We start from the raw sequence: 230,686 nt of genomic DNA, 5'->3' as shown, positions 1-230,686 counted from the left end.
CAAGTGATAGGGAAATGTCCTAAAAAACCCCGAATACAGGCAAGGAGAGCTAAAAACTTGATCTATGACACAGCCTGCAAGGCATAAAACTGTAAAAATCGGCGGCAACTTTGTTACTTATTTCTGTAACAAACGTGTTAAACCACACAAAAACCATGAAAAATGGATAAGAACTTAGGTTCGAGGGAGCACAAAACATGAAAAAGACATTCATCTCTGCATCAGTTGCATCAGTATTAGCGCTGGCTTCATTCGGTGCGCTAGCCGAAGGCCCAAGCTTCTACGGTCGTTTAGAGCTTGCAACAACCTATACCGATACTGGTGCAACTCTACAAACTGGCACTAACGGTGTTGACTTAGGTGAAAGCGGCACTTACTTAGAAAACAACTTCTCTCTATTAGGTGTTAAAGGTACTGAGAAGATTGCTGATGGCTATGACGTTGTTTATCAAATGGAATTCCAAGTTGAAAACACATCTAGCAAAGGTGATGTGTTCAAAGCTCGTAACACTTACTTAGGTTTAAAAACCAATGCTGGTACTGTATTAGTGGGTCGTAATGACACAGTATTTAAGCAAGCTGAAGGTAACGTAGATATTTTCGGTAACACCAACGCGGATATCGACCGTTTAGTTAGCGCTCAAACTCGTAGCGCTGACGGTGTTTGGTACTACTCTCCAAAAATCGCTAACTTATTAACGTTAAACGCGACTTACCTGTTCGACGATAACGACACTACTGCTAAAACTAACGAAAGCTTATACGCTCTGAGTGCAACTCTGGGTGATAGCAAGTTTAAAGAGCAAAACTACTATGTTGCAGTTGCTTACAACAAAGGTATCGACACAGTTGATGCATTCCGTGGTGTAGCTCAAGTTAAATTAGGCCAGTTCAAAGTCGGTGGTTTATTCCAAAATTCAGAAAGTACTTTCAATAGCGCAATTGACGGTAACACTTACTTCGTGAACGTATCTTATGATCTGAACGGTGTGAACCTGAAAGCTGAATATGGTGTTGATGAAGCAGGTTATGGCTCTTACTTCAAGAACCTTTCAGGCTATGACTTTAGAGACAACACTAAGGCAGCTACTCTAGCTGTGACTGATACAGATATCAGCGTGCAAAACTTTAACATCGGTGCTGACTATCGTTTATCTAAATCAACTATGGTTTATGGCCAATATGCTATGTACAAAGGTGATTTCGACTTAAATGGCGCAGGTAAAGTTGACCTGAAAGATGACAATGTTGTCTCTGTAGGTGTACGTTACGACTTCTAATATCCTTACGGATATTCGCTAATAAAAACCTACCGCAAGCGGTAGGTTTTTTTATGCCTTGTATTTAAGAAAAGTGACTCTGTAGCGCATAACTCTGATAATAAAAAAGCCACTCCAGTGAAACTTGAGTGGCTTTGATTAACGGTTTTGATAACTTGTGCTGGCAAGCTCAAATTAACAGTTAAATGCTAGGCAAGACCTCTGCACCTTCGCCTAATTCCACACTATCAACACGCTGTAATCCACGTGGTAATTTTGCCCCACGGCGTCCGCGCTCACCGCGATAATGCTCTAAATCACTTGGTTTAAGTGTCAGTTTGCGCTTACCCGCCCACAAGGTAACTGGAGTATCTGCTGGCACAAGTTGTAAATGTGTCATTAACTCTTCACGGTTTTTAGCGCGCTCGCTTGGAATACCGATAATCTTATTACCTTTACCCTTGGATAATTGCGGCAATGCTTCCAATGAAAACAGTAGCATACGACCTTCATTGGTGATGGCAAGAATCGACATCTCGCGATTGCGGTCAATCGGTCTCGGCGGCAAAGACTTGGCATTCGTCGGTAAGCTTAACAGGGCTTTACCCGCCTTGTTACGTGACACCATATCGTTGTAAGTACAGATAAAACCGTAACCTGCATCGGTGGCGAGCAGGAAACATTGCTCGTCTTCACCCAAAATCACATGCTGCATGGTTTCACCTGGCGCCATATTAAAGCGCGTGGTGATGGGCTCGCCTTGGCTTCTCGCCGATGGCAGGCTGTGACTGTCGGTGGCAAAGGCGCGTCCCGATGAATCAATAAATACCGCCGCTTGGTTACTGCGCCCCATCGCACTGCATAGATATTGATCGCCAGCCTTATAGGACAAGGACTCGGCGTCGATATCATGGCCCTTAGCGCAACGCACCCAGCCTTTTTCAGATAACACCACAGTCACTGGCTCGCTCGGCGTCAGCTCCTGCTCGGTTAAGGCGCGGGACTCATGGCGCTCAACAATCGGTGAGCGGCGATCGTCGCCATAGGTTTCGCCATCTTGAATTAATTCTTTCTTGATCAAGGTTTTTAAGCGGCGATCTGAGCTTAATAACTGCTCTAACTTCTCACGCTCGGCCTCAAGCTCATCCTGCTCGGCCTTGATTTTAAACTCTTCTAACTTGGCTAAATGACGTAATTTTAACTCGAGGATGGCTTCGGCTTGCCTATCCGTCAGGTTAAAGCGCGCCATTAGCTCGGCCTTTGGCTCATCGTGGAAACGAATGATTTCAATTACTTCATCGATATTGAGGAAGGCAATCATCAAGGCTTCGAGGATATGTAAACGCGCTAGCACTTTATCGAGACGATATTCGAGGCGACGTCTTACAGTATCGACACGGAACTCTAACCATTCGGTTAACAGGTCTTTAAGTCCCTTCACCCGTGGACGACCATCGAGCCCCAATACGTTCAGGTTTACCCTAAAGCTTTTCTCAAGATCTGTGGTCGCAAACAAGTGTGCCATGAGTTGATCGCAATCGACGCGATTGGAACGCGGCACCACCACCAATCGTACAGGGTTTTCATGGTCAGATTCATCACGTAAGTCAGCCACCATAGGCAATTTTTTCGCCTGCATCTGCGCGGCGATCTGCTCTAAAATTTTACCGCTGCTGGCTTGATGTGGTAGTGCAGTGATCACTATCTCACCGGCTTCGACGCTATACACGGCGCGGGCTTTTAAGGAACCGCGACCCGTTTCATAGATTTTGGCAATGTCGGCAGACGGGGTGATGATCTCAGCTTCAGTCGGATAATCAGGCCCTGGCACGTAGCCCATCAACTGCTCCAGCTCCAGTTTAGGATCATCAAGCAAGGCCACGCAGGCATTGACTAGCTCTCTGGCGTTATGGGGTGGAATATCCGTCGCCATACCCACCGCAATCCCGGTGATGCCATTGAGTAAAATATGCGGCAAACGTGCGGGCAGCACTTTAGGTTCTTTCAAGGTGCCATCGAAGTTAGCGCCCCACTCGACCGTACCTTGCCCCAGCTCAGACAATAATACTTCGGAGAACTTAGACAGGCGCGCCTCGGTATAACGCATTGCGGCGAAGGACTTAGGATCGTCTGGCGCCCCCCAGTTACCTTGACCATCTACGAGTGGATAACGATAGGAAAATGGCTGCGCCATCAGCACCATCGCCTCATAACAGGCACTATCGCCATGGGGATGGTACTTACCTAATACGTCACCCACTGTACGAGCTGATTTTTTATGCTTTGATTGAGCCGATAAACCAAGCTCGCTCATAGCATAAATAATCCGTCGTTGTACGGGTTTAAGGCCATCACCAATATGGGGTAAGGCTCGGTCCATAATGACGTACATGGAATAATTCAGATAAGCTTCTTCGGTAAAGCGCCGCAATGGCATCTGCTCTACGCCATCCAAGCTTAACTTGATTGCGTCACTCATTTTCTTCTAGTTCCTGTGGTTCTTCAGTATTATCGCCATCCCTATAGAACAGTCGATACAGGTTACCTTTCAAATCATCCGAGATGTACATGGCCCCATCTTCACCGGACAATAATCCATAGGGGCGGGCGACAGGAAACTCACCGTCGAGAAAACTCACTACGGTTTCGCGACTGACCACCTGTTGATTCTCAAGCTTCAACATGACGATTTGATAACCGACTTTGCTTGAACGGTTCCAAGAACCATTTTCAGCAACAAACAATTGGTTATGATAGATTTCTGGGAATTGCTTACCACGGTAAAATGCCAGTCCCGTTGGTGCAACGTGTGCAGGCAGTTCGTATATCGGTACAGAAATTTTTAAATTTTTTGGCTTTTCATAGGCAGGTTCGACCACGGATGATGCGTGTAAATACGGAAAGCCATAATGGCTGCCCGCCACATCGATGCGGTTAATCTCATCGGGGGGTAAGTTATCGCCCATCCAATCGCGTCCTTGATCGGCAAACCACAATTTGCCGTCTTGAGGAGACCAGTCAAAACCTGTCACATCGCGAATACCTGACGCAATTTGCTCACTGGCGCCGGTATCCACATTAATCGCAATAATACTGCTATAGGGTGCGCTCGCTTCACACACGTTACAAGGTGCACCGATAGAGACATAGAGCCTGCCATCAGGACCAAAATTCATCGCTCGTGCACTTTTCTTATCTGACTCTGGTAAATCGCTATAAATCTCTTTAGGACGACTTGGACGGCGTAAGCGCTGCTCGATATCAATAAAGCGGACAATTCGGTTTTCAGTTGCCACAAACAGATCACCATTATGGAAGGCGATCGCATCGGGAGACTCTAACCCCTTGGCGATGACATAACGCTTGTCTACACGACCATCTTGATTACTATCAACAAGCGCATGCACTGTGCCACTCTTATTGGAGCCGACAAATAAGGTGCCATTTGCCCCCATCGCAAGCTGTTTGGCATCCCCAAGATCGGAAGCATAGAGCGATAAACCAAACCCCTTTGAGACGGTAATCATGATCGACTGAGACCCTGCAATAGCGCTCTGGAATGGTAACAAAGCCAGACTCACCAGTAGGGTCCAATAGGCAGAGAACACCTTTAAACATTTATAATTATTCGTTTTAATATACAACATGGTAATTTTCTTTATGCCTAAGTGTTATTGTTATCGGCAATAGTGCACAACATTAAAGTACCGCCATGTCACCCTTATCTTCGAGCCAGTTTTTACGATCGGGTGAACGCTTCTTAGCTAACAGCATATCCATAAGAGAATCAGTTTCTTCCGCATCATCAATAGTTAACTGCACTAAACGGCGAGTATTAGGGTCCATTGTCGTTTCACGCAATTGTAGTGGATTCATTTCACCCAGACCTTTAAAGCGTGTTACTTGAACTTTACCTTTTTTATTCTCAGCGCTGATACGATCGAGAATACCTTCTTTTTCAGCCTCATCTAAAGCGTAATAAACATCTTTACCTATATCGATACGGAACAGTGGCGGCATGGCGATATAAACATGCCCCTGCTCAACCAACACTCGGTAATGTTTCAGAAACAGTGCACAGAGTAAAGTCGCAATATGCAATCCATCGGAATCGGCGTCGGCGAGGATGCAGATTTTGCCATACCTTAACTCAGAAATATCATTGCTATCGGGATCACAACCAATTGCCACCGAAATATCATGTACTTCCTGCGACGCTAATACCTGAGATGCATCCACTTCCCACGTATTTAAGATTTTACCACGTAGCGGCATAATAGCTTGAAACTCACGGTCTCTAGCCTGTTTAGCACTGCCTCCCGCAGAATCCCCTTCCACAAGGAAGAGTTCGCCGCGCATTGGATCTTGGCCACTACAATCGGTCAATTTACCCGGTAATGCAGGACCTGATGTGACTTTTTTACGGGCGACTTTTTTGGCTGCTTTTAAGCGTTTTTGCGCGTTATTAATACACATTTCAGCCAATGACTCGGCTAATTCGGTATTCGAATTTAACCAAAGCGAAAATGCATCACGCACGATACCTGAAACAAAGGCTGAGCTTTGACGGCTCGAAAGCTTCTCTTTTGTCTGTCCCGCAAACTGCGGGTCTTGCATTTTCACTGACAGAATGAAGGCTGCGCGATCCCAAATATCCTCAGGAGAGAGCTTAATCCCGCGGGGGATGAGATTACGAAACTCACAAAACTCGCGCATCGACTCCAACAAACCTTGGCGAAAGCCATTCACATGGGTGCCACCCAATGGCGTTGGGATCAAGTTGACATAACTTTCGTTGATCGACTCCCCGCCCTCTGGCAACCAGGTAATAGCCCAATCTGCCGCCTCAATTTGCCCCTTAAAACTACCGATAAAAGGCTCTTCCGGCAGCATGATATTATCGCCTACCGCCGTCTTAAGATAATCGGTTAAGCCACTCTCGTAGTACCACTCATGCACTTCGTTAGTGTGCTTATTAGTGAATTTAATTCTAAGGCCAGGGCACAATACCGCCTTGGCACGCAGTAAATAAATAAGTTTGGAATTGGAGAAATTCGCCGAATCAAAATAACTCGCATCAGGCCAAAAATGTACTCGAGTACCGGTATTGCGCCGACCGCAGGTACCACTGACTCGTAGATCTTCGACTTTAAAGCCATTTTCGAAAGCCATATCATACACTTGGCCATCTCGGCGCACAGTGACTTCAACTCTGCGAGACAGGGCGTTAACGACTGAAATCCCTACACCATGCAAACCACCAGAGAATTGATAATTTTTATTTGAAAATTTACCGCCGGCATGCAGTTTAGTCAGGATCAGCTCGACCCCAGGAATACCTTCTTCGGGATGAATATCCACTGGCATACCACGACCATCGTCAGTGACTTCCAGCGAGTTATCTGTGTGGAGCACTACTTCAATTTTAGTGGCATGGCCAGCTAAGGCTTCATCGACACTGTTATCTATGACCTCTTGGCCTAAATGGTTAGGTCGGCTGGTATCGGTATACATACCTGGACGGCGTTTAACTGGGTCGAGTCCGTTAAGAACTTCAATGGCGTCAGAGGTGTATTGATTAGTCATAGTGTACGCTATAGGTTGTTATATCCGGCCATGTTGCGGCTGTGGATGACGATTTGTCAAGGTAAGTGTAAAAATTGGCTTACAGTTTGCAGATATCGCTCATAACCCACAAAACTGTGATCACCACCGGATTCAATCCGTAATTGGCAATGATGATATTTATGTAGCGCTTCGCGATAATCCAGCACTTCATCGCCCGTTTGCAATAGTACCAAAAAACGATCGGGATTGCGGATAACAGCCGTATTAAATTCAGCCACTTCCTGCTTATGCTCTGGTAATACCTGATAATGCTCTTCGGTATAAGGGTTAAATTGCGGCCCCATAAATTCATCAAACAGTTCAAAGGGTTTTACTGCCGGATTCACCAACACGGCTCGGCCACCATAATGCTCAGCCAAATAACTGGCAAAATAACCCCCTAAGGACGAGCCAATATAGTTAAGCGGCTCACCCGATTGCAAAGCCTCTTCAACATAGCGCTGTAGTAAGGCCATCGCTGCTTTGGGTGTATTGGGTAACTGTGGCTGATGAAAAGTGAGGTACGGGTGATTCTCGGCCATATATTGTACCGTCATCACCGCTTTATCAGAGAAAGGAGAGCTGTTGAATCCGTGAATATAGAGCAGCATAGTTCCTCAAGCTGCGGTCACTCGCGTTAATAACCGCTGGAATCTTTATCGGGGGAAAACAGATTTCCCGGTACGCGATACACATTAGTGCTGATGCTACCATCGGCCTTGAGCTCCAGCAAACGATAACCGGGTTGCAGTCCATCGAGGGCAAAATAAGGCGATTGCGGTTTAAACTGGATACAAGTAGAAGGTGTCGCCATTAATTGCAACGCACCATGTGGACCATCGTAAAGGCTATCCAATTGTTGATGCACATGGCCCCACAGCAAAGCTTTGACCTGCGGGTATTGAGCGACGCACTTTAAAAATTCCGTCCCATTATCCATGCAGTGTTGGTCTAACCAAGCACAATTAACCAAAATAGGATTATGATGCATCACCAGTAAGGTATGGCGGTCTGGATGTGCGGCTATAGCCTGTTCAATGAGTTCGAATTGACTCGCGGCCATATGACCACCAGGTTTTCCTCTCACGGTGGAATCCAGCATCAAAATTTGCCATTTACCAACTAAGATACGTTGCTGGCCAAAAATCCGCTCGCCCTGCATATGCAAAAACATGATCCGCGGATCATCATGATTACCCGGAAGATAATGGCAAGGTAAATTGAGCGGGGCGACCGCTGACACAAATTGGCGATAGGACTCAGGGGAATAATCTTGACTTAAATCACCTGTGGCAAGCATAAGATGCGCAGGGTAATTGACGGCACGGATGGTATTGAGTACCGCGGCCAAACTTTTGCTGGTATTAACACCAAGTAGCTGAGCTTCAGGATCGGCAAAGAGGTGCGGGTCGGTGACTTGCACTATGCGCACACTTTCATCAGCTACAGAGTAAGAGATAGCCTCTTTCAGCACATTGAATACCCAATTCTAAGACTGGCAAACCAAACGTTGTTGGCCACCAATCTTCAATAATTCTCCCAGGAATGCATTTACCTGGTACTTCTCATCACTATGATACATACGTAAATTGGGATAATCATACACTGGGCGCAGTTGGTAAATCTGTTGACCAGTTAACACTTCTGCTAATTTAGCATCATGATAAATTCTCACTAACACCTTGGGAATATTAACAAACTCCACTATTTGTAGTGGGCGTGAGATTTCAACTAATTGAGTATATTTGGTATTTTCTAAAATACGGATAACTAATACACCAAATTCACCTTCAAGTTGCCAAGATTGACCGACAGCAATATCCAGTGGCAACCACTTTTGCATGTAGCCATAGTTACGCCCGCATAGCGCTAAAAAGTCGCTCACGTTGGGTTGATAACGCGGTTTTTGATGTGATGTTGAATGCGCCAAACCTTTTCCAACCTAAACCAGTTGCTGATAGTTTAATTGCAACCACTGCAATCCAATAACGGTCGATGCATTGTCTATTTCGCCATTAACGACACCGTGATAGGCAACCTCACGGTCTACAACATGCAATCGAATATCTTCGTGTTCGTCAGCTAATCCATGCAAACCTTGGGCTTGTGATGAATCCACCTCAGCCCAATAAAAATAGAAACGTTCAGTACTGCCACCAGGGCTTGCAAGATAACTGCTCACAAAATGGATGTGGCGAGCGGTCAAACCAGTTTCTTCTAACAACTCGCGGTGCGCGACATCCTCTGGCGTTTCGTCGGGCGCAATCATACCCGCGACTAACTCCATAAGCCAAGGAGATTTAGTGGTTGCTAATGCAGGAAACCTAACTTGCTCAATCAACACAACCTTATCGCACTTAGGATCATAGGGCAGCACAACGACTGCATGGCCACGTTCAAAGACCTCACGGGTGACAGGCTGACTCCAGCCTCCAGCAAATAGCTTATGTTTGAAGGTAAATTGCTCTAAGGCAAAAAAGCCTTGATATAGCGATTTTTTTTCGAGGATTTCAATATCTGTTTGCGAAAAAACCTGAGGCTTCATATCTTATCCTTAACAGTTAAATTTTCGCCTATTATCAAGGCAATTTGGCTCATTTTTAAATAAAATCTGTTACACTTCGCAGTTGACTTGAACGTGTGGGAGTTTTTAGACTCTACGTCATTAAGTTTTAGCTGTATCGGGAAGCGTCGGGAAGCGCAAACCGCCTTGGTAAAGGCATTACTTAGTCTAAACGAAGTTATATATTTCTCCTTTTGGAGATTTTGTCTAATAAGGACAGCAAATGAAATTTAAGATCCGTTCTCTATGCGTAGCATTAACTCTAGCCGCTTCCGCTCCTGCGGTTCAAGCAGATGATTTACTGCAAATTTATCAACAGGCACTGACAAGTGACCCACTCGTGTTGCAAGCGCAAGCGCAACGTAACGCTTTGTTTGAAAAGATTGAACAAAATCGTGCGCCACTGTTACCGACTATCAGTGCAAACGTGGGCTATGACAAGGCATGGAATGATCCTCGAGATGATAGCAGCGGCCTGACTGGCAACCTAAAGCTCAATCAAGTCATCTATGACCATAGTGCTTGGGTAGGTTTAAGCCTTGCGGAGAAAGCCGCTTCTCAAGCTGACTCAACCTATGCATCGGCACTGCAAAATTTGATCACTCGCGTGACTAAAGCCTACTTTGATGTATTAACGGCCAAAGATAACTACGAGTTCCAAGGTGCAGAAAAACGCGCGATTGAGCGTCAACTTGAGCAAACTAAACAACGTTTTGCCGTTGGTTTAACTGCGATTACTGACGTTCATGAAGCTCAAGCACAATATGACTTAGCCTCAGCCTCTGAAATTTTGGCAGAAAATACCCTTGCCAATAGTTATGAAGCACTGCGCGAAATCACGGGTATCGATCACAAAGCCTTAAACGTACTCGACACTAACCGCTTCTCAGCAGTCACACCAGCACCGAGTTCATCTAGTGATTGGTTAAAAATTGCCGAGACCAATAGCGTCGATCTAATGACTCAACGTATTGGCAAAGATATCGCTCAAGAGACCATTAGCCTCTATAAAGCAGGCCATATGCCATCACTAAGCTTAAATGCTGGTTATAGCAAAGGTTTAGAGCAAAAATTAGGTAATTCGAATGAACCTGATTTTGACAACATGAGCGCAGGCATTAACTTAAGTATTCCGATTTTTGAAGGCTTTAAAGTCTCATCACAAGTCAAAGAAGCGCAGTTCCAATATGTTGAGGCAAGCGAGAAGTTGGAACAAACCTACCGTAGCGTAGTGAAAAACGTTCGTAATAACTACAACAACGTGGGGGCGTCAATCAGCTCTATCCGTGCTTACGAACAGTCTGTAATTTCATCTGAAAGTGCATTAAAGGCTACGCAAGCAGGCTTCGAAGTTGGTACTCGTACTATTGTTGACGTATTGAACCGTACACGCGATCTGTACGACTCAAAACGTAAATTATCGGATGCGCGTTACAGCTACATCAACTCGATTGTTGCACTGAAACAAGCAGCGGGTACATTAAACGAAGATGATGTTATTGCTATTAACAACGGCCTAAAAGCTGAATAAGTTAAGCAATAGTGTCCAATAAAAAAACCGCCAAGATTGGCGGTTTTTTATTGTCAGAATTACGACTTAGAAGTCAATTTCGACGCCAGCGAAATAGCCATCAAACTTTGAGTCAGCACTAATGCCAGAGAAATTATTCACATCAAAGGCAAACTCACGATAGCCAACGCGCACACGGGTATCCACCGCAACACCATCAAACTGCCAGCCTAAACCGACCGCATAATCGTGTACATTCGACTCATTCACCCCAAGCATTAAATCTGCAAAGCCAAATAAGCCTAAACCCGGCATGCTCACATGGGTACTGGCGTACCCCATAACAATTCCGCTATCTACGTCTTTCTCTTCTGGATGACCTGCATCTTGGACACGCAGAGAGCCATTCATCAACTTATAAGCTGCGCCCAAATCAAAAGATAAAATATCGTTATCCAGCAGTTCGTAATACAACACAAAATCGGTGTTGCTCAGATCGGTATAACTGGTCACATTACCTTTAAAATCATGACCATTAAAGCTGAAATCAGCGTTCGCCAAGCTACCTTTTTGATCAAGGCTGTTTTCACGAATTTTCAGATTTGGCACAAAAGGCAGTGGGTGTTCAACGGCAAACCAATAGCTACCCTGCGCTGATGAGCTGTAGTCAAAACCTTGTTGTGGCTGACCTTTATCGGAAAAAGTACCGCTAGTATCGGCGCGCCAATAATCGCCACCTATTTTAAAACCAACCACAGTGGCCGCGTGAGCTGATGTAGCCATTATGCAGCCTAATACTGCACTGGCCAGGAGTATTTTTTTCATAATTAACCTTGAGATAGCAAGTTCGTTAAATCAATCACCGCGGCATTTGCACGGGATACATAGTTAGCCATAACCAATGAATGATTAGCGACTAGACCGAAACCACTGCCATTAAGCACAACAGGGCTCCAAACCGTTTGCTGAGTTGCCTCTAGTTCACGAATGATCTGTTTTAGGCTCACTTCAGCATTTTTCTTTTTCAGCACGTCAGCAAAATCGACTTCAACTGCACGCATAAAATTCAGTAATGCCCATGAGGCGCCTCGGCTCTCATAAAACACATCATCAATTTTCCACCAGCTGGTTTTCACCTGATGGCTGGCTAAATTAGGGGTTGATTGACGCGCAGCATTATCCCCCGCTAAATCGGTGTTAAGACGTTCTTGACCTACACTTGCAGATAACCGTTGCGACATACTGCCTAAACGTTTTTGCACTTCTTTGAGCCACTCATTAAGGTTATCTGCGCGGGCATAAAACTGTGCATCTTGATTATTCGGATCCATCATTCGCGCCCGGTACAACTTAAGTAGCTTAATACCATCACGGTATTCGCTTTCAGCACTAGGCACTAACCAACTGGTATGGTCGATATTTAACTTAGCCTGCGCTTCACTCAAATCTTTATCAGCGGTAGATTGCGACTGTGAACGGCTAAACTCTTTACGCATAATCAGCGCCAAATCACGCGCTTGCTCTAAAGCGCCATACTCAAAGGCGGGCATGTTATCCATAAAGATTGAGGGTGGCATAACATCATTCGATAGCCAACCACCTTGCTTATCCAGCAGCGTTTCAACGGTCATAATCAAAGAGGTTGTGGTCGCATAACCAACAACATTCTTTTCTGTGGCAGTAAGCTGTTGTGGCGTCAGCGGATCAGGTTCAATACTCCACCAGACACTCACAACATAACCAATTAAAACAACGCATAAACTAACTCCAGTGACCTTCTTCCATGTGATTTGCATCAAGCGACTCCTTAATGATGGTGATGATGCTCGGGTTCAGCAGCATTCTCGGCCTGCTTAGCGACAGGCAATGTAATCGTCATTTTTTCGCCATCGTTAAACTCTAATTGCAGCTTAACTTGCTGATCTAACACTAATGGAGCCTTAAGCCCAATTAGCATGACATGCTCCCCCGATGGCATCAGGGTTAATTTTCCATGGGATGGAATATCAAAGCCTTCAACATGGCGCATTTTTACCATACCTTGCTCTTCAATAATGGTATGCAATTGCGCTTCGTTCGCTACGTCGGTTGTCACGCCAATCAAGCGTACGGCTTTATCGTTGTGATTTTCGAGCGTAAAGTAAGCGGCAGTATTTGGAACGGTATCAGGCATTGCACGTACATGACCTTCAGTCATCACTACGTTGGCGAAAACAGAAAATGAGGCACAGGATAAGGCAACACAATTAAACATCTGTTTGAATATCGGTTTCAATGTCTTAAACTCCATGTCTACCCAATGTCGTCGTAAAGGAAAACAACCCATGAGTCATATACAGGTTCGGGATGATCAGGGCGTTCGTGTTATCAGCTTTAATCGCCCAGATAAACGCAATGCACTTGATCTTAATATGTATAAACAACTGACAGAATACCTGATCGAAGGTGAAGCAGACAACGACATTCGTGCCTTTATGCTCCATGGTGAAGATAATTGTTTCACCTCGGGCAATGATGTTGCAGACTTTTTGAAAAATAGTGACTTAGGGCCAAACCATCCTGCGGTACGCTTCTTATTTTGTTTATTAGAGCTCAAAAAACCACTGGTCGCTGCCGTTTCTGGTGCGGCTGTTGGTATTGGTACCACTGTGCTACTGCATTGCGATTTAGTTTACGCAGACAATACAGCTAAGTTTCAACTGCCCTTTGTTAATTTAGCCTTGGTCCCTGAAGCGGGCGCGAGTTTACTCCTACCCGAATTAGTGGGTTATCAAAAAGCAGCTGAATTATTGCTGCTCGGAGAAAGTTTTGATGCTGATACCGCCCACAGACTGAACATCATTAACGATGTGATCGCCCAAGAAGAGTTATTGGTTTATGCCTTTAACCAAGCGAAAAAACTAGCCAATCAACCTCCGCAGGCGCTGCAAATTACCCGTCAGTTGATGCGACCACATAAAAACCGTGTGCAACACCAAATGCATCAAGAATTAGAACAATTTAGTGCAAGACTTAAAAGTGATGAAGCAAAAGCCAGATTCCAGGCTTTTCTTAAAAAGTGATACTCACTTAGCAAGTGCTCATTATTGGCATGAGGGTCAATGTGCCCTCTTGTTGATAGCATCTCGCTAACGATTGTGGCCATAAACGTGTATAGGCTGTCCCATTAATGTCCCACAATCTAGAGTACAAAAACTTGGCTTAAATCGGTCTTTTCCATTGTTCTACAAGCAAAGCCAACACAAAATACACCAGTAGACTCACGCCTGGCATAAACAGAATTGCCCCCGCCCATACCACTCGCGTCCAAAAACAGGACCAACCAAATTGCCACGCCATACCTGATGCAACACCACAGACCAAACGTTGTGAATTGTTCATTCGTATTTGCGCTCGTTTCATTTTGAACTCCAAAATTTTATGAGTTACTTATCGCTGACACTATGCCACTGAAACCAGCAGATAATGCCTGAAAACAACGCGAGGCTAATCACTGGTAGCAGTAGCAAAGTCATTAGAGGTGCTACAAACCACATAGGCAGATCCTTACTTATTCGCGCTCAATTCACCTGTGGTTGCCGAATCAGTTTGGGTATCCGCGCTCAGTGTTAGTTGACTATTAAAGTCATAGATACTTTCAGCCAGTTGCGTTTGCAGCGATAACACCAATTCACGCTTTGTATTCACTAACAACTCCTGCGCTTGGGTGCTAAGAGTTTGCTCAATGGCGCTCATAACATCAGATACAGGAGCCGCTTCAGCATGTGCTGTAACACTCGCCATTAATGCACCGAATAACACACTCACTTGAACTGATTTTTTAACATTTGAAGTAAACATGATGTCGTCCCTTTCGATTGATTAACTTGACATAGGGACTATTACAAAGGGCGTGCCAACTTATCAAATAAAACCTAACACACTAATTTAATTAGATTTAAAAATTTATTTTAAGCTAGAACGAGATAAGCGAGATATTTAGGAAAGGTAAAGTGGTGAAAAATACTACAACGTTTAGTGAATCTCACCACTTTTTAAATCGAATGATTATTGAGCAATTATTTCTGTTTGAATACTCAAATAAGCCTGCTTTACCACCTCTATGCCCGCACCGTTTTTATGGGCGTTTTCGCTTAAATAACGACGCCACGCACGGGCACCAGGCAAACCTTGGAATAAGCCAATCATATGGCGAGTGATATGATTTAGGCGTCCGCCCGCCTGCAAGTGAGCCTCGATATAGGGCACCATCGCTTCAATCACAGCCTCACGGCTAATCACCGCCTTCTGGCTGCCACAGAGCAGTTGGTCAACCTGCGACAACATATAAGGATTCTGGTAAGCCTCACGTCCTACCATCACACCATCTAAGTGCTGCAAGTGGGTTTGGGCCTGTTCAAGGCTAGTGATGCCACCGTTAATGCTGATATTAAGCGTCGGATAATCACGTTTGAGCTGATACACACGTTCGTAGTCTAAGGGCGGGATCTCGCGATTCTCTTTCGGGCTTAAGCCTTGCAGCCAAGCCTTACGCGCATGGATAATAAACTCACCACAGCCCTTAGCCATGACAGTATCAATAAAGTGAGTCAAAAACTCATAGCTATCCTGCTCATCGATCCCGATGCGCGTTTTTACCGTCACAGGAATATCAACCACTTGCTTCATGGCATCGACACACTCAGCCACCAGCTCAGGTTCAGCCATCAAACAGGCTCCAAAGCGACCATTTTGCACCCGATCCGAAGGACAGCCCACATTGAGATTCACTTCATCATAACCGCGCTCGGCGGCAAGTTTGGCGCAGCGAGCAAGTTCAGCAGGATTCGAGCCACCCAATTGTAATGCCAGAGGATGTTCCTCTTGGTTATAGGCAAGATAATCGCCACGGCCATGCAAAATCGCGCCGGTGGTCACCATCTCGGTATACAGCAAAGCATTAGCCGACATTAAGCGCGCAAAATAACGGTAATGACGGTCTGTTAGATCCAACATAGGCGCAATGGAAAAGGTTCTATCTATTGATTTTAGCATAAATTCTTTTATTTCAAGGTGCTTAGCTAATGTAGCTTTATTACAGCTAAAAAATATATTTACTAATTTTTGCACATTTTTAGCTATTTTCCACTTGTAGGGGAACCAATAGGGAACCACAATACATTGGACTTTAGGATTCGGGGAACCAAAAAAATGGCGTCATACAGTATTCAAAAACGAGAAAAAGCAGATGGAACTATTCGCCATCGCTGCCTTATTCGAGTCAAAGAAAATGGCAAAGTATTATACACGGAGCAGCGAACCTTTACCAAACACGCGGCTGCTGATGCGTGGGGTAAGCAGCGGGTGGCAGAGATTGAAACCAACGGTTTTGAAGATACCACGACTGATGCAATTACGATTGGTGAGGTAATAGTAAAGGCGCTTGGCGATCCTAACATTGATGCCAGCATTGGTCGAGCTAAGCGATATTGTCTTAATTTGCTTGCTGACTGCGATGTTGCAAAAGTACCTATATATGAGTTAAAGCCTCATCATATTATTGAGCACTGCAAATTACGCCGTAGTTCTGGCACAGGGCCTTCAACAGTATCGAGTGATGTTAGCGTGATCCGCTGGATACTAAGAATCGCTAAATCTAACTTTGGTTTTGAAGTGTCCCAAGGGGCGGTGACTGATGCATATGATGCACTATATACCCAAGGCTTGATTGCAAAATCAGGTAAGCGTTCTCGCCGGCCAACAGCGATAGAAATAGAAAAGCTTAAGGTAGGTCTAGAGGCGCGTTCTAAACAGAGAGCGGCGCATATCCCATTTGTAGACTTGCTCGATTTCTCGATACTGAGTTGCATGAGGATTGGTGAGATTTGCCGCATCACTTGGGCCGATGTGGATGAGGCTCAAAAAGCGGTGATTGTGCGAGACCGCAAGGACCCGCGCAAAAAGACTGGCAACCATATGTTAGTACCGCTATTGGGTGGAGCGTGGGAGATACTGCAAAAGCAGCCACGGTATGATGAACGGGTATTCCCGTATAACTCCACCTCTGTTAGCGCAGGGTTTCAGCGTGTGAGGGATGAATTGGGGATTAAAGATTTGCGCTATCACGACCTAAGGCGAGAAGGCGCAAGCCGGCTATTTGAGAAGGGCTACTCGATTGATGAGGTGGCACAGGTTACAGGGCATAGGAATATCAATACACTCTGGCAGGTGTATACCGAGTTATTCCCTAAGAGGTTGCATGATAAGGATATTTTAAAATAGTTAAAAATATTCTTAATTTTTTGCATTAGCCCAGTCTGCGATATATGCATCCATAGTGTCGTAAAATCCCTCGCGACACTGTGGCGCTATGATTTCTAAAATTTTTGCTATTACATGCAGCTGAATGCCGCAGTCGTGATTCCCCTGCCTGAATGAAATATACCGCTCAGCAAACTGCATCCCCTGCTCATAGCACTGGCACTCTATCCGATCTAAATTGACATCCGTCATAGCCATTACCCCGCGATTGAATTGGGGTAAAAATAAAAAATTTATTTATATTAGTCAAATAAACAAAAAATAAAAAACAATAAAATTAGCCAGTTACATACAAATATAGTGTATTAAAAGTATAAAAACTAGATGCACAAATTTTGATAAGCTGTTAGGAACTAATTTGATAACGAGGCTCAACAACCTATTTTTAAATGGGATTCTCGAACGATCAGCATCATGAATGGGATAAAAATATGTGTAAAAAATTTAAACGTAAAACAATGTAACAAAATGTAATTAACTAAACATCTATCTCCACAAATGGCAAATCGGGTGCAGTCCCTAGCACCCTACCATCTTGCACATAGATATTGTCGCCAACGGTAGCGGTGCCAATGGCGCGGATGGTGTGGCCGCTGGCGCTGCTGGCGGTGACAGTGCCATCGGCATTAACGGCAGAAACGAGCATGATCTGCCGTGGCAATACCAACGCTGACTGAAGTTGTTTAAGCAAAATAGTGCCCCTTAGTCGAGTGGACAGATCAATGTAATGCTTTGCTCGATATCGATATCGCCGCGATCGCTTACAGTCGCGCGGAGAGTCCAGCTATCGCACACGCCTTTGAAAACTTCGCTGTTGATGGTGACACCAACCAACATGCCAGGCGTTGCGGGTGGTAAATCGGCCATCACTGGCATCGACAAATTCACAGTTAACTTATCGCCCGTTTCTGCCAGTGCGTTGGTGCCGGCTACGCGGGCGGCTTGGTTGTCAACAATCAACTGAGCACTGATATCAGCCGCGGGGATATTGCCCGCACTGCCTGTACGTTTGACTTTTGCGCTAATGCCATGCTGTTCGCCACGCAGCCACACCACGTTACACAATGGATTGCGGCTAACCGAGTCGCTATAGCTAGTGATCACCGCATCGTGCAATGCCAGATCAGGCACTGCGGTAGCCATTGCCCACGGCGCAGTAGGCCAACGCGGTACTATAGTCAGCTTTTTAGCAGCATCATCGGTTAAGATCATGCAGCCCAATTGCCCTACCGCCTCAGCTACTGCTTCGATAGGCGTTTTATTGCCGACGCTAAAGGCACCCGCTGGAATAGTAAAATCAGTGATGCCGTTAAGCTCGACCGTCCAGTCAGTATTTTGCAGTAAGTCGCCCAACAAACCTGCAAAGCTGCGGGCGCTAGCGTTGGTGTAACTGATTGGCAACTTATACGGCGCAGACAACTCAGCCACACGGGATCGGCCAGTGCTGTTATAAGTGGCACTGCCAAACACCTTACTTACGCTTGGCTGTTCCGCAATCGCGTAAAACTCATAGCCGTTGATGCTGATCAGCAATAGCTCATTGTGTGCGCGCTCGGCATCGATACGGCTTGAGAACTCCAAGCTTACCGCGCGGGCCCACTGTCCACGGCTATGGCTAATGCTCACGCTGCTGATCACAATCACTGTGCCGTCTGAAACTCGGGTGCATGTCACCGTTGGCTGCATTAAGTAGTACCTGCGGATTTGGGGTTCGATGGGGATTTTAAAATCGAGTGGTGGTAATACGGGATTGCCGTCAATCAAGCCGCCGCCATCATCCCAGTAACAATAATTAGGTGATGCGGTAAAGCGCAGCACAACGGGATTAGGATCATCAGCTAGCGGCTCATTAAAGCGCAGTGTGACTTTTCCCACTGGCGGACGGTATTTACTCGAGCAAACCCAGCGCGGCGCATGTGGCCCCCACGTAATAGTTTGCTCAGTATCAACTACAATCCCGAGATAACTGATAACGTGCGCGATCTCAGCTTGTGGGCCATCAATCCAAGTGACAGTTACCTCACGATCCACGGCGGTAAAGTTCACCCACGGCAATACAGTCAACGTCACATGGTCCTTTGGCGTTAGCCACACAATCTCAAGGCCAGTTTGATGATCATCCGGTGTTATCCAGTTAATCGCCAAATCACTGCGAACCTCGTCACCCACAGCCCATGCAAACTGCGTATGTATGCCCGTTGATTGCGGGTTAAGCCATTGGATATCGGTATTGAGTTGGGTGCCGTTGTCGTTATCCCACGCGCCAGTGCATTGCGATTCATGCTCGATTGATGCCTCAGCCAGTAATAACGCTTGCTGCACTGGGTTTAAATCCGCCCAACTAAAGCCAAGCTCGATACCAAAGGAATTATCGACAATAACAGGCGCATCATTAAAGCGGATTTTTACAGGCGAGACAGCGTTTAACCAAGGTTTATTGAAACGGATTTCAGTGGCTGTCATGGGCGAATATTCACAGTGTTACCATCAATCAACTCGGCTTTAACACCGTCCACAATAGCGGCACGATAAGTACGATCTCTATCGAAAATGACTACAAACAGATCGTTTGATGTAGTGAACTTCTTCGGTACAATGAATTTGTTTGTAAACCCATCACGCACTAACTGTGTAAAGTTAAACTCGCGCAAATGAATTGACGCGACTGTGACAAGCTCTGCATCCACATCACAGTCAATCTCAACCAATCCTTGATAGTATGGTACATCTACTAATCCACCTCTTATTTCCGTGCCTTTATACATACCATTCCCCACTACACTGAATAACGCATGAGATATTCATTGGTGATGCAGGGAAGTAGTATTTGTCACCACCGAGAGTACGTATAATTGGTAATTCAATTTTAAAGAAGGCGCGAATGTGCGTTACAAATAATCCGGGAATGAACCCCCTACACAGTGGTAGTGATGCGGTTGGTGTACCTTCGTTAAGTAATGGAGCCCTTTGTAAATCAATAGGTGTATTAGTTACAGCAGGGTCAAACTCGGTACTGGGTGCAAAATACAACCAGTCGCTTGAATAATCACAGGACATTCTATAACCAGCACTGTCGGTAGCACCGTCAGTTGCGAACAACTGCACAGCAGATTTAGATCCTCCACAAAAAAATGTAGCATTGCTGTAATCATTAATAAAAGCATCCCCAACGGATTGATGCCCTGTTGCAATTGAAAATATACCAGGGTCATTAGGTATATATGATTCAATATCACCAATAAATATGACAGCGGCATAACCATTTGTGTCGAAATTTTCTTGTAATTTGGTTTCTGGCGACTCAACTATAATGTAAAAAGATCGTGCTGTGGCGATGACCGTCCACCCTTTTGAGGGTTTACCACTAGATGAAAAGTTGGTAGTGAATCCACGAAAACCACATTTATTAATATATGAATCTAACGCTGTAATCTGGTTTGCAGCAGTAAACCGCACTGTGGCACCAACTGCATTACTACCACTGTGCGGTTCAACTTGCACTGCACCACCACTGCCACCTGCCACTAACGAGTTGCTAAATACAGCCTTGTTAGCACTTGCATCCTCAAAAACCAAATTCCAACCAGCCCCGACCATGGTGCCATAACCATTGACAAGACACGCTTTCAAGATGTCGATCACATCAGACGGTTTAGTTATCCGTTGGACTGGCGCACCTGCATCGGTAGAACGATAAACGGTTACTGGTAATCCCATATAAACTCCTGAATAAAATTTGCTAGGTTCTAGAACCTATAAGCGCAGCGCCCTAGCGCCTGCTGTTAAGACTCATTGCCGCGGAATGCGAGTACGGCGCGGTCCGTTGTTATTTGTGAGTGACCGCTTTGCACTGTGCGCAGTAGCATGACTGGCTTACTGGCGGCATAGGTTTTAAAGCGGATGGCTTCGCCTGCATTCCAACCGCCACCAAAGGCTGCAGCGCGGATGATAAAGTAAGGCGCTTGCGTTAGCGGGTTAACGGGGGCAAAGTCGTTTAAGGTGTCACCCGAGGCAATTTGACCAATGCGGCGACCCACGCAGCGGAACGCCGTTTGGCTAGTGAATATCAGCACCCAATCTTCATTTATCGCCGTGTCGTTACGCACTTCAATTGGATAATCGACATTGTTCAAATTGCCTGTGGCGGGTTCGCCGTCTAAATCCCAATTGTTTGACCACGCCGTCATATCGCGCACGGGCCCAACACGGGCTTGCAAGTCACCGAGGTTTTGCACACTCGATACCGTGGCGCCAATGGGGTATTGGCGGCTGAGTTCGGAGGCAAGCACTAACGAGTTTTTGCGCACCTCAGTCACTAGCGCTACCTCACCAATGGTATCGGTGAGGATAAATGGCGCAGTAAAGCCGCTAAAATCACTGTTGATAGTGACAACGCCCGTTTCTTTAACCCATGTGTAATGGGTGTTTGCCACCGTCCACAGGCTTTTGCCTTCGGCATCGGTGATATCAACAAAGCGCGCATTTGCCCGAGCATTGTAGGTTTGCGCGGGCGCAGGGCTGCTTAGCACTTGCACGGCAGTATCTTGAATAGAGACTGAGTTCCACGCAGTGAAGGCGTTAACAATGCCGCCGTTTTTAATCCGCAGCGGATTAAGACCGTAGAGCTCTGGCGGTGGTGATAGCGACACGGTTTCGCTAATGTCGTAACGCAGCGATTTTAAATCTACGTTTTGGGCAAAGCTTAATGAAACGTTGGTACCCGTGATCGTGCCGGTAATGCCTGATCCAGTGATCACCCCTGCCGCATCGCTTGATGCCGATAGCAAGGTATCGCCAGCAACGTTACTCACTTGCACATAAAAAGTGTCAAGCACAGGCGCATCGGTCACTAATGCAAAGTTGGCGATATTGTCCGAGGTCAGTTGCGGCTCAACTAAGCAGTTATAAGTGATGGTAAAATCGCCACGGCTATCTAAAAACTTAGTGGCCACGCCAGTCTCATAATCCAATTGCACTAAGCGCACGCTGTTAGCTGCATCAACAAAGTTACCCTCTGAGGTTTCGGTTAATACTGCGCTGCCTTGGGATGTATTGGTAAACACCACCCGCATTTGGGTTGAGCCAAGAGTGATTTTTTTGTTTGCAGGAAACGCCGAACCATAGCTATACACCGCATATTTAGCGGCTGAAATATACTCAATGGTAATGGCTTCGATATCGTAATAGCTAAGACTTGTTTTGGCTGTAAAAGTAGCAGTAGTGCCAACAATAGAACTATTCCAAATAGATGGCATATTAACTACTTTTGGAGCCAAGCGCAGGCCGTTATTAACGTAATCATCACTCAGTAAATCAGGCAGTTCAAAGATGTACGTTTGCTGTCCTGCGATATAGGGCGTACTGGCGGTTTTAGGGATAATGCCGCTTCCATCATCACCAGAGGTAATCGTATTGCCAGACAATGGATTAAGGGTTTTAACCTTGGGCAACAATTCGGTAATCGTTGACTCAAGCATAAGCTCATTGCCTGTAGATGCCGCAGTTAACTTGCTTACGCCGTGGTACTTAATGCCATCGTTTTCACTCACGTAGCGCATTTTAGTGCAACCGGCTTCGCCATTGATGGTGATATCGTAGTTTGGCGTATTAAAAGGGATCGCGGGTTTAAATTGCACATTGCCAGTTGGTCCACCTGTGACGGTTTCTTGGATCTCGCAAAAGTGCTCAAAGCGCGGATACTGGGCATTTTCAGCGCCTGGATACTCCACGCTAATCACAATCTTTTGGCCTTTTAACAGGGTGACGTTGGCCCAATACTCGGTACCATTAAAAAGGTAACTCGATTGCAAATAGGCACGGGGGAAGGTGTCTTGACCTGCGAGCAAGCCGATCAAGCGGTTGCGGATTAACTGACCAGCGCGTACCGAGGATTCAAGGATTTCAACCATATCCGTCATACGGTCGGCATCGTCTAGCGTATCCGCCTCGGCAATCAACATGCTTACTAGCGGATCTGTCGGCTTTTGGCTAATAAACACATGGACGTCGAGCAGCAACTCACGGCCAGCGGTATCTAATGCCGGATAGCATTTAACGATATCCACCGCGCTCATCGCGTGGTCAATATCCGAGATCGCCGGAAACAACTCATTAAGCTTGCCGGATTGCACAACCAGCTTAGTACGCTGGCCGCCTGCGTCATCACTTGAGCCCAGTTGTTCTGGCTTAAATACTTTTAAATCGGCACGGGTGATAGTCATAAAGTGCTCACATCGTTAAAAACTTAAGGGTGACGTTAGTCAGTTGCGCAAAGCCTTGCACCTCATCAAACACATCTTCGCCGCTGATCGGCGCGCCTTGGGTGTTATCCCAAATCACGTTGTAATCGGTACCCTCATAGCTAAGGGTAAAGGCGGTTAAGGTACTGGCGGCATGGGCCTGCAATTGCTCAAATTCGCTGCGCGCAAGCCATCCGTCTTTAGTGCCAAGTTCCATGGCATGGCCTACTGGGATAATGGTTTGCTGCACCTGCGGCGCGCCATTTAAGGCGCGCTTGGTATTGGCTGCAACCCGCACTTGATTGTTGCGATTCAGCCACAGCAGATCGGCACTAATCGCGATGGTATCAATGGTTGTCATGGGAATCCTTAAAGAAGGCCCTAGGAACAGCGAGGCCCTAGGGACTAAAAGCTAGAACCTAGAACCTAGAACCTAGAACCTTTGTTACCCGCCTATCGATTGCAAACGCTTGATTTCCGCTACTAACTCAGTCACCAAGCTGCGCTTCATGCTGGCATCAAAGGTGTTGTTACCCACTTGCAACTTAAGCACAACCGTATCCGCGCTATTGCCCACAGGGGCATTCTCGCTAGAGGTTGTGGTGGTTGTGGTTTGGGTAACCGCTTTGGTACTCGCATTGGCGGCAGCGGTTTGCTGCTTGGCCTCGGCTTCGCTTTTGGCCTTGGCGGCTTTATCGGCTTCTTGCTGGGCTTTCACTTCTGCGGTGCGGAACTCATACACCTGATTGAGTGTGCGCTCGGCTTCTTGCAAGTCAGCAATGAGCTGTTTATCGCCCGTGCGTTCGGCGGCGGCAAGTTGCTGCTTGAGATCGGCAATCTGCTCTTGATAACGGCGCTTTTCGATTTCATCTTGACGGCCTAGATATCCGTCAAGTTCATCCTGCAGTGACTTAAGTGTGGACTCAGCGCTATCGCGCAAAGAGTCCATGTGCTGCTTGGCGCTGGACAGTGCCGAGTTAAGCAAGGACATATCTTGATCATTGACCAAATCCAACGCTTTGGTGGCACGTTCAGCACTCGAAATAATGCTAAGATTGGCAGAATCGGCATTATCCAGCGCTTCAACCAATTGCAGCAGTTCAAGCTTTTGCCGATAGTAGGCGCGCTCGGCAATCTTGCCCGCCTTTTCAGTTTCCAATGCCCAAGTGCGCAGGCCAACAAAGTCGATGGTTTTAGCAAGGGTATTATCTAACTCGTAGATCACCCCGGTTAAACGCTCGATTTCGTTTTCTACTTCGCCCAGTTCGCCAAATTCCTTTTTGACATTCTGCACACCGTAAACGATGGTGTTAAAGTATCTTGCAGCGCCATCACTTAAGGATTGCACCTTAGTGAGTACCGCCGCCCCTATATCAGCAAAGTATTGGGCGATATCGCCTAGGCCTGTACCCGCATCCTCGGCAGATTTAACTATCGTATCGAGGGTATTAACCACCGAATCGCCCATGTTGCTCACGTCATTATCGACTTGATTAAAGGCGGTGTTACTGTTTTGAGCAAAATTGGTTTGCGCTGAATTGACCTTGCCATATTGATCAATGAGCTTGCCGAGCTGATCGGTTAACCCCATCGCTGCCGCTTGCTGCTTGAGCGAGGCTGCCACAGTACCGTCACTAGACTGGCCGTATTTTAGCGATGCCTGTTCGGCCTTTAGCGCGCTTTCGGCATAGGTTAAAAACGCTTGGTTTAAATCGTATGTCGAGGCGGCACCATCCTTGGCACCTTGTTTAACTTGCTCAAAGGTCTTTTTGGCTTCTGCGGCTTGATCCTGCAATACCTTGGTAGTGGTAATGCCTGCTTTAGCCATCACTAACTCATAGTCAGTTGCGGCTTGCGCGGTTTTGTTAACCTCAGTAGTGAGTTGGCCTTGCGCCTTTGCCAGCTCTGCCGCGGCCTTTTTGGCGTTATCTTGGGCGGCTTTATAGTCATCAACCGAGGCTTGGCCAGCGATAAACGCATCGCGAACTTTACTTAGTTGATCTTGCGCTAGCTGGTTTTGCTCATTGCGCAAATTAACTGTGGCATTGGCTAAGGCTGTATTGCCGTTGGCTAACTGCTGTTGACTATCCGCCTGACTCAGTTGCACATCACCTAGGCGCAGTGTGGCATTTTCAAGCGCAATCTGTGCCGCTTCAAGCTCGGCCATGCTGGCGGTGCCTGAATTTTTAAGGGCGGTGTAATGCTCCTTAGCGGCCTGTTCGCGCGCCTTCCATGCTGCCACCTCTTTGGCGGCAGATTCATTGGCCTTTTCAGCGGCGGCAACGGCCTGTTGGCTAGCCTCAATCTGCTGCTCAAGTTGACTTTTAACCGCCGCTTTTACCTTCTCGGCATTATTAACTTGGGTCTGAGTGGTGCCATCGGAATCAAGGCGAATATCCACGCCCATTTGTTTTAGCGCGGCGGTGGCATCGCGGGCGTCTTGTTCGACTTGATCAAGATAGGCTTTCGATACTGCCTTTAACGCATTGGCCTGTGTCTCTAGCGTTCTGGCTAACTCATCACCGCCGAGAGTACCAACAACCGTGGCCCAACCTTGCAGGATCAAGGCGAACACACCGCTAAGCGTTGCGCCGAATGTAGCCACCACCGAGCTGAACACATTGAATATCAGCCGCACCGACCCCGCGACAACATTTAACCCAGTGGTAAAGGCGTTGATGTTATCGAGTGTCGCTTTGAGGCTTTCGCCGCCATCGCGTACAAGGTTGCGGAAAAAGTCGCTGATATCCTGCGAAGCCGCTTTTATGCTGCCGCTTTTGTTGAGTTCGTCAAACTGCGCATTGAGATCTTTGAGCAAATCAACCGCGACTTGGTACGCACCAGAGTCAGCGATGATTTGTAAAAACTGCTCCCATTTATTGGAGATTAAATTAATCTGCCCACCAAGACGCTCAAGACTTAGCGCAGCTTGACCATTTGCCTGTTTGCCCATTTCGTCAAACAGCTGCTGCATCACCTCGTGGCCAAGCTTACCCTGCTCACTCATTTTACTGAGTTCTAGGGTATTTTTACCTGTGACCTTTGCCAACAAATCCCAAACGGGCACACCGCGTTCAACCAACTGGAGAATTTCTTCGCCTTGGAATTTTTGCTTAGCCCATGCCTGACCTACCGCTAAGATGATCCCCTCTAAATCCTCTTGGCTAGCCCCAATCTTAGCGTTGTAATCGACCATGGCTTGCAGTGAGCCATTCATAGGGTCGATACCAAAAGTCTTTAATGAGGCAAAGGCTTGCTTAGCGCCTTCTAACTCGGTGCCAGTACGGTTGGCAAAATCATTAATCCATGCGGTGGCTTGCTCACCTGCGGCGATTGAGCCCATCATCGCCGTCATTTGGGCGCTAAAGGCTTGGGCTTTATCGCCTGCGGTGAGGATTGACTTTAGGCTTTCCCATAGGCGATCAACGCCAACATACGCGCTCGCCATGGCGATAAGCGAGCCTGTGGCCGCTTTAATGCTGCCACCAAAATCACTCGCCTCTTTTTGCGATTCATTGAGTAATTTATTGTGGCGCTCAAGCCGAGTGTTAACGCCTTTTAAAGCAACTTCGGCGGCGGCTTGTTGAGTCTTTAACTCTTTGCTGGCATCGGCCAGCTTGTTCATATCAATGCCGGCTTTATTGAGCACGACTTGTTGTTTATCGAGTTCGGCCTTGTTGCGACCAAGGCTGGTGCCAAGTTGATTTAACTCGGTGCGGGCGCTTTTAACCTTAAGCGCGTACTCGGCATTTTGTTGCCCAGCTTTATCAACTTCGCTACCGAGTTGCTTTAACTCGGTTGATTGCTTTTCGAGTTCGTCAGCCAACGCCTTGGCGCTGGTTTCGGTATTCTTTTGGGCAGACTCAAGTTGCTTTAAATCATCTTTGGCTTGAGAGAGCGCTTGCGCCTGTGCCTTGCTAGCCTGTGCGCCTTCGCCTTGAGTGGCGGTTAAGCGCTCAACCTCGGCACGGGCTGCGGCAAGCTGCTGATCGTACTTAGCCAGTTCGGCAACGGTTTGGCTGTATTCAGTTTCAAGCTTAGCGGTTGAGTTAGCCGCCTCTTTTTGTGCGGTTTCAAGCTGCTTGGCTTGGGTGGCTGCTTGCTTTTGCTGTTTAACTAACTCATCGAGCGCGCGGGCGCTATCAACGTATTTACGTTCACCTTTGCTAATGGCAGTGGTGAGATCGTCAATGGCAGCAATGGCGGCTTGTTGATTTTTTAAATCATCCAGGCGCTGATTTAAGACTTCACTTTGGTTTGCTAACTCTTGTAATGCCTTTTCAGATTTAGCCGCCTCGCTCGAAAACAGGTCTTTACCTTGAATAATCAAGTTGACGATTTGATCTTTAAAGCTCATGGCATCACCAATGGAATAAACAAACCAAAATAAAAAGCCCACAGCATTGAATAAATGCTGTGGGCCTTTCGTTTAACTGAACTATCCGGAATGTCCGGATAGTTGCACCAACATTATGCGGCGCTACGTTTAAAGAACTTAGACTTGCCAGTGGCAACGATAGAACTATCGGCCAGCACACCGCCTTCGATATCAAAGCTACCGAAGTCATCGCCGATCAAGTCCAAGCCAGCAGTTGGGCTTGGGCTCCATTTGTAGAAGTCCAACACCCAAGGCTTACCTGTGGCATCGTTAACACCATCAATTACCACAGGAACTGTAGTACCTGATTCAGTGAGGGCTTGCAGTACGTTACCGGCTTTTTTGGTGTAGCTGACTTTAAGCGCTTGGCCTGCGGTAATCGCTCCGCCTGTTAAGGCGCGGATACCGCCAGCACTAACCACATAGTCAGTATCTTTGACATACGTTACCGCGCCAGCTTCGTTTTTAACAACTGGAGCAACAGTGGTGTCGATCATAAATGCTGTTCTGGCTAAACCATCCAATACTGCAACTAACGGTTCGTCAGTTACCGCACCAGCAGCAACAACTTCAACTACACCGCGCAGGGCTAACGCCATGTTAGCGTTGCTAAAGTCGTTCATGGTGAATGACAATTTAACCGATTTTACCTTGGTGATTTCGGCCGCATTGCCGCCACCGCCACGGTAGTTAGGTTGGGTTTTGGTTTCTTGCTCGATGGCAATTTTTACGGCTGAGGCGTTGCCAACGTCGCGGCCAGCAACGTAAACGATGCCAGAGCCGATGTAACTCTCGACTACGGTTTCACTCATAGTGATTCTCCAAATTTAACGGTATTAACAAGGGATAGGGTGAGCACCGCTAACCCGTGTTTTTCATGGGCTTCGGGCATGATGTACTTACAGGCTTCTAACTCTTTAAAGGTGATCACCGATGGCAACCAGCTAACTTTCTCCACCGTGCGCTCATCTTTGTAAAACGCGGTGCGAATAGCGCGAACGAGGTTAATGAGATCGGCCGTTGGCGTTTGGGTTTTATCAACGGCAATACCCGCCACCACTTGCAGTACCAGATCATCACGATAGGCATCAACGCCATTTCTAGCGCCAAAGGCATCGGTAAACGGCTGCAAAAAGATAAACATCTTTTCCTTAGCCACGCCTTGGGCATAAAAGCCTTCGCGCACGGTCGCGCCGTCAACCGTTTTTAAACGGTCGATAATTGCTTGGATCATGGGAGTCCTTAACAAAGGAATGAGGCGCTAGGACCTAGGACCTAGTACCTAGTTACTATCTATCCGCGTACTGGCCGTATTTATTTTGCAGATACGCAATAATCGGCGGCTCAATATCGTCGCGGATTTTGCGGAAACTGCCTGCCACTGAAGGGCCGTACATGGCTTTTTGCCCCTTAAGCTTGCGCCAACTGTTATCGCCTTTAGTTCGCTCAAACATGATTTGATTGCCGTTTTTACCAATAACGGTAAAGGTGCCTTTAAACCAAGTTGGCTGATTACGCAGTGCGCTAATCATATGGCCGTCAGTTCTTGAGCGGCCGTTTTTGCCTGTGCGGGTTAATGGTCTGGCAAAGCGGGTTAAGGTACTGGCACGATAACGGGCAGTGATCACCCCTTTTAAGTTGCGCGGGTCCACACTCACAGAGAGATGTTGCTCAATATAACTGCGGGATTTAAAGCCATAGCGGTTAAAGATGGCATCGACAGCCGCCTTTTGCCCAAACTTTACCGTGTCATCAATGGCGCGGTTTATCGCTGGCGCTTGGGCGGCACGGATGCGGTTCAGTTCCTTTGTTACCGCCTCCATTCCTTCAATCTTTATCCGCGCCATGGGCTATTCCTCAATGGTGATATAGATAAATGCCACGCAAACACTATCCATGCTCACGCGCTGAGTCAGTCTGCCCTGTTGGCCATTGGGGATAAAAGCTCCATTTTCGTCAACACTGCCTAGGGCAAAGATATCACCGGCATTGACCGCACCCTCACTCAGTAAGAACTCGGCGCGGCTGATTAGCTCAGGCACATACTCATTGGCTGATGCGGCAATTTCGGCGCCGTTATCATCAAGGCTCACTAAGCGCGTAAATGACTCTGTGCCATCGCTTGGGGTAAATTGGCACGGGTCAGCCAAACGCTTAAACACCCGTGCCATTTTACCGTTCACACGGTCGGCAAAGTTTCTGCCCACGTTAGGCATTAATCTTCACCCAAACAGTGGCTTTTCCATTACCAGCAGCATCCCACGCCTTACCGACCAACGTATTGCCTGAGGCGGTAACCGTTAGGCGTTTGTTAGTGTTATCCCAGTACAGCGCCGCGCCTTGGGCGACAACATCGGTACTGAGTTTAGGTAGTTCAAACACGCCTTCGGTCACGCCTTCGCCTGATGTATTGGCAGCAATAGCGCCGATGGCGACAACTAACAAAATACCTAAAAGCACGGCTTCACCACTGGCGACAGCGGCGGTGGGTGTAAAGCTGATGGTCTTGCCATCTTGAATGTAATTTTTCATCTTGGTTTCCTAATGGAGTAAAGAAGTGACCAGACTCTAGAATCTAGAATCTATAAGGGCGCAGCCCGTTCTAGCAGCGAAGCGCCCTGCTTTATTAATTACACGCCTGTTGATTTCACCAAGCCACGATAATCAAGTGGAGCGACACCAGCATCGATACGCACTTTGGTGGCTACGCCGTCGATAGTGAAGCCTTGTTGCTGTTCGATATAAGGCGTGTCAATACCATCAAGGTAAGCTACCTCAATGGTGTCACGTCCTTGGCCTGCGGCAAGGAACCACGCCGCCGCACTGCTATCATCCAAACGAGCCTCGGCGATCACTTCGGCAAAGTTTTGGATAGGGTTAGCAACACCCGCGTTAATATCCGCACCTTTTACTGAACTAGACTTGATGATCTGGTTAAAGGTGGTTTCTAATGCCACTGGGCATAGCACAAACTCAGGACGAATATTGAGTGGGCGATTACCCGATTTTTGCTTACGCATTAACATGCGCGCCGCATCAAGGCTGGCCACACTTGGGGCGCCACTGCCTAAGTTGCCGTGTTCTGCATGGAATAAAGTTTTACCGTCAGCCATTGCGGGGTTTTTGGTTAATACTGCATACACTAAGTCACCAATGGTTCCCTTGGCAGCAAAGCCCATTTTCATTGGGATATCAGTCAACATGCTCATATCATCGTTGATGATCGCTTGACGGGTAATACTGAATAGCTCGCCATAGGTTGCCAGCGCGATTTGTTGCGCATGGTCGCCAACGGTTACGTACTTATATTCAGCCCCTTCGCGCACTTGACGCAGACTATTAAAGTCGCCAAGGCCGATACGTTTAGCGATATTAAAGTTGCCGAGTTGACCTTTTTTAGTCCAGCGCTCGAAGGTTTCTTCGGCTGTTTCCCAGCCCATAAGCACTGACTTATTAGCCACATCTAACAGAATATTGCCAAAGTCGCTTGAGCTATGAGTAAACGCTAGACCCACCATCTCCATTTTATTGAGTCCTGCGCAGCCAATACCACGGTCCAGCAGTGATGCACGGGCCAGTTCAAGCATGCTGTAACTTGAATAGTGGTTGCTAGCTTCTGCTGTCGCGTGACCTGAACGCGTCATTAACTGGGCGCGAATTGAGTCACCAACGATATTGCCGTTGCCAGAGTGGATAATCACCCGATTCGGCATGGTCGCGGCTGGCGTGGTGTTTTCACCAAGCTTAGCCAAGATCATGTCTTTGGCTTTATCGGCATCAATGGACGCGTCAGCGATACACTGATTCTTTAACTCGGCCAGCTGCGGGAATGCCGCAAACGCCGTGTTAATGCCATTCATGCGCGCGGTATTTAACGCAATCGCAGCCGCTTGAATAGCAGCAGGATCGGGCTGTGCAACTGGTGCAGTATATGGTGCAGGTGCTGGAACCTGAGCATTAATGACAGGTGCGGCCGCTGGAGCGGGTTGTTGGGCAGTTGCTGGTGCAGGAGTATTGATATTACCCTGCATTGCAAATGAAGCTTTCAGTTTTTCAGGCATGTTTTCATACTCCTGGAGTCGTTTTGGATCAATGGATGCAGCTAGCTGCAACGGTTCAATAATTTGGTCAGCTAACCCAAGCGCCACGGCTTCTTGAGCACTTAACCAAGTGTCTGATTTAAAGAATTGAGCTAGCTGTTCTTCACTCAATTTTCCCTTGGCTTTGTCTTGATAAGCCTTACCCATGCTAGCGCGCCATTTGTCTAGCAAATCGGCGTATTCGCGTAAGTCCTCTGCTGTTCCAACTGCGCCGCCCCAGTTGCTATGGATCATCAAGTAGGCATTGGATGGCATGATCACTATGTCAAAGGCCATGCAAATAACGCTGGCCATTGATGCGGCGATGGACTCAATGCAAATTGATTTTTGGCAAGGCCAGCGGGCGAGGATGTTATAAATAGCCATGCCATCAATCACATCACCGCCACCAGATTGGATATAGGCTTTGAGCTGGGTTATTTTTCCCATAGCCCGTAAATCGGTTGCGATTTGTTTGGCGGTAAAGTCCCAACCAACATCACCATATAAAATTAATTCTGCTACGCCGCCAGCAGCGGCTTTCATGCTGTAGAAGCCGCGCTTTTCATTACTCGCGGTCTGACTGTTGCCTTGCGGAGCGATCAGCGTTCCGTTTGGCAGCATTGCGCTTAGCGTTGCTACCGCTACTGCTATTGGGGTCTTTTTCACTATTTGGATCTCCTAGCGATGGGTCGGGGTCGTTGGCGGTCACCATGTGGTTTTCACGGTTGTATTCCACCTCGCGTTTACGCTGGCGCTTCACTTCGGTTGGGTTGCGGCCTCTGGCGCGTGTCCAATCGGCCTCAGTAGCCACGTTGGCTGCAATCATCATTTCCCAACCTTCGGCCTCTTTGCGTGGGTCAATCCACGGCATAGTGGGGCCGTAGTACACAGCATCGAACAAGGTGCGCGGGTCGAGATCGGGCGGTAGCACTAATGGGTCTTGCTTGTTGAGCAATTCCATTTTTAAGAAGTTACGAAACACAGGGCGAGACCAACCGGCACAAAACCATTGCTGCATAATGCGGTTGGATTCGTCTTGCTCAACTAACTCTTGCCGCTGGCTTGAATAACTGCCTTTGTAGTCGCGCGATATGCTCGAGTAACTGCCACGGCTACCCGCTGCGACGGCTTTCATCTGGCCGTTGCGAAATTCCACTAAATGGACGTTGGGGCGATTTGACTCAATCATCCCCACATCTTCACCGGGCTTTAAATCGTCAAACGTCATGCCTGGTGCAATGGGGATTTCGCGATTGCTGGCTTGGTCATCCATGATGTACATCGAGGCATCACCGCGCTTGATATAAAACGCCAGCGCAGCGGCAATCCGTGCGGCCACGCGCTCGGATTCTTCGTAGTCTTTAATGTCGGCTAAGCGGGTTAAAATGCCGTGGAATATCGACACGCCGCGCAGCTGGTGCAGGCGCTTGAATAAACCGAGGTGCATCATGTTTGATGCGGCTACGGCTTTGGTCTTGTAACGAAAACCGACTTGATCAGCGGGGTGATCAAGCAGCACATGATAGTTAACTACTTGGCCCCAGCTGTTAACCTCAAGCCCTTGGCGTACCCGCTTTGCGGGTTCGTTTAACTCGTAGGGGATAAAGTCGGCCTCAAGCGCCTCGATGCTGTATTGAGTGCCCTGCTCGTTCGGATGACCAAACTTGCTAACGCGCCCCATCACATGCTGACCGAATACATCGCCATCACGCAGCGCACTACGCAGCACTAAGCGCTCAAGCTCTGGGCGACTAAAGCGGCCTGTAACATCGCACTTAAGCGACCAAGTGGCGAAACGGCGCTGAATATCGTTGGCGAGTTCGTCCAAGATTTCGCCGCTCATACTGCGCGGCTGCGGCTCAACCACAATCCCTTGGGCACCGATCACCCGTTCTTCAAAGCGGTCTAAGATACCAATGCTTAAGTCGTGGTTTTCATCTAACCAGCGTGCTTGCTCGCGCAGGCTTTTACCCGCCGCAAATACCGCTTGGTTGGCACCACGGCTTTCTTTTTTTGCGCGGTGAGTGCGGCTTGGGTTTGCCGCCTCATAGCCTTTTAAATTGCGGTAGCTCATTGCAGCGGCTTGACGCTGCAAAGCTAAACGCGGGGCAAATATCGCCAGCGCATCGTTGATAATGCTCATAATAATCCTTAAAAAAGGCGCTAGGTTCTAGGGCCTAGGGTCTGCTTTCCCTAGTACCTTTTAACTAAAGCTTGCGAATTTAACCCCGCCTTGTGGGCGGCTATAAGCAGCTAAGCGGCGTTCCCATTCGAGGCGACCTTTGCGGATTTCGCCAAGATCTTCGGTACTCATGGTTTTGCCGTTGATGGTGGTTTGTTTGCCTGCCAATACATCAAGCTCGGCTGCGATATACGCATCGATCATCTGTTGGCATTGTTGTTTGCTCATGGCGTTACCTGTATATCCTGTGGTTTACAGCCAGCCGCCGCTTGCACCGCCGCCGCCACCGTTTAGCCAGCTATTGGCGCTTGGCTTGGGTTTGGTTACGGGTTTAGGTTCTGCGGCGGGTTGTTCGCTATTGGTGGCGATGGGTTTAACGGGCGACAACTTGTCGAGATTGATGCCAAATTTTTCGATGGCGATATACAACGCGGCCAAGGCGTAGACAAAACAGTCCAGCGCCTCGTTACGGCGCTTACCTGCATCCCAGCGGTAAACTATGCGGCCATTTTCCCGTTTAGGAATTTTGCGTTCGGCAGTGAGCTGTTGCAGCTCAATGTCGTCACACACGGATTCATTTAGCGGGAAATGAATAGCCCCAGGCTTACGCACATCCACATCAGGGTCGATGCGCAGCATCGCCATGATCAACTCTTTGGCGTTGTCGGTACCGACTTCGGTTAAGTACACGCCCTTGGCGGTGCGCTTACGCGGAAAGTTAGCGATCGGCTTGCCGTAGACGTTGGCGCCCCTCAGTGGGATCACCCGCATCACGCCAAGCTTTTTACTCATAGCATAAACATCGTCGGTGTAGTGACCACCAGAGTCCCAGCCCGCTACGCCAATATTGAGGATCACCCCATCGGCACGGGCGTAACTTTGGCCGATACGCTCGGCAACTTTGTCTTTTAAGACTTGGCTTGATGGATCGCCATACAGGATAAAGCGGTCGATAAGCGCAGCCTCTTTACCCGCGCCCCAGCCCCACACACGGCCTTCATATCGATCGTCTTGGGTGTCGATACCGCAGGTGAGATACACCACCCAATCAGGTACACAGCCTTTGGGGTACATTTCGCGGCGGCGTTTTAAATCTTCCCACTCAACGCGCTCGCCCGTGTCGTTATCCCACGGCAAGCCCAGCTTGGTGTTGACGAAAGTTTGCAGCTTTTCTTTATCGCCTTTGGCCTTTAAAAACTCGGTGACTAATTTTGCCCAGCTGTTGAGCGAGTTATACGCCGACCAGATATGGATTGAGATATTGGGCGGCGTGGTGATGTCGTTACCTTCGGCATCATAAAAATCAATAAAGTCTGGGGTACGAATGCCAGTGTTTTCGCAAATCCAAATCGCGCTTTGGTGTAGCTCAATTTCATCCAGCAGATTGTTTTCAATGCAGCAACCGCAGTGCTCACACAGATAGTAAGCGGTGCTTAGGTCGTGCTCGCCTTTATCATTTTTGCGCCACTTAATGCCGAATGATTCTTCGGCACCGCCCCATTTAAGTGATTGCAGTTCGCTGCAATGCGGGCACGGTAAATTGAATTTAAAAAAGTGTGGCGATTCACTGCATGCCTTTTCCATTTGGCATGTGCCGAGCACTTTTGGCGTTGATCCCCTAATTGATTTGGGGAACATCGACAGTTCGATACGGGTATCACCTAATGAGGTGGCGTTACCTTCGTGCTCGATGGATTCATCAAAACCCGCTAGCTCGTCGTAGATCACATCATCAGTGGATATTTCGCGGTAGTTGGCCGCAGCCGTACCACCTCGCACCATGAGCGTTTTGCCGTTGCTGAAGATTTTATCTTCTAGGGTGCTGTCTTTATGTTTGCGCCCCATCCACGGAGCCAGCGCACGCCAAACGGGGATATCGCGGATCGCCGTTTCAACGTGCTTTTTCATAAAGGTTTTGGCTTGACCATCACGCGGCTGATAGATCAACACGTTGCGCTTTTTGTGCTCAATCTTATAAGCCGCGTTAGCCATGAGCATTTTGGTGTAACCGACCCGCGCTGACTTCATAATGTTCAGCGTGGTGATTTGGTCGTTACCCATGGCATTAAGAATGCCGATTTGAAACGGTAAGCTCTCCCACTTGCCCTCGGTGTAGCTTGACTCCGACGACATATAAAAATGCTCATCGGCGTACTCTGAGCAAGTGAGCATGGGCGGGCGATAGAATCCACGCAGCCCAGCAGCAACGGCAGCTTTCAGATTTTTAATCTGTGCTGCCGATATACTCATCTAGAAGGTCCTCGATACCCGCTGCGAGTTCGGCAACGGTGTTTTGACTTTTAATCACCTCCGCTCTAAAAGCGTCGATTATGCGTTCTGGAATGTCTGGATATTTGCGCTTCATACGAATGTGGGTTTGATCCAACACTGGGGCGATTTGCGCGGCGATACGATTAAGCACAAAGACACAAAAGCCGACCTCGACCACCTCTTTGCGCTCTTTTTCGTTTTTGATTTCTTGGCCGTCTGCTTGTGCCTTGGTTAAGCGCCAGCGCTCATAGTCGAGATCTGGCTTTTCTGGATCATCCTCGTCGGGTTTGCTGAGGTGTTTTTTACGCTCGTTGGCGACGCGATTGGCCACCACATCGGCCATGGTATACAAGCACTCACGGCCCTTTTTGCTGTGAACTGGCACATCCCATTTATCAAACGCTTGAGTACTCAACCCTAAGCTTTTGCAAAGGTCGGTTTTATTCAGCAGTACAGGCGCTGTCTCTTGGGGTTGAATGCGGGCCATTATGTTGTTCTACCTGTTTTAACTGTGCCTTTAGCACTTGCGTTTGCAACTCATGCCGCTCCGCGTCGCGCCTATCTTTAAACGCTTGATATATCCAGTTAACAAGAAATGTAAGCACTGTTAAAAATATCCCTATCCACAGCGCTAAATTATTCACTGTAAATACTCCTCCGGCTGCTGTTGTAGCGGATGCACTATAAGACGCAGCGGCGAGCATTTTTTGCGTGCCAACTTCGCGGATTGATTCAGTTGAGTTCATTTAATTTGGCCTCACGCCATGTTTCGATATTCTGCAAACCGGTATCGCATTTGCGGATCACAGCTAAGAGTTGAATGATGCAATCTGGCAGATCGGCATTAGCGTCCGAACTACATTCGGCGGGTAAGCACTGGCTGATCAACTCTTTCGGCGGCAGCACATACTGGGTCTGCTTGGTGATTACGGTGCGCACAATAGGCGGCGTGTTTGAGCAACCGCTGAACATCATCAGGCACAGGAGTATTAGCCCAACTGCGAGTTTGTTCATTTGATGATGTCCTTAGTTTTTTAATGGCATCGCGCTGATCGGCAAGCTGCTTGTCAATCTCGGCCTTGGCTTTTGCGGCTTGTTGATTGAGTGCTAAGGCAAAGGCGTAATCCTTAGCGAGTCGGTCACGTTCTTTAGCCTGCGCTTGCAGCTCATCGCTAACGGTCGTGAGGTCATCCTGCAACATGCGCTGGTTAATGACGGCAGACTCTAGCTGTGCTTTTTTAAGCGCTAGATCGGTTTTAGTGGCGGTGAGGCTGATACCCAGTAATGCAATCACCAGTATCAGCGCGCCGATAATGTACACGTGCAAGGTGCCTGTGGCGTTAATCAGTTTTTGGAACATAGAGATCCTTAAGGCATATCGCCTGTTCTTTTTGGCGCCGTACTTCTAAACCAGGCAATTTGACGTTATTGGCATAAACGAAACCATTGCAGCCATGTTTGCCGCAGGCCTCAGTGAGTTGGCGGCAAGCCGCCACCCGTTCTCCACGCTTTAACAGCTTTAGCAAGGTGGAGGATTGAAAGTTGCCCGCACCAAAGTTGTAAATGAGACTGAGGTAAGCGGCGTGCTCACCTTCGGTTAACTGCACCGGATGCGTAAGGCGGCGCAGCTGGCGATCAGCTTTGCCTAAATCCTCGGCGAACATTTCAATGCATTGTTGTTCGCTAAAAAACTGGTTGAGTTCAAGCTCGGGGCCTGTATGCCCAAAGCAAGCCGTAAGGATTTGCACCGGATCAAGGTAGGTGTGCAAAATCGGCTCACCGCTTGGGGCTTCGGCTGGGGCAATTAAATTCGCCCCTGCCAATGCAACAGCGGAGGACAGCCCAAGTGCCATGAGTTTTTGCTTTAATGACATGGGCAAGACTCCTGTAAGTTGGTTAGCCTTAGCGCGGCCAACGGTTAGATCAACGGTGAAGGTGGCCGCCTCTAACAGCTGATGTTTTTAGTGTTTTTCAACGTCCGTAGTTAGCATGTTTAAACCACGGCAACACATACCCACCACGGCCACCATTGCGGCGGCCGCTTTTGTTCAGCTGGGTTTGGCTACACATAATCTTTTTGCGCTACTGATGCATTAACGGGGCGCGAACCCGAACTACGTCATGCCGTTACCATTCCTAAAAATGGCTCGACCACCTTTCGCTGACTGCGTTGCTATTGCTTAGAGCAATGCGAACTCTCTTTTGGATTACACCTGTGAGAAATCAGGCGGCGGTTATTGATCTGCCAGCAAACCGAGTAGCGTTATTTCATGATCCACCCCATCTTGAAAAACAATCTCCAAGCCAAGTTTGGTCGCTAACGCATATTCCGCTTTGGCACCTTTTGAACTCGCCCAGTTATCCAGCAGATAAATCCGATCGCAGCACATCAACATCGGCAAGCAAATTGCCATGTACTCGGGTTCGGTTAATCCGTCCGGTAGCGTTGCAGGGTTAAGCACAATATGGCCAAGCTCGCGCTGAACATCGGCCGCCAAATGAAACTCGGGGCGATTGCAATCAATCAACCCAGTCATAGGGCCAGCGATATAGACTTTTTTGCGGAGCGAGACACGAGCCATAAAAGCACCAAATAAAAAAGGCTCCACGAGGGAGCCTTTGAGCGGGAGATAGCGCAACTTTGAAACGAAGCTTTAGCAAGCGTATATAAATCTACCCGATTTTAAGGGGCTTGAAAGCGGCAGATCTGCCGCATAATGCGGCAAATGTGCCGTTTCCAAATTTGTAAATATGTGATATGTGAAAATTTAATCACATAACTTTTTTCGTTTTACTTATCACTTAACTGATTTTGCACGGAAAGACAGAACCATTTAGCCAGCTTTGGCAAAATGGTCACATGACAAAACGCGATGGTGTTTTGATTGAATGATCAAACGATCAAAAAAGATCTGACAAAGTTGCTATTTAACCTGCCAGCGAAAACCTAAAAAACCACACAAAGCTGAAAGTTAAAAACTTAGTTTAAAATCAATTAATTATTTAGATATTGCGGTTTGAGCTTTCGGAGGTTAAAGCCGCTGCTCCATAAAACAACAACTCAACCCCAGAAAATTTTCGTATGTAGTGAACCTCTGCGCGTCACCGCCCCCGCAGTGAAGGCGGCCGGAAGGACCCGTGATGATAACGTGTCGCATCTAGCCTAGATGATAAACATTCTCACTTTAGGTTTGACGATTCGAATCGATTCACAATGCAACAGCTTCCACACCAAATAACTCGTCTCGATAGTATTTAAGTTCTTCTATCGACTCACGAATATCAGCTAATGCCTCATGTTTATATTGCTTAGCATCAACAGCATTACGCTCAATATCAGGCGCCCAAGCTCTAGCTGCGAGCCCTAGTGCTGATATGTCTAGCTGCCTGTAATGCATATACTCATGAAGCTCAGGCATTTGGCACATGATAAACGAACGGTCAAACATGATTGAGTTACCCGCAAACACCACACCAGTCTTAGCTTTGCGGTCATGCTTAGGTATGCCCAGTGCTTTAAGGTGTTTGAGTACCATCTGCTCAGCCTGGGCTAACGATACTGATGAGGCACGAACAGCATCTAGCAACCCACTCTTGGTATGCACATCTAGCGCCCACTCATGTGACCTTGCAATCATATCTTCGTCTTGATGCACAACAATATGCAGCGCTTCACCCACTTGGTTTAACTCACTATCTGTCACGATAAAAGCCAGCTCAAAGATAGGGTAATACTCCATACCCAACTGACCATTATCTAAGCGGCCGTTAAGCCCACCCGTCTCTAAATCGCCAAACAAAAAGAATTGTTCCATCACTCACCTCACTTTACTAATTGCATTTCGGCTCGTCTGAGCCAGTAGATATAAGACTTCTTACTATCAAAGCCCATCAAGGCCCATTGGCCTTTACATACATAATGGGCACGGATAGCGCGCTTGCAGTTGATTGATAGGCGATCAATCAACAGGTCGTATTGAGCCACATGCTTAGGCACATTCAACTCATGGACCACAGCACCACCACGCGACACAGGGTCGCCCAACTTATCGCAGGCGCTACGATTGCCATAGTTGCGACCGAGTTCTTGGAACGCCCAATAGCGTCCCCAGGTAGTTAGGCCAACACGCAACGCGGCCATATTGGTAAAATCCTCGCGCAAATCCCTGCGCTTAGCCCACTCCTTAAACTGGCGATTACATGGCTCCATTCGCTACCCCCGCGATTTGCTCAATCGATAACTGAAATACATCATCCAAGATGGCAAGAAAGTGATTGCTAGGCACAACACACTCACCGCTTTCCCAACGCTGATATGTTCGGCGGTCAACCCCGTAAATCTCAGCCACCTCATGCTGACTAAACCCACGGATCGAGCGTCCAGTTTTTAGAATTATTGCTGACCGATTGCTCATAAAATCACCTCAATTTGTGCCATTGCATACTCCATAGGGGTTGATGCAACGATCATCACAGCCACCCGCTAGCCATCTTGGTTTTGTCATGCTGATGATCTACGTTTGATCTAGGGATTATCTCGGGCGCAACCTCGTTAAAACCGCGCAAAATTAAATGAGCATGATAAGCATCAAGTGCACTCAACATGCCCTTATCCAAGGTCGAGTGAACATAGGTACGCAAAAGCACAGGCAAGGCATGATTAAGCAGCCGCTCACCCACCATCGTATCAACACCCATGTCGGCAATAATGGTGCGACAAAGCTTTCTAAGCGCATGAGAAGTAAAAGATTTAAACCTAATAGATTCACTCCAATACTGAGCCGTGCGAATGCTAATAGCCCCAACATCACCCGGGAATAAAAACGCCCGCTTACCCACATGCTTAACCTGCCACTGCAAGTAATGCGTCAACAACGCCTTAGCCGTTGGCGTTAATGGCAACCTATGCTCTTGGCGGTTCTTCGCATTCGATGCAGGAATTAACCACCAATCACCAGCAAAATGTTCCCAACGCGCCAAGCGAGTCTCGTTAATGCGGGTACCAAACATCAGCATCAACATAAACAACATCGCCACAGGCCAAATCGCATCACGCAGCGCAGTAAACAACGGCCCTAAGTCAGACTCCATCAACTGCGTACCCACACACGGGCCCATCTTCAAACTCATTTCCACCCGATACCCCGCCAACGCATTAACCTCCACCAACCGCAAATCAGCCGCAGCACTAATCGCCCGCTTAAAAATCTTCACCGCACTTTTGATGTAGTTAGTCGAATAACCCTCAGCCAACATCGGCTTAACCAAGCGGGTATCGACCGCCACAAACGAAAGATCAGCCAGCGGCAAGTCAGCAAACATCCCCAACAAATGCTTACTCACCACTGATTTACAATTCGCCCGCCAACTTGGGCTAAACGAGCGATTACCCTCGATATGCGCCAAAAACCACTTAAGCAGATCAACCACAGTCACAAACTCACCGCGCAACACCTCAGCCCCCGCACTACGCTTAGCCATCAACACAGGTAACTGCTCTAAAAACGTCTTAATACACATGTCTGGCCACACACCTTGCTTTTGCCAAACCGTCTTACCGCCTTCATTAACCACCAAAAATAACGAGGCCTTTTTACGATCAGCCGTCGCCCGCAAACGCAACTGCGGATATTCAGGATCACGATAATCCCGCGTCACCCCGCCACGCAGCCAGCGGCGCATAGGCGCATCTTTCAGCTTGCCAACTTCAACACCAGTCGTTGCTTTAATATTTTCCATTGACTAAGCCTCCAAAATACCAATGACAAAATTCATGCTGCCTCCGCATTACCATCGCAATACTTAGTAAACGCATCAGCATAAAATTCATCATCTTGTTCGATTCCGATGTAATTTCTGCCAGTGTTCATGCTTGCTATTCCGCTTGAGCAACTACCAAAGCAAAAATCAAGGACGGTATCTCCATGATTGCTGTATGTGTTGATAACCCATTCGCAAAGAGCTACTGGTTTGCGAGTTGGGTTAATTTTTTCTCCCTTCCTTTTTTGCTTATCAGATGAGAAAAACTGAACAGAACGAGGGTAACGGCTAGTGCTGTCGTATGTGGTTTCGACTTTGCTAGGATTGTAAACATCACTGTGATGAGGTTTTTTTACTGCAGCTTTGCGCTTATGTCCGTGTGTCATCTGTGGATTGTAAGTACCAATACCATCACAAAAAATTAATATATGTTCGTGAGCGCGAAGTGGCTGCTTTTTGGCATTGTAAAAACCTGTGGCGTTACCCTTTTCCCACACGATTTCATATTTGAACATCCCAAGGTTGGAGCATGTTAAAACAGAGGTAAATGGCTGAGCGGCATGCATTGCAATAACACCATTAGGCTTAATAATTCGTTTAAGCTGCTCCCACATTGGCATTAAAGGAATAATTTCATCCCATGCGCAACGAGTGGTTCCGTAAGGAACATCTGCATAAATCAAATCAATGCTGTTATCAGGGATTTCTTTCATCAGCTCGAGGCAATCTCCATGTAATAATTTGAAGTACATACGGCTAAACTCCTCTAAACTGACTCGCTAACCCATGCAAATAATGGTTAGCAAACAAGCGGCCCTTTCGACCACCAATCCCAAATAACGACTCATACGTCATCGAAACCTCATGCTTTAACGCATCCGGTATCACCCGCATACAACGCTGCACAAACCGCAAATCACTCTCACCACCACGGCAATGCCACATCAGCGGATAAATCCGCTTAACCAGCGTGTCAGCAAAGCACACCTCAGCCTTAATCCGTTCAACCTCAAGCCGCACTTGCTCGGCAACATCATCAAGCAGCGCATCATTAACCGCCTCTTGGACAACAGGCCGCGCCGCCGTATTGCTCACCAAAGCCGAATAAAAATCGGGCGCATCATCGGGTAATTGCTTAAGTGCTGCCATGCTCACCCCCGCTTACCGCGATAACTCGGCCAATTGAACGTCACCGCCACCGTGGCCGCATCGCGCAACCGCTCATAAGCACGCTCACCCAACATCTTTTGCAGCGACTCAATATCCAAATTGGTGATAAACCCAGTCGATTTAAGCCCGTACAAACGCTTATCGATAATCCGCGTTAACCACAGCATTTCGTCAACACTGCCGCGTTGCAGCCCAATCTCATCGATAATCAACAACTCAGGCCGCATAAACTCGGCAATCAAGCGTTCCTCAGTTAGCGAACGGTCGTTATAGCTCTCACGCACCCGGGCAAACAGGTCCATCACACTCAGCAACACCACAGAGTGATGCTTAGCCATCAACGCATTCGCAATCGCCGCAGCTAAATGGTTTTTACCCGTGCCTGGCGTACCGATAAACAAAAAACCCTTACCGAGTGCCGACAGCTCCGCAAACTTCTCCACGTAACGCTTGGCCGTTTCTAATGCCTTGCGCTGATCTGCCCGTTCAACCTGATAATTTTCAAACGAACAACGTAAAAAATGGGCATTCAAACCACTCTTACCAAACAGCGCGTTATTTACTCGAGTGCGATGCTCAATCGACTTTTCCAACTCATCACGGCGTTGCAACTCACGAAACTTTTGGCGATAAACCTCAGGCGAATCCGGCTTGATATGCTCAGGGCAACCAAGGCGTTTCAGCAACTTGTTAACCTCTTGGCTCATATCCATCATCGTCAAAGCTCCGTATTAAAATCACTGCTCACCGAGTCAAACCGCGCAGCCGACTCGTGATAAACCGCAATATCCAAATGCGCGTTTTGCAAAGCAGGCTTAGGCAACGGCGTTAACCAATGTCGTTCGCGGATAAAACGAGTGATACCCAGCGCGTACTGCCCATTGGCATGAGTTTGCCAACTGGCATCCGCAGCAGCGGCTTGAGTTAACCAGAGGATTGCAGCTTCACAATCGGCCTCGGTCAGCTTTTCAGCTTTCCAGACCTTCCACGAATGGGCATCATTACCGCCTTTGCGATGCGCGGGATAGATTTTGAAAAAGGCATTAAACGCAGATTTCGGACAAATATTATTTATATTGTCTTTTGTAATATTGTCTTTCTTTTGTATCTCTCGGTTTCGACAATCTGAGCTGTCGATTTCGACAATCGCGTTGTCAATTCCGACAATTTGATTGTCAGTTTCGACAACGGTTTTTTTGCTGTTTTCAGGCTGAGTTAACTTAGCACTCCACTCCGAAACAACCGTATTTACCCCTAACTTACGACCATCTTTTATCAAAATATTACGCTGGGTGAGTGAGCGAATAGCATGGCAAATATTGCTAGTAGAAATCCCCGTCATCTCTGCCAATTGCTCTAAACAAACCCAATCAGTAGCCTTACCGTAGCCGTAGGTTCTGCGCATCACAGCAAATACCACACGACTCTCACGATCGCTCAATTTGGTGCAGCACAACGCATCAACCAGCGTGTTTGACAGCCTCAAATAACCATCATCAAGATCTGCCTTCACCACATCACCCCGCTTAGCACTGTGATCTGTAAGTGGACGCAAATGCACCACATTGCTATTGCCAGCGTCAAAATTGACGCAATTACTTGTTTCAAGTACCATGATTTTGCCTCTCGGTATTGAGCCCGCATCCGTCGCCAAACATCAGCGGGCTTTCTTATTTCAAACACACAGCCGAACTATCAAACCGATAACCCGCCTCAAACAACCGTGTTGCAATACCCTCAGCGCTATGAGTGCGTACCGTACTGCGGATCACATTCGCCATTAATGCAATTTCATGATTGCGTTCAATGCGAGCGAACTCAGACAATTGTTGATTGCGTTCAAGCAGTTCAAATGCCTCATCTTCCTCAGGTGTATAGGGGATATCTGCGTAACTCTCGCCAACGCCAATCGCCTGATTTAAAGCTGGCCAATGGCGATAACGATTCTTAGGCACAACCATAGGACTACCAGTATCAGGAGGAATAAAAGCAGGCTCAAAAACAGTGCACTTATCACTTAACTGATTTAATGCAACCTTTTTCAAAACCTCATCCGCATCGTCATAACTCATCGTTTCACTCTCCCTTTTAACGCCGCATCGCGCTCAAAATCATCACGGCAATCGGCATCACAAAAAATCCGTGGCGACTCAACAGGTTCACAGCACCAATAACAACAGCCAGTAAACGGCCGCATCACTGGGCGTTGTCTGCAGGTCATCGCCGCCAGCAGTTGCAACTCAACTAATGCATCCGCATCATCCGCTTTATCCGACATCAGCCACTCTCTCGTTCTTGCGCAGCGCCACCGCTTCTGACTTATCAGCACAACCAGAACGCGCTAAAAATGGGTGAGCCAACTCGAGTGCAGTAATGCTGCCTTGAGTAGTCGCCGCAGACTCTTTCAGCTCACGGTGAGCCTTCAATAAATCCTCTCGATTGGGATTTGTGGATAAATGAATCACCGCAATTTGCGCCTCAGCGTTCTCTTTAGTCAGCTGCGCCGCCATATCGGCAACATGCAACACATGGCCGTCAGTCATACGATCGGCAATCACCGTCACCCCAGTGCAACCAAATACATCGTTGAGGTACTGCACTCGCAGAGGTTCAGGCAATGCCGCAATAAGGGCTTGCTCAACGTAAAACAGCCGTTCAACCTGCGCATGTTGGCCTTCATACTGCCCAAGCCAACGGAACAGCTTTTGCGCATTTACCCTGGCGTTGTTATGCACATCATCGGTACGCGCAAAATTAATCCCCTCAGCGGCCAACACCTCACCAAATCCAAGGCGATCAACCGCAGCAACAAAATCCATTGCCAGACCAAAACGGCTCATCTTCGGCAACTCAAGTACCCGATGGATGGTTTTCATCAATAAATTCAAACGTGATTGTGGTTTCATGCTAAAAATCCTCTCTCTGCTAATGTTTAATCAGAAGGGTTAAGCCGCTGACGAGTTGTTAGAAAGCTGAGGAACCCCCGCTTTTAACTTACCCTTTGTAAGCAGCTCAATTTGATAAGCGCGAAGCTCTGGAACATCATCAGGCCATTTAGATATCGCCGCTTGTGATACCCCAATAGCGGCCGCTAACTTAACCTGAGACCCAAAGTGAGCTATGGCTGCGACTTTTTTCATAATGACTCCAAAGTTAATAAAACAAGGCAAGAATATAACCACAGTTAATCGCCGTCAATAACTTTGGTTAGTTGTTATATATAACCTAGGTAATATAATTAACTAATGAAAACACTTGCCCAAAACATACGTGACAGAATGGAAGCCATCGGCATGACTCAAAAAGAGTTAGCTGAGCGCGCAAACATCTCTCAAGTCATGGTTCACAAACTGGTTTCTGGTAAAACCACGACCACTTCTAAGTTGCTTGATTTAGCAAAGGCACTCGGCTGTTCGGCTGAAGAACTGCAATATGGAACTGACCAAATTAGTCAAAATCAGGCCGTAAAAGTTGAATCAAACGCTGAATGGGTAGGCGGTTTTGAAACGTGGGATAGAAATAGCCCACTCGGTGACGACGAAGTGGAGATACCGTTTTACATGGAAGTAGAACTCGCAGCGGGCGCAGGTGTAACGGATATTCGTGAATACTACGGCCCCAAACTTCGCTTTGCTAAATCCACCCTGAGGCGTCAAGGTGTCAGCGCTGCCGATGCGGTATGCGTAAAAGTCAACGGCAACAGCATGGAACCCGTATTACCCCACGGATCAACCGTCGGCGTGGATACATCACACAACGATATTGTGGACGGTAAAATGTACGCCATTAATCACGATGGCATGTTGCGAGTAAAAATGCTCTACAAACTCCCAGGTGGCGGCATTCGCCTACGCAGCTACAACATAGACGAATGGCCAGATGAACATATCAGCTATGATCAGCTAAAACACATCAAGATCATCGGCAAAGTATTTTGGTATTCGGTATTGATATAAATAATTTATTTATGATGCCACCAAATTCTAAATCTGTTTATCACATACCAAACTAAACCAATTAACATGAACATACCAGGCCATGCAGTAGGCTCATAATTTGGATCGCTTACTCTAGAAATGCTCATAGAAAGACCAATAATAAACAATGTTATAGCGGCTATCTGTTGCAGCTTAAACTTTTTGCTAGTTCCTTGAATCGTCTGTATGTTAACTCCAGCTGAAATAGTTTCATTAGCCGATAAAATTGGGGCTCCACACTTTGGACATGATGCCGCTTTGTCTGAAACCTGATTAGAACACTCACCACATTTAATTAAAGCCATAAAATCTCCTTATTTTAATCTTGCCAATTAACTACTTTTCCATCACGCACATACGCATAGCGCTGGCCGTACATACCATCCCTAAAAACCCATTGTTCAGGACCATAAGCTGAGCGATTGATATTTTTAGGGCTTCCCCAACTTTGTTGAAGCGCTTCAACACTCATGCCCACCTCAACCTTACCAGCCTTGATCAGCTTATTTTCCCAATCACTAAACTGGCTCTCATCATAAGCGAAGGGATCAACCTTTTTGTGGTCATTCTGAATCACCACATCAACAGTCGATTGGGCAACACCATCAGGGCAAGGCGTATCTTGCATCACTAACTTACCGCCCACCTCGCACTTAAAAATTTCGGCCACGGCCAAGGGACTATTCACCGTAAAAACAGCCGCAATTTGAAAAATAATTAATCGACCTAAAAAGCCCATAAACCCTCCTTAGTTCAAAGCCTTATTTATATCACCAACGCTTAACAAATTCACCAAAGCAAAAAATAACCAAAAATAATTAACCATGGTTATTGACCGGTTAATTAACTGTGGTTATATTTTGCCTGTACCCACTACCGAGGACAGGGAAATGATCTTAACCAGAGTTCAAACATCAGCAAAACAGCGTACCGAGTTCCGTCTACTGGTCGCCATCCGCTTTGCATGCTTAATGGCAATCGCCAAAGGCCACCAAAACCCAATGGACTGCCCACGGGTACAAGCGCGTTGTAGCGATCTCACCAAACACTTTGCCTACAACCACCCAAGCCCCGCATTTCACAGCCAATACATAGGCCGCATTGGCGAGCTCGGCAACAGCTTTGGCCTGCGCTTTAACGAACCCAAGCAAGGCTTGTTTGGCACCGTCACCGTATGGCGCAACGACCAAGCGCCAACCAACGTGCATCAACTCGCATAAGGCACAGCTATGAGCGCAACCCATGTGAGTGCCTTGGCCGATTACTGCGATAAACAAATCGCCGAAACCCAAAAGCTAATAGCCGATTACCAGCACGAACGGGCAGCACTTGAAAGAGTAATTAAAGGCTGGCGCGCCGCAAAACGCCGCCACCTAGCCCTGATAAATAACATTCAACCAAAGGATCCAGTATGAACACCGCCTTTTTACTCATGGCCCAGTTCAACAAAGCCATCGTACCGCTGGACGAAATCAGCGAGGAATACTTCGCACTCGCCCCGCGAACGGCGCAGAACTACGCCAAAGCAGGCCGCTTGCCCGTCCCCGCCTTTCGCGGCGGTGAAGGCAATAAAGCGCCGTGGCTGGTCAACATCAACGACCTAGCCGCCTACCTCGATAAACAGCGCGACGCAGCCGCAAAAGACCAGGTTAGCAACCAAAGCCGCGCAGCGTAGCAGTTAAACATTAGTCAGCTTAGCAAGCAAAAGAGAACACCATGAAAACCAAATTCAACATTCAATACCTGCCAATGCTGGCAGCGTTCGCCGCAAAACAGGATGTTCGTTACTATCTAAACGGCTTTCACGTAAAGCCACACCCCGAAAAAGGCGTGATCCTAACTGCCACTGATGGCCATTGCCTCGTCACCATCCACGATGAGGACGGCTTTACCGATGGCGACTACATTTACCCAATCAGCAAAGAGTTGCTAAAAGCCGCCAACAAAAAGCATTTACCGTCTATTCAAAACATCTTTATTAACGATGGCGTAGCCATGCTCACATCGATTTACGACATCCTTGATACCTTCACCACCTTTGAAGCGTTGGACACTCAGGAACGTAAGCTTATTACTCACATTGAGTTTATTAACCCAATCGATGCACGTTACCCAAATGTAGGCAAACTCTTTAAATCACGGCTAAGTGATGAAAACTTAAAGCCAGCATCAACGATTGGTATGAATGTAAACCTGCTCAGCCGCCTATCAAAATTGAATTACTGCAAGATTAACGGTGCTGTTTTGCACCTAGCAGAAAATAATTCGCTGATTGCAGTCATGGGCTTAAAAAAAGAAATCGTCGCAATGATCATGCCGATGACCTTGGACGAATCAGAGCGAGCTCATCCAGCAGAGTTTGTTTACTTTGCAGGCCATCAGCGAGTCGAGCCAGCGCCAGAATCAACCACTCAAACCACCTCACCCGAGCCTGAACAGTCAAGCGCCGCTTGATAGTTGCCGCCATTCACGAAAGAAGGAATAGATCATGAGCTACTTCAAAATCAGCAACCAAACCGCAGTGCAAGCATTTAAAGACTTTAACGCAGCAAAAGCGGCCTTAATTGAGCAAGCCACAGTGCTAGCTAACCACTTTGGCGGTGAACCCATTTTTAGCAACCGAATTGATCAAGTGTCGTTTGCGGGTATCAACTTCCACAACTTTAACCAGCTAGAAAACAACCACTTATGGTTTAAGCCAAAAGCGACTAACTGCTTTGCTTCAGAACCAAAATACGGCAAACCAAAAGCCGCAGATCGTGAAGCGCTAGAAGCAATTAAAGCCACCTACAACGCCATGAAGCCTGAGCCAGTTTCACGCGAACCTTTGCTAGCAGCGCTGGGCGTAAGTTATGGGGATTGCCTATTTAGTCGGCTGGATATGTTCGTGCACAACGATGTGATTTACCTCGACACCAGCCTAACCCTTATCGATGCCACTGAAATATTCGGCAGCGAATACGCATACGCAAAAAACGAGTATACCGCAGGCAAAAAGGCATCCAAGCAACCAGCACAAGCCAGCGCCGCTTGATAGTTGCCATTCACGAAAGAAGGAATAGGTCATGAACACTAAACCGCTCAAAGCCTACGAAGTGCAAGAACGTCAAGAGGGTTGCAGCACCATAGTTTTTGCCACCAACTCAGCAACAGCGCGCAGAGAAGGCGCTGCTGAATTAGGTATTGATTGGGAAGATGTTGATTTTTGCCGCCGCTTGCCATGGGCTGACGAATACGCAGGCGTTAAAGGTGGAGTGCCGCCACTGGTTTGCATTGATCACGGTTGGTGGTTTAGGTGTATGCATTGCAATTGCAAAATCGACTGTGATCTTGAAGGTGAGGATGAGCAAGGCAACTACATCAAGTTAGAGCCTGTAGAAGATGGTAGCGCAATCTTCTGCTCTCAATCCTGCAAAGACAAACGCGACAACGAAAAAGCTAACAGAAATTTAGCGTTCGAAGCATTCAAAAAGTCAGTCCAAGAAAAACGCCCTGATCTTACATTTACGGAATTTACTGGCGGATGGGCTTGGATAACTATGACTGCCAGATTCACTTTCCCGGGATCTAAATACGGCGGCAGTGCAACAGACCAAAACGGTGACGGCAATATCCAATGGTTTATTGCCAATGGTGATAAAGCCGCTTGGGATGAATACGAAGCCAAACGTGAAGGCGGTGCAGCATGCTAACTCACCACAAACCCCAACACAGCGATATCAAAATCGGCCTCGGCCATATCGTCGCAGATAAAGACGGTTGGATGTTGCCAGGTGGCAAGTTCACCACTAACCGCGCCGTTGCTATCCGTGCCGCCAAAGGCCTGCACCGTTTCTTGGTTAAAAGATAAGGACGTCACATGAGCCAACAAATCGAGATCCCTGCATTCTTGCTTGAAATGTCACAGCAAATGCACCAGCAGCATAACCGCTGCACCGCCGAACCCATTTGGCAAGTTCGCTGCAAGCGCTATTTGCCTACCGAAGAAGGCTATGACGAACATCACTGGGAGATTGTTGATACCGATGGTGATGCCACCGCGCTGTATCGCTCTGATAAATGCGATAAGAAAGCACTAGCTGAATGGTTAGCTGAAAACGACCATCAATGGTGTAGCAATTGGCTGTTTGATAACGACATTGATGAAGTTTGTCACGATGTTACTCATGCATTTGATGAAGTGTTTATCAACGCATTTATCGATGAGTTTAATGTTGAGTCAGATTACGACCAGCTGCCTGATCCGCTTAAAAAGTTCCACCTTCAAGAAACGGAAGAAGTCATTAAAACCTGTTTTACCGAAGCCGATGCATGGGCATTTATCGCCCGTAAACAGCACGACTACCCAAAGCTTTACACCTACGTCGAATCAATGGTGTTTTGCCCACAGATGATTCAATTACGCCATTGGATCATGTCACTCACCTCGGCAGAGGTGAAAGCATGAATCCAAGACACGACTTCTACGCCAAGCAATACCCTTGGCTCAATGCAGATCAACGTGAGTGCTTTGATTTTCTTTGTGACATTCACAATGGCGGTAATCACATGTTTGGCAAAATCCAAGCCTGTGGCGAGCATGGCTTAGTGATCAACAGCAAAGCCTCTCACTACATGTCAACGTTCGACTATAGCAACCTGACAAAAGCAGTTGTGATCGCACATGACCGCATGATCCGCTTTCAAATCGAACCCTCAGGACCGCGCATGTTGAAGTTTATCGCTTACAAGCGCCATACCCGCGAAGGTGATTACTGTGAACGTCATCCGACGATGGAAGAAGCAATTGCCACGGTAAGAGAACAGTTTCCATATGACGAGGTGAAAGCATGAAACAGCGCCCTATTATCTTCAACACCGAAATGGTGCGCGCCATTCTTGATGGGCGCAAAACGCAAACGCGCAGGCCAATGAATCCACAACCAAAGCCTGACACTGAAACATCAAAGGGCGGTAATTGGTTTCCTTGTGCTGCATTTCAGTCAATGGTGCATGTAGAGGATTTTAAAGATCCACTCTGGCGCGGCATGGCGAGTGATGCTTGCCCAATTTGCTCAGTCGGCGATCAGCTTTATGTCCGTGAAACTTGGTATCAAAAAGGATGTTACTGCATGCCTATGTGGGATGGTGCTGATGCTGAGGATGCCTTCTGGAGTGGAACAAATCAGGCAAAGTATTTTGCTTCTGATCGGATAGAAAAAGTATCACATAAATTTGGTGAATATTTTTGGAGAAAGCGTCCATCTATCCATATGCCACGTTGGGCAGCTCGCATCATCCTCGAAGTAACAGATATTCGTGTAGAGCGGTTAAACGATATTAGCGAGCAAGATGCAATTAAAGAAGGCTGCAACGCTATAGAAGGATGCAAATGGCACACCTTTGAAGAAGCCGATCGTGGAATACCAATGCATGACCACACAGCTAAAGATGCTTTTTGGGCTAAGTGGGAATCAATCTACGGCTACCAATCTTGGCAATCAAATCCTTGGGTTTGGGTGATTGATTTCAAGGTGATCAGCACCACAGGCGGTGAAGCATGAGCCAATTTGACTACATCAAACAGCATTACGGTGTACCTGCCGAAATTGGTCGATTAGTAAAAGTGAATGGCCGTGCTGGCATCATCGTAAAAGATTGCGGCCATCACCTTGGCGTTAATTTTGACGACGATAAGCCGGGCGTTGTTCGTCATTGCCACCCCACTTGGGAAGTTGAATACGGCGGTATTGGCCGCATTCGCAAGCAGACAAAATCGCAGGCGCGTTATCAACGCTATTTAGAGTACGGCGACGGCTTTAAAAACTTTATCGAGTTTTGCTATTGGGACGCAAGCCATGAGCACGAGTGGAACAGAGGTGCAGCATGAATCTTTTAATACCTGGCTTTGAAGCGCCAAAGCGCATCGAGCTAATGCTGTCACTGACCAAAATCAACTCAGAAAACCTAATCAACGCATTGATGCTGCATTACACCGTTACATATCTAGAGAGCGCCCCATGGCGAGCAGCGATTAGGCACAATGTTCAGCTCTCTAACTTTGTGCGCGGCCAAGAACGCCTCGAAGAAGTAGCGGCAATTATCGAAGCCATCAAAGAACTCGACTGGGAAAAGCATCTTGCCAAGTTAGCCGCAGCCAACGCGCGGATAGCAGAGCTTGAAAAACAATTAGCCAGTTATCAGTTAACTGATTCAAAGGAGCATGCAGCATGAGCAAGAAATATCAGCTGATATACGCGGATCCGCCATGGGCATTTAGCAATCAAAACACGGGCGGCTCGATGAAATCCAGCGCCCAAGCCAAGTACACAGTCACTAGCACCGAGGACTTAAAACGCCTCGATGTGGGCAGCATTGCCGACGACAACTGTGTACTGGTGATGTGGTATGTGGGCGCAATGCCGCAGGATGCCATTGATCTGGTTAAAAGCTGGGGCTTCACCCTTAAAAACATGAATGGCTTTGTCTGGAACAAGCTAACGGTCAACAACAACCCATTTTTTGGCATGGGCTTTTGGACCCGCGCAGGTAGCGAGTCGGCCATTATCGCCATCAAAGGCAAACCTACCCCAGCTTGCCGCAGCGTTCGCGCCGTGGGCAACTACGATCCACAAAGCCTTGATGAAGTGCTCGCCCACCTCTGCTACGTGGGCACCTATCAAAACATTCGCCATAGCCAAAAGCCAGATGAGTTTCGCGATAAATGCGTCGAGCTCATGGGTGACGTCCCGCGACTTGAAATGTTCGCCAGAACCAGAACCAAAGGCTGGGATGTGTTTGGGAATGAAGTTAAAGGCTCGATAGATATCCCATTAAAGCCAGAACAAACAACCATTGAGTTGGCGCCATCGCAACAGCTCGATATCGAAGATCAAATAGCGCGGGAGAATGCAGCATGAAAACACTTATTCAGCAGTTTAAAAATGCGATGGCAATTATCCGCCAAATGAAAGCCGGAGAATGGGAGTTTGAAGGCCACTATGAATATGAACATAAGGCTAAGTTCGTTTGTTATACAGCAAAAAGAAAAGGCGTTGAATTGTGGGTGGGTGATTACCCAAGCTTGGTAGAAATCTGGAACAAGCCTTGGGAACTTGGGCCATTTGGCTGGCTAGTTTGGTATGGCGGTGCAGGAAAAAGAAAGCCCTAGAAAAAAAGATGCACCGTAAACCCTCAGACTTAACAACATAAGGAGGCAACATGAAGCAATCAACCGCAATCCGCGAAGCGCTTAACAAGTGGTACGCCCTGCCACGCAAACAAGCATGCAGCTGCCAACAGTTTATGAAAAAAATTGCAGAAGAATTAAAGAAGGATGGTAAGTAATGACTTTCGAAATGACTCATAAGAATCTATGCGATATCGCTGTGCGCTGGCTGAAAAAAACGAATAGTAATGGTGGGCCTTGTTGTCATGTCGCTGTGTCTGAAATACAAGGTGGTTGGAGTGGCGAGATACCTGATGCAATTGGCTTTAGGGCGGCAGGTTATAACGACGGCGCAATCATCGTTGAAGTAAAGGTGTCGCGTAGTGACTTTCTTGCTGATCGAAATAAACCACACCGCAACGGTGAAACATTGGGTATGGGTAAGTGGCGGTTTTACCTTTGCCCAGAGGGTTTGATTAAGCCTGAAGAAGTGCCTGAAAAGTGGGGCTTAGTATACGTAACCAAGCGCGGAGGCACCAAATGCGTGAAGGGATTTTGTAGCGAAGCAAGGATGAGCAATCGCAATGATGCTCTCGAAAACGACGCATTCGAATCAGACCGAGATAGAGAAATGTTCTTGCTTGTTAAGCTGTTATCTCGTCTAGGAGATATTGAGCAATTTAATCAGAAATTGCGTGAAATGTATCGAATTGAAACGCAGCAACAAAAACGCATTAACGAATTAAAAGACAGGCTTGATAACTCTGTGTCAGTAGATCGCAAACATAGACGGAAAGTTCTCAATTTTATTGGTGAACTGCAAAAGCAAGACTGGGAAAGTGAGAGAGGTGCAGCATGACCAGACGCAGAGTGTTATTAGACGGCAACGGCTCAACCAAAATCAATGTTGAAGGCCTTGTGGTTTACGTTCCTGCCATTGAGCACGATCACCTTAAGCAAAAGCTGAGTGCCGAAATTCAGCAATTGAAAGACCAGTGCAACGCGATGCAAGTTGATCTTGAAATTGCAGTTAAAACAGCAGAAACGCTTAAGACCGTCACCGCAGAGCGTGACCAGTTGGCGGCACAGGTTGAGGCTCTTAAACACGGCGTTTATCACTTCAACCGTAGTCATGGCGATCTTAATCCATTACTTAAAGCTGTAGCAGAATCACCAAAGCAATGCCTTTCCGATATCCGCGCCAAAGCTATCCGAGATTTTGCAAAAGAATCGGCTGAAGGTTTCGAAATGCCATTTATAGAGGACCTTGCAGAAGAATGGATAACAAGGCAAGTCGCTAAGGATGGTTCAGCATGAAAACCACCCTAACCGCAGTGCTTACCTGCTTTGTTGTATCGCTACTAATTACTCTGACTGTTGTCGTAGTAGTTAACTTTTACACAAAGCGCGGAATACAAAAAACATTTAACAATGGATATAAGCATTGGCAATTTTGGATAAGAGTTTTGTTTAGTCCATTAATGCTATTTTTCATCGTTATTGAGTGGGTTGGAAATAAAGGTTATTACCAACTTTATTCACGATTGCCATCAATCCCACAAGGCAATGAGGTGCATGATGACTCTAAATGATCGCATGAATTTGCTTACCGAAGAAAACCAGCAGCTTAAAGCCAAAGTTGCAGAACTTAAGAATCAAGTGGCAATCCTCAGCCAGCGCCCTAAATACGATTTATCGACAACGCAAGGCAGAGAACAAGCGGTGATTGAAAGTGTTAAATCAAGGGGGCTGTGATGGATAAAATCGAGCAACTTTATCTATCAGGTTTAACTATTGAAGAAGTGGCTGCTGAAACTGGGTTATCTATTTGGACAGTAAGAAGCAGAGTTCGCAAACTCGGCATTAGTCGCCCGCGCAAAGTAGCGATAAAACTATCAAAGCGTAAGCCGAACCGAGAAACGCGCAACGATGGCTATCTAGATAAGCTAGAAAAGAAAGAAGCCGCGCTATACATCAAAGCAAACCAGCTATTTAAACCCATCGCGACAAACTAACTAAAGGGCCAAACGGCCCTTTATTTTTTCTCGCTTTTGAGTTGTTCAATTTGCCGATCAATTGACGCTACCTGCGTATCGGCTTGCTGAGCCACTGCTGCCATTTCCTGCGCCAAGCTTTGCTGCCAAGTTGCCCCGGCTAAGTTGTTGTTGGCATAGCGCCTGCCGTTCTGCAAGTCACGCATACGCTGATCACGGCGCTCAATCACCCGCTTTCTATCGCTCTCTAACTTTGTTATCTCACGGCTGATCCGCTGATTATCAATGTAAGCGCTTATCTCCTGCCTCTTACCATAATCCACCCCGCCAGCCGTAGAGCCGCTGGCAACAACACTACCAACATTACTCAAGTCAACGGGTTTGCTTGTTTCATCACAGGGATCCGCCTGGTATTTACCATCAGCGCATTTATAGACTGCGGCCACGGCCGAAAAAGAAGGGATGCCCATCGCTACACAGGCCAGCAATACAAAAGATTTTCTATCCATAGATCACCTCAAAGTTGATAAATCTATCATATCATCAGCGGGGAACCATAAAACAAATATTTAAAATCGGGGAACCAATAGGGAACCACAAATTTTTAGCATCTAGCAAAATCAATTAGTTAAATTTAAATCTTACCAATCCAACATAGGCGCAATGGAAAATGTGCGGTCGAGCTGTAGATGTAGACCATCATTAAGATTATTTTTCAACACGTGACTATCGACTCAAGTAATTAAAATTTGCCAGTAAGTTCAAGCTTTGAGGGATAAAACGCCTTAACTTAAGCCGCAGATGAGCCATGCAGCGCCAGCGTAAAAATACAAAAACAGTAAACGAGTTAACGTTTACTGTTTTATTGCCCCTCAGAGCAAGCGGGATTATACCCTAAACCGCCTGCTTTGTGGAGATTAAGCAGGGATAGAAGCCTAGCTCGATATCACTACAACTCGCTCCAACGCCTGAGCAAGTTATGATAAACACCCGTTAGATTAAACAGCTCTTGTTCAGGCGCGGCCTGCGACGTCAAAGATTGAATCGATTGATCGAGTTGAAATAACAAGCGACGCTGCCCTTCATCGCGCACCATGCTCTGTAGCCACATAAAAGCGGCGGTTCGCTCACCTGATGTGACAGGCGTAACCTGATGTAAACTTGTTGACGGATATAACACCAAAGATCCCGCTGCCAGCTTAATGCTTTGCTGGCCATAAGTATCTTGGATGACCAGCTCACCACCTTGATAAGTGTCTGGTTCGCTTAAAAATAAGGTGGCAGACAGATCGGTACGCACCATACCGTCACTCGTCGAGCGAATTGCATTGTCGATATGATAGCCAAAGGTTTCTCCACCTTGATAACGATTAAACAAGGGCGGATAAAACTGTAATGGAAGTGCTGCCGAGACAAATAAAGGATGAGCTAACAAGCGCTCCATAATCAACTCACCGATGCCAATCGCAACAGGATCGTCTTTATCCAACTGCTGATTGCGCTTACGGGTACTCGCCATAACGCCAGAGGTTTGATTGCCATCAATCCAAGTGCGAGCATCGAGTTGTTCACGTAACTGATTGACTTCTTGTTTTGAAAAAACATGAGGAATTTCAATAAGCATCTTCAAACCTTAAGGAAAGCATAAACATCAAAGGCAGCCCTAGGGCTGCCATTCAAATCGTCATTCACTGATATTAAAAGTGCATATCAGCACTTAACATCACCAAACGTCCAGGCGCCATATTCGCAAAGTGTGCAGTATAAGCCTTATCGTAATAACGCTCATCCGTTAGATTTTGAACGTTCAGGCGTAAGGTCAAGAATTCGCTCATCTTATAGGATGAGGTCAAATCAAAACGCCAGTAAGACGGAATTGACAGCGTATTAGCCGTATTGCCATACACTTTGTCCATATAATAGGCACCCGTGCCGACCGTTAACTGCTCGGTAATATCGTAAGTTGTGAATAAGCTAAGGCTATTTTTGGCTGTATTAGGGAAGCGATTACCATTAAGCGCAGCGTTGTAACCATTGCTTTCGAGGGTAGCGTCCAAATACGTATAACCACCAAAACCATGCCAATCTTTAGTAAAGTCACCGGAAAAGCCGATTTCAAAGCCTTTGACTTTTTGCTCGCCGACGTTTTCCTGCGGTGCATTACGATCGCCAGAAGTCGCAACGCGGGCATTGTTTTTCTCGATTTGGAATACAGAGCCATTCAGAGATAAACGCCCCTCCCAAAGATCCCATTTAGTGCCTAACTCGTAGCTTTCGGTGTCTTCTGGTTCTAAATCGGCATTAGTGCTGCCAAGACGATCTGCCCCATCTCCGTTAGACGTGCCAGGTGGATTAGAGGAAGTGCCCCACGCAGCGTAGATACTGCCATTTTCTGCGGGCTTATATAGCACCGACAATTGGTAGTTGAAGAAATCAGCATCATTGCTGAATCGAGAGGTTGAGTTCTCAGCACTGGTGGTATAGTCATCCCAGCGGATACCTGCGTTAACCATCCATGCTTCAGTTAACTCAATGGTATTAAAGGCATAGATAGAGCGAGTATCAGTTTCAGTCACTGTCGCATCGGTACCGAGTGTAATCGTACCAACCCAAGGATCGTGGGGATTCGGATTATCCAGCAACGTACAGTTGTAGTTATCCAGCATTGCCTGATTACAACCCGCGTTGCGACCATTGCCCGTATCGACGGTGTAACTCAAATTGCTAGTACGTTCGTTACTGAGTTCAGTCCCGACTGCAAAACGGTTAGTCATTCCTGCAAGTTTTGCTTCACCCGAGAGTTGCAATTGAGTCGCTAGGGTCTTTGTCACCGAATGGCGCGACTTAGTGTTTCGCCAAACATAACCATTAGCCACGTTGCCAGTGGTGTCGTCTGGGTTAGTCACAATATAGTCATTGCTGTTACGGCTATAGATAGACGTCGAAGTGAACTGCATGTCGTTGTTAAAATCATGGCTGATCAACACCGAAGCCGTATCATCCATCGTATCGCGAAAATCCCGCGATAATAAGCCATAGAAATTGTCGGGATCGACATCGGCAGGTTTGCCTGTCGCCTGATCGTAGGGAATACCATAATCAGGAATATCATGGTTTTCAAAATGATAATATTCAAGGGTCACTTTAGTTGGTGTCGTTAACCCAAAAGTAACAGACGGTGCAACGCCCCAACGATTACCTGTGACTTCATCACGCCCAGGAGTGTCAGCATCGTGAGCCATCATGTTGACACGAACCGCAGCTTCATCGGTAATCACATGGTTAATATCAACATTGGCACGTTTGAGGGCATCAGTCCCCACGGCAACATCGGCGTTAATAAAATCTTCAGCCTGAGCTTTTTTGGTCACAATGTTAATGCTACCGCCAACCGCGCCACGGCCGTTATAGACAGAGCTTGGGCCTTTCAGGACTTCAATTTGTTCAATGTTAAAGGTTTCACGGCTTTGTGAACCCACATTACGCATACCATTGATAAAAGTGGAGGATTGAGCATCGTATCCACGAATAAACGGCCTATCACCGTAGGGGTTTCCCCCTTCGCCAGTACCCAAGGTAATACCAGGCGTCGCTCGTAGCGCATCAGTAAAACTCTGCGCGCCCATATCTTTGATCAGATCTTGATTGATGACTGTTACAGTTTTCGCAGTATTGAGCAGGTCTTCGGTAAATTTACCCGATTGTACTTTGCGGGTGTTATAACCCAAGTACTCACCATTGACCTCAATATGTTCAACTTTTTTATCTGCGACTTGTGCCTGCTCCGCGGCCATAGCAGGGATAGCAGAAACCGCCATCCCTATGGTTAACGAACCTAAAACATGGGCACCAAGCGTGACTCGACCATTGCGACGTTTTGCAAATTTCATTTAAAGCATTCCTGTTGCGGACTAAACCCTGTAACAGATGTCCCCCACCTGTTAATCGCCCGCTAATATATGTAAAATTATTTTTGTGATCAATAATTATTATCATTTACATTATAATTTAATGTAAATCACAGTTTAAGCCGTTTATAGTTGTTAGGCACAGCAAAACGACTGTAGCTACATTGGTAGGGTTAAAGATACGCCTATGATAGAAATGAAAATTTCCTTCAAAAATCTTTCGCATACATTCAAGCTATCGCACTCATAGCCTAACGGCATGCTCATTCGAATCATCAACCTTTCGGTGGAAACGTGCCTTTGGACTCATTGAGGGGACATGTAGAATACGCGACTCTTTTACCGCTTGTAGCGTGGCTTTTGGTAAAAAGACTTTTACGATAAATAACAAGAAAATCGTGAAATTAACCTCACATTTCCATTTGTGTCATCTAAGCTGATAGAGTGTGATTAAGATTGCTGTGGTCAAGCCACTTTTCGACTACCCTTAATTACGTGGTGACCATAAGGCTTAAGTTCATAAGAGGACACACTGAAGCATGAACGTCAATTTTATTAATCCTTTTTTGCAGTCGCTGCTCAATGTTATTTCGACCATGGCCAGCCTAGAGCTCACGCCAGGTAAACCCCAAATCAAAACTGACAACTTAGCCAAAGGCGATGTATCAGGTTTGATTGGTATGGTTGGGCCACAAACCAAAGGCTCACTTTCAATTACGTTTGAGCAAAAACTGGTACTGCAAATCATGCAAAATATGCTGGGCGAAAACCCCGGCAAAATAAATGAAGAAGTAACCGATCTGGTGGGTGAAATCACTAATATGGTTACGGGGGGCGCAAAAAATCTTTTAGGACAAAAGGGTTACGAATTCGAAATGGCAACACCAATGGTCGTTTCAGGTCAAGGGCATACAATTTCCCATAAAGCCAACGGCACCAAAATTATCATGCCATTTACCAGTTCTTACGGAACTGCATTTATCGAAGTTTGCTTCGAAAATTAATTAAATATCATAAGTTTGTAGGAAAACATTGGATGTTTGGTTGGCTGTAACGGGTACGCTTTGCTCCACTAGAGCAAACCTGATAGCCAATCAGTAAATCGATTAACTGTATGCTAGATAAAGAAAAACGGCGCATTAGCGCCGTTTTGTCATTCTAATTTGAGTAAACTATGCTAAGCAAACAGCTACTCTTGGAGTCAGTTTAGTCACTAACTCATAGGCGATGGTACCAATGTGCTCGGCCACCTCCTCTACGGGTAAAGCCTGCCCCCAAAGTAGCACATCATCACCGACTTGATCCGCCGCATCTTGGCCTAAATCTACGGTTAACATATCCATAGATACCCGGCCAACAATCGGCACTCTGCGACCATTTATCCATACAGGCGTGCCTTCGGGCGCATTCCGTGGATAGCCATCACCATAACCAATCGCGACAACCCCAAGGCGAGTATCTTGTTTGGCTGTCCAGTAACAACCATAACCTACGGGTTGATTCGCTTTGTGCTCGCGCACCGCGATCAAACGTGAGACTAAGTTCATCGCGGGGATCAAACCATGGTTCGCACCGCAATCTCCTGTGACAGGAGATACGCCATAGAGCGCAATGCCTGGACGGATCCAATCCCCTTGGCTTTTAGGCCAATAAAGCGCCCCCGCCGAGTTGGCTAAGGTTCTAAACCCAGGTAAATCCGCAGTTAACTGGTTAAAGGTTTGCATTTGTACTTGAGTGTAATGATTATCTGGCTCATCAGCACAGGCAAAGTGGGTCATCAAATGAATAGGTTTGGCAACATTTTCGCAAGCTGCCAAACGCGCATAAACAGTAGTGAATTGTTCAGGTGTGACCCCTAAACGATGCATCCCCGAATCGACTTTTAGCCACACTGTGACAGGTTTCGTTAAGTGTGCCTGTTCTAACATCTCGATTTGCGATTCGTGGTGCACCACAGTATCGATATCGTGCTCCACCAGCAAAGGTAAGTCGGTACTGCGAAAAAAGCCCTCAAGCAATAATAAACGCGCCTTAATACCACCTTCGCGCAGTTCTAATGCCTCTTCCAAACGGGCTAAGCCGAAGCCATCGGCAGTATGTAAACAATGAGCGACATTTAATAATCCATGACCATAACCATTGGCTTTCACCACCGCCATCACTTGGCTGCTGCTCGCCTGTTGGCGTAAAACGGCGAGGTTGTTTTGCAGTGCAGTACTGCTAATTTCTGCTCGAGGAAAAGGTTTCAAAATTTGCCTTGTCTATTTGGAAAAGTCTGGAAATAAAAAGAATACATAAGCTTTGCTTATCTTCTAACACCGGGAATTAATCTTCTTCAAACTGAGGACCAGCATAGTTATCAAAACGGGAAAACTGGCCTTGGAAGGTCAAGCGCACACGTCCAATGGGGCCGTTACGCTGTTTACCGATAATGATTTCCGCCGTGCCCTTATCGGGAGAGTCGTTGTTATACACCTCATCACGGTAAATAAACATGATGAGATCCGCATCCTGCTCAATAGAACCTGATTCACGTAAGTCCGAGTTCACAGGGCGTTTATCGGCACGTTGTTCGAGCGAGCGGTTAAGCTGAGAAAGTGCAATAACGGGGATTTCTAATTCTTTAGCTAATGCCTTAAGAGAACGAGAGATTTCAGCAATTTCAAGGGTACGATTGTCCGATAATGCCGGCACTTGCATCAGCTGCAAGTAGTCGACCATGATCATCGATAATCCGCCATGCTCGCGGGCAATACGGCGGGCACGGCTGCGCACTTCGGTCGGCGTTAAGCCTGAACCATCATCGATATACATCTTGCCTTGCTCAAGCATAATTCCCATGGTCGAGGATACCCGCGCCCAATCCTCATCATCGAGTTGTCCGGTACGGATTTTGGTTTGGTCAACGCGCCCTAAAGAGGCCAACATACGCATCATGATCTGCTCTGAGGGCATCTCGAGGCTGAAAATAAGCACGGGCTTGTCTTCATTCATCGCCGCCTGTTCGCACAGGTTCATCGCAAAGGTCGTTTTCCCCATCGACGGACGCGCCGCCACGATGATCAAGTCGCCGGATTGAAAGCCTGCTGTCATTTTATCGAGATCAGTAAAGCCACTCGATACCCCGGTCACACCGTTGTGTGGGTTGTTGTAGAGCTGCTCAATCTTATCAACGGTTTTTTCCAGAATGGTTTTGATGCCTTCAGGGCCTTCGTTAGCATTGGTACGCTGCTCAGCAATTTTAAAGACTTTGCTCTCAGCTAAATCGAGTAGAGCGCTGGAATCGCGGCCTTCAGGGTTATAACCCGCATCGGCAATCTCATGGGCAACGCGGATCATCTCGCGTACGACTGCGCGCTCACGGACAATTTCAGCATAAGAAACAATGTTGCCCGCACTCGGGGTATTTTTGGCAATCTCACCCAAGTAGGCAAAGCCGCCCGCTTCTTCAAGTTGGTTTTCAAGCTCAAGCTGTTCAGAAACCGTAATTAAGTCGATAGGTTGGCCTGTTTCGACTAAACGGTGCATGGCGGCGAAAATCATCCGGTGCGAGCGAGAATAAAAATCCTCTTTCACTACGGTTTCAGCCACTTTATCCCAAGCGTCGGCGTCTAACATGAGGCCGCCTAATACCGATTGTTCAGCCTCAATTGAATGCGGCGGTAGCTTGAGGCTATCGACCTGCAAATCCCTTGGCTTACTCTTAGGCTTAAAAGCACCTTGTTGTGACATTAACACTCCCGATTTCCAACAACTTAACAAAATATGATATAAAACCCCGTCAAGCAAACAGGTGGTTTACACTGGCCTGTTATCTCACCCAACGGATACTCAAACTAAAAATAAGGAAAGAACATGCGTATTGCATTGGTTGCAGCCTTAGTACTGACCTCTGGCATTGCAACAGCCGATGAAGGGCAATGGCAACCTTATCAAATGCCTTCTATTGCAGACAAACTCAGCGCGCGTGGAATCGATATTCCCGCAGACAAGCTGGCCGATCTCACCAGTTATCCAATGAACGCCGTTGTCGGGCTGGGCTATTGTACCGCCAGTTTTGTCTCGCCCCAAGGGCTAGTTGTGACAAACCATCATTGTGCCTACAAGGCGATACAATATAACACTAAGAAAGAGCATAACTATCTCGAACAAGGCTTTTTAGCCAGCTCAATGGATAAAGAACCGTCGGCCGGTCCCAATGAGCGTTTATACATCACCGAAGCCGTGACCAATGTCACCGCTGAGATCACCAAAGACTTAAGCCAAGATCCACTAAAACGCTACGAAGAGATTGAAAATCACAGTAAAGCCTTAATCAAAAGCTGTGAAGCCGATGATAACTACCGCTGTAACGTTCGCAGCTTCCACAATGGCTTGGAATATTACCTCATCAAGCAATTGATGATCCGCGATGTGCGCCTAGTGTATGCACCACCTGAAAGTGTTGGTGGTTACGGTGGTGATATTGATAACTATGAGTATCCACGCCACTCGGGTGATTTTGCCTTCCTACGGGCTTATGTGGGTAAAGACGGAAAACCTGCGGCTTTCAGCGAAGATAACATTCCTTATACGCCCAAAAGCTATTTAAAAGTGAACGCCGATGGCGTGAAAGCTGGCGATGGCGTGTTTGTGGCAGGCTATCCTGGCACGACCAACCGTTACAATCTCACTAGCGAGCTTAAATTTGCCAGTGATTGGTTGTATCCAACTCAGGCAAAACGCTATCAATTACAGATTGATACTATCGAAGCCATGGGTCAGGAAGATGCCGACATCGCGATTAAATATGCGGGCAATATGGCGTCTATGGCGAACCGGATGAAAAAGCTCAACGGTCTGCTGGCTGGCTTTAAAGCCACGGATATCGTCGGCATTAAGCAGCAACGTGAAGATGACTTTCTGGCTTGGTTAACCAAAAACCCAAACCTTAATCAAAATCTTATCAGCGAACTAGAAGTGTTACTGGCCGAGCAGCAACTGCAAACCCAAACCAATTATTACTTCACCAACGCCCAATCGAGCACACTGCTCACTGCGGCCAACAACCTCTACCGCTTAGCGAAAGAAAAGCAAAAGAGCGATGCCGAGCGTGAAATCGGTTACCAAGAGCGCGACTTAGCCATGTTCAGCTCGCGCTTAAAACGTATCGACTCTAGTTTTGATGTTAAAGTCGATAAAACCCTCTGGTTACAAGATTTAAATGCTTATTTATCGCAGCCAAACCGTGTTGCGGCCTTAGACAATATGCTGAATTTGGACGATAAAAACGTCAGTCTAGAGGCTAAACTTGATGGCCTGTATTCGCTGACCACTCTGACAGACCAAGCGCAACGTTTGGCTTGGATGGACGCCGATGCCAAGGCCTTCGAAACCAGCAGCGATCCGTTTATCCGCCTTGCTGTCGCGCTGTATGACACCAATATGGCCCAGGAAAAAGCAGAAAAAATCCTTGCAGGTAAATTATCTACCGCTCGCCCAGCCTACATGGCAGCCGTTATCGACTACTACAAAGCCAACAATTGGCCAGTGTATCCCGATGCTAACGGTACGCTACGCATCAGCTACGGTATGGTCGATGGTTATCAATCCCGCGATGCGCTGTACAAACAGCCATTTACACGTCTTGATGGGATAGTAGCTAAGCACACTGGCGTTGAGCCCTATAACGCACCGAAAAAACTGCTCGATGCAATCCATGAGCAGCGTTTTGGCGATCACTTAGTGAAATCTGTCTATCAAGATCCCCGTGGCTGGATTTGCCGTCTGTTTTCTTGCTTAGACAAGCCAGAAGAATTCAACTCAGTACCAGTTAACTTCTTATCGAGCGTAGATACCACAGGTGGCAACTCAGGCTCACCCGTATTTAACGGCAAAGGGGAACTTGTAGGACTTAACTTCGACTCCACCTACGAAGCAATTACTAAGGATTGGTTCTTCAATCCCACCATCACCCGTGCCGTGCACGTGGATATTCGTTATATCCTATGGATGATGGATGAAGTTGACCATGCCGATAATCTGATTAAAGAACTGGATTTAGTAAGAAACTAATTATTATTAATCTGTCATGATTAATGATAATGGAATTAACTAATATGAACCGTTTAATTTAATCAATATAAATTAAGCATCTTTAAAAACCGTCCAAGAAATATTCCTTGGACGGTTTTTATTTTATGTAATTTATCAATTTGTGATCTACCGCATTATCAATTCACCAAAAACTCAATCAAAGCGTCTTAATTAGTATTATTTAAAGCAAGACTACACATGGACAATTTGTCCAACCTAAAAATAAAATCTAGTGATAAAAGCCACATTAACCAACAAATTTCAATCTAAGCCTTTAAAACATCACAAATAGTGGTAGGCAAACACAAAAAGAAAAATAACACACTGTATTTAAATAAAAAAATATAAAAATCACCACTATAAAATTAACCAAGATTGTTATTTTTATTTCTCAAAAAAACTCAAAACACGCAAATAAAACCATTAAAAACACCTGTTTTATCAAAAACCATAAAACTTGATCACCATCATGTTTTTCATAGGTTCAATTTCCTATCATCCAGCCGCCTAAAATTTCACAAATTAAATGTAACCGTCAACATAAGCACTTAACAAACACATTAAATAACACTGAAAATATAATTCAGGTTGAAAATGAGGAACGCAAAATTCTATGACAGCGACAACTTATCAACCAGGAGAAATCCAAGGGCTGATCAAGATTAATGCATCCAAATGCAAAGGATGTGATGCTTGCAAACAGTTCTGCCCAACCCACGCCATTAATGGTGCCTCGGGTGCAGCGCACTCTATCGATGAAGATAAATGTTTAAGTTGCGGACAGTGTTTAATCAACTGCCCCTTTAGCGCCATTGAAGAAACCCACAGCGCCCTTGAAACCGTGATTAAAAAACTCGCCGATAAGAATACCACCGTCGTTGGCATTATCGCCCCTGCGGTACGGGTGGCGATTGGTGAAGAATTTGGCTTAGGCACGGGCGAACTGGTGACAGGTAAACTCTATGGCGCCATGAATCAGGCGGGCTTTAAGATTTTTGATTGTAACTTTGCCGCCGATCTCACCATTATGGAAGAAGGCAGTGAGTTTATTCATCGCCTCCATGCCAATGTGAAAGGTGAAGAAAATGCAGGTGCATTGCCGCAGTTCACCTCCTGCTGCCCGGGCTGGGTACGCTACCTCGAAACCCGCTACCCTGCACTTTTACCCAACCTGTCAACCGCCAAATCGCCCCAGCAAATGGCCGGAACGGTTGCCAAAACTTACGGCGCCAAGGTGTATCAAATGCAGCCGGAGAATATTTTCACCGTCTCTGTGATGCCTTGTACCTCGAAAAAACTCGAAGCCTCACGCCCCGAATTTAACTCGGCTTGGCAATATCATCAGGAACACGGAGCTAACACGCCTTCGTACCAAGATATTGATGCCGTGCTCACCACAAGGGAAATGGCACAGTTACTCAAACTGCTTGATATCAATCTCGCTAATACCGCGGAATATCAAGGTGATAGTTTGTTCTCTGAATACACAGGCGCGGGCACTATTTTTGGTACAACCGGCGGGGTGATGGAAGCGGCACTGCGTACCGCCCATAAAGTGCTGACTGGCGCTGAAATGGCTAAGTTGGAATTTGAACCCGTACGTGGATTAAAAGGGGTGAAATCAGCCTCTGTCAGCCTGTTTGATACCCAGCTTAAACAAAATGTGACCGTCAATGTCGCCGTAGTGCATGACATGGGCAACAACATCGAACCCGTGCTACGCGATGTGATGGCAGGCACCTCTCCCTACCACTTTATTGAAGTGATGAACTGCGCAGGTGGTTGCGTTAACGGTGGAGGTCAACCTATTGAGGGTAAAGGCTCTTCATGGCTTGGTAACATTTAACGGGAAACAGAAATGAACAAGAAAAAACACCTATTTGCCGAGGACAGTTTCTTTCTGTCACGCCGTAAATTTATGGCCGTTGGCGCCGCGTTTGTGGCTGCGCTCGCGATCCCTATCGGCTGGTTTACCAGCAAACTTGAGCGCCGGAATGAATACATTAAGGCCAGAAGCCAAGGGTTATATAAGGACGATAGCCTAGCGAAAAAACGTGTCAGCCACGCCAACCCCGCCGTTGAAAAGTACTACAAAGAGTTCGGTGGCGAGCCATTAGGACATATGTCCCACGAGCTGCTACACACCCACTTTGTCGATCGCACCAAATTAAGCTCTTGATTGGAGATGAGAAATGCATCAAGAACATGATATGAGACCCATTTTAAAACATCCGCTAAACGTCAGGATCTTCCACTACATCCTGCTGCTCAGCTTTTTGCCATTAGCCGCAACGGGTTTGCTATTGTTTTTTAAACCGCTTTCCCAAGAAGGTATGCAGCTAACCTATGATGTGCACATTATTGCAGGGATTGTTATGGCCCTCGATGCTGTGGCATTTACCATCATGGCATTCGATCGAGTGGTACTGTTTATCGCCCGTGTGTTTAGTTTCTCAGGGCGCGATGTGAAATGGTTTATGGTGTTAGGCGGCTACCCACAGAAATTCTTACTGGGTAAAAAAGTGCCTATTCCACCGATGAACAAATACAACTCAGGCCAAAAACTCTTTGGTGCCTGCGTACTGATTGGCGGCACACTATTAATCCTCTCCGGTTTAGTGCTGTGGCTCATTCCCCATGCTGCGCCGCGGGATATAGTGTGGTTTTTAGGTCAAGCCCATTTAGTCTCTGGCCTAGTGTTAACCGCCTTCTTACCCGTGCATTTATTCCTCGCGGTGTACCGCTTCGATGACTTCAAAGCCATGATGATCCACGGCAATGTGCCCTACCATGATGCCGCTGAGTACACCCCTCTGTGGGTTAAAAATGAAATTGCCCCCGTCGCCACTAACGGTGAACAGCTGACAAGCAAATAGCTAAGTCTCCAGCGGCAGTTGCACACAACTGCCGCATTTTCACATTCATACTCAAGGGCATAGATAACCATGAGCACACACGAGCATCATTCCATTACCGTCACTGACTATAATCCCAACGTCAGCTTTATCGACGATAAAGCGATTTGGCAGACCATTGAAGACGCCAGTAATCCAAGTCGCGAGCAAGTCCTCGCCATTCTCGACAAGGCGCGCCAGTGTGAAGGCTTAAGCATTAGCGAGACCGCCATTTTGCTGCAAAACCAAGATAAGGCCTTGGATGAAGCACTCTTTACCGTCGCCCGTGAGATTAAAAACACCATTTACGGCAATCGTATAGTGATGTTTGCACCGCTATATGTGTCGAATCATTGCGCCAATAGTTGTAGTTATTGCGGCTTTAACGCCGATAACCATGAGCTCAAACGTAAAACCTTAAAACAGGATGAGATCCGCCAAGAGGTTACGATCCTTGAAGAAATGGGTCACAAACGGATCCTTGCCGTTTATGGCGAGCATCCACGCAACAATGTGCAAGCCATTGTTGAAAGTATTCAAACCATGTACAGCGTTAAGCAAGGCAAGGGCGGAGAAATTCGTCGTATCAACGTCAACTGCGCGCCAATGAGTGTGGAGGACTTTAAGCAACTTAAAACCGCGGCGATAGGCACTTATCAATGCTTTCAAGAAACCTATCATCAAGACACCTACAGCCAAGTCCATCTTAAAGGGAAAAAAACCGACTTTTTATACCGCCTCTACGCCATGCACAGGGCGATGGAAGCAGGAATCGACGATGTCGGTATCGGCGCGCTCTTTGGCCTGTATGACCATAGATTTGAGCTGCTCGCCATGCTCACACATGTTCAGCAACTCGAAAAAGACTGTGGCGTTGGCCCACATACCATCTCCTTTCCGCGGATTGAACCTGCCCATGGTTCGGCTATCAGTGAAAAACCGCCCTATGAGGTCGATGATGACTGCTTTAAGCGCATTGTAGCCATCACTCGCCTTGCCGTGCCTTATACCGGGCTGATTATGAGCACGCGGGAAAGTGCGGCGCTGCGCAAAGAACTGTTAGAACTCGGGGTTTCACAAATCAGCGCAGGCTCGCGTACCGCACCGGGTGGTTATCAAGACAGCAAACAAAATCAACATGATGCCGAGCAATTCAGCCTTGGTGATCAACGAGAGATGGACGATATTATTTATGAGCTAGTGACTGATTCAGATGCTATTCCCTCTTTCTGCACGGGTTGTTACCGCAAAGGACGAACTGGCGATCACTTTATGGGATTAGCCAAACAGCAGTTTATTGGCAAATTCTGCCAGCCCAATGCCTTGATCACCTTTAAGGAATATTTGAACGATTACGCCAGTGAAAAGACTCGCGAGGCTGGCAATGCGCTGATAGAGCGAGAACTGGCTAAAATGAGCCCGTCACGGGCGCGCAATGTGCGCGGCTGCTTGCAAAAAACCGATGCGGGTGAACGGGATATCTATCTATAAATGGCATCTTATCTATTCTCAGATCTCGGCGTGCAGTTGCATTTCGGCCTTAACACTAGCGCCTTACTGAATGCGATAGAACGCGCTGATGAAATCGTGCTACACGCGGCCATTTACAGTAATTTTGCCGATAATGCCGTAGGGCAGTTGTTATTGCAGCGGCTACAAAACGCCAGCTTAAAGCAACTCACCCTCATTAAACTTGAGCCCACTCGTCTATGGCGGGATGAGTTTGCCACCATCCTAAGGCCCGAGATGCCGCTGCAAGAGGTTGAGCAGCTGTATGATATTTCCCGCCACTGGTGCGCTGAGCTTAAAACGCAGTTTCCTGAGGCCATCAATTTAGTTTCGACCCAAGCGCTACCACTGCAACCTATATTGCTGATTGGCGATAGACTCTTTGTCGGCCACTACGCCCATAGCCATACCACTTCAGCTCAGGGGCTTTGGCTGGAGTTTGATGCTATTGCTTTAGGTCTTGCGCCAAACAGCTTAATCGATTGGTTTGATACAGGCATCCCCAGTGAGCAAAACTCAGCGGTAGAAGTAGCCCTAGGCCGTTATGTTGATGAATGCCGCCGCGCAGTGGGCGATCTTTGGTATCAGAGCTTGATTGAGCTAGATAAAGGGCGTAACTAATGATCACTCGCCCTAGCCAGCCAGTGCCAGTGACTCAGTCAACGTCCGTTAAACCGACCTTGCTTAAGCCCACAGTGTTTTCCTATGCCGAAATCCTTTCGCTACTTCAGGGGCAAGACGATGAATGGTTATTTAGTCGCGCCCAGCTCGCCACTGAATTGCAATTTAATCAACAGGTGTATTTACGCGGCATTGTCGAGTTTTCGAATCACTGTCGTAACCACTGCCATTACTGTGGTTTACGCACCGAAAATCGGCAGGTAACACGCTATCGACTCTCGAACGAAGAAATCCTTAACGCAGTGGATAGCATTGCCGAGCTGGGACTAGGTACTGTGGTGCTGCAATCGGGGGATGACTTTAACTACAGCGGCAATCGTATCAGTACCCTTATCAGTGAAATTAAGCAGCGCCATAACCTAGCAATCACCCTCTCCCTCGGTGATCGCAAACATCATGAGTTGGAAAGCTGGCGAGAGGCGGGTGCCGATCGCTATTTACTCAAGATGGAAACCTTCGACCGCGCCCTCTTTGCTCGGTGTCGCCCTAAAGCCAATTTTGACGAGCGCATTGCAAGGCTCAATTATCTTAAGTCTCTGGGATATCAAACTGGCTCAGGGATTATTGTCGATTTACCGGGAATGACGGATGCGATTTTAGCGTGTGATATTCAGCATTTATCGGAGTTGCAGCTCGATATGCTGGCCTGCGGCCCCTTTATTGCCCATCACCAAACACCGTTTACGACTTCACCCAATGGCAGCGCCCTTAAGAGTCATAGGATTAGCGCTATTTTGCGACTGATGAATCCGGGGGCGAATATTCCTGCCACCAGTTCCCTCGACGCCCTCGAAAAAGGCGCAAGGGAACTGGCACTCAAACGCGGATGTAATGTGCTTATGCCCTCCTTCACCCCAGCACAAGTCAGTGGCGATTACAGCATCTATCCGGGAAAAAACCAGCAAAAAAACCCAGCAGCAGAGCGACTTAACCAAGTCTGCCAGCAAATTCAACGCCACGGGCTAATCCCCTCCTTTAGCCGCGGTGATTCAAAAAGGACCCAATATGTGTCAAGGCATTAATCCACAAGAGCATAGCCAAACCCAATCGGCACCAAGAGGAATGCGCTACCATATCGCCTTGGTCGGTCGGCGTAATTCGGGGAAATCCTCCCTACTTAATATGATCGCAGGGCAACAGATCTCGATAGTATCCGATATTAAAGGCACAACCACAGATGCCGTGGCCAAGGCCTATGAGTTACAACCCTTAGGGCCGGTGACCTTTTACGATACCGCTGGCATAGACGATGAAGGGACATTAGGAATGATGCGAGTGAGCGCCACTCGCAGAGTGTTGTTTCGCTCCGATATGGCACTCTTAGTCGTTGATGAGCACGGGCTGTGCCCCTCAGACATGGCATTAATCGATGAAATACAGCAATTAGAAATGCCAATACTCGTAGTATTCAATAAAGCCGATATCTGCCTCCCCAAAGCAGAGGATATTACCTTTTGCCAGACTCAATCCTTACCCTTTATTGTCGTTTCTGCCGCCACAGGTCTTGCAGGTAAACAGCTTAAGCAGTTGATGGTCGAATTAGCACCTGCGGAGTATAAGCAGGAACCGCTCCTAGCGGGCGACCTCTATCAAGCGGGGGATGTCATTCTCTGCGTCGTCCCTATCGATATGGCCGCACCTAAGGGACGATTGATCCTGCCACAGGTGCAGATACTGCGTGAGGCGCTTGATCGCAGCGCCATCGCAATGATCGTCAAAGAAACAGAACTAACGCAGGCATTATCAGTGGTTACGCCTAAGCTGGTGATTTCTGATGCTCAAGCGATTAAGCAAGTCGCCGCCACAGTGCCAGACGCTGTCCCTCTCACCACCTTCTCAACCTTATTTGCCCGATTTAAAGGCGATTTAGCCGTTCTCGCTGCGGGAGCTGATGCTTTAGATAAATTGCAAGATGGCAATAAAGTGCTCATCGCCGAAGCCTGTAGTCACAATGTGCAGGAGGACGATATTGGCCGAGTTAAACTTCCCCGCTGGATAAATAGCTACACCGGCAAACAACTCGAGTTTGTAGTTACATCTGGGCACGACTTTCCCGATGATTTAGAACAATATGCCCTCGTCATCCACTGCGGCGCTTGTATGTTTAACCGCAATGAAATGCTCCGTCGCATCCGCGAATGTCAACGGCGGCAGGTGCCTATCACTAACTATGGGGTAGCAATTTCTAAATTGCAGGGCGTACTACCGCGAGTGCTTGCGCCTTTTAACAACAGTCCGCAGCAATAACATATTGAGCCTTAGTGCCAGGCTTAGCTGCGATGAAGTAGCTAAGCCTGTTTATCCTTGATGCTTGACAAACAACCACTTACACAACAATACGAACTAAATCGCGCCCATAAAAAAACACCGCCTAAGCGGTGTTTTTTTAGTTTAAAGCAGTATGTAATTAAGCTTCTGCAACGATAGAAACTTTAACAACAGCTTTAACTTCAGTGTGTAACTGAACTTCAACTTCGAAGTCGCCAGTAGTACGCAGAGCGCCTAATGGTAAACGAACTTCTGATTTAGCCAGTTCAACGCCAGCAGCAGTTACTGCATCAGCGATGTCACGGTTGCCAACTGAACCAAACAGTTTGCCTTCATCACCCGCTTTAGAAGCAATAACAACAGCTTCCAGAGCAGCGATTTTCTCAGCACGTTGGTTAGCAGCAGCCAGATCAGCAGCGATTTTAGCTTCTAATTCAGCGCGACGAGCTTCAAATACTTTAACGTTGCTTTCGTTAGCAACAACAGCTTTACCTTGTGGCAGCAGGTAGTTACGAGCGTAACCAGCTTTAACTGCAACTTGGTCACCCAGGTTACCCAGGTTAGCGATTTTATCAAGCAGAATAACGTTCATTATCAAATCCTCTATATTCGATTAGGAATACTGCAATTACTGATGTAAATCAGTGTATGGCAGTAGAGAAAGATAACGAGCACGCTTGATAGCGCGAGCTAGTTGACGCTGATATTTAGCACTAGTACCAGTGATACGGCTTGGAACGATTTTGCCGCTTTCAGTGATGTAGTTCTTTAAAGTAACGATATCTTTGTAATCAATTTCTGCAACACCTTCAGCGGTGAAACGGCAGAACTTGCGACGACGGAAATAACGTGCCATTTGACAGTCTCCTAAGTTTTCAATTCGACATTTTCGGCATGGATGACTAAGCGATTTTGGCCATTTCGCCCCTGTTGAAGCGTCATAAAACCTTGTACTTGTACTTCCACACCTGCTTTCAGATTATCTGCCACGCTTTCAAAACGTGGTCCACTCAATATCACTTGTATTTGAACGTAGACATTGCGGAGCATATCTGCTTCATAACGCTGCGATTTGTGTTCTAGCATGATCACACTATGTGCAATGCCTGCCGGGCTTTTAAAGCGTCTGGAACGGGTTATGGTTCCTGACAACACCAAGTTATTGGTGGTCACAGAAAAACTTACTCAGCGATTTCTTCAGCGTTAGCTTCATCATATGAGCGGTCGCCAGCTGGGCCACGACGTGAATCGCGCTCATCTTTAGCTTTCGCCATTGGAGATGCTTCAGTAACGGCAACTTTAGTACGCATTACCATGTTACGCAGAACTGCGTCGTTGAAACGGAAAGCAGTTTCTAGCTCTTCAATCGTCTCTGCTGGTGCTTCAACGTTCATCAGAACATAGTGAGCTTTATGCAGATCTTGGATTGGGTAAGCCAGTTGACGACGGCCCCAATCTTCTAAACGGTGGATTTTGCCGTTAGCTTCGGTGATAACACCGGTGTAACGCTCAATCATACCTGGTACTTGTTCACTTTGATCTGGGTGAACCATAAATACGATTTCGTAATGACGCATTTATTGCTCCTTACGGTTATATAGCCTCGTTATTGGCTCAGTCAAACCAAATAGAGGCAAGGAACGAAAATAGTGACTGATTTGAGCGCGAGATAGTACAGAAAGCAGACGCGAAACTCAAGCAATAACTTTGCCTCAACACCCAATACAGGTATGATGACGCCTCACCCCTATTCGGATATCAGACACCGGCCACTCAAGAACCCATACTAATGTTACGAGCAATGCTAAAAGTTATCGCCCCTTTGAGTTTTTTTTGCCTATCTTTTCCTGCACTTGCGCTTGTTCCTCCCGATTATCAGGAGCCACCAAGTGATTTGACTGCAGAAGTCGAAGCCGGCTTACAATTGAACACAGGCAATACCGAATCGAGCAGTTTTAATGGTCGAACCCAACTGATTTACGATACTAAACAAACTAAGCAGGAAGCGACGCTAAAAGCGTATTTTGCTTCTGAAAAAAATCAAACCACCTCAGAAAAGTACGAACTCCAACTTCAAAGCAACTATAAACTCAACAAAGGTTATATCTTCGGCCGTGGCGACTTCACTTGGGATCAGTTTGGTAGTTATACCCAAATCTCAACTCTTTCTTCGGGTTATGGTTTTAACGCAATTAGTAGCTACAAGACCAAACTCAGTCTCGAAATCGGCCCTGGTTATCGATACAACTTGCCTGCCGAGTCAGTCGCAGAGCCAGACCCCGCTCCCGAAAAGGATGTGATCCTACGTACTGCGGCAAAGTTTTCTCAAAAATTACAGGAATACACCAGTATCAATGCCGATCTCACCGCCGAGGTGGGCGAAAATAACAACACCCTGACTCTCGATATGAACTACAAAAATTTAGTATTTCAGGATTGGGCCTTTAAAATCGGCATGAACATCAAGTTCACCGAAGTGGTTCCTGAGGGCAGCCAGCAGACGGATACCATCACCACCTTTAACTTGCTGTATACCTTTAGATAAACAAGCAATAAAACGATTTGGCTGGCACAACAATTCCCCACTCAGCCAAATCCCATTTCAGCACAATTTAGTGACCCACACATAAAAACGATAAATTAGTCGATAAATTCCAACATTTTGCAACACGGAATAAACACCGACTGCTGATATACTCTCCCTGGCAATCATACAAGGAGCAGTTAATGACAAACCCGCTACGTACTTTCGCCTCTTTATATAGCACGACGTTATTAACAGTGCTGGCTGGCGGTTTACTCACCACATATTTAGGCCTTAGGCTCTCGGTGATGCATGTTCCGCAGTTGTGGATAGGTAGCATGATGTCGGCCTACTATGTCGGCCTTGTCGCAGGATCTAAGATTGGCCACCGGCTAATCGCCCAAGTCGGACATATCCGTGCCTTTGTCGCTAGTGCTGGGATCGTTGCCGCCTCCGCACTGGGTCATGCACTCGTAGATGAGTTGGCGATTTGGATCCTGCTAAGACTTATCGTCGGTATGGGGATGATGTGCCAATACATGGTGCTCGAAAGTTGGCTCAATGAACAGGCTGAAAGCAGCCAACGCGGCACTGTGTTTGCCAGCTACATGATAGTCTCGTACTTCGGTTTGATCTTGGGCCAAGGTGCCATCAGCCTCTATCCTGAACTCGGTCTAGAGCCGCTGTTACTGATCGCCATCTGCTTTGCCCTGTGTATTGTCCCGATTTCTTTAACGCGGCGTATTCACCCAGCACCACTGGTGCCCGCCCCCTTAAAAATTGCTCACTATTGGCGCAAAGCGCCGCAGGCACTCACGACCATTGCCATTGGCAGCATGATTGTCGGCTCCTTTTACGGTTTGGCGCCTGCTTATGCGAGTAACTTAGGTTTACCGCCCGAGAAGGTGGCCACCTATATGACGGCCACCATTCTCGCGGGTCTGCTCGCCCAATGGCCAATGGGAAAATTATCTGACATTATGTCCCGCAGTCGCCTTATCCGCATCAACTGTATACTGCTTGGGATCTTAGCATTAGCTATCGCCCTCACACCCTATCATCCGACACTCTCACTGGTGATGACGTTTCTGTTCGGCATTCTTGGCTTTACCTTCTATCCCTTGGCAACCGCACTGGCTAATTCCCGTGTCGAGCAAAGTGAAAGGGTAGGACTATCGGCAACCATTTTGCTCACCTTTGGCATGGGCGCCAGCATCGGCCCATTAATCGCCTCAACTCTTATGCAATGGTTTGGCAACAGCATGCTCTATGGTTTTATGTCGGCCTGTACTTTAATCCTATTTTTACGGCTACGTTATGTTCACTCACAGCAAAAAACCGAAACCAGTGTCACCCAAGACTACATCATGGCGACCGGTGACTTAGTCTCATCACCACTGGCTGCGGCGCTTGACCCGAGGGTGGATGTTGAATCGGTGCAGGAACACATGACACCAACACAGCAGGAAGATGAAGAAGATTTAGGTGCCGATGCCCTTGTTGAAGATTCAGATCATGATAACGAGCAACAGCTAACATTCGAGTTTGAATTTCACCCAGCGCCCAGCTTTATCCACGATGAGACAAACGAGGTGGACGAATCCAACCTCGATGCTATTAAAACCAATTAAGGGTTGATTTAGGCAGTAAAGAATCCACCTTCTGAAGAAGGTGGCTTTGTTTTAACCCCCTAAAAAGGGGCCTTTATTCAAGAGCAAGTTGACCCTGCTCTTGCCGCTCTACTTTCTCTTGATGCCTAACGTATCTACGGATTATTTCCTCGTTAATTCCAATCGAATCGACGAAGTATCCTCTCTGCCAAAAATGATTTCCCCAAAGTTTATTCTTACGTAGGTAAGGAAATTTACTGAATATTTTCAAAGCTATCTTACCTTTTAACGCCCCCATTAAATTCGATATAGATATCTTCGGAGGTACCTTCACCACTAAATGAACATGGTCAACTTGAACATTTAGCTCCATGACTATGCATCCCATTTGATGGCAATAAACCTGAATGCATCGATAAACCTCTTTTCCGACATTACCTTTCAATATCCGAAAGCGGTACTTTGGTGTCCAGACTATATGATATTGACATCGCCAGAACACATGCGATGCTTGCTCGTATCTACTCATGTTATTTGCCTCTTTTGACTTCGCTAAAAATCAAAGATGCATTTAACATGGGTAGGTATACAGGCAAAGCCTCAAATGATGATAACCACCTACTGAAGTAGGTGGTTTTGGGCTAAAAGTAAAGAATCCGCCTTCTTAGAAGGCGGCTTTGATTTGCCCCTGGAAGGGGCTATTTCCTTACACCTACTTCATCTGTAGCGACAATTGAGCATCATGCTCTAGATCTTGCTTATCTTGATGGCGAACATAGCGTCTTATGATTTCCTCATTTACGCCTACCGTATCAACAAAATAACCCCTCGCCCAAAAGCTATTTCCCCATAACTTCTTGCGAACATGAGGGAATTTGTTAAAAAGCCTTATTGCGCTCCTACCCTTCAATATCCCCATTAATGTGGATACTGACAACTTTGGGGGAATTATCACGACTAGATGCACATGATCTATCTGGACGTTTAATTCTAAGACCTCACAACTTTTCATATTGCATAGAATATAAATCGACCTGTAGAGCTCTTTACCAAGGTTACCTTTTAGAATTTTGAATCTGTACTTAGGCGTCCAAACGATATGATATTTACAACGCCAGTAAACATGTGATGAACTTCTGTAATCGCCCATGTTTCTCGTTTCCTCTTACTTGTGGTGAATAAGAAGGTCTCTTTTAACATGGGCGTTATTCAGGCTATAGCCTTAAGGGACAATCACCACCGCCAGAGGCGGTGGTTTTGGGATGACAATAAAAAAAGACGGGCTCGCCCGTCTTTTTTATTGATATATATCAATTAGCTACGGCGTTGACGCACGGCTTCGAATAGGCAAATACCCGTGGCGACCGACACGTTTAAGCTAGAGACGCTTCCCGACATCGGAATCGAAACTAAAGTATCGCAACATTCACGACTTAAGCGGCGTAAACCTTTGCCTTCGGCGCCCATCGCAATCGCCAGCGGCCCTTTAAGATCGGCTTGATAAAGCTCGCAATCCGCTTCACCCGCCGTGCCGACAATCCACACGCCCTTTTCCTGCAGATGGCGCATAGTGCGCGCGAGGTTAGTCACTTGGAATAACGGCACGGTTTCAGCTGCGCCGCAAGCGACCTTACTAACCACAGCCGTTAAGCCAACGGAGTTATCCTTTGGCACAATAATGCCCTGCACGCCCGCCGCATCGGCGTTACGTAAGCAAGCACCTAGGTTATGCGGATCGGTAACGCCATCTAAAATCAAAAAAAACGGTAAGTCGGTCTTAGCTAACAGCTCATCTAAGTCATGCTCACCAAGGATTTTAGCCGCTTTCACACGGGCAATAATACCTTGGTGCTGAGTACTTTCGGCTTTCTCGTCCAACACTTTGCGTGAAGTCACTTGAATGCTCGTACCAAAGGCTTTCGCTTGACGGATCAGCGGGGTTAAACGCTCATCCTCACGGCCCTGCAACAACCAAAGTTCAATAATGCGCTCAGGGCTGTGTTTTAGCAGCGCTTCAACCGCGTGGATCCCAAAAATAATATCTTGTTTTTTCATTTACTTCTTTCTCGTGCTTCGCTTCGCGGCCTTTGGCTTTTTCGCCGTATCTTTTACGCTTTTCTTAGGCTTAGTGCCCGCTTTAGACTTACTCGCCGCTTTGTCTGAACCTGCTTTCGCTTTAACGCCAGTCGATTTAGCCGTTTTCGCCATTTTCGCGCCTTCGCGGTTTACCCGCTCACGGGCTGTCATGGGTTTTTCTCGACTAGGTGCCGCCTTGCGGCGACCGCCTTTACCACTGTCGCCAATCATGACTAAGTCAATCTGTCTATCATCCAAGTTTACCGCGGCCACTTTTACCGTAACGGGGTCACCCACTTGATAGATTTGACCTGTGTGCTCACCAATCAAACGCTGACGCATAGGATCGAACTGGTAATAATCGCTGCCCAGACTAGAAATATGCACTAAGCCATCGATAAATAAGTCATTTAAGCGAACGAATAAACCAAAGTTAGTGACAGAGGCAATCACGGCCTCGAAGGTGTCACCCACATGGTCCTGCATAAATTCACATTTAAGCCAGTCGCTTACATCACGTGTTGCTTCATCGGCGCGGCGTTCAGTCGTAGAACATTCTTCGCCTAATTTATCTAATTCATCGAGTTGATAGTGGTAGCCACCATCGGGAGTCCATTTCTCATTGGCTTCACCTTTTTCTTTCGCCAACAAATAGCGGATCACTCGGTGCAGCACTAAGTCAGGATAACGACGAATAGGCGAGGTAAAATGCGCGTATTCTTCCAGTGCCAAACCAAAATGGCCTTCGTTATCAGGCGTGTATATAGCTTGGCGCATAGAGCGCAGCAACATCACTTGAATAAGTTCAGCATCGGGACGGTCGGCAATCTGCAACATCACATTTTGATAATCTGCAGGCGTTGGCTCAAGCCCACCGCCCATGCTCAAACCACGCTCAGCTAAAAACTCTTTAAAGTTTGCCAGTTTCTGCTCAGAGGGCGACTCGTGCACTCGATAGAGGATTTCACCCTTATGCTTTTTCACAAACTTAGCGGCAGACACGTTCGCCAAAATCATACATTCTTCAATGATTTTATGAGCTTGATTACGCGCTCTTGGCACAATCTTATCGATCTTGCGCTGTTCGTTAAAAATAAACTGCGTTTCTATCGTCTCAAATGCTATCGCACCGCGCTCTGCGCGCTGTTCATCAAGCGCTAAATAAAGCGACTGTAAGCATTGAAGATGTGGAAAGAGTGCTTCATGCTCAGGCGCAATCGGCCCACCTTCGAGCATGGCTGCCACTTGGGTGTAAGTGAAACGCGCATGTGAATGCATCACCGCGGGATAAAACTTATAACCCGATAGCTTACCGCGGGCTGAAACCGTCATCTCTGCAACCATACACAGGCGGTCAACATGAGGATTGAGTGAACACAAGCCGTTAGAGATTTTCTCCGGTAACATTGGGATCACTTGCGATGGGAAGTACACCGAGTTACCACGGGCACGGGCTTCAGTATCTAAGGCCGAATCGGTGCGCACATAATAGCTTACATCTGCAATCGCCACCCACAGACGCCAACCACCACTGGGTTTAGCTTCGGCATAAACAGCATCGTCAAAGTCGCGGGCATCTTCACCATCGATGGTCACTAAGGGTAGATCACGCAGATCGACACGACCCACTTTATCAGACTCAGTCACTTCATCGGGAATACGGCGCAGTTTCTTTTCAATGGCGGCCGACCACGTATGGGGAAGATCGTAATTGCGTAGGGCTATTTCGATTTCCATTCCCGGTGCCATTTGCTTGCCAAGCACTTCGGTCACTTTGCCTGCGGCTTTAACAAATCGACCGGGACGACGGGTTAATTCTACCACCACCACATCGCCTTGACGGGCGCCATTGCGATCTTCACTAGCGATTAAAATTTCTTGGGTAATGCGCTTATCATCGGCAATCACAAATGCCATGCCACTGTCGACATGGAATCGACCAACAATCGCAGCACTACGGGGCTGGATCAAACGGACAATACGGGCTTCACGACGACCTTTACGATCCATACCGGCTTTTTGTGCCAGCACTTTATCGCCATGGAAATACATCAGCATGTCGCGATTTGAGATAAATAAATCGTCGCCACCTTCGTCAGGTTTAAAGAAGCCGTAGCCTTCTCGGTGCCCAAGAACAATGCCGGGGATCAGATCCATTTTTTCAGGTAAGCCGTAGCTTTGACCGCGGGTAAATACCAATTCACCGTCGCGCTCCATCGCCCGTAAACGGCGGCGCAGGGCTTCTAATTGCTCTTCATCATGGATCTGTAGTGCAGCAGCGATGCTGTCACGGGTAATAGGTGATTTTTGAGAACGTAAGTACTCGATAATATACTCACGACTTGGGATAGGGTTTTCGTACTTATCCTGTTCACGCTCGAAATGAGGGTCTTTGATCATTCAATATCCAATATTTTTGTCTCAATCAGTAGAGACAACTCAACGGGTTCGCAAGTGCTCTTGCTGGGCCCGCGCCACTGCACTGGCGGGCATTTTAGCGGCTAACACCTGCAGTAATGACAAGGCTTTTTTCTTAGTCGCCTCATCGGTAAATACATTGTTGTATAACCAGTTATAGGCCATTTCATAGTCTCTTGGACTACCATAACCTTCACCGTATAAACGGACCAGCATCATCCGCGCAGCTAAACTACCGCTCGCTGCCGCTGGCAATAAATAATTGACCGCACGGTCTTTATTACGAATAACAAACTTACCATTTTGATAATATTCGGCAAGTTTCACCATGGCCTCGGGGCTGCCCTGCTCAGCTGCATCACGCAATAACCCCATCCCTTTGACCGCATTGGCTTTTACACAGGTTCCGTGGTTGAGCATTTCTCCCCACAAAAACTGATACAGGGGCTGCTTTAAGACTTCTGCGCGCGCTTCGATGTCTTGCACTAGCTGACAGTCATCTTGTTTGACTCTTGCCAAATACTTTTCACCGCGGATCATTTCAAGCAATTGATCTTGAGAATAAATATCCACCGCCTGTGTTTCAGCAAAGCACATTGAAGATACTAAGGGCAGCAGCGCAACTAATGCAGTACGTAGCATAACGACTCTCAATGACAATAAGGTGAATACTTGCATCGGCAGTATAACCTATTTCTTGAGCTCGAGCCGAATTTCTAACCACGAAAGCAAACAGGAAGGAACAGCAGAGGAAGAAAAGGCCGTGAAACACGGCCTCTACGATTTTAGTGAAACGGGCTAACTAAAATCATCGTCTCATTACGGTCTGGACCGGTAGAAATGATGTCGATCGGCGTTTCTAACAACTCTTCAATACGCTTGATGTAGTTGATAGCTGCTTGCGGTAACTGCTCTAAAGAGGTCGCACCGAAAGTCGACTCGCTCCAGCCTGGCATAGTTTCATAAACAGGCGTGACCTGCTCATAACCTTCAGCTGCTAATGGCGTAACTTTGGAGATAGTGCCATCTGGATGTTGATAACCCACACAGATCTTCACTTCTTTCAGGCCATCAAGTACGTCTAACTTAGTTAAGCAGAAGCCGCTTACGCTGTTGATTTGTACTGCGCGGCGCATTGCCACTGCATCTAACCAACCTGGACGACGTTTACGACCAGTAGTCGCACCAAATTCATGACCTTTAGTCCCTAAATGATCACCCACTTCACATAAGAGTTCAGTTGGGAAAGGACCAGCACCAACGCGAGTGGTGTATGCCTTCATGATACCTAAGACATAGTCTAAATGACGTGGACCAAAGCCGCTGCCTGTCGCCACACCACCTGCGGTCGTATTTGACGAAGTCACAAACGGATAAGTACCGTGGTCAATGTCTAACAGTGTACCTTGTGCGCCTTCGAACAGGATTGGCTCACCCGCTTTACGCGCGTTATCCAAAAGTTCAGTCACGTCAACACACATGCTCTTCAGATAGTCAGCTAAGGCTAACGCATCGCTAAGTGTTTGCTCGTAATCTACGGCGTCAACTTTGTAGTACTCTGTCAGCATAAAGTTATGATATGCCATAACTTCTTTCAGCTTTTCAGCAAATAGTTCAGCATTGAACAGATCGCCCACACGCAGACCGCGACGGGAAATCTTATCTTCATACGCAGGACCAATACCACGACCCGTAGTTCCAATAGCTTTGTTACCGCGCGCTTTTTCGCGAGCGATGTCTAAGGCACAGTGGAATGGTAGGATCAGCGGACATGCTTCAGAAATCAGCAGACGTTCCTCAACAGGAATGCCACGCTCTTTGAGCATGTTGATTTCTTTCATCAGTGCGTCGGGTGCAAGCACCACACCATTACCGATAATGCATTTAACATTGTCGCGTAGGATGCCTGATGGGATCAGATGAAGTACGGTTTTATCGCCATTGATCACTAAAGTGTGACCTGCGTTATGACCGCCCTGGTAGCGAACTACATATTTTGCCTGTTCTGTTAGAAGGTCGACAATCTTACCTTTTCCTTCGTCACCCCATTGAGTGCCGAGAACAACTACGTTTTTGCCCATTGTTTGCTGCAAGGTTGTGGTTAAAAAAGAATTCTAACAGATTTTAAACCGCAAGTGGTAAGGCATTTATGAAAAAATAATCAAAATGACCACACCAGCAGTGACCAATGAGCCACCGATTCGACGCAAAACTTGCTGATTTTGATTGGAAAGTTCATTTAAATATCGGCGCCATTTATTGGGGAATAACAATGGTCCCACACCTTCCAAAATCAGCACCAGTGCAATGGCTAGCATAAATAACTGTAAGCTCATCTTCCTCTCTCTTAGCTTTTTCTACCCTAAAAATCGGTGATTAATACGAGGATAACCAATTTTAGGCAATAAAAAACCCAGCATAAGCTGGGTTTTTTGAGATTCCAAAACGTATTAACGCTTAGAGAATTGTGGCTTACGACGTGCTTTACGTAGACCCACTTTCTTACGCTCAACTTTACGAGCGTCACGGGTAACGAAACCAGCAGAACGTAATGATGGACGCAGAGCTTCATCTAATTGCATCAGGGCACGAGTGATACCGTGACGGATTGCACCTGCTTGGCCAGTGATACCACCGCCTTTAACAGTTACATAGATGTCCAGCTTGTCAGTCATTTCAACTAACTCTAATGGTTGACGAACAACCATACGAGCAGTTTCACGACCAAAGTATTGGTCCAAAGGACGTTGATTTACAACGATGTTGCCACTACCAGCTTTAGCGAATACGCGTGCTGTAGAGGTTTTGCGACGGCCAGTGCCGTAGTACTGAGTTGCAGCCATTTGCTTAATCCCGTTTAGATATCAAGAACTTGAGGTTGTTGTGCAGCGTGGTTATGTTCTGCGCCAGCGTAAACTTTCAGTTTACGGAACATGGCACGGCCCAGTGGACCTTTTGGTAACATACCCTTAACTGCTTTCTCGATGATCATTTCTGGCTTATGAGCTTGCAGCTTTTCAAAGCTGATTTGCTTAATGCCACCAGGGAAGCCTGAGTGCGAGTAGTACGTCTTGCCTTGCGCTTTGTTACCAGTAACAGTAACTTTCTCAGCGTTGATAACGATGATGTAATCACCAGTGTCAACGTGAGGAGTGTATTCAGGCTTGTGCTTACCGCGTAAACGCAGAGCGATTTCGGTAGCGATACGACCTAAAGTTTTGCCGTCTGCATCAACGACGAACCAGTCACGAGTTACAGTTTCTGGTGTAGCAGTAAAAGTCTTCATTATTACAAAAACCCAAAGTTAATTTTCTGTCTCACATGTTGCTTGCAATGACAAACAACACAAAATTGCCTTTCAGTACCCCTTCGAGTACTTAACTCGGCGTACAACTTCCACCTAGTTTGGCGGAGTAACGTGGGCAGGTGGCGGATTATAGACAAACGTGAGTTAAAAATCACCTGATATTTTGACAAAAATCATAAAAATTCGATCGATGTGGCTCATTACTACGCTAAGGAATGAGCCACTGAAGAATTGTCGAGAAAAACCCCGCAAAGCACGCTCTGCAATAGTCTAAGACTTAGGGTAAATGCTCTGATTTTAAGTAATCGTGGGATTGCATTTCAATCAAACGGGAACGACAACGTCTGAATTCAAAACTCAATAAGCCGTCGGCATAAATGTCTTCTAACGGCACCTGCGCGGACACGATCAATTTGACGTTGCGCTCGTAAAACTCATCCACCATGGCCAAAAAGCGTCTGGCGATATCATCACCCGTTAAAAATGCGCCCATTTGCTCAATGCCACTCACCAGCACGGTATGATAAATCCGCGCCAGTTCCATATAATCCCGCTGACTACGGGGGCCATCACATAAGGCTCTAAAATCAGCAAGCAACACACCTTGCGCCTGTTGGCGAATGGATATTTCACGGCCTTCGATTTCAATCGCGTCAGTTGAAATCTCGGCCTCAGGCGCTAACTGACGGAAATAACGCAGTAAGTTAGTATCGGCCTGCTCATCAAGTGGATAGTGGTAAATTTCCGCCTGCTCTAACGTCCGTAGACGGTAGTCGATCCCCGAATCCACATTTAATACTTCACAATGCTGATTGATCAGCGCGATCGCAGGAAGAAATCGCGCCCGTTGCAACCCATTTTTATATAGGTCATCGGGGATGATATTTGAAGTCGCCACTAAGACCACGCCTTCTTTAAAGAGCGCTTGGAATAAGGTGCCAAGCAACATGGCGTCGGTGATATCTGACACGAAAAACTCATCAAAACAAATGACTTTATATTTTGCCGCCATTTGTTTGGCAATCACTAATAATGGATCGCGCGTACCTTTAAGGGTGTCTAAATCTAAATGCAGTTGATGCATAAAACGATGAAAGTGCGCCCTTAACTTTTGATTGCCAGGTAATGCATCAAAGAAGGTGTCCATCAAATAGGTTTTACCGCGGCCTACGCCTCCCCAAAGATAAAGCCCTTTTGTAGGCGCGGGTGCCGACTTTAAGCCAAAAGAAGTCAATAGCTTACCAAATAAAGAGTTAGGCTCTTCGGCTACGGTGAGATCCTCATAAACGCGTTGCAGCGCCTTTACCGCCATTTCCTGCGCCGGATCATGGGAAAAACCATCACGAGTAAGATCTTTTTGATAATGCTGCCAAGGGCTTAACTGGGGCACGTTATTATTCTCTTTTATCCTTTGGAAAAACTGCGTCGATATTAACACGGCCAAGATGACGCAGCATATATTTATACCCTATCAACTTGGATCTGTAGTGAGCTTGCGGAGAGGACTAGCACAACGCTTAATATGATAAAACTGATTAGGAAAAACTATGCTGTTAGCTGATTAAACTCAATGATTGGAAGTTATTAGGACTTGAAAAATACCTTAAAAGCCCACAGGTTTCACTTCAGTTACAGTCAATAAAATGTTGATAAAATAACCGTTAAGAAATTAACCTTTGTTAATATTGATGAACTTTTTCAATGAGGTGCGTGTCCGAATGGTTACCTAGGCAAATAGCCGGTAACGATACAGATTCGATCTGGTGCGGACACAAACTGACGACGCATTACATCCAGATCCTTGATCCCTTATTTGGAGTTATGAATAGATGAAAACGAAATTATCTGTACTTTCAGCCGCAATGTTAGCCGCAACCCTGACAATGATGCCTGCGGTTTCACAGGCCGCTATTCCGCAATCTGTTGAGGGACAACCCATTCCCAGCCTTGCCCCTATGCTAGAGCGCACGACGCCCGCCGTGGTTTCTGTCGCGGTGTCCGGCACACACGTGTCCAAACAACGTGTACCCGATGTGTTCCGTTATTTCTTCGGCCCCAATGCACCACAAGAGCAAGTGCAAGAGCGTCCTTTTAGAGGCTTAGGCTCTGGTGTGATTATCGATGCTGACAAAGGCTATATTGTCACCAATAACCATGTGATTGACGGTGCCGATGATATCCAAGTTGGCTTACATGACGGCCGTGAAGTCAAAGCCAAATTGATTGGTACCGACTCAGAGTCCGACATTGCTTTGCTGCAAATCGAAGCGAAAAATTTAGTCGCAATTAAAACCTCCGACTCAGATGAACTGCGGGTTGGTGACTTTGCCGTCGCCATCGGTAACCCCTTTGGTTTAGGTCAAACGGTCACCTCGGGGATTGTTAGTGCTTTAGGCCGAAGCGGCTTAGGCATTGAAATGCTTGAAAACTTTATTCAAACCGATGCGGCGATTAACAGCGGTAACTCGGGCGGCGCGCTGGTTAACCTTAAAGGTGAACTGATCGGTATTAACACGGCTATCGTCGCACCAAACGGTGGTAACGTCGGTATCGGTTTTGCGATTCCCGCCAACATGGTGAAAAACCTCGTGGCTCAAATTGCCGAACACGGTGAAGTTCGCCGTGGCGTGCTGGGGATTTCAGGCCGTGATTTAGATAGCCAACTTGCCCAAGGCTTTGGGTTAGACACTCAGCACGGGGGCTTTGTGAATGAAGTCACTGCGGGCAGTGCTGCCGAAAAAGCAGGTATTAAAGCGGGCGATATTATTGTCAGCGTGGATGGACGAGCAATTAAGTCGTTCCAAGAACTGCGGGCGAAAGTCGCGACTATGGGCGCGGGAGCCAAGGTTGAACTGGGACTTATCCGCGATGGCGATAAGAAAACCGTGAATGTCACCTTAGGTGAAGCAAGCCAAACCACTGAAAAAGCTGCTGGCGCAGTGCACCCAATGCTCCAAGGTGCCTCGTTAGAAAACGCTTCGAAAGGGGTGGAAATTACCGAGGTGGCCCAGGGCTCACCTGCGGCAATGAGCGGCTTACAAAAAGGCGATGTGATTGTCGGCATTAACCGTTCGGCGGTGAAAGATCTGAAATCACTCAAGGAGCAGCTCAAAGATCAAGAAGGCGCTGTCGCCCTGAAGATCCTCCGTGGTAAGAGCTTGTTGTACTTAGTGCTGCGTTAATCGGTACGCCGCTCTGATCTTTATCCCATTATCAGATGCAGATCAGCATAGGGAACGCGGGTTCCCTATGCTTTAACTTGTTAAACATGTTAATCTAACTCACCTTTTTCAATACTTAGCCTGCCATGACAATAAAAGAAACCCTGTTATATCTCGGTAAAGCCGTGCTCTTCGGCCTTATCATGGCGGCCATGTTTTTGTTAGTTACACACTACTTCGACAATAAGAATCTCGGCAGCTCGTTACTGCAAAACCGTGGTAACAACACGGTCGAACTCTCCTTTGCTAAGGCCGTACGCCGCGCCGCCCCTGCCGTAGTCAATATTTATAGCTTAAGTATCGATCAGAGTCGTCCGCTGAACTCTGGTTCCCTCCAAGGCCTAGGCTCTGGGGTGATAATGAGTAAAGAAGGCTATATTCTCACGAATTATCATGTGATTAAAAAAGCCGATGAGATTGTGGTGGCTCTGCAGGATGGCCGCAAGTTCACCTCGGAAGTCGTCGGTTTTGATCCCGAAACCGATCTTTCAGTGCTTAAGATCGAAGGCGATAATCTTCCCACAGTGCCCGTCAATCTCGACAGCCCACCGCAGGTTGGTGATGTGGTATTAGCCATTGGTAACCCCTATAACCTCGGCCAAACCATTACCCAAGGGATTATCAGCGCTACGGGTCGTAACGGCTTAAGTTCTGGTTATTTAGACTTTTTACAAACAGATGCTGCAATTAACGCCGGTAACTCAGGCGGTGCCTTAATCGACACTAACGGTAGCCTGATTGGTATCAACACTGCCGCCTTCCAAGTGGGCGGCGAAGGTGGCGGACACGGGATTAACTTCGCGATCCCGATTAAATTGGCCCACAGCATTATGGGCAAACTGATCAAAAATGGTCGGGTGATCCGTGGTGCCTTAGGGATCTCAGGCGAGCCGATTAACCCGGTGGTGGCGCAAATCCTCAACCTGCCCGATTTACGTGGTGTATTAGTTACTGGTGTCGATCCTAATGGTCCAGCGGCACGAGCGCAGCTACAACCAAGGGATGTAATCATCAAATACGGCGACGAAGATGTGCCTGGGGTCGAAATGCTGATGGATAGAATTGCCGAAACTACGCCCGGCAAGAAAATCATGATGACGGTTATCCGCCAAGGCAAAGAGCAAGTACTACCGGTGATTATCGATGAGAAAGTCGTCGTCGATAATTAAGCTCAGTAAGCTACCTTGATAAATCTCAGAATGAGGCATGTATAAAACCTCATTCTGAGCCATCCTAAAATCACCTATTACCTTATCCCTCAAATGGCAGAGCTATTTATCTTGCACTGCAATTTTTCACTGACTTTTGCCCCAAAACGAGATAAGTTTGTCGTCAGGTGTGTAGGATGAATTGTCATTGTTTCCCCAGTGACACGCCGTGCTCTTTGTTTAAAAAGCAGTGTCCCTATAGGCTTGACGGCGGTATCTGCAACACATGGAAGTGTAAATGCCGCGTTCACATGGATGTGAAAGAGCGGCCATGCCGCCAACGGTCACAGTTGCAACAATGACAATCTTTACGACCATTGAACTGTTCATCTGGCTAAAAGCTTTTTGCCCCATTCCGTGTATCGGCTCGTTAGCTCAACCGAAAATTCCCACTCCTGCTGCCATACAAATTCTTATCTATTTGCCTATGTTTGGCCTTACCAGAAATAGACTAACAATGTATAGGTATACAGTCGCATTTAAATTTAGATACTTTGGAGTGATTTTAAGACAATATCAGTGCGCACTAATTCCATCCGCAATAAATAAAGCTCTATAAAATCAGGTGGATATAGTAACTGAATTTTAGTTAATAGGCTTGGAAAACGCGCATGCGCGTTTTTCCAGATGGTGTATTTGGCAGAAAGCTGATAAGTTCTTTGCATACAGATAGTTAACCGTGCGCGTTTTCACTGGTCCAACGAGGTAAACGCGCATGCACACTAATCAAATGTTAGAAGCACTTAGATATGGCACGAAGAAAACAACTTAAGGGAGTTGCTGGAAATATAGTCCAGTGGTGCCTGAGCAGAAACTTTGATTATCAAGGGTACTGGGCTGTCGGTCAGCTATATGCATACGCCCAAGAAAATGGCACCAATGAGTGTGTAATAAATCTTGTAAACGAGCATGCGCCAAATGAAGTCACGGGTGTAAAGTTTTCAGAAGCTATCAAGTTATTGTCGTGCATTTTACAGCGTGACCTGGAATCACTAAAGATACCCGATTGGTGGGTAAAGGATGCAAAGGTAATCTTTACCTTTAATACTGATGATAAAAAAAAGTATCACCTTTGGGCATCTGGTCTTGGTGGGAAACCAGCAATGTGTTTGGTAGAAATTACTACTGACCTGGGTAAAACATATACCAAAGAAGGTGGTTGCAATGTTTGGGTTCACAACCCAGAGAAAGAGAGTCGTCGATATGGCTTCTAACAAAGCCAAACACTCGGACAAATCACTCGCTGCGCTCCTAATTTTCCGGTGTTGGCGGCTTTATGCATTTTGAGGTAATCACATAGTGATTCGGGCAATTAAAAGTCAGTTAAACTTACAACCTCAGTTCTACGCTGAATCAGCGAGAGTTGGCGGTTTCGGTTGCATACTTGGTGGAGTACTAGCGTTTTACCTTTTCCAATATATTTCATCGTTCTTTGGTATAGCCACTGATGTCCCTATCCGGCAATATGATCAAACGATAGTTGTTTTTATGTTCGCAAGCTGCCTCTTAACGCTTATTCTCTGTTTGTACATATTTTGTGTTTTATCGGCTTTCATTTACTACGGAATTAAGTACCAAAATGGACTCATTAGTAAAGACGAGTTTATAAATATCTCTTTTAAAGGTGTTTACCCAAAGCGCTGGCAGAAAGGCTATTGAAAAATGCATAACAAACGCCATCAAAACGCCGCTTTGCGGCTCGACTCGCAACAAATTGCTTGCGTTTGTGGCGGGCGTTATCTCCATAGATATTTTTATCTAAAACAGACTCGTTAGAGTTAAGGTTTTAACTCGAAAATGTCCCTTTCCTTTTTAGCTAAACAAATTATGCGCAATAAAAAACCAGCACTTGGCTGGTTTTTTTATTGGGAGCGAATCCTACGCAAATGTTATTGCACACGCTCTACATGCGCGCCCAACCCTTGGAACTTCTGCTCGATATGCTCATAGCCGCGATCTAAGTGATAGATGCGATCGACAATGGTTTTACCATCGGCGACTAAGCCTGCAATCACCAAGCTTGCCGACGCACGTAAATCCGTCGCCATTACCTGTGCACCACTCAAAGACTCAATGCCTTGGATAATGCAGGTATTGCCTTCAAGCTCCATGGTCGCGCCCATACGGATAAGTTCTGGCACGTGCATAAAGCGGTTTTCGAAGATGGTTTCGGTAATGGTCGCAGTGCCCTGGGCTAAAACGTTGAGCACGCAGAACTGTGCCTGCATATCGGTTGGGAAACCAGGATATGGTGCCGTCTTGATATTTACCGCTTTTGGACGCTTGCCTTCCATATCGAGCTCAATCCAATCTTCACCTGTAGTGATCTTGGCACCCGCATCTTCGAGTTTCGCGATAACAGACTCTAACGAAGCTGGGTCTGCCTTTAAGCAACGGATACGACCACGGGTCACAGCGGCGGCAACAAGGAATGAACCGGTTTCAATACGATCCGGCATCACTCGGTACTCACAGCCCTGTAGACGTTCAACGCCTTGAATACGCAGTGTGGCACTGCCGACACCGGTGATCTTCGCGCCCATAGCAATCAAACAGTTAGCTAAGTCGATCACTTCTGGTTCACGGGCCGCGTTTTCAATCACGGTTTCGCCATCGGCAAGTGCCGCGGCCATCAATAGGTTTTCGGTCGCGCCTACGCTCACCATGTCCATAAAAATATGGGCGCCCTTTAAGCGACCATCGACACGGGCCTTGATATAACCTTCTTTCACTTCAATCTTAGCGCCCATCATTTCGAGGCCATGTAAGTGAAGGTTTACTGGACGGGCGCCAATGGCGCAGCCACCGGGTAATGACACGTCTGCGGTGCCATAGCGGGCTAATAACGGGCCAAGGATCAGAATCGAGGCACGCATGGTCTTAACGAGATCGTAAGGTGCGCAGAACTCATTAAGATTCTTGGTCGAAATACGGATTTGACCATTGCCTAATTCATCCACATCGGCGCCTAGGCAGCGCAGCAATTTACAGCTGGTGCTCACATCGCGCAAATTGGGGACATTCGACACAATAAAATCAGTTTCGGCTAACACGCCTGCCATTAGAATCGGCAGCGCAGCGTTTTTGGCACCGGAAATAATCACATCACCAGCAAGCGGAGGGCTTGCTTGAATCGCTAATTTATCCACTTTTCCTCACTACTAGCTGTTGAAAATTTTCTCGCGTTTCCATTGAGTCGGCGTGAAAGTTTTAATCGTTAATGCATGTAACTCACCGCTGGCGATATAACTCATCAGGGGTGCATAAATGGCTTGTTGTTGTTTTACACGGCTCATGCCGTCAAAACATTCACCGACGGCGATCACTTTGTAGTGGCTGCCATCGGAGCTGGCGTGCACTTCATCGAGTGCTAACGCGTCACGTAAAATCTGTTCTATTAAGCTGCATTCCATGAAATTCGGTACCTTTTCAATTCGCTTCTTCGGTGAAGAAGGATTGTAAATCATATAAATCGATTAATTTTTTTAACTGCTCCGATGCCGAGCACAGCTTCAGTGGCGTGCCATGCTGGCGCACTAACGCCAGCAAAAATGCCACACCAGCACTGTCGCTGTACTCCAGTTCGGCGAGCGACAACATTTGGGTATCTTGGCTTAACAGGCTTTGCCTTTGCGGCCATAGCACGACCACTTGCTCCTGTGATAAACGCCCTTTTAGGTGGCAAATGTTACCCTGTTGCACAAATTCAACCACGGCGCTTACTTCCCTGCTTTAGGCTTTTTAGTCACTTTGTCTTTGGTGCGCTCTTCCAGCATCTTAATCACTGAATCAATCCCCTGTTGGCGGATAAGGTTCGAGATTTCAGATTGCTTAGAGGACAGCAAACTCACGCCTTCAGCGACTAGGTCAAACGCCTTCCAAGAGTCATCCTTGAGGCGACGAACTTTAAACAACAGCTTTATCGGCGGACGACCCGCTTCGATAATCTGTACGTTTACATCGACAATCTTCTCATTGCTGAAATCACTACCAGGCGAAAACTCCACTTTTTGGTTAGTGTATTCGGTAAAAGCTTGGGCATAGGTTGAAACTAAGTAGCCTTCAAAAGCATCGACGAAACGATTGCGCTGATCTTCAGTCGACTCTTTTAAATACTGACCTAACACTTTGTAAGAGGCGTATTTATAGTCGATGTAAGGCATTAATTCTTCACGCACAATCACCTTAAGATGATCCGCATCGGCGTCAATCAACGCCTTGTCTTTGTGGAACCGATCGAAGGTTTTGTTGGCAACAGATTTCACCATGGCATAAGGATCCATAGTGTTAACCTGAGCGTCATCCGCCAGTGCGGTCGTTGCGGTAAACATCCATACTAACGGCAGTAATAAGCGCGATAAGCGTTTAAACATAGCGGTAACCCCTATTTATCCTTTGAACCCATACTATATAAGAACTGACCAATCAGATCTTCTAACACTAATGCTGAGCGAGTATCGTCAATTTTGTCGCCATCCTTAAGCATACTCACGTCATCATCGACAAAGCCCGGTGTTAATCCGAGGAACTGCTCACCGAGCAAACCTGAAGTTAAAATAGCTAAGCTACTGGTTTCAGGAAATTTATCGAAACGCTTGTCCATCACAATCGTCACCACAGCCACCAGTTTGACTGGGTCTAAATCAATCTTACTCACGCGGCCAACCACGACGCCGCCAACCTTGACCGGAGAGCGAACCTTCAAGCCACCGATATTGGTGAAGTTGGCGGTGAGGGTATAGCTACTGTCGCTGGTCTGCACTTCGATATTGGCGACTTTAAACACCAACACCAAAAAGGCCGCTAAGCCCGTTAAGAGAAACACACCCACTAATAATTCAATTTTTCGTGTCAACATGCTCAGTTACCACTCTGTTAATCCGTCGATCTGTATCCTTGGCGCTGCAATCCGTTAGCGGCCAAACATCAGGGCTGTTAGTAAAAAGTCCAATGCCAGTACGGCGAGGCTCGATTGCACCACAGTTGAAGTAGTTGCACGGCTGATCCCTTCTGGATTCGGCACCACTTGATAGCCGCGGTATAAGGCAATCCAAGTCACCACCACGGCAAATACGCCACTCTTAATCAGGCAGTTAACTATGTCTTGGCGCCATTCTACCGAGGCTTGCAGAATCGACCAGAAGGCACCACCATCGATCCCCTTCCATTCCACGCCCACTAAATGGCCGCCATAAATACCTACCGCAGTAAACATCAGCGCCAACAACGGCATGCTTATTACACCCGCCCAAAAGCGTGGCGCAATGATTTGCCGCAGTGGGTCAATCGCCATCATCTCTAAGCTGGATAACTGCTCGGTACTCTTCATCAGACCGATTTCGGCGGTGAGTGCCGAACCTGCGCGGCCAGCAAATAACAAGGCTGTAACCACGGGGCCAAGTTCACGCAGTAAACTTAAGGCCACCATCGGGCCTAAGCTCTCCTCAGTACCGAAACCGACTAAGATGTTGTAGCCCTGCAGCGCCAACACCATGCCGATAAACAGGCCGGAGACCACAATAATGACCATAGATTGTACGCCGACCACATAGATTTGGCGCACTAATAATGGAAAACCTTTACGCACCCGAGGCCAACGAACAATCGCGCCCCACAGCATCAGGCCTGCACGGCCAAAACCGAGCACTAACTCGATAGCGCTGCGGCCAAGGTCGGCAATACTATCTAATAACTTCACTTGCCAACTCCTTTTGCCAATAATTCTTGCTGGTAATCCTTTGCCGGATAATGGAACGGCACAGGGCCATCTGGCGCACCTTGAATAAACTGCTTGAGCTGCGGATTATCCGCATGCTTTAACTCTTCAGGCGTGCCATGGGCAATAACTTTTTTATCTGCAACCACATACACATAATCTGCAATCCCGAGCACTTCATCCACATCGTGGGACACCACAACCGAGGTTAAATTAAGTGCATCGGAAAGTTCGCGGATAAGCTTAACCAGCACGCCCATAGAAATAGGGTCTTGTCCGGCAAAGGGTTCATCGTACATGACCATTTCTGGCTCAAGGGCTATCGCCCGAGCTAAGGCAGCGCGGCGCTGCATCCCACCGGATAACTCGCTGGGCATCATTTGCGCGGCGCCCCGCAGCCCAACGGCCTCAAGTTTCATCAGCACGATAGTCCGAATAATCTCTTCGGGCAGGCCTGAATGTTCACGTAGCGCAAAGGCAACGTTATCAAAGACGTTGATATCGGTGAATAATGCGCCACTTTGAAACAACATACTCATGCGCTTGCGCAGTTCGAATAATTCGCTACGGCTCGCCGCATGCACATCCTGTCCATCGAACAACACTTGGCCGCTATCGGGCGTTAATTGGCCGCCGATAAGCTTGAGCAAGGTGGTCTTACCTATGCCACTCGGTCCCATAATCGCGGTGACTTTGCCCCTAGGGATAGACAGGCTAATATCTTCATATATGACACGCTGGCCACGGCGAAAGCCCAAATGACGGATCTCAACCAACGGCGTTTGTTCTTGAGTCATGCTTGATTCCGATATTTGAAAAGAGGTGGCCTACGCTTCCTGCCCAGACCAATCGAAGAGCCGCAAATTGTACGTAATTGCGCTTTAACCTACAACAGAATCGACACTATCGTCCTGCGATACTTTCAATTTGCCTCATTTCCAGCGAGAATGCGCCCTAAGTTTTCGCTCTGTGAAGCTAAAGTGTTACTTAATGTTTTCACCTGTGTTGATAAATTAGCAAAATGGTTTTGTAAACGGTCAAGACATAAGCTAATTGATACAAAGATAATGTGAGTACAACTTAACTTAAAAACGCTATTGAGTTCTGCAATTAAGCATCAAACTGGCCATCATAGTTACCTTACTCACTGCGGGTGGCAAAAGGGAAATACCAAAGACGATGATATTGCTCAAGGCATTCAATGGCTAAACGATATATTCTGCCCTAATGCCTAGGCGCAGAGCTTAAACAATAGCATGCGACTCAAAGTAACAAGCCGTTAATTTTATCATCTTTATCGCGTACCAAATTGTGCTATTCCAATCCCAGACGGGGCGACAAAGACAATGCAAGAAGAGAGATAGACATGGTAGACCAATCACAATTGCGCCAGTGGGGCTGTAAAGTCATCGATATTGAAAAATCGGCCCTCGACAATCTTTATCAATATGTCGATTCCGTTGAATTCGCCCAAGCCTGCGAGTTAATCCTCAACTGCACCGGCAAAGTCATCGTGATGGGGATGGGGAAATCTGGCCATATTGGTAATAAAATCTCTGCTACCCTCGCCAGCACTGGCACCCCAGCCTTCTTTGTGCATCCTGGCGAAGCCAGCCATGGCGACTTAGGCGTACTCTCTGATAATGATATTATCCTCGCCATTTCAAACTCGGGTGAATCGAGCGAAATCCTTGCGCTGATGCCCGTTATCCAACGTAAAGCCATTCCCGTGATTGCCATGACGGGCAAACCTGAGTCCACGATGGCACGTTTGGCCAAAATTCATTTATGTATTGAAGTGCCTGAAGAAGCCTGTCCGCTCGGGCTTGCGCCAACCTCGAGCACCACCGCAACCTTAGTGATGGGTGATGCGATGGCCATTGCGCTGCTGCAAGCCAAAGGCTTTACTCGGGAAGACTTTGCAATGTCTCACCCAGGCGGTGCCCTAGGACGTAAGCTGCTGCTTAAAGTCAGCAACGTGATGCACAGTGGCGATGATTTACCACTGGTTAAACACGATATTTGCATCACCGATGCCCTGTATGAAATCTCCAAGAAGGGCCTAGGCATGACGGCGGTGATCGATGAACAAAACAAACTCGTGGGTATTTTTACCGACGGCGACCTACGCCGCGTTATCGATGCCCAAGTCAACCTACGCACCACGCCTATCGCCGATGTGATGACGCGAAACTGTGTCACAATTACTGAAAACGTCTTGGCAGCGCAGGCGCTGCAAGTGATGGATTCCAAAAATATCAACGGCCTGATAGTGATAGATAAAGACAATCATCCTGTCGGTGCGCTCAATATGCTCGATATGGTTAAAGCGGGAGTCATTTAATGCCACAGCAAGGATTTTACGGCCCGATCAGCGATGATGTGTGGCAAAGAGCGCAAAAAATTAAACTGCTGATCTGCGATGTGGATGGGGTATTTTCTGACGGCCGCATTTATTTAAGCAACTCGGGTGAAGAGCTCAAAGCCTTCCATACCCGCGATGGTTATGGCGTGCGCTCTTTATTGACCAGTGGCTTTAATCTGGCCGTGATAACAGGCCGCCAGTCTAAAATTGTTGAAAACCGCATGACGGCCCTCGGTGTAACCCATATTTATCAAGGTGTGGATAATAAATTTGTCCCCTATGAAGAACTGCTGTCGCTCTACAATGTCACACCAGAAGAAGTTGCCTATATCGGTGATGATATTGTCGACCTGCCAGTGATGAATGTCGTCGGTCTTGCCGTCTGTGTCGCCGATGGACATCCCTATGTGCGCCAACACGCCCATTTTGTGACCCAGTTAAATGGTGGTCATGGTGCGCTCAGAGAGCTGACAGATCTGTTACTTCTGAGTCAAAACAAATTTACCTCAGCCCATGGGATGAGCATATGAGTCGTGTGACCCTCGCCATTATTGCTTTTTTTGGTACTGCACTCGTGCTGTATTGGCAGGTCCAACAAAAACGCGGTGGCGATACCGATAGCAGCCTGAATGATACAGACAGACCCGACTACATTATCGAAGATCTGCGCAGCATCGAGTTTAACGAGCAAGGACAAGTCAATAGTCGCGTCACGGCAAAGCACATGGAACACTATGAGCTTAAAAACCAAACCGACTTTATTCAGCCTGTCTATCTTGTGTATCCCGACCAAGGTAAAGCAAAATGGCAGATCAGAGCCGATCAAGGTCGACTCAACAAAGATACTGGCAAGGTTGTATTAGAAAATAATGTTATTATCGATGCCATCAGCCCTGGTGAACCGATACAAACCTTGTCCACCAGTTTTTTAGAACTCGATCTCAACACAATGATAATGACCTCTGACCGCATCATTTACGTCACAGGGAAAGATTTTAATATTCAAGGGCAAGGCCTTTATGCCGACCTTAACGCGCAGGAAGTGCAATTGACCAGTCAGGTAGTAGGAACCTATGAAGCAAAATAACATATTACTTGCCAGCCTAATGCTAATGATAAGCATGAATGCCTTCGCCAAGATCGGTGACTTACAGCAAGAAGTGAAAATTAAAGCCGTCAGTCAAACTGCGGACATTAAAAACAATCAGATCATTTTCTTCGGTCCCGTTGAAGTTGTTCAAGGCTCAATTAAAATCCATGCGGATCAACTCCGTGCATTTTCTGTCGAAGGCGAAAATAGTAAAGTCTTACTGGCTACAGGAAATCCAGCAACCTACAGCCAAATCCTTGATGATGGCCGCCCTGCATCTGCTAGCGCCAAAGAGATTCGCTATGAAATGGCCACTCGGACGTTGACCCTAACTGGTACAGCGACCCTAGACCAAGCGGGTAGTCAAGTTACAGGCAATTTAATTCGTTACGATATTATTCAGCAAAAACTGATCGCCGAAAGTAGCGGCAATGGTGATGATCGCGTAATTACCATTATTCAACCTGATAATTATCAGGAAGAACTCAAAAATACACCAACAGATAAACCTGTGAAAAAACAGGATTCTAAATGACCCAAATCACCTTAAAAGCACAGAATCTCGCCAAGAGTTATAAAAGCCGCCAGGTTGTCAAAGATGTCAGCCTGACAGTAAAAACGGGTCAAGTCGTCGGTCTACTCGGCCCTAACGGTGCGGGTAAAACCACCACCTTTTACATGGTCGTGGGCTTAGTTAAAAGCGATAAAGGCCATATCTTTATCGACGATGATGATTTAACCGCCGATCCTATGCATCTGCGTGCCCGCAAAGGTATTGGTTACCTACCACAGGAAGCGAGTATCTTTCGTAAATTAACCGTACACGACAACATCATGGCGGTACTGCAAACCCGTAAAGAGCTCAATAGTGACCAGCGCGAAGAAGCACTAGAGCAACTGCTAGAAGAGTTCCATATCACCCATATTCGTGACAGCCAAGGCATGTCCTTATCGGGCGGTGAACGTCGCCGCGTCGAAATTGCCCGCGCCTTAGCGGCCAACCCCAAGTTTATTCTGCTTGATGAGCCCTTTGCGGGCGTTGATCCGATCTCCGTTATCGATATCAAGAAAATTATCGAGCAGCTTAAGAGCCGAGGCCTTGGAGTACTTATCACAGACCACAATGTGCGCGAGACCTTAGACGTCTGTGAACATGCTTACATTGTGAGTCACGGTAATCTTATTGCCGAGGGCACACCCGCAGAGATCTTAGACAATCAGCAAGTTAGGGCTGTGTACTTAGGTGAACAATTCAGGCTATAGTTACTAAAACAAAGCTAATAAGCCTTGAATTTGAGAGCGCTAGGCTCCATCCATATGATATCAAGCGACCTAAACTCACAATAATAACCTAGGGATCAGCGGTAACATGAAAGCGTCACTCCAGCTCAAACTGGGTCAACAGTTAACCATGACGCCACAACTTCAGCAGGCCATTCGCCTGCTGCAACTGTCGTCATTGGAACTGCAACAAGAAATCCAGCAAGCCTTAGACTCTAATCCTCTTCTCGAGCTGGAAGAGGAGCAATTTGACGCGCCTAGCGAACGTAAGCAAGATATCGCCGATACCGACTTTAGCGAAACGACTGCCCAGCCACAGGAACAAGATAATTCCACCGTGGACATTGCCGAGTCGCTGACCAAAGAATCTCTGCCCGAAGAGTTACCCATGGATACCACTTGGGATGAAGTATTTACCGCATCGCCAAACTCAGGTTCTGGCGCCAGCCGTGAAGATGACATGCCCTTCCAAGGGGAAACTAGCGAGGGGTTGTACGAACATTTAGAATGGCAAAAAAACCTCACACCCTTCTCTGAAACCGATTTAGCCATTGCCACCGCGATTATTGATGCCATTGACGATCAAGGTTATCTCACTCAAAGCACTGAAGATATCCTCGAAGCCATGGGCAATCCCGAGATTGAACTCGACGAAGTTGAAGCCGTGCTCAAGCGTATTCAACATTTCGACCCCGTTGGTGTCGCGGCAAGGGATTTAAGCGAATGTTTACTGATCCAGCTATCTCATTTTTCGCCTGATACCCCTCACATCGAAAACGCCCGCATGCTGATCAAAGATCATTTAGATCTGATCGCCGCTCGCGACTTTAGGCTGTTAATGCGTAAGACCAAACTGAAAGAGGACGAGTTAAGGGACAGTATTGCGCTGATCCAAACCTTGAATCCTCGCCCCGGTTTACTCATCACCCCTGTCGATGAAGAATATGTGATCCCCGATGTATCGGTGTCGAAGAAAAACGGCCGTTGGGTGGTCGAATTAAACCCTGACTGCATGCCAAAAATCAACGTAAATCAGCAATATGCAGCAATGGCCCGAAGTTCAAAAAATCAAGCTGATAGCCAATTTATTCGTGGCCATCTGCAAGAGGCTAAATGGTTTATCAAAAGCCTTGAAAGCCGCAACGAAACACTGCTCAAGGTAGCAAACTGCATAGTGCAATACCAACAGGGTTTCTTCGAATATGGTGAAGAAGCCATGAAACCTATGGTCCTAAACGATATCGCCGAGGCGGTAGAGATGCATGAGTCCACCATTTCACGGGTGACCACACAAAAATACATGCATACCCCAAAAGGACTTTTTGAACTAAAATATTTCTTCTCAAGCCACGTCGGGACGGATGATGGCGGTGAGTGCTCATCCACAGCAATCAGAGCTTTCATTAAGAAACTGGTTGCAGCGGAAAACCAGAAAAAACCATTAAGCGACAGCAAGATGGCTCAACTTCTGGCAGAACAGGGAATTAACGTTGCGCGCAGAACCATTGCGAAGTACCGAGAAGCGATGCTTATTCCCCCTTCCAATCAGCGTAAAAGTTTATAGCCTATTGTGAGTATCGGAGGACGTTTCTATGCAAATAAACCTAAGTGGACACCATATCGAGATTACTGAATCGTTACGGGCATATGTTGAGGAAAAGTTTTCAAAACTTGAACGTCATTTCGAACAGATCAATAATGTGCACGTTGTGCTCAATGTTGAGAAAATGCAACAGATTGCCGAAGCGAGAATCAACCTCACCGGTGGTGAAGTCTTCGCGACTTCAGAGCATGCAGATATGTATGCTGCCATAGACGTCCTGATTGATAAACTTGATCGTCAGGTTATTAAACACAAAGAGAAGTTAACAAAACACTAGCAATGGAACTTCGTACCATACTGCGGCCGGAGTGCACAACCTGCGCCACTCCGGGCAGTAAGAAAAAGGTACTGGAACTCATCAGCGACTTAGCCGCTGCCCAGTACCCCACCCTCTCATCTCAAGAGATCTTCGAAAGCCTCGTGGCGCGCGAAAAGATGGGTAGCACAGGTATAGGTAACGGTATCGCCATTCCACATGGTCGATTAACCGATATAACACAACCCATAGCGATATTGATAAAATGTGAGGAGCCGATAGCCTTTGATGCTATCGATAAACAACCCGTCGATATTTTATTTGCACTACTCGTGCCTGCCGACCAATGTCAGCAGCACCTAAGTACCTTGTCATGCATGGCTGAAAAGCTCAGTGACAAGCAAATATTAAAACAATTGCGCAAGACGCATGATGAAACGGAACTCTATCAGGTAATCATTGGATGAAACTGGTCATAGTGTCAGGGCGTTCAGGCTCAGGCAAATCGGTCGCACTTAGAGTGCTTGAAGATCTCGGCTACTATTGTGTCGATAATTTGCCTTTGCCTTTGATTGGCAGTTTGCTTGAACAGCTCAAAGGCAGTAACGATCTCGTTGCTATCAGTGTTGACGTGCGCAATTTACCAGAGCAAGACAAAGTGCTGGTTAAACAGCTTGCCAGCCTGCCTACGGGCACTGAACTCACCAGCTTCTTCTTAAACTCCAGCGATAAAGTGCTGCTAAAACGCTATAGCGAAACGCGGCGCTTACATCCCTTATCTAAGAGCCGAGTGTCACTGCAAGAAGCCATCAAACTTGAAGGCAAATTGCTGGAGCCGCTGTCACAGCAGATGGATCACTATATAGATACCTCGAATCTGAATATCTATGAACTCAGCGACCAAGTGCGGCAAATACTCCTTGGCAGTGTCGATAAGGAACTGGTGATCAACTTCGAGTCTTTCGGTTTTAAGCATGGTATGCCGACCGAAGCTGACTTTATGTTTGATGTGCGCTTTTTGCCAAATCCCCATTGGGAACCGGAGCTTAGACCTCTCACCGGTTTAGATGAACCCGTAGCGGAGTTTTTAAATCGCCAGCCACTGGTGAATAAGTTCATCTGGCAAATCGAGAATTTGCTCGAAACCTGGTTGCCGCATTTAGAGCGCAATAATCGTAGCTATCTGACGATTGCGATTGGTTGCACAGGTGGCCAACACCGCTCAGTCTATGTAGCCGAGCAACTAGCTAAACGTTTTAGTAATGGCAAACATAAAGTCAATGCGCGCCATCGAGAGTTGAGCCATGCCAAAACTTGAGCGCCAAGTCACCATCTGCAATAAACTCGGCTTACATGCCCGTGCCGCCACAAAGCTCGTGGTATTGGCCTCTGAGTTTGATGCCAGCATTACGCTGATCCAAGGTGAAAAACAGGCCTCTGCCGCCAGTGTATTGGGTCTACTCATGCTCGAGACGGGCATGGGTAAAACCATCACCCTCATCGCCGAAGGCCCGGATGCCGAGCCTGCACTTAATGCCATTTGTGCCCTTATCGACGCTAAGTTTGACGAAGCCTGCTGATGGTATCATCTCGATGATCCCTGCCGGTATTCAGTATCCTGTTTGGTTTTGATTTCAGCACCTTATACCAGTAAAACACATTTGTGACTCGACGCCCTCCCGTGCGCTAAATTACAATGTACTGCTGCGCTTTGGCTTAAGTCCTCAATAGCTAAACGCCAACCCATCCACCGCCGCCATGGAGGAAACATGCCTGTAGAAGCCTCAGACAGTTTACAAGCCGAACACCGCCTCGACCAACTGAGTCAAGCCCTCAACAGTGGTATGTTTGTGCATGTCAGGCAAATGCTACAAAATATGGCGCCGTCAGATATCGCATTGATTTTAGAATCGTCACCTCCCAAAGCTCGGCAAGTGTTATGGCAACTCGTCGATCAAGATCAGCTCGGGGATATTCTCGATGAACTCAGCGAAGAGTTAAAAGACCCGCTGATCAGCACCATGAGTCCAGAGCGAGTCGCCAAGGCTACCGCCAGCATGGATACGGACGATCTGGCTTATATTCTGCGAAGCCTGCCAGATACTGTGTATAAACAAGTATTACAGTCGATGAGTCTGCAAAACCGCCAGCGAGTCGAGCAAGCGCTCTCTTATCCCGATGAGACCGCAGGCAGCTTAATGAACACCGACACAGTAACCTTAAGACCCGATGTCAATATCGATGTGGTACTGCGTTATTTGCGCCAACGGGGCAACCTGCCCGACACTACCGATACTTTATACGTGGTGGATAAACACGATCGCGTGCTTGGTGGGGTCAAACTTGCGGATCTGCTCACCTGCGATCCCAATACTCATATCAGCAGCATTATCGATACCGATATCGAGAGCATTCCCGTGGGCATGTCCGACAGTGAAGTGGCGCAACTGTTCGAGCGCCATGACTGGGTGTCAGCGCCCGTGGTCGATAGTGAGGGCAAGTTGCTCGGCCGGATCACCATCGATGACGTGGTGGATGTTATCCGTGAAGACGCCGAGCACTCTATGATGGGGATGGCGGGGATGGACGATGATGAAGACACCTTCGCCCCTGTACTCAAAAGTACCTTCCGCCGTTCGCTCTGGCTCACGATCAACCTATTTGCGGCTCTGCTGGCGGCCTCTGTCAGCAATATGTTTGAGGGCACTATTGAACAGTTTGCCACGATTGCGATTTTAATGACGATTGTACCGAGCATGGGCGGCGTCGCAGGGAACCAAACCTTGGCCCTAGTGATCCGCGGGATTGCCCTAGGCCATATTGGCCAAAGTAATGCCCGCTGGCTGATAGGCAAAGAGCTAGCTATTGGCTTTTTGAATGGCTTAATGTGGTCGATGTTAGTGTTTATCGCGGTATTAGTTTGGAAAGATGATATGGCGCTTGCCAGCCTGATTGGCGGTGCGATGCTCATCAATATGACAGTCGCAGGACTAGCAGGCGCCAGTATTCCGCTGATCTTAAAGCGCTTAAAAGTAGATCCGGCGTTGGCGGGCGGCATGGTGCTCACCACAGTCACCGATGTAATAGGTCTGTTTGCCTTTCTCGGATTAGCGACTTTATATTTAATGCACTAGCACTGGCCCAAGCCTTGCTAAAGCGAGCAACAAAAATGGCGCTATTTCGCGCCATTTTTAATGAGTCTATTAGACATTATTTTTTAGGCGGCTGAAAACCATAACTGCTCAAAATTGCCTGTCCCTCAGGGGATAAAATAAACTTGGCTAAAGGTGCGGCCGCACTATTGGCATCCTTTAACACCAATAGGCCATAGTCGGCGCCAATAGCTAACTCTGGCGGTAAATCGACAATCTTAAGGCTCGGCACTTCTTTTTGTGCCAGCACCGCATTGGTGCAATAGGTTAAGAACACATCCGCCTGCTTATTTTCCATCACCCAAGCATAGGGATTACGATCCTTGGGCGGTTTAGCACTCTCAGGCCCACCAGTTAGCTGCATGGCTTTGGTTTCTAATATAGTTTTCGCATTGGGTTTTAAAGCCTCGGCTTTCGCAAACACTGCCCAAGCGTAGTCGCCAGCGGGATCGGCTTTTGGCGTTGATGTACCAAGCTTAATTTGCGACGCGAGCAGGGTGTCTAATAAGTTCGCGCTAGTGAGTGGCACTTCCGCTTGAGCAATGGCGCAGAGCTGGTTACGGGCAAACATTTGCACCTGTAGACCCACTCCCGCATCGACTAAGGCCTGCGGGTGTTTCATATTCGCCGAGGCAAAAATATCAACTCGCTCCCCCTCTTGGATCCGCTTAAGCAATAAACCCGAAGGCGCATACTGCGCTGCCACATTAGCTTGGGATTTCGCTTGGTAAGCCGCAATAATATCGTTCATCGCCGCCTTTAAACTGCCCGCGGCTCTTAGTTCAATAGGGGCTGTCGCCTCAGTGTTCATTGGCGCACCTTGTACCATCCCTGCCATCACTGTAGTCCCTAAACTGAATGCCAGTACTAAGCCCTGTTTTGCCATAATTGCTCTCCTTTGGCTCTGCGAAATAGTTATCATAATTTAACTAACTACATACAAAACGGGAAAATACCGGCAGGATCAAGTCGAATACTCGCCTGATAAGCCCAAATAGAGATGATTGCGGACAAGATCACTCAAGATAGATAACGGAAGGACAATTTGTCCCTTAGGATAAAATAAAAAGTCGCCCGCAGGCGACTTTAACCTTGATGAATGATTATTGACCCGTTGGGGTCAACACTATCTCCACGCGACGGTTTTGCGCGCGTCCCTCGGCACTAGCATTGGATGCGATTGGACTCGATTCACCCATTCCCTTAGACTTTACGCGAGCGGAAGCCACGCCTTTACTCATCAAGTAGTTCCCTACTTCGCTGGCTCGTACCTGTGATAAACGTAAATTGTATGAATCTGAGCCGCTGCTGTCGGTATAACCCAACACGTTAAGTTGGGTCTTACTATACTCCTTCGCCACCAGCGCAACAGAGTTCAGTACCCGCTTAGCACCCTCACTCAGCTCGGTTTGATCCACACCAAAAGTCACTTCATTTGGCATATTAAGAATAATATTGTCACCACTGCGAGTTACGCTAACTCCCGTGGAAGCGAGTTGTTGGCGTAATTTGGTTTCTTGTACGTCCATGTAGTAGCCAATACCACCACCTAGGGCGGCGCCAGAGGCTGCACCAATTAAAGCTCCTTTACCGCGGTCACTCTTACTTGACGAGGCTACACCAACGGCAGCTCCAGCAACGGCACCAATTAGCGCCCCCGTAGTCGCTTTTGCCGTTTGTTGTTCGTTGGTATAGGGGTTGACAGTCGAACAGCCTGACGCAATCAAGGCGCTAGCCATAACCACAATAGCAAGCTTAGATGCTGGCAATGATTTAATCAGAGAAGGCTTCATCATTATGACCTCATAACATGATTGATGAGATTTGCCTTTGAAAGGCAAAGGGCGTGGTAAATCGCCAAAAACACCATAAAAAAATCGCAGTATATAAGCATTCTCTTTCGAGACAATCTTTAATCGTTTCTTTGCTCAGTTTATGAGTAATTTAATCGCAAAAAACACCAAACCAAAACATCTTTGGCTTATTCATGCAACATTTAGAGTAAAAGCACTGAAATAGTGCAAGCTGCACCGTTTCTGACATAACTTCTAAAGCCAATCGTTTGAAACATAAACCCAATAAATTGATTTTAAACATTAATTTATATATTAAAAAATTGGCACGGATTTTACATACTAATAAATAGGTAGAAGAGTAGAGACCCCAAGCGTAACTCACTCGATACCTAAGTAAGCTGTTTGACATCAATGGACGTTAATCTAAGTGCCCGTTGTGAGGCATGTTAATCGAAGCACAATCCCTAAGTGGATTGAGGAGGAAGAGATGAAACATCTGATGAAACTCATTAGTCATTGTCACCACGAATGGTTGTCCCTACGCCATATAGGACATAGTCAGTGGGATATAGAGCAGCGCCAATAATCATGAAGGAATACCCCCAAAGAACCCGTTAAAGCGCATACAGATAGCATAAAGTGAAAAGGGATAGGCCATGGGAATCGTCAATCATAATCTTAAACCTGACGTTATTTTTGAAGTAAAAGTCAAAGGCAGATTACTCTCTGATGTCGCACGACAGTATGGTCTTTCGGCTAAAGCGGTTTACCAGTGGGTAAGGGAAAGTGAGCAACAGCCGCAGCAACGTGAATGCGCCTTAATAAATGAAATTGCCCAGCTGCAGAAACGTATTAAGCAGCTAAACAGTGAATTACGCACGATATAGGTTGAGGTAACCTCGCCCAGTGCCCTTATAGACAAGGCCGGACCCCATTGCATATTGCCCTGTAGGTCTAACGCGATATGAAAGTTGTGCTAAAAACAATAATAACAGCGCCCTTTTACGTCCGGCCTTGTCATCCAATTAATTGGATTAGCAATAAATAACAGTTTAGACAGAGTCGGATGGGTATCTATTATCGCTCCCCAACGACCTAAGATATAAATCGTACAAAATAACAATAATAACTGTGCTGTTTACTGTCCGACTCTGTCAACTTAACACTCAAAGTGTTGCAAGAGAAAAAGAGGTAGGTTTTGACAAGGCTTTAGAGGGAGCTATCTCCCCCAAAGATCAAATATGTGAATTGTGCTCCCCCAAGTCATGAACATATTACCCTCTCGGGTCTTGTCCTTTTATTCACGGATCAATGACGATCCAGCGCTAGACTAGGATAGCGCGCCACGGATGGCTGTGTTATTGGGAAGGTTTCGGCAAGGCTCGAGGGAGTTGTCTCCCCCAAAGATTAATATGTCGATAGTGCTCTGTGGCCCATCAACATATTTCTCCCTTTGGTCTTGTCCTTTTATTGAGTGGTTCAATGGAAAGGAAGGGGCATAACGCCTGTGCCAAGGATGGCAATGCCACAGGCTTTAACACTCGCACCAGGCAATTAATTCCAATAAAAAAGACGCTCATAAGGCGTAATGCCGTTCACTTAAGAGTGAACGGCATTTTTCTTTGCTCTAACCGGGAACTTGTTTTTGCTCATTTTAAGGACTCGTGGATATGCCCTTTCCCGTTTACCATCCAGCTTAAATTGCCGTGCATTTCGTTCTATATCCAATACGTCTCTCGGGACATTCCCCGGTGTTTGTGATGACAGTTGTGTCAACTTGAAGATGATATAACTCGCCGCATCCCGAAAACTCAGTTGATTGGGATGGACCGATGGCAAGCTTTTAGCCATCAGCAACATCTTATATCTAATGAGATTGTAGGCCAGTAGCACGCCCCATAACTCTTGAGTCACCAGCTCCGGTAGTTGACTGCGGAGCGTAAAACGGCTCTCCAGTAGATGTTGTTTCATCTCTCTATAGCCCAGTTCGATTTCCCATCGATGGGCATATAAGTCGACGATGTCTTCGCTGGGGTAACGCATCGGGTCTGTCAACGAGGTCAAAATGGCGACTGACTTACCTTTCACTGTCTTAGTCAATAAACGCGCTTCAAGGGTATCTGGGAGCTGCGGCCATTTCTTTCTGGCTTGAGGTGTCGTGGTGAGTTTCACCCACTGGTCATGCTTTCCTAGCGTTCGCACCACCTCATATTGAGTGCCTTTCTTCAATGGCAACAACCAGTGGCTATCAGGTTGCGCTTGCTGCCAAGCGTGCAGCAGGCCGAGCGAGTAAAATCCTCGGTCAAATAGGGTTAGGCTGTGATTGGGAATGCTAGGAATGAGCTGGGACGCTAAGTTCATTTCATTTTCGGCAACCGAATCAAAGGCGCTGTTGACCAATAAATGGCTGCTTAATTCCATCAAGCAAACCATGCGAATTTGCGGATAAGCCGCTTCGCCTGAAGCGTTTGCGGTACGCGCAAAGGCGGCTTGATTTTGGACACTATCGGGTGTCCGCCACACGACACCGTCAACACCATACAAGTTAAGACCGCACCAATGAGGATGTTCAGCTCTCGCGTGCCAGGTATTGGCGCTGCGGCTAAATACTTCTCTAATAACCTCACTGCCCAATCGTTTACGCGCCTGAGTCACGGCGCTGCGTGCAACATAATCAATCTCTTGCGGCAAAACAATGTCGAGTTTGTTGATGAGTGACCGAACAGACTCCCCTCGGAACAAAGCCATTCCGATAACGGCCCAAATCATCGCGTCCATCGGCAATTTACGCCGTCTTAACGTCGCAACGCCCTGAGAGTCTAGGCAAGATTGAATTAACTCAGGTTCTAACACATCTGCTAAGCAGGTGAATTCGGTTAGGCGGGTAATATGAGTACGGGCGAGTGCTTCTGAGAGTTGCATAAAAAATCCGATGACATGAGGTCATCGGATTTTGATCTTTTCAGCGAGATCGTCAAGCGATCTGTCTTAACTGATCGGCATTACTCATAAGGCGTCTATTTTATTGAAGAATATTCTACTAATAATCTTCATTGGCTTCTTGAAGTCGCTGCTTGCGCTCCTGAGCCTCTTCATAGGCAGCTTGAATTTCATCCAAAACAGAACTGACGTCGGCATCGACTAATACTTCAGTAAAATGACCTGTTAACTGCGTATCAGGCTTTAACTGACCCGCCTCAAATAAGGCCCACATTTCTTTCGCGTATTGAGTCTTGAGCAATTCAGGTGCGTACTGGCCATAATATTGCGTCATGTTATTGACATCCCGCTCCAACATCCATTTAGCATGATTATTCGCTGCCGCATCTACCGCTTGGGGTAAATCAATAATGACAGGGCCTTGATCATCGACTAGGACATTAAATTCGGACAAGTCACCATGTACTAAGCCTGCGCAAAGCATACGCTTGACATAAGTCATCACTAAAGCGTGGTCATGTATAGCTTTCTCAGCGCTAAGGCTGACATCATTAAGGCGAGGCGCAACATGACCTTCACTATCGGTGACTAATTCCATGAGTAACACACCATCGTAGCAACCGTAAGGGGTTGGTACTCGCACTCCGGCATCAGCCAAGCGAAACAATGCATCTACCTCAGCGTTTTGCCAGACTTCTTCCATTTGCTCACGGCCAAATTTAGAGCCTTTTTCCATTGCGCGAGCGCGACGGCTATTTCGGACTTTGCGCCCCTCTTGGTAAACCACCGCCTGCTTAAAACTACGTTTGTCCGCTTCCTTGTAAACTTTAGCGCAGCGAATATCTTCACCACAGCGCACAACGTACACAGTAGCTTCTTTACCGCTCATTAACTGGCTGATGACTTCATCAACCAGTCCTTCATCAACCAGTGGTTGGATTCGTTTAGGAGTTTTCATACCGACCTTATACCTTAGTTAGGCCTAAGATGGAATGTGCCGGGCAAATCTTCATATATAAAGCAGCCTTCTACCAATAATGAATAACAAAATGAGGGTAAGCATACCCGACTTCAGTAAAAACTAAAGCACCTAGCGTAGGAACACAAGAGCAAAAAATGGTGGATTTAAAGCCAATACATTTGCAGAGAACGGCACATTATCTCCTTGATTGCCCCAAACAAATACTTGCTCGCTTCATCAGCAACATGTTAAATCCCACAACCATTAAACACACAACGAGATCACTCTGCCGTAAGTGACGGCGGCTTTAAGCCGTTACCCAAGCATTAACTACCTTCAGAATAATCTTAAAATGGTTTTCCACGTTTGTTATGGGGTATCAATGCCTATTTTGAGCAAAAATGAGGGGATATCGCCAAAGTGTTACCCCAAGCTATTGAAAGTATTAAATTATCACAAACTCAACCCGTTAGCACTATCCACCGAGTATGTTGTGATAAAGTAGGGTAACCAAGCCAGCTTGGTGCTGCTAAATAACCGCACAAAGGGCGAAATATAGCGCTAGATCTCCTCAGTACTAAGCTTTATGCTGATGCCACTTTTGCAACTCTTTTGATAATAAAATGCGATACCTAAACTTTGCACTCGCTCTGACAGCCCTCTCCCTCACTCAATGCACGAGTCTTTCACTCGAAGAATGCCGTGATAATGACTGGTACGCCACTGGCTTAGCCGATGGTAACCGCGGTGCTGCTGCGAGTAGGCTCAACCAATATCAACAGGACTGCCGTGAATTTAATCTCAAGGTTGATGCGACGCAATGGCAGCAAGGATATCAACAAGGATTAATGAGTTATTGTTTGCCAGAAAATGGTTACCGTATTGGTTTGGCGGGAGAATATTACTACGGCGTCTGTAATAACAATCAATTTGTTGAACGCTACAATCAAGGACATGAACAATATCTGATTAATAAACGTTTAGCAGAAATCGCCGATCGCTTAAATGCTATCGACAGCGAGATTAGCAGTATCAATAACAAACTAAACAATCTCACCGACAAAGCCGAATTACTAAGGCAAAAAAATATTTTATTGAATGAGAAGAACCATCTTCTGGACGAAAGTTTACGTCTGCGCCATGGAGATATTCGTTTTCAATTTAGGTTCTAATTGAAAAGTTAACCCATATAATCACTTAGAGATGCCTTTTTCGAAAACTTTAGTATCGATAAGGCTGACTTTGTTCGCGACTTTACTGTTTTTAACCTTAGGAACACGTAGGAAAAAACTATAATAAAGCAGGCTTGCTGAGGTCCACGCAATCGCCAAACTCCATAAGTCATGACTTAAAAAATGAGCACCGCGCAGTTCTTGGGCAAAACCAAAAATAGCCCCTAATCCAATCCCAAAGAGTAAGCCAAACTTTGCGTAACGTGGATAGTACTCCTTGAGCACATAATAACTCGCGACCCAAGCAAAACCGCTACTAGAATGCCCTCCAGGAAAGCACTGACCAAACTCAGCCCCTTCTGGTAAGCGTGCAAATAGAGAGCTATGCATCATACGCCCACCAAATTCAATGACATCCCAAGGGCAAGTCATATGAGTGAAACTCTTACCTAATCGAACCAACAACACGCTAGCAAGAACACTACAGAATAAATAGATAAAACCTTTACGATAAACACGCAACGTCTCAAGTCGAAAGCTTAGGCAAATGCAAGCAACAACCGCTATGGCGAACAAAATCACCAGATTACGTCCTGTCACATGCAAGATACTTTCGGTAAGCCAATGCCCTCGTAAAGGCCATGAACTGACACCTCCCTGCCAATTGAATAATAGGCTGGCAAAGCGCATATCGGCATGAGTCCATTCAAGCCCCAAAATAATTACCGTAAATACGAGCCATGGAACAAACAAATATCCCTTTGCAAACTGAAGAAATGTCGTCCTAACATTGCTTTTAATATTCTGATGCACTTATTTATCCAATCACCAAAATCATAGCTTCGAGGATAAGGAGAAATTCTTATCAAAAGCTTAAGACATTTTACCGAAAAAATAACAAAAACCTTACAACTCCACAGGTTGAACGCTGATTAAAAATAGCTAAGGGATAAAATGATTATAGTGAATCAATAACCATGTGCTTAATGGATGAGCCTCCCATGCCCTAAAACTTCGTACTCCAACTGTCTCAAAAAGTCGGTTATTTACAGATACAACAATCGATAGGAGTAAATCAGGGCGTCACCAACATTGCTGGAAAACTGGCAACAAACCTAAGGACAACGAATAGTTAGGTCACGGGCTTTACTGCGAGATAGTGATAGAAAAACCGTTAGAGCAAGCTGCATTCAACGTCCAACAGGGCCGTTAAAGATAACGAAATGAGATTAACAATCTGAGCCCCCATAAGAAATAATGGCTGAGCAAAATCGCTAATAAAAAGCCCCCGCAACCTCGATTGCGGGGGCTTTACTATGAGAGGTTAGCTCATATTCAACAATAATTACTTGTAAGTTGCTTCGCGTTTTTTCGCTTCAGCATCCCACTTAGGTAATGTGTCTTTCTTGAATGCTTCTTTCTCTGCATTCATCTTGTCCATATCCATACCTAGTGCAGCTTGAGCTTTCGCTTTGGTAGAGATATCTGGGATAGCAACTGGATCTGTTAAACCTTTTTTCGCTAACAATTGTGCCAACTTAACTCGAGCATCGGCCGCTTTATTAACTGACGTACCCAACACTCGTAGCGCTTCTTCAGGAGCGTGAGCCGCAACACCGTGCGAAGCAATGGCGAAGTCCCAGCGCCATTGAGCGTGGCGGATATCCGTTAGGATTGGCTTCATCTCGGCTTCAGTAGCCCCTAATTCCCATGCTTTAGCGGCTTCGAAGTGCGCCTTCACTAATTGTTCTTCCGCTTTAAGTTTCATTTCTTTAACTTTAGCTTTGCGCTCATTAGTGACACCCACTAAGAATTCTTTCGTTTGGCTATGGCAAGTTGCACAGGTTTCTTCGAAACGATCGAATGGGTTACCGACTTTATGGTCAGTGAACTTCTTACCTTCTGGGCTAGTCACTTTAGGCATATGGCAGTCAACGCAACTGACATTATTTTTACCATGAATACCCATCTTCCAAGTTTCATAACCTGGGTGTTGTGCTTTTAACATTGGCGTTTTAGACAGTGCATGAGTCCAATCAGAGAACTCAATACCATCATAGTAAACTTCCATTTGCTCAACGGTTACGCCCATATCCCAAGGGAATTTTACGAAGTTCTTTCTGTCTTCTTTCTTCTCGAAATAGTATTCAACGTGACACTGAGCGCAAACCATTGATTGCTTGTCTTTCTTGGATGCTTTATCAAATGGAGTGCCAATAGCCTCCATAGCACGATCAACATAAGGACGAGAAATACGTAATTTTGGTGAGCCTTTTTCATGGCAATCGCCACAGCCAATAGTATTGGTCACTTCTGGACCACCTTTGGCCCATTTACCTTTGAAGTACCCGTCTTCACCTTGCTCTTCGATTAAGCGAGGTACGTCTGGGCTCTTACAGCTCCAACAGGCCATTGGCATTGGACCATCTTCCGCATTGGCTGGAGCGCCTGTACGCAGAGTATTACGCACATCAGTCACGGCATACATATGGCCGCGAGGTGCGTTGTAATCTTTAGCAAAACCATAACCCGCCCACAGAATAACCATATTAGGATCCTGTGCTAACGCATCAACTAGCTCTTCACTCTTTGCAGTGTCATGCCAGCTATTATATTGATTTTTAAATTTATCTTTATAAACTTCATTGCGAGGCTCAGTTTTATCACTCGCCATCGCACTCGCCGCCATGAAGCTCGCGGCAACCAATGCACTCAGTGCAAAGGACTTACCTGTCATCTTCTTCATCATCTCATCTCCGTGTTGCATTATTTTAATAAATCACGACATCTCCAGCGCCAAAGTTAGTGGCTTAACCCCTCCAAAGACATACCCCTTAGGAGGTATCTGGAGCGAAGTTTGCGCTAGATCAAAATGTAATAGTGTTGTTGTTCACACTTTTATGTTTTTGTTAATGTAGTACATTATTTTCTAATGTAAAACACGACTAAAGTGCTATTAAATCAACGGCCATATATTAGGTAATGGACATATGAAACGAGGCAGCCTTACCTCAAAAATTTTGGGTTTAATGTTAGTACTGATTTTACTTTCCAGCAGCCTAGCCATCTTCGCAATCATCAATTTGTCTTACAGTTTAGGCGATGCAAAGGCCATCAACGCCTCGGGTTCACTGCGGATGCAAAGTTACCGGCTGATGTTTTATGCCAATTCCGGCAGTGACGCCGCCCAAGAGAAAATTACCGAGTTTGAAAATACCTTGCATTCCGAGGCATTGCAACCCTCCACGGGTTGGCTTAGCCCGAAAAAGATCGCCGAACAGTATCAACTCGTTATCGATAAATGGCTGGTGATGAAGTACTACATTGAGCAGGAAAACTCCCGCGACTACGCCGCCTCACTCAAGGACTTTGTCGATACTATTGATTTATTGGTATTGGAGATGGAGCATCATGCCGCTTTTAAGTTGCGCCTTCTCGCGGCGAGCCAAATTTTTGGGCTTGGGCTGATGCTGGTTATCGCCTTTTTAGCGGTGCGCTTTACTAAACGCAAAGTCGTTGTACCCTTGCAACAATTGATGGAGTCCGCCAATACGATTTCTAAGGGTAACTTTGAGATCGAAATGCCCGAAACCGAATATATTGAACTCACGGCTCTGACCGATGCACTGCAAAAAACCGCGCGAGAGCTAGCCACACTCTACGGTAACTTAGAGTCACAAGTGGCCGAAAAAACCTTAGCACTGACACGGGCGAATAATGAACTGGCCTTTTTATACGACACTCTGTTAACACTTAATGCCAATAAGCTGGACTATAAGGCCCTCAAAGCAGCATTAAATCAGCTAAAAGATTATGAGTCGATCGAGTATTTGAGGCTGATTATCCAATACCCTGAGCAGGAGCTCGAAGTCGTAGAGGCCGATGGTGGCTGGCCAGAAGGCGCTCACAACAACATCCGCTTTCCGCTACAATTTGAGCAGGCTGATTTAGGTTATTTAGAGCTTATCTCAACCCAAGATATTAATACTCCGTTGTTTAAAAACTTTGCCATTATGCTTACTCGCTCCATCGTTATTCATAACGCTACCGAACAAAGACAACAGTTAGCCCTAATGGAAGAACGTGGTGTTATCGCAAGGGAATTACATGATTCACTCGGGCAAGTGCTTTCTTTCCTAAAAATCCAAATTAGCTTGCTGCGCAAAAATTTAGATCTTAGCTGCCGCAGTCCTACCATTGAGGGACAACTCACAGAGATCAACGAAGGGGTTAGTACAGCCTATGTACAACTCCGAGAGTTACTATCCACCTTCAGATTAACCATTAAGGAACCCAATCTGAAGAATGCGATGGAAGCAATGCTTGAGCAGCTCAGAGCAAAAACCGATATCAAGATCCACCTCGATTATAAGCTTTCACCTCAATGGTTAGAGGCGAAACAACATATCCATATTTTGCAGATCACCCGAGAAGCAACGCTCAACGCTATCAAACATGCCCGTGCTAGCCATATCAATATTCGCTGTTATAAAGATGAGCATGGTATGGTTAATATCAGTGTAAGTGATGATGGTGTAGGCATTGGCCATATTAAAGAACGGGATCAGCACTTCGGCATAGGCATCATGCATGAACGTGCCAGCAAATTAGGCGGCACGGTTGTATTTAGCAGCAATGATCCGCAAACTAGTCGCAAAGGAATCACTGGACAGCTAGAGCCAGAAAATCCAGACTCGCCCCTTGAACCCCATAGCACATCCAATTTATCACAGGGCACCAAAGTCACTTTAATCTTCCCTTCTCAACAGGAGCCTACACATGGGTAAACCTTATTCTGTTCTGGTGGTCGATGATCACCCTCTCTTACGTAAAGGTATCTGCCAATTGATCGCCTCAGATCCAGACTTTAACCTCTTCGGTGAAGTGGGTAGCGGTTTAGATGCTTTAAGCGCCGTAGTAACTGATGAACCTGACATCGTCTTGCTCGATCTCAATATGAAGGGAATGACTGGCCTCGATACCCTCAATGCCATGCGCCAAGAAGGCGTGACTTCACGAATCGTGATCTTAACCGTTTCAGATGCAAAACAAGATGTTATTCGCCTATTACGTGCGGGAGCTGACGGTTACTTACTCAAAGATACCGAGCCAGATTTGCTGCTCGATAAACTCAAAAATGCCATGTCAGGCCACAGAGTGATCAGCGAAGAAGTTGAAGAATATCTCTATGAACTCAAAAATGCCGCCGATGAACAAGAATGGATTTCAAGCCTCACCCCAAGGGAGCTACAGATCCTGCAACAACTGGCGGAAGGATTAAGTAATCGTATGATTTCAGAGCATTTACACATCAGTGAAGGCACTGTGAAAGTGCATGTCAAAAACCTGTTGCGTAAAGCTAATGCCAAGTCGAGAACCGAAATGGCGGTAAGATATTTGAACAATTGATATTGGATAAGTGATAGACTTACTCCATTAAATAATAAAGGCAATCAATAGATTGCCTTTATTATTTGTTGATATTCACAGCGAGCGGTTATAGCCCTTTTTGCACAAATTCATACCAACTAAGTAGCGCTTCTTCTAAATCTTCTAGCCCACAGTAAGCCTCAGATTCAGCATCATAGAGGGACATCGCCTCTTCGAGTTCATAATCCTGCTCAAATCCTAAAGCATTAGCGTAAATTCGTGCCTGCTCCTCATCCAGATCTAAGGTAATATCTTTGCCGATAAAACGCCAAGAAACTCGCTTACCTGTTTGAATTTCTTTGATAATATCGAGCACTTGCTGAATTTTGGCTAACTCAGGCCCCAACTCTTCTGAAAACCATTGGCCCAGTACCTCATGGTCCATGCTAAAGCTGGCTAAATACGTGCCAGTCAAACTGTTACGCCGAAATTCATATTCCATTTTATCTTCTCAATACATTACAACTAAGGCTAATTTTAATCTATTTCATCATAAGTTGCTTGGCCAGCAATTTACTCATCTAGCGCCGAGGTTATTGTGAGAGGAAACGACGCTAGGCTTCATTTCCACTGTAAAATCAGTTAGCTTTACCCGATGATTTAGCATGAGATGGAATGTGACATGCACGAAGGATTTATCTATAGCATAGTGCTTAGCGGCGCACGAGCTGGCTCAACCTTAAGCCCAGAACAACTTGAAAATTGGGACCCTAAGGACGGGTTGATTTGGGTACACCTACGTTATCGCCACAAAAAGGCTCGCCATTGGGTGTTAAACAGCGGTCTTAATAAAGTCGAAACCGATGCCCTGCTTGCCCAAGATACTCGCCCTCGAGCTGTATTGGCAGGGGAAGGCGTATTACTGGCACTGCGCGGTATTAACTTAAATCCAAACTCAGCACCTGAAGATATGGTCGCCGTGCGAATTTACGCCGATAGACAGCGCATTATCTCCACCTGTGATCGCGAGTTGCAATCGGTTAAAGATGTGGCTGAACTGATCATGGAAGGCACAGGCCCCACCACCACAGGAGATTTTCTCCTCGCCATTTGTGAAAAACTGACTACACGTAAAGTCGATTTTATCGATACGCTAGAGGAGCAACTTTCAGAATTAGAAGAACAAGTTGTTTCTGGCAATGTTAAAGATTTACGTACTGATATTGCCGAACTACGCCGACAAACCGTAGCCTTGCGCCGCTATTTAGGCCCACAGAAAGAAGCCTTCGCAAAGATGCTATCGGATCAATTTGTGCTGTTTAATGAACCCGAAAAACTTAAGATGCGCGAAACCACGGATAAACTTATTCGCACCATTGAAGACTTAGATGCACTGCGTGATAGGGCCAATGTGACCCAGGAAGAGTTACTCAGCCAGCAATCGGAGCAGCTAAACAAGCGCTTGTATTTCTTATCCTTAGTCTCGGCAATTTTCTTACCGCTGGGCTTTTTAACCGGTTTGCTTGGGGTCAATATCGGCGGTATTCCCGGTGCGGATAACGCATGGGCTTTTGCGACCTTCTGCGGCATTTTAATATCGCTGGTTGCCCTGCAAATGGCGCTCTTCTATCGCTTTAAGTGGTTGTAGAATTTAATAAAAAACGCCAATCTCGAGATTGGCGTTTTATTTTGCCCATTGCCGTTAATGCGGCAATTCAAACAGATTGGTCATGACTTTATAGAGCTCTGTGCCTTGATGCACCGACGCCGAAGCAAAATGGAGTATAGGCACACAATCCTGCGGCAAACTGAGTGCCGTCAGCTCCTGCGCACTGCCATATAAGTCGAGTCGCAGCAGATTGACTAAGGTCTCACCCGCCGCAAGCGGCTCTCCCACGGGCGCCACATATTCCACCAAGCCCGCCATAGGCGCATGGTACTTTTTGTAATCCTTAAGATAACAGCCAAAACGCGGCATCTTAACGGGTTCCAATTGCTCGGCAATCACCCCTCGATGGCTTAAATAGGCCAAAATACCTTTGGCATCGACTAAAGCATCCTCAAGGCAAATGCGTTCTTGGCTCGCCAGTTCCAAGGTAAAAGCTGAAACGGCGATATTGAGATCCCGCCCCTGCGCTTTCGCCACTTCACTCAATTGCCACCAAGGACAAAATGCCGCCTCATCCATTGCGCCACCAAAACTATTGGGGATCACCAGTGTGTAAGGAATCGTGAAAAACTGCGCCGCTGCAATATCATATTCAGGGCAATACAAATGTTTACAGGATTTAGGCCCAGTATGCAGATCGAGCACTATATCCGCTGCATGGGCCATAGCCTGTAAGCTAACCGCCAATCTGTGGCCCGTGGTCACGCCCCAATCGTTACGTAACCGCTGCTGGCAAGCTTCAATCAAGGTGCTGCGATATGCTTGAATAAGTTCGCTATCGCTAAGCTCGGCATGCTCGCTGTACCAAGCGGGTAAATCTATCGCGTGATTTAAGTACTCACGATTCCAGTTTACGCCAGTGATAGGGTCAAAACGCCCCAATGTAAACTCACCGCTTTTTTGATTAATCCCCAGCGGATTAGCCAAGGGCACTAAGGTAATCTCACCTAAGATGTGGCAATTTTCCAACTGTTTCATCAATTGATAAATCACCGCATTGCCTTGTACCTCAGCGCCATGGACATTAGCCTGAATATACACTTTAGGGCCAGATACGTGACCACTTGGCTTGAAGTGATAAATCGGCAGCGTCAGAGCCTGCCCTGCGGCAAGCTCCCCAATTTGCAGAGACGATGTCGTCGGCAACATACTAAACGCCTTCAAACAAATTTTCGTGCAACGCTTTAACCACTTGTGCCGCTTCGGATTCGGCCACTAACACACACAAGTTATGCGGGCTGGCACCTTGGCAGATCATGCGCACATTGTGGGGTTCGAGCACTTCAAACACGCGGCGACAAATACCCGCAGTCGTAGCGATGCGATTACCGATAATCGCCACCAATGCTAAACCATCCTCCACGCGCACGCGGCAATGTTGCGATAATTCTTGCAGTAACGCTTCACTTAATAAACCTTGTCCGCTTGAATCGGATCCGGTTTTATCTAGAGTGAGCGATACGTTAACTTCGGAGGTGGTAATCAAATCCACACTGATCTTGTGTCTTGCCAATGTGGCAAAGGTTTCAGCCAAGAAGCCCTGTGCATGCAGCATTTGTAGGCTGTGCAGATTGAGTAGCGTCTGGTCGCGGCGCAGCGCCACCGCACGGAACACGGGTGCATCTTCAACCTGATGGCGGATCCAAGTGCCACCCTTTTCAGGCTCCTTGCTTGAACCGACAAACACTTGAATTTGTTGGCGCACGGCCGGAAGAATCGTCGCAGGATGTAATACTTTAGCGCCAAAGGTTGCCATTTCGGCGGCTTCGTTAAAGCTGATTTCGGCAATCGGATGGGCGTTTGGCGCGAGGCGCGGATCGGTCGTATAAATCCCGGCCACATCGGTCCAAATCTCAACCGCTGAGGCTTTTAACGCTTCGGCTAACAGTGCCGCAGAATAGTCGCTACCGCCACGGCCGAGAGTTGTGGTTTGCCCCGCTTCATCTGAGCCAATAAAACCTTGAGTCACAATCACTTGCTCAGATAACAGCGGCAGTAAATGCTCACTCGATAGCAAAGCAATTTGCTCAACCTGTGGCTCGGCGCGGCCAAAATGGCTGTCGGTGCGCAACACACGGCGCACATCGAAGGCACTTGAGTTGGCGCCTTTTTCGCGCAATACCGCCGCAAATAATGCCGACGAACACTGCTCGCCAAGGGACAATAACTCATCCATGGTGGCCTTACTGCGCTGGGACGCCAGCGCTTCGCTTAATACCGCCATACGGCTTAACAGCTTATCTAATGCGGCAGCAACATCGTTAGGGCGACCGAGTTTATCTAAGATAGCGTATTGAATCTGCGCAATTTGCTTTAATCGTTGTAAGCGACCATCGTCGTTTATTGACTCTTGGGTCAGTTCAACCAACAGGTTCGTCACGCCACTGGAGGCGCTAACCACCACTAAACGGCAATCGGGATTGCCCAGTACGATATCGGCGCAGCGATTCATTGCACCGTAATCGGCGACTGAAGTACCACCAAATTTTGCGACAACAAGAGACATTAGCGCACCTCCGCAGAAGCAGAAGACACGGCACAAACTAGGATAAGATATTGATTAACTAACATGATTACGCTCCGAACTAACTTCGTTCGAAGAGCCTGGTGCTCAATGATACGCACCCCAATAGAAGGGAAACAGCAATCGTCACCAGAAGCTCTCCACCAATTACAGGTGACAATCGTTAGGATTCAGCCTAAGCGACCGACATAAACATGCAGCAACCATATCTATGCCTCGGCGTTAATCTCCCTCATCAATCATCGCTGGAGTTTGTGCTCCTCTGACTGACTACCTAGTTAACGCTCCTCTTCTGTTCCTTTCCGCCGGAAAGGGACGAAAAAAGTAGCAATAAACCCCTAATGAAGTCAATGCTAATTTCACACACTATATACAAATTCAATAAACGCATTTAAAAACAATGGGAATTTAAAACGTTTGCGACTCATGCCAAATGAGAATAGGGAAAAATCAATCAGATCTAGCAAAGAAGAAAAACAAACTAGCCTTGCCGTGAGATCAGCAAAGCTTAGTCAGAGGAGCGATTAAAAGCGTCAATCGCGGTTAGGTGACCAAGTCCGGTAGCTCATAAACCAAACGCACATAGTCGTTAAATCGACCTAAACACACCTCTGTTTGCCCGGCTAAAGTACAAGGCACTAAACTCACCTCGCCCTGTTCCACCATGTAGATAGCGTATTGATTAAACTTTTTTCCCAACTGCAAGGCCATGCTGCGATCAATAAACACGGCCCAGCTCTTCTCCATATGGGATAAATCTGGCGATGCCCCAATCAGTGCACGATAGGGACTGCCTAATAATTCAATTTCACGTAGAAGTTGGCGGTCGAGTAATCGGTTTTGGCTGGGAGTTAGGAGGGTTGAAGCGGGATTATGGGCGGTAATTACAGCAAAGGAAAAATCACAGGATAATGCTTGAGTAAGCAAAAACAACGGCGTTTGATAATGCTGCCACAAATCTTGAGTCATGTTGTCCATTGGTAGTCTAGTCGAAAAATGAACCCGCGCTAGTTTAACAGAGAGCCTAAAAAATCCAAAGAGGCGTGAACTGGCTCACAAGAATTAAAAATACATTAGTTATACTAATCAATGACTAAAGTAAATATCATGGTAAATCAGCGTCTCAGCCTGAAATTTGTTAACATTTCATTTGTTAACAAATGCCTAAAACGAGTACAATGTCGTCATTGGCCAGTTAAGCAGATAACATTAAGTTTGCTTAATCTTGACAAGGGTTTGTTAGATTCCTCTGCGAAATCACCTTATGCTGGCCAGACATCTTTTAAAATGTGTTCTACATTTGATTTATCATTTAAACATTTTAAAAAAAACAATAGTTAAGGAACTATTTTTAACTATTGCTTATCGAAGTTGATACTGGTTACGTTTTATCGTATTACACTTTAAACGTTCACTTATATACATCCTGACGTGTAGCCGTGAAGATCTTCCCTTTGAAGCACAGAGCAGTAAGTGGAAGTATCAACATTTTATGAATATAAGAATCCGATGTAAGTGATTCTTATGGTTAGAATATTGGTTAAAATTTAGGTACTTAATATGCAAAATCCGCACATTCTGATCGTTGAAGATGAAGCCGTTACCCGTAACACGCTAAGAAGTATTTTCGAGGCAGAAGGGTATGTGGTAACTGAGGCCAATGATGGCGCAGAAATGCATAAGGCTATGCAGGAAAACAAAATTAACCTCGTGGTTATGGACATTAACCTACCAGGTAAAAACGGTCTGTTGTTGGCACGTGAATTACGTGAAATCAACAACATCGGTCTGATCTTCTTAACAGGCCGTGACAACGAAGTCGACAAAATCCTTGGACTTGAAATTGGCGCGGACGATTATATTACCAAGCCGTTCAACCCTCGTGAATTGACGATTCGTGCTCGCAACCTTCTGACTCGTGTTAATAGCGCAGGCAATGAAGTCGAAGAAAAGAGCTCTGTCGAATACTATCGTTTTAACGATTGGAGCCTAGAGATCAACAGCCGTTCTCTCGTCAGCCCACAGGGTGAATCTTACAAACTGCCACGTAGCGAATTCCGCGCCATGCTGCACTTTGTTGAAAACCCAGGCAAAATCTTAACTCGTGCCGATCTACTGATGAAGATGACTGGCCGTGAGTTAAAGCCACACGACCGTACTGTTGACGTGACAATCCGTCGTATTCGTAAGCACTTCGAAAGCTTGCCAGATACGCCAGAAATCATCGCTACCATTCACGGTGAAGGCTACCGTTTCTGCGGTAACTTAGAAGACTAATCTTCAACTTACCGTTTGAACGCCATAAAAAACCAGATCCTAGGATCTGGTTTTTTTATCTCTGCAAAAAAGGTTTTAGCTGTACGAAATAATACCAATCACATTAAATATCTAATCAGTTCAGAGCCTCACAGGCATTTCAATCCAAGGCGCATTGACGCAGAAATGGTCATTCCCTTTTAAGTCAATGCAACACCGGAGTGGGATGTCTGTGTGGCTCCCAAAGGGCGGGTTTCAACGCGCTTTATACTGCGTTTAAGGCTTTCGACAGAGCACCACTATGCCTTTAAGCCTTCGCCTTGTCTAAAGCGCGTTGAATTCCCGCTGAATGAACAGATATTTAATACGATTGGTATAAAGCAAACTGGAAATCCAAATTACAACTCAGTGAACTGGAATATTAAGCGCCAGATAAGTATTGAGTGTGTTGTGATTAAACTAAGCAGCGTACTGTTAAATAAATAGGCTTAACTCAGAATCATACAAAATAAAAAAGAGTGAGGACGTTACCCCACTCTTTTAAAAAACGCCACTCTGACATAAATACCAGTCTGATATAAATGCCAACCTAATGCTGAGTTATTTGCCGCTTTTAAGCTGTCTATCGAGGAAATCCGCCAGCGAGCGGTATAAGTGATTACGCACTTTCTCACCGCGCATCGAATGCTTAGACCCAGGATAATCAATCATCTGGAACAGTTTACCTTCGTCCTGCAACGCCTTATACACGCGAGTACTGTTTTCAAACAACACGTTATCGTCGGCCATGCCGTGGTACATCAACAGCCCCGACTGGTAGTTTTTCACATAGGGGAACACGCTACTGGCTTCGTAACCCTGCTCATTATTCGCGGGATGAGCAAGATAACGCTCGGTGTAGTGAGTGTCGTACAAGCGCCAATCGGTGACGGGCGCGCCCGAAATCGCCGCCTTAAAGTAATCCGGCGCCTTAAACAGGCTCATCAAGGCCATATAACCGCCGTAGCTGTGGCCATAAATCGCCACATTATTGCTATCGACAAAGGGCAAGCTGCGCAGATAATCGACGCCAACCTTTTGATCGTTCACCTCCGCTTCGCCCAAGTGACGATAAATCACTTGCTCAAACTGAGTGCCTCTGTGGGCACTGCCACGGTTATCCAGTTGAAATACCACATAACCTTGCTGCACTAAGTATTGGGTAAAGTAATCCTGCTCACTCCAGCTATTCGTCACTAATTGCGCATGCGGGCCGCCATATACGCGCACCACCACGGGGTACTTTTTGTTCGCATCGAAGGGCACAGGTTTAAAGAGACGCGTTTGTAAGACTTGTCCGTCTTCCGCTTTTAGCTCTTTAAACTCAGGCAGTTGCCACAGGCCTGCATAGTCATACAGAGGATGGCCGGCTTTGACTTGGTTTTGCTCCACCCACGCCAGATGTTGGCCCTTATCACCGTGTAAACTGATCTGTGGTGGCTGAGATAAACTATTGAAATAATCGAGATACACGCTTTGATTATCGGCAAATACCGGATCGTGCATCCCCGCCTCGCGGCTCACACGCTCAACCTTGCCACCCGCTAACGGCACGCGGTAAAGATGCTTTTCGATGGGGGTATCTTTACGGCCAGTGAAATACACCCAACCTGCGGTTTCATCAATATATTCCAGCTCATCGACAGCCCAATTGCCCTCAGTCAGTTGCGTCTTCAGCTTACCTTTTAGGTCAAACAAATACAGATGATTAAAGCCGTCACGCTCCGAGGCCCAAATAAAGGCCGATTGTTGCTTTAAGAAGTGCAGGTCATTGTTAAGATTCACCCAAGCATCGCTACGCTCTTTGACTAAGGTTTTCGGCTTGGTCAGCGATTCTAGCGCCACCAGTTGCAGGTCTAATTTTTGTTGATCGCGGCTCTGCCACTGGAAGGATAAATGCTTGCTATCCGGCAACCAATCGACGCGAGGCAGGTAAATATCCTTATTTTTATCATCGCTTAAGGTGACCCAATTGATGCCTTTATTATTAAGGGTCACAACGCCCAGTTGGATCTCGACATTGTTTTTGCCCGCCGCCGGATAACGCTGCTCGGTAAGCTTAATGCCATCGGCGTAGATTTCATTGCGGGTGACTAACTCAACGCCAGACTCATCGATACGGGTAAAGGCGATGGCCGACTCATCGGGCGCCCACCAGTAACCCGTCATGCGGCTCATTTCTTCCTGCGCCACAAATTCCGCCATGGCATTTTTAATCGCGCCGCCACCGTCAGTGGTCATGGCCTCAAGCTTTTTAGTCGCTAAATTGAGCACATACAAATTTTGATCCCGCACGAAGGATACAAAGTTACCCTTGGGCGATAGGCGCGCATCGGTGGCAAAGCCCTCGCCTATCGGCAGTTGGCTAACGCTGTTATCCGCTAAGGAGAAGTAATACAGATTACCCGAGGCGGGGATCAACAGTGCCTTGCTATCGTCCGCCCAGAAATATTCCATAATGCCGTCGCCATAAATACGTTGGCGCTCGCGGCGGGCCTTTTCTTCATCGGACAGTTCATTGCTCGCCAACTTATCGGCATTCAGCAACAGGCTAGATTCCCCCGTCTTCACATCCATTTGCCAGAGATCGTAAAAGTTCTGGTTGTCTTTACGTCCCGCAAGATAGGTCACCCTTTGGCCATCGGGGGATAACTTTAATCCACGGGGACTCGTACCCGCCAAGGCAGGAGACGCATTCATGCGCTCGATAGTCAGCGGCGTTGTGCCGCCCTCAAGTGCATAGGCGGGGGTAAATATCGCGCTAGAAACCATGGCCAGTTGACTCGCTATCAATAGGGATGAGGCGCCCAATGTCACCGAGCGCAGGGAAGAAGCTAACCCATTTTTAGTCATTATTATTCCTTGGAAGCATATTCGCCCTTGATGGACGATGAAAAACTGCCGCCATTGTGCCAAGGCACAGCCTAAATAAAAAGCGCAGGCAATATACAGATACAAATTAGCTGGCAAACTCCTTAAGTTAGCTCAATTTTCAAGATAACCCACTCAGTCTTGCACAAAGGGATAACCCTCTTGGCTTAAATTGATTAAAACCCACAGCAACATCGCTGAAATTGTCGACTAACTGAGTTATTATTCGCGGCAAATAATGAAATTGACCTCAATGTTGAACCCCTAAAGGACCTAACATGCAGACTCTTGCCCAGCACTTAACCTCAAAGGCAGTGAACGAATCCCTCGCGCAACTGATTTTGACCTTAGCCGACACCTCCAAAGCCATCAGCCATGCCGTGCGTCACGGTGCCTTAGCCGGTGTGTTAGGCGCGACCGAACAGGAAAACGTGCAAGGTGAAACCCAGAAAAAACTGGATATCATCACCAACGATATGCTCAAAGATGCATTAAAAGCCGACGGCACAGTGCGCGGCCTCGCCTCTGAGGAAGAAGATCATGTGGTTGAAGTCAGCGCCAGTGGTCAATATCTGGTATGTTTCGACCCTCTAGATGGTTCATCGAATATCGATATCAACTCACTGGTTGGCACAATTTTCTCCGTTTTACCCGCACCACAGGGTGAGTTAACCGAGGCGAGCTTCCTACAATCTGGCCGCAATCAGTTAGCCGCAGGTTATGTGCTCTACGGCCCATCAACCATGCTCGCCCTCACCACAGGCCAAGGCGTGCAACTCTTTACCCTGCACCCAGAAACCAACGAATTTTTACTGACCAACGCGGCCATGAGCATCAGCCCAGACACCCAAGAGTTCGCCATTAACATGTCGAACCAACGTTTTTGGGAAGCGCCAATGCAGACCTATATCGCCGATTTACTGCTAGGCAAAATTGGCCCGCGCGAAAAATCCTTTAACATGCGTTGGATTGCCGCCATGGTGGGCGACGTACACCGCGTACTTTCTCGCGGCGGTATTTTTACTTACCCAACCGACAATAAAGATCCGAAAAAGCCATACAAGCTGCGTTTAATGTACGAAGCCAACCCAATGGCCTTGTTAGTCGAGCAAGCTGGCGGTAAAGCCTCTACCGGTTATGAAACCATTTTGGATATTCAACCAACGCAAATTCACCAACGCGTTGCGGTTATCCTAGGTAGCGCCAATGAAGTGGACGCTTGCCTAAGCTACCATGGTTCGGATTCTCGTAAATAAAGAGCGCGAAGAACCTGATTTAGACTAAGCCGAATCGCTTAGGTTTTGATTTTTCAGATAAAAGCCACTGACCGCAGTGGTTTTTTTATTGTCGCGGAATGCGACATTTGGGTTTTATGCGGCTTCACCGCTGGAGTCATTGCGGCCTAACGGCCGAGAAGTTTAACGTCGTGGGGCTTCAACCCTCTGCCTGATATTCGTGCTGTTTAGCACAATGCTATATTGATTGCGGCCTAGCGGCCGAGATAAATCAAGATCGTGGGGCTTCACCCCACACCCGACCAAGAGGGGATCAACAGCAATTCCCTCTTGGATCTCCCTTGCCGCCCCTAGCGAAGTTATATGCATTGAATACTGGCTTCGTGCTTATTCGAAAATCGCTAACGCTTCCGATGGGGCGTCCCTTCCCCCCGAAAGCTACGCAGACGTCCTGTCTGCGTCACTCGATTTTCTTCAACGCCCTTCAGCAACTTCGCAGGGGAAGGTGAACTCCTGTCACTACTGTATGGGCTTAAAATTCAGAAAGAATTGTACCAGTCCGATCTTTCATACTTGTTATGGGCACTTTTCGCCATGTCTATCATAGGGATAGGACTGGAGTTCAGTGCAAGTACTACCATAACACTTAACAATAAAGTTTATGCATCGGCCACCACCTTTATACATAAAAGAGAAGTCAGCAATATCTCTATTTTGAGAAATTGAAACTTCTAGATTTTCATTCGGAAGGTTGTGACCATTTAGATATTTAACCACGGTAGCCGTAGCTAGCTCTCGCATTTCAGGCGTCAATTCTTGAGGCTCATTTGAGCACCCAAATATGAGAAATATACTGGAGAGTAAAAGGACGACTCGATTCATAATGTGCCTATAACGCCGCCAACAGCGGCCGAGCGTAGCGAGGTCCAGCCCCATAGGGACGATGCTGCTTGGGCCTTGTTATGTGTTGGGGACTACTTAAAAAAGTCACCTTCATCTATATCAGCCAAGCCGATTTCTTTTAGTGGTATATCAAATGATTCTGCTTGCTGCTGCATTAACGTAATGAAACGATGGAACCCCATCATATAGCCGGTTTTATAATCTTCTTCACTAGTTCCTTTTGCAGCCTTATGTTCGCTTATAGATTCACGCGCATACTCATTTGCAATCGTTCCGAGATCACCTAGATAATTCTTATATTTTTCGTTATCCATAAGACTCATAACAGTGTATTCCCCCCACTTCTAATAAAACCCAACTGTATAGAGTTGGATATTGGAATGATACGAATAAATAATTCAATCATGCCAATAAGTTAGCATCAGCCTCAGTGTGCTATCAACATTTTTCATCCAGAAAAATCGAGACCTTATTAACCTAGAAGCATTTTGGGAAAGATAGGACAGGCACAAATTTTTAGAAAGTCCCTTGTGCTCATTGCCAAATTTGCTATCGCTTCCGAAGATTCCGCTTTACATCCATGTAAAGCACTCCAGTTCGGCAATCCCTACCTCTCGCTCATAAGCTCGAAAATCACCAATTTTCATTTACCCCTTCCCCGAAAGCTACGCAGACGTCCTGTCTGCGTCACTCGATTTTCATCAACGCCCCGCGGCAACTTCGCAGGGGAAGATGAACTTCTGTAGCTACAGTACAAACTATTAATCCCTAAAAATCTGTGCCTGTCACAACTTTTAAAGACAGCTTCATCTTTAAATGCCTAGGGATAACTCTTATGTGATTTCTTCAGACTCATATAGACCTCTTAATTTATTGACCATACTGTCTCAAAATTAAGTGTCCGATGGGATTAGACCAGAACATTATGTGGCTTACCTTGTAACCATATAAGTGTCGACAGAAAGGAACCAGCCCTTTTTAGACATACATTCCACAATGAACGCCAGTTGGACTTCACGACTTGGTATTTTGTTATCAATTAAGCGTTCCTTCGTATCATTTTTACAAAGTGAAAAATCCTTCTCTGCTCCGTCTGTATTTTCGGGAGTCGGAGGTATATCCAGGTTTTTAACCCAATTTGTAATGTATCCAAAATAATCGTAGTTATCCTGATACGAGAAGTTTAATTCAAGTTCTGTTGGCTTAGTAGCTGCGCAACCGCACATTAAAGCTCCTAGTGCAGCGCTGATAATTTTAGCCATTTCTGAATACCACATAACGCCCGCCTTTGCGGCTGGTTTGGAGCGCAGCGGAAAACCAGTCCGACAACATGCGTTTGTTACATGCTTTCTTCAAGACTTTGCCGCCTTTATCAATTTTCCTATTTGATCCATGCCGTCAAATGTTGATGGCAGGCTCCCATCATCAGTTACTATTCCTGAAAATACGATACTCTCGAATTTATCTAAAGACCCTGCATCCTTTTTCTTCATTTCGCTCGAATACTCTGAGTAGTTTTGAATAAATCGACAAAGAGTTTTTCTAAGATCTATCTGCAAAAGCTGTGATTTCACTGACTTATAATTAAACAAAAGAACTCGAAAGTAGTAGATGGAAATTGCAACCAAGGACACTGTTGGGAAAATTGAAACCAAAAGCCCGTCCTTAACAGCAGCAATATTATCTAGGTGCATGTAAACAAAGATCAGCTCTGCAACTATTGGGGATACTATCAGAACCGATAAAACCCGAAGCCAAAACAATATCCCATCTCGCTCTTCTTTCTTTTCAGTAGAAAGCTCATCGAACCCTTGATACAAACCAACAAAATTGAACGCATTTTCATATTTTGACAAGGATTCTTTAAGTGAATTAACCCTAGTTTCTCTTTCCGACAGCTCAGAATCCCAATCATCTCTTAGCTTTTCTGCTTTAGCAGAAACCACATTGAAATTTTTCAGGCTATCTATACCGTCGCTATTGGCTATAGCCTTGAAAATACTAATTGGCATATCACGAATCGCATATTCGATTTGTTCTTTTGCGTTGTGTTCAAATGAATCAACGTTATTAAAAACAAATCGTTTGGCTGCTTCAAACTCCATAGCCAAATCGTTTTTCATGGAAAGGTATAGCTCGAACAGAAAGCGGAAGCACATCGAACAAATATCATCCAGCCTTTCTTTGGATAGTCCTTTTTCTTCATCAGCCAGACGATTAATAAATTGGCCACCAATCCATTGAATGTTTATCTGACAAAGCTCATCCCATTGTTCGGGCTTATTTTCCATTGAACTTATTACTAACCGAATCAGGCTATTCCTTTGTTTTTCAAAATCGTCGGCAGGAGCCAAGCCATCAACCTTGTGTTTGAACTTAGCTAGAACCGTTTTGCTTTGATTCGTATTAAAGAGTTCTGCCATGTGGCTCCCTATTTATGATGCATGTAACGCCCCGCTAAACGGCGAGCGTTAGCGAGTCCGGTGGAGGCCACGCTTTTTGTGGCCGGAACGAATTTGAGCGGCTTGTTATGTGCCGACCGACAACTCAGGATAACTTTCACGCTCGTGCCTTAAAAATACAACATGTTGTAAATGTGGTATCTCATTTGGTTGGGCTTGCTCAGAATCTCGGAACTTAACTACCAAATACTCTTCTTCAATTTTCATTGGTTCAGGAAAATCTGCTATGACCTCTGCGGCAGCCTCCGACAGTATTTCCCATTGCGAATCTTTTGCGATTTCAGAACCAAATACACAGCGCCAACGAATCGCTTGATTAGATAGCTCAATTGATACAGCACGCAATCCGCCGGTGATACAGCCGAGTAATGCCCTTTGAGCGGATAGCTTAATATCTTCGTTCATATTTTTTGCACATAACGCTCGCAGCACAGGCCGAAACCCGCGCAGCGGTTGAGGTCCAGGCCACGCAGTGGCCGATTGTGACTGCGTTTGTTAGGCATTTTTCACCAATGGATTAACTAGATCAAATGATGTTTCTGATAAAACTTCGCCTGAAATTGCTCCCAATATAGCCATTTCGAAACGTTCCTTAAATTCATAAAGCTGCTCTGGGTTAATATTACTTATCTCAAATACATCGTTCTTATTGAAGTGGGCTGATATCAAATTGAGAACTCTTTGCTGAAGATACAAAAGCATATATGCCAGCTCTCTTTCAACAGGTAAATCGGTATTCTGATGTTTAGCAATTTCCAACAAATCAAAATGAAGTGCCCAAAAAGATTTTGAGTCCCACTCACCGTACTCGGTAAGTCGCTCATAAAAAGAGCCTTCCCATCTCGTGTTGCCCGGAATATTTCTCGTAAGTTCGGAATGCATCAATTCTTCCTGAAATGCCTAACAGTGTATTACCCGCACTTCTAATAAAACCCACTCCGTATAGAGTTAGACATGGGAATAAACGAGTAAATAAATTAATCATGACAATAAGTTAGCATCAGTATCAGTGGACTTTCAACATTTTTCATCCAGGAAAATCGAGACCTTATTTACCGAGAAACATTTTGGCGCGGTAAGTAGTATTAGACAAAGTGAAAGAGTAATAATTTCAGTTAATTGCATAAAAACCCAAGCAAAAACCGATACCTTTTTAGGCTCGCTTTAAAGTTAGTTTATAAATTTCCCAGAAAGATGGGACGACAGGCACAAATCTTTAGGACTAACAGCTAACACCAAGGCAACAGAAGTTCACCATCCCCTGCGAAGTTGCGCGGGGCGTTGAAGACTCTTTATTAAATGGATTGCGCGTGACGCAGACAGGACGTCTGCGTAGCTTTCGGGGAAGGGCGAATGAAAATCGGTGATTTTCGCGCTTATGAGCGAGAGGCAGGGACTGCCGAACTAGAGTGCTTTACATGGATGTAAAGCGAGCCATCGGAAGCGTTAGCGATTTTCGAATAAGCATGAAGCCCTGTTTTATAAATAGAGAATCAATGCATGTAACTTCGCTAGGGTGAGTGCTGCATAGCTGCGTTACGAACGAGAGCCATGGATGGCGAACTGGCAGTTAGACATGGACGTTGTTCGGCAAGGACTCTTGTTAACAAAGATCCAAGAGGGAATTGCTGTTGATCCCCTCTTGGTCGACTCTTTATTAAATTATTAAAAAATCAGGGGGTGAAGCCCCACGACTTTGATTCACCTCGGCCGTTAGGCCGCAATCACTAAACTTCTACATAAGGTATGGGTTAAAGACCCACGACTTTAACCGACCTCGGCCGAAGGCCGTATTGCTCTTCTACACGTCAGTGGAAACTGAAACGCCCAACTAACTTGCAACACAAAGATTTTGCTGAATCTTCCAACGACGTTCCATGAGTGGAATCGAGAACCCATAACATACCACCACAATCAAAGGTTGAAGCTGAAAACTCAACTCAGGCCACAACATAAAGGCAGCCACGCAAGCCACAGTGCGCACAATCGCATGTACAATCGCCACCTTTTGCGCCGCTAACACGCCGAAAACCAACCACATTAATCCTGTTTGTACTGCAAGGGCGAAGGGCAAGGCTAAATAGTTTTCCATAAAAAAGGGAATACTGATGCTAAAGGTTAAAAAACTCATCCCCATGGCAGCCAAAAACACTGTCTCAAACCAATTACGATCAGTGCTTTTCTTAAAGGAGATATTTTCACCAGTAAGACGCGAGACTCCCATAGCAAGATAGACAATAGAACCTGTGCCGATAAATGTTGCCATCACCATTTGCGATGCTGGCAGAATAAAACTCAAGATAAACAATAGCGTCCATACAATCATGCCTGATAAGGGCATAGCTAAAGCACGTTTTTGGCGGTATTCGATAAGTTGTTGATCCAGTGATTGATGTTGCATGATTAAGCCTCCTTGTTGGTATGGCTTAAGTATCCCTGCATCCGCTAAATCACGGCAGTGTGAGTTGTCAGCAATTACGGATGACAAATGTCATCAATGGCAAATTTGTTAGGAAAATGAGAAGAAAGAATCTCACAGGCATAACTTTTTTGGGATTAACAGCCAACACCGAAGTTACAAAATACACCATCCCCTCGGAGTTGCCGCAGGGCATTTGTGTTCGTTGCGTGAGCGAGGCATGGAGGCCGAGATAGCTTTCGGACTCTCTGTTTAACATCAAGGGGATGTACCATCGGAAGCGTTAGTGATTTTCGAATAAGCACGAAGCCACTAATCAATGCATGTAACTTCGCTAGGGACACCGGGCCATGTTTTATAAATAAGCCAAAAGGGGAACAGGCGTTTTTCCCCTTTTGGTCGGGTGTGGGTTGAAGCCCCACGACTTTGATTTACCTCGGCCGTAAGGTCGCAAAAACCAAATCAGCTATGCCATATTTAGGGATTAGCCGCATATACCTCACGCCTTTGCGATTGGCCGATAGCGCGGCGTTAACCCAGTATGTTATTGTTTTAGCATCATAGATTCTATTTTTGTGCTTTAACCACTAAGGGTTTACTCCAAATGGAAAAAATATTTGAAAGACTCATGTATGCATCACGCTGGATTATGGCGCCGATCTATTTAGGGCTGAGTCTAGTGCTATTGGGCTTAGGCATTAAATTCTTCCAAGAAATCTTCCATATTCTGCCAATCATTTTTACGATGACCGAAGTTGATCTGGTGCTGGTGACCCTGTCTTTAATTGATATCACCCTCGTGGGCGGCTTGATTGTGATGGTGATGTTTTCTGGCTATGAGAATTTTGTATCGCAGCTGGATGTGGGCGAAGACAGTGAGAAGCTCAGTTGGCTGGGTAAATTAGATTCAGGCTCACTGAAAAACAAAGTGGCGGCGTCGATTGTGGCGATTTCGTCTATTCACTTACTGAAAATCTTTATGGATGTGAAGAACATCGATAACGACAAAATCATGTGGTATCTGTTAATCCACATCACCTTTGTATTATCCGCTTTTGCCATGGGCTATTTGGATAAAATGACCCGCAAATAAGCATGCAATACGGGCGGGAAGTGAACATCAGTTCCCGCCCCTTTCACTCCAGCCTAGGTAAAACCTAGTATTAACTTCGCAGCACCATCAACATTTATAGTTATCAGCCCTTTATAACCTAAAACGACTCAGAGATATTTTCATCTCATTAGCCATTTTCCGTAGTTGATGGCTAGCAGTCGATAATTCTGAAGATTTGATATTGGTGTTTTCTACCGCCTGCGCAATATTTTCCATATTCTGATTAATCGTCCCCGACACAACGGCCAGTTGTTCTGTTGCGCTAGCAAGTTGGTCATTCACATCGGTAATGCTCGACACCGCGGCGTTAATACGCGTTAGTGCCTCATTGGCCCGTTGAGAACAGGCAATTGTCTGTTCTGTTTCGGTTCGGCTTTGCGCCATTGATTGCACAGCGTTGACTGAGTCTTGCTGAATACCTTGAATACGCCTATTAATGTCCTGAGTTGACGCTTGAGAGCGGCTAGCAAGGGTGCGAACTTCATCTGCCACAACCGCAAAACCCCGCCCCATTTCGCCTGCACGTGCCGCTTCTATCGCAGCATTTAAAGCCAATAGATTGGTCTGCTCCGCAATAGCACCAATCACATCGGTGACCGCGCCGATTTCATCACCACGTTTAGATAACTGCCCGATCACATCAGAGACTTGCTCCAGTTTCAGTTTAAGCGCATCAATCGCTGTTATCGTTTGCCCGACGGACATTACCCCATTTTGAGCTTCATTGTCGGCGTCCCTTGTCGCTTTAGCGGCCATAGTCGCGCTGCGAGCCATGTCCTCACAGGTCGAGGTCATTTCATTTACCGCGGTGGCGACTTGGGCAGTTTGATCCATCACATTTTGTAAAATGTGCTGTGTCTGTTGGCTGGTATGATCTAGCGCTTCAGATTGCTCGACCAATTGCTCTGCCATCGACGACTGTTGACCGATAATATTGCGTAATTGCTTGATAAGACCACTTAATGCCGCTAACAGGCTATCGTGATCTCCCGCTTTCAAGCCAAAGTTCACCGAAAAATCCCCTGCTGCGACCTGCTGTACCAGTGCTTTTGTTGTCGCCAGTTCTCCCCCGAGTGCCTGTAATAACCAGCGACGGATAAATAACGACACACCTATGGTCAGCGCCATAATAACCACGACAACTAATCCAACTCGGATAGCCACCGCCCAAAAGGCCTCCTTAACATCATCAATATAAAGACCAGAGCCCAACACCCAACCCCATTTATCATCCTTAGCCACATAAGACAACTTAGCGTAGCGCTCCTCGGTTACTCCCCCACCTTTTATGGGTTTAGGCCATTGGTATTCAACAAAGCCATTGCCATAACGGGTGATCACGTCAACAAAACTGACGAACAAGTTAGCATTATTGAGGGGCTGTTGTTGGCTGCCATCACGGTTACGCATTAAGGTGGCGTGATAAAAGTTGGGCCGATCCAATACGGTACCGTCCAGAGCCGATACCGTTGGATGCATAACCATTTTGGGTATAGGCCGACCGGTATCGTTAATCCAAATATATTCAGCGCCATCATAACGAATGGCCTTAATGGTCGCCATGGCCTGCTGCTGCGCCTGTTCAGTGCTTAACGAACCGCTTTGCTCCAGAGCTTGATAATGTTTAACGACGCTCAGGCCACTATCAATAATCGCCACAACACGATCTTCCCGCCCCTTAATCAAACTCTGGTTAAGGGTATTTAGCTCCATTAGACCCAATACCACAAAGCCCAACAATGCGAGTAACGGAATGCTGAGTAATCGGCCTCCGACTGTCTGCCAAAATCCAGCCATGGTGCCTCCTAATATTCCAAGTGATTCAAGCTTATAAATCAGTATGGTTGAAGTTTCATTTATTTAGCCACTTTTAATTTGATAAAAGTACTCTATGGATTTGTAACAACTCACCTTGGGACTAGCTACTTTTTAGCTCAAATAAAGGCCGTATTTAGGCTGAACAAGCTCAGAGGATTGATTGTTGTCGCAACAACAAAAGGCAAGTAAATAGACCAATATCAATCCTGATTTATTTAACAAAAAAGCCACTTTAATCAGTGGCTTTAGTATTTAAAAAAATGCTTGAGGACGTTAATTCTTGGCTAACTCAAGCTCATGCACTTTTTCGGTTTGATCGACTATGGTCAATACCGCGGTATCGCCCACTACGTTGCAAGAGGTCAGCACCATATCGATGATACGATCCAGCGCCGCCACTATCGCAAAGGCTTCAATCGGCAAGCCCATTTGATGGATTAACACGCCAATCATCACCATACCGCCACCGGGCACACCACCCGCGCCAACCGATAATAAAAAGATACTAAATAACAGCGATGGCAATTGCTCGCTGGTGATTGGCATACCGAAGGCATTGGCAACAAAGAAAATCGCAATGGTGATATAAATCGCCACGCCGCCCATATTCATGGTCGCCCCGAGCGGTACGCCAAAGCCTGCCACAGCGCGGTTAACCCCGAGTTTTTCAGTCAAAGTACGCATAGTCACAGGAATCGTGGCATTGGAGCTGGCGGTAGACAGTGAAAACAGCACTTGTTCCTGCGTCTTCGCCCGAAAGGTCTTGGCCGAAATCGGTGTAAACATACCGACCGCCAACGGATAGACCACAAAAATCCACAACAACAGCAGGGCTAGAATGATCACTATGTACTCAAGCACACTCATAAATACCGCGGCATCTAAGGTAGCGCCTAACTTAAACATCAGCGCAAACACCCCGAAAGGTGCAAGACTCATCACCACAGAAATCAGTTTCATCATGATTTTATTGGCGGTTTGAAAGCCTTGTACCGCACCAGCCACATGCTCGCCGAGGGACTTCATCACTCCACCCAACATCAGCGCCATAAAGATCACTTGTAGCATATTGCCCGACATAAAAGCCGCTACCGGATTACGCGGCACAATATCAATCAACAGCGCCATTAAGCTGGGGAGTTCGGTCGCGGTAATGGCGACACCATCGGTGCTGCTCATATCGACGCCTTTACCTGGGTCGAGCAGTAGCACCACTAACAGAGCGGTCGAGATGGCGACCACAGTATTAATGATGTAAAAGCCGAAGGTTTTGCCGCCAAGGCGCCCAAAGCTTTTTAAGTCCTGCAACTCGCACACACCGCAAACGATACTGACAAATACCAGAGGTACGACCAACATCATGATCATGTTGACGAACATAGTGCCGACGCCGCTAGCCAATTCGACTAAATTGCCTGAAAAAAAGCCAATATCGTTTAAAAAATACTGCACTAAAGTGCCAAGAATAAGTCCCGCAAATAGACCGATAAAGATCCGTGTCGAAAGTGATTTCATCATGCTGATCGTTTTCCCAGATAGCTCATCTTTTGATATTCATCTTCCCTAATGAGCAACATCGCCATTCCCTTTTAAGTTCAGGCGGGGATAGTGAAACATGCTGGCAGTAAATTCAATGAATAAATTTACTTATTTCATTTTCAATTAAGCCAAACTCATCACAAAAATTTTGTATTATTCTGATTTATAACAAAAATAAAATCATCGATTAATAATCACGCTATTAATACATAAGTTAAAAAATCAAAAATTAAACACTATTTAAACCAAATAAACACAATTAATCGATTGATACCGAATAAGACTAGATTTAAAAACTGAATAAATACTTTAAATAGTATTAAAAACTACAGATATCGAACTTAACAGAGAGATGGGGAAGGATAACGACTAACAATATGCCAGTAGCACTAGCTCAAGCCGATGAGACAGCAGGTGCTGCTGTTTAATGCTAATTCGTTGCTGAGTTAACCAACGGCTTAATTGCTGCCAATTTTTTAAGTCGATTGACTGTAAATATTTAGCCTGAGGCGCTTGCTTGGCAAAGTCATCAGCGGAATTAATCTGTGGGATAGCGAGTAACTCGCTGGGCGCAAAAAGCGCTAACTGCGGCACGATACAATGGGTCATGCCCGTTAAGGTATGGGCAATTTGCAGCCCTGCGGGGTCGAGATCGGTAAAGGCAATAATCGGCATTTTACCCGCCATCGCCTTCAAAAACTGCCGCACACCAATGGGGGAATGGTGGCCGCTACCACGGTAAATCACCATAATGCGGCTAAGCTCTTCAGGTAAGCGCGCTTGGGTTATTGCATCGAATATATCTAGGTTTTCAACCACTAAGATGGCGTTAACATCAAGCTCATCGCAATGGCTTTGCGCCTCATCTAAGGGAGTACGTAACGAGGCCCGTGCAGACATTCCCAAGGGCGGCGATTCAAAACCGAGATACTTCAACAAAACATACTCGGCTTCGGGGCGGATGTTCGCCAGCTTTTCATTCTGGCTTTGGGCGGACATGGTGATGCGGTCTAGATTAAAGTCCAGTGCCTGTAAATCCACGCCCTCTTTTGCCAATACGCCTTGGCGCAGCAACTCAAAATCCCTTGGCGCAAAACACAAATATTTTTCCGCACCATCCAGCTCGCCCACTTCTAACTCACGGTAAATCGTTCGCCAATTCGGGCTAAGTTTTACCCTTGAAGAGCGATTAAGATAAACGCTCTCCAAGAGTTGCAACTGCTGTTTACCTAGGCGAGCCATAATTCCACGTCGCGGATAATAAAGTTACCGCTGTAGAGCGGATGGGGTTCGCCTAAAGGTTCTAACTCGAAATAGGCTTTATGCTCATCGGGTAAGCCGTCGTAGCCGCCAATCACTTGATAAATCCAGCTTTCAGCATCCCATGGCAGGGCTTTTTCGGCTAAGTAGTCGAGCGCCGACTGACGTAAGCCAGACTCAATCACATCAACAAAATAGGCATCTACGGCTTGCTTGAGTGGATTATCAGGAATATCAAAGTCTTCACTCTGAGTAAGCGACACGCTCACATCCTGCTCACGTACAGTTTCGACTATGCCCTGACGACTAATCGCCTTGATATGAGCGACAATATTCATCAGCTCAAACTCTTGGCTGGCGTTATGCACATCCACAGACGCTGGGGCCAACAGCACTTCGGCGCGATTGAAAAGGCTTGGGATTTCCTTGTGGGACACATGGTCCGCAGGGCGATAATCCGGATGCAAATCGGTGTACAGTAACCAGCCCTTAAGTAAGCGCGTACGACCGCGAATTTGCCTAAAGCGGCCAAGGAGTTCCAGCAACCTGCCCTGCACCACACTGAGCTCCTGGGCGCAGTCACTCATGGTTTCCTGCAAGGTGGTCACCAGCAACTTACGCAGCTCACGGATATCACCGGCGATTTCGCCTAATTCGCTAAACTGGAACATCTCCAAACCATTGAGTAATTCAGATACTTGGCTCTGGGCGAGTTCGTTTTCACGGATCTTAGCGTTAATGGTGCCGACATAACCGAACTCGTTATTGATCCGCCCCCACAACACCCGGATGGAATAGCGCAAACTGTCGGCAAAGCTATATACATGCTCACTTAAATCAGACAGATACGCCTCGGCAGCACTGTAATCAGAGCTGTGACGCGCCTCTTTATAATGGTCGGCCAAGGTTTTAATGGTGGCGAGCGCCGAGCCGACGTTGGAGTCGATTTGGCGATTGCGCTCATCACTTAAGCCCTCTTCGAGCAAGGCGCGTACCGAGCGTTTAAGGCGCAGCTCTTGATCTGGCTCTGGGCGCCATAAAATCCCAGCCTGTTTGAGTTTTTCAACCACGGCGGGATCATGGGCATCTTCATTGAGCGAGCCCGCTAAATAGGCGTCCATAATGATGTCAGCATGGCGGCCTAACTGCTTGAGTAGCTTAACCCCAGCCTGATGTAAGTTACTGCTCATCACGGCCTCCTTGGTTGATGCTGTGCGTTATCATCCAAGGCATCATAGCAAATCCCGCTGGGTCGCCGTTTCCGCCTGCGCCTCAAGGCTTAAGCCTTCAGTTTCGTCGATAAAGCGGATCACTTCGTACAGATAATCCAGCTTGCCCGTCGCGATATAAATTTGTTTTTCAACGTTAGGGCGCACCAGATAGCCAAGCTCCACTAAGCGTTTGAACACTAACTTAATTTGCGCATCGCTATTGGTACTGGTTGAGCCGAATAAACGGTATTGGCTGAGTTTGGCCAACTGCTCACGAAATGCAGGGGTATCTTCAATTCGGCTTTGCAGCTCGGTTAACCGTACTGGCGCACCTTCGCTTAAGGGCGCATCTTGGCCGCTGGCTTCCTGCACTAATACCAGCCACTCCACCATAGGAATAAGTGCCTGACAAATATCCTTAAACTGCGATGAAATCACCTTGCGCTCGCTCTCGCCTAACTGCAAATAACCGCAGAAAAACACGTCACCCTCGGCGGCCGAGGCCACGGTGCGGTTGATTTGATTCAGATAAGCCTCGACCCGCTCGCGGGTGCTGTTATTTTTCAATGCGCGCCAGCCATCTTCATTGGTGGTGCGGCAAATAAATTCGCCCTTGAGCAAGAGTTCGATAATAGCGCCCGTGCCGACTAAGACGGTTTGGTTTGACTCATTCATGGCACTCATTAGATGGCCTCCTTGCTCAGGCGTTTACTCAACAAATCGGCAATCGGATTGGCCTTGGGCTTCACCACCTGCAACTTCTTAGTTTGTTTATTAATAATGTAACGGTGCTCAAACAGGTTCAGCACTTCTGACTCTGGGTTCGGGAAGGCGCCTAACACGCAGATATTGTTGTTACCACAGGCATCGAAGATCTTCTTCACGTTGGTGTGGTGCAGCGTACCCAGCTCGTCAATAGGCCAGTGAATGGTCACATCGGCACGACCACGTAACAAACGCGTAAATGCCAACAGGAACTTACATAAAATCAGGTAAGCCATGCCGTGGCTGGATGATTCGTTCAGCTGTCTGTCGGTGCGGATAATCAAATCGCTATTGCCCTCTTTGAGGCGCAGCTCGATTTCAAGCAGCTTAGAAATGCCGCCAGTTAAGGCCGCGCGGCCAATAATATCCAAGGCGCGGCGCATGCTGTTGGTGTATTCCTCATCGGGCAGACCATTAAAGCCATCGGCTTTCCAATTTTTGAAGGCTTTAACAAACTGCTCAAGCTCGGGCCAAAACTCTAATTCGCTGATCTTAGAACGAATACGAACCGCAGATTCCGATACGCCATCGAGGAATAACTCCTCGCCCACTTCGCGGGTAATGCGCGCACTTTGCGAAGCGATACGGCGGTCGATATCGGCCAGCACATCGTAAAAGGCGGTTAAATCGACACCGAAGATCCGCCCCTGCTCACGCAGCGCCATAATGGATTGCGGCACAATCACATTGAGTAGCTGTTCAAGCTGCGGCACAAGCTTGCGGTAATCCAACAGGCGAATACCTTTGTCGTTGATAAAACTCGACTCTTCGCGGGCACGCTCCCAGGTTTCGGCTAAACCTGAGCCTGACTTGCTGGCAATAACAGAGTCAAAATGCTCCACATATTGCTTAACCGAGCCCATCAAATAATCGCGTTTTAGCAGTAAATCTTCGCCCTGACGCAAACGCTCGCCGAGGCTACCTTGGGCCTCTTCATTGTTGGCGGGCAGTTTCAGCTCCGCCAACTTACGCATCACGGCGCGCAGTTTAGTTAAGTTTTCAGAGGCTTCAATCTGCGCCGCATCCGAGGCCTTACGCTCGGTCTCGAGTTGTTGGCGGCGGGTTTTCACCTCTTGGGTCTTGGCTTTAAGCTGCTGGTCGATTTCCGAGGCGGCGCGTTTAACGTCACTTAACTGGGTTTGCAGCTTGGGCTTACGAATAAGCCAAGTGTGTTGATACCAATCGTCAAAGCGCAATACTTCGCTGCGACGCTGCTCGGCGCGGCTGATTTTGGTTTCAAGCTCACGGATTTGTTGCTTGAGTTTAAGGATATTGTCCTCATCCACACCGCGGGATTTAAGCTCGTTTTTGTACCAGGTTTCACAGGCTTTTTGCTCGGCCTTAGCGCTTTCGCGGCGGGCGTCGATAGTGGCCTTGATTTGCCCGAGTTGATTGTCGAGCGCGCCAATAACTTCCTGCCAGTAGGCTTGTTTTTCCATGCGCGCTTCGAGCGCCTGCTCTTTTTGCTCTTCGAGCCAGAGCTGATGTTGATGCTTAAGCTGCTTTAACTCGCCATCGAGCTGAGTTAAGCGTTGCTGGGCAAAGGCTTTACGCTCGGCCAGCGCCTTGTTGATTTTATCCTGCTCACCGCGTTTTTCATCGAACAGACGACGTAAATCATCGCGGCTATTCTTGTAAGCCGTGCGGGCAAAGGTCAGTTCGCGGCTGAGTTTATCCAGCTCGCCGTTAATCGCCACCAGCTGTGATTCGGCCTCGGCCTGCAATTCCTGCGCGCTTTGCAGCGCTTCTTCGGCCTTGCTTAAACGAATACGTAGCTCCTGCTCGGAGGCGGCATATTCAGGCACATCAATGGCTTTAAGATCTAAATGCACCCCAAACACAGTGTCGCTCTCGCCCATCACACTTGGGTGCAAATCGGTGCGATGCAGTAACTCTGGCGCAATCACTTTACCCAGACTTTGCTCCCAACCTTGGGCTTCCTTACGCAGGAACTCAAGTAAAGTATGGGACTGCGGGAACAGCATATGGTGCAGTTCATCGAGCGCAGTTTGGCGCTCGTTAACCCGCAGGCTGGCGATACGCAGTGCTTCGTTGGCTTGGTCGCGTTTGGCGCGTAATTTACGCTCCTCGCCCGTTAAGCGCTCAACCTTGGCATTGCAGCTTTCTTGCTCTTCGTCGGCGCGGTGAATCCGCTCGTCGAAAATAGCTAGGCTTAACTTTTCTTCCTCGGTGTAGGTTACGCCATCGACACGTAACTTAAGCTCGGCGGCATTGAGTTTAAATTGGTATTCCTGCTCGCTAAAGCTCGCCTTGCCCGCATCCATTTGGCTGCGCCATTGGGCTTCGAGGGCATCGAGGTCGGCTCTTGCCACTTCACGCTGTTTGTCGCGCGCTTCGCGCTGCTTGTCATGTTCGGCGTGCAAACCTTCAAGCTCGCGGTTTAACTGCTCACCAATTTTGCTGCGGCGAGCATTGTAAGCCGCTTCAATATCTTGGTGATTTTCGGTTTGTAACTTGTGGCGCTCGCTTAAGTTTTCCATGTCAGCGCGCCAGTTTGGCAGCATATCCAGGTCGGCCTTGGCTTGCTCGATATTGGCATCTAAAAAGGCGCCGTGCTGATCTTCAATCGCATCTAGTTCGTACTCGCACTTGGCTACGTCACCCTTGGCGGCGGATAAGTCGAGGTTAAGCTCATCGCGCACTTCTTTCCATTCGTCGTCCAGCATCCGAAGCTTTAAATTCAGCTCCTTAGACAGAGTTTGTTGGATCTCTAACCGATCGGCCTCTAGGCTTTCGTCGTTGCGATAACCTCGGGACAGGCTCGAGAGGCGCATCTCGGCGCTGAGCAGTTGGTTAAATTCCTGCTCGAGCTTTTCAAACTCGGGGCGGATCACTTCAAAGCCTTGGATTAACTGGCTCTCGCGGATCCATGCCTCGACGCGCTGTGGGTTTAAGCGCGAGCTAGGTGGATTTACCCCGTCTTCTTCCAAAATGGCGGCGATCATCGATTTGACCGTTTCCATTTTGCCTTCTTTGGAGTGCACCGCTTTAGCGAGTTTCTCGATATGGCGCAGTGAATGCTCGCCTTCACACAGGGCAAATTGGCGCGCATAGGCCCGCAGTTCGCTGCGGTTGCTACCCGTACTCAACAGGGTGCGATCGTTTTGAATAATCGCGCGGTATTCGCGGGTGTTGAGCAAGTTGGTGGTAGTTACGCCTTGGCGTTTTAAATCACGGCCAAGTTCCGCCATGTTGTGACATAAAATAGTGTCACCATTTTGCGATTTAATATAATCACTTAACTCAAAGCCCTTGGCGATAAAGCGGTAGTTCACGCCTTTACCATCACCCGCCGACGCCAGCACGGCTTGGTAGAGCAAGCCATCGGCCTTTTGGTATTCGTAAATGATGTAGCTTGAATCGTGTGGCAAGTACCAACGCTCGAAACTATCGCGGGTTGAAGGCACCACGCGGCTAGGATATTCGCCATAAAATACCGGCACTAAACGTTGTAGCGTGGTTTTACCCGAGGCGTTAGTACCACAAATATTGGTATGGCCATTAAGGGCGAGTTCCACAACGCCCGGAAGGTGCGTATCAATCAGCACAATACGAATCAAGCTTGGCATTTCATTCCTTATCCAAACGGGAGCACCTTATGTAAAAGCGAACGATAAGGTCATCCAAAAGCGGCATCGAACTTCAAACATGGTGATGTTAAAAATCGTGGCCTTAAAATTAAGCCCCTAAAATAAGGCAATCGTCGAGCCTTGGCAATTAAGCACCTAGGGCTGAATGCGTTAGCTCACATCAAACGGCCAAGGATACGCCAATTCGCCCCAACAAAGGGGAGTTTTATGCGGGGGGAAGGCGATCGGCAATCCGGCCGTAGATTAACATCATCTCAGCGAGCGAGCTGACCTGCATGCCTTTCATTAAGTTCGCACGGTGAATTTCGACCGTACGCATGGCGATGCACAGCGTATCGGCGATTTCCTGATTCTTATAGCCTTTGGCGATCAGGGTGAGGATTTCCCGCTCCCGCGGTGTGAGCGCCTGATAAGTCTGAAGATATTGATTATTTTGATAATGCTCCTTAGCATTCGCCAAGGCTTTTACCACAGCATCCGCGAGCCTAGCGCCATCGGCGGGCTTTTGGAAAAAATCCACCGCCCCGAGTTTTAGCGCCTCCACCGCCATCGGCACATCGCCATGGCCAGTCAAATAAATTACCGCCAGCGGACTATTGTGCTGCACTAATTGCGCATGTAACTGCGGCCCACTTAAGCCCGGCATACGAACATCGACTAAGGCGCAGCCCGGCTGGCTTAAATCGATGGCGGCAAAAAATGCCTCGGCGCTATCAAAGTCACGGATATTCAAGCCATAGCTTTCGAGCATAAACCGCAGCGAGCGGCGCACCGACTCATCATCATCGATTAAATACACGGGCAATTCGTGGCTCATGCTGGTGCTCCATCAAACTTACGGGGTAAGGATACCTGCGCTTGGCAGCCGCCACTTAAAGCGGTTTCTAGGCTAAAGCGGCCACCATGACTCTCGGCGATATCACGGCAAATCACCAGCCCTAGCCCTAAGCCCTCCGACTTAGTCGAATAAAAGGCTTGCATCAGCAGATTGGCATCCTCAGTTAAACCTGTGCCATTGTCTGTGACCGTGAGCAGTAGCTTGTGTTCTTGGTAACGCAGATCGATATCAATCGTGGGCTGATAGGGTTTCGAGGCATCGACCTCGCTCTGTTGGCGTTGCACACAGGCATCGGCGGCATTTTTCAAAAGGTTGAGCAATAGTTGCTGCATGCCCACTTCATCTAAAGGCAATTGATAGGCTTCGCCGCTCACATTGGTTGAAAGCTGGATATGGTGCTGCTCCAGCTCATAGGCAAGCAGCGGCGCAGTATCATTCACTAACTGATGTAAATACAGAGGCTGCTTAGAGACAGGCCGCTTTTTCAATAAATTACGTAAACGGCTGATAATACTGTCGGCGCGGCTGACTTCTAGCTGGATTAAAGTCAGCACGGATTGTAATTCTTCTGGACTCGTCCCACGCTGTAAACGTACCTCGGCGCCATGGCAATAATGGCCAATCGCCGCCAAAGGTTGGTTGAGTTCGTGGGAGAGGCTCGCCCCAAGCTCCCCCGCAATCGCAATGCGCTGAGCGTGCTCCAACAGGGCTCGGTTTTCACTGAGTTGCCTCTGGGTATTGATTAACTCTCGGCCGCGGCGGCTAAAGCGGTATTCGAGCCAGAAATGGTAGACATTGAGCAATACCAATATGGTCAACGCAAACCAAGCCCAATGTTGATGCAGTTTTACCCATTGCCAAGCCCGCTGCCACCAAGGCGCTTGCAGTGGATGCATATCCAGATCTTTAAGCAGTTGATCTATCGCCAATTGACTCACGGCCGTGGTCCAACCCGCAGATTCGGCGGCTTTAGCGGCGGGACTGTCTTCGGGTAATGCTAGTAGGGCTTGAGTCACCTGTTTTGCGAGGGATTGGGTCGCACGGTTGGTTTTAGCCATAGACCAGTTGGGATATAACCGACTCGAGACTTGGCAATGAAACCCCGCAGGCGCCTGATTATCGAGCACCCGATAATCTTGCAGCTTGATCAAACCTTCGGCCTGCATTTGCTCAAGCTGACATACGGGCACAATTGCCGCATCTAAACTTGGGGATTTATCGCTTGGCTTATCTGTCACACCGAGCTGATAAATAAGGTTATCGAGTGGAAAACCTAAGGGGATAATTTCTCCTACAAAATGGGGTAAATCTACCCCCTTAAGCTGCGCCTCATAAACTAAAGTGAGATAACCGCCGAAGGCATTTTTAGAGACAATCCCGAGTCGCTTGTCCTTAAGATCTTTTAAGGTCTGATAGGGCGAATCGGCTCTGACCACCAGCGCAGACCCCACTTGCATCGCAGCACCATTATTGATTGGGCTTCGAAGGGTTGCGAGCCAAGACAGGGAAAATTGCCGCGCCAACATCACCGACTGCCCAGGGTTAGTGATAACAAAGTCAAGAGCTTCGGTTTCAACGCCTTTGGCTAATTCTTCAAGGCTTAAGGGATGCAATCTAAAGTAACTGTTAGGTATTTGCGACTCTAGCCAGCCCATCAAAGGTTGCCAACGATTGACTGTGCTCTTATAGCCCCGTATTGCCAATACGCCGACATCGACCACTTGATAGTTAGCGCCAGCTTCATCCATCAACTCTCCCGCAGGAGCAACAGTTAATGCGCCTACAGTTTTATCTTGAGTGGCCAAAACTTCAGCCATGGCTGAGATACTCAGTAGGCTAAACAATACGATGACGAGTTTCACCGCCATTCGCCAGCCATTGGTTGATACGACAAACCCCAACACTGTATCCATTCTCCTAAGCTTTAAGATTCAATCCTAAACAATAACCCCTAAACTCTTAAAGGTCATTCTAACTGATATTTATTGCGCTAGATCAAGTCCCTATCCGATATGTGGAAAACCACTATAGAGATGCCGCCTCCCCTTTTACAGAATGCGCTTAACGCTAAACCCGCGGTCTTCGACCCGTTTTATCTGTAAGAGTGAAGGAAATCCTATGGACAAGAGTAAACGTCAGTTTCTCGGAAAAATGGCCAGCGTGAGTGTCGGCGCCGCGCTCATTCCCGTCGTGCAAGTGCAGGCACAACAGACTGAACCTGCACCTACAGGCAAACGCTACGGTATGGTCATCGATTTGCGCCGCTGCGTTGGTTGCCAAGCCTGCACCGTGGCGTGCACCTTCGAAAACCTGCCACCCTTGGGGCAATTTCGTACCACGGTACAGCAATACGAAGTGTCACAACAGGATGCTACCACGCCACCCGCATTTTTAATGCTGCCAAGACTGTGTAATCACTGTGAGAACCCGCCTTGCATTCCTATTTGCCCCACGGGAGCCACCTTCCAACGCCCAGATGGCATTGTGGTCGTCAACAACGAATGGTGCGTCGGTTGCGGATACTGTGTGCAGGCTTGCCCCTACGATGCCCGCTTTATCAACCATGAGACCAACAGTGCCGATAAATGCGCCTTCTGCGCCCATAGGCTCGAAGCTGGACTACTGCCCGCCTGTGTCGAAACCTGCGTTGGTGAAGCGAGGGTGATTGGCGATCTAAATGATCCTAATAGTCAAATCAGTCAGTTACTCACAGCCAATAAGACAGATATCAAGGTACTCAAGCCCGATGCCAATACGGCCCCCAGAGTATTTTATATCGGCATGAACAGCGCCTTTGAAGATCGTATCAACGGCCAAGCCCCCGTTCGCACCCTACTGACTGACACTGGCGAGGAGATCCACCATGGTCATTAAAGAAATCTTTACCCCCGATATTGCCATCACTTGGCTGCCTTGGGCGGTGCAATACTTTTTTCTGATGGGTTTGGCCTACGCCAGTGTGTGGGTGGCGACCATCCATTTATTTAGCGCGAAACAAACCGATGCCAGACTGCTCAAACTCTGCGCCTGTTTGATGCTTACCGCCGGCATAGTCGCGCCGATTGCGCTGCTTGCGGACTTACACCAACCGCTGCGGGCATGGCATTTCTATGCCCAAATCAGACCGCATTCGTGGATGTGGTACGGCGCTTTTTTACTGCCGATATTTTCCGGTGCGAGTGCCCTTTTTGCTTGGCTCTTACTGCGCCAATACTTGCCAACTAAAGCCTCGACACAAGGGGAATCGTCCCAAGATTGGGTAAGGCGTATTGCGCAACTTATCCGCCTCGGAGACTGGGATAGCGATAAATGGATCAAGCCAATCGCACTGATTGCTAGCCTAAGCGCCTGCAGTATTGCGCTTTATACCGGAATGGAAACCATGGCGATCAAAGCACGGCCGCTCTGGCATACCTATTGGTTGCCGCCATTGATGGCGACCAGTGCCCTACTCGCCGCCTGCGGTACTCTCGCCCTGCTCAATCGTGTTTTGCACGGTTATCAAGCCAGCACCCAAGACAGGTTGTTGCAATGGGTTAGGGCAAGCTTTGGCCTCTTCGCCCTGTGTCTTATCGGCTGGGCCTTATTCGATAAAGGCTCGGCGCACGAAGCGGCGCTGTTATTAGACACCAGCCCAAGCTGGCAACTCGCCGCTATCTGGGTATTGGTTACCCTCGCTTTGCTGGCATTGGTATTGGCAGTACGCCGCCTCCCCTCGGTATTGATGTTAGTCGTGAGTTTAACGGCGGTGCATCTGGCATGGGGATTTCGCTGGATTGTACTTATCCAAGCGCAAACCGACCCAAAATACGGCGCGGGCACTTATTTCTATCAACTGCCTTGGGGGCCAGAGGGGCTATTAGGTATTGCGGGCACCTTTGGTCTCTGGATCGCATTGATGGTGTTAGTGTCTGAATTTATTCGCTATCAACCTCGCTCAGCCCATCAGGCCTTGTGAGCCACAGCACCGTTCATATTAAGAGAAGTTACCGCATTAAGGAGTCCGTAATGGATAAGAGTAAACGTCGTTTTATCAAAGGCGCAGCTGTGACGGGTGGCGTGGGGTTATTTGCCGCAGGTTACAGCCATACCTTAGCGCAAATGGGCAAAGGGGTCGTGCATGGCAGTTCGGGGAAAACCACCCAAGATCCCATCCATGGCAATTCGCTAGCCCCTGAATATAAAGTGGATTTAACCTCAGGCCAGCTGATTGGCAACGATGAACAACGCATCGCCAATACCATGTGTCTCGGTTGCTGGACCAAGTGTGGCGTGCGCGCCCGTATTGATAATAAGACAGATAAAATTCTCCGCATCAGCGGCAATCCCTATCATCCGCTCTCGGCGCGGGAACATATCGACTTCGATACCCCGATCAAAACCGCCTTAGTCGGCTTAAGCGCCTATCAAGAGCAAGGCTTACAAGGGCGTTCCACCGCCTGCGCCCGTGGCAATGCCATGTTAGAACAATTAGATAGCCCCTACCGTGTCACCCAATGCCTTAAACGAGTAGGGCCGCGCGGCAGTGGGCAATGGCAAAGCATCAGTTTCGAGCAACTGCTGACTGAGGTTGTCGATGGCGGTGACTTATTTGGTGAGGGGCATGTGGAGGGCTTAAGAGCGATTCGCGATATCAGCACGCCACTCGATACCAATAATCCTGAATACGGCCCCAAAGCTAACCAGCTATTGGTATCGAATGCCTCGGATGAAGGCCGAGATGTGATCATTAAACGCTTTACCTTCAATAGTTTCGGCACGCGCAACTTTGCCAACCACGGCGCCTATTGCGGCTTTACCTATCGCGCAGGTGCGGGTGCCCTGCTCGACGATTTAAAGAAATACGCCCACCTTAAGCCTGACTGGGACAATAGCGAGTTTTTGCTGTTTATCGGTACTTCACCGCAGCAGTCGGGCAACCCTTTTAAACGCCAAGCACGGCAGTTGGCCAACGCTCGGGTCGAAGGGCGAGAATTTAGTTATGTGGTGGTGTCGCCCATGCTACCCAATACCTCGAACCAGCCCTGCGCAGGTAACAATACTTGGCTGCCGATCCGCCCCGCGACCGACTCCGCCCTCGCCATGGGCATGCTGCGCTGGATTATCGATAACCAGCGCTACGCCAGTGCGTTTTTAACCGCACCCAATGCCGAGGCAGCGAAAGCAGCAGGCTACCGAGGCTTTAGTAATGCCAGCTTCCTAATCATCAGCACGCCGAATCACCCCAGATACGGCCAATATTTGTATGCCAGCGATCTCGGCCTACCCTTCGAAGGCAAAGTCTATGGCGAGCAGGATTCTCCACTGGTTGTCGATGCCGCTACTGGGCAGATTCTACCAGTCGGACAATGCGCCAAGGCGCAACTTGAGGTTGAGCAAAGCGTGAATACGCCAAAAGGCGAGCTGAGCGTGAAATCCAGTTTTCAGCTACTCAGTGAAGCCGCGCGCAGTGTCGAGATGGCCGACTACGCCAAGGAGTGCGATATCAGCGAGACGCAAATTGCCGCACTTGCCCACAAGTTTACTAGCCATGGCACTAAGGCAGCGGTGATCTCCCACGGCGGCACTATGAGTGCAAACGGTTTTTACAGTGCATGGGCGATCATGATGCTTAACGCCATGATTGGTAACCTAAATCTTAAGGGCGGTGCGATAGCTAAGGGCGGCACCTTCCCCGCCTTTGGTGCTGGCCCAAGGTACAATTTGCAGGACTTTGACGGCATGGTCGAACCTAAGGGCGTATTCCTTTCCCGCTCTAAGTTCCCCTACGAAAAAACCTCTGAATATCGCCGTAAAATCGAAGCGGGTGAGTCGCCCTATCCGTCGAAGGAACCTTGGTTTCCCATCTCATCGCCCCTGCTGGGCGAACATTTAACCGCGGCGGTGCATGGTTATCCCTATCGACTCAAGGCGTGGATCAACCATATGGGTAACCCGATTTATGGTCAGGCGGGTCTCGGCGAAGCCATTGGTGAACAATTAAAAGATCCCAAAGTATTACCGCTATTTATCAGCATCGACAGCTTTATCAATGAGACCTCGGCACTGTCGGACTACATAGTGCCCGACACTTTAACCTATGAATCTTGGGGCTGGAGCGCAGCTTGGCATGGCACGCTCACCAAAGAAGCCACAGGGCGTTGGCCGATTGTCGAGCCGAGGGTCGCCAAAACTGCCGACGGCGATGTGATTTGTATGGAATCCTTCCTTAGCCAAGTGGCGATAAAGCTCAATCTGCCTGGCTTTGGCGCCAATGTGGTCAAGGCCGCCGATGGCAGTTTGCATCCCCTGAGCCGCGCGGCCGATTTCTCGCTCTACGGCGCGGCGAACGTGGCTTACCTTGGTAAACCCGTTGCCGATATCAATGCCGAAGATATGTACTTCAGTGGTGTTGGGCGCATTCAAGCGGAACTCAATGCCCGACTCAAACCCGAAGAGGTCAAAAAAGTCAGTCACTTATTTGCCCGTGGTGGCCGCTTTGAGAATATCAGCGCGGGTCGCGACGAGGCGGGCAACCCCAGCAAGGTGTGGCCAAAACCCTTAATGCTGTGGAACCCAGAGGTAGGCAGTCGGCGCAACAGCTTAAGCGGTGAATATATGAGTGGCTGTCCACGGCGTTATCACCCTGCGCTCGCCAACGGCACGCCCTTGGAGCAAGCATTCGATAAGTCACAGTGGCCGCTGCTGATCAGCAGTTATAAGTCGCACACCATGAGTTCGATGAGTATAGGTTCGGACCGTTTACGCCAAGTGCACCCCAATAATCCGGTGCGCATCAATGAGCAAACCGCCAAGCGCTTTGGTATCAAGACCGGAGATACGGTCAAGATCAGCACGCCAAATGGCAGTGTGGTGGCTTTGGTGGAATGTGTGGCGGGCGTACATCCCGACTGCATTGCCATCGAGCACGGTTATGGCCATAAGGAGTTAGGCGCGCGGGATATAGTCATCGATGATAAAAAGATTGCCGCCAATCTGCTGATCCGCGTCGGAGTCAATATGAACGACTTGAATCTGTTCGACCCAAGCCGCCATGGGCGCTATCCGCTGGTGGACTGGGCCAGCGGCGCCTCGGCGCGGCAAGGACTCCCAGCCCAAATAGAAAAAATCGCTTAACCCCTAAGCCAAGGTAACAAGGAGGTTACCTTGGCTATCAATTTATCCTGCCCCGTTTTATAAAAAATGATCTAACCCAACTCTTTGGGAGTATTCTACTTGTTAATAAATGACTCAGAAATCAAGCAACGACTAAAATCCTAGCTATATTTAACACTATCCATGTGGTTCAGATTTTTGGGCATTATGTCGCATAGCCGTTTTTGAGTTTGCCAAACTAATTAGGAGTACTTCAGTGTTTAATTCTTCATTACGTAAAAGCCTTGAAATCAGTGAAACTAAACGCAAGGAAGCTGAAGCCACTATTGACTCAATAAAGGATTGTATTGCCACTATCGAATTCTCGCCAGAAGGCGTTGTCATTGATGCTAACCATATATTTTTGAATGAAATTGGTTATAGCCTGCACGAGATAGTCGGCAAACACCATAGATTATTCTGCTCACCCGAATTAGCCAATTCACCCAGCTACCAGCAGTTTTGGACAAGCCTAAAATCTGGCCAACCCAAAGAAGGTAATTTTCAACGGTTCCGGAAAGATGGCGAAGAAGTCTGGTTAAGGGCAACTTATTTTCCGATCAAGATGGACGGCAAGGTCGTTAAGATTATGAAAATTGCCTCAGACATTACCCAAGATAAACACAAACTAGATGATCAAGCAGCAATTTTTACAGCCTTAGATCGCGCTCAGGCCATTATTGAATTTAAACCCGATGGCACTATTTTGCAGGCTAATCCAAAGTTCTTAAAAACCATGGGTTATCAAGCATCACAAATTGTCGGCAAGCACCATCGGATGTTTTGTTTCGATGCCTTTTATCAACAAAACCCGCGCTTTTGGGACGAGCTCAAACAAGGTAGATATCAAAAAGGCCTATTCGAGCGTAAAAATGCCTATGGGGATTCTGTATGGCTAGAGGCCGTATATAACCCTGTGGTGGATGAAAATGGCAAAGTGGTTAAAGTCATTAAATTTGCGAGTGATATCACTAAAAGAATTGAGCAAAGTCATGCTGTACGACAAGCGGCGGATATTGCACTTGAGACATCCCAACTCACAGTAGAGCAAGCTATTGAAGGTGTTAAATTACTGGATGCGACAGTTAATACTTCAAATGCTATCGCGGAACAAACGGTAAAAACCACTAAATCTATTACCCAACTCAATGAGCAATCCCAAAGTATTCAAGCGATTGTCGCTACCATAAGCTCCATTGCTGACCAGACGAACCTACTGGCACTTAATGCAGCAATAGAAGCGGCCCGTGCTGGCGAACAGGGACGAGGCTTTGCTGTGGTGGCCGATGAGGTACGTCAGCTTGCCGCAAGGACCAGTAAATCCACCAATGAAATTGCCGCAGTGGTTGAGAAAAATAGCCAGCTCACCGCCAGTGCCACCAGCATGATGAACGAGGTGGAGCGAATCGCTGAACAAGGTAAGCAGCAGTTAGTAGAAGTGACAACTGTGATGAGCCATATTCGTACTGGCGCGGAAAATGTCGCCAATACCGTATCCCAACTGTCGATTGATGAGCAACATCGTTAGCATTAAAACGCCTTGGTTTGGGATACAGTCAATCCTTATCCCAAACCACTGTTTATCCCCAATTATCTCGCCCTAGTGACCTGACCGATAAAGCGGGCCTTAGATCAAATTAAAACTCGGTTTTTCGCCCTTCGTAGGCGGCACACATCTGCTGCATTTGCGCCTCTTCGTAGGGGCGAAGGCCACTCATCACTAAGGTTTTAATTCCGGTACCGACTAAGATATCGCCGCTGTGCAGTTCAAAGTGCAGCGTCACATCGCCACGCTTGCCATCAATCTTAAGCTCTTGTTCTACAAGCGATAGGTTTACTTCAACAAAGTCGAGTGTCGTCAAGTCGAATGACATGCTTTCGTAGATTACTAAGGGACGCTCAGGATTGATCATCACTTGATGTTGTTTCATCAAGGGCATCAGAATGTCGATAAAATTGTGTCCCGAGAAGGCCACATAATTACGAATAAAAGATTCGGTTTGTGCGTCACAACGGCTAGCATCACCTTGGCGAGTGACATGTAAATAGGTTTTATCGCGGTTATCGCAAATCGAAAAGCTGTCGTTCACTTGTTCAGGAAATTGCAGCTCAACCCCATCACCGACCATGCCAGCAAAGGTAAACTTCATGCTTTGGCTTAGCCCATATTGGGTTAAGACTAAGGCAAATAACAAATCGCCAGGCACACAAAAACGTTTTGCGCCCACATCGTGGATAGGGTTAAAGTCTTGAGCGATTTTTTTAGCGAAGTCACTGGCTTGTTGTGCAGAAACAGAAATTGATTGATTTTGCTTTGAAAAATAAGGCGATAGAAACATATTCACTCGTTCTTTAATGGCTCAACATTGGGCTAACAACATAATGGTCACGAGTCTACCTCAGTTTTGGCATTTCACTCACCCGATGACTTGAGCAACCAGATACAAGCTAGAGTCATGGCACTCGGCTGCACCATGACCATATTTGTTAGGACTAGACTCGCTTAAATTCTCGCTTTAATTGAAAACTCTCATCGGTCACTAGCTGCTCTAATACTTCAACCCGTTCGCGAAGTTTATCAAGTTCAATATGTAACAACTGGTTATCTGCCTGAAGCTTATTATTGGCAGAACTACCGCGCTCGCGGATTTTCATAATCGCGACCGCATATCCTCCCACAATGGCAAAAATCGGGATAAGTAATGCAAGGGTTGCTGGGTTCATAATGCGTCCTTTTACAATCGATCTATTGGGTTCCAGTATGAGCAACATAACCTAAATGCACCAGTGACAAAAGTCATGACATCAGCCCAAACTTATTCCTTATCAAAGCTATCTACTACAATCGCTCCCATAGAAGCGGGCATGCTAATCACGATAATCCGTTTAAAGGAAGTCATGGTGTCGTCAATTAAGGGCAATTTATCGAGACACAAGAGCACTAAACTGACGACACAAGCACTTATCAAATAGGCAATAATAATCCGGAAAATAAATACCGGCAGGCGGTGACGAATATTCTGTTGGAACACACTCTGGTAAGTAAACGCTCCGAGAAACAGCAACGACAAACCAAATAACATCAGCAAATTCAGTAGTGGTAAGGTTTCTCCGAGTTGCCATGCCTCTTCAGAAAAACCGATGGGCACAGCGAGCGCAAAGGCACCTACACACACTTGAATCGCATCTTCGGTATTAAAACGATAGGTATCAAATTGAAAAGCCATAGCTTAATCTCCCTGTCTTGCCTATGGCTTGAATAAGCCTGTTATCGAGTTATCCCTGTTAACTTAGCTACAGGCGCTCTTCAAGGGATTTGAGTCTTTCTTTCGCTTGAGCGGCATAATCATTTGAAAAACGCTCAGCCAATACGAGACTTTGCTGGTACAGGATTTGTGCACGCTTGGGATCGGCATCGCCGCCCTCTCCTGCATCGAGTAAACTGGCCAATTGAAAATAAGCCTTACCAAGCACATCTTGTTGAATACCTTGCTTTTCACCTTGAGAGGCAACCTTATCAAGCCAATAACGAGCTCTTTGTGGGTTGCGCTGCGCTGGTTTCAATAAGATATCGGCATATTCTGCGGCAGCATACAAATCCCGCTCGGCGGCAATCTCCCAAAACTCTTGGCTTTGTTCAAAATCCTCTAGCCAATAATAGTAATCACTGGCAGCGCTAAGGGCCAAAGCGGGGTCAGCCTGTGCACTCAAACGATAATTGGCTAATGCCGCCGTTGCATCATGGTAGGGCGACCAAGGCAATACTTGGTAGAGAGCCATCATACTCATAGCCTCTGGCACACCTTGACTAACCAACTGTTTTAACTGCTCCCAAGCCTTAACTTCTGCGCTTTTTGCCTCGGCGGTATTTGACTTGCCTTGCAGTATGGTCTCAAAGGGCTTACGAATAAGTGCCATTTTGGCATCCATATCCCCAAGCCTAGCCGCACGTTGTAACCAATATTGGCTCTGCTCAACCTCGCCCGCATAGGCGGCCTGTGATCGCATCCACTGAATAGCAATTAAGTCATCACCCTCGGCCGCCTCTCGGTAGAATTTACGCGCTTTTTCTTTATCCTGCGCCAGTGCATGACCTGCCCAATAGATGTGCGCTAGCAATCGCTTATCTTCGGCCTTGGTGCTTGCGCTTAAGGTATTGAGCATAGATTCAGGCTTACCATAGGCATAGAGATGCACATCTCCACGCGGATAACGATATTCGGTACCATCGGGGTAATGCACCGAAATATCGTCAGCTTGGCGCCACACATTCACTTGATAATCAGGCAAAACCTCTGGATTAAACTGCACCCGCAGCACAGCCTCTTTATCGAAACGCACCATTTGCGTTGCACTGCTCGACCATAAACTGCTGGTCGACTGCAAATTACTCTTAAGCTTTACCTCAAAGGGGCTATCTGTTTTGGGGCTATAGATAACCACTGGGTAATACACAGGATTAAGGGTAAGCGGTAACGCGGCAACCAAATTAGTATCTTCTTCACTGCCAGCAAGTATGGGTTCGATAGTTAGCTCTTGGCTTAAATAAAATCCATCATGGGGCGAGGCTTTGGCCGGTGGCTCGCTCGATGTTAATAATGGTGACGTATGTAAATAGTTGTCTTTTAATGACTTAACCCTTTGCCATATGGGATGACTTGGCATCAAGTTAAGGTCAAGGACTAAGTCCTCCAACTGCCAATCGCAATCTCCGCCCCCTTGTAAGGCTAACGTAAGGGTGAATGGTTTAGCGACAGCGCCACTTTCAAGCGATTGACGCAATACCGAGCTTTTATTCAATGTGGCGCGATAGGGATTGGCAATATCACCATTCGGGAAACGGATTTCTTTGCGGGTACAAATAGAGGAAGTGTAATAACCCACAAGTTCTAGTTGGGTATGAGCAGGTAAACTCCCCATAAACTCAAAACGCTGTGCATTCTTGGGTGGTGTAGTTTGGTCAACAGGCAACTCTCGCTGCCACAGGCTATCCCAAAATCCCGCCCAAACGGGCGCTGAGAGAAACGAGCTTAAGCATAAGCTTAGCCAAACCAGTTTTGAAATTGAACTCATAATGCCAGCTCTCCATTGCTGATGAGATTGAGTCGCTCTTGATTAAATGTCTCTGCGTTGGTTTTCACCCCATGATCCCTTGCGCTTGCTGCATGCCACATACGTAAACTTAGCGCAGTGCAGCTAATGTCTTCACGATATCACTAAAGCGTGGGCGACAAGATAACTCCGGCAGCATACAGAGTGCTTTTAACTGCCGCAGTTGAACTCGCAGCGCGTCGCCTTCATCGTTATCGGCAAAGGGCAATAAGTCATCAAGTAAACACCCTAGGGCCCGCACCTCAATAGCCTGCATGGCATCACGTTCCGATGTGGGCAATTTTGCTAAGTTTGAGGCGGCGCCAAAGTCACCGAACAACAGCGCCATTTGCTGATTAACCATCATATTATGGGCATAGACATCACCATGGCTCACTTGTTTCCCGTGCATATGCGCTAGGGTGTCAGCTAATTGCAAAGCGATTTCAGTTATGCCCTTCAGGCTAAATTCGGTCCCCGCTTTAAAGGTGTCTCGGGTACAAGTCGCTAGGGATGGCGGTAAACCTAAGTTACTAAATCCTTGAGGAATCAGTTCCATCACTAAACCAAGTTGATCCTGTTGACTAATATGGGCTAAGACTTTGATGAGATTTAGATGTGCGCCAGTGGTTAAACAACAATCTAGCTCATCGGCAGGATAGCCATCACTGGTCACCTCTCCCTTAAATAGCTTAACCGCAATATGTTCGCACCCAGTAGCAGCCACCATAGCAGGATTTAACCAACGACCTTGGTAAATAATGCCAGAAGCCCCTTCACCTAGTTTTTCACCGAGTTCAATGTCCGCTAATGTTACATTTGGCACACTGGCTACATCGGCGTGGGGATCAACCAAGGTATGGCTAAAGGGATTGCCCGCAAACGCCAGCCAAGTGAGTTTGGGTAGCTTAAGTACCCAGTTTGGCAGCGCTTGCAGCTGATTAGCCGACAAACGAACTAATTCTAAGTTATGGCATTGGGCCATAGATGCGGGCAGCGAAGTTAAGCGATTGCCAGCCAAGGCTAATTTTTGCAGACGATGCAACTGCCCCATACGCTCGGGCAAGGCGGTGATTTGGTTATCCGTTAAAATCAGCCAGCGGATTTGTGGGGGCAACGATGCCTCTGGCACAACACGAATTTGATTAGCCTTAAAGCCAATCATCTCCAATTTGGGGCACTGACCTAACACTTCTGGCAGCACTTCAAAACGATTATTGGAGGCAAACAAAATCTTTAGATGGGTTAAACGATATAAATCATCGGGCAGTGAACTTAACTGGTTATTGGATAAATCGAGGATCTCCAGCGTATCGGCTAAATCAAAGATTTCCTGCGGAAATTCAGTGAGGTTTTCAACCAACTGCAATCGAGTAACCCCTTGTAATTGCCCTGCTTTTAACTGCGTTAACGTCTGCACTCTCTAACCCACATCAATGAAAAATCGCTGCTATGTTAGCTTATTTAGTGGTAAATCTAAATGTGACCTAGGTGGTCAAATTATCAGCAAAGCTATCCAGAAACCGCAAAACAGATTAGCATGTGCAACATTATCTATACCCAAGCAACCTAAAGATATCAGTTTCAGAGCGCCTAGGGTGCTCTCATTCAAGGTGCATCAAGGACAAATGTCGACCACATTTTGAATTGCTGCAATACAGAAATGGCGTACACAAACACTCCGTTTCGGCAGTCTTAAACACAGAAGCCTGCATCGAGTTAGGTTGTTTGGGTATAACGCCAAGTTAGCAAAAATGACAGGATAATCATGCGGAAAACCTTTCGCCAACCGAGTGCATTAGCAGTGCTAATGATCGCCATGTTGACAGCCCAACTCAGTGGCTGTGCGACAACATCGGCGCAAACCTCGCCCATGGAATTTGCCACCACAGCCCCAGAAGCTGAAGGTGATAGCGGAGATACCACACAATCTCATCATGATAAAAAAGAGATTGTCGACGAACGCTATGCCGATGTATGGGAGAAAATTCAACACGCCCGTACTATTGATGTGCATGACGATGCAGAAGTACGCAAACAGCGTAACTTTTTCGATGACAAGCAAAAGTTTATGACTCAGGTGACCCAGCGTGCCGAGCCATTTTTATACTATATTGTGAGTCAACTCGAAGCCCGCAATATGCCACTAGAACTGGCACTATTACCAATTGTCGAAAGTGGTTATAACCCGCTGGCGCAAGCAAATGGCCCCGCCGGACTTTGGCAAATGATCCCCGCTACGGGCCGAAACTTTGGCCTAACGATCAACTCAGCCTACGATGGTCGCAAAGATGCATTGGCCTCGACCGATGCCGTACTCGACTATTTACAGCATTTACACGACACCTTAGGTAACGACTGGATTAACGCCGTTGCGGGCTACAACAGTGGCGAATTAGTGATTAAAGCCGCTATCGATAGAAACAAAGCTAAAGGCAAACCTACGGATTTCTGGTCGCTGAATATTCCTGCTCGCCAAGTACAAACCGTGCCTAAGTGGCTGGCGTTTATCCAAATTATCCGCGCCCCAAGCCATTACAATCTCAAAGTAATGCCGATTGCCAATCGCCCATTTTTGGAACGCTTACCCGCGCCCAATGGCGTTGAAATAAGCCAAATCGCCAATGCTGCGGGACTCACTAAAGCGGAGTTCAAAACCTATAACCCTGGATACCGTCAAAACGTGATCCCCAGTAAAGGCAAATACCAAATTGCCCTGCCGATTGAAAACATTGGCCACTATCAAGAAAATCAGCACAAGCTCTATGCTCAAAAACGTTACGACAGCCAAACTTATATCGTGAAATCCGGTGATAGCTTAGGTTCGATCGCAGCTAGATTTGATTTATCAGTCAAAGAGTTAAAACAGGCAAATAATCTGACCTCTGATCGCCTAAAAGTCGGCCAAGAGCTCACGCTATTAACGCCAATGGCGGCTAATGATAATGAGCCAGAGCCCGCAAAAGCTAAGGCTAAAACAGACAAATCATCGACCAAAGCGAATGCGAGTAGCACTAAAGCCACCACCTCAAAATCGACCGATAAACCAGCGGCTAAAGCCAAAACCTACAAAGTAAAATCAGGGGATTCACTGGATAAAATCGCGCGTAAAAACAAGGTGAAACTCGCCGATTTAATGAAGTGGAACCAGCTCAATGCCAAGAGCATTATTAAACCCGGCCAAGAGCTAAAACTGTCAGAATAGAGACTGTTAAAACGAAAAAGCACTACCTAGGTAGTGCTTTTTTATTGCCCAATTTATTTAGCTGCGATTAAAGCTTAACTAGGTTATAGCCAAAGCTAGTTGAGGCATCCTTATTCAGCACCATAGTGACGTTATCTTGATTATTAAAATCGATCATATCAGAGGCATAAACCACCGTTTTTGAGCCATTTTCTACCGAGATGACCTTAATCGAATACTCACCTTTAGGCACCACTAACGATTGCGGCGCTGTCGGATTAATCGCACTGATCTTATAGGCTGCCGTATCAATAGTGTCGTTCGCCTTTAAGAAGTACAAAGTCAGGTTACTCTTATCGGCAAAACTGACGATATCGAACTTGAAGCTGTAGGGACTTGGCGTTTGAGTTTGTTTCATCTCCATCGCCTTCACTTGGCTGCCCTGCTCGTAAATAAAGATGGTTTTAATATCATCTTGATTAAGGGTGATCAGCACATTATCGAGCAATTTCGCTTGGCTAGTATGGTCAAATACGCTCACGCCAAAGTCATTAAACTCGGCGCCTTTATAGGCCGTTACGCCAAAGGGGGCCACATTGCTAAATAGCGCTTCTTGTTTACTACTCACCACTTTCACATCAACATTATGTGTGGCCAAGCCATTGAACACTCTAAAATCAACACTGCTTTCGAGGGCGACATGGTTACGCACATTGGTGGTAGAGTCGACGCTGTCTAAACTGATTTTAGCCGCTGATGCGCCAAAGCTTTCCCTTAAAATCAACTTATAGGGCACCTTGGTTTTAAAGCTAATGCTCGCCGTGGTGTAGCTGATATTGGTCGTACCCGCCGCGGTCAGATAAATTTTGTAGTCGCCCGTATCCAAAATTTGTGGCGTTGAAACCTCACCATAGGAAACGCTGCCAAGCATCACCGCATCGGCAAAGCCTTTATCCGCCTTGGCAATATACGCATCGTACGCTGGTGCATTGGTTGCGGTATGGGCAATCAACAACTGCATTTTGCTCTTGTCTGCCTCGGCATTTTGTTTATCAAGCTCGGTGCGCGAGTAATTGATATTCAAAAGGGCTGGCGAGGCAAAATCCCCATGCAAAACAAAGAAATGATCAGTTGCCGTTTTTAAATCGATATTCTCTTTATAGAGCGAAATATCTTTATTTGCCGCATCCTTACCCATCACCTCGACAGCACTCACGCCGGGAGTTGATGTAAAGCGTGGCATAGCATCGGCGTAACTCACACTTTCATAGGTTTTATCGCCAATCTTCAGCGCGGTATCAGTGCTGCCAACTGTCGCGTTGTAAAATTGCACATAGGTATCGGTTTTGGAGGTATCCTCATCCTTGTTATTATCGGAGCCACCGCAAGCAGTAACCCCTAAACAGGCGAAGGTCATTACTGCGAATCCTTTGAGTTTATTGTTAAGCATTGTATCCCTCATTTGCAGACAAAATTTCAGTTCAGTCTACGCAGTTATACAATGACAACAATGGCAATTTCCACTCAAAACAAAAACAAATATTTTACAAACTCAAACACTTAACAAACATTTCAGCAACCAAACTGTTATTGATACAAATCACATTTTTCGGGCGCTGAATTGATACAAATACCTTTTGCGATACGTTTACTTACAACTCAAATAACTTCTTTTACGCTAAAAATTATTTGGCTTTAAGCACAGGCGTTCGGACTTTAACCTGCTTTGGCTCCATCCCAAGATACGCGACAACCTTGTTCGTCTGATACGATTGGGTTACTCTCGCATCGCCAATTAAGCCTTAGGGATGGATAGGGTTTGCAAGGGATTCTTAACTACTACAAACAGTGTTTTCAACACGATAGTGCTGAAATTAACCTTTGGTCTAGCCACAAACTTACTGAGCAAGAAAAGCTATTGCTCCAAGGTGAAGATGAGTTAAGCAGTGGCTTTCTGCCTCGCTTACCGGTGCCATTTACTCCCGCCTCGGCATTAATGGCGCGTAGTGCCTTGTATCTACGAGAAAAAGTATTATTGCACTGTTGTCTGTTTTTCTGCGGCACTGTCGAGCTTAATGGCGAAAAACGTAAAGTCGTCACGCCACTGCTGTACCGTGAATGCCAGTTGCAGGCCGATGGCGATAACATTTACCTCGAATCTAATCACAGCTTCTCTGGCGGCGGGCCATTCACCATCAATGAAGCCCTGTTAGAAAAATTAGTCGTTGAAGGACACAGCTTAAGTCAAGAGTTACGCGATAATCCAACGGATGTCAGTGGCTGGATAGCTTGGCTGCGGGCAGGCCAAGCCGATGTTGATACCAGTCATTTATTGCATTTTCCCAAGCTGATCGATGAGGCTGAATTCACTCAGCTTAGCCGTAAACGTGGGCAGTTTATGGTTAGTCGCAGCCAAATTATTCTTGCAGAGCGTTCGCAGGCCAGTCGCGGCATATTGCACGAACTCGACAATCTCATTACTGCACCCTCACTCTCTGCGCCGCTTCAAGCGCTATTTGAGCAAGTGCCAACTCGAGATTCAGTTAATCACAATGTCGACACCCAAGAAGCTTATCTTCCAGGGCTATTAAGCCGCGCGCAAATTCAAGCCTTAAAGGTGGCGGCCAACCATACTTTGGGACAGATATCGGGTCCACCGGGAACGGGTAAAAGTTACACCATCGCCACAGTGGCGGCGGAGCAGGTATTAAGGGGTAAATCGGTACTTATCGTCGCCCACACCGACGTTGCCGTTGATGTGATTGCCGACAAGTTGCAGCAGCAATTCCAGCTTGGGAGCAGTATTATTCGAGCTGGCTCGCCGCAGTTTATTAAAGTCCTTAAAAACCAGATAGATGAAATGCTTCATGGTCAGCATCCTGCGACTGCTGAAACCCTCTCAGATATCCTACTACTCAATGCAAAACAGCAACTAAATACTGTGACTCGTCAGCAAACCAAAATGGAAACCGGTTTTATACACCATTGCCGCCATGCCATACGTCGCGGCCAAAAACTGGCGACCTTACAACAAGGACAATCGCGCTGGCGCTTAGGATTTTACAACTGGGCTTACCGTGCTGGGATCAAACAGTTTGCCCAGCAATGGGATGTGCTCGATAAATTAACCGCCCTTATCGCCCAAAAAGAAGACTTAAGCCTCAAATACTTACAATTGGCCACTCACTATCGATTAAACCAATTGCTCAAACATAAGCGCAGTACGCTGGTGAGTTTTGCCAGTGCACTTCGCGCTCGCCAGTCCGCTAAGCAACTCGACGGCTTCTACAAGACGGATTTTGATGCCTTAAAGCAAACCTTTCCCATTTGGTTATCGAGCCTTGCCAGCTTACATAAAGTGCTGCCCATGGAGCAGCAAATGTTTGATCTAGTGATTATTGATGAAGCCACCCAAGCCAATATTGCCGCCTGTTTACCGGCCTTGCAGCGGGCAAAAGCGGCACTGGTGGTGGGCGACAGTAAACAGCTGCGCCATTTCTCGTTTTTATCCCGCGCAAAGCAAACCCAAATCCAAACGCAACTCGGACTCGCTGCGGATTGCCGCGGCCTAATGAGCTACCGTGATGCCAGTATGCTCGACTTAGTATCACAATCCCTTGCGAGCCAATCCCAAGTGGTATTTTTAAATGAGCATTTTCGCAGCAAACCTGAGCTGATCCAATTTAGTAATCAGCAGTTTTATCAAGGCATGCTGAAGATTATGCAGCACAGACCTTGCACGAGTTCAGGACACTTACACCGAGTCCAGGTTACTGGTAACCGTGATAGTAAAGGAATTAACGCCATAGAAGCGGAGGCATTAATTCAAAAGTTAGCTCAACTGATTGATGAACAAGAGAATGTATTAGTGCCCGCCAGCATTGGAGTGCTCTCCTGTTTTCGCAATCAGACGGAGTATTTATCCCAGCAAATCCTCGCACGCTTTAGCACGCAGCAAATAGAACGTCATCAATTACGGATTGCCACGCCCTTTGGTTTTCAAGGGGAAGAGCGCGATATTATGCTGCTGTCGTTTAGCATTACGGCCAACGACAGCCGCGCCGCCGTGTATTTAAATCGCGAAGATATGTTCAATGTCGCCATCACCCGCGCTAAACAAATGCAGTGGCTATTTTTATCGGTACAAGCGCATGAGCTCCCCAACAATAATTTACTGGCAACTTACTTAGCATCGGCGAGCCAATTTCAAGCGGCGCACAATTATGTCGATTCCCTCGATAGCTTCGGCCAGTCGGTGGCACTCGCGATTGAAGCAAAAGGCATAACAGTCTGGCGCGCCTACCATATGGCGGGGCTAGAACTGGATATTCTGTGCCGCTATGGTAACCAATATTTAGCAATAGATTTAATCGGTTACCCAGGGCCATGGGCGGACTTTTTCGATATTGAACTGTATAAGCTGTTACAGCGCGCGGGGATTCAACTTATCCCCGTCAGCTACGGATTATGGTGTCAGCAGCAAGAATTGTGCATCCAATATATTTGCCAGCAATTGGGTATAAACCAACCGAGTTAATGCTGCAAATAACAGCCTTAATCACACCCACGCGGCTGATAAATCGCTTTTATCTTGCTTCGCAGCCAAGTGATTTTGGGGTTGTGGCTGTTTCTCTTATGCCAAATCAAGGTGAAAGGAATGGCGAGTTTATTAAGATATTCGCCACTTATCGGGATCGGGCGAGTGACTAAGTCAGGGTGTAATTGGCGGGCATATTGCTCACAATATTGCGGCGCAATTGCTATCATGCTGTGGTGAGGCTCTGCCGCGACAAACAGCGACTGCTCAAAACTGGCCAAGGTCAGCACAATATTACGACTTAACCCAAGCTCGATAAGCACATCATCTAAGGCCCAGGTTTCACTCTTTTCCCACAAGATATTGATATGCGGATATTTTAAGAAAGTGTCTATATTCCACTCATCCTGTAAGGCGGGATGATCGCGGTGCAAATACACCTGAGGAAGATCGGTAAATAAAACCTCAAAATCGATAAAATAAGGCAATAAATCAAGGGACTCCTTGGAGCGAGGATGACTTTCTCGGCCAGTAAAACCTATGTCAGCCTCACCGCGAATAATGGCCTCGAGTGAATCATAATCCCAATTTCGCACCTTCACTTTTGCATCAGGATAGTGTTGGTAAATCGCCTGCGTTAATTGATTAAGCATAATAAGCGACAAAGGTGACTCAAGCATTAGCTCAAAACTAAGCCCTTTCGCCATATCGTCCCCGCGCTTGCCCATAAGCTGTTTGCCCATTTGTAACCAATCGGCTAAGTCATGCTCCATGCTTTGGGCCAATGGCGTTAACTGCAATCCCTGGGGCGTTTTAATGAATAGTGGGTCGTCAAACCAATCGCGCAATTTCGCCAAGGATTTACTCACGGTCGATGGCGTCACATTGAGCTTTTTAGCAGCCTTAGACACGCTCAGCTCCTGCGATAGCAGCTGAAAAGTAAACAACAGATTGAGGTCAAGCCGACTCAGGGATTTGCTCATTCGCTACCATTTCCGACATTTTAGGTACCGCTAACATTAGCGTGATACTTACCAGCGCACCAACGCTGAGGATAGCTAATAATATATTAATCGCGCTCACGTCGAGCAGACCCATCACCCAAATATACAACGCAGAAGTACACACTTGGGCAATCCCCAGTAATGAGCTGGCCACCCCTGCCCGAGCCACAAATGGGCTAAGTGCCTGACTCATGGTCACCCCAAATCCAATTGAAAAACCAGAACAAACAAAAGCAAACCCTAAGAGATTGAATGAATGACTAACCCCGCCCAATTGAGTCAAGATAAACACTAAGGCGGCCGCAACGAATAACCCTTGGGAGAACAAAATTAATGATTTTTCTTTAAACTGGTTAAGCAAAAAGGGCGTAGAAAATGAGGCTAACATACTCACCAATGCCATCATTGCCATGGTATTGGAATATTGGCCACGGTCAAACCCCATCTGCCCCATAATCAGCATGGGAGACACATTCACATAGCTTAAAATCGTGGTCACACCTAAGGTCGTTATGACCACGCGACTGATAAAAAAGCCTTGTTTAAAGGATTCCTTTTGCACACTTGGCAAAGCTTGCGTGTGAAATGCTGCTTTAGAATGGGTTTCACGCAATACCAATAGACAAAGAGCAAATACCAGTAATCCCATCGCCGCCATAGTGTAAAACAGGCTAGGCCATGGAAACTTAAGCATGATTAAGTGGCCAATCACAGGCGCGATCACAGGGATAATACAGGTCACGCCATTCACCATTGAGAGCACTTTGGCTCGGCGCTTATCGTCTAAGACATCACGCAAAATCGCGAACGCGACAACATAGCAACAACCCGCACCAATGCCTTGCGCAAAGCGCGCGATTAAAAACAGATCACTGGTTTGCGAGCCCGCTGCAAAATAGGAGGCTAGCGCGAACAGTAAGGCGCCAAAAAGTGTAATGGGTTTACGCCCAATCCTATCGGCTAAACTGCCCGCAAACAGCATAGTCGTCGCCATGCCAGCCAGATACACAGAAAAAGCAATGTGCAGCTGCGCCTCACTCGCCCCAAGTTGACTCGCAATTTGCGGCAACCCGACTAAGTACATATCGATCCCCGTCGGGTACATTAGGACCAAGCCAAAACTACATAAAAGATATCGAAACATCACATCACCACTCATATCACCGCATTCCAAGAATATGGCGCTTAGCCTAATGCGGGTTTCGCTTAAGCGTGAGTGGCATTTTCGACAACGATTATTTCCAATTACGACCGACAAATATTTCAATCACCAATAAAAACCAAACCTCTTGTGACACGAGTATCTCAGGAGGTAGGTCTTCAGATAAATTGCGGTTTAATGGCTCACGGAGCCGTGACGGGTGCAGGTAAGGTTTCGATAGTTAACCGCTTATCATCCTTGAGGTATTTCTGCGCCAATTGGCTTAACTCGGCGAGCGTGATCTGCTGTACCAACGCCAAGCGTTGGTTAAAGGTCGTAAAACGCTCCGGTTGGCTTTGGGCGGTTGAGGCCAAATCTAACCAGAAGTTATTACTTTGCGGCGCCATCTGCATCCACTCCAGCACCGGCTGGCGGGCGCGATTGAGCAAATCCTCACTGATCCCCGAAGGCGTTTTAACCTGCTTAACTGCGGCGGCATAATGCTTAGCCACCTCAGGCAACATGGTAGTGGTGGTCACACTAAATAGGCCGAGATAACCATATCCCGTTGGATTTAAATCATTATATGAGAATGCAGAAGGCGAATAACTTGCCCCCGCTTTCTCACGCACATTCTCGGTAAGTAAGATACTTAGTACCTGCTCAAGCAAACCTAACCCCACCAGCTCACGGGGATTACTCATATCCGCTGTCGGCCACACCTGCGCGAGCGCTGCCATATCGACCTGACCATAATGCGTCAGGCTCATTTGTGCTGGCACGTTGGGAAACACAGGCACGATAGTCTGCCCCTTAGGGAACGGCTGACGGGAAATCGCTCCTAAGGTTTGTGCAACCTCAGCAATGGCTTTGTCCTCATCAAAATCACCAACGATGGCCAGCTCAATCGCCCCTTGTTGAACCGCAGAATGGAAGCTGGGCGCGAGTTCAGCAAACTGACGCTTGAGGATTTCATCAGGGTTGCCGTAGCCATAACGTTTGTCGCCATTATGGGCAATTCGCGCAAATTGATTCGAAAACTCCAGTTGTGGATTGCTATGAATGCTCTGCTGCTCGGCAATCACTTGCTCACGGAATAACTGCTCGGCTTGCTTATCCATCCCCGGGTCGACTAGATAAGCCGTTAGTACACCTAATTGGGTGCGAAGCTCGGCAGCATTGGTGCTGATCTCGCCACCAAAACTCTGCTCACGTAAACTCAAACTGACCGAGATATCTTGGCCTGCAAAAATCTCCTGCAAGCTGTCTAAATCGTGAAGTCCCAAACCGCCCTGCACAAAGGCGCTATTAAACAGGTAAGACAAACCATCTAGCTCGGGGAATGGCACCTCACCAAAGCCAATATTGAGACTCACCAACGTCAGCCCCTGATTAAAGGATGTTGGTTTTAAATTGAGACGCACACCGTTAGCAAACTCTAGCTTTCGTATGCCAGTTGTGGCATCGCGCTGATCGGCAACAATCTGTCCAGCCTCACCAAATTGACTATAGCCAAACTCGGCAATGGCTTTGGTTTCGGGCGCTTTTACGGCTTGCTTTTGGCTCGCGTTGTAGGCGGCTAAGAGTTGCTTTTCAATACTTTCAATGGGTTTGTTATTGGTTAGATACAGATAAGGCGTCCCTTCCCAAGTCTGTTTAAACAACTGATGCAGTTTTTGCGGCGTGATACTCGGCATCAACTTTTCAAACAGAGCCAATTGCCACTCTGGCTCCACAGGCACGCGCCTGCTCGCTACCGCACTCACTAAGCTGTCGGCAATGTTCACACTGTGGATAGTGTTACTGCCTGCGGCACTAAGCTGATAGCCCTTGTGAATTCGTTTAAGTTGCTGATCGATTTCCTGTTGGCTAAAGCCAAATTCCAGCGCCTGACGTAGTGTTTGTTCCAACAACGCAAGCCCTTGCTGCCAGTTGTTTTCCTGCGTTCCCAGCGTCATTTGCGTGCCGTAGGCAATATTGTATTGCGGGCCGATTTGTAAGCTTACGCCATACAAACCTTGGCTATGGAGCAACTGTGACTCTAAACGACGATACAAAATACCATGGGCAATATCTAATAACATCTCCTGCTCACGCATTGCAGGCGTATCTGGTTGCGGTGTTTGAGGTGTTAACATGCCTAACGAAACCGAGGTTTGCAGGCTTGGATCAAAAAATGCCGCCGCCTCAACAGCGGTTTTAGCCTGTACCACACCGATGGATTGTGCCTTAACCCCAGCAGCCTGCGGCGCCGCTTTCCAGTCGATAAATTGCTGCTTGATCTTTTGCTCGATACGACCGACATCGATATCACCCACCACGATTAAGGTGGTACGCGATGGCGTATAAAAACGCTGATAGAGGGATAATAACGTTTCACGATTCGCATTTTGAATGCTCGTCGCTTCCCCTACGGGAAAGCGCTGCGATAGCAAGGTTTGCGGCATTAAAAAGGCTAACTGGTGGCGATAGTTTTCTAAATCGGCACTACTGCGTTCACGCAGTTCAGATAAGACCACCGCCTTTTCGCGCTCGATAAGCGCGGGGTCAAGCAACAGATTACTGGCGATTTCGCGCATTAAAAACAAAGCGGTATCAACTTTATCTTGGCTATTGCTCGGTAAATTAAACTGATAAACCGTTTGCTGAAATTCAGTCACCGCATTGGTATCAGCACCAAAACTTAAACCTATGCGTTGTAAGGTAGGGATCATCTCCCCCGCCGCGAATCCCGTAGATCCATTAAACGCCATATGCTCTAAAAAATGCACCAGCCCCTGCTCGGCATCCGTTTCCATCACCGAGCCTACATCCACCCGCATACGGACAATCACGGCTTGCTCTGGGGTTTTGTTGTTCACTAACAGGTAGTGCATCCCATTAGCAAGCGTGCCACTGTGCACTCGTTCGCTTAAGGGCAGGTTGGCCGACTCAGGCCACAGAGGCGCTTCAACCGCACTTAATGGTAAAGCCATGCTGATAAGGAACAGCCATAGCCATAGGCGTTTAAACTGGATTTTCTTGAAATTGCTCATAAAAATTCACTTTCTCTCCAACATTCGATTCATTAACCGGAGAAAATGCTTACCTCAATACTGATAAATTGACTTTTTACTATAACCACAAAAACGCTTTAAGTCACAAAATCAATACCTTACAGCGTACCAAAAGCGATTATCACCTTGGTATACCAAAAAATATCTTAGGAGAACATTTAACAGTTCCACCGTGGGAATCACTTTTTACCCAACTCGATATGCTAACGCACGCAATAACCACAGAATGATGAACAGCCTCCCTTATCGCCTCCCACAAGATAATGATTAAGTGATCTCATCCTGTAAGGCTACTTATAACCTCTCATCAAATGCGATTAATCCATCGATTTTAAAATGCAATATAAATAACTCAACAATATGTTTTTTATTGTAAATAACCATAAAAAACTACTTAAACCACAAAAATAATAAAAAAAACTGACAAGGTTACTTTTTTATAAGTTTTATACTAATTAACCCACCTAAAACCACTTTTAGAGTTATTTACACCTATAAAAATAAATGAGTCTTCCCCTTCCATAAAAACATTAAAAGTTTAATATATTTAACACTATGCAAAACATAATCACCTTTCACACCAATAAAAGTAATCGTAACTACGCATAATGACAACTTTAGACAAAAAAATGCATAAAAGATTACTTTTTACACACTTTTAGATTCTTCAGCTAACTTGTTATCTTTTATAGTTTTAACTAAAAAAGATGCATCAACATAAAAAATGTATCAAATATTTCAGGAGGTTAATCTCAGGTTAACTTAGTCAGACGTGGTGCGTGTTATTCAAAAAATCAGATAAGAAAATCAAGTACACAGGACAATAAATGAGTTACAAATTTCTTTCTTTAACAATAGCGGGATGCTGTGTGTTGGGCTCTCCTGCTATTTATGCAACAGAAGTGCTAGACAGCGGCCAAATCCGTTTTGGTACTGGAGCAGAAAACTCTGTCAATACTAATGGTAACCTACAGCAACCCTTCTACTTCGATCAGACAGCAAATCAATGGTATCAACTTACGTTTTCAAACTATCCATTAGATAGCGCTATTGGCGTCGGCGGTGACGGCACAAACGAATGGAACAATGCTGGAACCATAGTAACTAATCCAGTCTTAACCAACCAAGCACTTGATTACTCAGGCTTTACTAAATATAACGGTGATAAGGGTTACGGTACGATTGTTTCGGTTGGTACATTTAGCATCGATGGATTGGAGCTAGAATATAAAACCAGCTATACCCTGCCACAAAATTCCGCCTTTATTAATATCACCACCCAAATCACCAACCGTTCAACGGTGAATGCCACCAACCTACGTATGTGGGTTGGTACTCGTGATGACTATGTTGGGAGGTTGGATAGTCCTCAAAAGACCCGCGGCAACTTAGTCAATGGCGTTTTTACCCAATTAGCAGCCACCTCTGAAAAAGGCAAGGCACTGCAAATTATTGGCGGCAATAGCGGAGTGTTGTTTTTCTCCCCGTCAACAAAGGCAAACGTAGTGCAACAACGTTGCTGTCAATTTGAAAATGTAATCAATCAAGATCCTGCGACTTCAGCAATCGACGCAACGAATGATGGCTCCTACGCGTTTTATGTACGAATGGCAGATCTACGACCTGGGCAGAGTGAAAGTTTCACCTGGCACTATGCCGCAGGTAAAACCTCTGAATTAGCCAATATAGCGAAAAATGTTGCTCAAGCGGCTGCTATCACCAAAATCACAGTAGAAAATAACACCATTCAGCTTCAAAATATTGATTTTGTAGACATTAACGGCACTACGCTTGCTAAAATAAAAATAGAATCATTGCCCACTAATGGCAGCTTAACGCTGAATGGCACAGCAGTCACAGTCAACCAAGAAATAATCAGTGCTGATTTTGACAATTTAATCTATACCCCTAATGCAGATTTCTTCGGACAAGACCGCTTTAGCTGGCAAGCCTTTGTGGACAATGCTTACATCAATGCCCCTTCCTCTATGGACATTACCGTTGAAGAGGATACAGATAACGACGGTATTGGTAACAACGTCGACCCTGATGACGATGGTGATGGTGTCAATGATGCACAGGATGTGTTCCCGCTCGACCCAAGTGAATGGGTAGATACTGATAATGACGGTATCGGTAACAATGCCGACACCGATGATGACAACGACGGTGTGATCGACGCACAAGATGCCTTCCCACTAGACCCTAACGAGTCAGTTGATACCGACAAAGATGGTATTGGCAACAATGCCGATCCTGATGATGATAATGACGGCTTCAATGATGCGCAGGACATCTTCCCAATCGACTCAACTGAATGGGTAGATACCGACAACGACGGTATCGGTAATAATGCCGATCCTGACGATGACAATGACGGCGTCAAAGATGCACAAGATGCCTTCCCACTGGATCCAGCTGAATCTATTGATACCGACAAAGACGGTATCGGTAACAATGCTGATCCAGATGATGACAATGACGGCGTCAATGATGCGCAGGATGCCTTCCCACTCGACCCAAACGAGTCTGTTGATACCGACAAAGACGGTATCGGTAACAATGCCGATCCTGATGATGATAATGACGGCGTGGTTGATACCCAAGATGCCTTCCCATTAGATCCTAATGAGTCTGTCGATACTGACAAAGACGGCATCGGTAACAATGCCGATCCTGATGATGACAATGACGGCGTCAATGATGCACAGGATGCCTTCCCATTAGATCCAAATGAGTCTGTCGATACTGACAAAGACGGTATCGGTAACAATGCTGATCCAGATGATGACGGTGATAGTGTTAATGATGCGCAGGATGCCTTCCCACTCGACCCTAACGAGTCTGTTGATACCGACAAAGACGGTATCGGTAACAATGCCGACGCCGATGATGATAATGATGGTATGCCAGATGCTTGGGAGCTTGAAAACGGCCTGAATCCTTTGGATGCAACCGATGCGAACAAAGATCTTGATCAAGACGGACGTTCTAACCTTGATGAATTTTTACAAAACTCCAATCCTCAAAAGGACGATGTCGCTCCAGTAGTGAATGTCCCTGCCAACGTCAGTCTCAATGCCACCACTTTGTTTACTAAAGTGGATGCTAAGCTGTTACAGACTCAAGGAATGGTCACTGCAAGCGATGCCGGCAATGAGGCTTGTTGTGCCGTCACCGCAGTCGGCATGATTGAAGAGGGGTTAATGCTACGTCCGGGACGTCACATTATCACTTGGAAAGCACAGGATGCCGCAGGAAACATAGGTAGCGCTGAACAAATTGTGGATATTTACCCCACCATTTCGTTCGGTAAAGATGCCACGGTATCAGAAGGTCGAGACAGCCGCTTTAAAGTGGTGCTCAATGGCGATTCACCCACTTATCCGGTTGTAGTTGACTACACGGTAGGCGGCAGTGCTGATAGTGAAGATCACAATTTAAGCAGTGGTTCGGTTATTATCGAGTCTGGCGTGGAAGCACAGGTGCCCTTTAGCATTCTGGCAGATCAGGTAAAAGAAGCTGAAGAGCTAATTGAACTGAGCTTTGTCGGTGAACAAAACTGGGGGGTTAAAAACACCCACAAGACCCGCATCGTCGAAACCAATGTTGCGCCAGAACTGACGCTTATCGCGAAGCAAAATCATCAGCAAGTCACCAGTATTGCAAAAGATGCAGGCCTTGTCGAACTGGCTCTGAGCATCCTTGATGATAATAGCAAGCACGATATTCGCTGGCTGTTACCAGAAGGCGTCACCGCGGACATAAATGAAACTAAACAACTGTTAAGCTTCGATCCTTCACAGATAAAGACAAACATGCTTAGCCTGTCTGCCACTGTGACCGATAATGGCTCACCCGCCCAAACTGCTGAGATCAATATCCTACTCAAGGTGTTAGCAACAACACCCGAATTAGCGGAACGCGATACCGACAGTGATGGCTTAAGCGATCGCGAAGAAGGCTTAACGGATACGGATCAGGATGGTATTCCTGACTATTTGGATAACATCGACGAAACCCATCTGCTGCCTGAGCGTGGCTTATCCACCAATGCCTATATCATTGAAGCTGACGCCGGCGTAAAACTTACCCTAGGTCAAGTCTCGATGAGCAGCGCCTTTGACGGTGCAGAAGTCACGCCAAATGACTTTAGCATCTCAAAACTGACCGTGGATGATGTGCCGAATAAGGGAGGATATTTTGATTTTATCGTCAGTAACCTTCCAGAAATGGGGCAATCGGTAAATGTGGTTCTGCCTCAGCGAGAAGCCATTCCAAGCCGTGCGGTTTATCGTAAATATGTCGAAGGCAAAGGTTGGTTTAACTTTGTTGAAGACACTAATAACCATTTAAGCTCAGCGAAAGGAGAGCCAGGTTATTGCCCTGCACCAGGATCTGACGCCTTTAAGCCGGGCTTAACCGAAGGTGATTGGTGTGTGCAGCTCACCATCAAAGACGGTGGTCCGAACGATAGCGATAGTAAAGTGAACGGTACGGTCAAAGATCCCGGTGGTATTGGACAACCCATAATGCATGAGGTTGAAGTGACTACAAATGGCAGTGGTAGTATAGGCTTAGGTATGGTGTTGTTAATGGGATTCATGGCGGGCGTAAGACGCTTTGGTCGTCGTATCAGTGGCTTACTTGCATTACTGGGACTCAGTTTTGGCGCTAACGCGGTAGAGTTTAATGCTGACAACCTATATCTGCAGCTAGGTGCCGGACAAGGCCATTCCAGTGTCGAGCGTAGTGATATTGCAGCAGAACTCTCTAAGATTTCTGACACCATCAAGGTGACCGACTTTGATGACACATCAAAGAGTTACTGGTTCGAACTAGGCTACAAAATCCATCCTAACTGGGGGATTGAGCTGGGCTATGTCGACCTTGGCAATGTCTCGGTGAGTTTTACAGGCCAAGTCGATCAACTCGAAGTGGAATCTTACTTGGATAAAGTGAGCCTGAGTCATCCTGATAGTGCATCGGGTGCAAGTATTGGTGTGAGTTACTTCTATCCACTCATGGATAAGTTAGTACTCAGTGGTCGAGCAGGTGCATTCTTTTGGGAAGGTGATTACAGCACACTACTCAAAATCAAAGAGGACACCTTTAGCTATCAACACCAAAGCCAAAACGGTACCGATTTGTATCTCGGTATGGGACTTGATTATCTCCCCGCTGAACACTGGGCTATCGGCCTCGCACTGCGCAGCTACCGCTTGGATGGTTATCATACCGATGTAGTTGCCTTATCCGTGGGCTTTGATTTTTAAAATAATCTAACTCATGTAAGCCCAGCAATTTGACTATTGCTGGGCTTTTTTATTGATTCCTTAACCCAGTGCAACACACTCCACGCCCCGTAACGACTGACACAAATGATAGCGAGCTTGGTTCACTAGGATATAGCCTAGCTTTTCCTGTAAAGAAAATATCGATGGTTCAATCACTTTACTGGCGTCAATCACTAAGGAATGGATCGCCAAAAAGCGGTGTTGTCCATAGGTGCGATAGCTTATCTGCGATCGAGTTAAATCTACACTGGCATAACGATTAAGCACTTGCATCCCATAAAACTGCCGATTGATATTCCCCTGTGCATCACAAATTTCGGCGGGAATAAATTGAACCGCTTGACCTATAACATCTCGAAATTGCTCAACAAATGCTGCGCTTACCAGCTCAGGTCCAAGAGTGGGTAAAATGTCGTATTGCGTTATCTCATCATCAAGGACATCTACTTCATAGTAAAAGGGGCCAACGCCATTCGAGGGTTGGCTCAAGGCATCAGCATAGGACTGTACATTTCGCTCACCATACACAAAATACACATCTCGATGGTAAAAACTCTGCAACGTATAAAATCGTTCCATCTTTACATCCTGTAAATCCAGCTAAATCAAGTATGTTGCCCTCATTTGCGAAGTGAGGCTAAAACAAATGCGAAGTGAGGCAAAAACAAAGCCCCGTAAACGGGGCTTTGTTTTTGAATCTCAAAATGATTCTAAAGTAATGTCTAGAACGGCAGTTCACATAAAGTTATGCCAAAAGCCATTCAAGCTATTAAAAGTATTGCCTTTTATTGTAAAAAAAGCCAACTTTGTTAAGTTAAACTCAAATATTGTCAACGATTTGAGCAAGAACTATGGAGTGTTCGCCGCTGAGTGTAAAGATAGCATCTTGACACTTTCGGCGACAGCACCTAATCAACAAAACGCCAACTGGATCTTGGAATATCGAGTGGGCCATAATTATCTCCTGTGATTATGGAGGAGTACCTTGAGAGATAGCCTCCCGAGGGTAAGGTATTGCTGTTTAGGGCCAGCTACCGCTATAGCCAGCGAGCGCTGACAGTGAGTAAAGAGTATGACAGGGACCAAAAAGGATAAAACTCTGTAATTGCCCTTTTAAGGTGCAAAAGACAAGTTTTCCTAAACAAAGGATAGGATGAGAAGTATGATGATTCACTTATGAGTGGGTTAAACTATCCAAACATAAAGATCTAGGAAAAACTTTCACATGTGAAAGTTTTGCGGCTCAACTCCAAAGGAGCAAAAATGGGCAGAACACTGGAAGATATTATTGCAGAGCAACCTCAAAATCTCGTTGATTCTGCTAAGGAAATAGCTTCAAAACAGCTAATCCATATCCATTTAATCGAGTTACTAGAACGTATCGAGACTGATGCAGGCTGCCACATTGATAACTGCACAATCGATAGCCTACAGAGACTGAAGCAGCTTGTTGCATCAGCAGGAGGAAAACTTCGCCTTCATGTCGATCTACCGGATGGTTCAAATCACGGTTTTAAGCTGTGACCCTAGAACTTTCACATGTGAAAGTTAATACTACATTTAGTTTAACTACCAGTCACATATAAGTCTGACACGGAAAGCTAGCCCCTAAAAGGGTGCACTCTGATTTATGTGAACACCCAGAATTTCACACGTCGAGCTCTGTTTTGTGTTCATAGTGGCTTCTTTATGAGCACCAAATTACACGCAAAATACGTAAATCCTTAATAAATCCAACTGTTGTGTGCTAAAGGCATTCGGTTTAACAAATCACGGCGCTCTCGCCAATCAGGCAGTAATCTATCCATGTGCGCCTTAAATTGCTCATTATGATTACGCTCTAGCAGATGCACCAATTCATGTACCAATATGTACTCTAGACATTCGGGAGGCTTTTTCGCGAGCTCTAAATTTAGCCAAATGCGCTTTGCCTTAATATTGCAGCTACCCCATTTGGTTTTCATCTTTTTGACTCCCCAATCGGCAGCTGTAACGCCGATCTTGTCCTCCCAAACAGGCAATAACTCAGCGATTCGCGCTTTAAGTGCATCTCGATAATATGAGTTCATTACCAGCGCCTTGTTCTCAAGCGTTGTTGCGGGATTGACATATAAATGCAATCGACCACGACCTAGCTTGATTTCATGCTTTCCGGAACGCTCAATAAGATTCAGACGATAACGCCTGCCCCACAGGTAATGACATTCACCGCTAACCATTTCTCGATCAGATTGGCGAGGTTGTTTGGCAAAATCACTCTGCTGTTTCTTGATCCAAGGAATGCGACTGATCACTGCCATACGGATTGCGGTTTCTGTCATAGATTCCGGAGCAGAAACGCGCACACGCCCATCAGGTGGCAACACGCTGATATGGAGGTTTTTAATTGCCTTACGATTTAACTGGATCGTAATAGAACCAACTTCTATTTTAGGCATTAATGGTACTCTTTTTGCGCTTTTGCCAATTTCATTACACTCTGAATATCAACCTCATAACCATCCGTTTCTTCTCTCACAGCATTGGCAATTTCTCGCTCCTTGAAACGATCCCCTACCCAGTCCGCTTTTTTGGTATAACGAATGGCACTATCTATTTTGGTAGCCAGTAGTTCATCTTGACCAAAATTATCGTAAAACGCACGTTTGGGATTAGAGTCCATCGATGGCGGATAGTTAGCCGCTGTCTGCTCTGGACGTACAACCTTACGAGATAGCTCGAGGATTTTTTCCAGATACTCTTGATATTCAATGGCTTTTTGGCGACGAAGCTCAATCAGCTCATCCAGTAACACCGACATTTGCTCGTAATACTTAGGGTTAACCGGGTTTTCATCGACGATGGTTTTACGCACGTTATTCTCGATTGTTTCTGCCATGGCTTCTTGGTTCTTACGAATACTTTTGGGTAAAACCTCCAAGGCATCAGCACCTTTTTCAACGATAAGCTCAATAAGCCCAAGCTCTTCAAAATCCATCAGTACTTCGCTGTCATCCGCACGAATATACATATCTAACAAATGGCGCATCGCAGGCTCAAAGCGTTTCATTTCTACCAAATCGCCACTGGCCAGTTTTACTTCGTCACGGACTTTTTCAAAATGAGCAACTTCTGTTCTTATCAAGTCTACATCTTGCGCAGAATAGCCTGCATCAGGCATTTCATTGGCGACATTGGCAAACGCACGCAGTAGTTTGGCAACGTTCTGATAAAGCGTTAAACGCAGCGCTTCTTTTTCAGTCAATTTATCTTGATTAAATCCAGACTCACCACAAAAATAATGAATGTAGTCTTCCGTATTGCGTGGCGCTTTTACTGGCTCACACAAGGCGCGCACCATTTCCAGCGCATTATCCAAATCGAGCTTGGCTTGCTCTAAACGATCTTTCAGCAGCCCTGCAACATCTTCCTTGTCATAACCATCAAATGCGCCTTGAGTGTAATCAGAAATCGCTTTATCCAACGAGCGGAACAAATCCTTGTAGTCGATGATATACCCGTATTCTTTATCATCGCCATCCAAACGGTTCACGCGGCAAATGGCCTGAAACAGATTGTGATCAGCCATCTGTTTGTCGATATACAAATAGGTAGCCGAAGGGGCGTCAAAGCCAGTAAGCAGCTTATCGACAACGATCAGTAAGCGCATTTGACCTGGGTCATCAATAAATTGCTTTTTAACTTTTTTTTCAAACTCTTCAACCCGGTTTGCAGCCTTGTCTTCCGTTTGCTCGAAGTAATCCGCAAGCATTTTGCGGTAAATATCGTATTTAAAGAGCTTTTCCGTTAAACCCTCACCCGTTTCTTCCCCTTTAATGCTTGCAGCAGTCGGCTGAAAACTGGTGACAATAGCCACCTTACCGGCTAAATCTGTTTGGCTGAACATTTCATAAGCTTTACAAGCTTGATAAACACTAGAGCAGACCAACATGGCATTGCCGTAGCCATCCATCAGGCGTGGCTTAGTGTCCATATCCAGCAAGATATCGTTCACAATTTGCTGCAAACGCGATTTACTGGACAGCACCTTTTGCATGGTGCCCCATTTCTGTTTCAACTGGGTTTTCGCTAATCGTGATAAGCCGCGTGTTTTGGCCTCAAACCATTCATCAACCTTTTTCTGCGAAGTGACATTTTGGTCAATGTCTCGTGCTTCATAGCGCAAGTCGAGCACCACCCCATCGGCCACAGCTTCATCAAACTTATAGGTGTGAATGTAAGGGCCAAATACCTCAACCGATTTTTTCTTGTCTTTCTTCATCAAGGGCGTGCCAGTGAAGCCGACAAACATAGCTTCTGGCAGGATTGATTTCATCGCCTCGTGCAACTTGCCCGATTGAGTACGGTGACACTCATCCACAAAAACAAACACATCACCTTTGGCTTTAAAGTCCGATGGTAGGGATTTCTTTAACTCGGCAATAAACTCATCCGTCGCGGTATCGTTTTCCGAATCAGACCGCCGACCAAATTTATGGACTAAAGAGCAAACCAACCAGGGGTTGGGCTGATTGAGTGTCGCCACCAAATCGGCACCGCTTTTGGTGCGATAAATATCTTCCTCAACACCGGTGAATACTTTTTCAATCTGCTCATCCAGCTCTGTACGATCGGTCACAATCAATACACGTGCGTCTTTGACATTCTCACGTATCCATTTGGCCAGCCATACCATAGTGAGGCTTTTGCCAGAACCTTGCGTATGCCAAATAATGCCGCCTTCACGCCTTGTGATATGGCGTTTTGCCGCTTCAATACCAAAGAACTGATTGTGACGACAGGTCTTTTTAATACCCGCATCGAAAACAATAAAATCATGGATAATTTGTAGCAAGCGCGCTTTGTTACACACGCGGCTCAGGTGGAAATCGAGTTTGTGCTCATAAGGATTGGTAAGGTCTTCCTTCCACTCAAGGTAGTGCTTTTCAGGCGTTTCAATGGTGCCGTAACGCAAGCCTTGGGTGTCGTTACCCGCCATCACTAATTGCATGGTGGTAAAGAAGTTGCGGATGAAGTCTTTCTTTTGGTTATCGAGATTCTGCCGAATACCTTCTGAAACCGACACCGACGAGCGCTTTAATTCGATAACGCCCAGCGCAATGCCGTTCACATAGAGCACAATGTCTGGGCGTTTTTTGTTTTCGCCTTTAATCGAGACCTCTTCAGCAATGGCAAAATCGTTCGCCTGTGGATTCTTCCAGTCAATCAACCATACCGTCTCATTAAGATGGCCAGCGCCTTCTTTGTCTTTCACGCCGTAGCGCAGCTGGCGGTAAACCTCTTTGTTGGCGTAATAGAGCTTTTTACCTTCGCCCAGCGCTGCTGCCGTATCCAATTGGCGAATAGCACGATTGATCAACGCCTCGCTGACACCGCGTTTATTTAGCCAATCAACCAGGATATCCACTTCAATATTTTTATTATTAGCGCGATCCTGCCAATCGCCTAAATAGCGATAACCTAAGTCAGTTTGAAAAAACTGAACGATACGATTTTGGGTAGCGCGCTCACGCTGACCTACGTTACTCATCCTAACCTCTAATCAATTCGAAGCTTGTTCCTCTTGACAGCCAAGCAACGATCAAGCAAATTTTACCCTTTAAAATCAATCTTTTATTACTAATTTAATTGACTTCAACACCACTCAATCAAGCAGCGGTCAAGCAAAAATTCATTTTCTTCGCCTAGCGATATAACACCGTTTTTAAATGATCATCGGTTAATTCAAACTCTGGCTCTTTACCCGTGAGCGCTTTGGTTAGCGGAACAATTTTTGTTCTCACACCCATTCCTCGATAATCGACATAGCCATAATCACGCAAAACTTCCATGACGATGGTATTCCTTGGTGACCGCTGACCTGCCTTCATTTTTTCAACTGTCATTGAATTTGGCAAAGCACCAGGGCTAATCACTTCAAGGCGATTCGAGTATCCTGACACTTCAATCTCAACAAACCGAGTCCAATCGCGGTGAGCCAGTGAGTTAATCAATGCCTCCCTTACGGCTTCAAGGGGATAAAACCACTTTGTTTCCCGTCTCAGCCCTGCATCTACCTCACCAGACTCCTCAGATATAAAGGGTGTCATCGCTTCCATAAAGCGCTCAATAACGCCGCCATCGACCAGGCGTTTATCACCATTATCGAGATCCCAGCGACCAACCATTGGGCCATCTATAATGTCATCCAGCGCTGCTTGGTATTCCTTATCATCGCCAGTAAATGCCATCACTCTTAATCCAGCTTGCTTTAAGTAACGGCGCGGGCTTTTGCCAAACAGCACCAGTCCTGCAATGGTGCAGCAAATGTTACCTGCCGCCTCCGTTAAAAACCCAAGCCCGAGAAGCCTTGCCTGCCATTCTTCAGGAGACTTCGGTACATCTGGATCACGCAAGATATCCCGAACATAATTCATCAGCCGCGCATCATCCAGACAACTGATATCTGTACGAGGAACGGGCATGACTTCAGTGTGTAACATGCCACCCAATTCAAACAGCCTCATTTGCTGCTCTCTGGTTGCCAGTCTGGACGTTGTGCCTACACGAATGTAGATTTCTTCTTTCCCGCTGTGACGAACGACATAAGGCTTTGAGATACCAATAGGGAAGCTCACAACTGCCACGGTTTTGTCATCGTCTAACTTTACCTCTTCATAAAAAGGCAAAATCATAGGATGGATTTTGTTCTGAAAAACATTCATCACCCATTCTTCGAGATCGCCCCTTTGAATACCGCTGATTACCCCATCGTCTTCTACGCCAAGCAGTATTCTTCCGCCTTGGAAGTTGGCCATAGCCACCACTTCTTTTGCCAGTTGTTCAGGGCGAATATCGTCCCGCTTAAACTCCACGCCTGAGTTTTCACCATTGGCAATAATTTCTAATAATTCTGTCTTTAACATGCGTTTCTCCCAAGGGGCACAAGTGCTCAATTAAAACCGTATTTCTCACGGCGCTGATTGAACGCACTTTTACCACCTTCCAAAATATCGGCTGCCAGCTCTTGAACTTTGGGTACATCAATAGCCCCTTGCTGCTCTGACAAAATCATCCCTTTACTATCTTCAACACTCAACACACCGATCCATTCTGCATCACCGAATACGGGGATATTGGCATTATGTGTGGCAAACAGAAATTGGCGGCTTAGTTTTGCTCTGCGAAGCTCTGCGACAATACGTTCGGCAATAAATGCGTTATCCAAATTGTCTTCCGGTTGATCCAAAATCAAAGGGTCTTGATTGTCCAAAAGCAACAAATGCAAAACAGCGGTACACTGCTGCCCCGTCGATAAGTCATCAATAGGGCGAAATACTGCCTCTCGCTCGCCATGGGTCACATTCAGTTCAATGGCCATCGTATCGGGCAGTTGCAACTCTTCCAGCTCTAAGAGCTTTACTTCTGGCAAACGGGTTAAGGCGGTAATAACCGTACCTGTGACGCCAAAGTTCTGGGCTAATTCTGTTTCTCCCTGGCGAATGGTGGCAGCGAGATTACTGGGTGAAAAGTCGCCATCCAGCACCCAAGCCAAGCGCTTAGGCCCTACGCCCTCTAAACTGCATTCGCTAAGAAAATCAACAAACGCTTGGCGGTTCCCTTCCGGCTGCAAGGTAAGCCGAACCTTTTGTTCCAGCTTGCGCGTTAAGCGTTTCACTGATTTCAAAATACTGGTCGCTCTGGCGCTCGTATACTGATCCAACTCCAACAACAGCTTTTTGCGCTGGCCGTACAACTCGTCAATTTGCGCTTGGCGATGTTGTAACGTGGTTTGCTTGGGTCTGATCTGCTCAATTTGCTTCAGCAGCGTCTGATACTCTGCGCCAATTTGCCGTCCCGTTTTACCTTGGCTTGCCGGAATATCTTTAAAGGCTTTTTCTAAATTCTGCTCTTCAGTCTGCTGTTTTTCCAACAACGCTTGCTTAAGCGGTGCCAGCTGTGTATCCGCATTCAAAGCAAGCTGTTCCAGTTGCACTAGCGTTTGCTGTACACCTGCTTTTAAGGCGTCCAACACCAAGCGCTGCTGCCTAAATGAATCAGCATGCGGCAAGCCATCCAATGCGCTATCACTTAAAAAAACCGTATCGGGCAAGCTGTCTTTAAGGGCTTCAATGGCGTCTTTTACGCGAGTCACATCTTCATCGACACGCGCTTTTAACTGCTTTTCTTTTTCCAGCTTAGGAATAATTTTCAGCTTTTCTTCAATCCCTAAGGCTTGATACTGCTTAGCCTGATCCAATAGCTTAGGCAGGCGCTCTACCTCGGCTTCAACATCGTCTTTCTGGCTCAGTGCACGCTTGATGGATTCTCGATTTTCTTTCAGTTTTGCCAGCACCTTGGCAATATCGGCATCAAATTGCTCGTGTTCCCCTTCCAAAAAGCGCTCTATGAGCTGATTACGACTATGTTCATCGCGGGTCATTTCATAGATTTCATTTTGCCCGTAAAGCTCAATGCCCGGCAGCAGATCAGTGGGGTGGTAAGGTGAAACATTGCCTTGTTCATCCACCACCACAGGTTGATTACCATATTTTCGACTCACCGTGAATTTACGACCATGCAGCACGGCTGAGCGCAGCGTAATTTCAACCATCCCCCGCTCTTTGCCAAGGTTAGTATCAATCACACTCTTATGCTGTTTTAACGCGTTTTGCGTTTTAGGCTCTAACGCGAATGCGTAGCGAATACACTCCAACAAGGTTGATTTTCCCGTACCACGTCCACCAATAACGGCGTTAAGATGGTCAGACAACTCAATATCAACGCCGTCCAGATAGCCGCCAACAAAGCGAATACGTTCGATGGCAGAGGCATAGTTTTCCGGCTTATCGGAATTTAAACGAACCCTTGAGCCAGCATCCAAAAAAGCCTGTTTAAACGAGGCAAAACAAGGTTTGGTCATCTTGATTAAACAGGAAGCACCTGCTTCTTTTATTTTTTCAGGTGCCTCAACATCAGCTGCGTTAATCGCGGCCATCTCCCGTTCACGTTTATAGTTAGCGTCTTTGTTCAGGAAAACTTTTCGGTAAAAATCATTTTCAACGCCACGCAAATCTTCTATCGAACCCGGTATCTGCGCCGCTAGAAGACCTTGGTGTTGCCATACATGATTCATCTGACCAATTTTGAGCAAACCATTGTCATTGGTACAGTGTGCCGCGAAGATAAAGCCACCTTGCTGATTCACTTCATCAATCAACTGCTCTGCACTTAACCTCGAAGGGCGAACACCGTCCTGAGGATCCAATAGCCGCAAACTACCCAGAATTCGCTCAAGCTCTTGCGCCGATTTGCTTTCATCAAACAAACAGACAAAATGTATTTTTTCGCTTGAAGCAATCTCAAAGCCGGGAAAAACCACGATACCATGTTGATTAAACAAGGTTCGAATCGAGTCAACACCATCTACCGAGCCATGGTCAGCCAAACCGATAATCTCAATGCCCGCCTCCAGTGCAGCATTTAACAACCGCTGGTTATAGTCAGATTCAGACAGACTCTGTTGTTGGCCACGGTATTGAATATAACCCGCTGGATTAACCTGCAACGCACATTTAAAAAAGCGAGCTTTTTTATAACTTTGCTGTTGGTCAGCCATGTTGTGACTCCTTATTTAGCGGTTGCAGCAAGCGTGTCTTACCCGTCAGCAGCTCCTGCATCATGCCTTGTTTGATTTGGCGGGTTTTGCCAAGGCGTTGTTCCAGCGCCTGAATCTCTTCGTCCATATCGGACAGAATGGTGGCGATGGCGGTTTGTTCTTCTATACAAGGTGCTGAAAATTCAAAATTAACAAAATCCTTTTGATACAAGTGGGTAATAGTCGAGCCTGCGGTAATTCTGTTAATGAAATCGTCAAAAACTCTGGATGTAAGAACGTAGAACAAAAAGCGTTGCATCAAATTATTGTTTTTAGGCCTAACAACGAAAACACCACTATTCAACGTGGCAGGCCGACTGAGTGCAGTGACATAACCAACTTTACCAATAGTTCCATCCTTGGTTATTAATACATCATCATTTCTAAGCTGAATATTTTGATCTTGTTTATAACGCCATTCGCTTACATAGAAACATCTTTCCCATTTCACGGCACCCGAATCAAAATCAGTACCAGTTACTAGATAGATATCTCCTGTTGTTTGGTATTCTTTGGTCGTTAACGCTTGCCAACCAATACGAGCTTTTAAAACCGTATCGCGACCAATTGATATACGTTCCCAATCCTCCGGGATTTCCCCTAACTCACTTGGTTTGGTGCCTTTTGGCTTGCCATCTTCACGCAAAGCAAACTGCGGCAGGCGGGTGCGGCCGGTGAGCAGTTGTTGCATGGTGGCGGTTTTGATGGCCTGTTTTTTGGCGATCAGTTCTTCCAGCTCGCTGACTAGCGCATCAACATCGGATAGCGCATTGGCGATGGCGGTTTGTTCTTTTTCATTAGGGAATGGAACAGCGATATTCTTTATCAAATCTGTATTGAGGTTAGGCTGCCCATTTCCTGTTGCGACCTGATCGTGTAGCTTCTTGGTCTGCGTGTTGAAGTAATAGACAAGAAACTCTCGGACTCCCATCTTTTGGTTAATAATTGCCGCAACACCATCGTTTGCGCAACATTTAATGCCAAGAATTTTTGCAACACCAAGGGTAGCACCGCTATTTGAAATTATTAGCGTGCCTTTCTCTAAAGTTCTACTTTGTAATGAACCAAGCTCAGTTAATTTTGAAATTGTTTCTGTAACATAAATCTCAGATGCAGGGATATTTGTAAGCGATGCTACCGTCAACCAAGGAATAAAATCCCCATTGAAGAACCTAGAATCTCCTGCCGGCCTTGGAGAGCCACCTCGAACTATGTCACCTATTTCACCGAGAGTAACGCATTTCCAATCCTCTGGAATCAACCCTACATCTGTCTGTTTATATCCAATAGGTATTGGATTCGAAGCCGCTTCGGCTAGGTATTTTGCACTGACTTCCGCTACTCCGCTCATAACACCCACTCCAGCCCCATGGCTTTTAAGTGACCTGCCACTTTATCACTCAGGTTTTCTACTGATTGGGTAAGGGCAGGCAATGGCTCGCTATAACGCTCTTCCAACTCTTTCACACGATTGGCCAGCTGCTGGGTAATGCGCTCGATTTCGGCGACAATATGGCTTTCAAGCGTTGCCAGCCATTTGTCGTCCACAATCAGGGATTTAATCTCATCAATGCTGAGTTTGGGGTATTGCTTAAATACCGCTAAATCGAGCGCATCTTGCGCTTCTTTTAGGGCTTTTTTGGCATCGGCCTCGGCATCAAACAGTTTTTTGGCTTGTTTGAGTGCGGCTTTTTCATCCGGGTCGATGGATAGTTTTAAACGCGCCGTAACCGTGGCTTTGGTGACTTTGTCTTTATCGTTTAGCGCATCGTTTAGTAAGCCGTCTTCACCGCTGTTTTCCTCAAGGAAAGTTTCAAGCGTTTGGCTGGCGCTATCCAGCGCACTTTGCAGGCGATCCACTTGCGCTTGTACTTCGGCAAAAAAGCGCGCGACAATTAACGCCGGTGGAATGAGTTCGGCTTTGTATTTGGCTTTGCCAATCACTAAATCGGGTGCCTCTTTGAGCTTTTCACCTTTTTTAACGGCTAGCTCGCGCAGCACTTTGCCTGCTTGCCAGCCGTCTTGCACTAGCACATATACATCGTCTTGCATTGACTCTGCCCAGTAATCCATCAGGATCTGGTAGATGTCGTATTTGCTGAGTAACGCCACGTTCGCGTAGTTATGCAATAAACTTTCACTGATTTCAAAAATAAGCGATTTGGGTTGATCGCCGATAGCGATTTCCCCTAACGCGATAGCTTCACTCCATGCATGAAAATGCTGCAAGCTTTCCGTCGCGAAAGTTTTAAACTCCGCATGATTCAGAATGGTACCTTTTACCTCGGAGGCTTTGACCAAGGCCTCATTATAGCCCTCACGCGCGGGCTTGAACAAAGTCGCTCGAATACTCGGGAAGATTTGCCAGTATCTCTCTAAGGCATCGATGTCTCGGTTTGGAATACCGCCTTGCAGATGAGCGCTTAAATCGTGCAAATCCTCCGGATCACTGGAGTCGATATAACGCGGAATATTCAGGTTGTAGTCGTTACCGGCGATTTCACTGAGCGGCACCATGCGCGAGTAGCGCGGCAGTTCTAGCTGCTTGGTAAATACATCGACGATTTTATGAATATCTTGGCTGCGCAGGCGGTTTTTGTTGCCGTCTTTCATGAAGCCTTTGCTGGCATCGACCATAAAAATCCCCTTCCTTGCCTGCGCGTGCTCTTTATCAATCACGATAATGCAAGCAGGAATGCCGGTGCCGTAAAACAGGTTCGCAGGTAAGCCAATAATGCCTTTGATGTAACCTTGCTTGATGAGGTTTTCACGAATACGTGCTTCGGCATTACCACGGAACAAAACGCCGTGAGGCAGAATGACCGCGCCTTTACCCGTGCTTTTTAGGCTTTTAATGATGTGCAGTAAAAAGGTGTAGTCGCCATTTTTCTCAGGTGGAATGCCCCAACTGAATCGGCCAAATTCATCGTCATTAGGATTGATGCCACTGGTCCAGTTTTTGTTGGAAAACGGCGGATTGGCCACGGCGAAATCAAAAGTCTTAAGTTGGCCGTTTGCTTCTTTCCATTGCGGGTCAGCAATGGTGTTGCCTTTCCAGATTTTGGCGGTGGCGTTGTTGTGCAGGATCATGTTCATACGCGCCAAGGCACTGGTGGCGTTGTCCATCTCCTGGCCAAAAATACTCAACCCACGGGGCGCTTCATCACTGGCTTTTAGCAATAGCGAGCCCGAGCCGCAGGTTGGGTCGTAGACGGTGGCATCTTGCGGAGTATTGCTATCAATACCAATCACTTTAGAAAGGATACGTGACACTTCCGACGGTGTATAAAACTGGCCTTTGGATTTACCGGATTCGGTTGCAAAGTGGCGCATCAAGTATTCGTAAGCATCACCCAACAAGTCATCGCCATCTGCACGGTTGGCAGAGAGATCTAGCCCTTCAAAGATACCAATCAGCTTAGACAGGCGGTCAATCATCTCTTTGCCTTTGCCAAGCTTGTCTTCATCGTTGAAGTCGGCAACATCGATGACGCCTTTGAGGTCATTTTCTTCGGCCAGCGCGCTGATGATTTTATTGATTTTATCGCCGATCTCTTTGTCGCCTTTCAGGGCAACCATATCGTCAAAGCTGGCACCTTGTGGCACTACAATCATGCCGTAAGGGTCACCTTTGTATTTGTCAGAGACATACTTCATAAACAGCATGGTCAGCACATAATCTTTGTACTGGCTTGCATCCATACCTCCACGCAGCTCATCGCAGCTGGCCCAAAGGGAGGAGTAAAGTTCAGTTTTCTTAATGGCCATGGTTATTCCTTGCAGTGCCGAGCAACAGCCCAACACGATTAAATTTGAGTCGTTATAGTTTGGTGGTATCAAGCCCGGCCGCTTTTAATCGCTGTGTCAGGTTACGCATTTTGCTAAATTCGGTACCGAAGCTACTTCGCAAGCCGACTCCTTCACAGAACTCTTTCGCTGTAATGTTCTTCAACTCGTCAGCATACTTGATCATTTGCAAGTGGAGCTCAGCGGTGTACTGGTTACGAGGTGCATCTAACAAGGCTTGTTTGATGTGTACGTAAATTTCGCATTCGTTCATTTTTTAGCCTATGGAATTGTGACTGCTATATAATTTAGCTAAATTATATAGCAAGTCATAGAATAGCAATTCCTTTTTACATCATGCCTTTAGATCCTCCCGGATGGCGGTATCGCTTTATCAAACAGCCGGAGAATCTGCGCGGTTTCAGTATTCGAGGGCAGCTCCCCTCCTTGTGACGGGACCTTATCAACACTAGCCATCTGCATGCCCTTCTGCCGCACATGGAAGGCGATTTGCTGCCAGCGGCGTAACCATTGAGCTTCTTTTCTCTTGTAGGCTTCTAGTTCCGCTTTGAGGCGATCCACCTCTACCTGAAGCTCTTCCGCCTCTTTCGTTGCCTGCGCTTTGGTTTTCACTAAGCCACCCGACAATGCTTGTTTGGCATTGTCATAAGCGGCTTTAATTTCAGATTTGGCTTGGAGTGACTGACGACTAAAGCCAAAACGTTCTTCTAGAACAGCCCAGGTGAGTTTTGCTCCAAGCTCGCCAAGTGCCCAGCGATCCAAATCAGCTACGATTGTATTGATGTCACTATCGGACATGCGCCTGAAGCGCTTAACCATGCTCTACCTCGTTTAAATATTGTTCGGGATCAAATTGCTCCACCCCGTTATCAGCCAGTTGCACAGCCAGCGTTTTGAGTTTTTTATCGTTATGAGCTATCCAATCAGCGCTCTTTTTGGGCTTGTTACTACTTAACTGTTTCTCAGCATTTTTTCGGGCCAATGCGGTAAGGGCATATTGGCGCTTCTGCTCGTCCAGCCTACCCTTATCATCCTTGACCCACACGTAGTCTTTACAATCTGCCGAACATTGTAAATGGCGCTCGCAGGGTGTTTGAGAAAAGTTGTGGACGCAGATACCTGTCCCGACATCATGCACAGCCTGAATGCGTGCTTTAAGAATGGCATCCTGTACTTCTACCGGAACTACTTTGAGTTGCTCAGCCAATAGACCACCGACCAAGCCTTTTTTGATATCTTCGCGGAGCATCAGTGCACGTTTTTCGCGGGATGTATGCTGATAGGCTTTGGTGTCCCTGGGATTGGTTCGCCCAAACCATTCAGTTTGCAGAAGATCACTTAACCCACCTTCATCAAGTAAAGTATTGAGCGTGTGGCGGAAGTGGTGACTGGTAAAATCTACCTCGATACTATTGGAAGCGTATTCAGCAGCAAGAGCAGGAAAATAACGGAGAAATGTGGTGAACATAGACTGGCTACAGCTTGTAGCTAACCAGTGAGCATAGCTTCCAGTTGAAAGTCCCAATGAGCGAATAAATAAAAGATCTTTCAGATAGTATTCTTTACCAAATTGATCAATATGGAATGCTCGTAGTAGTTTTTCAGAAAAGTCTCTAAAACAATACGCTTTGACAGCGTCCTTATTTGTGTAGCAAATAGGGTTATTAGGCTTTTTCCCTTGTTTGGTCACTCGCTCATGGTCCTGCCAAACAAGACCAATCTTTCGAATCCATCCAGTAGAACAAATGGTATTGCTGCTTATCCCCATTTTTAACAGGTCATCAATGTATAACTTTCTTTTCTCTGGAATTTTATTCAAAAAACGAATATCGGGGCCGCGAGAACGATGCATTTCCTCTGCGGTAATTCTCACCGAATCTGTTGCCACGCGTACCTCATCAAGTACATCTTTAACTATTGTTACGACCTCTGACGGCAAGTAGAGTTTTCTTTTAGGTGTAAATAGATCACCGAGACTAGCCTTTCGAGGGAAATATTCTATGAAGGCTTTTTGGTCTTCGTCTAACGTAACTTCTTGAAGCGGAAGTAATGAAATCTCACTAAAGCGGCGGCCAGTACAAGCAAGCAGAGTCAATATCAGGACATACAATCTGTATTTATGTTCTTTTGGAACCGTCAAATAGAGCTCACCGATAACCCGAAACACGGTAGGATCAACAAACTTCTCGGATTTGGTCTCCAGAACGTCAGGATCATCCAGCCTTTTATGATTCAGGCCTCCAGTATTCACTGGGCGCACCATCTTCGAATATTTGTATTGTAACATCACCCTGCACAAACCATTAGCATCACAGTGTGCAGCGAACTCTGCAACATGCTTGTGAAGGTTGTAGGCAGTGGTGTCACTGTAGTGTTTTGAAATTAATCCACACGCATCGTCTAGCGCTTCTGGCGTGAGTTTGGCCAGTTCCTGCCCCAGTTGGTTAGCTGCAAATGAGATATACCCAACAGCGGTAATGAAGTTACGCTGATTGGGTGTTGATTGATGTTTTCTGTGGAATCGAAGAATCAGTAATGCCTTGGCAACCTCCTCCCAGTCATGACGTAGAGGTTCTGAGCCAAGTTTAGGGGGAAGCGTAAAAGCAAACGACGCAGTTTTAGCGTTTTTACCCGTAAGCTTGACTAGGCGGCCAGCATTCACTTGCCACACAGGATTACCCCAAAAAACCGACTCAAACCCTTCTAGCTTCATTAGCTTAGCTTTATCGACCAAAGCCTGGGTATTTGCCTTTCTATCGCGCTCAAGACGATCAATGAAGGGGATAACCTTGGCCTTCCGATTGGAGCGACCATCAGACATTCTGGCCCCCTTCTTCACAAAGCTGAGCTACCTGTGCGACCGCAGCGATTACCTCATCAAGCTGTATACCCAATCGCGCATTCTCGTATTTTTTTAAACGCTCTTCACGGCCTGCCAGCAAACATTCCAAGACATGCTCATGAGCAGCATGACGATAAGGCTGAAATTTAGGGCACAAATAACATGAATAAGGAGGATCAAGGTGGCAGACACTAGACTCCCCACACACACCAATATCAGACTGATCATCCGGATTTTCCTCATCGACAAACGTCAGGTACTTGTCATCTCGCTCACCATTGATAGCGTCTTCATTACTATCAATAAGCTTACCTTTGAAGAAATTGAGGTACTTCGAGAATCCTTTTGCCATAGACTTATCGAGATGCTCAACAACTGCTCCCGCAACATCAAAATATACCCCTACATGCTGGGTATCCGTATGATCTAATATCCTGGCTAGCTCACGCCTGCTGATACCCTCTGTCGCCAGGCCTGTTGCCAAGGTGTATCGTAACCTCCTTGGTGTGACATACATTAATTCACCAGTAAGAGGGGAAATTATGTTATGACGTTTTGTAAAGGCTGTAATTAAACGAGATATATCCGCGCTTGTCATATTGAAAATATTCTCTGAATCTAGAGAAAGCATGGCAACGCGGTTACCGTTTGTTTTTATTAGAAGAGGTCGATTCTCTGGGGTAGAGAAGTCTGTACCTTTAAAGCTAAGAAGCACGAAGTTATTTTGCTCGACAAGATTTTCTAGAATTCTTCCGAAATGGGGATCTAAATATTCATCCATCAGGTCATCGCGAGGATTAACAAACCTCTTCTTAATACGCGGCATCCGAATTATATAACAAGGGTCTTCGTTCGATGGATCAAGCTTAACGAGATCCCCCTCCCTCAGATATGTCAGGTTTGCGGGGTTTCGGCCGAAAGCTAATGACAAAGCCATCACAGCCTTTTGCTGGAGATGCTCAAACTCTAGGCTCTTGTCCTCTTTTAGCGCAGCAATCAAAAGAGGGAGCTCTAGGGATTTATGTAATGGCCCCATATCGGGGGCGGACATCCTAACGGCCTCACCCTTTGGACCTCCAGGTATAACCATTGCTTCAAGTTCAGCGGCATACGCATCTGAAAATGTACTATCTGAAATGTTGTCAGCACACCAAATATACCACCGAATTGGCATATACATTGTCCAAAGCTTGTGCCGAGAGCGTTGAATATTGATAGAGTTTTCAAATAAATCAATAAGATGCTCTTTAGCACTTTCCGGTTGATTATCTTTCCGCCAATCCCTAAGAACTAGCCTCCATACATCACGAAAAACTTTGTATCCAGCGGATGTTGAAGTACGTCTAACTTGGTCAGACACATAGTGCTTCAACGCATTTCTCAGCTGTAAATTTGAGACTTTGCCAAAATCGAGTGTTGAGTGTTCACGAATCACTATGGGGAGCAACCATTTATCGCCTGATATATCAATTGTTTTCCCCTCTCGAGTAACCAGGATCTGCATCTCAGACCAAGGCTGTTCTACAGCTTGTGTTTTCGATAATTTCGCGTTCACTTTGACTACCTCTCGGACATCATATCTGCCTGATACCGCCTCAATGACTTAACCGCTTGCTCCTCCACTTCTTGGGCAATATAAATGTCTTGTGAATCTAAACTACTATCGCCACGCAGAAAGGCCAGCGCTTCTCGTCTGCGCTGCTCATCCATTCCTGAAGCTCTAAGAACCCTCTCAAGCCGGGATGAGAATGTGTGTCTAAGAGACTTGGCCGTTAAGTTTTCAGGAAGACGGTCAGCATATTGTGTTCGCAATAACTGAAAAAACTGTGTAATTGAGGATTGTGACAAGGGCGCCCCCTCATCACTCAAGATTAAATAGTCTGACTCATGGTTACTTTTGCTTTCAAGCACGTCACGCCAGGTAACAATGTACTCATTTAATGCAAAAGCAAACTGCCGACTCTCAATCGGAATAAGTCTACCATTACGCTTGATTTGAGGCCTCGGCCGCCTCACATCCATTGAGTCTGCTGGTCTACGCTCAATCTTTATCGCCGAAATCGCACCAACTTGAACATCTTCTACCCTAAGGCTAAGCAGTTCACCTGGCCTTAGACCACAAAATAACATTAACCCTACAGACACATAGTTTCTAAACTTTACAGCAGGATCTCGTCCAAATCCTTGCTTAGCATCGGGATGCAACACGGCAAGCAGGAAGTCAACCTCTACCTCATTTAGCCCCTTACGAAGGCTTTTCTTCATTGGTGTGGCAGACATAAAGCTGCCTTCCAACATTTTTAGAAAGAATGACTTTCGCTCTCTCAAACGTTCATAGTCTAGGGAAGACAAAGGCAACTGGCTTATCAATACGTCCATACACCAACTGATAAATTGTCTAATAGTCGTTAACCGTTGATTAAAGGTATTAGGCGCTACTAAATTTATACGTCCATTGGCCTGATCAATTCTTAACGCTTCGACCAAGCCACCTTTTAATTCTGCTTCGTTGAATGAATTCTGAGCCAGCAATTTCGCAGATAGGTCATAATTCGATTTATCCAGCCAGCGATAGAGCACTGATAGCTCTCTCAAATTCCGAACCAATGTATTTGTACTGAGGGAGCGTCTGGCAAGAATAAACTCATTAGGTAAGACAACTGGCATACCAGAATCATCCAGCATCATTGGTATCTGTTCGCCCGTTTCGTGTGTGACTAACTCTATTTTCATTGCACCACCCTTGTTGACAAAATAAGAGTAGCTACAAACTTTTATCTTCACAACTTTTAAAGTTATACGATTTTATAAAAACACAAAGTCACATAAAACGAAAAAGCCCTTCAAATGTTTACACACTTAAAGGGCTTAATTTTTCATTTTTATTCTGTAAAACCAATTAGTTAATTAGACTAATTTAAGAATTAGTTTAACAGTAATTACTTTATGTCATTCAAAACGGGATATCGTCGTCCCAACCATCATCCAAATCTGGGGTGAAGTTTTGTTGTGGTTGTGGCGCTGGACGTTGTGCAGGTGCAGCTGGGGCTTGATACGCTGGTGCAGCAGGCTTAGGCGCATAACCACCTTGCTGTGGCTGAGCATGTTGCTGCGCATGGGATTGCTGCTGGCCATAGCTTTGTTGAGCTGGCTGCTGATTGTAGCCAGATTGAGGTTGTGGCGCTGGTGCTTGGTAAGCCGGAGCCGCTTGCGGTGCTGGCGCGTATTGATTTTGCGCAGGAGCAGCTTGTTGTGGGGCTGATTGGTAACCGCCGTTTTGTGGCATACCACCCATTGGGGCACCTTGGCCTTGACCTTGACTTTGGCCTTGATTGCGGCCGCCTAACATTTGCATGCTACCGCTTTGGTCGATAACCACTTCAGTACTGTAACGATCTTGACCGCTTTGATCTTTCCACTTACGCGTTTGCAATTTACCTTCGAGGTAAACCTGTGAACCTTTACGCAGGTACTCACCCGTAATTTCAGCCAACTTGCCAAACAGAACCACACGGTGCCATTCAGTACGTTCTTGCTGTTGACCTTGTTGGTCTTTCCACGATTCGCTGGTCGCAACGGTGATGTTTGCGACTGCGTTACCGTTTGGCATATAACGCACTTCTGGATCTTGTCCCAAATTGCCAACCAAAATTACCTTGTTAACACCACGACTGGCCATTGAAATCTCCTGCGATTCTTTAAATAATCTGTTAATTCAGTATGTTGTTTATAATTGTTGCCGCAAGGGAAAATCCGCATCCCTAAGTATTCGCGGCAATAACACATATTATTGAGCAGAGCCTAACACAGCTCGGGCTTCTCTTAAATCGAAATGCTCGTCAACTTTGAGATAAGCGACTTTCTCGTCTAGCACCACAATCGCTTCAACCACACCCATTAATTGTGATAGTTGCGCCGCCATATCACGGGCTTGGGTTTTGTCTTTAACGGCAGCCTCTAAGGTGTAACTCTTAAGCAGTACAGGATTTTCCATCCCTAAGGTGAGCAATAACCAAATGCCCATTAACACCAACGCGACAATAAACACGCCCACGGCACCGACTAATTGGTACGCACCGCCACCGAGCATACCGCCACAAAAGGCCCCGAAGAATTGGCTGGTCGAATAAACACCCATCGCCGAGCCTTTTTCACCCACTGGGCAGAATTTCGCAATCAAACTCGGCAGCGACGCCTCAAGGTAGTTAAAGCCAGTAAAAAACAGCAGCACGGCCACGCTCAATACCCAGAGGTTGTTCGAAAAAATCGCCATGGCGGCAAGGGCAAACATCATGATCACTAAAGCAATTTGGAACATCGCCTTAGTATTCTTGCGCTTCACTCCGATGATGATTAACGGCACCATCAAGAAGAATGCGCCCACAAACGCAGGGAAATACAGCATCCAATGTTTTTCTTTCACCAGACCCGCATCGACTAAGTCGAGTGGCAAGGCGACAAACACGGCGGTTAACACTAAGTGCAGAATAAAGATCCCCGCATCGAGCCTAAACAGCTGCGGATCGGTCAACATGCGCTTAAGCTTCGCGGGCGCCGCTAAGGTATCGCCCTTAGGTGCGTGGGAAATGGGATTGGGCACCAATAACTGCACAATCAACATGCCTAACACCGCAAGCCCAGCAGTTAAAAAGAATAACCCTGATAAGCCTAAATGCTGCGCCACAATCGGGCCAACCAGTAACGACAGTGCAAACGAGCCACCGATACACATACCAATAATCGCCATAACCTTGGTACGTTGCTCATCCCGAGTTAAGTCGGCCGCAAGCGCCAGCACAGCGGCGGCAATCGCGCCCATTCCTTGTACAGCACGGCCAAACACCACGCCATAGATAGTCTCAGCATTGGCGGCAATTAAACTGCCGATGGCAAACACCACTAAGCCTGCAAGAATGACAGGTTTACGGCCATATTTGTCTGATAAAATCCCCATAGGGATCTGTAAAATGGCCTGAGTTAAGCCATAAGCACCGATGGCAATGCCCACCCAAAGGGGTGAAAAACCTTCTAAATGCCGACCATAAAGTGCAAAGACGGGCATGATCATAAACAAGCCCATCATGCGTAAACCAAATACACTGGCTAAAGAAAACGCGACTCTTGTCTCGGTTCCTGAAAGTCCGTTGTTACCCATGATTTTGCCTTGGATTGAAGTCTTTTAGGGGGCGCATGTTAGCACACCACAAAGCATTTGCTCAAAAGGAAAAACCGTCCTAAGCACTCGTAGTTAACGGGTTGTCCAGCCCCATCGCGACGCCGTTTAAAAGGCACAGTTACGGCCTTAGGTCTTTATTTTAAAGGCTTATCTAAAAGTCGATTCGCTACAAATAGTTAACTTGATACTTACAGAGATAAGCTTAGGCTTGCCCTCATACTCGGATTAATCTTAGTTAATTCGCTAGGTTCATCACGATTATATCGACCACGGCCAAGCATTGGCTTACCGCCAACCCAGAATAGAGATCACAGAATCGACTAAACTCAGCCGCCGAACTGTGCGATACTTAGGCTCATTTTTTTAAGCATAAGACTTGAGCGATAGATGGATAAGATTGAAATACGCGGCGCACGGACCCACAATCTCAAAAATATCAACCTGACTATCCCAAGGGATAAGTTAATCGTTATCACAGGGTTATCGGGATCAGGCAAATCTTCCCTAGCATTTGATACTTTATATGCCGAAGGCCAACGACGTTACGTTGAGTCTCTTTCTGCCTATGCCCGCCAATTCTTAAGCTTGATGGAAAAGCCCGATGTCGACCATATCGAAGGCTTAAGCCCGGCGATTTCCATCGAACAAAAATCAACCTCCCATAACCCACGTTCGACTGTGGGTACAATCACCGAAATTTACGACTATCTACGTCTGCTGTTTGCCCGCGTGGGCGAACCGCGCTGCCCGACTCATGGCCAACCGCTGGCGGCGCAAACCGTGAGCCAGATGGTGGATAAAGTGCTCGAAATGCCCGAGGATAGCCGCTTAATGCTGCTGGCGCCCGTGGTCAACGGCCGTAAGGGTGAGCACGTTAAATTACTCGAAGGCTTATCGGCACAGGGCTATATCCGCGCCCGTATCGACGGTGAAGTCTGCGACTTAACCGATCCGCCAACCCTCGATTTACACGTTAAACACACCATCGAAGTGGTGGTCGATCGCTTTAAAGTCCGCAGCGATATCCAGCAGCGTCTCGCCGAATCCTTTGAAACCGCGCTCGAGCTCTCCGGCGGAATAGCCGTGGTCGCCAGTATGGATGAAGGCACTACTGAAGAATTAATCTTCTCGGCAAATTTTGCCTGTCCGCACTGCGGTTATTCGATGGCCGAACTTGAGCCTCGGATTTTCTCCTTTAACAATCCGGCAGGCGCTTGCCCAACCTGTGATGGTTTAGGGGTACAACAATTTTTCGACCCAGACAGAGTGATCACTAATCCTGAGTTATCCCTTGCGGGCGGCGCGATTCGTGGCTGGGATAGACGTAACTTTTATTACTTCCAGATGCTAAGTTCGCTCGCCGACCACTATAAGTTCGATGTCGAAGTTCCCTTCGAACAGCTGTCGGATAAGGTGAGAAAAATCGTCCTCTACGGCTCAGGCAAAGACAGTATCGCCTTCAAATACATCAACGACCGTGGCGATGTGGTGGTGCGTAATCACCCCTTCGAAGGCATCTTAAATAATATGGACCGGCGCTACCGCGAGACCGAAAGCAACGCGGTGCGCGAAGAATTAGCCAAGTTTATCAACACTCAAGCCTGCCAAAGCTGTGGCGGCTCGCGCCTGCGTGAAGAAGCCCGTAACGTGTTTATTGGCGATCTTAACCTGCCGAAACTGACCGTTTGGTCGATAGGTGAAGCCCTCGAATACTTCGACAAACTCGAATTCAGCGGCCAAAAGGCACAGATCGCCGAGAAGGTACTGAAGGAAGTGCGCGATCGCTTAGGCTTCCTCGTTAACGTCGGCCTCAACTATTTAAGCCTGTCGCGTTCGGCCGAAACTCTTTCAGGCGGTGAAGCGCAGCGTATTCGCCTCGCCAGCCAAATCGGCGCAGGGCTCGTCGGTGTGATGTATGTGCTCGACGAGCCATCTATCGGCTTGCACCAGCGGGATAACGAGCGTCTACTGCAAACCCTGATCCACCTGCGGGATTTAGGCAACACAGTGATTGTGGTAGAGCACGATGAAGATGCTATTCGCATGGCGGATCATATTATCGATATCGGCCCAGGCGCTGGCGTCCATGGTGGTGAAGTGATTTGCGACGGTCCGATTGAGAAAATTATCGCCTGCGACGAGTCCGTCACTGGGCAGTACATTTCGGGTAAGCGCAATATTCATATCAGCACTCCACGTACACCGTTCGACCCGAAACAAGTGATTGAGCTTTACGGCGCCCGCGGCAATAACCTGCGTAATGTGGATTTAACTATCCCTGTGGGATTATTCACCTGTGTGACTGGAGTATCGGGCTCAGGTAAATCGACGCTGATTAACGATACCTTCTTTAGAATTGCCCACAAACAACTCAACGGCGCCACCGTCGATGAGCCCGCGCCTTACGATCGCATTGTCGGCATGGAGCAATGCGATAAAGTGGTCGATATCGACCAAAGCCCGATTGGCCGCACTCCGCGATCAAACCCCGCCACTTATACTGGCATCTTTACCCCAATTCGGGAGATTTTTGCCGGAACGCAGGAATCCCGTACCCGTGGTTATCAGGTCGGGCGTTTCTCCTTTAACGTCAAAGGTGGCCGCTGCGAGGCCTGCCAAGGCGATGGCTTAATTAAAGTCGAAATGCACTTCCTGCCCGATGTGTATGTGCCCTGCGATGCCTGTAAGGGCAAACGTTATAACCGCGAAACCTTAGAAGTGCGCTATAAAGGCAAGAATATCCACGAAGTGCTGCAAATGACGGTGGAAGATGCCCGCGAATTTTTCGATGCCGTGCCTGCTATTGCCCGCAAACTGCAAACCCTAATGGATGTGGGTTTGTCTTACGTGCGGTTAGGTCAAAGCGCGACGACGCTATCTGGCGGTGAGGCCCAAAGGGTAAAACTGGCCAAGGAACTCTCCAAACGCGATACCGGTAAGACCTTGTATATATTGGATGAACCAACCACAGGCCTGCACTTTGCCGATATCCAATTGCTGCTGGATGTACTGCATCGACTCAAATCCCACGGCAACACGATTGTGGTGATTGAGCATAATCTGGATGTGATTAAAACCGCAGACTGGATTATCGACTTAGGCCCTGAAGGCGGCGGTGGCGGCGGTACAATCCTCGCCACAGGCACACCAGAAGAAGTAGCCTTGCATCCTACCTCACACACGGCACGCTTCTTAAAGCCGCTGCTGGAGCGGGATGCACAACTAGCAACGCAGTCATAATCAGGTAAGGCTTCAACCTCAACGACGCCTTGGGAGAACACTCCCAAGGCGCACTCCATCGAGGAGGATATTTTGTTAGAACATCGCCCCAACTTAACCAGCTTAAGTCGCGTTAATCTCATGCTCATTACCTGTTTAGGACTAATGCTATTCGCACTTGCTATCGCGGCTATCGATCCGATTATCGGTCAACCCACTCGTTTACAAGTTACTGTCTTAGATAGCACCGCAGAAAATAGCCTACTGGCATTACCCGATGGCCGAGTCACCACGCTTGCCCAAGGTGGACTCACCAAAAATACTCAGGTCACCCTGTGCTCGCGCACACATTTGGTCTCAGGCTTAGAGCACTTTAATTTAAGCCCGCACCAAGAGGCGGCGCTCTCCCCCGAGATCCAGGTATTAGATTAAATCCACATTAGGGCCCATGCACTCTAGCTAAATCCCTGTTAGGCTTAGGATTGATCGTTCCTATTGCCAACCTTAAGGATAATCATGGGCAATTTGGCACACGCACTCACTGCAATCATCCGCTCTTGGTCTCCATGCATTGGCTTCTTGCACTTTTTTACCCTTAGCCTATGTATGGGACTCATGGCCTGCACTAGCCAACCTGCCGAATATACTTGCTCACCAGAGGCGATTCGATTGAATTGGGCTGCCCCCGCAGATCTTAAGCAAACAGTAGCAACACTCAGCTCAGCAGAATTAATGGGGCGTAAAACCCAAACAGAAGGCGCAGCCAAGGCGCGCGACTATTTAAATCACCAGTTTCACCAACTAGGCCTTAAACCTTGGGGAACAACCTTCGAGGTTCCCTTCGAATATTCGACCCTATTTAGCCAAGAGGTGGGAAGCAATCTGGTCGCCTTAGCGCCAGCGCGACAACCTACGGATAAATGGCGTATTGTAGTCGCCCACTATGATCATCTCGGCGTGAGTGGCGGCAAGGTTTACCACGGTGCCGATGACAATGCCTCCGGCGTTGCCGCATTACTCGCCATCGCCAACCACTGGCAAGCGCAGCAACGCGCTGCACCCGACTCACTCCCCAACATTAACTTAATGTTTGTCGCGACCGATGCCGAAGAACCTGGACTGTTTGGCAGCACGGCCTTAGTGGAGCAACTCAAGCAGCGAATGCCTGAAGCGCAATTTGAACTGATGCTCAATCTGGATATGATTGGCCACCCAAGTCGCCCTTACGCGATTTACCTTGAGGGCAGCCGCAACTTTTATCAATTTCCTCAATTTAGGCCAATGTTGAATGAATCTAACGGCCTGTGTATCAAACTCAGTCACCCTAAGCCTGTGGGGAGAAGTATCCAGAGCACTAATTGGCTAAGAGCATCGGATCATTATCCCTTTCATCAGGCTAAAATCCCTTGGCTATATTTTGGTGTGCCCACCCATCCGCAATATCATACGCCGGAGGATACCTACGAGACCTTGGACTATGTTTTTCTCGCCGCGGTAGCGGAATCGGCTTTTGAATTAATTAAACTCGATGGCAACATTTTGAAAAATTAGCCGAAGTGGCGCGTTTCTTGCTCAGTTTTTGCGAAAAAACCTTCCCAAACGGTGGATTTATCCTTATCCGGATTGGTAAAGCGGCTTATATGCTGCTATAATCCGTCGTTCGCGGGAAATCGACACGGGGTTGATTTTCTGTCTGTGAAACTTAAGCGCCAATCCGCGCGCATCCACAAGGCTACAACTCAATGTCATCCGATGAAAGAACTTTCCGTGAACTCGGCCTATCCGAGAATTTGTTGCGTGCTCTTGACGAGCTAGGTTATGAAAAACCAACGCCAATCCAATCAGCCAGTATTGATCCACTTATGGCTGGCAAAGATATTTTAGGTCAAGCGCAAACTGGTACAGGTAAAACTGGCGCCTTCGCGCTGCCGCTGCTGAATAAAGTCACCAGCCAAACCACACCACAAATTTTAGTATTAGCACCAACGCGTGAACTTGCAGTTCAAGTTGCTGAAGCGTTCAGTAGCTATGCCAAATTTATTAAGAATTTCCATGTACTGCCGATCTACGGTGGTCAAAGCATGCAACAACAGTTGAATGCCCTCAAACGTGGTCCACAAGTTATCGTGGGTACGCCTGGTCGTGTAATGGACCATATGCGTCGTGGCACATTAAAACTCGATTCATTAAAAGCACTCGTGCTCGATGAAGCCGACGAAATGCTAAAAATGGGCTTCATCGATGATATCGAATGGATCCTTGAGCACACGCCAAGCGAGCGCCAATTGGCACTATTCTCGGCCACAATGCCAGAGCAAATTAAACGTGTTGCTAACCAGCATTTACGTAGCCCTGTACATGTGCGTATCGAGTCTAGCCAAACGACAGTTGAGTCAATCGAACAACGTTTCGTACAGGTATCACAGCACAATAAATTAGAAGCGTTAGTACGCGTGTTAGAAGTTGAAAATACTGAAGGTATCATCATCTTCGTTCGTACTCGTAACTCATGCGTTGAATTAGCTGAAAAACTTGAAGCCCGTGGCTATGCCTCATCACCTTTACATGGTGATATGAACCAACAAGCCCGTGAGCGTGCAGTTGAACAACTCAAAAACGGCAAGCTAGACATTCTGATCGCGACTGACGTTGCGGCCCGTGGTCTAGACGTTGAGCGTATTGGCCACGTAGTAAACTACGATATTCCATACGATACAGAAGCTTACGTTCACCGTATCGGTCGTACTGGCCGCGCTGGTCGTAATGGTATGGCAATTCTGTTCGTCACTAGCCGTGAAATGCGTATGCTGCGCACTATCGAGCGTGCGACTAACAGCCGTATTTCGCCAATGAAAGTACCAAGCCCAGAAACCGTTGCAGAACGTCGCCTGTCACGCTTGGGTGAGCAGCTCGCTCAAACCATGAACAACGATCTCGAATTTATGCGTGAAGCCGTTGCTCAGTTATGCCAGCAACTTGAAGTAGATACCGATCTGCTCGCAGCGGCCCTACTGCACCAAGTTCAGCAGGAACGTCCACTGCAATTGCCTGCGATTCAAGAGCGTGTTCGTGATGAACGCAGTGAGCGTAGCGAACGTGGTTCAGACCGCGGTGCTGACCGTGGCGAACGCCGTAGCCGTGAATCTCGTCCAATGCCAGCAAGCTTAGGCAGCGCTGAAGCGTTAAAAGACAATCCAGACCTGAAAATGTGCCGTTATGTGATCGACGTAGGTCGTGAAAATGGCGTAGGTGTAGGCAATATCGTTGGCGCTATCGCAAACGAAGCCAATATCGACAGCCGTTATATCGGTGCAATCCAACTTTATGATTCAGTGACAACTGTTGACCTGCCAGACGGCATGCCAAAAGATGTACTGCAACACCTGAAGAAAGTGCGTGTGTGTGGTAAGCCATTGAATATCCGTGAAGCTGGCGACCAAGTCTTTGTTGACTCTGGCCGTGGTGCCCGTAGCGACCGTCGTCCACGTAGCGACCGCCCAGCGGGTGATCGCAAGCCACGTGCAGCGTCTGGTGACAAGCCGTTTGCAGACCGCAAACCACGTTCAGACAAGCCAGCAGGCGAACGTAGACCACGTAAACCACGCGAAGAGTAATCCGCAAACCTAAACCCTTAGGTCAAGCGCATTAAAACAACGCATTAAAAAGGAGCCTCGGCTCCTTTTTTGTTATCCAATATTTTCCAAATTAACTCATACTTGGCCCAAATTAACTTGCACTTAAGCCAGCATGTCTATTAGTGTCGCCTTAGTCTTTGGCAACACAATTAGTGTATTTCGATGAAAAAAGCTCTTAGCGCAGGTCTGTTATCCGCCTTTGTCGCCCCCGGCAGCGGCCATTTTTACCTAAAACATAAACGCACTGCACTGGTATTTTTTAGCTTAGCGGTCGTGAGCCTTGTGCTGCTACTCATGCAAATCTATCAAGTGGCGCAAGTGATCGCCTTAGATATTCAAAACGGCACCTTACCGCTTGATATCGGGGTGATTTCTGCCGAAATCACCCAACAAACCCAGACCACAATTGCCAATGCCAATGAACTGCTCTATGGCTTTTTACTCTGCTGGTTAGTGGCATTACTCGACAGTATTCGGCTTGGGCTTAAGCAAGACAAACAAGATAAGCTGGACACACAAAGCAACCGCTAAATATCTTCTGACTCTGAGCGAGGCCGTAGCGATAAAAGCGACGTTGATATTGACCGAACATTTTTAATCAATTGAAATATTGGATATTAGCTTTTAACGGCTGCGGTAATAACACCATAAACAGTCAAGATGGATGACGATATGTTAGACAATGAAGAACGTGAATTTATTCTAAACAAAGTATCGCAACCCGTGATTACCATTGCCCGCGAAGTCAATTTTGCTGCGCGCTATGCCTCCATGTTGGCACGCTTTCCTAAGCTCCCTGGCGATTTTAATCCTAAGGTGCCGTCGGAGCGTCAACAGGCGCTGGTTGCCCAGTTCCCATATCCGATTCGTTTTTATACAAGCGAGGGGGGATATTACAAGCTAAATGCGAAAAAGTTCGCCTACCCACATATGAGGCTTATGATGGAGATGCAGCAGTGGGTAGTGTTTAACTTTGACCTATGGCGTGAAGATAAGCGCATCGGTGGTGGCTCCTATCAACAGATTGCCGTGGCGGAGCGGTTAGCACGAGGTGAAGAGATTGACTGGGATAACGACTGGCGTACACAAAACCAGCCATGGTGCTATAACGAAGATCAATTACAGACGGTGCTAACAGAAAGTTTTGCCCTATTTGATGACCTTTGTAAGCAATTACCTAAATAGTCACTTGAATTAATTGAGATATAGGCGGCTAAACAGGTTAACCGCCAGGGCATAAATTATTTAGGCCATGCCTTAATCAAGCTGTGGTAGCAAGAGACCAGTAAATCCGCCGCTTGGGCATAGTCGGGCACCTCTTCTGGGCAATAGAGGGCGCAGCGACTACCGGCGTTTTGCGCGGTTTGCAGATCGAATAGATAATCCCCCACATACAAGATATCCGCCGGACTCAACTGCCATTGCTCGCAAATCAAGTGGATCCCCTGCGGGTGAGGCTTTGGCTCGGCATCGTAACGGGTCAGCACTAAGGGGATATCAATACCGAGTTTTTCAATGGTGATTTTGGCCGCCTCGGGCATATTGCGGGTCAAAATCGCCAGCGGCAGTTGTCTTGCCTTTAAAAACGTAATCAACGCCTGCGCGCCTTCAATCCAGCTCGCTTGGCGCGAGCTGGCAAGCTCGTAGTCATGGACAATTTCCAGCGCCTGCATCTTGGCCATTGCGGTCTCAAGACTATGTATATGCTCGAGAATATCGGTACCCGATCCAATACCTAATGCCGCTCTTAAGCCTTTAAAGTCAGGGTTTGAATGGGCAAGCGTACCGTCGAGATCGAAGATAACCCCGCGGATCTGTTCTAATTCAATATCGGTCAGGCGTGTGATCACTCGGGTACCTATTCAGCTGCCAGTTAAATGGGTTGTAAACGTCTCGCGCGGCGCTGGCGATACAGGGGCAGCAACTGCACCACCATCACTGACACAATAATCACACCTATGCCAAAGAGCGATAAAGCATCTAACTCATCGGCCTTAAACACGTCAGGCCACCAACCGATACTCACCACTAACGCCGTGGCACTAAAGCTAAATACTGGCGTTAACGCCAACATGGCGCTCACCTGTGCCGTCGGCCAATACTTCATTGATTGCCCAAAACAGCCGTAGGCAATCAAGGTATTGGCGGCGCAAAACAGCGCCACTTGCCAGTCAAAGCTATCCATTTGCGCAAATTGGCTAAAGTCGCTAAAGGGCGCCATCGCAAAAATACCTAAGGCATAGATAACTAAGAGTACGTTGGCGGGGGACAAACGGTTCAACAGTGACTTTTGCAGCAGTGCGTATGTGGTCCATGACAATGCCGAAAACTGCACTATCATCACCCCAAGCCAGATCTCATGATTATCGGTGGCGGAAAAATCTAAAAAGGGATGGAAAAACATTAACATCCCTAAGGCTAAAGCGGCAAAACAACTGAGCTGCACCGCATTAAGCCGTTCCTTAAAAAACAGCACGCCACCAAAGGCGAGGAAAAAGGGCGAGGTTTGGAAGTTAAGCTGCGCCGCGCCCGGGGCTAAATAGTCGAGGGAATAGACGAATGACACATAGTTAAGCATTAAAAACAGTCCGGCGAGGATAAGTCTGAGCCAAACTTTGGCATCTAGCGCCGCAAACTGTTTCAAACTCCCGGCACTCCACTGCACCAAAATACTGACCAAGAGCGCCACCAAAAACCGAAACCAAGTCAACGTCACCGGGTCGATAAAACTCCCCGATAGCTTAAGTGCTATAGGTAAAATCCCCCAAAACAGCACGGCAACAGAAATAAACAATAACCCCAATTGAGCATGGTTATTTGCCAAGGATCCAGAGTGGCTTTGATTCACGGAAAAGTCCCAGTAGTACAGCAGAAAGGAACGCCATTCTGGCACCGCACCGCGCTAAGATCTAGCCTAAAAAGCGATTAACTTATCCGCCTGTTTGGATAGTTAAGCTGACACTCAATCAATCTTGCTCAGCGATAAATACTCAGCATTTGAAGATAAGTTTTATCAAGCCTTTACCGACACAAAAAGGTATATTGAGCGCAATTTCTCTTTTGGCCCAGATTGGATTTATAGAGTCAATTGATATCTTATGTGCACATTTATTGCGGCATAAGCCACTCTATATAAGTCTTTAAAAATAAGTCAGTTAGGATAAAAAATGTCACCAATAGACACGAAAGCACAGCTTGAGTCCATTAACACCGCAGCACAAGAACTCGCGCAGCGCCGCGCTAAAGGTGAAGCGGGCGACCTGTTGCAAGAAGCGTTAAGGCCCAAGGATTTCTCCCACGCCTTTGCCATTCAACAAGCGATTGCCCAGCAATTTAGCGCCCAAGGCAACCCGATTGCGGGTTGGAAGTGTCTACTCCCAACGGCAGAGAAAACCGTAGTGGCGCCCATCTATCAACATGATGTGTATCTGCAAACCGCCGAGTGCCCGCTTTATCCTTCAAGCAAAGGGCTAGCCCGTGTCGAACCTGAGCTCGCCTTTGAAATCGGCAACGATTTACCGCCACGTGCCACGCCCTATTCTGAGGCAGAAATCGACGCCGCCCTAGGTAAAACCCGCCTCGCCTTAGAACTTATCAAAAGTCGCTACCAAAACCCAAGCGAAGCCAATCACTTCGACGCCCTCGCCGATGGCTTAGTCAATCAAGGTCTATGGTTAGGGCCAGAACTACTTGCACCAGCCAAGATAGAAACAGGCCATTTCGCCCTGAGTGTTGAAATTGCTCATAACGAGCAGCAACAGAGCGAAACACTGCAAAAAGCCGCTGTTCATCCAAATGGTTTCCCTAAGGCTGGGCTTTATTGGTTAGTTAACTTTTTATCCGCCCAAGGGATTGGCTTAACCCGAGGACAATATGTGATTACTGGCTCCTATGCGGGGGTATTAGATTTGCCACTCAATCAAACCTGCCAATTCCACTACGGCGAGCTAGGCCAATTTGATTTGCAGTTTGTGACTAAATAAGTCACTGCCTAAAGGGTGCCAAACCCATAGGCAAAGTAAGAAGGTAGGCAAAGGCTTACCTTCTTAGCGTTCCCCTAGCGACCAACTGCCGAAAACAAACTTGTATCAAGAGTGAAACATTTGTACTATCCGAAGACACTAAACATAAGGATATACAAGATGTTAGACGGAAAAATATTACCCTTAGCCAGTCTATTTGCTTTAGCCTTAAGTACTTCGTTACCTTTAACCGCCTCGGAAAACAGCTTTTCCCAAGCCTACAGTGACTACCAAGCCGCACTCAAACAAGGTGATAACGACCAAATAGAAGCCAGTGCCAAAAGGGCCTTCGAATTGGGCGAAGCTCAATATGCCAAGGACAGTGTCGACTTAGCGAACCTCGCCATGAACTGGGCTGGTGCAATAGAGAAGCAAGTCGCCCCTTACCCATTTGAAGAAAAGAATTTGCCAAAAACAGCTAAGGCGAATGAGTTATATCAACTCGCATTAAGCAATTATAAAAAGCATTACGGCGAGCATGCAGCTGAGCTTATCGACCCACTACTCGGCACAGCGGAAACCTCACCTAAGCTGACTGTGGCGAAAGGACTTTTTGAAGATGCTATTGAAATTGCTGAAAAAAATGCAAATAAAAAGCTGTTGGCGAATATAAAAATGGCAGCCTTTGCTCGCCTCAGCAACACAGAATTGTACACTGCTAAGGTAAGAGACTATGCCTTCGAGGCCTATGAAACTTACAAAGAAATCCTACCCGAAAATGCCCTCGACAGAGTCAAAGCCACCTATGTCGTCGGCGCTGTTGAATATGCCGAAAAGCATGATGACAAGGCGATTCCGTTGCTTTTAGAAGTGGTTAAGCAGTTTGACGCCCTTAACTTTAGCCATCCCTATGCCTTAAGCGCCCACGCTTATTTAGTCGAACTGTATGAGCGCCAAGGAAAGCGTGACGAGTCCACCGCCCACTGTATCGCCATCGGCAAAATGCGACCTTGGGCCGACACACAGGAACAGCAACCGCTATTTCGCACGGTGCCCAAATACCCTAAGTCCTACCTCATGCAACGTAAAAGTGGCTATGTGACCCTTAACTTCACAGTTGATGAGATGGGATTTGTGAAAAATCCTGAAGTGCTCGAATCCAAAGGCGGTGTACTATTTGAAAAATCCACACTGAAAATGATCGAAGAATGGCGCTATGCGCCTAAGTTTGAACATGGCAAGCCCGTGCCAGCACAAACGACTGTGCGTATAGACTATTTCACCGATAAGTCTTAATCGGTTACTTCACCTCATATCCCAGCCCATCGTCTAATCCCGATGGGCTGTTTTTATCTTCTGAAGTAACTAAAGCTGTTAGCTCGCGCTTTATCCGGCTTAAACAAGTCTCACAAATACAAGCCGTCGCTTGCTGCGATAATAGTTGCGCTAACTTATCAACACTCAGCCCTACTGTAGCGTCTGTTGATAAGCCTGCCGCCAAATCGCTAGATAGCAATTGAGTCAGATTAGGAAACCTCTGCTTAGCACACCAACAGTCACTGATCTCGGCGCCAAGAGTCATTGCACACTGATTCGCCCCTTGGCATAAAGGGCACAGCTGCGTGGTATCGAACTGAACGTCTTGTAAGTGCTTAGGCACGGTAATCCTTATGGCATCGGAGTGATAACGCAGAAATAATAATGGTTTTTTGCAACTCAAGCTGAGTTGATTTACACCAAGGTTAGACTTTAAAGCTTTTCAAACTACGTTTGAATGCTTTAGTTTACAAGTCGTGGGGCTTCCATATTGGCTCTGTTTAGCACAATGCAATATTGATTGCGGCCTTACGGCCGAGGTGAATCAAAGTCGTGGGGTTTCACCCGACACCCGACCAAGGAGGACTGCTCGTCCTATCCTCCTTGGATGCTCCAAGACGCCCCTAACGGAGTTGAAAGCCCCTTGGGCATTTAGCGTCCTTATGCTATCGCGTCAGACGCTCGTCCCTGATTCGACTGACGCTATCTCGGCATCCATGCCTCGCTCACGGAACGAACGCAAATGCCCTGCGGCAACTCCGAGGGGATGGTGAACTCCTATTACTGCTGTGTTGGCAGTAAACCCGGAAAGAGTTATGCCTGTCCGATCTTTCTCGGCAGATTTGTGCCTGTCCCAACTTTTATTCGCGAAAGTGCGAAGCAGGCTTGCCTTGTTAGTTTTTCTTAGTTTCACGCAACTCTTGCGTTGCCACTTCTGGATTAACCAATCCCAGCGAATAATTACCAGAAATACTGGCCACGCCTCCAAGATAAGCTGCGTTAGCAAGCTCGGCAGTTAGGCGAACAAAATAAGTGTTATTAGCTTGAGCATCAAAAGAGATTTGCAATGGTCCAGCACGCCAGTTGGACATAATGCCTCCCTCCTTGACTGCGATTATTGTGCTGCCTGGATTAAGATCCAATACATGGAAGCCGCCATTACTTATCTCAAAACTATCTACGCCATTTATCTGTACCGTAGGCGCTGCGGCGCCATCCAGCATGGCCCAAGGACGATATAAGTACACTTTAGCTTTATTTACCTCAGGCGCTTCCGTTTGAGTAAATCTGGGGCCTGTAGCACTACAACTAGTAAGTGACACAACCATCGCTAGCGTAAAAATAAACTTCTTAAACATGTACAACGCTCCATCTCTACGACAACTAACGCTCAAAGCAAGCCGCAGTGCGCGTCGCTTTGCCTTTGCTTGTTATATGCCGCATTTATCGACCTTAACACCGCAATGCATGCAGTGAACTTTGTCAGTAAACCATAAAAATGCCACTTCTAACCCACTGTCATGAGTTTCTGGCTTTATTTTTTTGAATCCTCTAACCATCAATGATTTACCGCAATTGGGGCATTTCACAAAGAAGGCTAAAAAATGGTGAACGATTGAAAGCAACACGCCAACCATCATGCTAAAAAACATTAAAAAATCGTAGGAGCTATCGTCGGTAATGGATTTGTATATTAGCCAAGGAACCCACATGAAAATTCCGATTGCACCGACTATTGCAAACCATGCGCTCAGCTTTCCCAAAGAAACTTTCATTCTGCTCCTGTGCTAACAAAGGCATATAACGCCCGTCACACGGGCAAAGTTGAAGCGCAGCGTAAACTTTGTCCCCGTGCTGGCGATTATTAGGCTTTTTCATCTTCAGAAACAATGGAAACTTTGACAGATAAAGTAGAAAAGGCTCCTCTACCAGGGTCAACTTCGCCAGTATGAACAAAGCTTTTAGACCACTTTTCAACCATTTTTAGGTATTCCTGTCTTTTTGCTTTTAAGTTCGATATTTCTGAACGTTCGAACATGGGTTCAACGCCAAGAAATGCTTGGTCATCAGTTCTAAATGGTTGAAACAGTCCGAATGAGCTCCAAGAGACTAACAATGACCACATCCGAATCAGAAATGCAAAATCCTTGTCAACTTCATCCCACTTTACAACCGGCATAGCCTCATTATGAGAAATTAGCTTATTTCTAAATAATAGCGCCTGTGAGTTTTCATTCGTGAAACGACCAGATTTAACATCAAGAGCTGCGTTGATGCAATCAACCTCTGGCTTAGTGCACGCACCTTCACCAAGCATAATTGGTGAAATTGTTTCCCACAGTTTTCTTAGCGAATTGTCACGTTTATCTTTACTCAGTAGCTTTCCAAATATGGAAAATACCCCATAGATGCCTCCAAGATACCATTGCGCATAAAACCCGCTCTCTTTAAATGGCTCACGCTGAGTATCAACATTCTGGAAGGCGTAAATAATTGAACGCCACTCAACTAGCTCAAGAATCAGGTCATCAATTCCTTGGGGATAGTTACCATTCTTAAAATCATCGCTATTTTTCAATTCACTCAATTTATCGAGTTCTGAAAGCCACAATTTTTTCAAATCTTCACTATGAGAGCTATCCACCATTTCTTGATAGTAGCTTATGGCTGAATCAATATTCTCGATGGTTCTTGCCTTATTCGTGAGAGAAACAACATATTCTTTTGCTTCGTCGATAGTATTAAATTGCATATTCCTCTCCCGCCTAACAGTGTATTACCTGCTCTTCTAATAAACCCCAACCCGAATAGAGTTAGACATGGGAATAAACGAGCAAATAATTTAATGATGACAATAAGTTAGCATCAGTATCAGCGGGCTATCAACATTTTTCATCCAGAAAAATCGAGACTTTATTTACCGAGAAGCATTTTGGCGCGGTAAATAGTATTAGGCAAAGTGAAAGGGTAATAATTTCAGTTGATTGCATAAACATCCAAACAAAAACCGATACCTTTATAGGCTCACTTTAAAGTTAGTTTATAAATTTCCCAGAAAGATGGGACGACAAGCACAAATATTTAGGACTAACAGCTAACACCAAGGCAACAGAAGTTCACCCTACCCTGCGAAGTTGTTGAAGGGCGTTGAAGAAAATCGCGTGACGCAGACAGGAAGTCTACGTAGCTTTCGGGGGGAAGGGACGCCCCATCGGAAGCGTTAGTGATTTTCGAATAAGCACGAAACCACTAACCAATGCATGTAACTTCGCTAGGGTGAGTGCTGCATAGCAGCGTTACGAACGAGAGCCACGGATGGCGAACTGGCAGTTAGACATGGACGTTGTTCGGCGAGGACTCTTATTAACAAAGAGGCAAGAGGGAATTGCTGTTGATCCCCTCTTGGTCGGGTGTGGGTTGAAGACCCACGACTTTGATTCACCTCGGCCGTTAGGCCGCTATGACTAACATATTCACCGCGATAATATTGCCAATTCAGAAATATGGGGCAGGCGTAACTCTTTTGTGTTAGCTAATCACTAAACAATAATAATCTGATATTAAATAACTTTAAGTAAAATCCCCAACACATTTTACCCAATAAAAAAGCCAGCAAACTTTAAGCTTGCTGGCTTGCTTTCTTTCTGCGTAACTAATTCACTCGCTTTATTTCACCGCGAGAACCTTCAATCAAAGCGACTAAACTACGACTTTTTCGGAAACACCGGATAAGAGGCGGTGCCAAGCACTTTGCCATCGACGTCGACACCGTAATAGTCGTTATCGTTATGGTATTTTTCCTGCGCTTGTTTCACATCGCCCTTATTGCGGGGGTCCTGTGGCCGTTCATGGGAGTTGATGTAAGCGGCAACGTCCCAAGCTTGTTGGTTAGTCAACTGCATGCTCTTACCGAAAGGCATGTTTTCATAAATGAAGAATGCGGCTGTATTGACCCTGTGCATCCCCGCGCCCCAGTTGTAACTCATTGGGCCCCATAATGGTGGCAGAGAGTAAACACCAGCAATTGCTTGGCCTTGACCATCGGCGCCGTGGCACGCTTGGCAGTGGGCCGTATACACGGCTTTGCCACGCTCGGGTGAGAACGCAAGTTCAGGTTTTGGGATCTCAGGATAACCACGGCCCGGCAGATTTGCGCGTTGCTCCACTGTCATGGCTTTGGCTAGGGCGTCTGGCAGCGAGAAATCCTCACGTTTGGCGCCTTTTACCAATTCGGCATCGCTAAGTTCTGGCACTGGACCATCAAGGTTAGCCGCATCCATCAAACCACTCATCCCTAACCAGTAGGCATAAGCCGATAGCGCAACCAGTTCGGGGCTGCCCGCAGCGGGGGCTTTACCATTCATCGAATAGTTAAAGCAGCCTTGTATCCGCTCTTGAAAGGTATTTACTTTATCGTCTTTTTTACGATACGCGGGATAGGCAAAATAGGCGCCCCACACCGGTGACGCATTCGCCTTGCGGCCCGCATCCATATGGCAGTTAGCACAGTTAAGCTCGTTACCCACATACTTATCTCTTAACTGCTGGGTATTCACAAATAGCTGATAACCCAAGCGTACTTTATCGCCAAAGGCACCTTCGGGAATCGCACTTAAGGGTCTAGGCGTAAGATAAGTTTGATCAGGATTTTTAGGGACTGAGGGCAATGGCGCCTGTTTATCAGGTAATTCTTGCGCCGCTTGTACCTGAGCAGTCAGCACGCCCATGGCGGCCAATAGTAAGATGGCAGAAGATTTCATGGCCGGCTCCTTATTTCAAATTCGCAAAGTAGTTCGCTAAGGCATCCACCTCGGCGGCGGTCAGCTTGTTAGCCACATTGGCCATCATGCCGTCCACATCTCCCTTACGTGTGCCAGCTTGCCACGCCAAGAGTTGCGTCTTGATATAACTGGCCTGCTGACCCGCTAAACGCGGGAACAGCCCGCCACCTAAACCCGAGGGGCCATGGCATGTGACACAGGCTGGTAAGCCGCGAGACCAATCGCCTTGGTAAGCTAAGCGCGCGGTATCATCGCTAAAGGTGATTTGTTCGCCCCTAAGCACAGGCTTAATCTCAGTTTTAGGTAATTTGGCGGAGAAATAACTCGCTACTTGCTCAATACCATCACCTTGCAGTGTCATCGCCATCGGCATCATGGTCGCATTTTGGCGCACACCCGCCTGAAAATGTTGTAATTGGGTGGTGATATATTCTTTAGAGAGTCCGGCCAAGCGAGGGCCAAGTGGCTCAATGCCCTCACCTTCGACGCCGTGGCAGGTCACGCAGATTTGTCCCGCTGGCGGGATTGTTGCCGTGTTAGCGATGGCGACAGAGGTCAAGGCACAGCCGCTAATGAGCGCGATGCCTTTGGCTAATGTTTTAATTTTATTATTCATTTTCTATCCTTGAACAAACCTTGAGTCACACGAAAACGCTTGAAAAACCGCGTTAACGGCTAAACCAAGGTCGCTAAAAAAGAGATAATTGAGTGGTGCGTTCTACGTTTAGCCCACACTAAACGCATCAAAACACCATACTCCTTGCACGGAAGCGGAACAAGTATTAAAAAAATCTAATATTAACCTTTTAGTAACCAAATCGGGTCGCTTCAAAGCTATTCAATAACTTATGTAGCAGATAACAGAGGAATAACGTCGCCACTATCGCCACAAAAATACTGCTCACCCGATACAGGGCACTAAAAATTAAGTCGTTACCTGGAGTTAAATATTGCCCAAACAAAATCCCTAACGTCGTCATAGCACCAAATCCCACACCTGAGCCGCTCGCCTCTTTTACATGGGCCTGTGCAAACAACATAAGGCCAAGCCACAGCAGCGGCACAATCAGGATCAACAATCCTGACCAATCGTAGAGAAAGAGTTGCACCATCACCCCAAAAGACACCCCAAGCAAGGTACCAATGGCACGTTTACGGGCATAATCCAACGCCCCGTTCCAATGCATGGGGAATAAAAGTAGCAAGGTGGTTGCCTGCGCCGACATCGAATCACGCAGATCGAAAATCTGAAACACTAAGAAAGAGAGCGTGGCAATGCTGGCACCGAGCAACGCCTCATGGCGCATACGGTGCGGTGCTTTAGGGCCGGGTTGATAGGCGGCGCGAGGTTCAACATCCGGCCAAAGTGCAGTCATTAAATAGGCGATGATGACTGATAGCCCTGTCGCCCAAAAGTTACTAAAAATCAGATCATTCAGATCTGTGCCCGGATAGCTGGCAAAGTGCAGCATAATGCTTAAACTCAGCACGCCATTGGCACCAAAGAGGAACAGGCTACCGCGGGACATCGCCGCAAAACGATACAAAAACAGCAGGAAGACAATCGGTGTCATCAAGCCTGGGTGGCTACCGAAGAAGCCTCCGAGCAGGCCGACTTCAAGCCCCGCAATGGCAGATGATGCCAATAATTGCCTTACCGCATGGCCACTTATCACAGGGACTAAACCCAGTAATAACATTGGGGTTACAGTAAAAAACACCCCATTACTCCAACCAAATAGCTTACACAGGGTAAAACCAATGGTACCGCCAGTGGCAATGCGCAAACACTGGCGTAAATCATTGGCGGTTAATGGATTGTGGCGTAACAACATGCAAATTGCCTTGATATTAATAGATGTAATGGAGCAGGCTAATGACCTTAATCTGCACCTTGGCTAGCAGGCTAAACAGCGTATTGTCGGGCAGCAATTGCACTGTGGCGCGCGCGCCTGCGGGTAGGTTATTCATCGCATTGTCGTCTAACACTAAATGTAGTCTTAAGCGCTGCGCATCACGCACCCAACGGTCTGACTCCTGCGGCGCGGCTAAACGACCATTGGCATCAAACTGCCCCGCACTCACCCCTGCATCGACACTGCTCACTTGGGCGTGATACAAACGACCAGGCTCACCGTCAAAGGCAATTAATGCGGGATAAGCAGCATTCACCCCTCGTAAGGTTTTTTCGCGAAAATCGGCAATAATATCCAATTTATCAGAGACTAAGGCGAGTAGTGGTTGGCCCACAGCGGCAAAACTGCCCACTTCGAGTTGCAGGTTGGTCACCACCCCATCTTGGTCGGCACGGATTTGGGTGTAAGACAGATTCAGCTCAGCTTGCTCTAACGCATTCATCGCTTGGCGAACTCTAAGGTTATCTTCGCCATAGAGACCACGGCTCACTTTGAGTTTATCGAGGCGAGCATTAGCGGCTAACACATTCGCCTCGGCGGCCGCCGCATCACTATCGGCTTGATCACGCAACTGCTGCGAAACGCCATGGGTCGCATAAAGTGCATCTAAACGTTTGGCCTCGCGGCGTTTTTGTTGTGCAGTCGTCACACTCGCATTCACTTCTGCTTTAGCGGCTAAGAGTGCAGCATCAAGTTCGGCATTATCCTGACGCACTTGTTCTAGGGCCAATTTGGCATGTGACACAGCCAACTCAAAGGGCGCTGGGTCGACTTGAAACAGTAAATCGCCTTTGGCGACCACTTGGTTATTTTTCACATTAATCGTTTGAATCTTGCCGCTGATCTGTGGAGTCACCTTAGTCACTACACGGGTTGCCATAGCCTGTGGGGTTAATGGCATCATAGTGTCGGCAAACATAAAATAGCCAAACACGGCCACAAAACCGAGCATGGCGATTTTGACAAGACGGGCAAATTGTTGATCCGGTGTCATCTTATTTCTCACTCAAGAATTTCTGTGCTCTTAGCCAACTTGGCCAAGGCGTTTTCACTAATTAGGCTAATGATGCGTTCAAACTCGCCAAGCTCAGAGGCGCTAATGCCCGCTAATAATTCACCGCGCACATGGATAATCCGCGCTTCTACTTGCTTTAATACGTCTTTACCGGCGGGTGTTAGCGACACGATTCGGGCGCGCTTATCTTTAGTGCAGCAATGACGCTCGACTAAACCTTGCTCCTCAAGTTGCCCTAAGGTACGCATCAAAGAAGCCAATTCAATTTCCAGCGCATCCGCTAACACCTTTTGGCTCACGTTGTCACCTAGACGCAATAACTTCCACAACGCGGTCCAACGAGGATGGGTTAACCCAAGTGGTGCTAATTCCACATCCGCCACGGTACGCCATAAGCGGTGCAGGCGACCTAAATGTTCCGCGAGGGATAACTCCTTTAAGCGCTCGAGTTCTTTATACATGATGCTTACTCATTTACTTAGCCTGCTAAGCATTATACTTAGTTAGCAGGCTAAGTAAATATTTTCTGCTCAGAAAAGATCTGTGCACGCTGCCACGAAATCCGCAAAAAACCGAAAAACAACTGAAAAAGGTTCACCCGCTCGCAAATATAAAAAGCAGTATCTCTATAATATTCAAAAAGATATTTAGACAGGCATACGGATACTGGGAGGTTTACTGTGAAGAATTTAAACATTAGCACTCGGATAGTGTTAGGCATCAGCCTACTGCTATTTGCGGTGATGAGCTTTATCATGCCGCTGGTGCTATCGGAATTCAGTCGCCAAATAAGGGAGTCTGAGCAACGGGAATTACATAAGTTATACGAAACCGCGGTAGCAAATATCGTCTCATCGGGACAAAGAGCACAGGCGATGGCAACCTTAATCTCACTCACACCTGAGATCCAAAGTAACTTTGCCGAGCGCGACCGTGAAGCACTACTTCAACGCACTCAACCGCTATTTACGCGCCTTAAACAAGATTTTGCCGTGCAGCAATTTCAGTTTCACACCCCACCCGCGACCTCGTTTTTACGCCTGCATCGCCCTGAAAAATTTGGTGATGACCTCACCGCAATCCGTAAAACCATTGTCGAAACCAACACCCAAAAGCAGCCCCTCAGCGGCTTAGAATACGGAGTTGAAGGCTTAGGTATCCGCGGTCTCGTGCCGATGAATTACCAAGGGCAACATACGGGCTCAGTGGAGTTTGGTATGTCATTTGGCCAGCCCTTCTTCGACAATTTTAAACATGCCTACCAAGCAGAGATAACTCTTTTGCTGCCTAAGGATGGCAACTTTGTCCCCTTTGGTGGCACCTTTACCACCGACACCAGCGCCTCCAGCGAACTCAACAAGGTAATGCAAGGTACTGAAGTGATTCGTACCATCGATTTAGACGGCAAGAGCTACGCCCTGTATCGTCATGGGATGAAAGACTACTCGGGCAAAACCTTTGGTGTGCTGGATATTGCACTGGACAGAAGCCATTCTGAGCAAGCGATGTCCGATATTCGCTTTAAACTCATCATGATAGGCTTTATCGCCTTCCTAATTGGCACCGCCATTGCCTGGTTTATCGCTAAGAGTATTACTCGCCCAATTGCCGAAACAACCAATGCGCTCAATGATATTGCCGAGGGTGAAGGCGATTTAACCCGCCGGATTGAAGTGAAGAGCAAAGATGAAATTGCGCAGCTTGCACTCGCCTTTAACCGCTTTGCTGAGAAAATCCACGCCACCGTTGCTCAAGTATCAGACTCCACCAGCTTACTGGCGACATCGGCCGAAGAAATGTCTGCCATTACCCATGAAACTCAGCAAATGGCAAAACGGCAACACCTCGAGACCGAACAAGTCGCCACCGCCATGAATGAAATGGCGGCAACAGTACAAGAAGTTGCCCACAATGCGACTGATGCCGCCGACGCAGCAACCCACGCCAGCGAGTCAACTGAACATGGTAAGTTGCTGGTTGAAAAGGTCATTTCGACTATAAGTCTGCTGGCGGATGAAATAGCCCATGCTGCCACGGCCATTAACGAACTTGAGCGTAATACCGCGCAGATTGACTCGGTATTAGTCGTTATCCGTAATATTGCCGATCAAACCAATTTGCTCGCCCTCAATGCCGCCATTGAGGCTGCCCGTGCGGGTGAACAAGGCCGCGGTTTTGCGGTGGTAGCTGATGAAGTACGTACGCTCGCCAGCCGTACTCAAGCTTCAACCAGCGAAATTCAGCAGATGATTGAAGCCTTGCAACAGAGTGCCAAATCCACCGTCAGTACCATGAATACCAGTACCGCCACCACGCAAAACTGTGTTTCGTTGGTGCACGAGGCGGGGGAAGCGCTCGAAGCCATTACCCAAGCCGTATCCACCATTAGTCAAATGAACATTCAAATAGCTAGCGCTGCCAACGAGCAATGTGCTGTGTCGGCGGAAATCAATAAAAACGTCAATAATATTAATGATATTACGACCAATGCCACCGAGAGTGCCGAGCAAACGGCGCGGGCAGGAGACGAGTTAGCACAGTTGTCGATGCGCTTAACCACACTTCTCGCTCAGTTTAGGATTTAGGATTTAGGATTTAGGATTTAAGCAAAACAAAACGCCGCTAAACTAGCGGCGTTTTTTATACTGTTAACGTTATACCGCCTTTGGGCGCACCCCTAAGGTATGGCAAATCGCATAGGTCAATTCCGCACGGTTTAAGGTGTAGAAGTGGAAATCCTTTACCCCTTCGCGGGACAACACTTTCACCATATCGATCGCCACGTTTGCGCCCACCAGCTGACGGGTTCCGGCATCATTTTCAAGGCCATCAAACTGCTTATGTAACCAGCTTGGTAAGCTCACATTGGTCATACCCGCAAAACGCTTTAACTGGGTAAAATTAGTCACGGGCAGAATGCCGGGAACGATTTCGACATCAATCCCCGCCGCAACGCAGCGGTCACGGAAACGCAGGTAAGATTCCACATCAAAGAAAAACTGGGTAATTGCACGGCTCGCACCGGCATCGATTTTACGCTTGAGGTTAATCAAATCCGCCTGAGCGTTAGCCGCATCTGGGTGCACTTCTGGGTAAGCGGCGACCGAAATATCAAAGTCGGCCACTGAACGCAGCAGGCGCACTAGATCCACCGCAAAGCGAGTCGGTTTTGGGCTGCCCGCAGGCAAGTCACCACGCAGCGCCACTATGTCGCGAATACCCGATTTCCAGTAATGCTTTGCCAGATCTAACAGCTCTTCATCACTCGCATCCACTAAGGTTAAGTGCGGCGCAGCGACTAGGTTGGTTTCTTGTTGAATACGTTCAATCACGCCGTGGGTACGGTCACGCACGCCCGAGTTTGCCCCATAGGTTACTGAGACAAATTTAGGATTCAGCGGCTCTAAACGACGAATAGAGTTCCACAGGATTTGTTCCATTTCGGGGGTTGATGGCGGGAAAAACTCAAAAGAAACATTAATATCGCCATTAAGTTCAGACAAACTTTGGTTTAGCGAATGTGAATGTTGTGCGTGATGAAAAGCCATGTGTATTTCCTCAACCGCCCGAGTGCGACACTTATCGCGACTGGTACGACTTATAAATGCAGTAATTTAATCCATATGGACGTTCGGACGTCTATATGTCCATATACTAGAGAAACTGACGGTTAAGTCAAGCCAAAAAATCCCCCTTTTTGGCATTTTCTTATCCCTTGTTAACCACTTAGATCCTAGACCTAATTTTAGCCAACAAAAAAGGACTCAAATGAGTCCTTTAAGTCTATGAAAATTGGCCGAATCAACTTGAAGATACGAGGTTTATTCCTATTCTTGCAGTAGATCGCGACAGATCTGCGTCAGATCCGATTGCACCGCCGCCGCTGTTACCTCACGGCCAGCACCAGGTCCACGGATAATCAGAGGATTACCTTGATAGAAAGCTGAGCGGATCACAAACACATTGTCACCGGGCGTGAGGTTGGCGTAGGGGTGGCTCGCATCAATCCACTGTAATCCCACCTCGGCTTTAAGGACTGCGCCGCTATTATCCAAGGAGGCAACATATCTCAGCACCTTGTTTTGTTCCGCTGCTGCGCCATATTGCTGCAATAATTCATCATCTAGCTCACCGATACGGGCAAGGAATTGCTCCAGTGGAATATCCGCTAAATGGGCAGGCACTAGGGAGCGCAGCTCAATATCCTCAAGCTCGATTTCCAGACCGATTTCACGGGCTAAAATCAGCAACTTGCGCTGCATATCGCGACCAGAAAGATCGTCGCGGGGATCGGGTTCGGTAATCCCTAAACCACGTGCTTCAATCACTAATTCCGAGAAGGGTTTACTGGTATCGTATTTCTCAAACAACCAACACAGAGTGCCAGAGAAAATCCCGCCCACGGCTTCAACGCTATCGCCGCTGTTACGCAGATCGTTTAAGGCATGTTGAATAGGTAAACCCGCGCCGCAGCTGGCGTTATAGCGCCAGAATAGACGGCGATAACCGAGTTGTTCTTTAAGCTCGCGATAAAAAGGCAGCGGGCCTGACCCCGCGAGTTTGTTTGCGCTGACCATATGGATGCCGCGCTCGAAAAACTCTGGGTATTGCAGGGTTAAACTGGCACTGGCGCTGATATCTAATGCAATCAGTTCGTCACAGTTAAGTTGTTCTAATTGTTCAAATAGATGCTCGTACTGCCAAGGTGTTGCCTCGGCATCGAATTCCTGCTGCCAGTTTTCCAGATCCACACCAGTGGACTTAATCAAAGCTTTACTGGAAGTAACCAGACCGACTAACTCGACTTGCGCTTCAAGCTCTTGATTTAACGAGGGAGAAACTGACTTAAACAGCTTCACCCACGCCTCGCCAATATTGCCAACGCCCAGCAGCAATACGCCAATGCGTTTACGCGGGCCAGCACAGCGGCGATGCACTTTTTGGGTCAGCAGATTAACCTGCGACTGTGGCACTAAGGTCACCAGACTTAAGTCACCACTGAACAAGGGCTTAGCATCGCGGCTCAGTAAACGGGCAAAGCTGCGGCGATAATGCTCGGCATCGGCACTCACGAGCGCCACTAAGCCGAGTTCGGTATTAATTTGCAGCTCTTTAATACCGAGGGCTTCGGCCTGCGCATCCAATAATTTTTGTACTTGTTTTTGGTTTTCAGCGGTATAGGCAAGCTCAAGCCGTTGATGCGCCGATACCCAATGTGCCAGTGGCGTTAATCCCGCTTCGACTAATTGCTCGAGCAGACTGGCCACATCACCCGCAATCTTAAAGCCAAATAACACCACGGCATTTAGATTGGTCACCACGGGCGCACTCGCTGAGGAACTGTGCGGCGCAATCAGGGTAAAGTCGGTATGGGAGGCATAGCTTGAACGCACAGCTAGGCTCACCTCAGTGTTAAACAGCGGCTGCAAAGTACGTGAATGCAAAACAGGCGAGCCTAAACGCGCCAAGCGGTCGGCTTCAGCAAGGGACATGCTCTTGAGTAATTTCGCATCGTTGATCTTATTAGGATCGGCGTTAAATACCCCTTCAACGTCGGTCCAAATGGTCACGCGCTCAATGTCGGCAAGACTAGCAATTAAGCTGGCGCTAAAGTCAGAGCCATTGCGACCCAATAGCAAGGTATCGCCACGCTCGTTGGCGCAGATAAAACCGGTGATCACTAAACGCTCATTAGGGTGTGCGGCCAGTAAGGCTTGCACTTTGGCGCGGGATTCTTGCACACGAATTTGCGGCACGGCGGCCTCGTCGGCCACGAGAATCGAACAGGCATCCACATGACTTGCGGCAACACCCGATTCGCGCAGCAGCGCTGCCATCAGGCGCGCCGACCAACGCTCACCAAAACTCACCACATGGTTAATTTGGTAATCATTGCGTACATCTAAAGATAATAGACTGATTAACTGAGCTTTATCCGTGGTTAAACGCTCACGCAGATCCCGCGCTTGCTCGTTGGATAACAGCTGTTCAATCAAGCCTTGCTGATAGCTGATAAGAACTTGCAACTCTTCTTGCCATAATTGGTTGCTATCGCGCAGGGACAATAATTTATATAAAAAGTTAGTGGTTTTACCCGCAGCAGACACCACCACCAGATCATCACTATGACCATGGGTTAACAGAATATGGGCGACTCGGCGATAACAATCGGCATCGGCTAAGCTGGAACCACCAAATTTATGTAAGTGACAACGTGCCATCTATTATTCCTCTACTGACAAGCCGCTACGGCGGCCAATCCTGCTTGAATATCTGCAACTAAGTCGTCGGCATCTTCAATACCAACCGACAAACGTAATAGGGTGTCTTTAATACCAGCTTCAAAACGCGCCTGCGGCTCCATCGCCCTGTGGGTCATGGTCGCGGGCACGGCTACGAGACTCTCGACGCCGCCTAAACTCTCAGCCACGCTGAATAAACTTAACGCATCTAAAAAGGCGACCACTTCGGCCTCGCCGCCCTTAAGCTCAAAACTCAGCATAGCGCCAAAACCTTTTTGTTGCTTGGCGGCAATGGCATGACCGGGATGATCCGCAAGACCTGGGTAATACACTTTACTCACGACTGGGCTGTTACTCAGTAACTCCACAATACGCTCGGCATTGCGTTGGTGTTCGCGAATGCGCACAGCTAAAGTACGCAGGCCGCGCAGGGTTTGATAACTGTCGAAGGCAGAACCGGTTAAGCCTAAGGTGTTCGACCACCAATGTAAGGTCTCACCGAGTTGAGGGTCTTTGGCGATCACCGCGCCGCCCACCACATCGCTATGGCCATTAATGTATTTCGTGGTGGAGTGGATAACGATATCGGCGCCGAGCAATAGCGGTTGCTGCAAAATCGGCGAGAGGAAAGTGTTGTCCACTATCACTAACGCACCTACGGCGTGGCTTGCCTTGGCAATAGCTTCGATATCAACCACTCGCAGTAATGGGTTGGATGGGGTTTCAATCCACACCATTTTAGGCTGCTGGGCGATGGCTTGCTCAAGTGCTTGGCTGTCGGTTTGATCGACCACCAGCAGTTTAAATTGGCCTTTTTTCGCGAGGTTGGTGAATAAACGGTAAGAGCCACCGTAACAATCGTGGGGCACCACCAGTAAATCATCTGGTCCCAGTAAAGTGGTCACTAAGGTAATGGCTGCCATGCCAGTACAAGTCACTACACCGGTTGCGCCCTTTTCCAGCTTAGCTAAGGCATCGCCTAAGATGCTGCGAGTAGGATTGCCGGAACGGCTGTAGTCAAATTCGCGAGGATTTTTATGACCATCGAAGGCGTAATTCGTCGACAGGTAAATTGGCGGCACCACGGCGCCATATTGAGTATCGCTTTCGATACCCTGACGCACTGCCAATGTGGCTAATTGACGCTCGGTCACTAATTTGCCTGCGGTCATCGGGAACTCCTAAGTTCGCAAAGAGATGTCTGGACGTCTAAATGTACCTAAGCCCAGTGGTATCGTCAATAGGCGTTAAGACGTTTAGACGTCTAAACATAAAGAAATCTGTTTGCAATCGCTAAGAAATAGTAGCAATAATTTGACTGTAATCTGTAAGGGTTTAAAATCTGCCCCGAATTTAGCGTTATAACAGGTGAGTCAATGACTGAATGGAATGGGGAATACATCAGCCCCTATGCTGAACATGGCAAGAAGAATGAACAAGTAAAGAAAATTACTGTGTCTATTCCGCTCAAAGTGCTAAAAGTCCTCACGGATGAACGTACGCGTCGTCAGGTCAACAACCTGCGTCACGCAACGAATAGCGAACTGTTGTGCGAAGCATTTTTGCATGCCTACACCGGCCAGCCTCTGCCTGATGATGCCGATCTGTCGAAAGAGTGCCCAGACAGCATCCCCGCTGAAGCGAAGCGGTTGATGGACGAAATGGGGATCGAGTGGGAAGACATGGAATAACGCTTAAGCGTCCATAATCCTGCCGTAACTAATTATTAGGGATCGTTAATGCTCATCCGGCGTGGTGGGTTAAAGTAACGATCCCTATTTTGTTTTGATGGAATCCTATGTTCTCCTTGATCGATCCACAAACGCTTGCTATTGCGTCTGTGATTGTGTTTTTAGGTGCCCTCACCCAGAGTCTGATTGGGTTTGGCTTAGCCGTGGTCGCCAGTCCGTTGCTGTATATCGTCGATCCCCAATTAGTGCCCGCCCCCGTGATTGTGATGGGATTTTCCATCGCGCTACTCACCCTATTGCGTGAACGCGGCCATTTAGAATTCAATGGCTTGCAATACGCGCTCATCGGTCGAGTACCCGGTGGCTTTATCGGTGCTAGCCTATTACTGTTTGCGCCGCAGCCGATCCTCGGCTTGGCGATTGCCGCCATTGTGACGGTTGCCGTGGTGCTCAGTTTGTATAAATTCAGCCTGCCAGTGAACAAAGCGACGCTATTTGGCGCGGGAATCGTCTCGGGGATCTTTGGCAATATCGCCGCCATTGGTGGCCCTCCGATGGCGATTTTATTGGCGGGTAAGGATGCTTCGCAGTTTCGCGCGGCGTTATCGGCCTTCTTTATCTTTAGTTCGACCATTGCCTTGGCGATTCTTGGGGTGACGGGCCTACTCGAAATCAAGCACTTTTGGCTGTCGCTAATGCTATTGCCCTCGGTCTTTTTAGGCTATCTCGTGGCGGGCAAACTGGTGGGAAATGTGGATAAACATAAGACCAAGATGGCGACCTTAGCCCTCTGCGCTATCAGCGCCTTAGTGCTCACGGTCAAATCAATGATTGAGTTATTACCGCAATAACCTCCTGCCAATTGCAGTCAATCGCAGCCATAAAAAAGCACCGTTTAACGGTGCTTTTTGCTTGCAGGGATGCGTGTTGTAACCCATTTGAGTATCACTTAATCGCATTAAAGTAATACTCATATTTGTTGCGCTAGTTTGAATGCCATGGGTTAGAGCATTCGCTAACATCACTTAGCTCAGGTAACTTTGGCCTGCATACACAATAAAGTGTCTCAGGGCGAGCACGCCGGTTAAACTGGCACAGGCCACCATAATCATTGCGCCCTTAGTGTGGCGAGTCGCGGCGGGAAGCAGCATAAACAACAGAGGAATACCAAAACCAATCCCGACCACGCCAATCCAAAATACGCTCGCCCACACGCCAGAGGTGAGTGATGCCAGCGCCGCAGCCGCCGCACCGCCCTTAAAGTACAAGGCGCAGAACAACATAAACAGGAACATGATTTCGATGGCCATCACTGGCAGCTCTAAGCCATGCATTTTAGCTAAGGTCTTGTCGTGGCTATCGGTTTTGAACATCACCAGCGCCAGCACCGCATTGGCCGCCGCACCCGCTGATAAACCAGATACCAAGAACAGTGCAGGCAATACCGCAGTATTTAGCATCGGATAGGCATTCATCGCCGAGATTAAGAAGCCAGTGTAAGCGCCCACACCAATGGCGAGGACAAACAATAGCACTTCAATCAGCTTTCTAAAGGGCATCAGCAGCTTAGCGATAGGCGCGAGGAAACCTAAGCCCCACTTTGGCAAATCGTCACGCAGTACTAAAATCGCGTAGGCAAATGCCAAGGGTGAGTAAGCCAGCAGCGCTAATACCCCAATCGCCATAACGGACTGGAAGTTGTAGTTAATTAAAATCAACCAGAAGTGGAAAGGCTTAGTTAAATCAAACACTAAACAAGCCAAGCCTAAGCTGATTGCCACAGGGCCAATAATTGCTGCGGCCTTGAGGATATTGCTCTCAACTTGTGTTTGTTCTTGATTGAACCAACGCAAACCGATACCAATCAGCAAACTTCCGGCGGATAAACCCGCCATAAACAGATACACGGCGATGACCCAGTGCCAAGTGACGGGATCATATTGCGCCATATCGCCCCAAGTATTGTTCATAATCAAATCCCCCCTCTTTTGGTAGGAACGCGATATACCCTAGGTTTAGTGCCTAAATGGGTCTTATCTTGGTAAGTGATCTTAGTGTTGAGCAGTGTGGCCACTTCACTTTGTGGATCGTTAGCATCGCCAAACACCAAGGCATCGGTCGGGCACACAGTCACACAGGCTGGCTCTTCACCCCGGGCCAAACGCGTGTCCTTACAGAAGTTACACTTGTCAGCCACTTTGGTTTCGGGATTCATAAAACGCACCTTGTAGGGACACGCCGCCACGCAGTACATACAACCCACACACTTATCGCCGTGGATGGAAACAATGCCATCTTCGCCCACATAGGCCGCGCCCGTTGGACACACCTTCACACAGGGCGCATCTTCACACTGCTGACACGACACTCTGTGGTACTTAAAGTGCAGATGTGGCATTTCGCCATAGGGCCCTTCGACTCTCACCTGCAAACGGGTCACCCCTTCTGGTACGCCGTTTTCACTGCGGCAAGCCACGTTACAGGCTTGGCAGCCGATGCACTTGTTCTCATCGTGCACCATCACATATCTTTTCGTCATTTGAGCCTCCAATTAGCGTTTTGCCAGCGTGACGCCAGTGGTGTGTACCGTCATGCCACACACAGGTGCGGTAACGTGGGGCAATAAGTTTCCGCAGTGGATACCTTTGCCTGTCGCTCTAACCAACTCTTTGTTTTTAGAGCCAAAGCCCATATAAGCAAACACGGTATCGGGGCGAATGCCTGGGGTGACTAACGCATGGCCTTCTTCGCTACCCACGCTGCTGGTTAACCGAATCGGGTCACCGTTACTTATCCCTAACTTGCCCGCCGTGACGGGATGCACCCAAATGGCGTTATCCGACATCAGGTTAGCCAACATGGGGATATTGTGAGTCGCGCCATTGGTATGCACGGCGACCTTGCCTTGGATAAAGTACAGCTCGTCGGCTTTCTTCAAATGCACTTCGCGGAACTTAATCACCCCGCGTCCTGGCGCCATGGCTTCGACCTTGGCCGAGGTCAATTCAATCTTGCCACTTGGGGTTTTAAAGCTGAGTAAACTGCCGTAGGTGCCGTCTTCATCCACGGGTTTAGCATTGGCGTAGGCCTTAGTAAACTCGGCCACCATCTTAGGTTCGCGCAGCATGATGGGCTTGCCGAAGCTAACAAAACCTTCATCCTTGATGCGGCGCAGCAGTGCGGTATCACGATTCACCTGCAGCAGTTGCAGGGTTTCCATGTTATCCCAAGGGTAGAATTCACTTAACCCAAGCTTATGGCCAATGTCCTTAAAGATTTGCCATGAAGGCTTAGTGTCGCCTAGGGTTTCCACCACGCGTTGTCGCACATAGTAGGCGGGATTTTTACCCGACTTGTCGGCGATTTCCTCATCGCGCTCAAGGTAAGTCGACTCGGGTAAAATCACGTCGGCATAGGCGGCGGTTTCACTGATATACACATCGCACACGGCAACAAAGTCGAGCTTTTTCAAGGCTTCAACCACACGCGCCCTGTCGGTCATGGTTTGCATGGGGTTGGTACGGGACATCACCCAGCCATGTAACTGATAAGGCACCGCGCTTAAGGTCGCATCGAGAATCGTTTGATAAATCCCGCCCGATGACCACATCATGGCGTACTGCTCTTCCACTTGGTCGATACGTTTCGCCGCAGGCTTAGGCATATCTTTTACGCCGGGCTTACCTAATACAGGCGCCACGCTTTCTCCCGCCAGTTTGTTATAGTCGCCAGGCTTTTGACCTAGGTAGATACCGCCCTTACGCTCGATATTACCAATCAAAATATTGGCAGCGTACAAGGCGCGGCGCATTTCAAACTCTTCAGTGGTAAAGGTGGCTCTGTGACCAAAATCCACCACAGCATGGGGCGCCTTGGCCGCATATTCGTGGGCGATACGGCGAATGTCTTTGGCGGGCACATCGGAAACGGTTTCGGCCCACTCAGGTGTATAGGCTTTGACTTCGGCGGCGAAGGCATCAAACCCTTCCACATAGCGCTCGATAAAGGCCTTGTCGTAGAGATTATCTTCAATCAATACATGGCAAAGCGCTAAAGCCACCGCCACATCGGTGCCGGGACGGATCGCATACCATTCATCGGCTTTGTCGGCGACGATGGAGAATCTTGGCTCGAACACCACCAGCTTGGCGCCTTTATCCATTTGCGCCGCCATCATGCCGCGGGTTTCGGACATGTTGATGCCTTCGTACAGGTTATGGCCGAAGTTAATGATGTATTTGGAGTTGCTTAAATCGCGCTTCACCTTAGTGCCAAACATGGCCTTAGCGGCAATTTCGTAACCACCGGGGCAAGTTGAGGCATGGGTAAAGGTATTCGGGCTGCCAAAGGCGGTAGCGAGATGGAATAAGTGCTTTTCTTGCGAACCGGACTTAGAGGAAAACGCCACGGCTTCAGGGCCATAAGCTTGCTTGATTTTATTAAGATTATCGGCAATCAGTTGATAGGCTTCATCCCAAGAGATCTCGGCCCACTTGCCCTCGCCGCGCTCACCTACTCGTTTGAGTGGCTTCACAATCCGCTGTGGATCGTAAAGCAAACTATGGCCAGCGCCGCCCCGGGCACAGACTTTACCACCAAAGGATTTAGCCGCCTTATTGCCACTGATA

218 protein-coding genes and 1 riboswitch (1 of these 219 running past the window's edge) are annotated in these 230,686 nt (G+C 47.1%); of the genes, 78 read left to right on the top strand and 140 right to left on the bottom strand.

What is annotated here, in order from left to right; translation table 11 throughout:
- The first annotated feature begins 197 nt into the window (after positions 1–197).
- A complete protein-coding gene (locus tag KXJ80_RS06480) occupies positions 198–1,280 on the top strand; it encodes a porin (RefSeq protein WP_037422167.1) in 1,083 nt (360 codons plus the stop codon).
- Between the two features lie 181 nt (positions 1,281–1,461).
- Here KXJ80_RS06480 and parC read toward each other — a convergent pair whose 3' ends face one another.
- From parC to nudF, 7 genes are read right to left on the bottom strand one after another with little or no spacing between them, the layout of a single operon-like run.
- The gene (gene parC / locus KXJ80_RS06475; RefSeq protein WP_218738000.1) at positions 1,462–3,738 is read right to left on the bottom strand and encodes a DNA topoisomerase IV subunit A; all 2,277 of its coding nucleotides are present in this window, start codon (positions 3,736–3,738) and stop codon (positions 1,462–1,464) included.
- On the bottom strand, positions 3,731–4,906 hold the full coding sequence (locus KXJ80_RS06470) for a PQQ-dependent sugar dehydrogenase (RefSeq protein WP_037428013.1): 1,176 nt from the start codon (positions 4,904–4,906) through the stop codon (positions 3,731–3,733). Before KXJ80_RS06470 ends, parC begins: the two co-directional genes overlap by 8 nt.
- A gap of 52 nt (positions 4,907–4,958) precedes the next feature.
- On the bottom strand, positions 4,959–6,845 hold the full coding sequence (gene parE / locus KXJ80_RS06465; RefSeq protein ID WP_037428014.1) for a DNA topoisomerase IV subunit B: 1,887 nt from the start codon (positions 6,843–6,845) through the stop codon (positions 4,959–4,961).
- Positions 6,846–6,901: 56 nt separating this feature from the next.
- On the bottom strand, positions 6,902–7,477 hold the full coding sequence (locus KXJ80_RS06460) for a YqiA/YcfP family alpha/beta fold hydrolase (RefSeq protein WP_218737999.1): 576 nt from the start codon (positions 7,475–7,477) through the stop codon (positions 6,902–6,904).
- Positions 7,478–7,503: 26 nt separating this feature from the next.
- The gene (gene cpdA, locus KXJ80_RS06455) at positions 7,504–8,340 is read right to left on the bottom strand and encodes a 3',5'-cyclic-AMP phosphodiesterase (RefSeq protein WP_055647702.1); all 837 of its coding nucleotides are present in this window, start codon (positions 8,338–8,340) and stop codon (positions 7,504–7,506) included.
- A gap of 15 nt (positions 8,341–8,355) precedes the next feature.
- The gene (locus KXJ80_RS06450; protein WP_037422150.1) at positions 8,356–8,796 is read right to left on the bottom strand and encodes a DUF1249 domain-containing protein; all 441 of its coding nucleotides are present in this window, start codon (positions 8,794–8,796) and stop codon (positions 8,356–8,358) included.
- A gap of 12 nt (positions 8,797–8,808) precedes the next feature.
- Positions 8,809–9,411: an ADP-ribose diphosphatase gene (gene nudF / locus KXJ80_RS06445; RefSeq protein WP_037422148.1), complete on the bottom strand. Its 603-nt coding sequence runs from the start codon at positions 9,409–9,411 to the stop codon at positions 8,809–8,811.
- Between the two features lie 241 nt (positions 9,412–9,652).
- On the opposite strand from nudF, the gene tolC reads away from it, so the two are divergent.
- Complete coding sequence (gene tolC / locus KXJ80_RS06440; RefSeq protein WP_037422145.1) at positions 9,653–10,960, top strand: outer membrane channel protein TolC; 1,308 nt, start codon at positions 9,653–9,655, stop codon at positions 10,958–10,960.
- Between the two features lie 66 nt (positions 10,961–11,026).
- Here the strand turns inward: tolC and KXJ80_RS06435 are convergent, their stop codons facing one another.
- The 3 genes from KXJ80_RS06435 to KXJ80_RS06425 are packed head-to-tail and all read right to left on the bottom strand — an operon-like array spanning position 11,027 to position 13,229.
- Complete coding sequence (locus tag KXJ80_RS06435; protein ID WP_037428021.1) at positions 11,027–11,764, bottom strand: TIGR04219 family outer membrane beta-barrel protein; 738 nt, start codon at positions 11,762–11,764, stop codon at positions 11,027–11,029.
- Between the two features lie 2 nt (positions 11,765–11,766).
- Positions 11,767–12,735, bottom strand: a complete 969-nt coding sequence (locus KXJ80_RS06430; RefSeq protein ID WP_037422138.1) for a DUF2333 family protein — start codon at positions 12,733–12,735, stop codon at positions 11,767–11,769.
- A gap of 11 nt (positions 12,736–12,746) precedes the next feature.
- Positions 12,747–13,229, bottom strand: coding sequence for a copper chaperone PCu(A)C (locus KXJ80_RS06425; RefSeq protein WP_037428023.1), 483 nt, complete (start codon positions 13,227–13,229; stop codon positions 12,747–12,749).
- A 34-nt stretch (positions 13,230–13,263) separates the two neighbouring features.
- Between KXJ80_RS06425 and KXJ80_RS06420 the strand changes: the two genes are divergently transcribed.
- The gene (locus KXJ80_RS06420; RefSeq protein WP_037422131.1) at positions 13,264–14,001 is read left to right on the top strand and encodes an enoyl-CoA hydratase-related protein; all 738 of its coding nucleotides are present in this window, start codon (positions 13,264–13,266) and stop codon (positions 13,999–14,001) included.
- 139 nt (positions 14,002–14,140) lie between these two features.
- Here KXJ80_RS06420 and KXJ80_RS06415 read toward each other — a convergent pair whose 3' ends face one another.
- The 3 genes from KXJ80_RS06415 to dusA form a co-directional block, all read right to left on the bottom strand.
- Positions 14,141–14,341: a PspC domain-containing protein gene (locus tag KXJ80_RS06415; RefSeq protein ID WP_037422129.1), complete on the bottom strand. Its 201-nt coding sequence runs from the start codon at positions 14,339–14,341 to the stop codon at positions 14,141–14,143.
- A gap of 144 nt (positions 14,342–14,485) precedes the next feature.
- Positions 14,486–14,779 carry a hypothetical protein gene (locus KXJ80_RS06410; protein WP_037428026.1) on the bottom strand — a complete coding sequence of 98 codons (294 nt, stop codon included), beginning with the start codon at positions 14,777–14,779 and terminating at the stop codon, positions 14,486–14,488.
- 207 nt (positions 14,780–14,986) lie between these two features.
- Positions 14,987–15,973: a tRNA dihydrouridine(20/20a) synthase DusA gene (gene dusA / locus KXJ80_RS06405; protein WP_259474637.1), complete on the bottom strand. Its 987-nt coding sequence runs from the start codon at positions 15,971–15,973 to the stop codon at positions 14,987–14,989.
- 156 nt (positions 15,974–16,129) lie between these two features.
- Between dusA and KXJ80_RS06400 the strand changes: the two genes are divergently transcribed.
- A complete protein-coding gene (locus KXJ80_RS06400) occupies positions 16,130–17,200 on the top strand; it encodes a tyrosine-type recombinase/integrase (RefSeq protein ID WP_259474636.1) in 1,071 nt (356 codons plus the stop codon).
- 517 nt (positions 17,201–17,717) lie between these two features.
- Here the strand turns inward: KXJ80_RS06400 and KXJ80_RS06395 are convergent.
- The 34 genes from KXJ80_RS06395 to KXJ80_RS06235 all read right to left on the bottom strand — a co-directional run bounded on the left by KXJ80_RS06395 (position 17,718) and on the right by KXJ80_RS06235 (position 46,461).
- Positions 17,718–17,930, bottom strand: coding sequence for a hypothetical protein (locus KXJ80_RS06395; RefSeq protein ID WP_259474635.1), 213 nt, complete (start codon positions 17,928–17,930; stop codon positions 17,718–17,720).
- 11 nt (positions 17,931–17,941) lie between these two features.
- The gene (locus KXJ80_RS06390; protein ID WP_259474634.1) at positions 17,942–19,702 is read right to left on the bottom strand and encodes a hypothetical protein; all 1,761 of its coding nucleotides are present in this window, start codon (positions 19,700–19,702) and stop codon (positions 17,942–17,944) included.
- Positions 19,699–20,004: a hypothetical protein gene (locus KXJ80_RS06385; protein WP_259474633.1), complete on the bottom strand. Its 306-nt coding sequence runs from the start codon at positions 20,002–20,004 to the stop codon at positions 19,699–19,701. Before KXJ80_RS06385 ends, KXJ80_RS06390 begins: the two co-directional genes overlap by 4 nt.
- Complete coding sequence (locus KXJ80_RS06380) at positions 19,997–20,956, bottom strand: hypothetical protein (protein ID WP_259474632.1); 960 nt, start codon at positions 20,954–20,956, stop codon at positions 19,997–19,999. Before KXJ80_RS06380 ends, KXJ80_RS06385 begins: the two co-directional genes overlap by 8 nt.
- Before the next feature lie 65 nt (positions 20,957–21,021).
- Positions 21,022–23,460 (bottom strand): hypothetical protein, encoded by a 2,439-nt coding sequence (locus tag KXJ80_RS06375; protein WP_259474631.1) that lies wholly within the window; start codon positions 23,458–23,460, stop codon positions 21,022–21,024.
- A 7-nt stretch (positions 23,461–23,467) separates the two neighbouring features.
- Entirely contained in the window at positions 23,468–23,839 is a 372-nt protein-coding gene (locus KXJ80_RS06370; RefSeq protein WP_259474630.1) for a hypothetical protein, read from the bottom strand.
- Between the two features lie 84 nt (positions 23,840–23,923).
- Positions 23,924–27,835, bottom strand: coding sequence for a tape measure protein (locus KXJ80_RS06365; protein WP_259474629.1), 3,912 nt, complete (start codon positions 27,833–27,835; stop codon positions 23,924–23,926).
- Positions 27,836–27,948: 113 nt separating this feature from the next.
- Positions 27,949–28,668 (bottom strand): phage tail tube protein, encoded by a 720-nt coding sequence (locus tag KXJ80_RS06360; protein ID WP_259474628.1) that lies wholly within the window; start codon positions 28,666–28,668, stop codon positions 27,949–27,951.
- Positions 28,665–29,090, bottom strand: coding sequence for a hypothetical protein (locus KXJ80_RS06355; RefSeq protein ID WP_259474627.1), 426 nt, complete (start codon positions 29,088–29,090; stop codon positions 28,665–28,667). Before KXJ80_RS06355 ends, KXJ80_RS06360 begins: the two co-directional genes overlap by 4 nt.
- 55 nt (positions 29,091–29,145) lie before the next feature.
- A complete protein-coding gene (locus KXJ80_RS06350; RefSeq protein WP_259474626.1) occupies positions 29,146–29,703 on the bottom strand; it encodes a hypothetical protein in 558 nt (185 codons plus the stop codon).
- Positions 29,704–29,706: 3 nt separating this feature from the next.
- Complete coding sequence (locus KXJ80_RS06345; protein WP_259474625.1) at positions 29,707–30,072, bottom strand: hypothetical protein; 366 nt, start codon at positions 30,070–30,072, stop codon at positions 29,707–29,709.
- Positions 30,065–30,388, bottom strand: coding sequence for a DUF2190 family protein (locus tag KXJ80_RS06340; protein WP_259474624.1), 324 nt, complete (start codon positions 30,386–30,388; stop codon positions 30,065–30,067). Before KXJ80_RS06340 ends, KXJ80_RS06345 begins: the two co-directional genes overlap by 8 nt.
- A 98-nt stretch (positions 30,389–30,486) precedes the next feature.
- Positions 30,487–32,604 (bottom strand): ClpP-like prohead protease/major capsid protein fusion protein, encoded by a 2,118-nt coding sequence (locus tag KXJ80_RS06335; protein ID WP_259474623.1) that lies wholly within the window; start codon positions 32,602–32,604, stop codon positions 30,487–30,489.
- Positions 32,504–34,081 carry a phage portal protein gene (locus tag KXJ80_RS06330; protein ID WP_259474622.1) on the bottom strand — a complete coding sequence of 526 codons (1,578 nt, stop codon included), beginning with the start codon at positions 34,079–34,081 and terminating at the stop codon, positions 32,504–32,506. The genes KXJ80_RS06335 and KXJ80_RS06330 overlap by 101 nt, the downstream gene beginning before the upstream one ends.
- Positions 34,082–34,141: 60 nt before the next feature.
- A complete protein-coding gene (locus KXJ80_RS06325) occupies positions 34,142–34,348 on the bottom strand; it encodes a DUF6148 family protein (protein WP_259474621.1) in 207 nt (68 codons plus the stop codon).
- Between the two features lie 24 nt (positions 34,349–34,372).
- Complete coding sequence (locus tag KXJ80_RS06320) at positions 34,373–36,370, bottom strand: phage terminase large subunit family protein (RefSeq protein ID WP_259474620.1); 1,998 nt, start codon at positions 36,368–36,370, stop codon at positions 34,373–34,375.
- Positions 36,345–36,878, bottom strand: coding sequence for a terminase small subunit (locus tag KXJ80_RS06315; RefSeq protein ID WP_037428057.1), 534 nt, complete (start codon positions 36,876–36,878; stop codon positions 36,345–36,347). Before KXJ80_RS06315 ends, KXJ80_RS06320 begins: the two co-directional genes overlap by 26 nt.
- Positions 36,832–37,137, bottom strand: a complete 306-nt coding sequence (locus KXJ80_RS06310; RefSeq protein WP_259474619.1) for a holin — start codon at positions 37,135–37,137, stop codon at positions 36,832–36,834. The genes KXJ80_RS06315 and KXJ80_RS06310 overlap by 47 nt, the downstream gene beginning before the upstream one ends.
- Positions 37,124–37,363, bottom strand: a complete 240-nt coding sequence (gene lysC, locus KXJ80_RS22490) for an Rz1-like lysis system protein LysC (RefSeq protein ID WP_375164135.1) — start codon at positions 37,361–37,363, stop codon at positions 37,124–37,126. Before lysC (KXJ80_RS22490) ends, KXJ80_RS06310 begins: the two co-directional genes overlap by 14 nt.
- The gene (locus KXJ80_RS06305) at positions 37,248–37,751 is read right to left on the bottom strand and encodes a hypothetical protein (RefSeq protein ID WP_259474618.1); all 504 of its coding nucleotides are present in this window, start codon (positions 37,749–37,751) and stop codon (positions 37,248–37,250) included. The genes lysC (KXJ80_RS22490) and KXJ80_RS06305 overlap by 116 nt, the downstream gene beginning before the upstream one ends.
- A complete protein-coding gene (locus KXJ80_RS06300; RefSeq protein ID WP_259474617.1) occupies positions 37,732–38,265 on the bottom strand; it encodes a lysozyme in 534 nt (177 codons plus the stop codon). The genes KXJ80_RS06305 and KXJ80_RS06300 overlap by 20 nt, the downstream gene beginning before the upstream one ends.
- Before the next feature lie 360 nt (positions 38,266–38,625).
- Positions 38,626–38,973, bottom strand: coding sequence for a DUF4406 domain-containing protein (locus tag KXJ80_RS06295; RefSeq protein ID WP_259474616.1), 348 nt, complete (start codon positions 38,971–38,973; stop codon positions 38,626–38,628).
- 627 nt (positions 38,974–39,600) lie between these two features.
- Positions 39,601–40,206 carry an oligoribonuclease gene (gene orn / locus KXJ80_RS06290; RefSeq protein WP_259474615.1) on the bottom strand — a complete coding sequence of 202 codons (606 nt, stop codon included), beginning with the start codon at positions 40,204–40,206 and terminating at the stop codon, positions 39,601–39,603.
- 8 nt (positions 40,207–40,214) lie between these two features.
- A complete protein-coding gene (locus KXJ80_RS06285; protein ID WP_259474812.1) occupies positions 40,215–40,532 on the bottom strand; it encodes a hypothetical protein in 318 nt (105 codons plus the stop codon).
- 55 nt (positions 40,533–40,587) lie between these two features.
- Positions 40,588–40,806, bottom strand: a complete 219-nt coding sequence (locus KXJ80_RS06280; RefSeq protein ID WP_259474614.1) for a helix-turn-helix transcriptional regulator — start codon at positions 40,804–40,806, stop codon at positions 40,588–40,590.
- Between the two features lie 55 nt (positions 40,807–40,861).
- Complete coding sequence (locus tag KXJ80_RS06275; RefSeq protein WP_259474613.1) at positions 40,862–42,130, bottom strand: tyrosine-type recombinase/integrase; 1,269 nt, start codon at positions 42,128–42,130, stop codon at positions 40,862–40,864.
- A 32-nt stretch (positions 42,131–42,162) separates the two neighbouring features.
- Positions 42,163–42,903: a DNA-methyltransferase gene (locus tag KXJ80_RS06270; RefSeq protein ID WP_259474612.1), complete on the bottom strand. Its 741-nt coding sequence runs from the start codon at positions 42,901–42,903 to the stop codon at positions 42,163–42,165.
- Between the two features lie 4 nt (positions 42,904–42,907).
- A complete protein-coding gene (locus KXJ80_RS06265) occupies positions 42,908–43,300 on the bottom strand; it encodes a hypothetical protein (RefSeq protein WP_259474611.1) in 393 nt (130 codons plus the stop codon).
- Between the two features lie 2 nt (positions 43,301–43,302).
- The gene (locus KXJ80_RS06260; RefSeq protein ID WP_259474610.1) at positions 43,303–44,037 is read right to left on the bottom strand and encodes an ATP-binding protein; all 735 of its coding nucleotides are present in this window, start codon (positions 44,035–44,037) and stop codon (positions 43,303–43,305) included.
- 2 nt (positions 44,038–44,039) lie between these two features.
- A complete protein-coding gene (locus KXJ80_RS06255) occupies positions 44,040–44,936 on the bottom strand; it encodes a replication protein (RefSeq protein ID WP_259474609.1) in 897 nt (298 codons plus the stop codon).
- Between the two features lie 55 nt (positions 44,937–44,991).
- A complete protein-coding gene (locus KXJ80_RS06250; RefSeq protein ID WP_259474608.1) occupies positions 44,992–45,393 on the bottom strand; it encodes a hypothetical protein in 402 nt (133 codons plus the stop codon).
- A complete protein-coding gene (locus KXJ80_RS06245) occupies positions 45,390–45,599 on the bottom strand; it encodes a hypothetical protein (protein ID WP_259474607.1) in 210 nt (69 codons plus the stop codon). Before KXJ80_RS06245 ends, KXJ80_RS06250 begins: the two co-directional genes overlap by 4 nt.
- Complete coding sequence (locus tag KXJ80_RS06240) at positions 45,589–46,227, bottom strand: toxin YdaT family protein (protein WP_259474606.1); 639 nt, start codon at positions 46,225–46,227, stop codon at positions 45,589–45,591. The genes KXJ80_RS06245 and KXJ80_RS06240 overlap by 11 nt, the downstream gene beginning before the upstream one ends.
- A 39-nt stretch (positions 46,228–46,266) precedes the next feature.
- The gene (locus KXJ80_RS06235; protein WP_259474605.1) at positions 46,267–46,461 is read right to left on the bottom strand and encodes a Cro/CI family transcriptional regulator; all 195 of its coding nucleotides are present in this window, start codon (positions 46,459–46,461) and stop codon (positions 46,267–46,269) included.
- Between the two features lie 105 nt (positions 46,462–46,566).
- Between KXJ80_RS06235 and KXJ80_RS06230 the strand changes: the two genes are divergently transcribed.
- Positions 46,567–47,277, top strand: a complete 711-nt coding sequence (locus KXJ80_RS06230) for an XRE family transcriptional regulator (protein WP_259474604.1) — start codon at positions 46,567–46,569, stop codon at positions 47,275–47,277.
- A 5-nt stretch (positions 47,278–47,282) separates the two neighbouring features.
- On the opposite strand, the gene KXJ80_RS06225 is transcribed toward KXJ80_RS06230, so the two are convergent.
- On the bottom strand, positions 47,283–47,603 hold the full coding sequence (locus KXJ80_RS06225) for a zinc-ribbon domain-containing protein (RefSeq protein WP_259474603.1): 321 nt from the start codon (positions 47,601–47,603) through the stop codon (positions 47,283–47,285).
- Positions 47,604–47,617: 14 nt separating this feature from the next.
- Positions 47,618–48,037 carry a hypothetical protein gene (locus tag KXJ80_RS06220; RefSeq protein WP_259474602.1) on the bottom strand — a complete coding sequence of 140 codons (420 nt, stop codon included), beginning with the start codon at positions 48,035–48,037 and terminating at the stop codon, positions 47,618–47,620.
- A gap of 151 nt (positions 48,038–48,188) precedes the next feature.
- Between KXJ80_RS06220 and KXJ80_RS06215 the strand changes: the two genes are divergently transcribed.
- From KXJ80_RS06215 to KXJ80_RS06120, 20 genes are read left to right on the top strand one after another with little or no spacing between them, the layout of a single operon-like run.
- Positions 48,189–48,518, top strand: a complete 330-nt coding sequence (locus tag KXJ80_RS06215; protein WP_259474601.1) for a hypothetical protein — start codon at positions 48,189–48,191, stop codon at positions 48,516–48,518.
- A 9-nt stretch (positions 48,519–48,527) separates the two neighbouring features.
- Complete coding sequence (locus tag KXJ80_RS06210; RefSeq protein WP_259474600.1) at positions 48,528–48,713, top strand: hypothetical protein; 186 nt, start codon at positions 48,528–48,530, stop codon at positions 48,711–48,713.
- Complete coding sequence (locus KXJ80_RS06205) at positions 48,710–48,973, top strand: pyocin activator PrtN family protein (protein ID WP_259474599.1); 264 nt, start codon at positions 48,710–48,712, stop codon at positions 48,971–48,973. Before KXJ80_RS06210 ends, KXJ80_RS06205 begins: the two co-directional genes overlap by 4 nt.
- Before the next feature lie 41 nt (positions 48,974–49,014).
- Positions 49,015–49,752 (top strand): beta clamp domain-containing protein, encoded by a 738-nt coding sequence (locus tag KXJ80_RS06200; RefSeq protein WP_259474598.1) that lies wholly within the window; start codon positions 49,015–49,017, stop codon positions 49,750–49,752.
- A gap of 34 nt (positions 49,753–49,786) precedes the next feature.
- Positions 49,787–50,332, top strand: a complete 546-nt coding sequence (locus KXJ80_RS06195) for a Mu-Gp12 family protein (protein ID WP_259474597.1) — start codon at positions 49,787–49,789, stop codon at positions 50,330–50,332.
- A gap of 31 nt (positions 50,333–50,363) precedes the next feature.
- Entirely contained in the window at positions 50,364–50,990 is a 627-nt protein-coding gene (locus KXJ80_RS06190) for a hypothetical protein (RefSeq protein ID WP_259474596.1), read from the top strand.
- On the top strand, positions 50,984–51,148 hold the full coding sequence (locus KXJ80_RS06185) for a DUF1317 domain-containing protein (RefSeq protein ID WP_259474595.1): 165 nt from the start codon (positions 50,984–50,986) through the stop codon (positions 51,146–51,148). Before KXJ80_RS06190 ends, KXJ80_RS06185 begins: the two co-directional genes overlap by 7 nt.
- Positions 51,149–51,157: 9 nt before the next feature.
- Entirely contained in the window at positions 51,158–51,745 is a 588-nt protein-coding gene (locus tag KXJ80_RS06180) for an ead/Ea22-like family protein (protein ID WP_259474594.1), read from the top strand.
- Complete coding sequence (locus KXJ80_RS06175; protein WP_259474593.1) at positions 51,742–52,131, top strand: hypothetical protein; 390 nt, start codon at positions 51,742–51,744, stop codon at positions 52,129–52,131. Before KXJ80_RS06180 ends, KXJ80_RS06175 begins: the two co-directional genes overlap by 4 nt.
- Complete coding sequence (locus KXJ80_RS06170; protein ID WP_259474592.1) at positions 52,128–52,841, top strand: hypothetical protein; 714 nt, start codon at positions 52,128–52,130, stop codon at positions 52,839–52,841. Before KXJ80_RS06175 ends, KXJ80_RS06170 begins: the two co-directional genes overlap by 4 nt.
- Positions 52,838–53,167 (top strand): hypothetical protein, encoded by a 330-nt coding sequence (locus KXJ80_RS06165; RefSeq protein ID WP_259474591.1) that lies wholly within the window; start codon positions 52,838–52,840, stop codon positions 53,165–53,167. The genes KXJ80_RS06170 and KXJ80_RS06165 overlap by 4 nt, the downstream gene beginning before the upstream one ends.
- Positions 53,164–53,511, top strand: coding sequence for a hypothetical protein (locus tag KXJ80_RS06160; RefSeq protein ID WP_259474590.1), 348 nt, complete (start codon positions 53,164–53,166; stop codon positions 53,509–53,511). The genes KXJ80_RS06165 and KXJ80_RS06160 overlap by 4 nt, the downstream gene beginning before the upstream one ends.
- Positions 53,508–54,197, top strand: a complete 690-nt coding sequence (locus KXJ80_RS06155) for an MT-A70 family methyltransferase (protein ID WP_259474589.1) — start codon at positions 53,508–53,510, stop codon at positions 54,195–54,197. Before KXJ80_RS06160 ends, KXJ80_RS06155 begins: the two co-directional genes overlap by 4 nt.
- The gene (locus KXJ80_RS06150) at positions 54,194–54,448 is read left to right on the top strand and encodes a hypothetical protein (protein ID WP_259474588.1); all 255 of its coding nucleotides are present in this window, start codon (positions 54,194–54,196) and stop codon (positions 54,446–54,448) included. The genes KXJ80_RS06155 and KXJ80_RS06150 overlap by 4 nt, the downstream gene beginning before the upstream one ends.
- 50 nt (positions 54,449–54,498) lie before the next feature.
- Complete coding sequence (locus tag KXJ80_RS06145) at positions 54,499–54,624, top strand: hypothetical protein (RefSeq protein ID WP_259474587.1); 126 nt, start codon at positions 54,499–54,501, stop codon at positions 54,622–54,624.
- Positions 54,624–55,304 carry a hypothetical protein gene (locus KXJ80_RS06140; protein WP_259474586.1) on the top strand — a complete coding sequence of 227 codons (681 nt, stop codon included), beginning with the start codon at positions 54,624–54,626 and terminating at the stop codon, positions 55,302–55,304. Before KXJ80_RS06145 ends, KXJ80_RS06140 begins: the two co-directional genes overlap by 1 nt.
- Positions 55,301–55,762, top strand: coding sequence for a hypothetical protein (locus KXJ80_RS06135; RefSeq protein WP_259474585.1), 462 nt, complete (start codon positions 55,301–55,303; stop codon positions 55,760–55,762). Before KXJ80_RS06140 ends, KXJ80_RS06135 begins: the two co-directional genes overlap by 4 nt.
- The gene (locus KXJ80_RS06130) at positions 55,759–56,037 is read left to right on the top strand and encodes a hypothetical protein (RefSeq protein ID WP_259474584.1); all 279 of its coding nucleotides are present in this window, start codon (positions 55,759–55,761) and stop codon (positions 56,035–56,037) included. The genes KXJ80_RS06135 and KXJ80_RS06130 overlap by 4 nt, the downstream gene beginning before the upstream one ends.
- Positions 56,021–56,200 (top strand): hypothetical protein, encoded by a 180-nt coding sequence (locus tag KXJ80_RS06125; RefSeq protein WP_259474583.1) that lies wholly within the window; start codon positions 56,021–56,023, stop codon positions 56,198–56,200. Before KXJ80_RS06130 ends, KXJ80_RS06125 begins: the two co-directional genes overlap by 17 nt.
- Entirely contained in the window at positions 56,200–56,460 is a 261-nt protein-coding gene (locus KXJ80_RS06120) for a hypothetical protein (RefSeq protein ID WP_259474582.1), read from the top strand. The genes KXJ80_RS06125 and KXJ80_RS06120 overlap by 1 nt, the downstream gene beginning before the upstream one ends.
- 20 nt (positions 56,461–56,480) lie before the next feature.
- On the opposite strand, the gene KXJ80_RS06115 is transcribed toward KXJ80_RS06120, so the two are convergent.
- From KXJ80_RS06115 to KXJ80_RS06105, 3 genes are all read right to left on the bottom strand, one after another.
- Complete coding sequence (locus tag KXJ80_RS06115; RefSeq protein WP_259474581.1) at positions 56,481–56,948, bottom strand: hypothetical protein; 468 nt, start codon at positions 56,946–56,948, stop codon at positions 56,481–56,483.
- A gap of 440 nt (positions 56,949–57,388) precedes the next feature.
- Positions 57,389–58,063 (bottom strand): Fe2+-dependent dioxygenase, encoded by a 675-nt coding sequence (locus tag KXJ80_RS06110; RefSeq protein WP_047539335.1) that lies wholly within the window; start codon positions 58,061–58,063, stop codon positions 57,389–57,391.
- Positions 58,064–58,136: 73 nt separating this feature from the next.
- Complete coding sequence (locus KXJ80_RS06105; protein ID WP_218737997.1) at positions 58,137–60,329, bottom strand: TonB-dependent receptor; 2,193 nt, start codon at positions 60,327–60,329, stop codon at positions 58,137–58,139.
- 557 nt (positions 60,330–60,886) lie between these two features.
- Between KXJ80_RS06105 and KXJ80_RS06100 the strand changes: the two genes are divergently transcribed.
- On the top strand, positions 60,887–61,351 hold the full coding sequence (locus KXJ80_RS06100) for a chemotaxis protein CheX (RefSeq protein WP_037422113.1): 465 nt from the start codon (positions 60,887–60,889) through the stop codon (positions 61,349–61,351).
- Between the two features lie 168 nt (positions 61,352–61,519).
- On the opposite strand, the gene alr is transcribed toward KXJ80_RS06100, so the two are convergent.
- Both alr and dnaB read right to left on the bottom strand, forming a co-directional pair.
- A complete protein-coding gene (alr, locus tag KXJ80_RS06095) occupies positions 61,520–62,596 on the bottom strand; it encodes an alanine racemase (RefSeq protein WP_099457472.1) in 1,077 nt (358 codons plus the stop codon).
- A 76-nt stretch (positions 62,597–62,672) separates the two neighbouring features.
- A complete protein-coding gene (gene dnaB / locus KXJ80_RS06090; RefSeq protein ID WP_037422109.1) occupies positions 62,673–64,079 on the bottom strand; it encodes a replicative DNA helicase in 1,407 nt (468 codons plus the stop codon).
- 123 nt (positions 64,080–64,202) lie between these two features.
- Here dnaB and KXJ80_RS06085 point away from each other — a divergent pair, with 123 nt between their 5' ends.
- From KXJ80_RS06085 to hydF, 8 genes are all read left to right on the top strand, one after another.
- A complete protein-coding gene (locus KXJ80_RS06085; RefSeq protein ID WP_218737996.1) occupies positions 64,203–66,401 on the top strand; it encodes a S46 family peptidase in 2,199 nt (732 codons plus the stop codon).
- A 634-nt stretch (positions 66,402–67,035) separates the two neighbouring features.
- Positions 67,036–68,268, top strand: coding sequence for an iron hydrogenase large subunit HydA (hydA, locus tag KXJ80_RS06080; RefSeq protein ID WP_055647694.1), 1,233 nt, complete (start codon positions 67,036–67,038; stop codon positions 68,266–68,268).
- 12 nt (positions 68,269–68,280) lie between these two features.
- On the top strand, positions 68,281–68,601 hold the full coding sequence (hydB, locus tag KXJ80_RS06075; RefSeq protein ID WP_023268564.1) for an iron hydrogenase small subunit HydB: 321 nt from the start codon (positions 68,281–68,283) through the stop codon (positions 68,599–68,601).
- A gap of 13 nt (positions 68,602–68,614) precedes the next feature.
- Positions 68,615–69,298, top strand: a complete 684-nt coding sequence (locus KXJ80_RS06070; protein ID WP_047539320.1) for a cytochrome b/b6 domain-containing protein — start codon at positions 68,615–68,617, stop codon at positions 69,296–69,298.
- A 69-nt stretch (positions 69,299–69,367) separates the two neighbouring features.
- The gene (gene hydG / locus KXJ80_RS06065) at positions 69,368–70,807 is read left to right on the top strand and encodes a [FeFe] hydrogenase H-cluster radical SAM maturase HydG (protein WP_099457470.1); all 1,440 of its coding nucleotides are present in this window, start codon (positions 69,368–69,370) and stop codon (positions 70,805–70,807) included.
- On the top strand, positions 70,808–71,446 hold the full coding sequence (locus KXJ80_RS06060) for a hypothetical protein (RefSeq protein WP_259474580.1): 639 nt from the start codon (positions 70,808–70,810) through the stop codon (positions 71,444–71,446).
- A complete protein-coding gene (gene hydE, locus KXJ80_RS06055) occupies positions 71,446–72,528 on the top strand; it encodes a [FeFe] hydrogenase H-cluster radical SAM maturase HydE (RefSeq protein ID WP_218737994.1) in 1,083 nt (360 codons plus the stop codon). Before KXJ80_RS06060 ends, hydE begins: the two co-directional genes overlap by 1 nt.
- Positions 72,512–73,753, top strand: coding sequence for a [FeFe] hydrogenase H-cluster maturation GTPase HydF (gene hydF, locus KXJ80_RS06050; RefSeq protein ID WP_192937913.1), 1,242 nt, complete (start codon positions 72,512–72,514; stop codon positions 73,751–73,753). The genes hydE and hydF overlap by 17 nt, the downstream gene beginning before the upstream one ends.
- A 160-nt stretch (positions 73,754–73,913) precedes the next feature.
- On the opposite strand, the gene rplI is transcribed toward hydF, so the two are convergent.
- Genes rplI through rpsF form a run of 4 tightly spaced genes read right to left on the bottom strand, consistent with a single transcriptional unit; the run spans position 73,914 to position 75,351 of the window.
- Positions 73,914–74,366 (bottom strand): 50S ribosomal protein L9, encoded by a 453-nt coding sequence (rplI, locus tag KXJ80_RS06045; protein WP_037422085.1) that lies wholly within the window; start codon positions 74,364–74,366, stop codon positions 73,914–73,916.
- Between the two features lie 36 nt (positions 74,367–74,402).
- Positions 74,403–74,630, bottom strand: a complete 228-nt coding sequence (gene rpsR, locus KXJ80_RS06040) for a 30S ribosomal protein S18 (RefSeq protein ID WP_006083042.1) — start codon at positions 74,628–74,630, stop codon at positions 74,403–74,405.
- An 11-nt stretch (positions 74,631–74,641) separates the two neighbouring features.
- On the bottom strand, positions 74,642–74,947 hold the full coding sequence (gene priB, locus KXJ80_RS06035; RefSeq protein ID WP_011073673.1) for a primosomal replication protein N: 306 nt from the start codon (positions 74,945–74,947) through the stop codon (positions 74,642–74,644).
- 8 nt (positions 74,948–74,955) lie between these two features.
- Positions 74,956–75,351 (bottom strand): 30S ribosomal protein S6, encoded by a 396-nt coding sequence (gene rpsF, locus KXJ80_RS06030; RefSeq protein ID WP_011623998.1) that lies wholly within the window; start codon positions 75,349–75,351, stop codon positions 74,956–74,958.
- Positions 75,352–75,575: 224 nt separating this feature from the next.
- Here rpsF and KXJ80_RS06025 point away from each other — a divergent pair, with 224 nt between their 5' ends.
- A complete protein-coding gene (locus KXJ80_RS06025) occupies positions 75,576–76,319 on the top strand; it encodes a DUF481 domain-containing protein (RefSeq protein WP_069454269.1) in 744 nt (247 codons plus the stop codon).
- 182 nt (positions 76,320–76,501) lie between these two features.
- Positions 76,502–77,929 carry an MFS transporter gene (locus KXJ80_RS06020; RefSeq protein WP_099457467.1) on the top strand — a complete coding sequence of 476 codons (1,428 nt, stop codon included), beginning with the start codon at positions 76,502–76,504 and terminating at the stop codon, positions 77,927–77,929.
- Between the two features lie 73 nt (positions 77,930–78,002).
- On the opposite strand, the gene tnpA (KXJ80_RS06015) is transcribed toward KXJ80_RS06020, so the two are convergent.
- From tnpA (KXJ80_RS06015) to zapE, 10 genes are all read right to left on the bottom strand, one after another.
- Complete coding sequence (tnpA, locus tag KXJ80_RS06015) at positions 78,003–78,437, bottom strand: IS200/IS605-like element ISShes8 family transposase (RefSeq protein ID WP_039978090.1); 435 nt, start codon at positions 78,435–78,437, stop codon at positions 78,003–78,005.
- A 183-nt stretch (positions 78,438–78,620) separates the two neighbouring features.
- A complete protein-coding gene (gene tnpA, locus KXJ80_RS06010) occupies positions 78,621–79,058 on the bottom strand; it encodes an IS200/IS605-like element ISShes4 family transposase (RefSeq protein ID WP_011623097.1) in 438 nt (145 codons plus the stop codon).
- Between the two features lie 164 nt (positions 79,059–79,222).
- Positions 79,223–79,963: a 23S rRNA (guanosine(2251)-2'-O)-methyltransferase RlmB gene (gene rlmB, locus KXJ80_RS06005; protein ID WP_099456971.1), complete on the bottom strand. Its 741-nt coding sequence runs from the start codon at positions 79,961–79,963 to the stop codon at positions 79,223–79,225.
- A complete protein-coding gene (rnr, locus tag KXJ80_RS06000; protein WP_099456972.1) occupies positions 79,964–82,384 on the bottom strand; it encodes a ribonuclease R in 2,421 nt (806 codons plus the stop codon).
- A gap of 39 nt (positions 82,385–82,423) precedes the next feature.
- Positions 82,424–83,080: a flagellar protein MotX gene (gene motX, locus KXJ80_RS05995; protein WP_082389636.1), complete on the bottom strand. Its 657-nt coding sequence runs from the start codon at positions 83,078–83,080 to the stop codon at positions 82,424–82,426.
- Positions 83,081–83,187: 107 nt separating this feature from the next.
- Complete coding sequence (locus tag KXJ80_RS05990; protein ID WP_099456973.1) at positions 83,188–84,483, bottom strand: adenylosuccinate synthase; 1,296 nt, start codon at positions 84,481–84,483, stop codon at positions 83,188–83,190.
- Positions 84,484–84,549: 66 nt separating this feature from the next.
- Positions 84,550–84,738, bottom strand: a complete 189-nt coding sequence (locus tag KXJ80_RS05985; protein ID WP_099456974.1) for a DUF2065 domain-containing protein — start codon at positions 84,736–84,738, stop codon at positions 84,550–84,552.
- Between the two features lie 114 nt (positions 84,739–84,852).
- Positions 84,853–85,245 (bottom strand): 30S ribosomal protein S9, encoded by a 393-nt coding sequence (gene rpsI, locus KXJ80_RS05980; protein ID WP_006083052.1) that lies wholly within the window; start codon positions 85,243–85,245, stop codon positions 84,853–84,855.
- Positions 85,246–85,259: 14 nt separating this feature from the next.
- Entirely contained in the window at positions 85,260–85,688 is a 429-nt protein-coding gene (gene rplM, locus KXJ80_RS05975) for a 50S ribosomal protein L13 (protein WP_011073682.1), read from the bottom strand.
- Positions 85,689–85,986: 298 nt separating this feature from the next.
- Positions 85,987–87,099 (bottom strand): cell division protein ZapE, encoded by a 1,113-nt coding sequence (zapE, locus tag KXJ80_RS05970; RefSeq protein WP_099456975.1) that lies wholly within the window; start codon positions 87,097–87,099, stop codon positions 85,987–85,989.
- Between the two features lie 439 nt (positions 87,100–87,538).
- Here zapE and degQ point away from each other — a divergent pair, with 439 nt between their 5' ends.
- The 3 genes from degQ to KXJ80_RS05955 all read left to right on the top strand — a co-directional run bounded on the left by degQ (position 87,539) and on the right by KXJ80_RS05955 (position 91,352).
- Complete coding sequence (gene degQ / locus KXJ80_RS05965) at positions 87,539–88,891, top strand: Do family serine endopeptidase DegQ (protein ID WP_099456976.1); 1,353 nt, start codon at positions 87,539–87,541, stop codon at positions 88,889–88,891.
- A gap of 125 nt (positions 88,892–89,016) precedes the next feature.
- Positions 89,017–90,099, top strand: a complete 1,083-nt coding sequence (gene degS, locus KXJ80_RS05960; protein ID WP_099456977.1) for an outer membrane-stress sensor serine endopeptidase DegS — start codon at positions 89,017–89,019, stop codon at positions 90,097–90,099.
- A 788-nt stretch (positions 90,100–90,887) separates the two neighbouring features.
- Positions 90,888–91,352 (top strand): hypothetical protein, encoded by a 465-nt coding sequence (locus KXJ80_RS05955; RefSeq protein ID WP_192937981.1) that lies wholly within the window; start codon positions 90,888–90,890, stop codon positions 91,350–91,352.
- A gap of 675 nt (positions 91,353–92,027) precedes the next feature.
- On the opposite strand, the gene murA is transcribed toward KXJ80_RS05955, so the two are convergent.
- Genes murA through mlaF form a run of 7 tightly spaced genes read right to left on the bottom strand, consistent with a single transcriptional unit; the run spans position 92,028 to position 96,651 of the window.
- The gene (gene murA / locus KXJ80_RS05950) at positions 92,028–93,287 is read right to left on the bottom strand and encodes a UDP-N-acetylglucosamine 1-carboxyvinyltransferase (protein ID WP_037422055.1); all 1,260 of its coding nucleotides are present in this window, start codon (positions 93,285–93,287) and stop codon (positions 92,028–92,030) included.
- A gap of 12 nt (positions 93,288–93,299) precedes the next feature.
- Positions 93,300–93,551: a BolA family protein gene (locus KXJ80_RS05945; protein WP_011621481.1), complete on the bottom strand. Its 252-nt coding sequence runs from the start codon at positions 93,549–93,551 to the stop codon at positions 93,300–93,302.
- Positions 93,552–93,567: 16 nt separating this feature from the next.
- Positions 93,568–93,852, bottom strand: coding sequence for an STAS domain-containing protein (locus tag KXJ80_RS05940; RefSeq protein ID WP_037422051.1), 285 nt, complete (start codon positions 93,850–93,852; stop codon positions 93,568–93,570).
- Between the two features lie 5 nt (positions 93,853–93,857).
- Positions 93,858–94,511, bottom strand: coding sequence for an MlaC/ttg2D family ABC transporter substrate-binding protein (locus KXJ80_RS05935; protein ID WP_037427135.1), 654 nt, complete (start codon positions 94,509–94,511; stop codon positions 93,858–93,860).
- A gap of 11 nt (positions 94,512–94,522) precedes the next feature.
- A complete protein-coding gene (mlaD, locus tag KXJ80_RS05930; RefSeq protein WP_037427133.1) occupies positions 94,523–94,996 on the bottom strand; it encodes an outer membrane lipid asymmetry maintenance protein MlaD in 474 nt (157 codons plus the stop codon).
- A gap of 54 nt (positions 94,997–95,050) precedes the next feature.
- Entirely contained in the window at positions 95,051–95,836 is a 786-nt protein-coding gene (gene mlaE / locus KXJ80_RS05925; RefSeq protein WP_037427131.1) for a lipid asymmetry maintenance ABC transporter permease subunit MlaE, read from the bottom strand.
- The gene (gene mlaF / locus KXJ80_RS05920) at positions 95,833–96,651 is read right to left on the bottom strand and encodes a phospholipid ABC transporter ATP-binding protein MlaF (protein WP_037427130.1); all 819 of its coding nucleotides are present in this window, start codon (positions 96,649–96,651) and stop codon (positions 95,833–95,835) included. Before mlaF ends, mlaE begins: the two co-directional genes overlap by 4 nt.
- A gap of 569 nt (positions 96,652–97,220) precedes the next feature.
- Here mlaF and KXJ80_RS05915 point away from each other — a divergent pair.
- From KXJ80_RS05915 to mgtE, 11 genes are all read left to right on the top strand, one after another.
- Positions 97,221–98,198, top strand: coding sequence for a KpsF/GutQ family sugar-phosphate isomerase (locus KXJ80_RS05915; RefSeq protein WP_037422034.1), 978 nt, complete (start codon positions 97,221–97,223; stop codon positions 98,196–98,198).
- A complete protein-coding gene (kdsC, locus tag KXJ80_RS05910) occupies positions 98,198–98,749 on the top strand; it encodes a 3-deoxy-manno-octulosonate-8-phosphatase KdsC (protein ID WP_037422031.1) in 552 nt (183 codons plus the stop codon). The genes KXJ80_RS05915 and kdsC overlap by 1 nt, the downstream gene beginning before the upstream one ends.
- Entirely contained in the window at positions 98,746–99,306 is a 561-nt protein-coding gene (gene lptC, locus KXJ80_RS05905) for an LPS export ABC transporter periplasmic protein LptC (protein WP_037431327.1), read from the top strand. Before kdsC ends, lptC begins: the two co-directional genes overlap by 4 nt.
- Positions 99,293–99,844, top strand: coding sequence for a lipopolysaccharide transport periplasmic protein LptA (gene lptA / locus KXJ80_RS05900; protein ID WP_037422024.1), 552 nt, complete (start codon positions 99,293–99,295; stop codon positions 99,842–99,844). Before lptC ends, lptA begins: the two co-directional genes overlap by 14 nt.
- Positions 99,841–100,572 (top strand): LPS export ABC transporter ATP-binding protein, encoded by a 732-nt coding sequence (gene lptB, locus KXJ80_RS05895; RefSeq protein ID WP_037422019.1) that lies wholly within the window; start codon positions 99,841–99,843, stop codon positions 100,570–100,572. Before lptA ends, lptB begins: the two co-directional genes overlap by 4 nt.
- A gap of 106 nt (positions 100,573–100,678) precedes the next feature.
- A complete protein-coding gene (locus KXJ80_RS05890) occupies positions 100,679–102,154 on the top strand; it encodes an RNA polymerase factor sigma-54 (RefSeq protein WP_037431329.1) in 1,476 nt (491 codons plus the stop codon).
- 28 nt (positions 102,155–102,182) lie between these two features.
- Positions 102,183–102,470 carry a ribosome hibernation promoting factor gene (gene hpf / locus KXJ80_RS05885; protein ID WP_007650503.1) on the top strand — a complete coding sequence of 96 codons (288 nt, stop codon included), beginning with the start codon at positions 102,183–102,185 and terminating at the stop codon, positions 102,468–102,470.
- Between the two features lie 2 nt (positions 102,471–102,472).
- A complete protein-coding gene (gene ptsN / locus KXJ80_RS05880) occupies positions 102,473–102,916 on the top strand; it encodes a PTS IIA-like nitrogen regulatory protein PtsN (protein WP_037422014.1) in 444 nt (147 codons plus the stop codon).
- Entirely contained in the window at positions 102,913–103,767 is an 855-nt protein-coding gene (gene rapZ / locus KXJ80_RS05875) for an RNase adapter RapZ (protein WP_037422011.1), read from the top strand. The genes ptsN and rapZ overlap by 4 nt, the downstream gene beginning before the upstream one ends.
- A complete protein-coding gene (locus KXJ80_RS05870) occupies positions 103,754–104,029 on the top strand; it encodes an HPr family phosphocarrier protein (protein WP_011627201.1) in 276 nt (91 codons plus the stop codon). The genes rapZ and KXJ80_RS05870 overlap by 14 nt, the downstream gene beginning before the upstream one ends.
- A gap of 189 nt (positions 104,030–104,218) precedes the next feature.
- Positions 104,219–105,583: a magnesium transporter gene (gene mgtE / locus KXJ80_RS05865; RefSeq protein ID WP_037431332.1), complete on the top strand. Its 1,365-nt coding sequence runs from the start codon at positions 104,219–104,221 to the stop codon at positions 105,581–105,583.
- 76 nt (positions 105,584–105,659) lie between these two features.
- Here mgtE and KXJ80_RS05860 read toward each other — a convergent pair whose 3' ends face one another.
- Positions 105,660–106,487 carry a molybdate ABC transporter substrate-binding protein gene (locus KXJ80_RS05860; RefSeq protein WP_099456981.1) on the bottom strand — a complete coding sequence of 276 codons (828 nt, stop codon included), beginning with the start codon at positions 106,485–106,487 and terminating at the stop codon, positions 105,660–105,662.
- A 217-nt stretch (positions 106,488–106,704) separates the two neighbouring features.
- The gene (locus KXJ80_RS05855; protein ID WP_037430137.1) at positions 106,705–107,397 is read right to left on the bottom strand and encodes a YiaD family glycine zipper/OmpA-like lipoprotein; all 693 of its coding nucleotides are present in this window, start codon (positions 107,395–107,397) and stop codon (positions 106,705–106,707) included.
- A 656-nt stretch (positions 107,398–108,053) separates the two neighbouring features.
- Between KXJ80_RS05855 and KXJ80_RS05850 the strand changes: the two genes are divergently transcribed.
- Positions 108,054–108,284: a transposase gene (locus KXJ80_RS05850; RefSeq protein ID WP_037421997.1), complete on the top strand. Its 231-nt coding sequence runs from the start codon at positions 108,054–108,056 to the stop codon at positions 108,282–108,284.
- 712 nt (positions 108,285–108,996) lie between these two features.
- Here KXJ80_RS05850 and KXJ80_RS05845 read toward each other — a convergent pair.
- On the bottom strand, positions 108,997–110,319 hold the full coding sequence (locus KXJ80_RS05845) for an IS4-like element ISSba6 family transposase (RefSeq protein ID WP_249559363.1): 1,323 nt from the start codon (positions 110,317–110,319) through the stop codon (positions 108,997–108,999).
- A 118-nt stretch (positions 110,320–110,437) separates the two neighbouring features.
- The gene (locus KXJ80_RS05840) at positions 110,438–111,295 is read right to left on the bottom strand and encodes a PA4780 family RIO1-like protein kinase (RefSeq protein ID WP_037421993.1); all 858 of its coding nucleotides are present in this window, start codon (positions 111,293–111,295) and stop codon (positions 110,438–110,440) included.
- A gap of 626 nt (positions 111,296–111,921) precedes the next feature.
- On the opposite strand from KXJ80_RS05840, the gene KXJ80_RS05835 reads away from it, so the two are divergent.
- Positions 111,922–112,470: a DUF2799 domain-containing protein gene (locus KXJ80_RS05835; RefSeq protein ID WP_037430136.1), complete on the top strand. Its 549-nt coding sequence runs from the start codon at positions 111,922–111,924 to the stop codon at positions 112,468–112,470.
- Between the two features lie 21 nt (positions 112,471–112,491).
- Here the strand turns inward: KXJ80_RS05835 and KXJ80_RS05830 are convergent, their stop codons facing one another.
- The gene (locus tag KXJ80_RS05830; RefSeq protein WP_088587016.1) at positions 112,492–113,271 is read right to left on the bottom strand and encodes a phosphatase PAP2 family protein; all 780 of its coding nucleotides are present in this window, start codon (positions 113,269–113,271) and stop codon (positions 112,492–112,494) included.
- A 544-nt stretch (positions 113,272–113,815) separates the two neighbouring features.
- Positions 113,816–115,219 carry an ammonia-forming nitrite reductase cytochrome c552 subunit gene (nrfA, locus tag KXJ80_RS05825; RefSeq protein ID WP_259474579.1) on the bottom strand — a complete coding sequence of 468 codons (1,404 nt, stop codon included), beginning with the start codon at positions 115,217–115,219 and terminating at the stop codon, positions 113,816–113,818.
- A gap of 241 nt (positions 115,220–115,460) precedes the next feature.
- Here nrfA and narQ point away from each other — a divergent pair, with 241 nt between their 5' ends.
- Both narQ and KXJ80_RS05815 read left to right on the top strand, forming a co-directional pair.
- Positions 115,461–117,257: a nitrate/nitrite two-component system sensor histidine kinase NarQ gene (gene narQ / locus KXJ80_RS05820; protein ID WP_099457465.1), complete on the top strand. Its 1,797-nt coding sequence runs from the start codon at positions 115,461–115,463 to the stop codon at positions 117,255–117,257.
- Positions 117,250–117,879: a response regulator gene (locus KXJ80_RS05815; protein WP_037421976.1), complete on the top strand. Its 630-nt coding sequence runs from the start codon at positions 117,250–117,252 to the stop codon at positions 117,877–117,879. Before narQ ends, KXJ80_RS05815 begins: the two co-directional genes overlap by 8 nt.
- A gap of 88 nt (positions 117,880–117,967) precedes the next feature.
- Here the strand turns inward: KXJ80_RS05815 and KXJ80_RS05810 are convergent, their stop codons facing one another.
- Positions 117,968–118,342 carry a YacL family protein gene (locus KXJ80_RS05810; protein WP_037421973.1) on the bottom strand — a complete coding sequence of 125 codons (375 nt, stop codon included), beginning with the start codon at positions 118,340–118,342 and terminating at the stop codon, positions 117,968–117,970.
- A 180-nt stretch (positions 118,343–118,522) separates the two neighbouring features.
- Here KXJ80_RS05810 and KXJ80_RS05805 point away from each other — a divergent pair, with 180 nt between their 5' ends.
- Positions 118,523–119,488 carry a zinc transporter ZntB gene (locus tag KXJ80_RS05805; RefSeq protein WP_099457464.1) on the top strand — a complete coding sequence of 322 codons (966 nt, stop codon included), beginning with the start codon at positions 118,523–118,525 and terminating at the stop codon, positions 119,486–119,488.
- Between the two features lie 54 nt (positions 119,489–119,542).
- Here KXJ80_RS05805 and KXJ80_RS05800 read toward each other — a convergent pair whose 3' ends face one another.
- The 3 genes from KXJ80_RS05800 to KXJ80_RS05790 form a co-directional block, all read right to left on the bottom strand.
- Entirely contained in the window at positions 119,543–120,658 is a 1,116-nt protein-coding gene (locus KXJ80_RS05800; protein ID WP_099457463.1) for a succinylglutamate desuccinylase/aspartoacylase family protein, read from the bottom strand.
- A 1-nt stretch (position 120,659) separates the two neighbouring features.
- Positions 120,660–122,015, bottom strand: a complete 1,356-nt coding sequence (lysC, locus tag KXJ80_RS05795; RefSeq protein WP_037421964.1) for a lysine-sensitive aspartokinase 3 — start codon at positions 122,013–122,015, stop codon at positions 120,660–120,662.
- A gap of 143 nt (positions 122,016–122,158) precedes the next feature.
- Positions 122,159–122,333: riboswitch (Lysine riboswitch) on the bottom strand.
- A gap of 243 nt (positions 122,334–122,576) precedes the next feature.
- Positions 122,577–123,011 carry a DUF3293 domain-containing protein gene (locus KXJ80_RS05790; protein WP_037430123.1) on the bottom strand — a complete coding sequence of 145 codons (435 nt, stop codon included), beginning with the start codon at positions 123,009–123,011 and terminating at the stop codon, positions 122,577–122,579.
- Between the two features lie 582 nt (positions 123,012–123,593).
- Here KXJ80_RS05790 and arcA point away from each other — a divergent pair.
- Positions 123,594–124,310, top strand: a complete 717-nt coding sequence (gene arcA, locus KXJ80_RS05785; protein ID WP_007644695.1) for a two-component system response regulator ArcA — start codon at positions 123,594–123,596, stop codon at positions 124,308–124,310.
- A gap of 213 nt (positions 124,311–124,523) precedes the next feature.
- Positions 124,524–124,775 (top strand): hypothetical protein, encoded by a 252-nt coding sequence (locus KXJ80_RS22415; RefSeq protein WP_310795090.1) that lies wholly within the window; start codon positions 124,524–124,526, stop codon positions 124,773–124,775.
- Between the two features lie 114 nt (positions 124,776–124,889).
- Here the strand turns inward: KXJ80_RS22415 and KXJ80_RS05780 are convergent, their stop codons facing one another.
- Positions 124,890–127,181 carry a S9 family peptidase gene (locus tag KXJ80_RS05780; protein ID WP_259474578.1) on the bottom strand — a complete coding sequence of 764 codons (2,292 nt, stop codon included), beginning with the start codon at positions 127,179–127,181 and terminating at the stop codon, positions 124,890–124,892.
- Positions 127,182–127,477: 296 nt separating this feature from the next.
- Here KXJ80_RS05780 and KXJ80_RS05775 point away from each other — a divergent pair, with 296 nt between their 5' ends.
- On the top strand, positions 127,478–128,455 hold the full coding sequence (locus KXJ80_RS05775) for a class 1 fructose-bisphosphatase (protein WP_259474577.1): 978 nt from the start codon (positions 127,478–127,480) through the stop codon (positions 128,453–128,455).
- A gap of 953 nt (positions 128,456–129,408) precedes the next feature.
- On the opposite strand, the gene KXJ80_RS05770 is transcribed toward KXJ80_RS05775, so the two are convergent.
- The 6 genes from KXJ80_RS05770 to KXJ80_RS05745 form a co-directional block, all read right to left on the bottom strand.
- Positions 129,409–129,651, bottom strand: coding sequence for a hypothetical protein (locus KXJ80_RS05770; RefSeq protein ID WP_259474576.1), 243 nt, complete (start codon positions 129,649–129,651; stop codon positions 129,409–129,411).
- A 618-nt stretch (positions 129,652–130,269) separates the two neighbouring features.
- Positions 130,270–130,614 carry a hypothetical protein gene (locus tag KXJ80_RS05765; RefSeq protein ID WP_047534971.1) on the bottom strand — a complete coding sequence of 115 codons (345 nt, stop codon included), beginning with the start codon at positions 130,612–130,614 and terminating at the stop codon, positions 130,270–130,272.
- Positions 130,615–130,689: 75 nt separating this feature from the next.
- Positions 130,690–131,760 carry a hypothetical protein gene (locus KXJ80_RS05760; protein WP_259474575.1) on the bottom strand — a complete coding sequence of 357 codons (1,071 nt, stop codon included), beginning with the start codon at positions 131,758–131,760 and terminating at the stop codon, positions 130,690–130,692.
- A 105-nt stretch (positions 131,761–131,865) separates the two neighbouring features.
- Positions 131,866–132,204 carry a MafI2 family immunity protein gene (locus tag KXJ80_RS05755; RefSeq protein ID WP_240292973.1) on the bottom strand — a complete coding sequence of 113 codons (339 nt, stop codon included), beginning with the start codon at positions 132,202–132,204 and terminating at the stop codon, positions 131,866–131,868.
- A 90-nt stretch (positions 132,205–132,294) separates the two neighbouring features.
- Positions 132,295–132,681: an Imm41 family immunity protein gene (locus KXJ80_RS05750; RefSeq protein ID WP_047532948.1), complete on the bottom strand. Its 387-nt coding sequence runs from the start codon at positions 132,679–132,681 to the stop codon at positions 132,295–132,297.
- Between the two features lie 949 nt (positions 132,682–133,630).
- Positions 133,631–134,200 (bottom strand): DUF7010 family protein, encoded by a 570-nt coding sequence (locus tag KXJ80_RS05745; protein ID WP_037421948.1) that lies wholly within the window; start codon positions 134,198–134,200, stop codon positions 133,631–133,633.
- Between the two features lie 622 nt (positions 134,201–134,822).
- Between KXJ80_RS05745 and KXJ80_RS05740 the strand changes: the two genes are divergently transcribed.
- Positions 134,823–135,311: a TIGR00645 family protein gene (locus KXJ80_RS05740; RefSeq protein ID WP_037429841.1), complete on the top strand. Its 489-nt coding sequence runs from the start codon at positions 134,823–134,825 to the stop codon at positions 135,309–135,311.
- Positions 135,312–135,422: 111 nt separating this feature from the next.
- On the opposite strand, the gene KXJ80_RS05735 is transcribed toward KXJ80_RS05740, so the two are convergent.
- The 8 genes from KXJ80_RS05735 to KXJ80_RS05700 form a co-directional block, all read right to left on the bottom strand.
- A complete protein-coding gene (locus tag KXJ80_RS05735; RefSeq protein ID WP_069454263.1) occupies positions 135,423–137,129 on the bottom strand; it encodes a methyl-accepting chemotaxis protein in 1,707 nt (568 codons plus the stop codon).
- Positions 137,130–137,423: 294 nt separating this feature from the next.
- On the bottom strand, positions 137,424–138,668 hold the full coding sequence (locus KXJ80_RS05730) for a dicarboxylate/amino acid:cation symporter (protein WP_069454262.1): 1,245 nt from the start codon (positions 138,666–138,668) through the stop codon (positions 137,424–137,426).
- A 390-nt stretch (positions 138,669–139,058) separates the two neighbouring features.
- Positions 139,059–139,931, bottom strand: coding sequence for a DUF7281 domain-containing protein (locus tag KXJ80_RS05725; protein WP_259474574.1), 873 nt, complete (start codon positions 139,929–139,931; stop codon positions 139,059–139,061).
- A complete protein-coding gene (locus tag KXJ80_RS05720) occupies positions 139,919–141,139 on the bottom strand; it encodes a hypothetical protein (RefSeq protein WP_037429838.1) in 1,221 nt (406 codons plus the stop codon). The genes KXJ80_RS05725 and KXJ80_RS05720 overlap by 13 nt, the downstream gene beginning before the upstream one ends.
- Positions 141,140–141,181: 42 nt before the next feature.
- Positions 141,182–141,835: a condensin complex protein MksE gene (locus tag KXJ80_RS05715; protein ID WP_037422308.1), complete on the bottom strand. Its 654-nt coding sequence runs from the start codon at positions 141,833–141,835 to the stop codon at positions 141,182–141,184.
- 8 nt (positions 141,836–141,843) lie between these two features.
- A complete protein-coding gene (locus tag KXJ80_RS05710; RefSeq protein WP_259474573.1) occupies positions 141,844–145,515 on the bottom strand; it encodes an ATP-binding protein in 3,672 nt (1,223 codons plus the stop codon).
- Positions 145,516–145,741: 226 nt separating this feature from the next.
- Positions 145,742–146,353 carry a response regulator transcription factor gene (locus tag KXJ80_RS05705; protein WP_069454258.1) on the bottom strand — a complete coding sequence of 204 codons (612 nt, stop codon included), beginning with the start codon at positions 146,351–146,353 and terminating at the stop codon, positions 145,742–145,744.
- Positions 146,350–148,287: a sensor histidine kinase gene (locus tag KXJ80_RS05700; protein WP_259474572.1), complete on the bottom strand. Its 1,938-nt coding sequence runs from the start codon at positions 148,285–148,287 to the stop codon at positions 146,350–146,352. The genes KXJ80_RS05705 and KXJ80_RS05700 overlap by 4 nt, the downstream gene beginning before the upstream one ends.
- 205 nt (positions 148,288–148,492) lie before the next feature.
- Between KXJ80_RS05700 and dsrO the strand changes: the two genes are divergently transcribed.
- From dsrO to KXJ80_RS22410, 4 genes are all read left to right on the top strand, one after another.
- Positions 148,493–149,248, top strand: coding sequence for a sulfate reduction electron transfer complex DsrMKJOP subunit DsrO (gene dsrO, locus KXJ80_RS05695; protein ID WP_259474571.1), 756 nt, complete (start codon positions 148,493–148,495; stop codon positions 149,246–149,248).
- Positions 149,238–150,332: an NrfD/PsrC family molybdoenzyme membrane anchor subunit gene (gene nrfD / locus KXJ80_RS05690; protein ID WP_055647848.1), complete on the top strand. Its 1,095-nt coding sequence runs from the start codon at positions 149,238–149,240 to the stop codon at positions 150,330–150,332. The genes dsrO and nrfD (KXJ80_RS05690) overlap by 11 nt, the downstream gene beginning before the upstream one ends.
- A gap of 50 nt (positions 150,333–150,382) precedes the next feature.
- Positions 150,383–153,490 (top strand): tetrathionate reductase subunit A, encoded by a 3,108-nt coding sequence (locus tag KXJ80_RS05685; RefSeq protein WP_259474570.1) that lies wholly within the window; start codon positions 150,383–150,385, stop codon positions 153,488–153,490.
- Between the two features lie 235 nt (positions 153,491–153,725).
- Positions 153,726–155,036, top strand: coding sequence for a methyl-accepting chemotaxis protein (locus KXJ80_RS22410; protein ID WP_310795089.1), 1,311 nt, complete (start codon positions 153,726–153,728; stop codon positions 155,034–155,036).
- A 109-nt stretch (positions 155,037–155,145) separates the two neighbouring features.
- Here KXJ80_RS22410 and KXJ80_RS05670 read toward each other — a convergent pair whose 3' ends face one another.
- The 5 genes from KXJ80_RS05670 to KXJ80_RS05650 form a co-directional block, all read right to left on the bottom strand.
- Positions 155,146–155,847 carry a DUF3581 domain-containing protein gene (locus KXJ80_RS05670; protein WP_037421914.1) on the bottom strand — a complete coding sequence of 234 codons (702 nt, stop codon included), beginning with the start codon at positions 155,845–155,847 and terminating at the stop codon, positions 155,146–155,148.
- A gap of 154 nt (positions 155,848–156,001) precedes the next feature.
- Complete coding sequence (locus KXJ80_RS05665; RefSeq protein ID WP_037421910.1) at positions 156,002–156,232, bottom strand: hypothetical protein; 231 nt, start codon at positions 156,230–156,232, stop codon at positions 156,002–156,004.
- Positions 156,233–156,324: 92 nt separating this feature from the next.
- Positions 156,325–156,735: a DUF2391 family protein gene (locus tag KXJ80_RS05660; RefSeq protein ID WP_037431171.1), complete on the bottom strand. Its 411-nt coding sequence runs from the start codon at positions 156,733–156,735 to the stop codon at positions 156,325–156,327.
- 67 nt (positions 156,736–156,802) lie between these two features.
- Positions 156,803–158,581, bottom strand: a complete 1,779-nt coding sequence (locus tag KXJ80_RS05655) for a tetratricopeptide repeat protein (RefSeq protein ID WP_259474569.1) — start codon at positions 158,579–158,581, stop codon at positions 156,803–156,805.
- Between the two features lie 109 nt (positions 158,582–158,690).
- Positions 158,691–160,019, bottom strand: a complete 1,329-nt coding sequence (locus KXJ80_RS05650) for a leucine-rich repeat-containing protein kinase family protein (RefSeq protein WP_259474568.1) — start codon at positions 160,017–160,019, stop codon at positions 158,691–158,693.
- 348 nt (positions 160,020–160,367) lie between these two features.
- Here KXJ80_RS05650 and KXJ80_RS05645 point away from each other — a divergent pair, with 348 nt between their 5' ends.
- Complete coding sequence (locus KXJ80_RS05645; RefSeq protein ID WP_218737984.1) at positions 160,368–161,804, top strand: LysM peptidoglycan-binding domain-containing protein; 1,437 nt, start codon at positions 160,368–160,370, stop codon at positions 161,802–161,804.
- A 67-nt stretch (positions 161,805–161,871) separates the two neighbouring features.
- Here the strand turns inward: KXJ80_RS05645 and KXJ80_RS05640 are convergent, their stop codons facing one another.
- Positions 161,872–163,233: a DUF4397 domain-containing protein gene (locus KXJ80_RS05640; protein WP_037431166.1), complete on the bottom strand. Its 1,362-nt coding sequence runs from the start codon at positions 163,231–163,233 to the stop codon at positions 161,872–161,874.
- Between the two features lie 369 nt (positions 163,234–163,602).
- Here KXJ80_RS05640 and KXJ80_RS05635 point away from each other — a divergent pair, with 369 nt between their 5' ends.
- On the top strand, positions 163,603–166,320 hold the full coding sequence (locus KXJ80_RS05635; protein WP_099457443.1) for a DEAD/DEAH box helicase: 2,718 nt from the start codon (positions 163,603–163,605) through the stop codon (positions 166,318–166,320).
- 17 nt (positions 166,321–166,337) lie between these two features.
- Here the strand turns inward: KXJ80_RS05635 and yidZ are convergent, their stop codons facing one another.
- The 3 genes from yidZ to KXJ80_RS05620 form a co-directional block, all read right to left on the bottom strand.
- A complete protein-coding gene (gene yidZ, locus KXJ80_RS05630; RefSeq protein WP_099457442.1) occupies positions 166,338–167,303 on the bottom strand; it encodes an HTH-type transcriptional regulator YidZ in 966 nt (321 codons plus the stop codon).
- Positions 167,278–168,468 carry an MFS transporter gene (locus tag KXJ80_RS05625; protein WP_099458497.1) on the bottom strand — a complete coding sequence of 397 codons (1,191 nt, stop codon included), beginning with the start codon at positions 168,466–168,468 and terminating at the stop codon, positions 167,278–167,280. The genes yidZ and KXJ80_RS05625 overlap by 26 nt, the downstream gene beginning before the upstream one ends.
- 200 nt (positions 168,469–168,668) lie before the next feature.
- Positions 168,669–171,500 carry a M16 family metallopeptidase gene (locus KXJ80_RS05620; RefSeq protein WP_218737982.1) on the bottom strand — a complete coding sequence of 944 codons (2,832 nt, stop codon included), beginning with the start codon at positions 171,498–171,500 and terminating at the stop codon, positions 168,669–168,671.
- A gap of 890 nt (positions 171,501–172,390) precedes the next feature.
- Between KXJ80_RS05620 and KXJ80_RS05615 the strand changes: the two genes are divergently transcribed.
- Positions 172,391–176,797 (top strand): choice-of-anchor U domain-containing protein, encoded by a 4,407-nt coding sequence (locus tag KXJ80_RS05615; RefSeq protein ID WP_259474567.1) that lies wholly within the window; start codon positions 172,391–172,393, stop codon positions 176,795–176,797.
- A gap of 60 nt (positions 176,798–176,857) precedes the next feature.
- On the opposite strand, the gene KXJ80_RS05610 is transcribed toward KXJ80_RS05615, so the two are convergent.
- The gene (locus tag KXJ80_RS05610; protein ID WP_099457439.1) at positions 176,858–177,397 is read right to left on the bottom strand and encodes an imm11 family protein; all 540 of its coding nucleotides are present in this window, start codon (positions 177,395–177,397) and stop codon (positions 176,858–176,860) included.
- A 684-nt stretch (positions 177,398–178,081) separates the two neighbouring features.
- On the opposite strand from KXJ80_RS05610, the gene KXJ80_RS05605 reads away from it, so the two are divergent.
- Positions 178,082–178,342 (top strand): hypothetical protein, encoded by a 261-nt coding sequence (locus KXJ80_RS05605; RefSeq protein WP_053034685.1) that lies wholly within the window; start codon positions 178,082–178,084, stop codon positions 178,340–178,342.
- A gap of 200 nt (positions 178,343–178,542) precedes the next feature.
- On the opposite strand, the gene KXJ80_RS05600 is transcribed toward KXJ80_RS05605, so the two are convergent.
- The 13 genes from KXJ80_RS05600 to KXJ80_RS05540 form a co-directional block, all read right to left on the bottom strand.
- Positions 178,543–179,256, bottom strand: a complete 714-nt coding sequence (locus KXJ80_RS05600; protein ID WP_053034686.1) for a M48 family metallopeptidase — start codon at positions 179,254–179,256, stop codon at positions 178,543–178,545.
- Positions 179,256–182,348, bottom strand: a complete 3,093-nt coding sequence (locus KXJ80_RS05595; RefSeq protein ID WP_259474566.1) for a type I restriction endonuclease subunit R — start codon at positions 182,346–182,348, stop codon at positions 179,256–179,258. Before KXJ80_RS05595 ends, KXJ80_RS05600 begins: the two co-directional genes overlap by 1 nt.
- Before the next feature lie 154 nt (positions 182,349–182,502).
- Entirely contained in the window at positions 182,503–183,723 is a 1,221-nt protein-coding gene (locus KXJ80_RS05590; protein ID WP_053034688.1) for an RNA/DNA-binding domain-containing protein, read from the bottom strand.
- A 26-nt stretch (positions 183,724–183,749) separates the two neighbouring features.
- Positions 183,750–186,416 carry a TrlF family AAA-like ATPase gene (locus KXJ80_RS05585; RefSeq protein ID WP_053034689.1) on the bottom strand — a complete coding sequence of 889 codons (2,667 nt, stop codon included), beginning with the start codon at positions 186,414–186,416 and terminating at the stop codon, positions 183,750–183,752.
- Positions 186,409–187,806, bottom strand: coding sequence for a restriction endonuclease subunit S (locus tag KXJ80_RS05580; protein ID WP_053034690.1), 1,398 nt, complete (start codon positions 187,804–187,806; stop codon positions 186,409–186,411). Before KXJ80_RS05580 ends, KXJ80_RS05585 begins: the two co-directional genes overlap by 8 nt.
- Positions 187,803–190,223 carry a type I restriction-modification system subunit M gene (locus KXJ80_RS05575; protein WP_259474565.1) on the bottom strand — a complete coding sequence of 807 codons (2,421 nt, stop codon included), beginning with the start codon at positions 190,221–190,223 and terminating at the stop codon, positions 187,803–187,805. The genes KXJ80_RS05580 and KXJ80_RS05575 overlap by 4 nt, the downstream gene beginning before the upstream one ends.
- A gap of 52 nt (positions 190,224–190,275) precedes the next feature.
- Complete coding sequence (locus KXJ80_RS05570; protein ID WP_053034692.1) at positions 190,276–190,515, bottom strand: HTH-like domain-containing protein; 240 nt, start codon at positions 190,513–190,515, stop codon at positions 190,276–190,278.
- Between the two features lie 89 nt (positions 190,516–190,604).
- Positions 190,605–191,081, bottom strand: coding sequence for a protein kinase (locus tag KXJ80_RS05565; protein ID WP_103848870.1), 477 nt, complete (start codon positions 191,079–191,081; stop codon positions 190,605–190,607).
- Positions 191,074–193,083 carry a hypothetical protein gene (locus KXJ80_RS05560; protein WP_259474564.1) on the bottom strand — a complete coding sequence of 670 codons (2,010 nt, stop codon included), beginning with the start codon at positions 193,081–193,083 and terminating at the stop codon, positions 191,074–191,076. The genes KXJ80_RS05565 and KXJ80_RS05560 overlap by 8 nt, the downstream gene beginning before the upstream one ends.
- A complete protein-coding gene (locus tag KXJ80_RS05555) occupies positions 193,076–194,659 on the bottom strand; it encodes a site-specific integrase (protein WP_259474563.1) in 1,584 nt (527 codons plus the stop codon). The genes KXJ80_RS05560 and KXJ80_RS05555 overlap by 8 nt, the downstream gene beginning before the upstream one ends.
- A gap of 5 nt (positions 194,660–194,664) precedes the next feature.
- Positions 194,665–195,837, bottom strand: coding sequence for a tyrosine-type recombinase/integrase (locus KXJ80_RS05550; RefSeq protein WP_053034696.1), 1,173 nt, complete (start codon positions 195,835–195,837; stop codon positions 194,665–194,667).
- 220 nt (positions 195,838–196,057) lie between these two features.
- On the bottom strand, positions 196,058–196,783 hold the full coding sequence (ssb, locus tag KXJ80_RS05545) for a single-stranded DNA-binding protein (RefSeq protein WP_259474562.1): 726 nt from the start codon (positions 196,781–196,783) through the stop codon (positions 196,058–196,060).
- 108 nt (positions 196,784–196,891) lie between these two features.
- Complete coding sequence (locus tag KXJ80_RS05540; RefSeq protein WP_037422579.1) at positions 196,892–198,259, bottom strand: MFS transporter; 1,368 nt, start codon at positions 198,257–198,259, stop codon at positions 196,892–196,894.
- 408 nt (positions 198,260–198,667) lie between these two features.
- Between KXJ80_RS05540 and uvrA the strand changes: the two genes are divergently transcribed.
- The 6 genes from uvrA (at position 198,668) to KXJ80_RS05510 (ending at position 206,319) form a co-directional block, all read left to right on the top strand.
- The gene (gene uvrA, locus KXJ80_RS05535) at positions 198,668–201,520 is read left to right on the top strand and encodes an excinuclease ABC subunit UvrA (RefSeq protein WP_240292954.1); all 2,853 of its coding nucleotides are present in this window, start codon (positions 198,668–198,670) and stop codon (positions 201,518–201,520) included.
- Between the two features lie 72 nt (positions 201,521–201,592).
- Positions 201,593–201,931 carry a hypothetical protein gene (locus tag KXJ80_RS05530; protein WP_211164541.1) on the top strand — a complete coding sequence of 113 codons (339 nt, stop codon included), beginning with the start codon at positions 201,593–201,595 and terminating at the stop codon, positions 201,929–201,931.
- 84 nt (positions 201,932–202,015) lie between these two features.
- The gene (locus tag KXJ80_RS05525) at positions 202,016–203,050 is read left to right on the top strand and encodes a M28 family peptidase (protein ID WP_259474561.1); all 1,035 of its coding nucleotides are present in this window, start codon (positions 202,016–202,018) and stop codon (positions 203,048–203,050) included.
- Positions 203,051–203,241: 191 nt separating this feature from the next.
- On the top strand, positions 203,242–205,113 hold the full coding sequence (locus KXJ80_RS05520) for a DEAD/DEAH box helicase (RefSeq protein WP_088586653.1): 1,872 nt from the start codon (positions 203,242–203,244) through the stop codon (positions 205,111–205,113).
- A 183-nt stretch (positions 205,114–205,296) separates the two neighbouring features.
- A complete protein-coding gene (locus KXJ80_RS05515; protein WP_259474560.1) occupies positions 205,297–205,665 on the top strand; it encodes a hypothetical protein in 369 nt (122 codons plus the stop codon).
- 141 nt (positions 205,666–205,806) lie between these two features.
- Complete coding sequence (locus tag KXJ80_RS05510; protein WP_259474559.1) at positions 205,807–206,319, top strand: hypothetical protein; 513 nt, start codon at positions 205,807–205,809, stop codon at positions 206,317–206,319.
- Positions 206,320–206,375: 56 nt separating this feature from the next.
- On the opposite strand, the gene KXJ80_RS05505 is transcribed toward KXJ80_RS05510, so the two are convergent.
- Together KXJ80_RS05505 and KXJ80_RS05500 are read right to left on the bottom strand one after the other, a co-directional pair.
- The gene (locus tag KXJ80_RS05505) at positions 206,376–206,984 is read right to left on the bottom strand and encodes an HAD family hydrolase (protein ID WP_259474558.1); all 609 of its coding nucleotides are present in this window, start codon (positions 206,982–206,984) and stop codon (positions 206,376–206,378) included.
- Between the two features lie 23 nt (positions 206,985–207,007).
- Positions 207,008–207,982 (bottom strand): DMT family transporter, encoded by a 975-nt coding sequence (locus KXJ80_RS05500; RefSeq protein ID WP_069454236.1) that lies wholly within the window; start codon positions 207,980–207,982, stop codon positions 207,008–207,010.
- 319 nt (positions 207,983–208,301) lie between these two features.
- Here KXJ80_RS05500 and KXJ80_RS05495 point away from each other — a divergent pair, with 319 nt between their 5' ends.
- Both KXJ80_RS05495 and KXJ80_RS05490 read left to right on the top strand, forming a co-directional pair.
- Positions 208,302–209,117 carry a hydratase gene (locus KXJ80_RS05495; protein ID WP_259474557.1) on the top strand — a complete coding sequence of 272 codons (816 nt, stop codon included), beginning with the start codon at positions 208,302–208,304 and terminating at the stop codon, positions 209,115–209,117.
- Positions 209,118–209,276: 159 nt separating this feature from the next.
- Entirely contained in the window at positions 209,277–210,392 is a 1,116-nt protein-coding gene (locus tag KXJ80_RS05490) for an energy transducer TonB (protein WP_259474556.1), read from the top strand.
- Between the two features lie 4 nt (positions 210,393–210,396).
- Here KXJ80_RS05490 and KXJ80_RS05485 read toward each other — a convergent pair whose 3' ends face one another.
- The 9 genes from KXJ80_RS05485 to slyA form a co-directional block, all read right to left on the bottom strand.
- Positions 210,397–210,756, bottom strand: a complete 360-nt coding sequence (locus tag KXJ80_RS05485; RefSeq protein ID WP_259474555.1) for a cysteine-rich CWC family protein — start codon at positions 210,754–210,756, stop codon at positions 210,397–210,399.
- Between the two features lie 550 nt (positions 210,757–211,306).
- Positions 211,307–211,771 carry a DUF2846 domain-containing protein gene (locus KXJ80_RS05480; protein WP_069454233.1) on the bottom strand — a complete coding sequence of 155 codons (465 nt, stop codon included), beginning with the start codon at positions 211,769–211,771 and terminating at the stop codon, positions 211,307–211,309.
- A 72-nt stretch (positions 211,772–211,843) separates the two neighbouring features.
- Positions 211,844–212,188 (bottom strand): hypothetical protein, encoded by a 345-nt coding sequence (locus tag KXJ80_RS05475; protein ID WP_037422546.1) that lies wholly within the window; start codon positions 212,186–212,188, stop codon positions 211,844–211,846.
- Positions 212,189–212,277: 89 nt separating this feature from the next.
- Positions 212,278–213,165, bottom strand: coding sequence for a hypothetical protein (locus KXJ80_RS05470; protein WP_037430393.1), 888 nt, complete (start codon positions 213,163–213,165; stop codon positions 212,278–212,280).
- Between the two features lie 952 nt (positions 213,166–214,117).
- Positions 214,118–215,173, bottom strand: coding sequence for a c-type cytochrome (locus KXJ80_RS05465; RefSeq protein ID WP_037430395.1), 1,056 nt, complete (start codon positions 215,171–215,173; stop codon positions 214,118–214,120).
- Between the two features lie 10 nt (positions 215,174–215,183).
- Complete coding sequence (locus KXJ80_RS05460; RefSeq protein ID WP_037430398.1) at positions 215,184–215,810, bottom strand: c-type cytochrome; 627 nt, start codon at positions 215,808–215,810, stop codon at positions 215,184–215,186.
- A gap of 190 nt (positions 215,811–216,000) precedes the next feature.
- On the bottom strand, positions 216,001–217,029 hold the full coding sequence (locus tag KXJ80_RS05455; protein WP_259474554.1) for a DUF2955 domain-containing protein: 1,029 nt from the start codon (positions 217,027–217,029) through the stop codon (positions 216,001–216,003).
- Positions 217,030–217,045: 16 nt separating this feature from the next.
- Positions 217,046–218,104 carry an HlyD family secretion protein gene (locus tag KXJ80_RS05450; protein WP_259474553.1) on the bottom strand — a complete coding sequence of 353 codons (1,059 nt, stop codon included), beginning with the start codon at positions 218,102–218,104 and terminating at the stop codon, positions 217,046–217,048.
- 8 nt (positions 218,105–218,112) lie between these two features.
- On the bottom strand, positions 218,113–218,586 hold the full coding sequence (slyA, locus tag KXJ80_RS05445; RefSeq protein ID WP_144344846.1) for a transcriptional regulator SlyA: 474 nt from the start codon (positions 218,584–218,586) through the stop codon (positions 218,113–218,115).
- Positions 218,587–218,805: 219 nt separating this feature from the next.
- Here slyA and KXJ80_RS05440 point away from each other — a divergent pair, with 219 nt between their 5' ends.
- Positions 218,806–220,710, top strand: coding sequence for a methyl-accepting chemotaxis protein (locus tag KXJ80_RS05440; protein WP_259474552.1), 1,905 nt, complete (start codon positions 218,806–218,808; stop codon positions 220,708–220,710).
- Between the two features lie 69 nt (positions 220,711–220,779).
- On the opposite strand, the gene metF is transcribed toward KXJ80_RS05440, so the two are convergent.
- The 3 genes from metF to metB all read right to left on the bottom strand — a co-directional run bounded on the left by metF (position 220,780) and on the right by metB (position 225,521).
- A complete protein-coding gene (gene metF, locus KXJ80_RS05435; protein ID WP_037422525.1) occupies positions 220,780–221,673 on the bottom strand; it encodes a methylenetetrahydrofolate reductase in 894 nt (297 codons plus the stop codon).
- Between the two features lie 279 nt (positions 221,674–221,952).
- Positions 221,953–224,346, bottom strand: coding sequence for a bifunctional aspartate kinase/homoserine dehydrogenase II (locus KXJ80_RS05430; protein ID WP_259474551.1), 2,394 nt, complete (start codon positions 224,344–224,346; stop codon positions 221,953–221,955).
- A gap of 11 nt (positions 224,347–224,357) precedes the next feature.
- Positions 224,358–225,521, bottom strand: a complete 1,164-nt coding sequence (metB, locus tag KXJ80_RS05425; RefSeq protein ID WP_192937956.1) for a cystathionine gamma-synthase — start codon at positions 225,519–225,521, stop codon at positions 224,358–224,360.
- Positions 225,522–225,743: 222 nt separating this feature from the next.
- Here metB and metJ point away from each other — a divergent pair, with 222 nt between their 5' ends.
- Both metJ and KXJ80_RS05415 read left to right on the top strand, forming a co-directional pair.
- Complete coding sequence (metJ, locus tag KXJ80_RS05420) at positions 225,744–226,058, top strand: met regulon transcriptional regulator MetJ (protein ID WP_011073770.1); 315 nt, start codon at positions 225,744–225,746, stop codon at positions 226,056–226,058.
- A gap of 107 nt (positions 226,059–226,165) precedes the next feature.
- Positions 226,166–226,909: a sulfite exporter TauE/SafE family protein gene (locus KXJ80_RS05415; protein WP_069454225.1), complete on the top strand. Its 744-nt coding sequence runs from the start codon at positions 226,166–226,168 to the stop codon at positions 226,907–226,909.
- A gap of 174 nt (positions 226,910–227,083) precedes the next feature.
- Here the strand turns inward: KXJ80_RS05415 and nrfD (KXJ80_RS05410) are convergent, their stop codons facing one another.
- The 3 genes in view from nrfD (KXJ80_RS05410) to phsA are tightly spaced (at most 12 nt apart) and all read right to left on the bottom strand, a layout consistent with a single transcriptional unit that may run on beyond the window.
- Complete coding sequence (gene nrfD, locus KXJ80_RS05410) at positions 227,084–228,028, bottom strand: NrfD/PsrC family molybdoenzyme membrane anchor subunit (RefSeq protein ID WP_069454224.1); 945 nt, start codon at positions 228,026–228,028, stop codon at positions 227,084–227,086.
- Between the two features lie 2 nt (positions 228,029–228,030).
- Positions 228,031–228,597 (bottom strand): 4Fe-4S dicluster domain-containing protein, encoded by a 567-nt coding sequence (locus KXJ80_RS05405; RefSeq protein WP_047536322.1) that lies wholly within the window; start codon positions 228,595–228,597, stop codon positions 228,031–228,033.
- Positions 228,598–228,609: 12 nt separating this feature from the next.
- Positions 228,610–230,686: the 3' portion of a thiosulfate reductase PhsA gene (gene phsA, locus KXJ80_RS05400; protein WP_259474550.1), read on the bottom strand. It continues 206 nt past the right edge of the window; the window shows 2,077 of its 2,283 coding nt (coding positions 207–2,283); its start codon lies off the right edge, out of view; it ends in the stop codon at positions 228,610–228,612.

Origin of the sequence: Shewanella xiamenensis, assembly GCF_024971755.1 — a bacterium.
GTDB classification, from domain to species: domain Bacteria; phylum Pseudomonadota; class Gammaproteobacteria; order Enterobacterales; family Shewanellaceae; genus Shewanella; species Shewanella xiamenensis.
The sequence above is the reverse complement of the archived record's forward strand: the minus strand, read 5'-3'. Positions and strand labels throughout refer to the sequence as shown.

Excerpts from the sequence above, each read along its gene's own strand:
- KXJ80_RS06480 (WP_037422167.1), top strand. The coding sequence starts at position 198 with ATGAAAAAGACATTCATCTCTGCATCAGTTGCATCAGTATTAGCGCTG.
- parC (WP_218738000.1), bottom strand. The coding sequence starts at position 3,738 with ATGAGTGACGCAATCAAGTTAAGCTTGGATGGCGTAGAGCAGATGCCA.
- KXJ80_RS06470 (WP_037428013.1), bottom strand. The coding sequence starts at position 4,906 with ATGTTGTATATTAAAACGAATAATTATAAATGTTTAAAGGTGTTCTCT.
- parE (WP_037428014.1), bottom strand. The coding sequence starts at position 6,845 with ATGACTAATCAATACACCTCTGACGCCATTGAAGTTCTTAACGGACTC.
- KXJ80_RS06460 (WP_218737999.1), bottom strand. The coding sequence starts at position 7,477 with ATGCTGCTCTATATTCACGGATTCAACAGCTCTCCTTTCTCTGATAAA.
- nudF (WP_037422148.1), bottom strand. The coding sequence starts at position 9,411 with ATGAAGCCTCAGGTTTTTTCGCAAACAGATATTGAAATCCTCGAAAAA.
- tolC (WP_037422145.1), top strand. The coding sequence starts at position 9,653 with ATGAAATTTAAGATCCGTTCTCTATGCGTAGCATTAACTCTAGCCGCT.
- KXJ80_RS06435 (WP_037428021.1), bottom strand. The coding sequence starts at position 11,764 with ATGAAAAAAATACTCCTGGCCAGTGCAGTATTAGGCTGCATAATGGCT.
- KXJ80_RS06430 (WP_037422138.1), bottom strand. The coding sequence starts at position 12,735 with ATGCAAATCACATGGAAGAAGGTCACTGGAGTTAGTTTATGCGTTGTT.
- KXJ80_RS06425 (WP_037428023.1), bottom strand. The coding sequence starts at position 13,229 with ATGGAGTTTAAGACATTGAAACCGATATTCAAACAGATGTTTAATTGT.
- KXJ80_RS06420 (WP_037422131.1), top strand. The coding sequence starts at position 13,264 with ATGAGTCATATACAGGTTCGGGATGATCAGGGCGTTCGTGTTATCAGC.
- KXJ80_RS06415 (WP_037422129.1), bottom strand. The coding sequence starts at position 14,341 with ATGAAACGAGCGCAAATACGAATGAACAATTCACAACGTTTGGTCTGT.
- KXJ80_RS06410 (WP_037428026.1), bottom strand. The coding sequence starts at position 14,779 with ATGTTTACTTCAAATGTTAAAAAATCAGTTCAAGTGAGTGTGTTATTC.
- dusA (WP_259474637.1), bottom strand. The coding sequence starts at position 15,973 with ATGCTAAAATCAATAGATAGAACCTTTTCCATTGCGCCTATGTTGGAT.
- KXJ80_RS06400 (WP_259474636.1), top strand. The coding sequence starts at position 16,130 with ATGGCGTCATACAGTATTCAAAAACGAGAAAAAGCAGATGGAACTATT.
- KXJ80_RS06390 (WP_259474634.1), bottom strand. The coding sequence starts at position 19,702 with ATGACAGCCACTGAAATCCGTTTCAATAAACCTTGGTTAAACGCTGTC.
- KXJ80_RS06385 (WP_259474633.1), bottom strand. The coding sequence starts at position 20,004 with ATGTATAAAGGCACGGAAATAAGAGGTGGATTAGTAGATGTACCATAC.
- KXJ80_RS06380 (WP_259474632.1), bottom strand. The coding sequence starts at position 20,956 with ATGGGATTACCAGTAACCGTTTATCGTTCTACCGATGCAGGTGCGCCA.
- KXJ80_RS06375 (WP_259474631.1), bottom strand. The coding sequence starts at position 23,460 with ATGACTATCACCCGTGCCGATTTAAAAGTATTTAAGCCAGAACAACTG.
- KXJ80_RS06370 (WP_259474630.1), bottom strand. The coding sequence starts at position 23,839 with ATGACAACCATTGATACCATCGCGATTAGTGCCGATCTGCTGTGGCTG.
- KXJ80_RS06365 (WP_259474629.1), bottom strand. The coding sequence starts at position 27,835 with ATGAGCTTTAAAGATCAAATCGTCAACTTGATTATTCAAGGTAAAGAC.
- KXJ80_RS06360 (WP_259474628.1), bottom strand. The coding sequence starts at position 28,668 with ATGAGTGAAACCGTAGTCGAGAGTTACATCGGCTCTGGCATCGTTTAC.
- KXJ80_RS06355 (WP_259474627.1), bottom strand. The coding sequence starts at position 29,090 with ATGATCCAAGCAATTATCGACCGTTTAAAAACGGTTGACGGCGCGACC.
- KXJ80_RS06350 (WP_259474626.1), bottom strand. The coding sequence starts at position 29,703 with ATGGCGCGGATAAAGATTGAAGGAATGGAGGCGGTAACAAAGGAACTG.
- KXJ80_RS06345 (WP_259474625.1), bottom strand. The coding sequence starts at position 30,072 with ATGCCTAACGTGGGCAGAAACTTTGCCGACCGTGTGAACGGTAAAATG.
- KXJ80_RS06340 (WP_259474624.1), bottom strand. The coding sequence starts at position 30,388 with ATGAAAAATTACATTCAAGATGGCAAGACCATCAGCTTTACACCCACC.
- KXJ80_RS06330 (WP_259474622.1), bottom strand. The coding sequence starts at position 34,081 with ATGAGCATTATCAACGATGCGCTGGCGATATTTGCCCCGCGTTTAGCT.
- KXJ80_RS06325 (WP_259474621.1), bottom strand. The coding sequence starts at position 34,348 with ATGAGCAAACAACAATGCCAACAGATGATCGATGCGTATATCGCAGCC.
- KXJ80_RS06320 (WP_259474620.1), bottom strand. The coding sequence starts at position 36,370 with ATGAGTATATCGGCAGCACAGATTAAAAATCTGAAAGCTGCCGTTGCT.
- KXJ80_RS06315 (WP_037428057.1), bottom strand. The coding sequence starts at position 36,878 with ATGGCCCGCATTCAACCCCAAGAGACAGCGCCTGTACTGCTGAATAAA.
- KXJ80_RS06310 (WP_259474619.1), bottom strand. The coding sequence starts at position 37,137 with ATGAACTCAACTGAATCAATCCGCGAAGTTGGCACGCAAAAAATGCTC.
- lysC (WP_375164135.1), bottom strand. The coding sequence starts at position 37,363 with ATGTTCAGCGGTTGCTCAAACACGCCGCCTATTGTGCGCACCGTAATC.
- KXJ80_RS06305 (WP_259474618.1), bottom strand. The coding sequence starts at position 37,751 with ATGTTCCAAAAACTGATTAACGCCACAGGCACCTTGCACGTGTACATT.
- KXJ80_RS06300 (WP_259474617.1), bottom strand. The coding sequence starts at position 38,265 with ATGTCATTAAAGCAAAAACTCATGGCACTTGGGCTGTCCTCCGCTGTT.
- KXJ80_RS06295 (WP_259474616.1), bottom strand. The coding sequence starts at position 38,973 with ATGGCTCGTGTCTCGCTCCGCAAAAAAGTCTATATCGCTGGCCCTATG.
- orn (WP_259474615.1), bottom strand. The coding sequence starts at position 40,206 with ATGGAACAATTCTTTTTGTTTGGCGATTTAGAGACGGGTGGGCTTAAC.
- KXJ80_RS06285 (WP_259474812.1), bottom strand. The coding sequence starts at position 40,532 with ATGGCCGCGTTGCGTGTTGGCCTAACTACCTGGGGACGCTATTGGGCG.
- KXJ80_RS06280 (WP_259474614.1), bottom strand. The coding sequence starts at position 40,806 with ATGAGCAATCGGTCAGCAATAATTCTAAAAACTGGACGCTCGATCCGT.
- KXJ80_RS06275 (WP_259474613.1), bottom strand. The coding sequence starts at position 42,130 with ATGGAAAATATTAAAGCAACGACTGGTGTTGAAGTTGGCAAGCTGAAA.
- KXJ80_RS06270 (WP_259474612.1), bottom strand. The coding sequence starts at position 42,903 with ATGTACTTCAAATTATTACATGGAGATTGCCTCGAGCTGATGAAAGAA.
- KXJ80_RS06265 (WP_259474611.1), bottom strand. The coding sequence starts at position 43,300 with ATGGCAGCACTTAAGCAATTACCCGATGATGCGCCCGATTTTTATTCG.
- KXJ80_RS06260 (WP_259474610.1), bottom strand. The coding sequence starts at position 44,037 with ATGATGGATATGAGCCAAGAGGTTAACAAGTTGCTGAAACGCCTTGGT.
- KXJ80_RS06255 (WP_259474609.1), bottom strand. The coding sequence starts at position 44,936 with ATGGTACTTGAAACAAGTAATTGCGTCAATTTTGACGCTGGCAATAGC.
- KXJ80_RS06250 (WP_259474608.1), bottom strand. The coding sequence starts at position 45,393 with ATGAGTTATGACGATGCGGATGAGGTTTTGAAAAAGGTTGCATTAAAT.
- KXJ80_RS06245 (WP_259474607.1), bottom strand. The coding sequence starts at position 45,599 with ATGTCGGATAAAGCGGATGATGCGGATGCATTAGTTGAGTTGCAACTG.
- KXJ80_RS06240 (WP_259474606.1), bottom strand. The coding sequence starts at position 46,227 with ATGAAACCACAATCACGTTTGAATTTATTGATGAAAACCATCCATCGG.
- KXJ80_RS06235 (WP_259474605.1), bottom strand. The coding sequence starts at position 46,461 with ATGAAAAAAGTCGCAGCCATAGCTCACTTTGGGTCTCAGGTTAAGTTA.
- KXJ80_RS06230 (WP_259474604.1), top strand. The coding sequence starts at position 46,567 with ATGAAAACACTTGCCCAAAACATACGTGACAGAATGGAAGCCATCGGC.
- KXJ80_RS06225 (WP_259474603.1), bottom strand. The coding sequence starts at position 47,603 with ATGGCTTTAATTAAATGTGGTGAGTGTTCTAATCAGGTTTCAGACAAA.
- KXJ80_RS06220 (WP_259474602.1), bottom strand. The coding sequence starts at position 48,037 with ATGGGCTTTTTAGGTCGATTAATTATTTTTCAAATTGCGGCTGTTTTT.
- KXJ80_RS06215 (WP_259474601.1), top strand. The coding sequence starts at position 48,189 with ATGATCTTAACCAGAGTTCAAACATCAGCAAAACAGCGTACCGAGTTC.
- KXJ80_RS06210 (WP_259474600.1), top strand. The coding sequence starts at position 48,528 with ATGAGCGCAACCCATGTGAGTGCCTTGGCCGATTACTGCGATAAACAA.
- KXJ80_RS06205 (WP_259474599.1), top strand. The coding sequence starts at position 48,710 with ATGAACACCGCCTTTTTACTCATGGCCCAGTTCAACAAAGCCATCGTA.
- KXJ80_RS06200 (WP_259474598.1), top strand. The coding sequence starts at position 49,015 with ATGAAAACCAAATTCAACATTCAATACCTGCCAATGCTGGCAGCGTTC.
- KXJ80_RS06195 (WP_259474597.1), top strand. The coding sequence starts at position 49,787 with ATGAGCTACTTCAAAATCAGCAACCAAACCGCAGTGCAAGCATTTAAA.
- KXJ80_RS06190 (WP_259474596.1), top strand. The coding sequence starts at position 50,364 with ATGAACACTAAACCGCTCAAAGCCTACGAAGTGCAAGAACGTCAAGAG.
- KXJ80_RS06185 (WP_259474595.1), top strand. The coding sequence starts at position 50,984 with ATGCTAACTCACCACAAACCCCAACACAGCGATATCAAAATCGGCCTC.
- KXJ80_RS06180 (WP_259474594.1), top strand. The coding sequence starts at position 51,158 with ATGAGCCAACAAATCGAGATCCCTGCATTCTTGCTTGAAATGTCACAG.
- KXJ80_RS06175 (WP_259474593.1), top strand. The coding sequence starts at position 51,742 with ATGAATCCAAGACACGACTTCTACGCCAAGCAATACCCTTGGCTCAAT.
- KXJ80_RS06170 (WP_259474592.1), top strand. The coding sequence starts at position 52,128 with ATGAAACAGCGCCCTATTATCTTCAACACCGAAATGGTGCGCGCCATT.
- KXJ80_RS06165 (WP_259474591.1), top strand. The coding sequence starts at position 52,838 with ATGAGCCAATTTGACTACATCAAACAGCATTACGGTGTACCTGCCGAA.
- KXJ80_RS06160 (WP_259474590.1), top strand. The coding sequence starts at position 53,164 with ATGAATCTTTTAATACCTGGCTTTGAAGCGCCAAAGCGCATCGAGCTA.
- KXJ80_RS06155 (WP_259474589.1), top strand. The coding sequence starts at position 53,508 with ATGAGCAAGAAATATCAGCTGATATACGCGGATCCGCCATGGGCATTT.
- KXJ80_RS06150 (WP_259474588.1), top strand. The coding sequence starts at position 54,194 with ATGAAAACACTTATTCAGCAGTTTAAAAATGCGATGGCAATTATCCGC.
- KXJ80_RS06145 (WP_259474587.1), top strand. The coding sequence starts at position 54,499 with ATGAAGCAATCAACCGCAATCCGCGAAGCGCTTAACAAGTGGTACGCC.
- KXJ80_RS06140 (WP_259474586.1), top strand. The coding sequence starts at position 54,624 with ATGACTTTCGAAATGACTCATAAGAATCTATGCGATATCGCTGTGCGC.
- KXJ80_RS06135 (WP_259474585.1), top strand. The coding sequence starts at position 55,301 with ATGACCAGACGCAGAGTGTTATTAGACGGCAACGGCTCAACCAAAATC.
- KXJ80_RS06130 (WP_259474584.1), top strand. The coding sequence starts at position 55,759 with ATGAAAACCACCCTAACCGCAGTGCTTACCTGCTTTGTTGTATCGCTA.
- KXJ80_RS06125 (WP_259474583.1), top strand. The coding sequence starts at position 56,021 with ATGATGACTCTAAATGATCGCATGAATTTGCTTACCGAAGAAAACCAG.
- KXJ80_RS06120 (WP_259474582.1), top strand. The coding sequence starts at position 56,200 with ATGGATAAAATCGAGCAACTTTATCTATCAGGTTTAACTATTGAAGAA.
- KXJ80_RS06115 (WP_259474581.1), bottom strand. The coding sequence starts at position 56,948 with ATGGATAGAAAATCTTTTGTATTGCTGGCCTGTGTAGCGATGGGCATC.
- KXJ80_RS06110 (WP_047539335.1), bottom strand. The coding sequence starts at position 58,063 with ATGCTTATTGAAATTCCTCATGTTTTTTCAAAACAAGAAGTCAATCAG.
- KXJ80_RS06105 (WP_218737997.1), bottom strand. The coding sequence starts at position 60,329 with ATGAAATTTGCAAAACGTCGCAATGGTCGAGTCACGCTTGGTGCCCAT.
- KXJ80_RS06100 (WP_037422113.1), top strand. The coding sequence starts at position 60,887 with ATGAACGTCAATTTTATTAATCCTTTTTTGCAGTCGCTGCTCAATGTT.
- dnaB (WP_037422109.1), bottom strand. The coding sequence starts at position 64,079 with ATGTCACAACAAGGTGCTTTTAAGCCTAAGAGTAAGCCAAGGGATTTG.
- KXJ80_RS06085 (WP_218737996.1), top strand. The coding sequence starts at position 64,203 with ATGCGTATTGCATTGGTTGCAGCCTTAGTACTGACCTCTGGCATTGCA.
- hydA (WP_055647694.1), top strand. The coding sequence starts at position 67,036 with ATGACAGCGACAACTTATCAACCAGGAGAAATCCAAGGGCTGATCAAG.
- hydB (WP_023268564.1), top strand. The coding sequence starts at position 68,281 with ATGAACAAGAAAAAACACCTATTTGCCGAGGACAGTTTCTTTCTGTCA.
- KXJ80_RS06070 (WP_047539320.1), top strand. The coding sequence starts at position 68,615 with ATGCATCAAGAACATGATATGAGACCCATTTTAAAACATCCGCTAAAC.
- hydG (WP_099457470.1), top strand. The coding sequence starts at position 69,368 with ATGAGCACACACGAGCATCATTCCATTACCGTCACTGACTATAATCCC.
- KXJ80_RS06060 (WP_259474580.1), top strand. The coding sequence starts at position 70,808 with ATGGCATCTTATCTATTCTCAGATCTCGGCGTGCAGTTGCATTTCGGC.
- hydE (WP_218737994.1), top strand. The coding sequence starts at position 71,446 with ATGATCACTCGCCCTAGCCAGCCAGTGCCAGTGACTCAGTCAACGTCC.
- hydF (WP_192937913.1), top strand. The coding sequence starts at position 72,512 with ATGTGTCAAGGCATTAATCCACAAGAGCATAGCCAAACCCAATCGGCA.
- rplI (WP_037422085.1), bottom strand. The coding sequence starts at position 74,366 with ATGAACGTTATTCTGCTTGATAAAATCGCTAACCTGGGTAACCTGGGT.
- rpsR (WP_006083042.1), bottom strand. The coding sequence starts at position 74,630 with ATGGCACGTTATTTCCGTCGTCGCAAGTTCTGCCGTTTCACCGCTGAA.
- rpsF (WP_011623998.1), bottom strand. The coding sequence starts at position 75,351 with ATGCGTCATTACGAAATCGTATTTATGGTTCACCCAGATCAAAGTGAA.
- KXJ80_RS06025 (WP_069454269.1), top strand. The coding sequence starts at position 75,576 with ATGCTAAAAGTTATCGCCCCTTTGAGTTTTTTTTGCCTATCTTTTCCT.
- KXJ80_RS06020 (WP_099457467.1), top strand. The coding sequence starts at position 76,502 with ATGACAAACCCGCTACGTACTTTCGCCTCTTTATATAGCACGACGTTA.
- tnpA (WP_039978090.1), bottom strand. The coding sequence starts at position 78,437 with ATGAGTAGATACGAGCAAGCATCGCATGTGTTCTGGCGATGTCAATAT.
- tnpA (WP_011623097.1), bottom strand. The coding sequence starts at position 79,058 with ATGGGCGATTACAGAAGTTCATCACATGTTTACTGGCGTTGTAAATAT.
- rlmB (WP_099456971.1), bottom strand. The coding sequence starts at position 79,963 with ATGAAAAAACAAGATATTATTTTTGGGATCCACGCGGTTGAAGCGCTG.
- rnr (WP_099456972.1), bottom strand. The coding sequence starts at position 82,384 with ATGATCAAAGACCCTCATTTCGAGCGTGAACAGGATAAGTACGAAAAC.
- motX (WP_082389636.1), bottom strand. The coding sequence starts at position 83,080 with ATGCAAGTATTCACCTTATTGTCATTGAGAGTCGTTATGCTACGTACT.
- KXJ80_RS05990 (WP_099456973.1), bottom strand. The coding sequence starts at position 84,483 with ATGGGCAAAAACGTAGTTGTTCTCGGCACTCAATGGGGTGACGAAGGA.
- KXJ80_RS05985 (WP_099456974.1), bottom strand. The coding sequence starts at position 84,738 with ATGAGCTTACAGTTATTTATGCTAGCCATTGCACTGGTGCTGATTTTG.
- rpsI (WP_006083052.1), bottom strand. The coding sequence starts at position 85,245 with ATGGCTGCAACTCAGTACTACGGCACTGGCCGTCGCAAAACCTCTACA.
- rplM (WP_011073682.1), bottom strand. The coding sequence starts at position 85,688 with ATGAAGACTTTTACTGCTACACCAGAAACTGTAACTCGTGACTGGTTC.
- degQ (WP_099456976.1), top strand. The coding sequence starts at position 87,539 with ATGAAAACGAAATTATCTGTACTTTCAGCCGCAATGTTAGCCGCAACC.
- degS (WP_099456977.1), top strand. The coding sequence starts at position 89,017 with ATGACAATAAAAGAAACCCTGTTATATCTCGGTAAAGCCGTGCTCTTC.
- KXJ80_RS05955 (WP_192937981.1), top strand. The coding sequence starts at position 90,888 with ATGGCACGAAGAAAACAACTTAAGGGAGTTGCTGGAAATATAGTCCAG.
- KXJ80_RS05945 (WP_011621481.1), bottom strand. The coding sequence starts at position 93,551 with ATGGAATGCAGCTTAATAGAACAGATTTTACGTGACGCGTTAGCACTC.
- KXJ80_RS05935 (WP_037427135.1), bottom strand. The coding sequence starts at position 94,511 with ATGTTTAAACGCTTATCGCGCTTATTACTGCCGTTAGTATGGATGTTT.
- mlaD (WP_037427133.1), bottom strand. The coding sequence starts at position 94,996 with ATGTTGACACGAAAAATTGAATTATTAGTGGGTGTGTTTCTCTTAACG.
- mlaF (WP_037427130.1), bottom strand. The coding sequence starts at position 96,651 with ATGACTCAAGAACAAACGCCGTTGGTTGAGATCCGTCATTTGGGCTTT.
- KXJ80_RS05915 (WP_037422034.1), top strand. The coding sequence starts at position 97,221 with ATGGTAGACCAATCACAATTGCGCCAGTGGGGCTGTAAAGTCATCGAT.
- kdsC (WP_037422031.1), top strand. The coding sequence starts at position 98,198 with ATGCCACAGCAAGGATTTTACGGCCCGATCAGCGATGATGTGTGGCAA.
- lptC (WP_037431327.1), top strand. The coding sequence starts at position 98,746 with ATGAGTCGTGTGACCCTCGCCATTATTGCTTTTTTTGGTACTGCACTC.
- lptA (WP_037422024.1), top strand. The coding sequence starts at position 99,293 with ATGAAGCAAAATAACATATTACTTGCCAGCCTAATGCTAATGATAAGC.
- lptB (WP_037422019.1), top strand. The coding sequence starts at position 99,841 with ATGACCCAAATCACCTTAAAAGCACAGAATCTCGCCAAGAGTTATAAA.
- KXJ80_RS05890 (WP_037431329.1), top strand. The coding sequence starts at position 100,679 with ATGAAAGCGTCACTCCAGCTCAAACTGGGTCAACAGTTAACCATGACG.
- hpf (WP_007650503.1), top strand. The coding sequence starts at position 102,183 with ATGCAAATAAACCTAAGTGGACACCATATCGAGATTACTGAATCGTTA.
- ptsN (WP_037422014.1), top strand. The coding sequence starts at position 102,473 with ATGGAACTTCGTACCATACTGCGGCCGGAGTGCACAACCTGCGCCACT.
- rapZ (WP_037422011.1), top strand. The coding sequence starts at position 102,913 with ATGAAACTGGTCATAGTGTCAGGGCGTTCAGGCTCAGGCAAATCGGTC.
- KXJ80_RS05870 (WP_011627201.1), top strand. The coding sequence starts at position 103,754 with ATGCCAAAACTTGAGCGCCAAGTCACCATCTGCAATAAACTCGGCTTA.
- mgtE (WP_037431332.1), top strand. The coding sequence starts at position 104,219 with ATGCCTGTAGAAGCCTCAGACAGTTTACAAGCCGAACACCGCCTCGAC.
- KXJ80_RS05860 (WP_099456981.1), bottom strand. The coding sequence starts at position 106,487 with ATGGCAAAACAGGGCTTAGTACTGGCATTCAGTTTAGGGACTACAGTG.
- KXJ80_RS05855 (WP_037430137.1), bottom strand. The coding sequence starts at position 107,397 with ATGATGAAGCCTTCTCTGATTAAATCATTGCCAGCATCTAAGCTTGCT.
- KXJ80_RS05850 (WP_037421997.1), top strand. The coding sequence starts at position 108,054 with ATGGGAATCGTCAATCATAATCTTAAACCTGACGTTATTTTTGAAGTA.
- KXJ80_RS05845 (WP_249559363.1), bottom strand. The coding sequence starts at position 110,319 with ATGCAACTCTCAGAAGCACTCGCCCGTACTCATATTACCCGCCTAACC.
- KXJ80_RS05840 (WP_037421993.1), bottom strand. The coding sequence starts at position 111,295 with ATGAAAACTCCTAAACGAATCCAACCACTGGTTGATGAAGGACTGGTT.
- KXJ80_RS05835 (WP_037430136.1), top strand. The coding sequence starts at position 111,922 with ATGCGATACCTAAACTTTGCACTCGCTCTGACAGCCCTCTCCCTCACT.
- nrfA (WP_259474579.1), bottom strand. The coding sequence starts at position 115,219 with ATGATGAAGAAGATGACAGGTAAGTCCTTTGCACTGAGTGCATTGGTT.
- narQ (WP_099457465.1), top strand. The coding sequence starts at position 115,461 with ATGAAACGAGGCAGCCTTACCTCAAAAATTTTGGGTTTAATGTTAGTA.
- KXJ80_RS05815 (WP_037421976.1), top strand. The coding sequence starts at position 117,250 with ATGGGTAAACCTTATTCTGTTCTGGTGGTCGATGATCACCCTCTCTTA.
- KXJ80_RS05810 (WP_037421973.1), bottom strand. The coding sequence starts at position 118,342 with ATGGAATATGAATTTCGGCGTAACAGTTTGACTGGCACGTATTTAGCC.
- KXJ80_RS05805 (WP_099457464.1), top strand. The coding sequence starts at position 118,523 with ATGCACGAAGGATTTATCTATAGCATAGTGCTTAGCGGCGCACGAGCT.
- KXJ80_RS05800 (WP_099457463.1), bottom strand. The coding sequence starts at position 120,658 with ATGTTGCCGACGACATCGTCTCTGCAAATTGGGGAGCTTGCCGCAGGG.
- lysC (WP_037421964.1), bottom strand. The coding sequence starts at position 122,015 with ATGTCTCTTGTTGTCGCAAAATTTGGTGGTACTTCAGTCGCCGATTAC.
- KXJ80_RS05790 (WP_037430123.1), bottom strand. The coding sequence starts at position 123,011 with ATGGACAACATGACTCAAGATTTGTGGCAGCATTATCAAACGCCGTTG.
- arcA (WP_007644695.1), top strand. The coding sequence starts at position 123,594 with ATGCAAAATCCGCACATTCTGATCGTTGAAGATGAAGCCGTTACCCGT.
- KXJ80_RS05780 (WP_259474578.1), bottom strand. The coding sequence starts at position 127,181 with ATGACTAAAAATGGGTTAGCTTCTTCCCTGCGCTCGGTGACATTGGGC.
- KXJ80_RS05775 (WP_259474577.1), top strand. The coding sequence starts at position 127,478 with ATGCAGACTCTTGCCCAGCACTTAACCTCAAAGGCAGTGAACGAATCC.
- KXJ80_RS05770 (WP_259474576.1), bottom strand. The coding sequence starts at position 129,651 with ATGGATAACGAAAAATATAAGAATTATCTAGGTGATCTCGGAACGATT.
- KXJ80_RS05765 (WP_047534971.1), bottom strand. The coding sequence starts at position 130,614 with ATGTGGTATTCAGAAATGGCTAAAATTATCAGCGCTGCACTAGGAGCT.
- KXJ80_RS05760 (WP_259474575.1), bottom strand. The coding sequence starts at position 131,760 with ATGGCAGAACTCTTTAATACGAATCAAAGCAAAACGGTTCTAGCTAAG.
- KXJ80_RS05755 (WP_240292973.1), bottom strand. The coding sequence starts at position 132,204 with ATGAACGAAGATATTAAGCTATCCGCTCAAAGGGCATTACTCGGCTGT.
- KXJ80_RS05750 (WP_047532948.1), bottom strand. The coding sequence starts at position 132,681 with ATGCATTCCGAACTTACGAGAAATATTCCGGGCAACACGAGATGGGAA.
- KXJ80_RS05745 (WP_037421948.1), bottom strand. The coding sequence starts at position 134,200 with ATGCAACATCAATCACTGGATCAACAACTTATCGAATACCGCCAAAAA.
- KXJ80_RS05740 (WP_037429841.1), top strand. The coding sequence starts at position 134,823 with ATGGAAAAAATATTTGAAAGACTCATGTATGCATCACGCTGGATTATG.
- KXJ80_RS05735 (WP_069454263.1), bottom strand. The coding sequence starts at position 137,129 with ATGGCTGGATTTTGGCAGACAGTCGGAGGCCGATTACTCAGCATTCCG.
- KXJ80_RS05730 (WP_069454262.1), bottom strand. The coding sequence starts at position 138,668 with ATGATGAAATCACTTTCGACACGGATCTTTATCGGTCTATTTGCGGGA.
- KXJ80_RS05725 (WP_259474574.1), bottom strand. The coding sequence starts at position 139,931 with ATGGCTCGCCTAGGTAAACAGCAGTTGCAACTCTTGGAGAGCGTTTAT.
- KXJ80_RS05720 (WP_037429838.1), bottom strand. The coding sequence starts at position 141,139 with ATGAGCAGTAACTTACATCAGGCTGGGGTTAAGCTACTCAAGCAGTTA.
- KXJ80_RS05715 (WP_037422308.1), bottom strand. The coding sequence starts at position 141,835 with ATGAATGAGTCAAACCAAACCGTCTTAGTCGGCACGGGCGCTATTATC.
- KXJ80_RS05710 (WP_259474573.1), bottom strand. The coding sequence starts at position 145,515 with ATGCCAAGCTTGATTCGTATTGTGCTGATTGATACGCACCTTCCGGGC.
- KXJ80_RS05705 (WP_069454258.1), bottom strand. The coding sequence starts at position 146,353 with ATGAGCCACGAATTGCCCGTGTATTTAATCGATGATGATGAGTCGGTG.
- KXJ80_RS05700 (WP_259474572.1), bottom strand. The coding sequence starts at position 148,287 with ATGGATACAGTGTTGGGGTTTGTCGTATCAACCAATGGCTGGCGAATG.
- dsrO (WP_259474571.1), top strand. The coding sequence starts at position 148,493 with ATGGACAAGAGTAAACGTCAGTTTCTCGGAAAAATGGCCAGCGTGAGT.
- nrfD (WP_055647848.1), top strand. The coding sequence starts at position 149,238 with ATGGTCATTAAAGAAATCTTTACCCCCGATATTGCCATCACTTGGCTG.
- KXJ80_RS05685 (WP_259474570.1), top strand. The coding sequence starts at position 150,383 with ATGGATAAGAGTAAACGTCGTTTTATCAAAGGCGCAGCTGTGACGGGT.
- KXJ80_RS05670 (WP_037421914.1), bottom strand. The coding sequence starts at position 155,847 with ATGTTTCTATCGCCTTATTTTTCAAAGCAAAATCAATCAATTTCTGTT.
- KXJ80_RS05665 (WP_037421910.1), bottom strand. The coding sequence starts at position 156,232 with ATGAACCCAGCAACCCTTGCATTACTTATCCCGATTTTTGCCATTGTG.
- KXJ80_RS05660 (WP_037431171.1), bottom strand. The coding sequence starts at position 156,735 with ATGGCTTTTCAATTTGATACCTATCGTTTTAATACCGAAGATGCGATT.
- KXJ80_RS05655 (WP_259474569.1), bottom strand. The coding sequence starts at position 158,581 with ATGAGTTCAATTTCAAAACTGGTTTGGCTAAGCTTATGCTTAAGCTCG.
- KXJ80_RS05645 (WP_218737984.1), top strand. The coding sequence starts at position 160,368 with ATGCGGAAAACCTTTCGCCAACCGAGTGCATTAGCAGTGCTAATGATC.
- KXJ80_RS05640 (WP_037431166.1), bottom strand. The coding sequence starts at position 163,233 with ATGCTTAACAATAAACTCAAAGGATTCGCAGTAATGACCTTCGCCTGT.
- yidZ (WP_099457442.1), bottom strand. The coding sequence starts at position 167,303 with ATGAGCAAATCCCTGAGTCGGCTTGACCTCAATCTGTTGTTTACTTTT.
- KXJ80_RS05625 (WP_099458497.1), bottom strand. The coding sequence starts at position 168,468 with ATGTTTCGATATCTTTTATGTAGTTTTGGCTTGGTCCTAATGTACCCG.
- KXJ80_RS05620 (WP_218737982.1), bottom strand. The coding sequence starts at position 171,500 with ATGAGCAATTTCAAGAAAATCCAGTTTAAACGCCTATGGCTATGGCTG.
- KXJ80_RS05610 (WP_099457439.1), bottom strand. The coding sequence starts at position 177,397 with ATGGAACGATTTTATACGTTGCAGAGTTTTTACCATCGAGATGTGTAT.
- KXJ80_RS05605 (WP_053034685.1), top strand. The coding sequence starts at position 178,082 with ATGGGCAGAACACTGGAAGATATTATTGCAGAGCAACCTCAAAATCTC.
- KXJ80_RS05600 (WP_053034686.1), bottom strand. The coding sequence starts at position 179,256 with ATGCCTAAAATAGAAGTTGGTTCTATTACGATCCAGTTAAATCGTAAG.
- KXJ80_RS05595 (WP_259474566.1), bottom strand. The coding sequence starts at position 182,348 with ATGAGTAACGTAGGTCAGCGTGAGCGCGCTACCCAAAATCGTATCGTT.
- KXJ80_RS05590 (WP_053034688.1), bottom strand. The coding sequence starts at position 183,723 with ATGTTAAAGACAGAATTATTAGAAATTATTGCCAATGGTGAAAACTCA.
- KXJ80_RS05585 (WP_053034689.1), bottom strand. The coding sequence starts at position 186,416 with ATGGCTGACCAACAGCAAAGTTATAAAAAAGCTCGCTTTTTTAAATGT.
- KXJ80_RS05580 (WP_053034690.1), bottom strand. The coding sequence starts at position 187,806 with ATGAGCGGAGTAGCGGAAGTCAGTGCAAAATACCTAGCCGAAGCGGCT.
- KXJ80_RS05575 (WP_259474565.1), bottom strand. The coding sequence starts at position 190,223 with ATGGCCATTAAGAAAACTGAACTTTACTCCTCCCTTTGGGCCAGCTGC.
- KXJ80_RS05570 (WP_053034692.1), bottom strand. The coding sequence starts at position 190,515 with ATGAACGAATGCGAAATTTACGTACACATCAAACAAGCCTTGTTAGAT.
- KXJ80_RS05565 (WP_103848870.1), bottom strand. The coding sequence starts at position 191,081 with ATGGTTAAGCGCTTCAGGCGCATGTCCGATAGTGACATCAATACAATC.
- KXJ80_RS05560 (WP_259474564.1), bottom strand. The coding sequence starts at position 193,083 with ATGTCTGATGGTCGCTCCAATCGGAAGGCCAAGGTTATCCCCTTCATT.
- KXJ80_RS05550 (WP_053034696.1), bottom strand. The coding sequence starts at position 195,837 with ATGAAAATAGAGTTAGTCACACACGAAACGGGCGAACAGATACCAATG.
- ssb (WP_259474562.1), bottom strand. The coding sequence starts at position 196,783 with ATGGCCAGTCGTGGTGTTAACAAGGTAATTTTGGTTGGCAATTTGGGA.
- KXJ80_RS05540 (WP_037422579.1), bottom strand. The coding sequence starts at position 198,259 with ATGGGTAACAACGGACTTTCAGGAACCGAGACAAGAGTCGCGTTTTCT.
- uvrA (WP_240292954.1), top strand. The coding sequence starts at position 198,668 with ATGGATAAGATTGAAATACGCGGCGCACGGACCCACAATCTCAAAAAT.
- KXJ80_RS05525 (WP_259474561.1), top strand. The coding sequence starts at position 202,016 with ATGGGCAATTTGGCACACGCACTCACTGCAATCATCCGCTCTTGGTCT.
- KXJ80_RS05520 (WP_088586653.1), top strand. The coding sequence starts at position 203,242 with ATGTCATCCGATGAAAGAACTTTCCGTGAACTCGGCCTATCCGAGAAT.
- KXJ80_RS05515 (WP_259474560.1), top strand. The coding sequence starts at position 205,297 with ATGAAAAAAGCTCTTAGCGCAGGTCTGTTATCCGCCTTTGTCGCCCCC.
- KXJ80_RS05510 (WP_259474559.1), top strand. The coding sequence starts at position 205,807 with ATGTTAGACAATGAAGAACGTGAATTTATTCTAAACAAAGTATCGCAA.
- KXJ80_RS05495 (WP_259474557.1), top strand. The coding sequence starts at position 208,302 with ATGTCACCAATAGACACGAAAGCACAGCTTGAGTCCATTAACACCGCA.
- KXJ80_RS05490 (WP_259474556.1), top strand. The coding sequence starts at position 209,277 with ATGTTAGACGGAAAAATATTACCCTTAGCCAGTCTATTTGCTTTAGCC.
- KXJ80_RS05480 (WP_069454233.1), bottom strand. The coding sequence starts at position 211,771 with ATGTTTAAGAAGTTTATTTTTACGCTAGCGATGGTTGTGTCACTTACT.
- KXJ80_RS05475 (WP_037422546.1), bottom strand. The coding sequence starts at position 212,188 with ATGAAAGTTTCTTTGGGAAAGCTGAGCGCATGGTTTGCAATAGTCGGT.
- KXJ80_RS05470 (WP_037430393.1), bottom strand. The coding sequence starts at position 213,165 with ATGCAATTTAATACTATCGACGAAGCAAAAGAATATGTTGTTTCTCTC.
- KXJ80_RS05465 (WP_037430395.1), bottom strand. The coding sequence starts at position 215,173 with ATGAAATCTTCTGCCATCTTACTATTGGCCGCCATGGGCGTGCTGACT.
- KXJ80_RS05460 (WP_037430398.1), bottom strand. The coding sequence starts at position 215,810 with ATGAATAATAAAATTAAAACATTAGCCAAAGGCATCGCGCTCATTAGC.
- KXJ80_RS05455 (WP_259474554.1), bottom strand. The coding sequence starts at position 217,029 with ATGTTGTTACGCCACAATCCATTAACCGCCAATGATTTACGCCAGTGT.
- KXJ80_RS05450 (WP_259474553.1), bottom strand. The coding sequence starts at position 218,104 with ATGACACCGGATCAACAATTTGCCCGTCTTGTCAAAATCGCCATGCTC.
- slyA (WP_144344846.1), bottom strand. The coding sequence starts at position 218,586 with ATGTATAAAGAACTCGAGCGCTTAAAGGAGTTATCCCTCGCGGAACAT.
- metF (WP_037422525.1), bottom strand. The coding sequence starts at position 221,673 with ATGGCTTTTCATCACGCACAACATTCACATTCGCTAAACCAAAGTTTG.
- KXJ80_RS05430 (WP_259474551.1), bottom strand. The coding sequence starts at position 224,346 with ATGGCACGTTGTCACTTACATAAATTTGGTGGTTCCAGCTTAGCCGAT.
- metJ (WP_011073770.1), top strand. The coding sequence starts at position 225,744 with ATGACTGAATGGAATGGGGAATACATCAGCCCCTATGCTGAACATGGC.
- KXJ80_RS05415 (WP_069454225.1), top strand. The coding sequence starts at position 226,166 with ATGTTCTCCTTGATCGATCCACAAACGCTTGCTATTGCGTCTGTGATT.
- nrfD (WP_069454224.1), bottom strand. The coding sequence starts at position 228,028 with ATGAACAATACTTGGGGCGATATGGCGCAATATGATCCCGTCACTTGG.
- KXJ80_RS05405 (WP_047536322.1), bottom strand. The coding sequence starts at position 228,597 with ATGACGAAAAGATATGTGATGGTGCACGATGAGAACAAGTGCATCGGC.